This is a genomic window from Lacrimispora sphenoides JCM 1415 (genome assembly GCF_900105615.1).
Classification (GTDB): Bacteria; Bacillota; Clostridia; order Lachnospirales; family Lachnospiraceae; genus Lacrimispora; species Lacrimispora sphenoides.
Map to the genome: position 1 here is coordinate 3,826,201 of NZ_LT630003.1, position 230,686 is coordinate 4,056,886.

The 230,686-nt window shown below is 43.1% G+C and carries 216 protein-coding genes, 1 pseudogene and 2 riboswitches (2 of these 219 running past the window's edge); of the genes and pseudogenes, 44 read left to right on the top strand and 173 right to left on the bottom strand.

The annotated features are described in order from the left end of the window. The 5 genes in view from BMX69_RS17325 to BMX69_RS17345 are tightly spaced (at most 54 nt apart) and all read right to left on the bottom strand, a layout consistent with a single transcriptional unit that may run on beyond the window. Positions 1-73, bottom strand: the start of a protein-coding gene (locus BMX69_RS17325) for a GH1 family beta-glucosidase (protein ID WP_100043041.1). Its footprint begins 1,277 nt before the window's first position; the window shows 73 of its 1,350 coding nt (coding positions 1-73); it begins with the start codon at positions 71-73; the stop codon falls past the left edge of the window. 4 nt (positions 74-77) lie between these two features. Next, positions 78-917: a carbohydrate ABC transporter permease gene (locus BMX69_RS17330; RefSeq protein ID WP_100043042.1), complete on the bottom strand. Its 840-nt coding sequence runs from the start codon at positions 915-917 to the stop codon at positions 78-80. Beyond that, positions 917-1,849, bottom strand: a complete 933-nt coding sequence (locus BMX69_RS17335) for a carbohydrate ABC transporter permease (RefSeq protein WP_100043043.1) — start codon at positions 1,847-1,849, stop codon at positions 917-919. The genes BMX69_RS17330 and BMX69_RS17335 overlap by 1 nt, the downstream gene beginning before the upstream one ends. 54 nt (positions 1,850-1,903) lie before the next feature. Continuing rightward, the gene (locus BMX69_RS17340; RefSeq protein ID WP_100043044.1) at positions 1,904-3,307 is read right to left on the bottom strand and encodes a type 2 periplasmic-binding domain-containing protein; all 1,404 of its coding nucleotides are present in this window, start codon (positions 3,305-3,307) and stop codon (positions 1,904-1,906) included. Between the two features lie 32 nt (positions 3,308-3,339). Beyond that, positions 3,340-4,356, bottom strand: coding sequence for a LacI family DNA-binding transcriptional regulator (locus tag BMX69_RS17345; protein WP_025230090.1), 1,017 nt, complete (start codon positions 4,354-4,356; stop codon positions 3,340-3,342). Positions 4,357-4,647: 291 nt separating this feature from the next. Between BMX69_RS17345 and BMX69_RS17350 the strand changes: the two genes are divergently transcribed. Both BMX69_RS17350 and BMX69_RS17355 read left to right on the top strand, forming a co-directional pair. After that, entirely contained in the window at positions 4,648-7,083 is a 2,436-nt protein-coding gene (locus BMX69_RS17350) for a glycoside hydrolase family 94 protein (RefSeq protein ID WP_100043045.1), read from the top strand. Between the two features lie 88 nt (positions 7,084-7,171). Beyond that, complete coding sequence (locus tag BMX69_RS17355; RefSeq protein ID WP_330387736.1) at positions 7,172-7,324, top strand: redoxin domain-containing protein; 153 nt, start codon at positions 7,172-7,174, stop codon at positions 7,322-7,324. Between the two features lie 22 nt (positions 7,325-7,346). On the opposite strand, the gene speD is transcribed toward BMX69_RS17355, so the two are convergent. From speD to BMX69_RS17390, 7 genes are all read right to left on the bottom strand, one after another. Next, the gene (gene speD, locus BMX69_RS17360; RefSeq protein ID WP_100043047.1) at positions 7,347-7,760 is read right to left on the bottom strand and encodes an adenosylmethionine decarboxylase; all 414 of its coding nucleotides are present in this window, start codon (positions 7,758-7,760) and stop codon (positions 7,347-7,349) included. Between the two features lie 33 nt (positions 7,761-7,793). Next, positions 7,794-8,963: a bis-aminopropyl spermidine synthase family protein gene (locus BMX69_RS17365; protein ID WP_100043048.1), complete on the bottom strand. Its 1,170-nt coding sequence runs from the start codon at positions 8,961-8,963 to the stop codon at positions 7,794-7,796. Positions 8,964-9,322: 359 nt separating this feature from the next. Then, positions 9,323-10,873, bottom strand: a complete 1,551-nt coding sequence (locus BMX69_RS17370; protein WP_054790190.1) for an endonuclease MutS2 — start codon at positions 10,871-10,873, stop codon at positions 9,323-9,325. A 60-nt stretch (positions 10,874-10,933) separates the two neighbouring features. After that, entirely contained in the window at positions 10,934-11,383 is a 450-nt protein-coding gene (locus BMX69_RS17375) for a MarR family winged helix-turn-helix transcriptional regulator (RefSeq protein ID WP_100043049.1), read from the bottom strand. A gap of 332 nt (positions 11,384-11,715) precedes the next feature. Then, positions 11,716-12,291 carry an NAD(P)H-dependent oxidoreductase gene (locus BMX69_RS17380; RefSeq protein ID WP_054790188.1) on the bottom strand — a complete coding sequence of 192 codons (576 nt, stop codon included), beginning with the start codon at positions 12,289-12,291 and terminating at the stop codon, positions 11,716-11,718. A 17-nt stretch (positions 12,292-12,308) separates the two neighbouring features. Continuing rightward, positions 12,309-12,863: a flavodoxin family protein gene (locus BMX69_RS17385; protein ID WP_100043050.1), complete on the bottom strand. Its 555-nt coding sequence runs from the start codon at positions 12,861-12,863 to the stop codon at positions 12,309-12,311. A 103-nt stretch (positions 12,864-12,966) separates the two neighbouring features. Continuing rightward, positions 12,967-13,293: an ArsR/SmtB family transcription factor gene (locus tag BMX69_RS17390; RefSeq protein ID WP_100043051.1), complete on the bottom strand. Its 327-nt coding sequence runs from the start codon at positions 13,291-13,293 to the stop codon at positions 12,967-12,969. 182 nt (positions 13,294-13,475) lie between these two features. Between BMX69_RS17390 and BMX69_RS17395 the strand changes: the two genes are divergently transcribed. Together BMX69_RS17395 and BMX69_RS17400 are read left to right on the top strand one after the other, a co-directional pair. After that, positions 13,476-14,186 (top strand): response regulator transcription factor, encoded by a 711-nt coding sequence (locus BMX69_RS17395; RefSeq protein ID WP_242941286.1) that lies wholly within the window; start codon positions 13,476-13,478, stop codon positions 14,184-14,186. 3 nt (positions 14,187-14,189) lie between these two features. Beyond that, entirely contained in the window at positions 14,190-15,251 is a 1,062-nt protein-coding gene (locus tag BMX69_RS17400; protein ID WP_100043053.1) for a sensor histidine kinase, read from the top strand. A gap of 59 nt (positions 15,252-15,310) precedes the next feature. Here the strand turns inward: BMX69_RS17400 and BMX69_RS17405 are convergent, their stop codons facing one another. The 17 genes and pseudogenes from BMX69_RS17405 to BMX69_RS17480 form a co-directional block, all read right to left on the bottom strand. Then, positions 15,311-17,362 (bottom strand): serine hydrolase domain-containing protein, encoded by a 2,052-nt coding sequence (locus BMX69_RS17405; RefSeq protein WP_100043054.1) that lies wholly within the window; start codon positions 17,360-17,362, stop codon positions 15,311-15,313. Positions 17,363-17,440: 78 nt separating this feature from the next. Then, positions 17,441-17,860, bottom strand: coding sequence for a 2-thiouracil desulfurase family protein (locus BMX69_RS17410; RefSeq protein WP_054790184.1), 420 nt, complete (start codon positions 17,858-17,860; stop codon positions 17,441-17,443). 116 nt (positions 17,861-17,976) lie between these two features. Further along, positions 17,977-19,185 (bottom strand): alpha/beta hydrolase family protein, encoded by a 1,209-nt coding sequence (locus BMX69_RS17415; protein ID WP_157724431.1) that lies wholly within the window; start codon positions 19,183-19,185, stop codon positions 17,977-17,979. Between the two features lie 35 nt (positions 19,186-19,220). Beyond that, positions 19,221-20,901, bottom strand: a pseudogene (locus BMX69_RS17420) (M28 family peptidase). Positions 20,902-21,042: 141 nt separating this feature from the next. Further along, a complete protein-coding gene (locus BMX69_RS24190) occupies positions 21,043-21,258 on the bottom strand; it encodes a hypothetical protein (RefSeq protein WP_147297070.1) in 216 nt (71 codons plus the stop codon). A gap of 124 nt (positions 21,259-21,382) precedes the next feature. Further along, complete coding sequence (locus BMX69_RS17430) at positions 21,383-21,964, bottom strand: flavodoxin family protein (protein ID WP_054790178.1); 582 nt, start codon at positions 21,962-21,964, stop codon at positions 21,383-21,385. A gap of 79 nt (positions 21,965-22,043) precedes the next feature. Further along, complete coding sequence (locus BMX69_RS17435) at positions 22,044-22,562, bottom strand: nitroreductase family protein (RefSeq protein ID WP_054790177.1); 519 nt, start codon at positions 22,560-22,562, stop codon at positions 22,044-22,046. Between the two features lie 43 nt (positions 22,563-22,605). Continuing rightward, complete coding sequence (locus tag BMX69_RS17440) at positions 22,606-23,547, bottom strand: DMT family transporter (RefSeq protein WP_100043058.1); 942 nt, start codon at positions 23,545-23,547, stop codon at positions 22,606-22,608. 135 nt (positions 23,548-23,682) lie between these two features. Then, positions 23,683-24,087, bottom strand: a complete 405-nt coding sequence (locus BMX69_RS17445; protein WP_100043059.1) for an Rrf2 family transcriptional regulator — start codon at positions 24,085-24,087, stop codon at positions 23,683-23,685. Between the two features lie 289 nt (positions 24,088-24,376). Continuing rightward, positions 24,377-25,855, bottom strand: coding sequence for a recombinase family protein (locus BMX69_RS17450; protein ID WP_100043060.1), 1,479 nt, complete (start codon positions 25,853-25,855; stop codon positions 24,377-24,379). 10 nt (positions 25,856-25,865) lie between these two features. Beyond that, positions 25,866-26,042 (bottom strand): hypothetical protein, encoded by a 177-nt coding sequence (locus tag BMX69_RS17455; protein ID WP_157724432.1) that lies wholly within the window; start codon positions 26,040-26,042, stop codon positions 25,866-25,868. A gap of 212 nt (positions 26,043-26,254) precedes the next feature. Beyond that, entirely contained in the window at positions 26,255-28,201 is a 1,947-nt protein-coding gene (locus BMX69_RS17460) for a vWA domain-containing protein (RefSeq protein ID WP_100043062.1), read from the bottom strand. A gap of 13 nt (positions 28,202-28,214) precedes the next feature. Continuing rightward, entirely contained in the window at positions 28,215-28,733 is a 519-nt protein-coding gene (locus BMX69_RS24780; RefSeq protein ID WP_242941287.1) for a hypothetical protein, read from the bottom strand. A 96-nt stretch (positions 28,734-28,829) separates the two neighbouring features. Then, positions 28,830-29,450 carry a hypothetical protein gene (locus BMX69_RS24785; RefSeq protein ID WP_242941288.1) on the bottom strand — a complete coding sequence of 207 codons (621 nt, stop codon included), beginning with the start codon at positions 29,448-29,450 and terminating at the stop codon, positions 28,830-28,832. A gap of 1 nt (position 29,451) precedes the next feature. Continuing rightward, entirely contained in the window at positions 29,452-31,554 is a 2,103-nt protein-coding gene (locus tag BMX69_RS17470; RefSeq protein WP_100043063.1) for a P-loop NTPase family protein, read from the bottom strand. Positions 31,555-31,843: 289 nt separating this feature from the next. Continuing rightward, positions 31,844-33,637, bottom strand: coding sequence for an oleate hydratase (locus BMX69_RS17475; RefSeq protein ID WP_054790173.1), 1,794 nt, complete (start codon positions 33,635-33,637; stop codon positions 31,844-31,846). 485 nt (positions 33,638-34,122) lie between these two features. Next, positions 34,123-34,695 carry a TetR-like C-terminal domain-containing protein gene (locus BMX69_RS17480; protein WP_100043064.1) on the bottom strand — a complete coding sequence of 191 codons (573 nt, stop codon included), beginning with the start codon at positions 34,693-34,695 and terminating at the stop codon, positions 34,123-34,125. 476 nt (positions 34,696-35,171) lie between these two features. Between BMX69_RS17480 and BMX69_RS17485 the strand changes: the two genes are divergently transcribed. Next, positions 35,172-36,110, top strand: a complete 939-nt coding sequence (locus BMX69_RS17485; RefSeq protein WP_054790171.1) for a hypothetical protein — start codon at positions 35,172-35,174, stop codon at positions 36,108-36,110. A gap of 159 nt (positions 36,111-36,269) precedes the next feature. On the opposite strand, the gene BMX69_RS24935 is transcribed toward BMX69_RS17485, so the two are convergent. Further along, a complete protein-coding gene (locus BMX69_RS24935) occupies positions 36,270-38,531 on the bottom strand; it encodes a hypothetical protein (protein ID WP_100043065.1) in 2,262 nt (753 codons plus the stop codon). A 676-nt stretch (positions 38,532-39,207) separates the two neighbouring features. Between BMX69_RS24935 and BMX69_RS17495 the strand changes: the two genes are divergently transcribed. Continuing rightward, on the top strand, positions 39,208-39,783 hold the full coding sequence (locus BMX69_RS17495) for a peroxiredoxin (RefSeq protein WP_100043066.1): 576 nt from the start codon (positions 39,208-39,210) through the stop codon (positions 39,781-39,783). Between the two features lie 110 nt (positions 39,784-39,893). Here the strand turns inward: BMX69_RS17495 and BMX69_RS17500 are convergent, their stop codons facing one another. The 5 genes from BMX69_RS17500 to BMX69_RS17520 form a co-directional block, all read right to left on the bottom strand. Beyond that, positions 39,894-40,928, bottom strand: coding sequence for a LacI family DNA-binding transcriptional regulator (locus BMX69_RS17500; protein ID WP_054791395.1), 1,035 nt, complete (start codon positions 40,926-40,928; stop codon positions 39,894-39,896). A gap of 22 nt (positions 40,929-40,950) precedes the next feature. Further along, positions 40,951-42,429, bottom strand: coding sequence for a 4-alpha-glucanotransferase (gene malQ, locus BMX69_RS17505; RefSeq protein WP_100043067.1), 1,479 nt, complete (start codon positions 42,427-42,429; stop codon positions 40,951-40,953). 126 nt (positions 42,430-42,555) lie between these two features. Beyond that, positions 42,556-43,425, bottom strand: a complete 870-nt coding sequence (locus BMX69_RS17510; protein ID WP_054791394.1) for a carbohydrate ABC transporter permease — start codon at positions 43,423-43,425, stop codon at positions 42,556-42,558. Further along, a complete protein-coding gene (locus BMX69_RS17515; RefSeq protein WP_025230144.1) occupies positions 43,425-44,267 on the bottom strand; it encodes a carbohydrate ABC transporter permease in 843 nt (280 codons plus the stop codon). The genes BMX69_RS17510 and BMX69_RS17515 overlap by 1 nt, the downstream gene beginning before the upstream one ends. Before the next feature lie 193 nt (positions 44,268-44,460). Next, positions 44,461-45,858 (bottom strand): ABC transporter substrate-binding protein, encoded by a 1,398-nt coding sequence (locus BMX69_RS17520; RefSeq protein WP_100043886.1) that lies wholly within the window; start codon positions 45,856-45,858, stop codon positions 44,461-44,463. A 469-nt stretch (positions 45,859-46,327) separates the two neighbouring features. On the opposite strand from BMX69_RS17520, the gene BMX69_RS17525 reads away from it, so the two are divergent. After that, positions 46,328-47,080 (top strand): SIMPL domain-containing protein, encoded by a 753-nt coding sequence (locus BMX69_RS17525; protein WP_100043068.1) that lies wholly within the window; start codon positions 46,328-46,330, stop codon positions 47,078-47,080. 126 nt (positions 47,081-47,206) lie between these two features. Here BMX69_RS17525 and BMX69_RS17530 read toward each other — a convergent pair whose 3' ends face one another. From BMX69_RS17530 to BMX69_RS17540, 3 genes are all read right to left on the bottom strand, one after another. Beyond that, the gene (locus BMX69_RS17530) at positions 47,207-48,118 is read right to left on the bottom strand and encodes a mechanosensitive ion channel family protein (RefSeq protein WP_100043069.1); all 912 of its coding nucleotides are present in this window, start codon (positions 48,116-48,118) and stop codon (positions 47,207-47,209) included. 42 nt (positions 48,119-48,160) lie between these two features. Further along, a complete protein-coding gene (glgB, locus tag BMX69_RS17535) occupies positions 48,161-50,473 on the bottom strand; it encodes a 1,4-alpha-glucan branching protein GlgB (protein WP_100043070.1) in 2,313 nt (770 codons plus the stop codon). A gap of 83 nt (positions 50,474-50,556) precedes the next feature. After that, the gene (locus BMX69_RS17540; protein WP_100043071.1) at positions 50,557-51,603 is read right to left on the bottom strand and encodes a DUF3810 domain-containing protein; all 1,047 of its coding nucleotides are present in this window, start codon (positions 51,601-51,603) and stop codon (positions 50,557-50,559) included. A 179-nt stretch (positions 51,604-51,782) separates the two neighbouring features. On the opposite strand from BMX69_RS17540, the gene lepB reads away from it, so the two are divergent. Next, positions 51,783-52,349 carry a signal peptidase I gene (gene lepB, locus BMX69_RS17545; protein WP_025230150.1) on the top strand — a complete coding sequence of 189 codons (567 nt, stop codon included), beginning with the start codon at positions 51,783-51,785 and terminating at the stop codon, positions 52,347-52,349. Positions 52,350-52,397: 48 nt separating this feature from the next. On the opposite strand, the gene BMX69_RS17550 is transcribed toward lepB, so the two are convergent. The 4 genes from BMX69_RS17550 to BMX69_RS17565 all read right to left on the bottom strand — a co-directional run bounded on the left by BMX69_RS17550 (position 52,398) and on the right by BMX69_RS17565 (position 56,194). Further along, on the bottom strand, positions 52,398-53,261 hold the full coding sequence (locus BMX69_RS17550; RefSeq protein ID WP_100043072.1) for an NAD(P)-dependent oxidoreductase: 864 nt from the start codon (positions 53,259-53,261) through the stop codon (positions 52,398-52,400). Positions 53,262-53,287: 26 nt separating this feature from the next. Continuing rightward, positions 53,288-53,734, bottom strand: a complete 447-nt coding sequence (gene rpiB, locus BMX69_RS17555; RefSeq protein ID WP_025230152.1) for a ribose 5-phosphate isomerase B — start codon at positions 53,732-53,734, stop codon at positions 53,288-53,290. Positions 53,735-53,848: 114 nt separating this feature from the next. Beyond that, a complete protein-coding gene (gene aroC, locus BMX69_RS17560) occupies positions 53,849-54,982 on the bottom strand; it encodes a chorismate synthase (protein WP_100043887.1) in 1,134 nt (377 codons plus the stop codon). A 156-nt stretch (positions 54,983-55,138) separates the two neighbouring features. Continuing rightward, a complete protein-coding gene (locus BMX69_RS17565; RefSeq protein ID WP_054791393.1) occupies positions 55,139-56,194 on the bottom strand; it encodes a lactonase family protein in 1,056 nt (351 codons plus the stop codon). A 315-nt stretch (positions 56,195-56,509) separates the two neighbouring features. Here BMX69_RS17565 and BMX69_RS17570 point away from each other — a divergent pair, with 315 nt between their 5' ends. From BMX69_RS17570 to BMX69_RS17590, 5 genes are read left to right on the top strand one after another with little or no spacing between them, the layout of a single operon-like run. Further along, entirely contained in the window at positions 56,510-57,043 is a 534-nt protein-coding gene (locus BMX69_RS17570) for a helix-turn-helix domain-containing protein (RefSeq protein WP_092242480.1), read from the top strand. Between the two features lie 17 nt (positions 57,044-57,060). Beyond that, the gene (locus tag BMX69_RS17575) at positions 57,061-58,137 is read left to right on the top strand and encodes an ABC transporter ATP-binding protein (protein WP_054791392.1); all 1,077 of its coding nucleotides are present in this window, start codon (positions 57,061-57,063) and stop codon (positions 58,135-58,137) included. After that, positions 58,130-58,942 carry an ABC transporter permease gene (locus BMX69_RS17580; protein WP_100043073.1) on the top strand — a complete coding sequence of 271 codons (813 nt, stop codon included), beginning with the start codon at positions 58,130-58,132 and terminating at the stop codon, positions 58,940-58,942. Before BMX69_RS17575 ends, BMX69_RS17580 begins: the two co-directional genes overlap by 8 nt. Then, the gene (locus BMX69_RS17585) at positions 58,942-59,727 is read left to right on the top strand and encodes an ABC transporter permease (protein WP_100043074.1); all 786 of its coding nucleotides are present in this window, start codon (positions 58,942-58,944) and stop codon (positions 59,725-59,727) included. Before BMX69_RS17580 ends, BMX69_RS17585 begins: the two co-directional genes overlap by 1 nt. Before the next feature lie 15 nt (positions 59,728-59,742). Then, on the top strand, positions 59,743-60,840 hold the full coding sequence (locus BMX69_RS17590; RefSeq protein WP_100043075.1) for an ABC transporter substrate-binding protein: 1,098 nt from the start codon (positions 59,743-59,745) through the stop codon (positions 60,838-60,840). Positions 60,841-60,998: 158 nt separating this feature from the next. Here the strand turns inward: BMX69_RS17590 and BMX69_RS17595 are convergent, their stop codons facing one another. Further along, positions 60,999-62,159, bottom strand: a complete 1,161-nt coding sequence (locus BMX69_RS17595; protein ID WP_054791391.1) for a tyrosine-protein phosphatase — start codon at positions 62,157-62,159, stop codon at positions 60,999-61,001. Between the two features lie 182 nt (positions 62,160-62,341). On the opposite strand from BMX69_RS17595, the gene BMX69_RS17600 reads away from it, so the two are divergent. The 4 genes from BMX69_RS17600 to BMX69_RS17615 all read left to right on the top strand — a co-directional run bounded on the left by BMX69_RS17600 (position 62,342) and on the right by BMX69_RS17615 (position 68,969). Next, on the top strand, positions 62,342-62,872 hold the full coding sequence (locus BMX69_RS17600; RefSeq protein WP_174715228.1) for a GNAT family N-acetyltransferase: 531 nt from the start codon (positions 62,342-62,344) through the stop codon (positions 62,870-62,872). A 194-nt stretch (positions 62,873-63,066) separates the two neighbouring features. Beyond that, positions 63,067-65,490, top strand: coding sequence for an HAD-IC family P-type ATPase (locus BMX69_RS17605; RefSeq protein ID WP_157724433.1), 2,424 nt, complete (start codon positions 63,067-63,069; stop codon positions 65,488-65,490). Between the two features lie 145 nt (positions 65,491-65,635). Continuing rightward, a complete protein-coding gene (locus BMX69_RS17610) occupies positions 65,636-66,247 on the top strand; it encodes a YkvA family protein (protein WP_278280740.1) in 612 nt (203 codons plus the stop codon). A gap of 205 nt (positions 66,248-66,452) precedes the next feature. Next, the gene (locus BMX69_RS17615) at positions 66,453-68,969 is read left to right on the top strand and encodes a cation-translocating P-type ATPase (RefSeq protein ID WP_100043077.1); all 2,517 of its coding nucleotides are present in this window, start codon (positions 66,453-66,455) and stop codon (positions 68,967-68,969) included. Between the two features lie 80 nt (positions 68,970-69,049). Here BMX69_RS17615 and BMX69_RS17620 read toward each other — a convergent pair whose 3' ends face one another. From BMX69_RS17620 to BMX69_RS17635, 4 genes are all read right to left on the bottom strand, one after another. Further along, positions 69,050-69,898, bottom strand: a complete 849-nt coding sequence (locus BMX69_RS17620; protein WP_054791383.1) for a DNA adenine methylase — start codon at positions 69,896-69,898, stop codon at positions 69,050-69,052. After that, the gene (locus BMX69_RS17625) at positions 69,889-70,938 is read right to left on the bottom strand and encodes a DNA adenine methylase (RefSeq protein WP_100043078.1); all 1,050 of its coding nucleotides are present in this window, start codon (positions 70,936-70,938) and stop codon (positions 69,889-69,891) included. Before BMX69_RS17625 ends, BMX69_RS17620 begins: the two co-directional genes overlap by 10 nt. 81 nt (positions 70,939-71,019) lie before the next feature. After that, entirely contained in the window at positions 71,020-72,252 is a 1,233-nt protein-coding gene (locus BMX69_RS17630; RefSeq protein WP_100043079.1) for a sensor domain-containing diguanylate cyclase, read from the bottom strand. 3 nt (positions 72,253-72,255) lie between these two features. Next, entirely contained in the window at positions 72,256-72,801 is a 546-nt protein-coding gene (locus BMX69_RS17635) for a V4R domain-containing protein (RefSeq protein WP_054791380.1), read from the bottom strand. 253 nt (positions 72,802-73,054) lie between these two features. On the opposite strand from BMX69_RS17635, the gene BMX69_RS17640 reads away from it, so the two are divergent. Beyond that, the gene (locus tag BMX69_RS17640; RefSeq protein ID WP_025230170.1) at positions 73,055-73,429 is read left to right on the top strand and encodes a metal-dependent transcriptional regulator; all 375 of its coding nucleotides are present in this window, start codon (positions 73,055-73,057) and stop codon (positions 73,427-73,429) included. 66 nt (positions 73,430-73,495) lie between these two features. Here the strand turns inward: BMX69_RS17640 and mgtA are convergent, their stop codons facing one another. Beyond that, entirely contained in the window at positions 73,496-76,141 is a 2,646-nt protein-coding gene (gene mgtA, locus BMX69_RS17645; protein ID WP_242941290.1) for a magnesium-translocating P-type ATPase, read from the bottom strand. A gap of 413 nt (positions 76,142-76,554) precedes the next feature. Between mgtA and BMX69_RS17650 the strand changes: the two genes are divergently transcribed. Continuing rightward, on the top strand, positions 76,555-77,721 hold the full coding sequence (locus BMX69_RS17650) for a tyrosine-type recombinase/integrase (protein WP_054791379.1): 1,167 nt from the start codon (positions 76,555-76,557) through the stop codon (positions 77,719-77,721). Between the two features lie 9 nt (positions 77,722-77,730). On the opposite strand, the gene BMX69_RS17655 is transcribed toward BMX69_RS17650, so the two are convergent. The 3 genes from BMX69_RS17655 to BMX69_RS17665 are packed head-to-tail and all read right to left on the bottom strand — an operon-like array spanning position 77,731 to position 80,079. Then, on the bottom strand, positions 77,731-78,312 hold the full coding sequence (locus BMX69_RS17655; RefSeq protein WP_054791378.1) for a DUF1697 domain-containing protein: 582 nt from the start codon (positions 78,310-78,312) through the stop codon (positions 77,731-77,733). 31 nt (positions 78,313-78,343) lie between these two features. Further along, entirely contained in the window at positions 78,344-79,906 is a 1,563-nt protein-coding gene (locus BMX69_RS17660; protein ID WP_100043081.1) for a sensor domain-containing diguanylate cyclase, read from the bottom strand. Between the two features lie 20 nt (positions 79,907-79,926). After that, positions 79,927-80,079 (bottom strand): nucleoside triphosphate pyrophosphohydrolase family protein, encoded by a 153-nt coding sequence (locus BMX69_RS17665; RefSeq protein ID WP_174715229.1) that lies wholly within the window; start codon positions 80,077-80,079, stop codon positions 79,927-79,929. A 226-nt stretch (positions 80,080-80,305) separates the two neighbouring features. Here BMX69_RS17665 and BMX69_RS17670 point away from each other — a divergent pair, with 226 nt between their 5' ends. After that, positions 80,306-80,902 (top strand): hypothetical protein, encoded by a 597-nt coding sequence (locus BMX69_RS17670; protein WP_100043082.1) that lies wholly within the window; start codon positions 80,306-80,308, stop codon positions 80,900-80,902. A gap of 278 nt (positions 80,903-81,180) precedes the next feature. Here the strand turns inward: BMX69_RS17670 and hydE are convergent, their stop codons facing one another. Both hydE and BMX69_RS17680 read right to left on the bottom strand, forming a co-directional pair. Continuing rightward, positions 81,181-82,218, bottom strand: a complete 1,038-nt coding sequence (hydE, locus tag BMX69_RS17675; RefSeq protein ID WP_100043083.1) for a [FeFe] hydrogenase H-cluster radical SAM maturase HydE — start codon at positions 82,216-82,218, stop codon at positions 81,181-81,183. A 51-nt stretch (positions 82,219-82,269) separates the two neighbouring features. Then, positions 82,270-82,632: a VOC family protein gene (locus tag BMX69_RS17680; protein WP_054791377.1), complete on the bottom strand. Its 363-nt coding sequence runs from the start codon at positions 82,630-82,632 to the stop codon at positions 82,270-82,272. A gap of 301 nt (positions 82,633-82,933) precedes the next feature. Between BMX69_RS17680 and BMX69_RS17685 the strand changes: the two genes are divergently transcribed. Together BMX69_RS17685 and BMX69_RS17690 are read left to right on the top strand one after the other, a co-directional pair. After that, positions 82,934-84,091 carry a hypothetical protein gene (locus BMX69_RS17685; protein ID WP_100043084.1) on the top strand — a complete coding sequence of 386 codons (1,158 nt, stop codon included), beginning with the start codon at positions 82,934-82,936 and terminating at the stop codon, positions 84,089-84,091. After that, a complete protein-coding gene (locus tag BMX69_RS17690) occupies positions 84,036-84,926 on the top strand; it encodes a glycoside hydrolase family 88 protein (protein WP_166433205.1) in 891 nt (296 codons plus the stop codon). Before BMX69_RS17685 ends, BMX69_RS17690 begins: the two co-directional genes overlap by 56 nt. Before the next feature lie 202 nt (positions 84,927-85,128). Here the strand turns inward: BMX69_RS17690 and BMX69_RS17695 are convergent, their stop codons facing one another. The 7 genes from BMX69_RS17695 to BMX69_RS17725 form a co-directional block, all read right to left on the bottom strand. Then, complete coding sequence (locus BMX69_RS17695) at positions 85,129-86,793, bottom strand: GGDEF domain-containing protein (protein ID WP_242941291.1); 1,665 nt, start codon at positions 86,791-86,793, stop codon at positions 85,129-85,131. A gap of 360 nt (positions 86,794-87,153) precedes the next feature. Next, the gene (locus BMX69_RS17700) at positions 87,154-89,700 is read right to left on the bottom strand and encodes a bifunctional diguanylate cyclase/phosphodiesterase (RefSeq protein ID WP_160117923.1); all 2,547 of its coding nucleotides are present in this window, start codon (positions 89,698-89,700) and stop codon (positions 87,154-87,156) included. Between the two features lie 588 nt (positions 89,701-90,288). Further along, positions 90,289-90,996, bottom strand: a complete 708-nt coding sequence (locus tag BMX69_RS17705) for an MBL fold metallo-hydrolase (RefSeq protein WP_100043087.1) — start codon at positions 90,994-90,996, stop codon at positions 90,289-90,291. A 115-nt stretch (positions 90,997-91,111) separates the two neighbouring features. Further along, positions 91,112-91,654 carry a DUF4256 domain-containing protein gene (locus BMX69_RS17710; protein WP_100043088.1) on the bottom strand — a complete coding sequence of 181 codons (543 nt, stop codon included), beginning with the start codon at positions 91,652-91,654 and terminating at the stop codon, positions 91,112-91,114. A gap of 15 nt (positions 91,655-91,669) precedes the next feature. Continuing rightward, positions 91,670-93,910: a HelD family protein gene (locus BMX69_RS17715; protein ID WP_330387466.1), complete on the bottom strand. Its 2,241-nt coding sequence runs from the start codon at positions 93,908-93,910 to the stop codon at positions 91,670-91,672. Between the two features lie 285 nt (positions 93,911-94,195). Continuing rightward, positions 94,196-94,552: a class I SAM-dependent methyltransferase gene (locus BMX69_RS17720; protein WP_330387737.1), complete on the bottom strand. Its 357-nt coding sequence runs from the start codon at positions 94,550-94,552 to the stop codon at positions 94,196-94,198. Continuing rightward, complete coding sequence (locus tag BMX69_RS17725) at positions 94,549-95,175, bottom strand: flavodoxin family protein (RefSeq protein WP_100043090.1); 627 nt, start codon at positions 95,173-95,175, stop codon at positions 94,549-94,551. Before BMX69_RS17725 ends, BMX69_RS17720 begins: the two co-directional genes overlap by 4 nt. A gap of 208 nt (positions 95,176-95,383) precedes the next feature. Between BMX69_RS17725 and BMX69_RS17730 the strand changes: the two genes are divergently transcribed. The 3 genes from BMX69_RS17730 to BMX69_RS17740 all read left to right on the top strand — a co-directional run bounded on the left by BMX69_RS17730 (position 95,384) and on the right by BMX69_RS17740 (position 98,756). Further along, on the top strand, positions 95,384-95,806 hold the full coding sequence (locus tag BMX69_RS17730; RefSeq protein WP_100043091.1) for a MerR family transcriptional regulator: 423 nt from the start codon (positions 95,384-95,386) through the stop codon (positions 95,804-95,806). An 89-nt stretch (positions 95,807-95,895) separates the two neighbouring features. Then, complete coding sequence (locus BMX69_RS17735) at positions 95,896-97,197, top strand: aminotransferase class V-fold PLP-dependent enzyme (protein WP_100043092.1); 1,302 nt, start codon at positions 95,896-95,898, stop codon at positions 97,195-97,197. 143 nt (positions 97,198-97,340) lie between these two features. Next, entirely contained in the window at positions 97,341-98,756 is a 1,416-nt protein-coding gene (locus BMX69_RS17740; RefSeq protein ID WP_100043093.1) for a PQQ-dependent sugar dehydrogenase, read from the top strand. Positions 98,757-98,962: 206 nt separating this feature from the next. Here the strand turns inward: BMX69_RS17740 and BMX69_RS17745 are convergent, their stop codons facing one another. The 8 genes from BMX69_RS17745 to BMX69_RS17780 all read right to left on the bottom strand — a co-directional run bounded on the left by BMX69_RS17745 (position 98,963) and on the right by BMX69_RS17780 (position 109,346). Further along, positions 98,963-102,691, bottom strand: a complete 3,729-nt coding sequence (locus BMX69_RS17745; RefSeq protein ID WP_100043094.1) for a DUF11 domain-containing protein — start codon at positions 102,689-102,691, stop codon at positions 98,963-98,965. Positions 102,692-102,908: 217 nt separating this feature from the next. Then, entirely contained in the window at positions 102,909-103,892 is a 984-nt protein-coding gene (locus BMX69_RS17750) for a hypothetical protein (RefSeq protein ID WP_100043095.1), read from the bottom strand. A gap of 175 nt (positions 103,893-104,067) precedes the next feature. After that, the gene (locus BMX69_RS17755) at positions 104,068-104,568 is read right to left on the bottom strand and encodes a C39 family peptidase (RefSeq protein ID WP_100043096.1); all 501 of its coding nucleotides are present in this window, start codon (positions 104,566-104,568) and stop codon (positions 104,068-104,070) included. A gap of 46 nt (positions 104,569-104,614) precedes the next feature. Further along, on the bottom strand, positions 104,615-105,967 hold the full coding sequence (locus tag BMX69_RS17760) for a serine hydrolase (protein ID WP_054791358.1): 1,353 nt from the start codon (positions 105,965-105,967) through the stop codon (positions 104,615-104,617). A 22-nt stretch (positions 105,968-105,989) separates the two neighbouring features. Further along, positions 105,990-106,460 (bottom strand): MarR family winged helix-turn-helix transcriptional regulator, encoded by a 471-nt coding sequence (locus tag BMX69_RS17765; RefSeq protein ID WP_054791357.1) that lies wholly within the window; start codon positions 106,458-106,460, stop codon positions 105,990-105,992. Between the two features lie 178 nt (positions 106,461-106,638). Beyond that, positions 106,639-107,172, bottom strand: a complete 534-nt coding sequence (locus BMX69_RS17770) for a GNAT family N-acetyltransferase (RefSeq protein ID WP_100043097.1) — start codon at positions 107,170-107,172, stop codon at positions 106,639-106,641. A 13-nt stretch (positions 107,173-107,185) separates the two neighbouring features. After that, positions 107,186-107,782 (bottom strand): TetR/AcrR family transcriptional regulator, encoded by a 597-nt coding sequence (locus BMX69_RS17775; protein ID WP_100043098.1) that lies wholly within the window; start codon positions 107,780-107,782, stop codon positions 107,186-107,188. A 250-nt stretch (positions 107,783-108,032) separates the two neighbouring features. After that, entirely contained in the window at positions 108,033-109,346 is a 1,314-nt protein-coding gene (locus BMX69_RS17780; protein WP_100043099.1) for an FAD-binding oxidoreductase, read from the bottom strand. Positions 109,347-110,112: 766 nt separating this feature from the next. Here BMX69_RS17780 and BMX69_RS17785 point away from each other — a divergent pair. Then, positions 110,113-111,102, top strand: a complete 990-nt coding sequence (locus tag BMX69_RS17785) for a sugar phosphate isomerase/epimerase family protein (protein ID WP_100043100.1) — start codon at positions 110,113-110,115, stop codon at positions 111,100-111,102. 13 nt (positions 111,103-111,115) lie between these two features. Continuing rightward, complete coding sequence (locus tag BMX69_RS17790) at positions 111,116-112,267, top strand: Gfo/Idh/MocA family protein (RefSeq protein WP_100043101.1); 1,152 nt, start codon at positions 111,116-111,118, stop codon at positions 112,265-112,267. A gap of 122 nt (positions 112,268-112,389) precedes the next feature. Here the strand turns inward: BMX69_RS17790 and BMX69_RS17795 are convergent, their stop codons facing one another. Both BMX69_RS17795 and BMX69_RS17800 read right to left on the bottom strand, forming a co-directional pair. After that, positions 112,390-112,770, bottom strand: coding sequence for a VOC family protein (locus BMX69_RS17795; RefSeq protein ID WP_054791355.1), 381 nt, complete (start codon positions 112,768-112,770; stop codon positions 112,390-112,392). Positions 112,771-112,816: 46 nt separating this feature from the next. Beyond that, on the bottom strand, positions 112,817-113,143 hold the full coding sequence (locus BMX69_RS17800; protein ID WP_054791354.1) for a cupin domain-containing protein: 327 nt from the start codon (positions 113,141-113,143) through the stop codon (positions 112,817-112,819). A 187-nt stretch (positions 113,144-113,330) separates the two neighbouring features. On the opposite strand from BMX69_RS17800, the gene BMX69_RS17805 reads away from it, so the two are divergent. Beyond that, positions 113,331-113,672, top strand: coding sequence for a winged helix-turn-helix transcriptional regulator (locus BMX69_RS17805; protein ID WP_054791353.1), 342 nt, complete (start codon positions 113,331-113,333; stop codon positions 113,670-113,672). A 127-nt stretch (positions 113,673-113,799) separates the two neighbouring features. Here the strand turns inward: BMX69_RS17805 and BMX69_RS17810 are convergent, their stop codons facing one another. Further along, a complete protein-coding gene (locus BMX69_RS17810) occupies positions 113,800-115,146 on the bottom strand; it encodes a DEAD/DEAH box helicase (protein WP_100043102.1) in 1,347 nt (448 codons plus the stop codon). Between the two features lie 92 nt (positions 115,147-115,238). Next, positions 115,239-115,580 (bottom strand): winged helix-turn-helix transcriptional regulator, encoded by a 342-nt coding sequence (locus BMX69_RS17815; RefSeq protein WP_054791352.1) that lies wholly within the window; start codon positions 115,578-115,580, stop codon positions 115,239-115,241. 109 nt (positions 115,581-115,689) lie between these two features. Here BMX69_RS17815 and BMX69_RS17820 point away from each other — a divergent pair, with 109 nt between their 5' ends. Next, positions 115,690-116,082: a RidA family protein gene (locus tag BMX69_RS17820; protein ID WP_054791351.1), complete on the top strand. Its 393-nt coding sequence runs from the start codon at positions 115,690-115,692 to the stop codon at positions 116,080-116,082. Positions 116,083-116,238: 156 nt separating this feature from the next. Here BMX69_RS17820 and BMX69_RS17825 read toward each other — a convergent pair whose 3' ends face one another. The 33 genes from BMX69_RS17825 to BMX69_RS17980 all read right to left on the bottom strand — a co-directional run bounded on the left by BMX69_RS17825 (position 116,239) and on the right by BMX69_RS17980 (position 148,880). Further along, the gene (locus tag BMX69_RS17825) at positions 116,239-117,552 is read right to left on the bottom strand and encodes an MFS transporter (protein ID WP_100043103.1); all 1,314 of its coding nucleotides are present in this window, start codon (positions 117,550-117,552) and stop codon (positions 116,239-116,241) included. Beyond that, a complete protein-coding gene (locus BMX69_RS17830; RefSeq protein WP_054791350.1) occupies positions 117,537-118,061 on the bottom strand; it encodes a YaiI/YqxD family protein in 525 nt (174 codons plus the stop codon). The genes BMX69_RS17825 and BMX69_RS17830 overlap by 16 nt, the downstream gene beginning before the upstream one ends. A 112-nt stretch (positions 118,062-118,173) precedes the next feature. Further along, positions 118,174-118,704 (bottom strand): GNAT family N-acetyltransferase, encoded by a 531-nt coding sequence (locus BMX69_RS17835; protein WP_054791349.1) that lies wholly within the window; start codon positions 118,702-118,704, stop codon positions 118,174-118,176. 96 nt (positions 118,705-118,800) lie between these two features. Then, a complete protein-coding gene (locus BMX69_RS17840; RefSeq protein ID WP_100043104.1) occupies positions 118,801-119,607 on the bottom strand; it encodes an RnfABCDGE type electron transport complex subunit B in 807 nt (268 codons plus the stop codon). Positions 119,608-119,696: 89 nt separating this feature from the next. Continuing rightward, complete coding sequence (gene rsxA / locus BMX69_RS17845; RefSeq protein ID WP_100043105.1) at positions 119,697-120,269, bottom strand: electron transport complex subunit RsxA; 573 nt, start codon at positions 120,267-120,269, stop codon at positions 119,697-119,699. Positions 120,270-120,271: 2 nt separating this feature from the next. Next, complete coding sequence (gene rsxE, locus BMX69_RS17850; RefSeq protein WP_100043106.1) at positions 120,272-120,880, bottom strand: electron transport complex subunit RsxE; 609 nt, start codon at positions 120,878-120,880, stop codon at positions 120,272-120,274. Continuing rightward, positions 120,867-121,445 (bottom strand): FMN-binding protein, encoded by a 579-nt coding sequence (locus tag BMX69_RS17855; RefSeq protein WP_054791347.1) that lies wholly within the window; start codon positions 121,443-121,445, stop codon positions 120,867-120,869. The genes rsxE and BMX69_RS17855 overlap by 14 nt, the downstream gene beginning before the upstream one ends. After that, positions 121,445-122,380 (bottom strand): RnfABCDGE type electron transport complex subunit D, encoded by a 936-nt coding sequence (locus tag BMX69_RS17860; RefSeq protein WP_054791346.1) that lies wholly within the window; start codon positions 122,378-122,380, stop codon positions 121,445-121,447. Before BMX69_RS17860 ends, BMX69_RS17855 begins: the two co-directional genes overlap by 1 nt. A gap of 9 nt (positions 122,381-122,389) precedes the next feature. Beyond that, complete coding sequence (gene rsxC, locus BMX69_RS17865; RefSeq protein WP_100043107.1) at positions 122,390-123,721, bottom strand: electron transport complex subunit RsxC; 1,332 nt, start codon at positions 123,719-123,721, stop codon at positions 122,390-122,392. Positions 123,722-123,935: 214 nt separating this feature from the next. Next, positions 123,936-124,391: a SoxR reducing system RseC family protein gene (locus tag BMX69_RS17870; protein ID WP_157724435.1), complete on the bottom strand. Its 456-nt coding sequence runs from the start codon at positions 124,389-124,391 to the stop codon at positions 123,936-123,938. A 109-nt stretch (positions 124,392-124,500) separates the two neighbouring features. Next, entirely contained in the window at positions 124,501-125,370 is an 870-nt protein-coding gene (locus BMX69_RS17875; protein WP_100043109.1) for a PhzF family phenazine biosynthesis protein, read from the bottom strand. An 18-nt stretch (positions 125,371-125,388) separates the two neighbouring features. After that, positions 125,389-126,780, bottom strand: coding sequence for a 23S rRNA (uracil(1939)-C(5))-methyltransferase RlmD (gene rlmD, locus BMX69_RS17880; protein WP_242941294.1), 1,392 nt, complete (start codon positions 126,778-126,780; stop codon positions 125,389-125,391). 212 nt (positions 126,781-126,992) lie between these two features. Beyond that, positions 126,993-128,666, bottom strand: a complete 1,674-nt coding sequence (locus BMX69_RS17885) for a DEAD/DEAH box helicase (protein WP_054791343.1) — start codon at positions 128,664-128,666, stop codon at positions 126,993-126,995. A gap of 224 nt (positions 128,667-128,890) precedes the next feature. Next, positions 128,891-129,820 (bottom strand): magnesium transporter CorA family protein, encoded by a 930-nt coding sequence (locus tag BMX69_RS17890; RefSeq protein ID WP_147297071.1) that lies wholly within the window; start codon positions 129,818-129,820, stop codon positions 128,891-128,893. Then, positions 129,774-129,902 carry a hypothetical protein gene (locus tag BMX69_RS24940; RefSeq protein ID WP_278280689.1) on the bottom strand — a complete coding sequence of 43 codons (129 nt, stop codon included), beginning with the start codon at positions 129,900-129,902 and terminating at the stop codon, positions 129,774-129,776. The genes BMX69_RS17890 and BMX69_RS24940 overlap by 47 nt, the downstream gene beginning before the upstream one ends. A gap of 109 nt (positions 129,903-130,011) precedes the next feature. Then, entirely contained in the window at positions 130,012-130,608 is a 597-nt protein-coding gene (locus tag BMX69_RS17895) for a cytidylate kinase-like family protein (RefSeq protein WP_054791340.1), read from the bottom strand. 16 nt (positions 130,609-130,624) lie between these two features. Continuing rightward, positions 130,625-131,287: an amino acid ABC transporter permease gene (locus BMX69_RS17900; RefSeq protein ID WP_054791339.1), complete on the bottom strand. Its 663-nt coding sequence runs from the start codon at positions 131,285-131,287 to the stop codon at positions 130,625-130,627. Beyond that, on the bottom strand, positions 131,281-132,015 hold the full coding sequence (locus BMX69_RS17905) for an amino acid ABC transporter permease (RefSeq protein ID WP_100043112.1): 735 nt from the start codon (positions 132,013-132,015) through the stop codon (positions 131,281-131,283). The genes BMX69_RS17900 and BMX69_RS17905 overlap by 7 nt, the downstream gene beginning before the upstream one ends. Before the next feature lie 24 nt (positions 132,016-132,039). Next, positions 132,040-132,930, bottom strand: a complete 891-nt coding sequence (locus tag BMX69_RS17910; RefSeq protein WP_054791338.1) for a transporter substrate-binding domain-containing protein — start codon at positions 132,928-132,930, stop codon at positions 132,040-132,042. A gap of 39 nt (positions 132,931-132,969) precedes the next feature. Continuing rightward, complete coding sequence (locus BMX69_RS17915) at positions 132,970-133,701, bottom strand: amino acid ABC transporter ATP-binding protein (protein WP_038284088.1); 732 nt, start codon at positions 133,699-133,701, stop codon at positions 132,970-132,972. A gap of 186 nt (positions 133,702-133,887) precedes the next feature. Continuing rightward, positions 133,888-134,880 carry an ABC transporter ATP-binding protein gene (locus BMX69_RS17920; RefSeq protein WP_100043113.1) on the bottom strand — a complete coding sequence of 331 codons (993 nt, stop codon included), beginning with the start codon at positions 134,878-134,880 and terminating at the stop codon, positions 133,888-133,890. A 1-nt stretch (position 134,881) separates the two neighbouring features. Next, complete coding sequence (locus tag BMX69_RS17925) at positions 134,882-135,901, bottom strand: ABC transporter ATP-binding protein (RefSeq protein ID WP_100043114.1); 1,020 nt, start codon at positions 135,899-135,901, stop codon at positions 134,882-134,884. Positions 135,902-135,917: 16 nt separating this feature from the next. Beyond that, a complete protein-coding gene (locus tag BMX69_RS17930; protein ID WP_054791337.1) occupies positions 135,918-136,802 on the bottom strand; it encodes an ABC transporter permease in 885 nt (294 codons plus the stop codon). A 6-nt stretch (positions 136,803-136,808) separates the two neighbouring features. Next, positions 136,809-137,762, bottom strand: coding sequence for an ABC transporter permease (locus BMX69_RS17935; RefSeq protein ID WP_025230216.1), 954 nt, complete (start codon positions 137,760-137,762; stop codon positions 136,809-136,811). A gap of 123 nt (positions 137,763-137,885) precedes the next feature. Further along, positions 137,886-139,511: an ABC transporter substrate-binding protein gene (locus BMX69_RS17940; protein WP_054791336.1), complete on the bottom strand. Its 1,626-nt coding sequence runs from the start codon at positions 139,509-139,511 to the stop codon at positions 137,886-137,888. Positions 139,512-139,670: 159 nt separating this feature from the next. Then, positions 139,671-140,363 carry an MgtC/SapB family protein gene (locus BMX69_RS17945; protein ID WP_100043115.1) on the bottom strand — a complete coding sequence of 231 codons (693 nt, stop codon included), beginning with the start codon at positions 140,361-140,363 and terminating at the stop codon, positions 139,671-139,673. Between the two features lie 166 nt (positions 140,364-140,529). Beyond that, positions 140,530-141,306 carry a 5-deoxy-glucuronate isomerase gene (locus BMX69_RS17950; protein WP_054791334.1) on the bottom strand — a complete coding sequence of 259 codons (777 nt, stop codon included), beginning with the start codon at positions 141,304-141,306 and terminating at the stop codon, positions 140,530-140,532. A gap of 22 nt (positions 141,307-141,328) precedes the next feature. Next, positions 141,329-142,342, bottom strand: a complete 1,014-nt coding sequence (iolG, locus tag BMX69_RS17955; protein WP_054791398.1) for an inositol 2-dehydrogenase — start codon at positions 142,340-142,342, stop codon at positions 141,329-141,331. Positions 142,343-142,371: 29 nt separating this feature from the next. After that, positions 142,372-143,271, bottom strand: a complete 900-nt coding sequence (gene iolE / locus BMX69_RS17960) for a myo-inosose-2 dehydratase (RefSeq protein ID WP_100043116.1) — start codon at positions 143,269-143,271, stop codon at positions 142,372-142,374. A gap of 54 nt (positions 143,272-143,325) precedes the next feature. Continuing rightward, complete coding sequence (iolD, locus tag BMX69_RS17965) at positions 143,326-145,257, bottom strand: 3D-(3,5/4)-trihydroxycyclohexane-1,2-dione acylhydrolase (decyclizing) (protein ID WP_054791333.1); 1,932 nt, start codon at positions 145,255-145,257, stop codon at positions 143,326-143,328. A 21-nt stretch (positions 145,258-145,278) separates the two neighbouring features. Next, positions 145,279-146,313, bottom strand: coding sequence for a 5-dehydro-2-deoxygluconokinase (gene iolC / locus BMX69_RS17970; RefSeq protein ID WP_100043117.1), 1,035 nt, complete (start codon positions 146,311-146,313; stop codon positions 145,279-145,281). 117 nt (positions 146,314-146,430) lie between these two features. After that, the gene (locus BMX69_RS17975; protein WP_330387468.1) at positions 146,431-147,975 is read right to left on the bottom strand and encodes a CoA-acylating methylmalonate-semialdehyde dehydrogenase; all 1,545 of its coding nucleotides are present in this window, start codon (positions 147,973-147,975) and stop codon (positions 146,431-146,433) included. Between the two features lie 56 nt (positions 147,976-148,031). Beyond that, the gene (locus tag BMX69_RS17980; RefSeq protein ID WP_054791332.1) at positions 148,032-148,880 is read right to left on the bottom strand and encodes a class II fructose-bisphosphate aldolase; all 849 of its coding nucleotides are present in this window, start codon (positions 148,878-148,880) and stop codon (positions 148,032-148,034) included. A gap of 357 nt (positions 148,881-149,237) precedes the next feature. Between BMX69_RS17980 and BMX69_RS17985 the strand changes: the two genes are divergently transcribed. After that, a complete protein-coding gene (locus tag BMX69_RS17985) occupies positions 149,238-150,014 on the top strand; it encodes a DeoR/GlpR family DNA-binding transcription regulator (RefSeq protein WP_100043118.1) in 777 nt (258 codons plus the stop codon). A gap of 124 nt (positions 150,015-150,138) precedes the next feature. On the opposite strand, the gene BMX69_RS17990 is transcribed toward BMX69_RS17985, so the two are convergent. From BMX69_RS17990 to BMX69_RS18015, 7 genes are all read right to left on the bottom strand, one after another. Then, positions 150,139-151,221, bottom strand: coding sequence for an iron-containing alcohol dehydrogenase family protein (locus BMX69_RS17990; RefSeq protein WP_100043119.1), 1,083 nt, complete (start codon positions 151,219-151,221; stop codon positions 150,139-150,141). Positions 151,222-151,223: 2 nt separating this feature from the next. Then, the gene (locus tag BMX69_RS24195) at positions 151,224-151,379 is read right to left on the bottom strand and encodes a hypothetical protein (protein ID WP_157724436.1); all 156 of its coding nucleotides are present in this window, start codon (positions 151,377-151,379) and stop codon (positions 151,224-151,226) included. A gap of 12 nt (positions 151,380-151,391) precedes the next feature. Continuing rightward, complete coding sequence (locus BMX69_RS17995) at positions 151,392-152,165, bottom strand: SDR family oxidoreductase (RefSeq protein ID WP_054791329.1); 774 nt, start codon at positions 152,163-152,165, stop codon at positions 151,392-151,394. A 115-nt stretch (positions 152,166-152,280) separates the two neighbouring features. Beyond that, positions 152,281-152,970: a FadR/GntR family transcriptional regulator gene (locus BMX69_RS18000; RefSeq protein WP_054791328.1), complete on the bottom strand. Its 690-nt coding sequence runs from the start codon at positions 152,968-152,970 to the stop codon at positions 152,281-152,283. 113 nt (positions 152,971-153,083) lie between these two features. Further along, entirely contained in the window at positions 153,084-153,932 is an 849-nt protein-coding gene (locus BMX69_RS18005) for a sugar phosphate isomerase/epimerase family protein (RefSeq protein ID WP_100043121.1), read from the bottom strand. Between the two features lie 232 nt (positions 153,933-154,164). After that, on the bottom strand, positions 154,165-155,319 hold the full coding sequence (locus BMX69_RS18010; RefSeq protein WP_100043122.1) for a Gfo/Idh/MocA family protein: 1,155 nt from the start codon (positions 155,317-155,319) through the stop codon (positions 154,165-154,167). Positions 155,320-155,322: 3 nt separating this feature from the next. After that, entirely contained in the window at positions 155,323-156,342 is a 1,020-nt protein-coding gene (locus BMX69_RS18015) for a Gfo/Idh/MocA family protein (protein WP_100043123.1), read from the bottom strand. A gap of 122 nt (positions 156,343-156,464) precedes the next feature. On the opposite strand from BMX69_RS18015, the gene BMX69_RS18020 reads away from it, so the two are divergent. Further along, positions 156,465-157,310 (top strand): AraC family transcriptional regulator, encoded by an 846-nt coding sequence (locus tag BMX69_RS18020; RefSeq protein WP_100043124.1) that lies wholly within the window; start codon positions 156,465-156,467, stop codon positions 157,308-157,310. Between the two features lie 2 nt (positions 157,311-157,312). On the opposite strand, the gene BMX69_RS18025 is transcribed toward BMX69_RS18020, so the two are convergent. The 10 genes from BMX69_RS18025 to metK form a co-directional block, all read right to left on the bottom strand. Further along, positions 157,313-158,071, bottom strand: coding sequence for a DUF6062 family protein (locus BMX69_RS18025; RefSeq protein ID WP_100043125.1), 759 nt, complete (start codon positions 158,069-158,071; stop codon positions 157,313-157,315). Positions 158,072-158,073: 2 nt separating this feature from the next. Continuing rightward, positions 158,074-158,763: a response regulator transcription factor gene (locus tag BMX69_RS18030; protein ID WP_025230235.1), complete on the bottom strand. Its 690-nt coding sequence runs from the start codon at positions 158,761-158,763 to the stop codon at positions 158,074-158,076. Then, the gene (locus BMX69_RS18035; RefSeq protein ID WP_054792071.1) at positions 158,760-160,274 is read right to left on the bottom strand and encodes a sensor histidine kinase; all 1,515 of its coding nucleotides are present in this window, start codon (positions 160,272-160,274) and stop codon (positions 158,760-158,762) included. The genes BMX69_RS18030 and BMX69_RS18035 overlap by 4 nt, the downstream gene beginning before the upstream one ends. A 261-nt stretch (positions 160,275-160,535) precedes the next feature. Beyond that, positions 160,536-161,810, bottom strand: coding sequence for a zinc-binding dehydrogenase (locus tag BMX69_RS18040; protein ID WP_054792070.1), 1,275 nt, complete (start codon positions 161,808-161,810; stop codon positions 160,536-160,538). A gap of 28 nt (positions 161,811-161,838) precedes the next feature. Continuing rightward, complete coding sequence (gene pfkB, locus BMX69_RS18045) at positions 161,839-162,774, bottom strand: 1-phosphofructokinase (RefSeq protein ID WP_100043127.1); 936 nt, start codon at positions 162,772-162,774, stop codon at positions 161,839-161,841. Beyond that, positions 162,771-163,241, bottom strand: a complete 471-nt coding sequence (locus BMX69_RS18050) for a PTS mannitol transporter subunit IIA (RefSeq protein ID WP_025230239.1) — start codon at positions 163,239-163,241, stop codon at positions 162,771-162,773. Before BMX69_RS18050 ends, pfkB begins: the two co-directional genes overlap by 4 nt. A 163-nt stretch (positions 163,242-163,404) precedes the next feature. After that, the gene (locus BMX69_RS18055; protein ID WP_100043128.1) at positions 163,405-165,510 is read right to left on the bottom strand and encodes a BglG family transcription antiterminator; all 2,106 of its coding nucleotides are present in this window, start codon (positions 165,508-165,510) and stop codon (positions 163,405-163,407) included. Further along, complete coding sequence (locus BMX69_RS18060; protein WP_100043129.1) at positions 165,497-166,843, bottom strand: PTS sugar transporter subunit IIBC family protein; 1,347 nt, start codon at positions 166,841-166,843, stop codon at positions 165,497-165,499. Before BMX69_RS18060 ends, BMX69_RS18055 begins: the two co-directional genes overlap by 14 nt. 240 nt (positions 166,844-167,083) lie before the next feature. Then, complete coding sequence (locus BMX69_RS18065; protein ID WP_100043130.1) at positions 167,084-168,475, bottom strand: PTS mannitol transporter subunit IIBC; 1,392 nt, start codon at positions 168,473-168,475, stop codon at positions 167,084-167,086. 321 nt (positions 168,476-168,796) lie between these two features. Continuing rightward, complete coding sequence (metK, locus tag BMX69_RS18070) at positions 168,797-169,984, bottom strand: methionine adenosyltransferase (RefSeq protein ID WP_100043131.1); 1,188 nt, start codon at positions 169,982-169,984, stop codon at positions 168,797-168,799. Positions 169,985-170,073: 89 nt separating this feature from the next. After that, positions 170,074-170,202, bottom strand: a riboswitch (SAM riboswitch). A 212-nt stretch (positions 170,203-170,414) separates the two neighbouring features. Next, a riboswitch (glycine riboswitch) is annotated at positions 170,415-170,507 on the top strand. A gap of 108 nt (positions 170,508-170,615) precedes the next feature. Here metK and BMX69_RS18075 point away from each other — a divergent pair. Further along, a complete protein-coding gene (locus tag BMX69_RS18075) occupies positions 170,616-172,001 on the top strand; it encodes an alanine/glycine:cation symporter family protein (protein WP_054792069.1) in 1,386 nt (461 codons plus the stop codon). Between the two features lie 118 nt (positions 172,002-172,119). Here BMX69_RS18075 and BMX69_RS18080 read toward each other — a convergent pair whose 3' ends face one another. From BMX69_RS18080 to BMX69_RS18090, 3 genes are all read right to left on the bottom strand, one after another. Further along, the gene (locus BMX69_RS18080; RefSeq protein WP_092242263.1) at positions 172,120-172,995 is read right to left on the bottom strand and encodes a carbohydrate ABC transporter permease; all 876 of its coding nucleotides are present in this window, start codon (positions 172,993-172,995) and stop codon (positions 172,120-172,122) included. A gap of 12 nt (positions 172,996-173,007) precedes the next feature. Then, on the bottom strand, positions 173,008-173,913 hold the full coding sequence (locus BMX69_RS18085; RefSeq protein ID WP_054792068.1) for a carbohydrate ABC transporter permease: 906 nt from the start codon (positions 173,911-173,913) through the stop codon (positions 173,008-173,010). 81 nt (positions 173,914-173,994) lie between these two features. Continuing rightward, positions 173,995-175,305 carry an ABC transporter substrate-binding protein gene (locus BMX69_RS18090; RefSeq protein ID WP_054792067.1) on the bottom strand — a complete coding sequence of 437 codons (1,311 nt, stop codon included), beginning with the start codon at positions 175,303-175,305 and terminating at the stop codon, positions 173,995-173,997. 236 nt (positions 175,306-175,541) lie between these two features. Between BMX69_RS18090 and BMX69_RS18095 the strand changes: the two genes are divergently transcribed. After that, complete coding sequence (locus BMX69_RS18095; protein ID WP_100043132.1) at positions 175,542-176,450, top strand: AraC family transcriptional regulator; 909 nt, start codon at positions 175,542-175,544, stop codon at positions 176,448-176,450. Positions 176,451-176,679: 229 nt separating this feature from the next. Then, positions 176,680-177,543 carry a methylenetetrahydrofolate reductase [NAD(P)H] gene (gene metF, locus BMX69_RS18100; RefSeq protein ID WP_100043133.1) on the top strand — a complete coding sequence of 288 codons (864 nt, stop codon included), beginning with the start codon at positions 176,680-176,682 and terminating at the stop codon, positions 177,541-177,543. 65 nt (positions 177,544-177,608) lie between these two features. Here the strand turns inward: metF and BMX69_RS18105 are convergent, their stop codons facing one another. Further along, complete coding sequence (locus tag BMX69_RS18105; RefSeq protein ID WP_166433206.1) at positions 177,609-178,433, bottom strand: hypothetical protein; 825 nt, start codon at positions 178,431-178,433, stop codon at positions 177,609-177,611. A 135-nt stretch (positions 178,434-178,568) separates the two neighbouring features. On the opposite strand from BMX69_RS18105, the gene BMX69_RS18110 reads away from it, so the two are divergent. Then, positions 178,569-179,765, top strand: a complete 1,197-nt coding sequence (locus BMX69_RS18110) for an IS256 family transposase (RefSeq protein ID WP_100043135.1) — start codon at positions 178,569-178,571, stop codon at positions 179,763-179,765. A gap of 226 nt (positions 179,766-179,991) precedes the next feature. Here the strand turns inward: BMX69_RS18110 and BMX69_RS18115 are convergent, their stop codons facing one another. The 4 genes from BMX69_RS18115 to BMX69_RS18130 all read right to left on the bottom strand — a co-directional run bounded on the left by BMX69_RS18115 (position 179,992) and on the right by BMX69_RS18130 (position 183,617). Continuing rightward, a complete protein-coding gene (locus tag BMX69_RS18115) occupies positions 179,992-180,351 on the bottom strand; it encodes an acylphosphatase (RefSeq protein WP_100043136.1) in 360 nt (119 codons plus the stop codon). Between the two features lie 157 nt (positions 180,352-180,508). Next, complete coding sequence (gene galE / locus BMX69_RS18120; RefSeq protein WP_100043137.1) at positions 180,509-181,525, bottom strand: UDP-glucose 4-epimerase GalE; 1,017 nt, start codon at positions 181,523-181,525, stop codon at positions 180,509-180,511. 50 nt (positions 181,526-181,575) lie between these two features. Then, positions 181,576-182,688 (bottom strand): phosphotransferase enzyme family protein, encoded by a 1,113-nt coding sequence (locus BMX69_RS18125; protein ID WP_100043138.1) that lies wholly within the window; start codon positions 182,686-182,688, stop codon positions 181,576-181,578. Further along, positions 182,688-183,617 carry a nucleotidyltransferase family protein gene (locus tag BMX69_RS18130; protein WP_100043139.1) on the bottom strand — a complete coding sequence of 310 codons (930 nt, stop codon included), beginning with the start codon at positions 183,615-183,617 and terminating at the stop codon, positions 182,688-182,690. The genes BMX69_RS18125 and BMX69_RS18130 overlap by 1 nt, the downstream gene beginning before the upstream one ends. Before the next feature lie 167 nt (positions 183,618-183,784). Here BMX69_RS18130 and BMX69_RS18135 point away from each other — a divergent pair, with 167 nt between their 5' ends. Beyond that, positions 183,785-184,693: an AraC family transcriptional regulator gene (locus tag BMX69_RS18135; RefSeq protein WP_100043140.1), complete on the top strand. Its 909-nt coding sequence runs from the start codon at positions 183,785-183,787 to the stop codon at positions 184,691-184,693. A gap of 43 nt (positions 184,694-184,736) precedes the next feature. Here BMX69_RS18135 and BMX69_RS18140 read toward each other — a convergent pair whose 3' ends face one another. Together BMX69_RS18140 and BMX69_RS18145 are read right to left on the bottom strand one after the other, a co-directional pair. Further along, positions 184,737-186,029 (bottom strand): UDP-N-acetylglucosamine 1-carboxyvinyltransferase, encoded by a 1,293-nt coding sequence (locus BMX69_RS18140; protein WP_100043141.1) that lies wholly within the window; start codon positions 186,027-186,029, stop codon positions 184,737-184,739. 108 nt (positions 186,030-186,137) lie between these two features. After that, complete coding sequence (locus tag BMX69_RS18145; protein WP_100043142.1) at positions 186,138-188,615, bottom strand: hypothetical protein; 2,478 nt, start codon at positions 188,613-188,615, stop codon at positions 186,138-186,140. A 240-nt stretch (positions 188,616-188,855) separates the two neighbouring features. On the opposite strand from BMX69_RS18145, the gene BMX69_RS24500 reads away from it, so the two are divergent. After that, positions 188,856-189,026 carry a hypothetical protein gene (locus BMX69_RS24500; protein WP_166433207.1) on the top strand — a complete coding sequence of 57 codons (171 nt, stop codon included), beginning with the start codon at positions 188,856-188,858 and terminating at the stop codon, positions 189,024-189,026. A gap of 192 nt (positions 189,027-189,218) precedes the next feature. On the opposite strand, the gene BMX69_RS24585 is transcribed toward BMX69_RS24500, so the two are convergent. The 39 genes from BMX69_RS24585 to BMX69_RS18340 all read right to left on the bottom strand — a co-directional run bounded on the left by BMX69_RS24585 (position 189,219) and on the right by BMX69_RS18340 (position 222,117). Next, entirely contained in the window at positions 189,219-189,923 is a 705-nt protein-coding gene (locus BMX69_RS24585) for a hypothetical protein (protein ID WP_147297072.1), read from the bottom strand. Between the two features lie 120 nt (positions 189,924-190,043). Further along, positions 190,044-190,973 carry a nucleotidyltransferase family protein gene (locus tag BMX69_RS18155; protein ID WP_100043143.1) on the bottom strand — a complete coding sequence of 310 codons (930 nt, stop codon included), beginning with the start codon at positions 190,971-190,973 and terminating at the stop codon, positions 190,044-190,046. Positions 190,974-191,146: 173 nt separating this feature from the next. Continuing rightward, complete coding sequence (atpC, locus tag BMX69_RS18160; RefSeq protein ID WP_100043144.1) at positions 191,147-191,545, bottom strand: ATP synthase F1 subunit epsilon; 399 nt, start codon at positions 191,543-191,545, stop codon at positions 191,147-191,149. A gap of 11 nt (positions 191,546-191,556) precedes the next feature. Continuing rightward, a complete protein-coding gene (gene atpD, locus BMX69_RS18165; RefSeq protein ID WP_025230262.1) occupies positions 191,557-192,951 on the bottom strand; it encodes a F0F1 ATP synthase subunit beta in 1,395 nt (464 codons plus the stop codon). Positions 192,952-193,009: 58 nt separating this feature from the next. Then, positions 193,010-193,864 (bottom strand): ATP synthase F1 subunit gamma, encoded by an 855-nt coding sequence (gene atpG, locus BMX69_RS18170; protein WP_100043145.1) that lies wholly within the window; start codon positions 193,862-193,864, stop codon positions 193,010-193,012. A gap of 16 nt (positions 193,865-193,880) precedes the next feature. Further along, the gene (atpA, locus tag BMX69_RS18175) at positions 193,881-195,383 is read right to left on the bottom strand and encodes a F0F1 ATP synthase subunit alpha (protein ID WP_054790488.1); all 1,503 of its coding nucleotides are present in this window, start codon (positions 195,381-195,383) and stop codon (positions 193,881-193,883) included. 122 nt (positions 195,384-195,505) lie between these two features. After that, the gene (atpH, locus tag BMX69_RS18180) at positions 195,506-196,054 is read right to left on the bottom strand and encodes an ATP synthase F1 subunit delta (protein ID WP_100043146.1); all 549 of its coding nucleotides are present in this window, start codon (positions 196,052-196,054) and stop codon (positions 195,506-195,508) included. Further along, on the bottom strand, positions 196,042-196,557 hold the full coding sequence (atpF, locus tag BMX69_RS18185) for a F0F1 ATP synthase subunit B (protein ID WP_054790487.1): 516 nt from the start codon (positions 196,555-196,557) through the stop codon (positions 196,042-196,044). Before atpF ends, atpH begins: the two co-directional genes overlap by 13 nt. Positions 196,558-196,630: 73 nt before the next feature. Then, positions 196,631-196,888 carry an ATP synthase F0 subunit C gene (gene atpE / locus BMX69_RS18190; RefSeq protein WP_013274565.1) on the bottom strand — a complete coding sequence of 86 codons (258 nt, stop codon included), beginning with the start codon at positions 196,886-196,888 and terminating at the stop codon, positions 196,631-196,633. 35 nt (positions 196,889-196,923) lie between these two features. Next, positions 196,924-197,625 (bottom strand): F0F1 ATP synthase subunit A, encoded by a 702-nt coding sequence (gene atpB, locus BMX69_RS18195; RefSeq protein WP_038284029.1) that lies wholly within the window; start codon positions 197,623-197,625, stop codon positions 196,924-196,926. Between the two features lie 48 nt (positions 197,626-197,673). Then, positions 197,674-198,075 carry an ATP synthase subunit I gene (locus BMX69_RS18200; RefSeq protein WP_025230269.1) on the bottom strand — a complete coding sequence of 134 codons (402 nt, stop codon included), beginning with the start codon at positions 198,073-198,075 and terminating at the stop codon, positions 197,674-197,676. Between the two features lie 15 nt (positions 198,076-198,090). Next, positions 198,091-198,405 carry an AtpZ/AtpI family protein gene (locus BMX69_RS18205; RefSeq protein ID WP_242941295.1) on the bottom strand — a complete coding sequence of 105 codons (315 nt, stop codon included), beginning with the start codon at positions 198,403-198,405 and terminating at the stop codon, positions 198,091-198,093. Between the two features lie 219 nt (positions 198,406-198,624). Beyond that, positions 198,625-198,909: an ethanolamine utilization microcompartment protein EutM gene (eutM, locus tag BMX69_RS18210; RefSeq protein ID WP_025230271.1), complete on the bottom strand. Its 285-nt coding sequence runs from the start codon at positions 198,907-198,909 to the stop codon at positions 198,625-198,627. A 42-nt stretch (positions 198,910-198,951) separates the two neighbouring features. Beyond that, the gene (locus BMX69_RS18215; RefSeq protein ID WP_100043148.1) at positions 198,952-199,587 is read right to left on the bottom strand and encodes a phosphate propanoyltransferase; all 636 of its coding nucleotides are present in this window, start codon (positions 199,585-199,587) and stop codon (positions 198,952-198,954) included. Between the two features lie 24 nt (positions 199,588-199,611). Further along, the gene (locus BMX69_RS18220) at positions 199,612-201,159 is read right to left on the bottom strand and encodes an acetaldehyde dehydrogenase (acetylating) (protein WP_100043149.1); all 1,548 of its coding nucleotides are present in this window, start codon (positions 201,157-201,159) and stop codon (positions 199,612-199,614) included. 26 nt (positions 201,160-201,185) lie between these two features. Beyond that, on the bottom strand, positions 201,186-201,791 hold the full coding sequence (locus BMX69_RS18225) for a BMC domain-containing protein (RefSeq protein ID WP_100043150.1): 606 nt from the start codon (positions 201,789-201,791) through the stop codon (positions 201,186-201,188). An 11-nt stretch (positions 201,792-201,802) separates the two neighbouring features. Beyond that, positions 201,803-202,432 (bottom strand): cupin domain-containing protein, encoded by a 630-nt coding sequence (locus BMX69_RS18230; protein WP_100043151.1) that lies wholly within the window; start codon positions 202,430-202,432, stop codon positions 201,803-201,805. A gap of 15 nt (positions 202,433-202,447) precedes the next feature. After that, positions 202,448-202,711 (bottom strand): EutN/CcmL family microcompartment protein, encoded by a 264-nt coding sequence (locus BMX69_RS18235; RefSeq protein WP_025230276.1) that lies wholly within the window; start codon positions 202,709-202,711, stop codon positions 202,448-202,450. After that, complete coding sequence (locus tag BMX69_RS18240; RefSeq protein ID WP_054790486.1) at positions 202,705-203,010, bottom strand: BMC domain-containing protein; 306 nt, start codon at positions 203,008-203,010, stop codon at positions 202,705-202,707. The genes BMX69_RS18235 and BMX69_RS18240 overlap by 7 nt, the downstream gene beginning before the upstream one ends. 14 nt (positions 203,011-203,024) lie before the next feature. Continuing rightward, positions 203,025-203,870: an ethanolamine utilization protein EutJ gene (gene eutJ / locus BMX69_RS18245; protein ID WP_038284022.1), complete on the bottom strand. Its 846-nt coding sequence runs from the start codon at positions 203,868-203,870 to the stop codon at positions 203,025-203,027. Beyond that, a complete protein-coding gene (locus BMX69_RS18250; protein ID WP_100043152.1) occupies positions 203,855-204,469 on the bottom strand; it encodes a hypothetical protein in 615 nt (204 codons plus the stop codon). Before BMX69_RS18250 ends, eutJ begins: the two co-directional genes overlap by 16 nt. Continuing rightward, positions 204,469-205,605, bottom strand: coding sequence for a 1-propanol dehydrogenase PduQ (locus BMX69_RS18255; RefSeq protein WP_166433208.1), 1,137 nt, complete (start codon positions 205,603-205,605; stop codon positions 204,469-204,471). The genes BMX69_RS18250 and BMX69_RS18255 overlap by 1 nt, the downstream gene beginning before the upstream one ends. Before the next feature lie 22 nt (positions 205,606-205,627). Further along, on the bottom strand, positions 205,628-206,059 hold the full coding sequence (locus tag BMX69_RS18260; protein ID WP_100043153.1) for a EutP/PduV family microcompartment system protein: 432 nt from the start codon (positions 206,057-206,059) through the stop codon (positions 205,628-205,630). Continuing rightward, positions 206,056-206,394, bottom strand: a complete 339-nt coding sequence (locus BMX69_RS18265; protein ID WP_025230282.1) for a BMC domain-containing protein — start codon at positions 206,392-206,394, stop codon at positions 206,056-206,058. Before BMX69_RS18265 ends, BMX69_RS18260 begins: the two co-directional genes overlap by 4 nt. A gap of 16 nt (positions 206,395-206,410) precedes the next feature. After that, positions 206,411-207,364: a choline TMA-lyase-activating enzyme gene (cutD, locus tag BMX69_RS18270; protein ID WP_054790485.1), complete on the bottom strand. Its 954-nt coding sequence runs from the start codon at positions 207,362-207,364 to the stop codon at positions 206,411-206,413. 22 nt (positions 207,365-207,386) lie between these two features. Beyond that, a complete protein-coding gene (cutC, locus tag BMX69_RS18275; RefSeq protein ID WP_100043892.1) occupies positions 207,387-209,930 on the bottom strand; it encodes a choline trimethylamine-lyase in 2,544 nt (847 codons plus the stop codon). A gap of 103 nt (positions 209,931-210,033) precedes the next feature. Beyond that, a complete protein-coding gene (locus BMX69_RS18280) occupies positions 210,034-211,530 on the bottom strand; it encodes an aldehyde dehydrogenase family protein (protein ID WP_100043893.1) in 1,497 nt (498 codons plus the stop codon). 30 nt (positions 211,531-211,560) lie between these two features. Further along, complete coding sequence (locus BMX69_RS18285; RefSeq protein WP_100043154.1) at positions 211,561-211,869, bottom strand: BMC domain-containing protein; 309 nt, start codon at positions 211,867-211,869, stop codon at positions 211,561-211,563. 17 nt (positions 211,870-211,886) lie between these two features. Then, positions 211,887-212,183 (bottom strand): BMC domain-containing protein, encoded by a 297-nt coding sequence (locus BMX69_RS18290; protein WP_025230287.1) that lies wholly within the window; start codon positions 212,181-212,183, stop codon positions 211,887-211,889. A 20-nt stretch (positions 212,184-212,203) separates the two neighbouring features. After that, a complete protein-coding gene (locus tag BMX69_RS18295; protein WP_054790482.1) occupies positions 212,204-212,485 on the bottom strand; it encodes a hypothetical protein in 282 nt (93 codons plus the stop codon). Between the two features lie 4 nt (positions 212,486-212,489). Further along, a complete protein-coding gene (locus BMX69_RS18300; RefSeq protein ID WP_100043155.1) occupies positions 212,490-213,488 on the bottom strand; it encodes a DMT family transporter in 999 nt (332 codons plus the stop codon). Then, complete coding sequence (gene eutM, locus BMX69_RS18305; protein WP_025230290.1) at positions 213,488-213,778, bottom strand: ethanolamine utilization microcompartment protein EutM; 291 nt, start codon at positions 213,776-213,778, stop codon at positions 213,488-213,490. The genes BMX69_RS18300 and eutM (BMX69_RS18305) overlap by 1 nt, the downstream gene beginning before the upstream one ends. Beyond that, a complete protein-coding gene (locus tag BMX69_RS18310; protein ID WP_100043156.1) occupies positions 213,768-214,742 on the bottom strand; it encodes a DMT family transporter in 975 nt (324 codons plus the stop codon). The genes eutM (BMX69_RS18305) and BMX69_RS18310 overlap by 11 nt, the downstream gene beginning before the upstream one ends. A gap of 321 nt (positions 214,743-215,063) precedes the next feature. Next, positions 215,064-215,897 (bottom strand): MerR family transcriptional regulator, encoded by an 834-nt coding sequence (locus BMX69_RS18315; RefSeq protein ID WP_054790498.1) that lies wholly within the window; start codon positions 215,895-215,897, stop codon positions 215,064-215,066. Positions 215,898-216,133: 236 nt separating this feature from the next. Continuing rightward, on the bottom strand, positions 216,134-216,454 hold the full coding sequence (trxA, locus tag BMX69_RS18320) for a thioredoxin (protein WP_054790479.1): 321 nt from the start codon (positions 216,452-216,454) through the stop codon (positions 216,134-216,136). Between the two features lie 289 nt (positions 216,455-216,743). Continuing rightward, entirely contained in the window at positions 216,744-217,889 is a 1,146-nt protein-coding gene (locus BMX69_RS18325; protein ID WP_147297073.1) for a hypothetical protein, read from the bottom strand. A gap of 1 nt (position 217,890) precedes the next feature. Continuing rightward, complete coding sequence (locus BMX69_RS18330) at positions 217,891-220,086, bottom strand: YhgE/Pip domain-containing protein (protein WP_100043158.1); 2,196 nt, start codon at positions 220,084-220,086, stop codon at positions 217,891-217,893. Between the two features lie 216 nt (positions 220,087-220,302). Then, on the bottom strand, positions 220,303-220,989 hold the full coding sequence (gene deoC / locus BMX69_RS18335) for a deoxyribose-phosphate aldolase (RefSeq protein ID WP_100043159.1): 687 nt from the start codon (positions 220,987-220,989) through the stop codon (positions 220,303-220,305). Between the two features lie 18 nt (positions 220,990-221,007). Beyond that, entirely contained in the window at positions 221,008-222,117 is a 1,110-nt protein-coding gene (locus BMX69_RS18340; RefSeq protein WP_100043160.1) for an SIS domain-containing protein, read from the bottom strand. 258 nt (positions 222,118-222,375) lie between these two features. Between BMX69_RS18340 and agaB the strand changes: the two genes are divergently transcribed. The 6 genes from agaB to BMX69_RS18370 all read left to right on the top strand — a co-directional run bounded on the left by agaB (position 222,376) and on the right by BMX69_RS18370 (position 226,703). Next, complete coding sequence (gene agaB / locus BMX69_RS18345; RefSeq protein ID WP_054790473.1) at positions 222,376-222,852, top strand: PTS galactosamine transporter subunit IIB; 477 nt, start codon at positions 222,376-222,378, stop codon at positions 222,850-222,852. Between the two features lie 130 nt (positions 222,853-222,982). After that, positions 222,983-223,768 carry a PTS mannose/fructose/sorbose/N-acetylgalactosamine transporter subunit IIC gene (locus BMX69_RS18350; protein ID WP_054790472.1) on the top strand — a complete coding sequence of 262 codons (786 nt, stop codon included), beginning with the start codon at positions 222,983-222,985 and terminating at the stop codon, positions 223,766-223,768. Next, positions 223,755-224,546 carry a PTS system mannose/fructose/sorbose family transporter subunit IID gene (locus BMX69_RS18355; RefSeq protein ID WP_025230299.1) on the top strand — a complete coding sequence of 264 codons (792 nt, stop codon included), beginning with the start codon at positions 223,755-223,757 and terminating at the stop codon, positions 224,544-224,546. Before BMX69_RS18350 ends, BMX69_RS18355 begins: the two co-directional genes overlap by 14 nt. A gap of 243 nt (positions 224,547-224,789) precedes the next feature. Beyond that, on the top strand, positions 224,790-225,539 hold the full coding sequence (locus BMX69_RS18360) for a GntR family transcriptional regulator (RefSeq protein ID WP_025230300.1): 750 nt from the start codon (positions 224,790-224,792) through the stop codon (positions 225,537-225,539). A 69-nt stretch (positions 225,540-225,608) separates the two neighbouring features. Next, complete coding sequence (locus BMX69_RS18365) at positions 225,609-226,046, top strand: PTS sugar transporter subunit IIA (protein ID WP_054790467.1); 438 nt, start codon at positions 225,609-225,611, stop codon at positions 226,044-226,046. Between the two features lie 3 nt (positions 226,047-226,049). Beyond that, positions 226,050-226,703, top strand: a complete 654-nt coding sequence (locus BMX69_RS18370; RefSeq protein WP_100043162.1) for an HAD family hydrolase — start codon at positions 226,050-226,052, stop codon at positions 226,701-226,703. 46 nt (positions 226,704-226,749) lie between these two features. Here BMX69_RS18370 and BMX69_RS18375 read toward each other — a convergent pair whose 3' ends face one another. After that, positions 226,750-228,504 (bottom strand): ABC transporter ATP-binding protein, encoded by a 1,755-nt coding sequence (locus tag BMX69_RS18375; protein ID WP_100043163.1) that lies wholly within the window; start codon positions 228,502-228,504, stop codon positions 226,750-226,752. Continuing rightward, positions 228,501-230,228, bottom strand: a complete 1,728-nt coding sequence (locus tag BMX69_RS18380) for an ABC transporter ATP-binding protein (protein ID WP_100043164.1) — start codon at positions 230,226-230,228, stop codon at positions 228,501-228,503. Before BMX69_RS18380 ends, BMX69_RS18375 begins: the two co-directional genes overlap by 4 nt. A gap of 277 nt (positions 230,229-230,505) precedes the next feature. Between BMX69_RS18380 and BMX69_RS18385 the strand changes: the two genes are divergently transcribed. Continuing rightward, positions 230,506-230,686, top strand: partial view of a MerR family transcriptional regulator gene (locus BMX69_RS18385; RefSeq protein ID WP_100043165.1) — the start only. 659 nt of this gene lie beyond the right edge of the window; only the first 181 of its 840 coding nucleotides appear in the window; it begins with the start codon at positions 230,506-230,508; the stop codon falls past the right edge of the window.

Below are 230,686 nucleotides of genomic sequence, written 5' to 3' on the forward strand. Positions count from 1 at the left end.
CTTCCTGTGCGCCTCCCTCGATCTGATACGAGGAAGTCGCAGTCCCCCATATAAAGTCTTTTTTGAAATTCATCTCTTTATCCTTTCACACTGCCGGCAGTCACACCACCGATAATAAATTTAGATAAGCATAAATAAATAATCGCTACCGGTACAATTGCTATGGTAATCAGCATATAAACCTGCCCCATATCAAACTTCAGGAAATCCGCACTCCGAAGCTGTGCAATCAGAATCGGCAATGTCTTTTTGGCATTGGATTTCAGCACCAAAGAGGGTACAAAGTAATTATTCCAGGAAGCCACGAATGCAAAGATCCCCTGTACCGCAAGTGCCGGCTTGACAATGGGAATTACAATCGCATTAAAGGTGTAGAATTCATGGGAACCATCGATTCTTGCCGATTCAATGATCTCAAGGGGAAGATTGCTCTCAAAATAGGAAACCATGAAATAAAACACCACCGGAGCAGCCATGGAAGGAAGGATAAGGGGGACAAAACTGTCCATAAGCCCCATTTTGCTGATCAGTCTTAAAAAACCAAGGGTCGTTACCTGATTGGGAATCATCATAATTAAAACGATAAACAGATAAGCCACATTTCGCAGCCGGAATTCATAAGCATGAATGGCATAAGCAGTCAGAGCTGAAACATATACCGCAAGCGCCGCAGAGCTTCCGGCTATCAGAAGACTGTTGACGATCCCGTATACGACCGGAAGATTCTTATTATGAAGTACGTTATACAAATTGGAACCAAAGGACTTACCCGGAATAAAGGAAAATCCCTTTGAAATCTCTGGATGAGACCTGGTTGCATTTATGATCAGGCAATAAAAGAAGAAGAGGCATAAAAACGCCAAAAGTGACAAAAATACATACGCAACGGCCTTCTTTATATTCATCGACTTGCCCATTACTTTCCTCCTCTCTTTTTCCCTGCACCGGTCAGTACAAAGAATACCACCAGACTGAGTGCTGCCGTAATGACAAAGAGTATTACCGATAAGGCACCTGCCATGCCATAATTCTTACTGTAGAGATGGTTATTCAAAAACATAATCAGTGTAGTACTGGTTCTGTCCGGACTCCCCTTTGCATTTGTCAGTACCTGAGGTACATCAAACATCTGCAAACCGCCGATCAGAGAAGTGATCAGGACATAAATAAAAATAGGCTTAATGGTGGGCATGGTTATCTTTGTGAATATCTGCAGAGATTTTGCTCCGTCAATGGAAGCCGCTTCAAATAAAGATGCATCCACACCAAGAATCGCAGCCATTAAAAGAATCGTTGTGTTTCCAAACCACATCATAAAGTTCATGAGCCCTACCAGACCCCTGGTTCCCCAAACGGTTGCCAGAAAGCGGAAAGGGCTGTTTAAAATCCCCAGGTTTATAAGCAGGTTATTCATAGGGCCGTCATCGGAGAACAGAGCAAAAAACAGCATGGCAAAAGAAGCCGCCATTATGACATTTGGCATATAGATAATGGTCTTAAAGAAAGTGCTTCCTTTTAACCTTAACTTAAAATCCGAAAACCAGACTGCCAAAATCAAAGAAATGATAATCTGGGGAATAAAGCCGATGATCCAAAGAATCATGGTATTTCCCAGATACTTAAATAAGTCACTTTGAAAAATAGATACGTAATTTTGCAGTCCTACAAAGTTAGGACCGATCTGCGTCAATCCGGAACGATAATTTTCAAACAGGCTGTTATAAAAAGTATTTACCAGGGGGATAAAGGAGAATATCAAATAAGTGGCAAAAAACGGTATCAGAAAAATATATCCCCATTTCGCATAGCTGATTTTTTTTCTGGTCTTTGCCTTCTTTTCTTTTACCATTGCAAAACCTCCTGTTTTATACAGGACGGGAAATCCCCGCCCTGCAGCTCACAACTATTCTGTCTTTAATTCCGGGTACTTTTCAGTAATTGCGGTGTAAAAATTCTTCAGTGCCGTATCTTTGTCAACAGCCCCATTAAAGTAATCATGCATTGCAGTCTGGAATTCTTCATTAAGGCCCTGGTCATAAGGAGAGATTTTACTCATATCAATTTTTTCAGCTGCATCGCAGTACATCTGAAGCGGATTCTGCCCTCCGAGGAATTGGGACTTATAATCACTCTTTGCCAATTCTTCCATAACTGTCTTGTTATTGACAAAGTCATTCTTTTCTTCTACGATCTTTTTCATCGTTGCATCATCACAGCAAATGGTTCTCATAATGTCCGCTACAATATCGGCATTATCGGTTCCGTTGGCAGCACAAATCCAGGTTCCGCCCCAGTTATAGGACTCCGGGCCAATAGTTGCCGCCCAGTCACCATAGCAGCCATTTCCCACTTCCTGTTTTCCACCATCCGCTTCTGCTTTCTCAAGGGAGTTTCCTGCCATAACGAAGTCCACACCCCATGCAGGCATGAAATAGCCGAATACTTTTCCTTCCGGTCCTTGGCCGGCAGCCCATTCTGCTGCCCAAAGGATGGTCTTCTGGTTATATCCCTTATCCGTATAATCTTTTGTCTGCTCCACCCACTTTTTCATGTTAGGATCAATGACAACCTTAGTTCCATCAACCCAGGGAGCGGAAACATTATTGGAAAAGGTACGATAGGTATCATCAAAACCGGATACCATATAATACCCTTTTTCTTTCATCTTTTCCGCAGTCTTATCAAAGGAATCCCAATCATTGATTGCCTTCTGGACTTCTGCCGGATCGTCGGTTCCAAGCACAGCCTTTGCAATGGAACGGCGGTAAATATAGAGTCCAGGGCAGCCCTGCCAGGAAATTCCCTTCTGCGCACCGTTTGCATCCTGGGCGATCTCCTTGGTATAGTTATATTGTTTGGACATATCCTGATCCGTGATGCCGATATCCTTTAAATCAGTGGTACTGTCGGAATTCACATATTTCAAAATATAATCCGCCTCTACCAGAAACATATCAACTTTGTCATCCGCTTTTGCATCCGCCTGATTTAACAGAGCCTCATCAAGAGCATTCTGATACGCATTGTTTTCACTGGGGGTTGTTATAAAGTTAACCGTATACCCTTCTGGCAGCTTAGAAGCATAATAATCCTCATATCTTGCCTTGAATTCATCATTCCAGACATAGATATTGACAACTTTCCCCTCTGTACTGTCAGCCCCCTTTTCTTCTGCTGCCTCCTTACTGGTGGCCTCAGTAGTTCCACTTCCGCTCTGAGTACTTTGAGCGCTCTTGGAACTGCAGCCTCCAATCAGTGATGCTGCCATTGCAGCACACAACAATCCGCTTACTACTTTCTTCCTCATATTACCCTCTCCTTTTCTGATATGAACTATCATTATATAGTTGCTTTTCCAACCGATTCCCCTTTTAACAGCTCTCCTTCCACAATGATCTGTTCTGTAAAAGTTGTCTTGGGCTTTTCGATGGAGCTAATTAATTTTTTAGCGGCCTGCATACCAATGGCGGCCGTATCCTGGTGTATGGTGGTCAGTTTGGGATTCAACAGCTGCGAGATCCGGTTGCCATCATATCCCGCTATGGAGATATCCTCCGGAACCTTTAAATTTCTCGACCGTATTTCATTTAACCCGCCGATTAATGCCGTATCATCCGGGTATAAAATACAGGTGGGGGGATCCTTTCTGTCCAGCAGTTCCCTGGTGTATGCCATCGCCTGGCTGACATCCAGATAATCTGCTTCCAATACATAATTGTCCGGAATATAAAGATCGTGACTCTCCATAAACCGGTAAAAGCTTGTAAGTCTTGCCTTTGTAACGGCCGTATTAATCTGTCCGTGGATGTATGCAATCTTTCTGTGACCATTCTCATAAATATATTGCATCAGGGACTGGATTCCCTTAATGTTATCGGACAAAACCGAGGAACAGTTTTCGTGGATATGGTCAATGGTGACTACGGGAATGTCGCCTCCCAAAAGGTCGATCACCTCCGGGTTATCAAAATTAACGCAGGCGATTACAACGCCGTCCACATTTCTGTATTTACAATGATCATAATAGGAGACTTTCTTTGTTCCTATCTGACTATTGATAAACGTGATATCATACCCCTGTTTCTCCGCCTCCACCTTAAAGGCTTCCAGCACCGCTGCAAAATACTCATGAGTCAGGCCGCTGTTGGCCTCATCAACAAATAAAACGCCAATGTTGTAGCTTCTGTTTGTCTTTAAAGACCTTGCAGCTGCGTTGGGATAATATCCCAGCTCTACCGCAGCTTCTTTGATCCTGGTTTTTGTACTCTCCCCGATGTCACTCTGGTCATTAAGTGCTTTGCTTACTGTGGCAACAGAGACTCCACAGTGCTGTGCCAGTTCCTTCATTGAAATCATATGTCTCTTCCTTTTACTTAATCGTTTTCGTAACCTCAATATACTCCTTTCTGAAAGAAATAGCAATATATTTTTGTTTTTTCATCTAATTTATATAGTTTTATTCCATCTTATTTATGCAATATTGCCAATGTACAAATATAAGATAATTAATTTTTATAAATACCTATTGTAATTTAAAAATCAATGAGTTATTATGGCCCTATATCTCCCTAATTTTGTTCTTAATCGTTTTCGTAAAATGTCGAATTAAGTAAATTTATTACCTAATCAGAAAGGGGTTATTCGATTATGAAATATGGATATTTCGACGATCAGGAAAAAGAGTATGTTATTACAACCCCAGATACTCCTCTTCCTTGGATCAATTATCTGGGCAGCCAGGATTTCTTCTCCCTAATTTCCAATACCGGAGGCGGCTACAGCTTCTATAAAGATGCAAAGCTGTTAAGGCTGACCCGGTACCGCTATAACAACGTCCCTCTGGACAGCAACGGACACTACTATTATATTAATGATAATGGTACCATCTGGAATCCTGGTTGGCAGCCCACCCAGACACCCCTGGATTTTTATGAATGCCGGCACGGACTGGGAGTTACCCGCTACCAGGGAATAAAAAGTGGCTTATCTGCCACTGTTACAGCCTTTGTACCGCTACATGACACCTGTGAGATCCATAAAGTTATCCTGAAAAACGAAAGCAAAGAATCAAAAGATTTTACCCTGTTCTCCTATGTGGAATTCTGTTTATGGAACGCTGTGGATGACATGACCAATTTTCAGCGGAATTTAAGCACCGGAGAAGTAGAGGTGGAAGGCTCGGTCATTTATCACAAGACAGAGTACAGAGAGCGGCGCAACCATTATGCTTATTACTCTGTCAATTCAGATATTCAGGGCTTTGATACGGACAGAAACACATTTGTCGGTGTATATGGCTCCAACCAGCTGCCGCTTATGGTGAAAAATAACACCTCAGGGAATTCCATGGCAAGCGGCTGGTCTCCCATCGGCTCCCACCGCTTAACGCTCCATTTAGAGCCTGGGGAAGAAACCAGTTTCATCTTTGTGCTGGGCTATGCCGAGAATCCTAAGGAACAAAAATGGACTGCTCCTAATGTCATCAACAAGGAACCTGCCATGGCTGTTCTGTCAAAATATCAGACGGACCAACAGGTTGATGAGGCTATCGCCGCATTAAAGCATTACTGGGAAGAGCTGCTTTCCAACTACTCCGTTACCATGGCCGATGAGAAAACAGCCCGCATGGTAAATATATGGAACCAGTATCAGTGCATGGTGACCTTTAATATGTCCCGCTCCGCCTCCTATTACGAATCAGGTACCGGCCGCGGCATGGGTTTTCGGGATTCCTGCCAGGATCTTCTTGGGTTCGTACATATGATCCCGGAAAGGGCCAGGGAGCGAATCATCGACATTGCTTCCACCCAGTTTGAGGATGGAAGCGCCTATCACCAGTATCAGCCTCTTACAAAAAAGGGGAATATGGACATCGGAAGCGGATTCAACGATGATCCTTTGTGGCTCATTGCCGGTGTATCGGCTTATATCAGGGAAACCGGGGACTTAAGTATTTTAGAGGAATCCGTACCCTTTGATAATGACCTGGAGAAAAGCCAGCCGCTTATGGAGCATTTGAGGCGGTCCTTCCAATTTACCAGGACCCACCTGGGCCCCCATGGTCTGCCTCTTATTGGGCGGGCTGACTGGAATGACTGTCTGAATTTAAACTGCTTTTCCACGGAGCCCGGAGAGTCCTTTCAAACCACCGGCCCCTCGGAAGGACCAGTAGCAGAATCCTTAATGATCGCAGGGTTGTTTGTAAAATACGGAAAAGAGTACGCTGAAGTTTGCCGCTTGATGGGATTAAAAAATGAAGCTGAGGAAGCAGAGATTTCTGTACAGGAAATATACGATGCCGTGATTCAACATGGCTGGGATGGCAGCTGGTTTTTACGCGCCTATGATGCATTCGGCCAGAAGGTGGGATCCAGAGAATGCAGGGAAGGACAGATCTTTATTGAACCACAAGGTTTTTGCGTCATGGGTGGTATCGGTGTTAAAGAAGGCCATGCAAAAAAAGCTTTGGACAGTGTAAAAGAGAAACTGGATACGGCCTGTGGAATCGTTCTGCTGCAGCCGGCATACACCGGTTACCAGGAAAGCCTTGGAGAGATCTCCTCTTATCCTCCTGGCTACAAGGAAAACGCAGGCATTTTCTGTCACAACAATCCCTGGATCTCCATTGCAGAAACCATGATCGGAAGGGGTAACCGGGCATTTGAAGTCTATCGGCGCACTTCTCCGGCTTATATGGAAGATAACAGTGAAACCTATAAAGCAGAACCTTATGTTTATGCACAGATGATTGCCGGTAAGGATGCGGCTCATTTCGGAGAAGCCAAGAACAGCTGGCTGACCGGAACGGCTGCATGGTCATTTGCATGTATTTCCCAGTATATCTTAGGGATCCGTCCTGGTTTCAACGGGTTAATCGTAGACCCATGCCTGCCGGATTCCATCGGGGAATTTTCCGCCGTCCGGAAATTCCGGGGAGCGGATTATTATATCCATGTGGATCATACCAAAGAGAGTGATCATGGAACCCGTTCCATGCTGGTGGATGGGAAACCTGTGGAAGGAACGGAAATCCCTTATGTGGAGGGGAAAAAGGAATACCACATTTCCCTTACTTGGGAATAAGCGATAATAATCTCGAAACACCTCATTGATATTGTCATATAATAACATGAGCTAATTTCAAGGATCAGTTATGAACGTTAACATTGGCATGCAAGCCCCTGATTTTACTGCTATGACAACATTCGGACCGCTTAAGCTGTCCGATTTCAAAGGACAATGGGTTATTTTATTTTCTCACCCAGGCGATTTCACATTGCATATAGTTGGAAAATATATCTCGAAAGATAAGACAATCGAGTAAGAGGTAGCTGATTATATATCAGCTACCTCCTCTTAGTTGAATCATAAGACAAATGTTTCTTGTTGTCTTTTAAAATCCGGCCTACTATTCCCCTAGATATCTCTGCTAAATCAGCTCTTTCTGCTTTCAACTTTTCTTCTAAAAACTTAACAGCTGCCCAAGGCTTTATTGTATTCCCACAAGTAAATAAATCTACAGCTGCATATTTATATTCTGGCCAAGTATGAATAGTTAAATGTGATTCTTCAATAACGACAACCCCACTAACTCCCCAAGGGCTAAATGTATGAAATACGCTTTCTACTATTGTAGCTTGAGCCACTTTAGCAGCCTCTATCATATATTTCTCTATTAGTTTTGTATTTTTTAATACTTCACTATCACAATCATAGTATTCAATTAAAATATGTTCTCCTAATTGTTCTAATTTAATCATAACTTTCCTTTTTAATGTTTATTCTATATTTAACTAATTCCTATTTTCTCTCTGAATTAACTCAAATACTTGACTATTACATTTATAACATCCCTTTGATTTTAGCATCTCTATATTATCAAGCTTTTCTGAGCGCCCTACCTTTATAATTTCACCACATTGCTTACATCTATAAGAGCGTACTGTTTCCTTAAGTTCCCCAGTATACAAAACTCCTTTATAAGGGGCTTTTATTAACGCATTAGTTAAACTAGTAGTCTTAAGAACGATCATTTGCCCTGTGTTCCCAATTATACTAGCCCCTTCATAAGTATTAAACCTAGCTATTATCTCTGAAACTAAAAGTCCCATGCTTAAAAAATACCTCTGCATAGTTAATTGAAAATCTGGGAACTTATGTGCATAAGAAAAATAAATTGTGAGCCCACTACAGCGTCTTAAGGCTTCTATCCCTCTTGAAAGAAACAGATTCATTCCTTCAAAAGTGTAAGGTGGATCTGTAAAAAAACAATCAAATTGGTTTTTAAAATTATCCGCTAATGGCGTTCTTAAATCTATATACTCACACTTAATTGAAAGAGATTCTTTTATAGCTATATTGCTTATATAGTCTATAATTCTTTTATCAATATCCATTACAGTAATTTTAGTAGTATGTTGAGTAGTATTATTAAAAAGTTTTTTTAACAAAAAACCTAAAGCTATGCTTACTAAATCATCATCTCCTAAACACAAAATTCTTTTTCCTACCAAGTCATGATTTTTAAGAGACAATATTGCTCTTTTTAAAGATGTATCTATGCTTGACTTTGACTGATCTATGGTGACATCTACCTTAGGACGATTGTCAAAGACTTCCTGCAGTTCCTCTTTTATTTCAATAATTTCTCTATGTTCCTTCCAAGGTTCCATTAATAGTCTCATATATAAATCACTATTTATTTTTTTGAACCCTAATCCTTCTTCTATAAAATGTCTCCCCTTTATTGTAAGCCTTGTTCCCCGGTCTTGAATAACCAGTCCTTTTTTAATAAATTCTTTTTTTATAGCTGCAACCAAGGGAATAGGTAGGAGACTATTTCTTGCTAATTCTTTGGTGGAAATTCCGCCTTTAAGGTATATTGTTATTAATATGTTCTCTAAGGTCTTTTTACCTTCTTCTATATTTACATTCTTGTTTACTTCTTCTATATAATTAATCATTGTTTATTATCCTCCATATTTATGAATTTAAATTTCATTGAATAGAATGTAAAAACTAAAATACTGATTATATCTATACTAATATTTGAATTAAATAAAGACATGAACAAAAATAAAAAGGTCATAGCAACACGAAGTCACTATAACCTTTTACCTTTTACATTATATACCAAAATAGTGCTCAACATTGAACTCCAATAAGTTATATTTAATATAAAACAACCCTAATCAGCACTGATTATTTTAATATATTGTAAGGTTTAATGATATCCATATTGTCTTACTTCTGTAAAATACTCATCATCATATCATGTCATATTTGTTGAAACCGGATGCACTCTGCACCCGGTTTTCTGTTTTTAAAGTCCCAATTCTTCACGAATTTCAGGCAATAACTGCCCGTAAGCTTCTTTAGCTGCCATCGCTAACATACGAGCTGGTACTCCCAAACGTTTCGCGATATAAAGTGCACAGCTTTCACCAGCTTTACCTTGTTCCAGTTTATAGCGTGGCTGTAGGTTTTCTCTATCAAAAGCCATACGGGCATTCATAATTTCCTTATGGCGAGAGGCATAGACTTTCACCTCTGAGTAATGGGTTGTTACAAGGAACAGACAGCCCCTAATTCGAAGTTCTTCTAAAATAGCGATGGCGATACCCACGCCTTCTGTTGGATCGGTACCAGAGCCAAGTTCGTCCAAGACCACCAAGGTGTTTTCGTTGAGCGTATTAATGATTTCCATTACATTCGTAATATGGGCGGAGAAGGTTGAGAGATTGTTCTCAATACTTTGTCCATCTCCAATGTCACAGAGCACATCAATATGAAATCCAACATCTGCCATTTGGGCAGGCACATGTAGTCCTAGGTTAGCCATTACGCTGATGATTGCTACTGTTTTAATAGACACTGTTTTTCCACCAGTATTTGGACCAGTCACCACAACACCTTGAATCTCTCCACCAATGGAGAAGTCTAGTGGAACAGCAATCTTAGGGTTAAGTGATGGGTGCCTTCCATGCTGTATATGAATGCTTCGGTTATGATTTATAGAAGGCTCTGTTCCACCCATCTGCTGACTCAGTTTTCCTTTGGCAAATATAAAATCTAGAGTAATGATTATCTCTATATTTTTCAATATTGGAGTGTGATATGCTAAAACTGCTTCCATTAAGGCAGTTATAATTACAGCTTCTTCTTGATACTGTGCCATTTTAATTTCGTAGTACTCTTCTTGTAGTTTCGTAACACTGGCTGGCTCAATAAACACCGTTGAGCCTGTAGAGGACTTGGTCATTGCTGTTCCGGGGATTCTATGTTGATGCTCTTTTTTCACTGGTACACACCATCTGCCATCTCGAGATACCACAAAATCTTCTGACATATACTTCCTGTTGCTGTTCAGTGTTGCCTGAGCCTTGTTCTTAAGTTCCGGTTTGATTTTCTTTAGCTTTTTACGAAGTTTTGCCAACTTGCTTGAAGCTTCGTCGACGATTTTACCACTTCTGATACAACGGTCTATTTCTTCATAAACTTCTTCTGGGTATACGAAAGACTCTCGATAATCAGACAGTCCGTTTTCTGTGTCTTTAGTTAGATATTCTATTAGTTGCCGTACCCCTCTTAAGAAATCTCCCATTAGTTGTAACTCTTCTGGTTCAACCAATGCTCCTGAGTTGAATCTATCTAATAGTTTTTCTACTATATCTATTGAAGGAATTGGTGGATTTCCGACTATATCTAGCATATGCCGAGCTTTGGTTGTATCTTCTAAATGCTGGTTCAATTCTTCTTCTGTGGCATAATAAGTCATATTTACTATTTTCTCTTTTGCCTGTGGGGTTCGAGCCAATTCTATAAGCGTTCTTCTTACTTCTTCGAACCCTATGGTTTCTAACGTGCGTTTCATGATGCTTTCCTTTCAAAGTTTCACCCGCCCATTAGAATTCCACACTCTACTTGGGCGACGTTATAGATTAAATGCCTGATTAATTTCTTTTTGTAACAAGTTCAGATGTTTTTGTGTCAATCTAAACAAGGTAGTCATTTCTTCCTCAGTTAGTTGCGCAGCCGCTGATTGCTCTGCTGCAAGAAGAAGACGTACCGTTTTGTTTGCCAGTTCTTCCCCCTCCGGTGTTAAAAAAATTTCCTTGATTCGCTGATTCTTTTCAGAGGGTTTACTGATAACTAGCCCTGATTTTATAAATGCATTGATTGAGGAATGCACTGTTTGCTTAGGTAAAAATAATGCTTCACCCAGTTCTTTTTGTGTGTATGGCTGCTTAGACCCCAGAGCATATAAAATTAACATCCCACTGTAGGAAATACTAAAATATCCAGCAATTTCCTGATACAGTGCATTGTAACTCTGATATAATTGATCAATTTGTCCTAGATTTTCTATTAATCTATCTGGCATATGTCACCTCTTTCTCATTGAGTCCGAACTCGTACTCGATTATATTATAACATTTTTTTATTTATTGTCAAGCAGAGGAAAGTAATAATTTTTTTCCAGTTTTAAAAAAGAGGGTGTACTTTATCGAAGAAACCTTTAAGCTGTTATTTCATGTTTCCGTGCAGAATATTTAGATCTCCACAGGTTATCTCCTATTCTGTTTTCAGTTTTACCGACTGTGCTTCTTGCTCATGATGAACTATGCTTATCATAAAAAACAAGGCACATATCTCTACATGCCTTGTTTCTTTTACATATATCTTAACACCATGAATTTTCTTCTATATATAATTTTATTTCAATACTGAATTCGCCAACTTTTGTAGAAATTTCTCCCGCTTCTCCTGAGCTCCTTTAGAAACATCCCCGCAGTAGATCCACTTAGCATTTGTAATTCCTATGCCTTTTAATGTAGTATTGATAAATGTTTTCTGAATTAGATTACCGGCAATAAATTTTAAATACCAACGAGGAGATTGGCCTGTTGTTATCACTTTGGCAGATTTAATATTGGTTAATTGCCCCTTTAAACCTGTGCTTGTTTCTATATATGCGAAATTTTTCAACATAACTTTATCGAAGAAACCTTTAAGGATTGCAGGTGTATCGAACCACCAAAGGGGAAATATAAAAATAATTTCATCTGTTTTTCTTAACATGCTTTGATATTTTGTTACTAAAGGGTCCTTATGTTGTCCTTTTGAATACAAAGCCAATTCCTCTTCGGTCATAACAGGGTTAAAATTCTCTTTATTTAAGTCAATTACCTTATATTCCTTTTTCTCTTTCACTAAGACACTTATTACCGTATCCAGTATAGCCTTATTAAAACTTCCGTACCATGGATGAGCGAATACAATTGTTACCATCTTAAAACACCTCTCAATTAATATTTTATAATTTCTGTCCCTAATATATAGGCAGCTTTTTTAGATTGCTCATTTTTAGAAACCTCTACCTCATATGTGCTCACATTAAGGTTTTGTATAAACTTCATCCCAAGATATTGGGAAAGCATAGCGATGGATTGAACGATATTGGGGACCCCCGCATTGAATTCATTGCTATCTCCATAGGTAGTTAACAATACAATTTTTTTATTTAATAAAGTATTATAATCCACTGCATGCAGCCGGTCTAAAAAAGTTTTTAACTGTCCAGTCATATTAAAAACATAAACGGGGGTAGCAAAAACTAAAACATCAGCTTTTTCAACACTTTCATAAATATTCTGCATATCATCCTTTAATACGCACGGACTTTTACTGCTTTTCTGGCAGGTGTTGCAACCTGTACAATACTGTATGTTTTTTGATTGGAGAAAAATTGTTTCTACTTGTGGTGAAGGGTTTAAATCCTCTGCACCTTTTAAATATTCTTTCAATAAAATAGCTGTATTGCCTTTATCTCGTGGGCTTGCTAAAACGGAAAGTATGTTCATATTTATTCCTTCCTTTCATTTAACTTGGTGACAATATGATACTTTAGTGCACACATATGCACATTATAGCTTTTTTAAAAAGGCAATCTTGCCTTTTTAAATTTCATTGCTGTATTAATTTTTTTAAATTGCTTGCTGTTAATTCGAATTTTTCAAGAATATATTTATCGTTCAATTCATAAAAAACATTCCTATTTTCTTTTATCTTATTAACTATCTCATATCTGTACATTAAATCCAAGTGCCTTGAAATAACGGAACGATGCTGTGTGAAATTATCAGAGATATCTTTGATATTTTTAGTGCCATTTATAGCCAAGTATTTCATAATATCACATCGTACCGGATCAAACAAAGTCTTAAAAAATTCAAAATCAATGCTTTCTTCTATTTCTCTGGTACATTCTAAAATTAAATCATTATTATTCATATTTATCACCTAGATAACATTATATATGCACACTTATGCATTTGTCAACAATTTTTATTGATATAAAATAAAAAAAGTCAAAGCTGGATATGGCTGTTCAGCTGGACGAGCTCCGGAATAGTCTGTTGTAAATGACTGCTTTGCTATGCTATAATCTATAAAAAAAAAGAGGTTAAATGTCCATGTATCACAATAAAAAAATTTTACTGGTTGATGACGAAGCAGGTCTCTTAGATATGCTGAAAATCACACTGAAAAAAGAGCGTTTTACCGATATAACTTGTGCTTACACTGCAAAAGAGGCCTTAAATTTAGTTAAAAATACAAATTTTGATTTATTGGTTTTAGATGTAATGCTGCCTGACCTTTCAGGGTTTGAGCTTTGTTCACAAATTCGCCAGTTTTCTTTTGCCCCTATTATTTTCCTCACTGCCTGTGCAGGAGATTTAGACAAAGTAACAGGCCTTGCTTTGGGCGGAGATGATTATATAACAAAGCCCTTTAATCCATTGGAGGTGACCGCAAGGATTAAGGCAATTTTGCGTCGACAAACACAATATGCTGAAAGCGCTGCTAAGATCAACCACTTTGACTATGGTTTATTTCAGGTTAATTTGGACAACGCAACATTAATGTTAGAAGGGAACTTGGTAGAATGTACAGCAAAAGAATTTGAATTGCTTTGCTTTTTCTGCAAACACCCAAATTATGTTTTCACATCGGCGCAGATTTATGAAGCAGTATGGGAAGCCCTTGGGTATGGAGAGGAAAAGACAGTGACAATGCATATTTCTAAGCTACGAAAAAAACTGGGCGATGATGCAAAAAACCCTTCCATTATTTTGAATTTAAGAGGACTTGGATATAAATTTGTTCCTCCTAAAAAGGTATAATAAATGAAAATAAAAATCCGCTTTCTTTCTTTTTTCACCATAGGTTTACTTGGTTTTATCATCTATATGGGTGCTGTCATGGTCATAATATTTGAGACTATACTACCAATGAATGGCGTTAATGCTGAAAACAATCTTATAGTTTTCCTTCTTGTATTGTTATTATCAATTGTAAGCGGCGGAACATTATTTAGCTTTTACTTTATAAATCCTTTATTATCCATGCTTCACATGATTGCTCAGTTATCCAATGACATGTACGATATAACGGTATTAAGCGACAAGCTTTATACAAAACATGGGCGGCTTAAGGCGCGGTATTTTCTGTATACGGAGCTAATCAGTGATATTACAAATTTATCTGCCCTTCTTGAGAAAGCCAAAAAGGATCAAGTATATTTAGAACAGGCAAAAAAAGAATGGATTCGGGGAATATCTCATGATTTAAAAACTCCTTTATCCTACATTCTTGGATACTCTACTTTACTAGCAAAGGAAGATTATGATTGGAAAGAGGAGGAAAAGAAAAAGTTTCTGGAAGAAATATACTCAAAAGGCAAGTATATGGAGCAATTAATGAGCAACTTACAGGTATTTACTGATATTAAGCATAGTGAAGACCCCATTATGCCAATATCACCAGAAACATTTCCTCTTGTCCCATTCCTGCAAAAAATGATGATTGATATCGCAAACCAACCAAATACAAAAAACTATGATTTCTGCTTTGATTTTGAAGATGATAAAACAGAAATTTTTGCAGATAAACAACTTTTATACCGGGCTTGCCAAAACTTGCTTACGAATGCAGTGAAGCACAATCCTCCATGCACAATCTGTGTGTCTTTAAAATCGGATGATCAATTTATAATGATTACAATTTCTGATAGCGGGGAAGGGATTGGCCAGAAGAATGCTGACGCTCTTACAAAAACAGATATTGCAATAAATAACGGACATGGGCTAGCTGTTGTGAGAAATATTATATTATCACATAAGGGGTTCATCACTGTTGATACAGCAAAAAACAACGTAACGAGAATTACCATATCATTCCCAAAATAATACATACCATACTCCTTAAGGATTTACTATATCCTTAGCAAGTATGGTATGTATTTTTATTACTTTAATGTTATATTAAAAATATCATTTGGTTTTCCGGAAAAAACAACCATTCCATTTTCGGGAAGTTTCCAAGTGTTAACACCACTTATTGTTGATAGGTTCACGCATTCATCCTTTTCGTTGTATATTGCAAAAACAGTGTCTTTCGGACCTGTTACTTCCATATTTTTATGTTTGCTCTTCTCATCTATTTTAAACCACTTTGAGTGACCATTTGCTTCAATAGATACTGTTTGTGATTTTGTACCTTCAAGTGGTTTTACAAAGTCTTCATTGATATAAGTCATATCTATTGTTTTAAGATATTCAATACCATTTTCTTGATAAAAACATAAATCTGTTAAGTCCCTTCCATTCATTACCGGTATTTCGACAACGCTAATTGCATTGTTTTTATCAATAACTTTGCAACCTTGTACATATCCATTTTTTGCATCGAAAACAATTTTGTTAATCATGGATATAGGCGTTAAATACATATCAGAATTAGGTTTTTCTAATAGCGCAAAATATTTTTTACCATCTCTTAGCTCCCATGCCTTTAATACATCCTGCTCAAGGGTATTCTGAGGCAATTTCACACTTTGGAAATCTGTACTAATTACTTGTCCCAGGCCGGGAAAATCCATGCATTCTTTCACTTGCAAATAAGTCTCTTTGTTTTTCGCCTCTCTAAAAGTTGCTGTTGCTGTCCCACTTTCATTTTTAAATTCCATGTTACCTACATAAATGAACTTCTGAGCAGGTACCATTCCATCGAAACCTTCTGGTATCGTGAAACCATTATTTTCAAATTCTATTTCATATGTTCTTCCAGCAATCGTACCGACACCGTAAATCCCTGAGTATTTCAATAATTCCTTAGGTATTTCAACAGGAACTGGCGTTGTAAATGTTAGATTTGGCTTAATTTCTTCAATTACACCTTTATCCTTTAACACTTTCAATAGAATGTTGGAGGCTAAAATCTGATTGTAAAGGGAAGAGCCTCCTGAAGAAACAACAGCCATTGCAATGTTATGTTCTGGTAAAGCGACTAAGCTGGAATGATAAGAACCGTCACCGCCTTTTGCTACAGCTTTTATGTTATAATCGCTAAAAGGCCATAAATTAGTTGAATCCCATCCAAGTCCATATCCAGTAATGTTTTGATCATCAGATACCCAAATGCCTTTTTTATATTCTTCGCTTTGCATAATTGCAGCTGATTCCTTTGATAATATCGATTCTTTCTTACCCATTAAGACTTCTGAAAATCTGCATATTTCTTCCGCTGTTGAATATAATCCGCCGGTCCCCAGTAAATTTATGTTCATGGTTGGGAGTTCCTTTTCGAACATTGGATTATATAACTTTACAAGCTTTTCTCTATCGAATTCATCGAGAGGTGTTTTCGTGTTTTCCAAATTCAATGGCTGACTAATATATTGATCTAAAAACTCGGAGTAACTTATTTTGCTAACACGTTCTACCAAGATTTCAAGCAACTGAAAACCATCATTACAATATACTGAAAATTCCCCGGGGGTAGAGTGTAGCTTTTCATCTTGGAGAGTTAATAACAAATTATCTTGAACTGATGTATCTTTTACATTAAATGATGTTGCATTGTGATAATGAGATCCATAAAGTCCCGATGAATGATTTAGTAACATTCTTGGTGTTATTTTTTTATATCTTTCGTCTGACATTTTAAATTCTGGTATATATTCCGTAAGTGGATTATCAAGGTCAATTTTACCCCAATCCACAAGCATCATTGTTGCTGCTGAAACATACATCTTACTTAAAGAAGCAATGCCGTACATCGTTTGATTTGTAATAGGAGTATTATTATCCTTTGAATACACCCCGTTATTTCCTGACAAAAAAATCTTACCGTTGTCAATTAGCGCATACTGAATACTTGTAGCCCCATAATCAGAAACCATAACAGAAGCTATCTTATCTGCCTCTTCTTTGAAACTATTTGGAGACGTCTCTGCACAACCAATAACAAATACTGCTACCATTGCAACTGCCAATATCATTGAAACTATTCTTTTCATTTCTTCACTCCTCTTCTTATTTTGATTATGTTTATCATAAAGAGTGAAAATAAAAATAACGTAACGCGAAAGTAAAATTCAAGAAAAATCATCTGAGTCAAGCACTTTAATTCCTCTATCAATTAAAGCCTTTGCAAAGAGTCCATTTCCTTGAACCAAAATTCCATTAAAACACCCATTATATATTTTGTTAACTCCACATGTAGGGCTTCTTGATTGCAGAATCGCTAAATCAATATTTTCACTTTTAATCATCTCAAGTGCTAATTCGACGGCTCTTGTATATTCATTATGGACATTTTTACCATTAATCTCAGTAACACATCCATTTACTATCTCAGCAGTAGCTCTTGGGATATTCATTCCTGCCAAGATCTCAGGACAAATTTCAATTATTTCTTTATTCTTTAAAAACTCCATAACTTTTGGGTTTAAATTGTTCCCACCATTATATTTGTAGTTGCGTCCTAAAATGCAAGCACTAACCAATACTTTCATCTAATCCCTTCTCTCTTGTGACAAATTTGAAACTTTAGACATACAAGCTATTATTTGGCTCTACTGTATATAAAAAAGGCATTCCTAGACAGAAATGCCTGTACAAAAAACACTATTTACCTCAGTTCCATTGTTACCTCTGGATATTTGTCTCTCATATTATCAATTAAAGGCTCTTCTATTCCTTTAAGATACTTATTAAAAAATGATAGTATATATTCGTTCATGATATCTTCTTGTTTATCACCATCGATTTTACCTAAAATATCAGATCCTATTCGTTTTACTCCAGGAAGTAAGAAAGTCATATCAGTGAAATCATTATGCTCAGCATTATTCACTGACACAATTAACATCTTCTGCTTTGGATGATACCCCTCTATTAAAGATTTTTTACTTTCTGAAGATGTCATAAGCATGAAAGGCTGTGATAGATTATGATAGATAAGAAATGGTGAGCCATCCATATTTATTCCTGCCTTGAAACGGTTATCCGCTGCACAGACTTGACCAGCTGTTGCTCCTCCAAAAGAATGTCCAAAAACGCCCATATTGCTTACATCCAATTTATCTTTAAAACGGCTCATGATTTCACCTGTATTAAGTTTCTCTATTTGATTTGCAACAAAAATGGTATCATCACGCCAAACATTTAGACTTTCAAAAACTGCTCCCTTTTCGTCAAGCGTTTGTTTGTAATACTCATAATTAGAAGCTCCTTCAAGATAAGAGTATTTATCCCAATCAGCATCTAACTTATTCGTTTGTTCTTCACTGAATGGAATGCTTACCCCATCAGGAAATCTACTATCTGCCGCTTCATAGGTATGAGCAATACTGAAGACTATGTAGCCATTGCTTGCTAATGCTTCCATTTGCACAGTATTTTGCTCTATAAGCCCCGTATATCCATGAGAAAAAATGATTACCGGATATTTGGGTTCCTGGTTAGAAATGGGAACCTCCTTATAGCTGTTAGTCTTTACGGAGGCAAGGTGTCTAAGCAAATATGGGATACCTAAAACTCTTTCAAAATTTTTACAACTCTCTTTTTCCATATAATGTTCTGGTTGTTTATCTCTACAAAACTTTTCCTCTGTAGGGTACCATACTTGTACGGAAAGCATTCTCTGTATATTCGAGCTCGCATAAATTTCTTTTCGAGAATAATCAGTGAAGCTAAATAATTGAGTACCTACTTGATATTTTCCCTTTGGACTAGGTAAATCTACCACTGGCAAAAACAAATGAATAGCTATTACTAACAGCAGTATAACCCCAATTATACTAATCACAATTTTTTTAATTGTTTTAATAAAATTCATCTCCTCTCTTCTTTTGCATGGGATAGTTTTGATATTTAATTCACAGGTGGAGAAGTAACATATTTCGTTGAAAAAAATGCTGCAACAATGGAAATCGGCAGTATGCTCAAGGCCGTAACCACAGGAGTTATGGGCAACAAAAATGACACATATATTAACCAGCATACTGGTACATACAAAAGTAATATTCCAACACCGAGCACAGTAGCCGCTATTAAACGGCCAATATTGTACCGCTCTAAAATTGCTACAAGCAGGAGTCCCAACGTTGGTAATGTGAATAGATAACTAATCGAAATAAAGAAAACAGTGGTTCCGATAATCAGCAGCATTAGAAGCGGCAGTAAACCTGCAAGTGCTTCGGTTAGTGATTGTTTACGCATCCGGAAGAAAGATATGCCCAGAGTACCAAAGGTAAGCACCAGGGTTTGGCAAAGGAAAAGCGTTTCAGTATTGCTTGATTCTCCTAAATGCATTATCTGCGTTGCCAATGATGCAATACACCAACTCAGTAATGTCATAACAGCTATTGTTCCGATCAGCTGGCCAGTGCTAATGACTATTCCCCTGAATCGGACCCTGCCACGCCTGCTCTGTAAAATGAGCCATAGCATAGCAGCCAAAACAACAAATCCTGATAGGATATATGCCACAGCATTACTCATTAACACTAAATGGCCAGGCATAAATGGAAAATAAACACCATCTTGTTTTGAACTGTTGTCCTGAAATTGCTCTTTAGCACTATAATCAGCTATTTCCCGAACAGTTCTCAGATAATTATAGGCTGTTCCAGGGTTGAAGTTCTCATAATTGTCTGACATTGCACCATAATTCTCAACGCCTTCTGCCACTGTGAAATTAAGTCCAGAATACCCAGCATTTAAAAAATTTGTCATATCAGTAATATTCGGCATTTTACGATACAGAGAAGTTGTAAACGAAAAAGCCAAAGGACGGGAATTTGCCAGTTTAAAATATCGCATGAGCTCATAATTATAAGCAGAAGACTCAAACATAAGCACTCCTCCACGATTACCCCGACCATCTACGTTAATAACAAGATCAATAGACTCTTTCATTTCTGGATGAGATTCAACAAAGGCTTTAGAACCAAATGCCCCTAATTCTTCGCCATCAATAGATATCATTTTTCAGATTATTATTTTTTGATTGTTCACGCATAGCCTCAAGCAAAGCGCATACAGAAATCATATCATCTCCTGCACCAGGTGTACCCTTTTCAGTATCGTAGTGAGCCATCATCAATATGCCTCTGTCAGTATTTGGCGCATCCAATTTAACTAAAATATTTTTTAATATCAATTCATCGTTTTCATTAAAATGAGCTTCATTCCGAATATAGTCTTTTATTTCATTTTCTTCGCCCGGCTCATCACTCAACCCTGATGCGATATCATCAATTGTGTAAACCTCAGTTTCAACAATTGGCTCCAATCCCATTTCACAGATTTGCGCCAAAATATGTATGCGCACTGATTCAAGTTCTTTTGAACCGGCTGGATGCGGCACTACTGTCATTTCTTTTAAATTGTCAAGCATCTGTTTATAAGCTGTATAATCAGTATCTGATTCAGATGGTAGAACTGGTGGCTTCATTTGCTGGAGTCCTACCAGAATACCAACCGTAAAAACAATAATCATCAGAAAAACTGGGATCTTTTTATTTTTTAATGATTTCCAAACTGTGTACATTTCAACTTCCTCTAATCTTCTGCATACAATGTAATGTTACTTAAAATGATTCATTACATGGCATTGCACTTAAACAAACAAGCGCGTTTTAAGACGCTCTGCAAAATCATAAAACTCTTAATAATCCAGATGATAATATTTTTATTTCTGGTTTACTATACATATTTCAAAATTCAATGAATTATCATTTGATATAACTAGCTCTTTACTTAACCTAATAAACTCTATGATAATTTGCCCAAAATTAATTCCTACACTTGAATAGTCCTTTCCTTCAGAAAATGGCCATGCATATGGAAGTTCAAAAGCTTCTGAAAACTCTTTAGCCCATTTCTCAGGATCGTCAGTTTCAATCATTATATGATCTAAATTAAAGGTGTTAATGTCAAGGTGCAATTCTAATGGAGATGTCAGTAATATATTCCGCTATATCTTCTCTTAATTAATTATTTAAATTATGTTCTACGAACACAAGCGTACATTAAAATTTCTCTGCCAGAGCTTTAGCCTGTTCGATGCCGTCTGTTTTATGAATATCATTTACATCCCATACGTTCGGAATTAGCACTTCGCCAACAGACTTTCCTTTCAGCATTGCAACAGTGCGTTTATAAGAAAAACAAATGCCGTCCATCACGGATACATCATTTTCTTCACAACAGGATATCAAGCCGTACACCTTACCTCCAATATCCTTACCTGCGAACCCATGCTTCTCTCCTATAATCTCTTTGTCTACTTTCATAAACGCATAGAATTTATCCATGATAGCCTTGATCTGGGCACTGAACGTGTACCAATATAACGGAGAAGTGAATACAATGGCATCCGCCGCCTCAATTTCCGGAGCTATTGTGTTAAAATCATCATCGAAACTACATGCCTTGCCTGTTTTAAAGCATGTATCACATGCACGGCACCCACCTACATTCATAAACGCCGCGTCAAATCGTTTTACTATATGACCCTTAGCTTCTGCGGCCTTGACAAAAGCGTCAGTCATGGCAAAGCTGTTTCCCTTTTTTCGCGGGCTACCGGTGATAACAAGAATTTTTTTCCCCATCACTTATTCTCCTTTAAAGTTAATTTTTGTTTAATGGATTTTTTCCATCTGACAGTCCGGTTCAAATCTAAAACTATCACTAATCTACACAAGAAAACACTGTTACACCTATATCGAAACGTTTATTATGGTTTGGATGAGGAACGCTCGTTTCGTCAGGATAGCCAATTGGTAAAAGTGCAACTGGAATAATGTTTTCAGGCAACTCAAAGACTTCCTCTATCTTCTGAGGATCAAAATGTCCTACCCAGGTGCTACCTAATCCTAAATTGGTGACTTCAAGCATCATATGAGTAGCTACAATGCTTACGTCAACTTCTCCCATATCTTTACCGTCATATGATCTCTTCCAACTGACGGTTTTATCATAGCAAATCAACAGAGCTAAGGGTGCATGGAAGTGGTATGTAGTACAGGCTTTTAGTTTACTCAAAGCCTCCTCAGTATCCAGCACAAAAATACGCTGCGGCTGATAATTTACAGCCGTCGGAGCAACTCTACCTACTTCCAAAATCAAATCCAATTTTTCCTTTTCTACTTTTTTGTCACAAAACTTACGAACAGAATATCTGTCCTTTGCCAATTTTAAAAACTCCATAGTTCTACCTCCCCATTCATTTCATTTTCTATCGTAAAGATTACTAGAACTTAACAAACATTATTCCAATAATAGTCAATACCAGAGCGGCAATTCTTCTACTATCAATTTTCCTTTTTTGTAAATTAAACATTCCAAACTGATCGATTGTCAATGCCATAATCATTTGTCCTAGTATAAAAATCATAGTAGTTAAAACCGATCCAAGGACTGGTAATATGATTATGTTACCTGTTAGAATAAATATTCCAAATATACCTCCTATATAGACCCAAATAGGAATACGATTTTTTTGAGTGTCATACAATGGAAACTCTATTCGCCGTTGAGTGATCAATAACAAAATAAGTAAGATAATGGCGCCAACGAAAAAAGAAATAAAAGTAGCTCCTAAAATTGAACCTGTTGCAACACGAAGCTTTCCATTAATTGCGGTTTGTAATGGTGGTAAAAAACCAGCTAAAACTCCTAAGACTAACCAGGTGATTTTACTGTTCTTTTTCTCCTCTTCTGTGATCGTAATTAAATTTCCTTTCTTTTTAGGCTGAACCAATGAAATAGCTAAAATCATAATAATAGTACCGATTGTTCTAGTAATACTAATAGGATTCGCCGGTACACCAAACCAGCCAAAGTGATCAATTAGTATTCCTACAACCATTTGCCCAGTTACAGTTATTATAGTTGTAACTGAAGCCCCAAGTTTTGAAAATAGAATGATATTAGCCACATTAAATCCAACGCCAGTTATTGCTCCACCAATAAAAACATACAATGGATATGAAAAATCAATACCAACACTGATTCCTGCAGGATCTACTATTAAATTTATAATGAATAGTATAATCGTGCCTAAAGAAAATGCGATAAACGAGGCTGTTAAAGGTGTTTTTGAATAAGAGCTTAAACGAGAACTTATAGACGCCTGAATAGGGAAAAACATTCCGATAATTATCCCGATAATTAAGTAAAGCATGATTTGCATAAGTTTTCCTCCCTTTTTTAGTTATATAGGGGTAGTTGAATATACTTTCCCACTAATACTGTAAGTAGATTAAATCTTTAATTAGAGTTATAAAAGACTTCTAATATCCGTAATTAGCAAAAAAATAAGAGTGGATTATAAATCCACAGGTATTTTCTTCTTAACTAGATCTGATATTTTCTGATTCTTTAACTCTTCCTCCATTTTATCCTCTGCTGAAAGCATTATTTTTTTTATAACACATTCAGACGGAGAATCTAAGCAGCAATCAAATAAAGTTGATTTACCTTCAATAGCATGTATAATGTCCAAGAATGAAATATCTTCCCAATTTTGACTAAGCGAATAACCCCCGTTGGCACCTGAAGAAGAATTAATCATACCTTCCTTAGCCAACTTAGTTAATATTTTAGACAGATACGTCGGAGAAACATGTTGTTTCTCTGCTAAATCCTGTACGCCAACAAACTTTTTAGATGAGTCCATTGCAAGAAAAAGCATCGTGTGAAGAGCATAATTTGTAGCTTTCGAAAATTTCATAACTTGAATCGCCTCCATTAAAGACTTAATATATCTATAATAGCTTTAAAGTATTGTTTTGTCAAATAGTTTTTTAATTTAGACTTAGCATCAAGTTAAATTAGATTTATTTAAGGGTTGAATTCTTTATTGTACAGGGCTCAGTCCTTTTAGCATTTAAGTGATCGGAACGAAAAGCACTTGACGGCGGAGTAAACCTCAATAAGCACCTATCCAGTTATATAGGTATTGGATAGGTGTTTACTGATCCTTCTAACTTTTCCTTAGTTCGCCATAGTTACATCTTCACCTACTTCTTCCATACCAGTTTAATATAATCATTATATGTAACAACTGTCTCAATGTAGGAGAATGCTACTGCTCTCTTATCATCTTTGTTAAGTTCCGAAAATATGATCTTTTGCGGAGTTACTAACTCCTGGATCACCTTAGCCTTTTGATTCATTAGCTTATTCTTTTTTTCAGTAAGCTCTTCCAGTTCTTTATTGACGTATTCCATCGTCAATGCACTAACCGTTTTTGTTTTAAGCACTTGCAGAAGATTGGATATGGCTTCATCAATCCTGATGAGTTCAAGTTCGATTTCATTTGTTCCATGAACTGCTTCGATTGGTGTCGGCTTACACCTATCAAAAAGAGCCTCCAGCTCTTTTTGTACAGATTGTTCAATATCTTCAATCCTCATTTCAAGAGCTATATTGCAATCCAAATAATCTTTTCCCCTACACCGTAAGTGGCGGACTGTCTCACCATCTGACTTACGGTTATATCTTCTAACCATGACCGCACGCCCGCAATCTCCGCATCTTAATAATCCAGTCAACCAGCTGGTACGTGGTCCATCATTAGGGACCACTTGCTGGTTAGTATCAAGCTTCTGCTGGCATTTTAACCATAATTCTGAATCTATAAAACCAGGCCAGTTACCAATAGCGAATGTAGTCTCCTGTGGCTTTAAAGTATCCCTATTGGCAGCTCCTTGTTTACCAACCAACATTCCACCTTGTTTACCGTCAAATTCTTCTAATGGATTCAAAATGCTTACACCCAGCTTTTTAAAGTAGGTATAAACGGCATGGTCACATTTTACACTAACCGGATTCCGTAGTATACGGGCAATGGCGGTGGAGGACCAGTTTTGACTGTTTGGTCCTGGACAATTCTTCTTGGTTAGCTTACGACGTATATCACCAAGGCTTGTTGTCGGATAGGCATACATTTTCATGATTTCTTCCAGTATATTTATAGTATCGTCCAGCTTCAAAGAGGATACATTTTTATTTTCCTTTACAATTATGGCGTTGCTATACCCATATGGGGCCGGACCGCCAGGCCAACGGCCTAATTCAATTCTTTCATAGTAATTATCGCACACTCTTTTTGATATCTGTTCTCTCTCCAACTGTGCAAAGATTGCCATAATAAAAATCATTGCTTTTCCAATAGGGGTTGAAGTGTCAAAATTCTCCGTAACAGAAACGAATTCTACTCCATACTTGCACATATAGTCCCAGATATTTGCAAAATCCAGGAGCGACCTGGTAAAGCGATCCAGCTTATAAACCAATACTCTGCTTACAAGGCCCTTTTTTATGTCACTTAAAAGTCTCTTAAATTCAGGTCTGTGAATGACATCCTTTCCTGATATTCCTCTATCAATATATATTCCTGGTTCACCCACTGCAATGCTCCTGGCAAAATTCAATTGCGTTTCGATGGATAAACTATCTTTCTTGTCAATTGACTGTCTGGCATAAATAGCATCCATATATTTTCAATTAATTCCCTTCCTTCTTAGAATTAATGACCTGCCCATTGTCAGAAATAGAGCTGTCTTTTTTATCCCCCCTCTCTTTATTATAGAAAATTAATTGAAGCTCTGTATATGTATCTTGTACGCTTTTCTCTCTTTCAAGGGCATCTTTATAGTCTGGATACACATTTACTACTCTCATAAAATACACTTTCATACCATTAGGCACTTTATTTTGTTTAAATATATGATTTGAATTAATATTTAATCTGCCAGGACAAGCCGTATCTCAGCATTTCTGCAATTTTATATAAAAAACCTACAATGCGGTTTTATTTTTAATTTCATGCTGATACGAAGAAAGCGCGGTCCCATGTCCTGGAAACGCACTTTCTTCGTATTCTTCATATTCACTTATCCAAAGCCCTTGAAAATAGTCTGCATATTCTTTTTTACAGCTTTTAGCAGTTCTTTAGGAAGCTTCTCCACTTGTTCTCCTAAAATTATGCCGTGAGGCTCCTTGTAGCCGTCATTCCATACAAAATTAAATGTTCTTTCGCTGGCTGTACTGTTCTTTCCGATTTGAAAAGCGTAAAGGGCAACATCTTTCGATAAAAGCTCTTGGACAGCATCCTTAGTCAGGCCGGGAAAACTGGAGGCTCCGTCAGTAATTTCAAAAACTATTTTTATATGCTTTCCCATTTTAAGCTGCCTTTCTTCTTCTGGAGTGATGCTTCCGGATATTTCTTTCAAGCAGCTTGCATCGTCTGTAGCGCCATCGGTGGAATTAAGCCTTACGATGGAACGGATAATATCCGCTGATTCTTTCTCTCCGGAGGTTGTTTCGTTAAATTCTTTCATATGATAATATTGACTTCCGAAAAACCATGTTTCACTTAAGACTTCTATTTTCTGGTTTAATTGTTCAGCATTTCGTTTAAGATATCTGTTCAAATCATCAATTGACAGTAACGTTACAGCCAGCGCTTCTCTTGCAGATTCAATCTTTGCAGCATTCATGGAGCCTGAATTATCTATAATAAAAGAAATTTCGATTCGTTCCGGCAATTTATCTGCTTGGGTTTCCAACAAATATCTACTGAATACGGGAAGATTTTTATAATTTCCTTTTCTCTCCGCCTCTACAAAATCCGGATAGGCGGCAATAAAGCTGTTAACGTCCAGCTTGCCTTTTATTTGCCCGTCTTTTTTTACGCTGATTTCTTTTTTGGCATCTCCAATAAGTTTACTCCAGAATTGACGCATCTGCTCTCTTTCTGACTTCATTTTATTTGAATAATACTGAAAAAGCTGCTGATCATTCTGGCTAATGCCGTAAGATGTTAAGTCGACCTTTCCAGTCATTATATTTTGAACTATTTCATTGTTTTTCTCCTGCTGGTCCAGCATCTCTTCAAGGATCTTTTTTACTTCTCCCTCAGTGGATTCCAATGTATCCCTTTTTTCTTCTTTTGATTGTTCAAAAGGGCTTTTTCTTTCACTTAACTGTTCCTGAGATGCACCATGGGATTTAAAAAAGTCCATTGCATCTATTTCTTCTTTCCATAATTGCTCAAATACAGGATAAATAAAAGAGCGAATCAGGGAATCTCTTTCTAAAACACCTTCTTCGCTGTTTATCTGCCTTACTAATTGAGAATGAATGAAATCCAAAAAAGGCTGATTCAATATCCTTTTGCTGAATGGATCCTCACCCCATTCTTTCATCTCAGGCGTCGTTTTATAAATTTCCTTAAGGATAAAACTATTGATAAATGCCCTGTGCTTTGGCATTTCATCAATAGCCTTCCTTTTATTGCCTGTCTGCTCCATATATGCAGCTATCTTTTTAAAATTAGCTTCATCTCTGTAAACTGGGCACATTTGCAGTACCCTTAAAAAGGAAGTCAGCTTATCCAGCCTGTACAAAGCATCAAGTATTTCCATTTTAACATATCCGGTTATAATATCCGGCTGATATGCGCGATCTCCTCCAAGGCCTTCTTTCTCAATGCGATGAAGGATATATCCGGTCATTCTGTCTTTTTCTTTTTTCCACGCTTTACCTCTGTAGAGATAGGCTTTCGTTTGTTTTTTCCAATCGGGATACATGGCAAGCTCATAATAAATATGCCATAGAATCTGATTTTCGTCTAAGTCCCTGTCCAAAAAAGCCGTAAGCGGAAGATATAATATGCCCTTGGACGGATTTAATAAAAATCTTTCAAGCTTTGGATCAGGCATATACATCAGGCTGGAATCCCCTGTAAATGTAGCTAATGTACGCTGCTCTCTCTGCAAAAAGGATTCCACATGTTTTGTTGACTCTTCGATCAGCTTCTGTTCATCATAATTAGGCAAGCCCCTTCCCCTCCTACTGATATAACGGCAAATCCCACAAAGCTTCTGGGGTATCGATTCTGTTAATATTTAGTGTGCATAATTCGCCTTCTACCCCCATCAGCAAATACTTTGATGGATAAAGCTTCAGCACATCGGTAAAAAAGGCCCCTTCCATAATTGAATCCTTATTGATATGCCATTTTCCGAAATTTTCTTCCAGCAAATATATAATTCCGTCTTCGCTTAATATTACGGCTGTTCCTTTTGAAGACTCTGCATCAAAAAGATTCCCTTTAAGAAAATCTCCTTCATCAAGAATGTTTATATCCATCCCGTCAAGAGAAATGATATGAAGCTTACCATTATTCCCTATGGACAAAAGAGTATCCTTCTGCCCCTTTTCATTTTCGAGATTATGGATTTTGCGTATTTCGCAATCTGGAATTTTAATTTTATTTACTATAGAAAGATTATTATAGTTCCGATTTATTAAATATATTTCTCCTGTTTTGGTGCCGACGGCAAAATCATCCGCTCCTGTTTTCTCCATTCCGATTATGTTTGAAATAGGAAGAGAAGCGTCTTTATGGAGTATCAGGCGGTATTCTTCTTTTTCTTTAACTACTTCCAGCAAAACCAGCTCTTCCTACTCTCTTTCCGCGGCTATCAAATTATCGCTTACGGACAGGCATTGGCCAAACCAGCTCATTCCTGTTTCTGTCTCTATCTTATTTATATGCATCTCCCCGACTCCATTGGGGATTTGTTTAAAATTGCTGCATGATAATAAATACCCGCCGCCTTTGCTTCCAAGAAGCAGAATTTCATTCTTATTAAGCCTGTGAAAGGCCGAGATTTTTTCTTTCATATCTTTAAAAGGCGGACTCCATTCCTCCTGAATCCTTTCCTTGCCGGAAGGTTCCGTTCTTTTGCTTATCTGAAAAAACCGCAATGCACAATCTGTGCTTCCGGTAATAAACATATCCTCGGAAAACCTTAAAACACTTTGTAAAAATCCTTCAAAGCCACAGGCTCCCAGCCTTGTTATAAATTCTGTTTTTATGGCGTCTTTTGAATTTCCTGTATATGCTCTGTAATGGGGAATCATCTCCGTAAGAAGCTTTTCCTCCTTAGCTGAAAGCGCTTCAAGACATTTTTCAAAATCATCTTCTAAAATGCCTGTTTCCCGAGTTTTATTTAGTTTTTGCCTTAGGTCTTTTACCTGCTTTTTAAATTCTTCCTCATCAACCGATAAATTCAGCTTCATTTTAGCCTCCCTTATTCTCCAAATGCTCAAGGAGAGCTTTTGAATGTTCTAAATGGGATAATTTCTGATCCAGCAGCTGATATTTTTTTGCATCAATCTTAAGCGTATCTTCCAGGTCTGATTGAAAAATATTCTTTAATTCTTCCGGTATATTTTTTCTTTGGGTACCCTTTCCAAAAAGCATATGAACTACATCCAAATGGCTCAAGGTCTGGGTTTTGGGGCGAACATAGCGATAAGGGCGGGTTCTGATTTCGTCGTAAGTGGTGGTTGATTCTCCTATGCCTTTGGTTTCAATCTTCCAGCCTTCCTCTGCCGGAAAAAAGCCAAAGCGCACCGCCTGAGAAAGAATATAATTCTGATCGTCGGAATAAGTGATAGAGCTTATAAATCCGTCCCACAGGGCCTTGCTTAAATCCTTTTCTTCTCCTTGATTCCAATTGTCCAAAACGTGCAGAATATTTCTTATGGACAATACGGATTCTCTAAGCTCCAGCTCCCCGCCGGAAAAATCCTTCTGCTCTTCATCCTTCCATTTGCCCATAAATACATTTTGGGTAACACGGCAAAGCTGAGAAAACCGAAACAGCTCTTCAAGGGTCCTTTTGGGATTGGGAATTTGAATAGTTCCGTTGGCATTCGAAAGTCTTGCAATAATAACCCTGAAAAGTTCATTTTTTTCCGGGTCTGCCTGTTCTTCCATAGAGCCTTTGGTATTCTGGGAAACGTAATTATATTCTATAGTTACAAACCGGGATTTAAACGCAGGGTTAAGCTCGTTTGTACCTTCGTAATTAACCATCTGGGTAGACAGATTTCCTGTTCCTATAAATGCAAACCCCGGCTTAATCAATACAGGGCCTACCCCTGTAATATAAGCCGTATGCCCTGCATGGTGCTGCAGTATATCGTTTAATCCAATGAGATTCTGCATTGCGATGGTGTTAATCTCATCAATAATTACAGGCCGGCCTTCTTTTACCGCGATTAATATTTCCTTCTCAATTTTCTTGATTTCCGTACCGAAGGCACTGTTACTTGCAACCAATAAATCGGAGAAGCTGTTCCATATCTGTATTTTAAGCTGAAGCTTTTCTTCTACCGTCATCTGCTGAAGCTTATCTTCGTTTTCATGCAGCCACTGATAAAAATCTCCGATGATCATATCCAGATAATCATGATAGGATTTTTGAGAAAAGCTATGTTTAAGCGTCAGTGTCTTCTCCACAAACATATCTTCATAGGTCAGATTGTGAGAACCGGATATAAAGAGCGGCTGTAAAGATTCTATCTCTTCTTGCGTTCCATTTGTCAATATTTCCTTATAATACTGCTTTCGCTGTGTATATATCTCCTTGAATTTTTCAATAGCCTCTTTTTCCCCGGCCTTTGGATTGGCACTATACCATTTCTCCAATTGATCTTCTAGTTCTGCCTGAATTTTATTCTGTATTGAAAAGTCCATGGCGGCTTCCGCGGCAAGCTGGGTCTTTCCGCTTCCTAAATGCCCTACAATATAAACCGGCATTCCAAGGTTTAAAGAATCTATTACCTTTTCCTTTGCTTCCATTACATAAGGAACCGTTACTAAGCGCTGCTGATGCTGGGTTTTTATATCACTCAGCAATTGACGGGTATGATAAAATTCCCATGCTTCGGCTGAGCTGTCCAAAAGCTTTTCTATCTCTTTTTTTAAACGCTCTATACGGTCAACCCTGTATCTCGTAGCGGAATTACTTCTGTGATGGGAATAATTATTGCTCTCATAGCTGATCCGCCTTTCCCATTTAAGAAAAAAAGTCTCGTACTCAATAAGAGTTTCAATTTCCTCTATTGTCAGACCCTGATTTGCTGTTTCCTTTTCAACATAGGCCCTGTATTTTTCAAAATATTCAATGTCTGTATTTTCATCTGTCACAGAGCTTTCGCTTTTTTCTTCAAATCTTCTAAAGGCCTTGAAAAAGCTTTCTTGCCCGTCTGTAACTTTATTGTGCTCATCCTCTAATAACTGTGAAGCTTCCTTTCGCAGCTGGTTTTCATACTGCTCCTGCATGGCTTCAATTGTGGGAATACAGCGCGGTTCAAAGTCGTGTTTGTCCTTCATGGAAAATTCCCCTTTGCACGATATTAATAGTCAAATAAATTCAAATAAGTAACAAAAGCCTGTTTTCCACAGTTTATCATCCCGGTTCCTTGGGAAAGGTCCGTTTTGATAAAGGCTTCTGTTACTTTTATTTGTACAGTAAACGAAATTAAAAACCGTTATAGGACTTTAGAACCTTTCTTACACGGAATCTGTACATTTTTTAACTTGACTGGCTATAAATTAAAATCCCGGCTTTAAAAAAACCGGGATTTTAACCTTTTTATCTAATTTCACAGCTTTGGTTATTTTATAAAACCCCACAATCTTTCAGCATTACCTCAATGTCCGTTCCTGCTAATTGCTTCATAATCTTGCTTTTTTTAAGAGGAGGCAAGTCTATTTCCAGTTTTTCTCCGTCAAGCAGACATACGCCTGCGCTGAGAAGATAACGAATATCGTAACGGGAAGCAAATACTTCGGGAACACCCTTTTCCACTCCGGTTAAAACATATACGGCTTCCATAGCTGTACGTCCGGAATATTCAATGGTAAATACTGTATCGCGGCCGGGATCATCCAATGTTTCAGCAAACTGTCCAAGGAAAGCAAAGTTTACTGCATTCTTAGGAACTACATAAGGACGGTCACCAGATTCACGGGGCATAAATTGAGAGGTTATGAACGGCATCATTACTGGGATCGCTGTACATGTATTGGCTAACTCCTCTATTTCATCAACAGGCACTCCTATATGATACAACCATTCTTTTGTGATTTCCTTGCCGGTACAATCTCTCATGGGCTTTTTAATATAGTCTCCCGGAACATCGGAGAATAAACCGTATACCCAAACTACAACGTCTTTTTCAGGCTGTCCGTAGTACTGTTCCTGACGGTTTATTGTCCAGCTCATAAGCCATGAAGAATCCAATGCGGTAACTATACCGCCTGTTACTGTACGGCCTGTATAAGGTGAGCGTTTTGTAATCTTTTCAATATATTTGGGCACGCTTTCGTCATGGCATGTTACAGTACAGGATTCCCAATTAGATTTTTCAGGCTCTCCGCAGAATTTATCCGGTCTTCCGAATTCATCGCATTGATCAGCGATATTTTTCCAAAGTGTCCAGCATCCGCCAAGCTCTTTATTGAAAGGAGCAGGCGTATTGTCATCACCGTATCCGGAGCCTTCTGTCATGGAACCGTTTGTAATAAATACTAAATCATTTTCCGACAAGTCCATGGAAATGTCTGTTCCTTCTTTATCTACTGCAACAATCTTTGTAGCAACCTTCTTTTCTTGAGAAATTGCAAACTCTACATTGTTTACGGTAACTCCATATCTGAATGTTGCTCCATTTTCCTTCAAATATTTAACCATAGGCATTACGAAGGAAGTATACTGGTCATGGCGTGAGAACTGCAAAGCTGAAAGGTTAGGCAAGCCGCCCACATGATGTATGAAACGGTTCATGTATAGCTTCATTTCAAGTGCACTGTGCCAGTTTTCAAAGGCAAACATAGTTCTCCAATATGCCCAGAAATCACTGTCAAGAAGCTCATCGGAGAATACGTCTTCAATGGTTTTGTTTTCAAGCTCTACATCGGATGTTGCTACAAACATAGCAAGTTCTTTTGCAAGTTCCTGGCCTAAATTGAATTTACCGTTGTCATAGCGAACGCCGCGTTCTTTCGTAATACGGCAATTGCTGTAGTTGGGGTCTTCCAGGTTTGTATAATACAGATGATCCAATACAGTCATATTCGGATCCTCTGTGGATGGTAAAGAGCTGAACAAGTTCCAAAGGACCTCGAAGCACTGGCCCATTTCACGGCCGCCGCGTGCTACATAACCAGTGTTTTGCATAACTGCACCGTCTAAAGAACCACCGGGAATGTCAAGCTGCTCTAAAAAAACAATTTTGCTGCCGTCCATATGGGCGTCCCGAATCAAAAAGCAGCCTGCAGCCAAGGCACCGATGCCTGTACCGATTAAATAGGCTTTCTTATCTTCGATTCCTTTCGGCTTTCTTGCATGAACCAAAGCATGATATGTGCCGTTTGTAAGAGTAAGTCTTTCATCATGAGTTTTAATTTTCATTCTTAGCCCTTCTTTCAAGATTTTTATTTTAAATGTTAACTGAAGTAATGTTTAGCAAAATAGAATAATAACAGCAACAAAATCCGTATATTTTAATGACTAAAATATAGAGGTTTTATATATTTAAGCCGTTTATGAAAAACAGGCTTTTGTTACTCCCTTCATGTTATTTTGCTGTAATTAGAGTTTGAGCGTTCACCTGGTGTTAACAATAGGAAATACCCCTTCAATTTTATGAACGCCGGCAACCTTATTTCCTACATCATATAGCTTTTTTCACAACTTATCATTAGACAAATAAGCCCCAGTGTTCAAAAATCGAACACTGGGGCTTATTTGTCTAGCATTTAGACCTTAATATAATCAAATTCCGTGAGCGGCAAATGCTTCAGAAAAATCAGCTTGAAATATTACCCTATCTTTCCAGCCTAATTGCTTATTCTTAAGTTCTTTTACTTTAATTATCCATTTGATTTGGCCATATTTTAAAAATTAAGTTTTCCGCTCCTTTTAAGGGACTGTGTAATATGGCCGTCAAAAAGCTCGCCGATGCGTCTGATGATTACATTGGGATCTTCTTTCATTCCCGAGCCTATCCAGCGCAGTACCATTTCAGTAAGAGCGCATTGATAGAAAGAGGCTATGAGTTTTTTATCTTTGGTGGAGGCTTGAATCCCTTCGCTTTCGCTTTCTCTTTCAACATATCGGTACATAACATTTCCGGCAACGCTGAAAATATAATTTTCCAATTCCTCTCTCTGCATGGAATTATATACATGATAAACAGCTCTTCTGTTTTCCATTGCAAATTTAGCCGCAACAAGAAAGCCTTCCTCCCATGAAAGGGTATCGTTATACTCATCAATGGCATTTTGAAGCTCCGACTGGAAAATTTCCGATAGAATTGCATATATATCCGGATAATGGTAATAAAAAGTATTTCTGTTAATATCACAGGCTTTAACAATATCTTTTACTGTGATTTTATTCAAGGGGCGCTCATTCAGCATTTTAATGCACATATCCCGAATCATCTTTTTTGTATATTGCTTTGCCAAATCATACCTCCAAAACCCAATATTTTCACTTAATATTATAACATGAAAGCCAATATTTGCAAATATATTAAGCCTCCCCCTTCTATCCGATATCCCCCCCAAAAATATTGCTCACGTAAGTTACAGCCACTAATTATTTAAACTTTGTATTTATAAAATTAGATTGTAACACAATAAAATCCAGCTAGAATAAGGATTTCCCTTATAATGACCAATCTTTGTAACACTCAGGTATGTAGAAAACTTCGTTTATTACAAACGAAAATCCTTGATAGTTGCAGGCTTTGCCTGCAATCTGCAGTACGGCGTGTAACGACCTATTCCTGCCATAAATTCTGCAAGGGCTTATGGCAGGGTCAAGGGAAGGCGTCCCTTGTCGGGTGAGCGAAGCGAAAGTAATGTTGTATAATTCCAAGCCACTGCCAATATACATATAATTAAATACTATTACCAGAATGAACACGAGGTGCTGTTCTATGAAGCTTTTCAACTTTCCAGGCTTGAATTGCTATTACAGCAGTGTTGTAAGTGCGGCAAATGCCTTTGGTATTCCTATTATTGACGCATTTGCAACGTTGTTTTCGGAAACCGATTTTGATTATAATCCCTGTAGTAAGTCGTTTTCTTCCAAACGCCTACTTACAAACCTGAACCATATGGGCGCACATTCGGAAGTTTTTGCCTGCGGTATGCCAAAAGAAAACAAAAGCAGTTTCCTGCTATGCGACAAAGAAATGTATTTCATCATCGGAATGGACCCGTTTCACATTCATTGGACCCCGTCTTTTGGCAGGTTCAACGGCTATCACTATTTTCTTGCCAAGCCTGCGGGCGGCAATGACTTTTTGTGCTATGATCCGACTTATGGTAACCAGAAAGAACCAATGACACAGGAGGTAATTGTTACACACGCATTTGACATTACTAGCTTTTGTCGTTCCCAGAAGAATTCTTTGGAAACAGATGATTTGGCCGAGCTTTTAAATGTTGCAGAGGGAGATACTCTCTCATTTTGGCAGTTGCTTTCCCAAATGGAAGCGGGTAAAATACCACCCGATGGAGTGAAAAACTATAGTACATATTCCATTGCATCTCCTAGCGGAAACAAACAAAACACTGACCGCGGGGTTGCCGAAAAAGCGGCCAGATATGTGGATTGTCTGATTCACAGCCGGCTGCTTTATGAATATTACCTCCAAAAACGCAAGCTTTTCCTTTTAAATGAGCTTACAATTTTTAACGCCGACTATTTCAACCGTTGGCAGGCGGTGAAAAACGGCCTGCTCAAGGCTTCCGTCCTCAGGGACAATGCCGCGGTGCTGGAGAAAACAGAGGAGCTGTTTTCCAACCTGATACATTGTGAGAGGGAAGCGGCAAAAGCAATTTGCCAAAAGAGCGGGAAAAACACGTCTTGAATGGACTTTCAAAGCCCGTTTCAAGACGTGTTTTATTTATTATTTGTTTAACCTCATGATTAGCAGAGCTTTAACAAAGTCTTTGATGAAGTCATTGATGAAGCCTTTAATAAATCCTTTGGCAAAGCGTTTGTGAGATGCCTCCCGCTTTGTTTACCGCTAAAGATTTGTCATGTCCATAGCTCCGACGCAGGGAGCTGGAATGACCTGTATCGATGTTCCATTTGGATTTAAGATTAGTACTCCATTGCTATAGGTTGATTCATATACATTGCCTGTCTCAGGGTTGACCGTTGCCCCACCCGGAAGCCCTCCGTTATATTGGAACGGACCAAAAAGATTGAGCAGGTTTCCGTTCTCATCAAATAGCATCGAAGATCCGCTGTAATTGCTTCCGTTTACAGTAACTTGATGATTAACAGGGTCTACGGTTAAATCAGCATTATACAGGCTCGTTGCCGGAAAAGCCTGTTGAGTTAAAATTGTGTTGGTGTTTCCGTCCAAAGTGGTCAACAGTCCCAGGTTGCTTGGCTCAGTAGAATTAGGATTATGGCTCAGGATATAGACTCTGTTTGTGACTGGGTCTACCGCTACTTTTTGCAGTTCCGTAAATCCAGTAAGTGTTTGAACTATCTGGTTTGTGGAAGCGTTAATCACCTGTACATCGCCTGAGGCTGCTTCGGCAACATAGACCCGATTAGTAGTCGGATTCACTGCTATGCTGGTCGCCGGCGACGCCAATGGGATTTGTGTGATTAACTGATTGGTGGCGCCATTGATGACATTTAGAACGTCACCGCTATCTCCGACATAAATGAGGTTTGTATCGGTATTTATCGCAGGAGAGCCTTCGAAGGTTCCCGGTATGGTAGCAATAATTTGGTTAGTGAAAAGATCAATCACCTGAATTGAGCCATTTTGTTCTGTGACATATGCAGTTTTAGTAACTTGATTGATCGTAATCTTCTGTGGTGTTGAGCTCAGTTGAATGGAACCCAGTTCTTTTCCGGAGGCTCCACTCCAAATATCAATTGTGCCATTGCATTGGTTGACCGTATAGAGGTTGGCGTTTGCTGGTTCATTATTTACGGCACTGCCTCCAGCCGGTCCTGTTGGTCCTGTTGGTCCTTCTATTCCCTGTGGTCCGGTTGGGCCAGTTGCTCCGGTAAGTCCGGTGGGACCAGTCGGGCCAGTTGCTCCGGTTAGTCCTATGGGGCCGGTCGGGCCAGTTACTCCGGTAAGTCCTATGGGGCCGGTCGGGCCGGTCGGGCCGGTTGCTCCGGTAAATCCGGTGGGACCAGTCGGGCCGGTTGCTCCGGTTAGTCCTATGGGGCCGGTCGGGCCGGTTGCTCCGGTTAGTCCTATGGGGCCGGTCGGGCCGGTTGCTCCGGTTAGTCCTATGGGGCCGGTTGGACCGGTTGCTCCTGCAGCTCCGGTTGGGCCAGTCGGACCGGTTGCTCCGGTTAGTCCTATGGGGCCGGTCGGGCCGGTTGCTCCGGTCGGGCCAGTCGGGCCAGTTGCTCCGGTTAGTCCTATGGGGCCGGTCGGGCCGGTTGCTCCGGTTAGTCCTATGGGGCCAGTCGGACCGGTTGCTCCTGCAGCTCCGGTTGGGCCAGTCGGACCGGTTGCTCCGGTTAGTCCTATGGGGCCGGTCGGGCCGGTTGCTCCGGTCGGGCCAGTCGGGCCGGTTGCTCCGGCAAGTCCTATGGGGCCGGTCGGGCCGGTTGCTCCGGTCGGGCCAGTCGGGCCGGTTGCTCCGGTAGCTCCGGTCGGGCCAGTCGGGCCAGTTGCTCCGGCAAGCCCTATGGGGCCGGTTGGGCCGGTTGCTCCGGCAAGTCCTATGGGGCCGGTCGGGCCGGTTGCTCCGGTTAGTCCTATGGGGCCGGTCGGGCCGGTTGCTCCGGCAAGTCCTATGGGGCCGGTCGGGCCGGTTGCTCCGGTCGGGCCAGTCGGGCCGGTTGCTCCGGCTGCTCCGGTCGGGCCAGTCGGGCCGGTTGCTCCGGTTAGTCCTATGGGGCCGGTCGGGCCGGTTGCTCCAGCAAGACCTCTAGGTCCGGTCGGGCCGGTCGGGCCGGTTGCTCCAGTAAGTCCTCTTGGTCCGGTCGGGCCGGTCGGGCCCTGAGATCCTTGGGCGCCAGTTGCACCAGTTGGTCCAGTAGGTCCTTGTAGTCCCATCGGTCCCCGGGCACCAGTAGGTCCAGTCGGACCAATAAATCCCCGTGGTCCCATTGGACCCATCGGTCCAACAGGTCCTTGAGCGCCAGTTGGTCCAGTAGGTCCGGTAGGCCCTCGTACGCCTTGTGGTCCTGTTGGTCCTGTTGGTCCTGTTGGCCCTGTTGGCCCCACGCAGCATCTGCAGCCTTGCGATTTCTCAAAACAGCAATTTTCATTATGATTCCTACAATTACAAAAATTACTCATTAAAATATCCTCCTATAATGGTGCAAATTATACTTTTATACTTATAAACCATCTGTATAAATAAAAAGTATAAATATAAAGTATAAATATAAAGAGCTCTTCCACTCTTTATATATTAATATATGCATTCCCTCTCTCTTCGATAAGACAGATCCCAGAACGGAACTCAGTTCCACTCATACGCTTCCCACTCTCTTCGATAAAGCCGATCTCATTCATGAACGGAACTCAGTTCTGCTCATATGCTTCCCTCTCTTCGATAAGGCTGATCCTATTCATGAACGGAACTCAGTTCTGTTCAAACACTTCCCTCTCTTCGATAAGACCGATCCTATTCATGAACGGAACTCAGTTCCGCCCATGCGCTTCCCTCTCTTCGATAAGGCCGATCCATTCATGAACGTTACCTAGATAAAAGATAATTCTCTATAACTTCATGTTTTTTTACACTTGTCCTATGAAATTTTAATCTTTATAATTTCTATATACACATCATCAGTGGATGTAAAAGGGGTGCTTGTAGTTAACAACAATTTTGAAACTCTAAAATTGTATGTGCTGCATGTATTGAATTACGCGAATTTGCCAGATTCGCTCCCCAAGTGTTGCCAGCACTTGTTAGATGGTCTGTACTTTTATCTATCCGGAATGTTAGGTCTAAAAAAAGAGACCTAACATTTTTTTAGGTCTCTTTCTCTCTTTTCCATATTTTCCATCCGTAAGCAATGTATTTACGCCAGTATGCACAACCGAATTTATCGCTTTTGCACAGGCGAACGATCAGTTTGAAGCATTAAATACAAAACTGATCGGTTTGAGCATAGACAGTAACCCTTCCCATCTGGCATGGGTAAATCAAATCCGTTTATTAACGGGCGTTCAAATTCCTTTTCCAGTCATCGCTGACCGCATGGCTGAAGTTGCAAACCTTTATGGCATGATTGCCCCGGATGTCAATAAGCAGGAAACCGTTCGAAATGTCTTTTTCATTGATCCGAATCAGATCATTCGTGCGATCCTTGTTTATCCTCTAACGAACGGCAGAAACATTTCTGAAATACTGCGCTTGTTAACTGCTCTTCAAACAACAGACAAATACGGCGTAGTTACTCCTGCAAACTGGATGCCTGGCAGCTCTGTCATGGTCCCTCCGCCTGGTACTTATAATCAATCGTTGGAGCGGCTCAATGAACCTGAAACAGCGGACTTAAGCTGTATTGATTGGTTCTGGTGCTATAAAAACGAGCTTTAAAGGATCTAAAGGGGCGTTGACTGACACCCTTGAAAAAAAAAAGGCCGGTTCATGTTTTGTATGAACCGGCTTTTTCCATATGGTTTATTCCTTTAAATTCTGTATAAACTTTATTTTATTCTTCTTGTAGATTCTCCTTCGATCAGCTCCGCTTTAAATACTGTTTTCTGATGCTCTGCCTTGTCCTTGATCACATCGAATAAGATCTTTATAGTAGCCTTTGCCATCTCTTCCACCGGCTGGCGGATGGTGGTGATGGACGGGTTATAATAGCGGGCAATATCAAGACCGTCATAGCCGGCTATACAATAATCTTCCGGTATCCGCATGCCATGCTCAAAGATGGCTTTGCAGGCGCCGATGGCAATGCTGTCTGAGATCGCATAAACAGCGGTAAATTCCGGATTTTCATTTAAAACACGGTTCATCATCCGGTACCCGTTTTCCATGCTATAGCATTCCTCGCATTCCTCCGAAAATATGATCAGAGACGGGGAAGGGGTGATGCCGTTATCTAAAAGAGCCTTTTTGTATCCTTCCAAACGGAGGCGGCCGATGCTCTCATCATCAGATGGAGCAGTCAGGATAAGAATTTTTTCATGACCTAGTTTACATAAATAATCCGTCATTTTGTAGCTTTCCGCGTAGTCATCTACGGATACGCAGGAAAAATCAGGAGATTCGCCCAAGTACTCTGTCATTCCAATGGTACTTAGCACATAAGGAACGGTTAGCTGTTCCAGTTCTTCCCTGCTGTGGGAAAAGTATCCTCCAAGGAACACGATTCCCCTTGGCTTCTTTTCCTTGATCAGTTCCAAAGCCACATCAACCTCATCCTCCTGCTCATCGACCCTCTGCAGGATGAATGAGTATTTCTTTTTCTGGATCTCCTCCTCGAAGATACGGATCATCTTGCTGAAAAAGGGATTGCCGATCCCTTTGATCAACACCGCGATGGCCCTGGAATCGGTACGTTTTAAATTCCGCGCGCTGTTATTAGGAATATAGTTGTTTTCCTTAATCACCTGCATGATCATGTTCTTTGTCTCTGGATTGATATCCGGATGGTTATTGATGGCCCGGGATACGGTACTCACACCCACCCCGCACAATCTGGCTATATCCTTTATATTAATGGAGTCCATCAGAAATACTCATCTCCTTTCCTCACGCCCTGCCGTATAGCCTGGCAATTTTTCTGCATTTTTCCACAATCTCTTCTGTTATTTCCCCGGAAACCATACGCCATCTCCAGTTTTTCCCCAGGGTGGAAGGCACATTGATCCTGGCCTCCGCACCAAGACCCAGATAATCCTGCACCGGAACCACCGCCAGCTTAGCCACACTTGCCAGAGCCAGACGGACAAAATCCCAATGGATCTCTTCTCCCGGCGTTCTTCCGTTATTCATATAGTCAATGGAAAGCTGGCGGTCCTCCTGGGACAATTCTTCATACCAGCCCCTGATTGTATTATTATCATGGGTTCCCGTATATACCACGCAGTTCTGTGTGTAGTTATGAGGCAGATAATCGCTTTCTTCTCTGGAATCAAACGCAAACTCCAGCACCTTCATACCTGGGAAGCCCGTATCCTTAACCAGCTTTAAAACCGATGGAGTCAAAAAGCCAAGGTCTTCCGCTATGATATCCAGTGTCCCAAATCGTTCCCGCATCTTATTGAAAATATCAATTCCAGGTCCTTTTTCCCAGGTACCGTGAACGGCATTCTCGCTTCCCGCCGGAATGGAATAATACTCATCAAAGCCCCGGAAATGATCTACCCTCACCACATCGTAAAGGCGGAAGCTGTATTCCATTCGCTTCATCCACCATTCGTAACCTGTTTTTCCATGGTAATCCCAGCGGTAAAGGGGATTTCCCCATAACTGTCCAGTGGCGGAAAATCCGTCTGGCGGACAGCCTGCTACCGCAACAGGTTCGCAGGTTTCATCAAACTGGAACAGTTCCGTATGAAACCAGGAATCCGCACTGTCAAATGCCACATATATGGGGATGTCACCGATGATCCTGATCCCCTGTTCTCCTGCATAGGACTTTAACCGGCTCCACTGTTCTTCAAATTTCATCTGAAGGAAGCCATAAAATCCAATCTCATCTGACAGTTCCTTTTCATACCGGGAAACTGCCTCTTCCTTTCTAAGACGGATATCTTCATCCCAAGAGATCCAGCTCTTTCCTTTAAAATGATCTTTAACCGCCATGTAAAAGCAGTAACCGGCCGTTTCCTCTCCAAGATGTCTCTCAGGCTCATCTGGCGTATGTCCCTGCTCCTTCCACCGTCCATAAGCCTTTCTCAACAAGGGAAAACGGTTATAATACATTTTCTCATAGTCAATATCTCTCGGATCATCCCCAAAGTCCACGGCTTCGCATTCCGCTATGGTAAGCAGTCCCTCTGCAGCCAGTTCATCTAAATCAATAAAGTACGGATTTCCCGCAAATGCGGAGAATGACTGGTAAGGAGAGTCCCCATAACCGGTGGGCCCCAGCGGGAGTATCTGCCAGTAATGCTGACCTGCTTTTTTTAATAAATCTATAAATTCATATGCCTCTTTTGAAAATGCCCCGATCCCGTATTTTGACGGAAGGCTTGCAACTGGGAGCAACATACCACATTCCCGCATAATCAGTCTCCTTTTTCTGTTAATACTGCAAGCAATGAGCCAATCGCAGGAGTGCGTTCATTCCTGCATCTGACGAATGCTGCAAGGGTCAAATACTCCGTAGTTTGCATCAGGATATTTGACTTTCTAGCCTTTTACCGCACCTGCAGCTACGCCCTTTATGATATATTTCTGACAACTTAAATAAAATACAATGATAGGAAAAATCGCCAGAACCAGCATTGCCATCATAGCTCCCATATCAATGGAACCATATCCGCCTTTTAAGTTCTGAATAACCATTGGTATTGTACCTTTTTCCTGGGGAAGAATCAAGCTTGGAAGTAAATAATCGTTCCAAATCCACATGGCATTTAAGATGGCGACGGTTACTGCCGTAGGCCTTAACATGGGGAATACCACATGAAAATAAGTCTGAATGGGGGAACAGCCGTCGATCATAGCCGCTTCTTCGATTTCAAGAGGAATGGCCTTAACAAAACCGCAGAATAAAAATACTGCCTGCCCGGCGCCAAAGCCCAGGTAAAGAAGCACAAGGCCGTACATGGAGTTTAAATATAAGTCATTTGCTGTCTTTGACATGGTGAACATGACCATCTGGAACGGCACGATCATAGCAAATACAAAAACGTAATATAAGATGTTCGTAAATACGGATTTCACTCTGGTTAAAAACCAGGCTGTCATGGAGGTGAACAGGATAATCGCTGCCACAGAAGCTACCGTAATAAACAAGGATCTGCCAAAAGCCGGGAACAGCCCTGTTTTCCGTATGCCTTCCACATAATTGGTAAGCCCTACATAGGTTCCCGTCTTAGGAAGCTGAAACGGCGCATCGCTGATAAACAGCTTGCTCTTAAAGGAGTTCATGAAAACTAAGACAATCGGAAATAAAAATGTCAGGGAAAGGACTGATAATACAGCCGTTAAAAACGCTCCCGTGGTTTTTCCCACTTCCATTTGCTGAGCTTCTATATTTCTTCTCTTTCTGCTCATCAGTTCTCCACCTCCTTACGACGCGTTAATGAAAGCTGGGTCAGGGATATGACCGCAACCATAAGAAAGAACACCGTAGCCTTTGCCTGGCCCACCCCTTCCCAACCCACTCTGCCGTAGAAGGTATTGTAAATATCAAGGGCCAGCATGCTGGTCTGCCTTCCCGGTCCGCCTGCGGTCAGTGCGAGGTTCTGGTCAAACAGCTTAAAGGAATTTGTCAGGGTCAGAAACAAACAGATGGTAAAGGACGGCATAACCATAGGGATCATGATGCGCTTTAAGATCTGGAATCCGGTCGCTCCGTCGATCCTTGCCGCCTCAATCAGTTCTCCAGGAACATTTTGAAGCCCGGCAATGTAAATAATCATCATATATCCGATCAGCTGCCAGTTCATCAGGATCACCAGACCCCAAAAGCCGTACTTGGCGTTAAAAGAGAGGGTAACCCCAAATCTTGCAAGAATACCATTTAACAGAAGCTGCCAGACATAACCTAACACAATGCCGCCGATTAAGTTTGGCATGAAAAATACGGTCCGGAACAGGTTGGTCCCTTTAATTCCTCTTGTGAGGACATAGGCCAGTAAAAACCCCAGGGTATTGATGCTCACTACCGACACAATGGTAAACTTCACGGTAAATACCAGTGCATTGATAAAATTCCGGTCCATAAATATCTTTTTATAATTTGAAATCCCCACCCATGAGGCATCCTTTACTGTGGTGAATTCCGTAAAGGATAAATAAATACCTATGATAAACGGGTACAGGAATGCAACGGTAAATGCAGCCAGTGTGGGCAGAACAAATATTGGAAAGTACCGTTTCATTGACTTTTGCATAGCAGTTCTCCTTTCTTTTTTACTGTCCATACTTTTGGGACAGGGCCCGCCACTCTTTATCGGGCTCATAGGTATACCCGTAGGGTATTCTATAAAACTCCTCGATGAGCTGAGGCTGATCGATTTCTTGTATGAAAATGGGTGAGGCATCTCCCCCGCGCTCACCCATTTCCCTTAAAACTACTTTATATTCTTATTTTGTCATAGCTTTTTCGTTAGCCCAATCGGCCTTCATGTCATCGACTACTGCCTTCCAGTCTTTGCCGCCCTGAGCGTACTCAAGAAGGGATGCTCCGAAGTTATCCTTAAAGGTCTGGCTTGGGAAGGAGGTAAAGTTCCAGGACACAGAATATAAGTCCTTGTTGTTCATATAGCGGTCGATCTCTTTTGCCAGAGGATCGGTTGGTTTTTCATCTGCTGTAAAGGAATCAAAAGGAGCGATAAAGCCCAGCTTGTTGGTTACATAATCTTTACCTGTATCAGAAGTGAAGAGCCACTCCAGGAAGTCAAGAGATGCCTGCTGATCCTCTTCCTTTGCCTGGCTGTTGATGGAGAAGAAGTTTTCTGTTCCAATGCAAAGTCCCTGCTTTTCCTCACCGTTTACTCCGGTGTAAATAGGAAGGAATTTCACATCTTCTTCCTTAACTGTGTTTCCGTCAACGCCGGACACCTGTCCCCAGCCCCAGTTTCCGTTCTGGACCATGGCAACCTTGCCAAGAGCAAATTCTGCCATGGAATCCTCAACAGTCTTTGCGCCTACCATCTTTGGATCCGTACAGGAGTTGTGAATGTATAAGTCAAAAATGTTTTTGTAGTTGTCTGCATACTTAAAGTCAAGGGCATCTTTGTCGGATACGCTGTCATCCTTATATTCATAATAAACCGGAAGGTTTGCCAGGTGGGTCTGCCATCTCCAGTCTTCGCCAGGAGCAAAGGAAGTGGAAGCAAACACGCCTTCGATTCCAAGGTCTGCCTTTCTTGCCTGCATATCTTCTACAACTGCTTTGAGAGAATCAAAGGTATTGATCTCTTCTATGGATTTTGCCTTTGCGCCGTCAAGAGCAAAATACTTCTTCATGATGGCATCATTATAAATAATTCCATAGCCTTCCACTACGTAAGGAATGCCGTAAACTCCATCTCCGTCCTTTACAGCCATATCCTTATCAACCAGATGTCCGTAGATTGTGGAATCCTTTAAATCCTTGCAATATTTTGCCCAGGACTTATACCCGATAGGACCGTTGATCTGAAACAGTGTAGGCGGTTCCTTCTTAGCTACCTCAGATTTTAAGGTCTGCTCATAGGTACCTGCTGCCGCGGTCTGCACCTTCATAGGCACACCGGTTTCCTCTGTATACTTGCCGGCAAGCTCCACCCATGTGTCTGCAACTTCTGGCTTAAAATTCAGATAATAGATCTGCCCTTTGGCCTCTGCCGTATCATCAGCCTTTGCTGCAGTGGTTTCCGCTGCCTGAGTGTTCTGCTCTGCCCCTGATGTCTCCGTTTTCTTGTTGGAAGCACAGCCTACCAGTGTTCCAGCTGCCATTGCCGCAGCCAGAGTAAGTACTGCCAGTTTTTTTAGTTTCATAATATCCTCCTTCCGTGCATTTGCACCTTCCGGTTGATGGATCCGTCCACTCAACCCCCAATATTTTCCTGCATGCCTTCCATACAGAAACTTGTTTCACCTGCTTGTTCCCAGGCTTTATCTTTCCTGATCATTGGATACCAACCTTTTGGTAACGATATCGGTAACGTTTCCAATAACCTTATGGCTATAAGATAACACATTGCACAAAAAAATGCAATAGATTTAGCCAAAATTTCTTTTTTCGTTAAACCATTGCATTTTCATTTCTTTTTTTAGGCACTTTCCACAATTTACTTTACTCAATTTGCTTTCTTCCATCGTTTTTTATCCCTTATGCCCACTTTTTTCCATAGTCAGATTTTCGTAAATAAAACCTTTGAAATTTGACTTAAATGTTAAGGGAAAAGAAATACTAATTCCTAAATTTTTCCTGTAGAATATAAAATATGAAAAGGAGGAATTATTTATGAGAAAAATGAATAAGCCGCTGGCTGCCGCTCTTGTTGCCGCAGCCGTGCTGAGTATGACTGCATGTGCCCAGACAGGGACCGCTTCCGTACCGGGAGCCAACGTAACTACCATTAGCAACAAGGATACCAATACCATACAGGTAAGCAGCACAGAGGGAGTAAAAGTTGTTCCCGATATGGCACAGGTCAATTTTGCAGTGCTCTCTCAGGCCGCGGATCCCAAGACCTGCCAGGAGAAAAACAGCGGGGATACAAGCAATGTCATTGAATTTTTGAAAAAATCCGGCATTGATGAAAAATCCATTCAGACCTCCAGCTACGGACTTGAGCCGATGTATGACTGGAATAATTCCGGCCAGCAGATCACCGGATATCAGATGCGCACTAGCATCACCGTTTCTGACCTTCCCATTGACCAGGTGGGTACCATGCTTTCTTCCAGCGTAGAAGCAGGCATTAACTGCATTGACAGCGTAAACTATCTTTCCAGCAAATACGATGAAAACTATAGGGATGCCCTTAAAAAGGCTGTTGAAGCCGCTAAAGTCAAAGCAGAGGCAATTGCTGCCGCCAGCGGAGTCACCCTGGATGGAATCGCTCACATCGAAGAGATGAATTCCTACCCGAATATCCGCTACTCCACATCTGTGGCAAAAGAAGATGCCGCAGCCGGAGCCAAATCCGTGGTTGTGGAACCAGGACAGATCGGAGTGGAAGCCCAGGTAACTGTGACCTACCGGGTAAAATAAAAAAAATAGAGGCGTCCCAGTCTTTCGGAACCGTCTAAAAAAAGTGCACCGTATGTCAGATAAAAAATATCTGACATACGGTGCACTTCACGTTTTCCAAGGATTATTTTGAGGTTATCCTTTTTATCAGGAATGGCGGTTTTCTACCTGCACCTCCATCCGGCTATAGGGAATCTCAATCCCTGCCGCTTCAAATTCAAGCTTTACCTTTTCAAGGATTTCCCATCTGGCCGGCCAGTAATCATCTAAGGAGGTCCAGCCCCGCCCTCCGATGGTAACGGCATTTTCTGTTAAGTCGCTGACGAAAATATCTATGGGTTCCTCTTTTAGTATCCCATTCTGATTACGAAAAATGCAATCCAAAACTTCCTTGGCCTTCTTTAAATCCGAATGATATCCGATCCCCACCAGGACATCCAGCCGCCTCTTATCCATGGCTGTCACATTGGTAAGGGGAGAATTGGACAGGGTCCCGTTGGGAATGACCACCTGCTTATTATCTCCTGTGTTTAAAACCGTGTACACAAGTCCAATGGTACGGACTGTGCCTTCCCCATCCCTGGATACGATATAATCCCCTACACGGAACGGCTTCATAAGAAGGATCAGCACCCCGCCTGCAAAATTAGCCAGGCTTCCCTGGACTGCCAGACCTACAGCAATACTTGCAGACCCCAGCAAAGCCACGATGGAAGCCGAATTCACTCCTATCTGCCCTGCTACGATAAAAGCAAGCAGACAGTACATGGTGGCGTTTAAAACAGACAGCAGGAACTTTCTTAAGCTTACCTCCATATCCACTCTCTTAAAAGAGCGGTTCAGCATATGATTGAGGAACTTAATGATCCTGGAGCCAACGAAAAAAATCAACAGAGCAATGAGAAGCTTTATCCCGAATGCAATCAGCCCCGGAGCCCAGCTCTTTAAGGTTTCCAGTACGACATTGGGCCTTAACTGGTTTAAGTTTTCCTGTACCTCCTGTTGTAAATCCGCCAGGGACTCTCCCGGAAGTACACTGGAAACCATATAGAATATCATTTCATAACCTCCTGATCCTTTTTTATGTACGAATAAATTAAGTTATTTTCTTTTAGCCTTTGCTTTTTCAGTATATGCAGGCTTCTTGGTCTTCTTCCCTGACAAAGCAGGCTTCTTTTTTTCAGGGGTACAGGTAAAGACCATGATGCTTAATGGAGCAACGGTTATTTCCATAGAATCCGGCCTTTCATCCGCCTCCTTTTTCTTAGAGGTCTTTGCCCTTGGATTTACCCGGCCCTGTCCTCCGAAAGCCTTGTCATCACTGTTTAATATTTCCTTATATTTTCCCTCAAAGGGAACCCCTACCGGGTATTTCTCGTGGTGCATTGTATCAAAATTACATAGGAAGAGAAGAGTCTCCTCCTTTTTCTTTGTCTTTCTTAAAAAGCATACAATGCTGTCTTTCGAATCCGTGCATTCCACCCACTCAAAGCCGTCCGGATCATAATCCATCTGGTACAGGGCCGGCTGGCTCTTATAAAGATGGTTCAAAGCCTTTACGTAATCCTGCGTCTGCTTATGAAGGGGATATTTTAGGATCTCCCAGTCTAGACTTTTATTTTCATTCCATTCACTCACCTGTGCAAAATCCTGACCCATGAACAAAAGCTTTTTACCGGGATGTCCTATCATAAAACCGTAGGCAGCTTTTAAATTCGCCGCCTTTTCCTCCAGGGTTTCTCCCGGCATCTTGCCCAACATGGAACCTTTTCCATGAACCACCTCATCGTGGGAAAAAACAAGGATAAAATCTTCGCTGTATGCATAAAGCATGCTGGAGGTCATCTCTCCATAATGGTGTTTTCTGAAGTAAGGATCATATTGCATATATCCGGTGAAATCATTCATCCAGCCCATGTTCCATTTATAGTCAAAGCCCAGGCCTTCGCTCTTTACATCAGCCGTGATCCGGGGCCATGCCGTGGATTCCTCCGCAATCATTACCGCCCCATCTTTTCGGCCCTTGAATATGGAATTTAGATGTTTCAGAAACTCGACAGCTTCCAGGTTTTCATGACCGCCGTAAATATTGGGAATCCATTCCCCCGGGTTTTTTCCATAATCTAAGTACAGCATGGAAGCCACCGCATCCATACGGATTCCATCCGCATGGTACTTGTCCGCCCAGAAAAGAGCATTGGCGATAAGAAAGTTGCTGACGCCTGGCCTGCCGTAATTATAAATCAAAGTTCCCCAATGGGGATGTGCCCCTTGTCTTGGGTCCTTATGCTCATAAACACAGGTTCCGTCAAAGCTGGCAAGCCCAAAGCTGTCTCTGGGGAAATGAGCCGGAACCCAGTCTAAAATCACACCGATCCCCTGCTTATGCATGTAATCCATGAAATACATAAAATCATCCGGCGTTCCGTAACGGCTGGTGGGCGCATAATACCCGGTCACCTGATATCCCCAGGAGGCATCCAGGGGATGTTCCATGATGGGAAGAAGTTCCACATGGGTGTAACCCATATCCTTTACATATTCCGCCAGCTTTTCTGCTATTTCACGATAATGATAGAATTCGGAGCCAACAATGGCAGCTCCGCCTTCATCAAGCTCCACTTCCTTCCGGAACCAGGAGCCTAAGTGCACCTCATAAATGGACATGGGACTTTGTTTGGAATCAGACCCTGCCCGCTTTTTCATCCATTCCTGATCACTCCAGGAATACTGGTTAATATCCCAGACCACGGAAGCATTGTCAGGGCGCAGCTCACAGTAATTGGCGTAGGGATCGCTTTTGAGCTGTGTTGTCCCGTTTTTATGCTTTATCTCATACTTATATAACGTTCCTGTCTTTAAGCCGGGTATAAACAATTCAAAAATGCCGGAATCACCCAGCCTCCTCATCTGATGACGCCTGCCATCCCACAGGTTAAAGTCTCCAACCACGCTGACACGCATGGCACAGGGAGCCCACACAGAAAAGTATACCCCTTCTGCTCCGCCTGCAGACATGGGGTGCGCCCCCATTTTTTCATAGATGCTGTAGTGAATTCCGGATTCAAACTTTTTGATGTCTTCCGACTTATAAAAGGCTGAAAAGGAATAGGGATCCAGACATTCTTCTGATGTCCCATTATCGTAAGTAACCAACAGGGTATAAGCTTCTGTGGTTTTGCGTGGTATGAGAGCCGCAAAAAAACCGGCTTCATCCGCTAGCTCCATAGGGTATTCCTTACCGCTTCCCCTAAACCGGACGATCACCGATTCAGCCGTAGGAATAAATGCCTGGATAAGCAGCCCCTGCTCTGTTACGTGCGGGCCCAGAATCTCGTGGGGATTCGCTGCTTCTGAATATACAATCTCTTCAATGCCGGCCCAATCCATCAAATCATACAAATTACCATCCATACATGACTCCTCCTGGTCCCTCGTTATGGAAATATTTTATCACCAGGTCTTGTAATTTTCAAGAGTCTGCCAGGAATTGGGGCTTATTTGAGCCTTGCGTAAGCCAGCATTAGATCAACCATTCTGCCATAGCTGTTAACGCCATCAGACTGGCTGTTGAGCTTTAAATAAGTATCATTCATCCGGTTGGAAACCTCGGCAGTCTTCCCCTCGTATTTCCCCCAGAATTCATTGTTGATTCTTAAATCATCCCATGCCTTTTCACTAAGCTGTCCGCAGATTTCTGCGTATGCTTCCCGGTCTGCTTTTGCCAGGGCATTGGTAGCGTAAACCCAGCCGGTTAAGTACCCGCTGTAGCGAAATGCATCAACCTCAGATCCAATGCAGGCCAGATAGCCGATGAAGTTGGCCTCATCCTCTCTCATGAACCCTCTTAGGTGGGACAGCTCATGGCAGACCGTATGGGGAATGTTGTAATCCGGCATGGACCGGTTATAAGTGGCCTCCACAGTAAAAGGGGAATACTGGCCGCAAAGCTGCTGGACGGAAAAGAAGTAAGACCATAGGAGGGGCTTGGGAGGCGGGTAATAGCCTGCCAGCTCAGGATAAGCCTCTCCCAGTCTTTTCATGGCTTTTACACTTTCCTTTTCCAGGCTTTTTAAGTCTATCTCTTTTACTATATCTCCGCACATACGGTTAACTTCATCTGTAAGCTCCCGGCAGAGACGCTCCAGTTCCTCAACGGAAGACTTTCTCATGTCCAGCCCTGAATAGCTGGAAAACGGCTTCCGGTAATAATTGATACCACAGTTAAAGGTAAACAGTAAAAACAGGCCGGTAACGAGAAACACGGCTCTTATGAGAATCTTCTTCCTCTCCTTTCGGTGGACGAAGACGTAGAAAACAGCGTACAAAATAAGCAGGTAGGTACAAATCTCCACAAGGGCAAAGGGAAATACCCCGGACAGCCTTCCAATGCTTCCTACCATAAACCGGTAAACACGCCTGGCATACCAGTCCCCAAATCCCGGAACCTTTCTTGCCAGTATCTGAAACAGCGTTGAAACTGCAAACATTAACGCAGAAGCTGCAATAAGCGTTCTATCCTGATTCCGGCATTTCCCTCCCATGAACCGGCTCCCCCTGGTGTAATTTTTTTATCTTAGAATCATGTTATCATGATTTTATGGACAATCCATAGAGTATTTGTGAATATTTTCTTACCATTTTGTAAAACCCCTTGCGTTATAAATCAATCTCATTTAAACTCTGTAATGGAACCATCATGAAGGAAAAGAAGAGAGATCATATGAAAAAGAACGATAACATGCCAAAAGAACGGGAACCGTTCAGCTGGAGGGAAGAAATCATCAGTTGGATCAAGATCATCATAACCGCCGCTGTCATTGCATTTTTGCTCAATAATTTCATCATCGCAAACAGCAGGGTACCCAGCGGATCCATGGAAAAGACCATTATGACAGGAGACCGGGTCATTGGCTCCAGGCTGTCCTATTATTTTGGCGATCCGAAGAGGGGAGATATCGCCATCTTCCATTTCCCTGATGACCCTACCGGAAAAACCTATTACGTAAAACGTGTCATCGGCCTTCCAGGCGACATCATTGATATCCGGGACGGAAAAGTTTATATCAATAATTCCGAGACGCCTCTTGAAGAGCCTTATCTTCCGGAGCCAATGGAACCGGAACCTGACGCCCATTATGAAGTGCCGGAAGATTGCTACTTCATGCTTGGAGACAACCGGAATTTCTCCGCAGATGCAAGAAGGTGGAAACATAAATTCGTGGAAAAGGACAAGATCATCGCAAAGGTCCTGTTCCGGTATTTCCCTTCCATAAAAAATATTGAATAAGTAAAAACGCAGGCTGGAGCTGCTACCTCGCCTGCGTTTTTATATTTTTTACCACTGGTAATATTTGACTAGAGCCTGTGTTCCTTCATCTTCATGACCAGAAGCAGCCATGGATTCATACATGGAAAGCACGTGGTCAAGCACTCCAAGCCGGATACCTGCACCCTCCGCCTCTTCGGCCGCAAGTTTCATGTCTTTAATAAAATGTTTGATAAAGAATCCTGGTGCAAAGTCTCCGGAAAGGATCCTGGGGGCCATTGCATTTAACTGGGCGCTTCCTGCCGCACCGGTAGCGATGGAATCCACCATGGTATCTACGTCAAGACCATTGGCTTTTGCATAAACCATTGCCTCACAGACGCCTGAGAGGGCTCCTGCAATGGCGATCTGGTTGCACATTTTGGTGTGCTGTCCGTTTCCGGCCTTTCCTTCATACCGGATGGCCTTTCCCATTGCCTCAAAAACAGGGAGGCAGCGGTCATAAGCGTCTCTGTCTCCTCCTGCCAGTATGGTAAGGGTTCCTTCCCTTGCGCCAGTATCTCCTCCTGTCACCGGGGCATCCAGGGCTTTTAGCCCTGCCTGTTTTGCTTCTTCATAAATCCGTACCGCAAGCTTGGGACTGGTGGTTGTCATGTCAATCAAGCAGGTTCCCTTGTCTGCGTTAGCGATAATCCCATTTTCCCCGAAATAGACCTCTTCCACATCCTGCGGATACCCAACGATGGTGATGACCCCATCTCTTCCTTTGGAGCAGGCCTTCACATCTTCGCACCATATGGCACCTTCAGAAAGGATATCTTCTGCCTTGCTTTTGGTTCTTGAATATACCGCCACCTCATATCCAGCCTTCATCAGATTGCGTACCATGGACTTTCCCATAATTCCAATTCCGATAAATCCAATCTTTTTCATAGGTTTCCCCCCTTCGCAATACAAATTTATTCGTTTCTTTTTTCGATATCCATTACCATATCCACACGGCGCTGGTGCCTTCCGCCCTCATACTTTGCATCCAGCCATTCTTCTGTGATCATCTTTGCCATCTCCTGGCCGATGACACGGGCTCCAAAGCAGAGCACATTGGAATCATTGTGCATTCTGGAAAGCTTTGCAGTATAAGGTTCGCTGCAGACGCAGGCCCGGATTCCCCTGACCTTGTTGCAGGCAAGGGAGATTCCCACTCCTGTTCCGCAGATGGCGATTCCCAGATCAGCCTCTCCGTCTGCAACCGCGCGTCCAACCTTTTCTCCATATTCCGGATAATCGCAGCTTTCTGTGGAATTGGTTCCAAAGTCGATCACTTCATATCCCTTGCTCTCTACAAATTCCTTGATGTAATTCTTCATTTCTATGGCCGTATGGTCATTTCCCATTGCAATCTTCATCATCATTCTCCTGTCATTCTGTCATTGCCGGCTGAACATACAGACATGTTCGTCCGGCTCATTGCCCGTGTAAAATATATCCGGCATTTAACATATCATAAATGCCGGATTTTATCAAGTTTCTAAGCTTCCTTCTCCTTCAGTCTGCCGGCCATAAAAGGTAAGGATCCTGTCCATTCTGGATGCCATGTTGGCAAGCAGTAAGTCTGCCGTGGTAAGTGCTGCCATGGCTTCCACTACTACCACTGCGCGAGGAACAACGATAGGGTCATGGCGCCCCTTGATTTGGATCTCTGTTTCCTCACCCAGTCGCGTCACGGTTTTCTGGGACTGTGCTACAGACGGTGTAGGCTTAAATGCAGCACGGAAAACCACCTGGGAACCATCGCTGATCCCTCCAAGAATTCCCCCTGCATGGTTGGTGATCTTCTCCACTCCCTTATTAAGTCCCTTACAAAATCCATCGTTATTCTGGGATCCCAGGGCACGTGCAGCCCCAAAGCCGTCTCCGATCTCAAAGCCCTTGACCGCTCCGATGGACATGACCGCCTTTGCAAGAGCCGCATCATACTTATCAAATACCGGATCGCCGATTCCGGCCGGAACACCGTCAATGACGCATTCCACCACGCCTCCCACAGAGTCCAGCTTTCCCATCATCTCTTCTAAGTATTCGCAGGCAAGAGCCGCTGTTTCCTTATCAGGCATGAAAAGTTGGTTATTATCCCGCTCCTTTATACTGAACTGCTCTGCCTTTACCTCATAAGGCCCGACGGATCTGGTGTAAGCGGTCACAGTAATTCCAAGACTCTTTAAAAAGCAGGCAGCAACAGCGCCGGCCGCCACCCTTCCAATGGTCTCCCTTCCGGAGGAACGGCCGCCTCCCCGGTAATCCCTGATCCCGTATTTTTCATCAAAGGAAAAATCTGCATGGCCCGGACGGTAAACCTCCATTAAGTTTCCGTAATCCCTGGAGCGCTGGTCTGTATTCCAGATCACCATGGAAATGGGAGTTCCCGTTGTCTTTCCCTCAAAAACTCCGGACAAAATCTCTACCTGATCGGCCTCCTGGCGCTTTGTGGTGAATTTGCTCTGCCCCGGTTTTCTCCGGTCCAAGTATTCCTGGATATCCGCCTCCTCCAGTTTTAGACCTGCCGGACAGCCGTCTAGCACAACGCCGATGGCCTTTCCATGAGATTCCCCCCAGGTTGTTACCTTCCATATTGTCCCCAGTGTTGATCCTGCCATGTATGTCTCTCCTTTCCTCTTCCCTGCCCATGTTTTCCGGGCATAGAGGTATGCCTGTAAGGTGTTTCCTCTCAATTGCCATTCCTCTTTCCTGCCCGTGCTTTCCGTGCAGGTCCCACCCGCTTTATGGGTGCAGAGGTATGCCTTCAAGGTGTTTTAATTGTCTACTTTTACGATCACGCAGCTGTTTGGTTCATTAACCTTAAGCTCCTTGCCGTTCATGACAAGAAGCCCTTTCTTATAATCAACCGTGAAAAATGTGATACTGCCAGTCTCATGGTTGATGGAAGCGATATGCTTATCATCCGGAAAAACGCAGATATCCTTGGGAAAGCTGCCGCTTATAGGAAGACAGCATAAGGCTTCTAATAGCCCTGTTTCCTTGTCCCGCTCATAAACCGTAACAGAATTGTCCCCCGCGTTGCCGCAGAATAAATGCCTTTCATCATTGGATAAGCGCATGGAGCATGCCGCAGTAAGCTGGCTCTGCTTTGGTCCGGCAGTGAAAACCGTCTGGATCTTCTCAATCTTTGGCTGCCGCTCTCCTGTTTCATAGGTGAACACATCGATCACATTCTTTAACTCTGAAATAAGATAGAAAAATCTTCCGTCAGAACTAAAACGAAAGCATTTGGGAGCGGATTCCAGATCGCAGTGCAGGACATCCACCAGTAGCATTTCTTCATCGTTCTCATTAAAACGGTAAATCTTAACCTGATCTATTCCCAGATCAGCCACCATGATAAATTTTCCGTCAGGAGTTCTTCTGGAACAGCTCACGTGGGGACGGAAATTTCTTTCTGCCACACTGCCAAGGCCCTTATGGTACACTCCGGTCACGATCTCACCTACGGAGCCATCCTCATTCAGCCGAAGCACCGTGGACTTACCATCATGGTATCCAGATACAAAGATATACCTGTCCTCTGCATCGGTAGACAGATGGCAGCCCCTCATTCCCTTAATATTCGCTGAATTAAGTCTTGTTATCGCCCCATTCTCATGAATGCGGAAGGATACGATTCCTTCATCCGCGATGGAGTACAGCGTCTTCCCATCATTAGAAGCAATTACATAGGAAGAATTATCAACTTCCACCTCGCATCTTGGAATAAAACGGCCCTCTTCCACATCAACATCGTATACAGTAATCCCCTTTGCCTGTCCGTTGTAGGAATAAGAACCTACATAAGCCATATACTTGCCCTTCATCACACATATCCTCCTGAAATCTTCCTTGGCATGATCCTCTGAATAAAGACAAATTTATGCGCTGCCTGAATCCAGAAAATCGGCCGTTCGACGCGCGGTTCGGCGAATCGAACTTTGTTGTACAAACTAAAACTATCATATCATAAATTTCCTTGTTTGTTAAGGAAAAAGTTCCTTAAAAACTATTGACATACAATGAAAAAACAGTATAATGTATTTTGCTGCCTGTTTATCATTACTAAACTTTTTAGTTATATTTATCGTCAGTTAGTATAGGTAAACTTTCAGCTTAACATAAACATAAAGGAGGAGCATATGGATATCGGTACAAAACTAAAAGAGCTTCGGGTCTTAAAGGGGCTTACGCAGGAAGAACTGGCTGACCGCGCAGAGCTGTCAAAGGGGTTCATATCCCAGCTGGAAAGGGATTTGACGTCCCCCTCCATTGCTACCCTTTTGGATATTTTACAATGCCTTGGAACCTCTGTCGGCGAGTTCTTCAATGAGAGCCCGGAAGAACAGATCGTATTCGGAAAATCTGATTACTTTGAGAAACACGATGCAGAGCTTAAGAATGAAATCAAATGGATCATTCCCAATGCACAGAAAAACATGATGGAGCCGATCCTTCTCACCCTGGAAGCCGGCGGAGAAACTTATCCTGATAATCCTCATGAGGGAGAGGAATTCGGCTATGTACTGCAGGGTAATATTTCCATCCATATAGGAAACAAAACATATAAAGCCAAAAAAGGGGAATCCTTTTACTTTGTATCAGACAAAAAACATTACTTAAGCAGCAAGGCCGGCGCTACTCTCATATGGGTAAGCTCCCCGCCAAGCTTTTAACAGGAGGATAAAGGGAGATGGGTCAGCCATTAATTGATTTAAGGAATATTACAAAAAGCTTTGACGGTACCATGGTACTGGATGATTTAAACCTCTCGGTAAAGGAGAACGCATTTGTTACCCTGCTAGGACCCAGCGGATGCGGCAAGACTACAACCCTTCGGATCATCGGCGGCTTTGAAAGCCCTGACAAAGGGCAGGTGATCTTTGACGGACAGGACATTACCAGCCTGCCTCCCAACAAGCGGCAGCTGAATACTGTATTCCAGAAATACGCTTTGTTTAACCACATGTCCATTTCAGAAAACATCGCCTTTGGCCTGAAAATTAAAAATAAACCGAAAGCCTATATACAGGATAAGATTAAATATGCCTTAAAGCTGGTCAACTTAGACGGCTTTGAAAACCGCACAGTAAGCTCCTTAAGCGGCGGTCAGCAGCAGCGGATCGCCATCGCCAGGGCAATCGTAAACGAACCAAGGGTCCTTCTCCTTGACGAGCCTTTGGGAGCTTTGGACTTAAAGCTTCGCCAGGATATGCAGTATGAGCTGATCCGTCTGAAAAATGAGCTGGGTATCACCTTTATCTACGTTACCCATGACCAGGAGGAAGCCCTGACCATGTCTGATACCATCGTTGTCATGAACCAGGGTTATATCCAGCAAATGGGCTCCCCGGAAAACATCTACAATGAGCCTGAAAATGCCTTTGTGGCCGACTTTATCGGAGAAAGCAACATCGTGCCCGGAATTATGGTCCGGGATGAACTGGTGGAGATTTTTAATGCCAAATTTGTCTGTGTGGATAAGGGCTTTGGATCCCATAAGCCTGTTGACGTGGTCATCCGTCCGGAGGATATCGACCTGGTAGCTCCTGAGGAAGGGACCCTCACAGGCATTGTCACCCATTTAATTTTCAAGGGCGTCCACTATGAGATGGAAGTGACCACTCCTGACGGCTTTGAATGGCTGGTACACAGCACGGATATGTTCCCGGTCGGACAGGAGGTGGGCATTCACGTAAACCCATTCGACATTCAGATCATGAACAAGCCGGCTTCTGAGGATGAGGAGGCCGTGGGAATCAATGAATAAAAAATTATTATCCGGCCCATACATCATGTGGATGATCGGCTTCATCCTGATTCCGCTGGCGCTGATTGTGTATTACGGGCTCACGGACCGTTCCGGGGCCTTTACCATGGCAAATGTCCTCTCCGTAACATCGGCAGAACATGCAAAGGCCCTTTGGCTTTCTCTGGGACTTTCCTTTATCAGCACAGTCCTCTGCCTGATCCTTGCTTATCCTCTGGCCATGGTTCTGCGTTCCAGAGGGATGGGCCAGGGAAGCTTTATCGTTTTTATCTTCATCCTTCCCATGTGGATGAATTTTCTTCTCCGGACCCTGGCATGGCAGACATTACTGGAAAAGAACGGTGTTATAAACGGCGTTCTGACCGCACTCCACCTGCCTAACCAGAACCTGATCAATACATCGGGAGCCATTATCCTCGGCATGGTTTACAACTTTCTGCCGTTTATGGTTCTTCCGATTTACAACGTACTGATGAAAATTGATGACAATGTGATAAACGCTGCCAGAGACTTGGGGGCCAACACGGTTCAGATTTTGTTCCGGATCCTTTTTCCCTTAAGCATCCCCGGCATTGTAAGCGGGATCACTATGGTATTCGTACCGGCTCTTACCACATTTGTTATCTCAAACCTTTTGGGAGGAAGCAAGATCCTTCTGATTGGTAATGTGATCGAGCAGGAGTTTACCAGGGGAAGCAACTGGAATCTAGGCTCCGGCCTTTCCCTGGTTTTGATGATTTTCATTCTGATCAGCATGGCGCTTATTGCCAAATATGATAAGAACGGGGAGGGAACGGCATTCTGATGAACAGAAAGACTTTTATCAAACGGATGATCCAGGATTTTTACCTGGTGATCATTCTGGTATTTTTATATGCCCCTATTGCCACCATGGCAGTGCTGTCCTTTAACAGCTCCAAATCCCGTACCCAGTGGGGCGGCTTTACCACCAGATGGTATACAGAGCTGTTCTCAAGCAGTACCATTATGACAGCCCTTTACAATACGCTGCTGATCGCATTCCTGTCTTCTCTGATCGCAGTCATTATCGGCACCGCTGCGGCAATCGCCATTAACGGCATGAAGCGGGTCCCCCGCTCCCTTCTCATGGGTGTTACCAACATCCCCATGCTGAACGCGGATATTGTTACAGGAATCTCCCTTATGCTGGCATTTATCGCCTTTGGGATTTCCCTGGGCTTTAAAACCATTTTAATTTCACATATTACCTTTAACATCCCGTATGTCATTTTAAGCGTCATGCCAAAGTTAAAGCAAACAGATAAAAGCACTTTTGAAGCTGCCTTGGATCTGGGAGCCACATCGGTCTCCGCATTTTTCAAAGTGGTGTTCCCGGATATCCTTCCGGGTGTGCTTTCCGGTTTTCTCCTTGCATTCACAATGTCCTTAGATGATTTTATCATCACACACTTTACAAGGGGAGCCGGCATCAATACTCTTTCTACCCTGATTTACAGCGAGGTACGCCGGGGAATCAAGCCCTCCATGTACGCGCTGTCAAGTATCATCTTTATCACGGTGCTGGTGCTGTTGCTCATCACCAACTTTGCACCAAAGCGTAAAAAATAATAGGAGAAAATTCACATGAAAAAAACTTTATCTAAGATCATGGCAGTCGGCTCCCTGTGTGCTCTTACCCTCTCCGTTTTAAGCGGCTGCGGAAAATCCGCCCCCAAGTCAGGAAGCGCCGGAGAGGTTTACGTATACAACTGGGGGGAGTACATTGACGAATCCGTTATCCAGGAATTTGAAAAAGAAACCGGTATTAAGGTCGTTTATGACATGTTTGAAACCAATGAAGAGATGTATCCTGTCATCGAGGCAGGAGGCGTAAAATATGACGCGGTATGCCCATCCGATTATATGATCCAGAAAATGATCGAAAACAATCTTCTGGCTGAAATCAATTTTGACAATGTTCCAAATGTAAAGGAGATTGACCCCAGATACCAGGAGATGTCAAAGAGCTTTGACCCGGAAAATAAATATTCCGTTCCGTACTGCTGGGGAACCGTAGGAATTCTTTACAACACCAGCATGGTGGATCCGAAAGACGTTCCAACCAAATGGTCTGACCTTTGGGATGTAAAGTTTAAAGACAACATCCTCATGCAGGACAGCGTCCGGGATGCCTTTATGGTGGCATTAAAATCCCTCGGTTACTCTTCAAACACCACCAATAAAGAAGAAATCAAGGAAGCAAAGGAACTGCTGATCAAGCAAAAGCCTCTGGTTCAGGCTTATGTCATCGACCAGGTCAGGGATAAGATGATCGGCGGCGAGGCTGCAGTAGGCGTCATCTATTCCGGAGAGATGCTTTACATCCAGAATGAAGTAAAGGACCTTGGCCTTGATTACTCCTTAGAATACGTGATCCCTGAGGAAGGAACCAACCTTTGGCTGGATTCCTGGGTCATCCCTGCCAATGCGCCTAACAAGGAAAATGCAGAGAAATGGATCGACTTCCTCTGCCGTCCTGAAATTGCTAAAAAGAACTTTGAATACATCACCTATCCTACTCCAAATAAAGGTGCCTTTGATTTACTTGATCCGGAATTGCAGAACAACAAAGCCGTTTTCCCGGACGTGGACTCTTTAAAGAACAGCGAAGTGTATAAGTATCTGGGGGATGAAGTGGATTCCCTTTACAATGAAGCCTGGAAAGAAGTAAAATCCAATTAAATGGTCTAGGCATTAAAGGGCACGAGACATCATTTTACCGCATGATTACAAATCAACAAAAAGGCAGATGCTTAAAGGGTGTCTCACAGAGACATGTACGATACCCTTTATTCATCTGCCTTTTGTGCTTCTTATAAAAGCCTGTCTGCTCGTCTGCCTCAGTTAGAAAGATTAACTCTAAGTTTTACTATTTCATCGTCTGTTAAACCTATTGACTTGATATAACTCTCTGCAGCTTTGGACAAATCTACCCCTTTTAGACTGCTTCCCTTTGGAATACCAGCCATCTGCCTCATGCTCTCCAAGATGTTATTGTTCCCAATCCGGTCATATTGACCGGGTGCGACAGGCACATTGAAGAAATTAACGAAACTATCCATATAGTCATCTTTAATCTCCCAATATTTCGCATCCATCAGGGCTTCAAGCAATGCGGCAACAAAACCGGTCCTGTCTTTTCCCTCTACGCAATGGATAAGGTAAGGACCTTTCTTTTCGCCCATTTCCCGCAAAACAACTGCAAGTTTCTGTTTGAAATCTTCCGATTGTGAATCAAGTCCCATACCCAGCGCGTACACATTACCGATATCATTCAGTCCCTTGTAATATGCAAGACTGCCGTTGGTATCGGCTCCCAAATGAGCCGTGACCTCCTCGGCTGTTTCTGAAAGATTAAATATAACCTTAACTCCCGCCGCCTCCGTAAGCCGCATAGCATATTGATTTCTTCCAATTTCCGGATTGATCGGGTTGGATGACCTGTATAGCCTACCTGGAGCTATTCTTCCATAAGTTACTTCACGGAAATTGGCAAATACCTCATCACTGCTATAGTCATCTCTGTTGTTCGTACGTTTCAGCTGACGAATTTCGTATTCATCTAAGTATCCTCCCTTTTTTGAAAGGGTGATCGTTACATTATCATTAGCAGCCGTCCCGTATGTATCTGCAAAGCTGCCGAGATTTATTGCCAATATGATATCCTCATTCGCTTTATCCTCCGCTGACGATGCAACGATTACGACTTTCTTACTGTCCACATCACTATAGGAAGAACATACCGGAACCTCTAAGAACTGTCCTCCAATTGTCACATCCACAATGTCCCCATACTGGAATAATTTCAGAAAATCGGGGTTTTTAATGCCAATATAAACATTGCCGTACTTTTCATGCACTTTTGAAACCTTAACGGACAACTGGTTTTGCGACTCTTGTATTGCACTTGCATTTTCAAAAGCCATGGTGTAAACAGGCTTAGCACCACTTAAGAATACAGCAATAAATAAGCCAATCGAAACACATCTTCTCCTTTTCATTAAAATGCCTCCATGTATTATATTTTGTAAACCTCATGCATCAAGAATACCACAGAACAAGCATGATGTTAAGTATAATATGCCTTCCATTCATGTAGAAAATCTTCATATATATTTGCGGATATGCTATAATAATTTAATCTATATAATAGCTGATTTTAGAAAAAGAAAGGGGAGGAAAATTGGAAAACATCGTTACAGACCGACTGATTATCAGGATGTTTCAGCCATGCGATTGGCAGGATATGTATGAGTACTTGTCTGACAAGGAAACCGTGGCCTTCGAACCATATGATATTTACTCAGAAGCCCAGGCAAAAAAAGAAGCAATCAGAAGATCAAATGATGAATCTTTCTATGCGGTCTGCCTGAAAAGAACCGAAAAATTAATAGGGAACCTGTATCTGGGCAAAGAGGACTTTAATACATGGGAATTGGGATATGTGTTTAACAGAAAGTACCAGGGCCAGGGCTATGCCACAGAGAGTGCCAAGGCTCTCCTTGACCATGCCTTTATCCAGTTAGGGGCAAGACGTATTATAGCCATGTGTAACCCAAAGAATGACCATTCCTGGAGGCTGCTTGAACGTTTACATATGAGACGGGAAGGACATCTTTTACAAAACATATATTTTAAAACCAACAGAAACGGGGAACCGGTATGGCTGGATACATTCGAATACGCTATATTGCGGACAGAATGGTGCCAGTGATATTCGTTTCAGAGCTGTCTTTGCCGGCTGAATGATAGAATTCAGCCGGCTTTTTGATTGACCAGACAATAACTGTAATATACATCTATATAGGAACGTTTGTTTAACACACAGAAAAAACGGGAAACCTATTTGGAAGACTTATGGACCAGTTAACGGCAGAATTATATAGGAATTTTAATGGTGATCATCTTATGAAAGACAGAAAAGGCAAAGGGTTAGTAATAAATAAATCTTTTAAGCGATGCAATCCTGATATCAGTACAGGACTAACTGCAGAACAAGTCCGCAACCGTATCGATGCAGGGGCAGTAAATATACAAAGAACGGGTCTTACTCCGACAATCTCCAGTATTATATCAAAGAACATTTTTACACTGTTTAACTTCATCAATGTTTTCCTTGCGGTGATTCTTGTAATTGTCGGACATCCGGAAAACATACTTTTTCTTGGAATCGCCATAAGCAATACGTGTATGGGGATTTTTCAAGAATTGAGGGCAAAACGCGGATTAGATAAACTATCTGTATTAGCCAAGGCACATGTAACCGTAATCCGGGATGGGGCTGAATATACAGTAGCACAGGATGAGATTGTACTCGATGATATTGTGATACTGGCTATCGGTAACCAGGTATGTGCAGATGCCGTGGTTGTTTCTTCGGAGCGGCTTGAAGTAGATGAATCCCTTCTTACCGGAGAGACGGATCGAATTCAAAAATCAAAGGGCGATACTCTTCTATCCGGCAGTTATGTGACAAGCGGACATGGCTATGCCCAAATAACTGCCATAGGGGAAGATAGTTATGCCCACTCTCTGACCGTAGAGGCCAAAAAAAGCAAAAAACAGGTCCCTCCACTTCTGCGTACATTAAACCGCATCATCTTGATTTTGACCATTGTGATACTGCCGCTTGGCACCACCTTATTCTATATGAAATACTTTCTGCTTGGAGATTCGCTGGAGACTGCCGTTCTTGGCTCATCAGCATCTGTATTGGGCATGATACCGGCAGGACTGATCTTACTAACCGGTGTCACTATGACTGTTGGTGCGCTTAAACTGGCAAAAAGAAAGGCGCTTGTCCAGGAATTATACAGTATAGAAACTTTAGCCCGTACGGATGTGCTGTGTTTGGATAAAACAGGAACCATAACAGACGGATCACTGCAGTTTGAGAGGCTGGAACCATATTCCGATGTTTCTGAAAAAGAGGCAGGATTAGCCATTTCTGAACTAATGGGGACTTTGGAAGACAAAAATGCAACAGCCGCAGCATTGACCAAAGCATTTGGGAAAACTGAAAATTGGGTTTCCGACATCATTTTACCTTTCTCCTCAGAGCGCAAGTGGAGCGGTGCTACTTTTAAAGAAAAGGGCAGTTATATCATTGGAGCACCAAATATCGTATTTAAGGGCAGTAATAAAGATTTTTTAGAACAGGCCAATGCAGAGGCCTCCTTGGGGTTCAGAGTACTGTGCCTTGCACACTCTCCTCTGTCTATCACGGAAGAGAAACTTCCAGAGGAACTAAGCTGCCATGCTCTTTTGATTCTTTCTGATCATCTGCGGGAGAATGCCAATGAGACCTTCCGGTATTTCTCACAGGAAGGCGTGATTTTAAAAGTAATTTCCGGAGATAATCCCCGTACTGTCCAAGCAGTTGCAGAGAAGGCTGGAATCTCAGGATCAGAAAAAAGCATTGATATGAGCCAAGTGGAGCGTGAAGCAGACTACGCAGCTATCGTAGAAGAATATACCATATTCGGCCATGTGACACCGCAGCAAAAGCGGGAGCTGATCCGTGGCCTTAAAAAAAATGACCATACCGCATGTATGACCGGAGACGGCGTAAACGATATTCTGGCAATGCGCGAAGCCGACTGCAGCGTTGCAATGGTCGGCGGCAGCGATGCTGCCCGCTCCGCCTCTGATTTCGTATTAATAACTGACGATTTCAGTGTCATGATTGACGTTTTAAAGGAAGGTCGAAGGGTGATCAACAACATAGAAAAAGTGGCAGCGATTTTTCTTTTAAAAACCGTCTACTCTGTGCTGCTTACCCTGATTTATATTTTTATTCCATATCCCTATCCGATCGCACCGCTGCAAATGATGCCGATTAATGAACTTACGATTGGAATACCGTCATTCTTCTTGGCGCTGCAGGCAAATTACTCCAGACCAGAAGGAAAGCTGCTTACTAATATTTTAGAGCACACAATTCCTGCTGCAATTACAGTTGTTTTTAATTCACTTTATATACAATTAGCGAGCATTCTCTTTCATATCCCCACAACGGAATCTTCAACCATGGTCGTCTTCCTAATAGGGATAATGGGCTTTTACCAGCTGGCAAAGTTGGCAAAACCATATACGCAGCGCATTCGATGGCTGTTGATTGGACTGGTTTGCAGCTTTGTCCTATGTTTCGCGCTTTTGGGCAATTTGTTTATGTTATCCAGTTTATTCAGCCGGAACGTATTTTTTTATATGCCCCTTGTGTATTTCAGCTATCATGTTCATAGCTTCCTGGGTAATATCTGCCGTAAGGCGGTTGAGGCATTTCATATCTTAAAAACTGCCGGCTGGCTGAAGCGGAGTGTCCGTGAATAAGATATCGGTTAAATCTTATTAATAGCCATTAATGGATCTCTCCGTGAATATAGATATAATATGAAATAAAAGAGGAGGGGTATGTATCAAAGAATATCTGGATTTAAATGGAGTACCAGACGAAGGCACATCACAATTAGGAGCCATAGTAAATGCAGCTGCTGCAAAACAGTCCCTCTCTTTACGAAAATTAAGTGCACTAAGCGGAATTTCTGCGTCGAGTATATCAAGAATAATAAGCGGAAAACAAGCTGCAAACATGCATCACCTGCAGCAATTTTCCAAGTATTTAGATGTACCTATGGAACAATTATTACGGGCTGTGGGCGTTGAAGTAGGCAGTAATATATCTCCTAATTCAGAATTTATCATTAAAATCATTCAGGATATCCTTCAATCATATGGCATTGAATTGGATGATGTTATTGTTGATATGCAAAAAGAATTAAAGAAATATGAGCAGTACGCAAAGACAGAAGCCGGAAAAGAATTGATACATTCTGGCTTTCATTCTAAGATTAAGGAGTTAAATGGAGAGGGTATTATTATTGAACAATTAAAAAGGCTTTATGAATTGTTTTGCTCCGCTGATATTGATCCCTGTATTCACCCAATTATTGGCAGTGCATTATTATACTTAATCCTTACTCCTGATGTGATCCCTGATTATGTTTTTCCGATTGGTTATTTAGATGACGCAATCGCGGTTTCCCTGACTGTAAGCCGCCTTTTAAATGAGTTCCATATAACCTTATAATAGTTCCGTTTGGCCGGTATTTTATACCGGCCTTTTTTATTGATACCTAACAAACTTTGACGAAGCTTATGTTCCGGATTTGCAACATCACGTGCTGTAATAGCAACAGCTGTTGCTATTTCATAAATTATTTTAGGCTGCCAGTAACAATGTTGCGGAATATAGAATATAGTGTTGGTATAAATGCAATAAGGAGTGTAGTAAAATGGAGCAAATCAATGCCCCTGTATCTGGAATGCCACTTGAAAACTTTTCTGAAGGTGGCCTGAATTCCATGCAGGTCAAGGCAAAATTAGATCAATTCGGTGAAAATACTTTTAAAAAAGAAAAAATAAATGGCTTTATTATTTTTTGCAGGCAGTTTATCAATCCATTAAGCTTTATACTAATGTTTGCGGCCGGACTTTCGGTTATTATGGGGGAATATTCGGATGCTGCCGTTATTATGGTTATTGTTACTTTGAACTCGTTTTTAAGCTTTATTCAGGAATATCGTTCAAGTAAGGCGATTGAAAGACTTTCACAGTTAATTAAACGCAACGTTTTAGTCATCAGGAATCATGAGCAGACCGTAATAGATGCCAGCCAGCTTGTACCGGGAGACATTGTCATATTGCGGGGAGGCGATGTGGTTCCGGCAGATTTAAAAATCATTGATTCTTACAACCTTTCAGTGGATGAATCTCAGCTGACTGGTGAATCGATCCCTGTAAGTAAGGGGTATAATTCCATTGATGCAAATGACAGTCTGCTGTTCACCGGCAGTGTCATTGAAAGAGGCCACTGTAAATGCGTAGTTTTTGCCACAGGCAATCAAAGCGAACTGGGTAAAATCGCACAGTTATCCAATGATACAAAGAAAGTAACACCGTATCAGAAATCCCTTGCGGAATTCAGTGTTACTTTACTGCGTATGATTGGTGCTACAATTGTTCTTATGCTGGCTATCAAAGCTGTAACGATTCACAATGCCAATGATTTTGGGGAAGTATTAATATTCGCTGTTGCTTTGGCAATGACCGTTGTGCCGGAAGCTCTGCCGATGATCACCACAATCAACCTTTCCTATGGGGCATTGCAATTGGCGAAACAAAAAGTAATCGTCAAAAGGCTGGCAGTAATTGAAGGGTTAGGCAGGATAAATCTTCTTTGTTCAGATAAAACCGGAACACTGACCAATGACTGCCTTACTGTTTCCAATGTCATATCAGAAGATGAAACGCTTTTTCAAACATTAGCCTATATCTCGATTGAAGATTTACAAGTAGAAAACAAAAAATATATGAGTTCCTTTGACCGGGCGTTCTTACAATATGTACCGGAAGAAATCATGACACAGGCAGGGTGCTGGATTCAGCTTAATAGCATTCCCTTTAACCCTGCAGAGAGGAGAAGAAGAGTCGTTGTCCAGAATCCAGAGGATAACAAATCATATTTAGTGGTTATCGGCGCACCTGAAACTCTTATTGATCTTTCAAATCATAATAAAAATTTACGTTACAAACAGCTAGCGGCAGAATCCGGAAAAAAAGGTATGCGCCAATTGGCTATTGCTTACAAAGAGATCGATTATAATCCGGATTATAACATTCTTACGGACGAAAAGGATTTAATCTTTTTAGGCTTCGCGGAATTGCTTGATCCTCTTCGTTTAACAGCTAAATCCACAATAGACAAAGCAAGGCAACTAGGAGTAGATGTTAAAATCTTAACAGGCGACAGTATTGAAATAGCAGAATATGTAAGCAGAGAACTGGGGCTTTCAAAAGATGGCGATAAAATCTACACAGGAGATGATCTTGAACGAATGTCGGATGTACAATATGAAACAGCATTAAGGGAATGCTCTGTTTTTGCAAGAGTTACGCCGGAACAAAAATACAATATTATCAATCACCTTAAGAATCACCATGTCGTAGGATATCAGGGAGATGGTATTAACGACGCACCCTCCCTTAAACTGGCAGATGTAGCTATTGCTGTCCATAACGCGACCGACGTAGCAAAGGACAGCGCGGACATTGTTCTGCTTGAAGATGATTTAGGGGTCATTTTAGATGGGATTCAATACGGCCGGAGCATATTTGTAAATATCAATAAATATATTAAGCATGCTATGATCGGAAATTTAGGCAACTTCTTTTCCATGATATTCTTTTATATATTTTTTGCTGCGGATATACCGATGCTGGCAATACAGCTTTTAATTGGAAATATTATTCAGGATATGCCTTTAATGACCGTGTTTTCTGATCTTGTTGATCCGGAAGAAGTACGCAGCCCCCAGGCTGCAAGTCAGATTAGATCATTAATAAATACTTCTTTGGGTCTGGGTGCTTTTACAGCTGTTTATTATTTATTTTTCTTCCTGTTTACCGGTACAGAATCAACACCTTTGACACAAACTACACTATTTTTATTTTATAACTTTACGCAGCTTCTGGTTATTATTTCCGTGAGAAGCAAAGATCACTTTTTTTGGCAGGGAGCAAAGCCATCCCGCTTGCTGCTTGGCACTATTGCGCTGTTCATCGCTGTTTCCATAGCGCTCGTATATAATCCTTTTACTGCCGGATTAATGGGGTTTGTATCTTTGCCGTTAACAGACTTTGCAGTCCTTACAGGGATCACCATCGCCTTTATCTGCCTGCTTGATTTTGTAAAGGTGATGCTGAATAAATTGAAAAGCAATGCTCTTGCCCATAAGGCAATTGCTTCATAAAATATGCCAAATAAAGGGAAGTCTTATAACGACTTCCCTTAAACATATATAATTAACCTTGCCTTAACAAATTGTCTTAATTAATAATTAGTGATCAGCACCTCTACCGTAACCGCCTCCCGCTCTTTAAACTGATAGCTGCAGTTAGAATAGGTATGATCGATATAATGAACCTGATACCCCTTGCTCCACTCAATGAGAAGGTCATTGGACAGTCCCTTATGGTAAAGGACATTGGACAGGGCAAACCGGGTACCTTGTTTATGAAGACGGTCCAAAAGCTCCAAAAGGGCCTGCTCCTCCCGTTCCTTCCAGTCCTTGAATCCCCGGTTCCCATCGTTATAATTCCCCGTTGAGATCAGATAAGGCGGATCACAGTAAACCAGGTCTTCCGGCCCCAGACCAGTATAATCCAGCTCCATAAAGTCCAGGTTTGAAAACTCAATGTTTTTCTCGTGAAGAGCCTGGCAGAACTCTATTAAATTCTTTTCAATGTTACCATTAAAGGAGCTTCTGTTCCTTCCAAAAGGTGAATTGAATTCATGACTGTTATTAAAGCGTATCTGATGGTTAAACGCATAGCAGGCCAGGACAAACAGCTCCGTTAAATCCTTCGTTTTGTTATAGTCTGACCGAAGAGCATAATATCCTTCCCTGTTCTGCTGTGTCAGTTCATATTTTGAGATCAGGCTCTGAATCCTCTCCAGAATTTCCTTAATGTCGGTGGAACGGAACATCTGGTACAGTTCGATGAGATACATGATCTGGTCATTGCAGACGATCTGCCTGGCATCCACGTTGATCCCTACGTTGAAGCCCCCGGCAAAAACATCCACAAATGTGCGGATATTCTTTGGAAACGCCTCAAAAATGGGTTCCAGGATCTTAAATTTTCCCCCAGTATAGTTTAGAGGACTTTTTATGTACATGGCGGCACCTGCTTTTCCATATAGAACAAAAGCTCCCGTAACCGTTCTGTTTCCTTCACCTTCCGGCTCTTATATCTCCGGTATGGGATCTCATAGATCTGGAAGGTTTCCGGCTTCCCGTACTTTTTCATGGCCTTCTCAATTTCATCTACCGTCATAAGCCCGTCCGTGCTGTAGCTTAAGATAATATGCTTAAACTGCGCATTCTTAAGCAGTTCCTCAAACGCCGGAACCACCTTATTCTTCATACAGAACTCCGATTTCTGCCCTTCGTCAGGCCGCTGCCCGGTGACTCCCCGAACCATAGGATAATCATATCTGGCAGCGGTCTCAAGGACATGGTAATTGGAAAGATACTGGCGCGCATTATAGGGAGGATCAATATAGAGGATGTCCCCCTTAAGGCGTGTTAAAAGATCCACTCCGTTTTCATTAAAAGAGCGGTTCTGCTTTCCATTGTGTGTCACACCCAGCTGATACAGCTCATACCGCTTGTAGCTTCGCCTCTCCCAGGCTTTATGGAATGCACCATAGGTTCCTGAGGTATTGGAAACAAAAGGGATCCCCTCCACAATGCAGGCGACCAGATAATAATACTCGTCCTCACTAAGCAGTCCGGCAGCCTTCCAGTCTTCCACGGTGCATCTGGCAAAGTCAATGCGCAGAGCATTCTCGTCATTTAAATACATGCGGCCGCCTGTGGGAGCATAGGTATTTTGAAAAAACCGGCGCTCCTTTGGCAGCTCTTCTAAATCCTTTTTTTCCCTGCCGTTAAAATAATCTACCGGATCCATGATCCCGGTTTCTTCCTGCAAACGGGCAAATTCCGGCACACTGTCATTCTCAACGGTAGCCCTTTGCAGCACATAAGAAAAGTACAGCAGGTCATTGGAACAGACCTGGTACCACTGTTTAAAATATCTGGCAACCGCTGCGGTTCCAGAAAATATATCACAAAAGCTCTCCGCTCCCGGTGCCTTTTCATCAATCACATGCTTAATCTGGTCCAGCAGCAATGTCTTGCTTCCAATAAATCTCATTCTTTTCTTGCTCCTATTTCGTTTTAACCTGCCTATCATTATAATGTAAAATTACAAAAAATACAAGAAAAGTTGAGCTTTCTAAATTCCATTGCTGCCTAACCCGTTATTTTTCTTCTTTCGCTGCCTTTTAAAGCGGTACATTCTTTCATCTGCTATATTTAAAGCGGCTTCCGGAGACAGTTCCGTCCCCTCTTCAACATAAACCACTCCATAGCTGATGGACATCGGATAAACCTTCGCAAGTTCAGACAGCTTCTTATCGATCAGGTCCATCCTTTCCTCTGCCGTCTGTTCGTCGCACCCCCTGAACAGCATGATAAACTCATCGCCTCCGAACCGGCATGTAATGTCTGTATCCCGGGCAGAGTCCTTCAGCACTTGCGAAACAGACTTTATATATTCATCTCCGTATAAATGCCCGTACCGGTCATTGATATTTTTCAGCCCGTCCATATCAATCATGCAAAGGGAAAAAGGAATGCCCTTTTGAATACAAGAGTCAATGGTACGCAGGCCGCTGCGCCGGTTATCCAGCCCGGTCAGTTCATCCTTATAGGCCATGACCTCTAAGAAGGCTTCATTTTCCCTCTGATATGTAACATCCGTCATGAGATGGACCACCGCTTTTTTCTCCTCCCATAACAAAGAATAGGACCTTACCTGGAAGGTCTTATTGCGGGAGCATTTGAATTCATACCGCAATTCCTGTTCCAGGCCGGTATGGGACTTTAAGCGGGCCATTAAGGGACAATCTTCGCCCCCGCAGGCAAATTGCCTTGTCCCGGGGTCATAAAACCTCTTTCTGGCTGAATCATTGGTATATAATACCGTCCCGTTCTCTTCGTCTATAACAACAACCCATTCCTTCAGACTGTCCATAATGAATATCAGCAGCCTATTAAACCTTTTGATCTTATCTGCCTGCTCTTTCAACTCATTTTCCCTTATTTCCAGCTGGACTACCATTTCATTAAATGCCTGGGAAAAATCCCCCATGAAATTCACCCGCTGCTTATAATCTCCTTTGATCACCTGTTCGGTCTGCCACTCCAGATGCTTTAAAGCAGCATGAAGCTGTTTTAATTCACCTGCCTGAAAATTGTGGCGATCAGGCAGAGGAACATTTAAGTTCCCATCCGCCAGGTTCTTAAGAAGCTCATTGGATTCCATAAGACAGTGAGAAAGATAGAAAACTGCCTGCTCCAGATCTGAATATACCTGTGCCTTCTCCTCCAGCTCCCCGAAAACCGGCTTATTTAAAATGATATTGCGAATCTGCTCCAAAAGTACAGACGCATCTTTTTCTGTCATCCACTACACCTTCGCCTGTTGATCGACATTAGCCTCAAATCTGCATACACGTGCTCCGCTGGCCCAGCAATCAACCTCTTTTACATGATAATCCTTTCCCGTGTATTCCTTTAAAACGCCGGAAAGAAATCCTTCGTCATAATTACACACTTGATCTCCCGTCACAGGGAGTCCGGAACAATCCAGGTCTTCCCCAACAGTCAGGACCACATCTCCAGTGTGGGGATCAAACTTTTCAATTCGTAGAATGCCTATCTTATATACCTCCAGGCTGTTTTGCAGGGACGCCAGAAAGTCGTTGAGAGGAAGAGTTAAATCAAGCATATGCAAAGCAAATTCTCTTCCGGAAAGCTCTCCTGCCTTTCGGAAAAGCTCTTTTGCCATATCTTCACTAAATCTCCGTGATAATTCGCTTCTTAAGGAATACTGGAACAGCCGGTACATCATGACTGGCATCCCTTCCCCCAGATTCCTTCTCCCTTCTGCTATATTCCCTATCATACTCCAGGAAAAATCCTTCTCTTCTCCTATATGAAAAACATTGAACATATGCCTCCCCCCATATCTTTGTCTGCACAGCCCGATTGCTTCGCCTTAAGGCATCTGCAAAATGATAAAGTCAACCATAATACATTATAATAAAAATTTTGACATATTTCAACAAAAAAATGGTAACATGGTTTTTTTGTAACCAAAATAATCAGGTAACAAAATAATATAAGGAGAAGTCATCTTGAAAAGTTGTGCCGGTCCATGTTAAAATAAAGGAATATCCAATGAAAGCAGGAAAGAGGGTGATGATATGAGGATACAGGAATCTGCAGAAAATTATCTGGAAACGATCCTGATGCTTAAGAAGCGCAACGGCTATGTGCGCTCCATAGACATTGCCGAAGAACTGGACTTTTCCAAACCAAGCGTCAGCGTGGCAATGAAAAACCTCCGGGAAAACGGGTACATCGGGATAGACGAAAACGGTCACATCACATTGCAGGAAAAAGGGCTTGAAATTGCAGAAAAGATATACGAACGCCACACCTTGCTTTCGGAGTGGCTGATTGCCCTTGGGGTGACTCCTAAGACCGCATTGGAGGATGCCTGCCGGGTCGAGCACGTAATAAGCGCGGAAAGCTTTGCAGCCATTAAAGCTCACGTAAATGGTGAAGGAGAAGTATAAAAAAGAAAGCAAAAAGAGCAGTCAGGCCAAAATATGCCGGCTGCTCTTTCTATGATTGGAGGATCGTTACATCCATTCCTTATATCGTTGTATATATACCTTTTTCATCATCTGCACAGCTGCAAGATAGCCGATCAGAATCAATGCAAGCCATGGAATGAACTGTACCGGCAGGCGGTGCATATCAAAGCCTACGGAAAGATCCGTAAATCCAATGACCAGTGCAAGAACTGCAACTATAAATGTCGAAAGGAACAGTGGCATGGAAGGCCTGCTTTGCACAAAGGGGAGTTTCTCAGTACGAATCAGGTGGATGACCAGTACCTGTGATATGGTTCCGAATACAAACCAGCCGCAATGAAAGAGCGGGGAAAGCTCCACTTTATTGGCGCCAATGGCCCACCACATGACGGCATAGCACAAGATATCAAAAATTGAGCTAAGAGGACCAAAAAAAGTCATAAAGGATTTGATGGACTTAGTTTCCCATCTATGGGGCTTCTTTAGATATTCCTTATCCACATCATCAAAGGGTATGCCCATCTGGGAAAAATCACACAGCAGGTTCTGAGTCAATATCTGCACCGGCAGCATAGGCAGAAACGGCAGGAGCAGACTGGCAGCGATGACGGAAATCATGTTTCCGAAATTGCCGCTTGCCGCCATCTTAATGTATTTGATGATATTTCCAAACGTGCGGCGTCCTTCTATGACGCCTTCCTCCAAGACCATCAGATCCTTTTCCAGAAGAATGATATCGGCGGTTTCCTTGGCAATATCCACGGCGCTGTCAATGGAAATCCCCACATCGGCCTGGTGCAGGGGCGGCGCATCATTAATGCCGTCTCCCATATACCCCACCGTATGGCCTGCACTCTGGAATGCTTTTACTACCCGCTCCTTCTGGGAGGGAGATAACTTTGCAAATAAATTACATATGCCTACTGCATGTAAAAGCTCTTTATCATCCATCCGCTCCACATCCCGGCCTGTCATCATGTTGGAGGCATCTACGCCCACTTTGCTGCATACCTTTGCTGCCACACCCTCGCTGTCTCCGGTGAGGACGACCGTTCTCACCCCATGGTCGTAAAGGGCGGCAATTGCGGTACCTGCACTCTCCTTTGGCGGATCAAGAAAGCCGATAAAGCCTATTAAAACCATATCCCGCTCATCGTCCACGCTGAATACCCCTATGCCAGGAACCTCGTTCTTCTGGGCAACAGCAATGATCCGAAGACCATCGTTATTATACTTTTCATAGGTCGCCAAAGCGATACGCCGGGTTTCCTCATCCATTGGCAAAACGCTCCCGTTCATCTCCACAAAGGATGAGATCTCCAGGATTTCTTCCACCGCTCCCTTTGTGATCAGCTGGAGTTTTCCCTTTTGGTCGGTCAAAACCACGCTCATCCGGCGTCGTGTAAAATCAAAAGGAATTTCATCAATACGGCTGTAAGAACTTAAAACAGACTCCAGTCCGTTCTGTTCGGCACGGTTTATGATCGCCAGATCAATAAGGTTCTTAAGGCCGGTTTGATAATAGCTGTTTAAGTAAGCATGACGCAGGATCCTGGTATCCTCATCCCCTTTAAGATTCATGTATCTTTCCAGAACCACCTTATCTTCGGTAAGGGTACCTGTCTTATCGGTGCAGAGCACATCCATCTCCCCAAAGGTCTGTATCGCTCCAAGAGTGCGGACGATCACTTTGTGCCTGGACATGGAAACCGCTCCCTTTGCCAGGGTGGAGGTCATAATCATGGGCAGCATTTCCGGCGTTAGTCCTACTGCGATACTGATGGCAAAAAGAAGGGCCCCGGCCCAGTCTCCTTTTGCAATGCCGTTAATTAAAAATACCACCGGGATCATGACCAGCATCCTTCTGACCAGAAGCCCGCTGACAGATTCCACCCCCCGTTCAAAGCTGGTCTTGGCTCTGTCACCTGACAGAGATTGAGCCATGGAGCCGAAATACGTGTTATTACCGGTCTCCAGAACCACTGCTGTGGCGCTTCCGCTTACCACATTAGAACCCATAAAGCCGATATTTTTTAAATCCGTCAAAGCATCACCGGGATCATTGTCCCCATCCGCGAATTTCTCCACTGGAGCAGACTCACCAGTGAGGGCCGCCTGAGCCAAAAAGGTGTCTTTGGTGGTCAGGAAACGCACATCTGCCGGAAGCATATGACCTGCCGAAAGCTTTACGATGTCTCCCGGGACCACTTCATCCATGGGGATCTCAGTAAGTTTTCCGTCTCTCCACACATCTGCTTTGTTGGAAATCATCTCCGAAAGCTTTTCCGCAGCGGCACTGGATCGCTGACTCTGGACAAAGGCAATCAGACTTGAGACAATCACCAGAAAAATGATGATGGAGACAGTAAGATAATCAGGCCTTGAGGAAGCAATGACATCTGTAAAATAATTAACAGCCGCAATGACAAGTAAAATCACGTTAAAGGGATTAATAACTGCCTCTCTAAGCCTGTGGAGCGTTGTATCTTTATTTCCTGCCGTGATTACATTTGCTCCGAATTCATTCTGCCTTTCTAAGGCCTCCTCATTGGTAAGGCCGGTTATTGAGGCAGAAAGGGATGACAGGAGATTTTTTTTCTCAAGAAACGCATAGGCTCTGATCTTTTTTTCCGTGTCGTTTCTGTTTTTCTGGATCTGAGTGCTGATTATTTTCTTTCTCATGAATTTCATTGGAATCATCCTTTCTTTATTATGATTCCCCAATGAAAATAAAATAGCAATAAAAAAAGCCGTCCCAATAGACGGCGTTAAAAGCACAAGCTAAGGAAGCCCATTTGTTTCAACAACAATGGACGGGCGCATGCTTAAAGCGCCGGTATATTGGTTTTTATTTTCATACCGGGGGTTGAAGCCGCATATCGGACTTCGAGGATTGCCATCCATTGTTTCACTTCCTTTTCATAATCTTATTTCTTAATTTCAGTTTATCTGATGTTTGAGGAAAAGTCAACCATACTTGCCAAATCTTCCGATGCAGATGCATCTAAAGATTTTATAACTAATTATCTGGTAATATTTGGATTATATGCCATTATTAGAAACGTCATATAATAATTATATGATAAGCAAAGGAGTATTGTACTATGCCGCGAAGAGGAGAAAATATTTACAAACGCAAGGACGGCCGATGGGAAGGCAGGAGTTTAAAATCGGATGGAACGTATCGGTATTTCTACTCCCGAACCTACAAAGGCGTAAAAGAAAAGATGAAAAATCACCAGGAAATCCAGGAATCCGTTGGAGAGAAACCTTCCTGGAATGGAAGCGATGACTGCTGCTTATTTGAGGCATGGCTGGAGGATGCCGCCCTTCGGGTAAAGCCCTCCACTTATGAAAGCTATTACCGATGCATGAATAAATATGTCATTCCTTTTTTTAAAGAGGAAAAGAATCGGAAAATTACAGAAGATTCTGTCCTTTGTTTTGTAAAAACCATAAGAGAAAATACCTGTCTGGCAGATTCATCGAAAAAGAAAAATCTTACCATCTTTAAAATAGCTTTAAAAGAAATCTTAAAGGGGGCGCCAGATGGTTTTTCCATAATTGAACAGGTTAAAGTCCCGAAACCGGAGGACAAGGAGGTTAAAGTCTTTTCCTTAAAAGAGCAGAGGCTCATAGAAAATGCGGCACTGAATTCTAAAGACAAACGTGCGGCAGGGATCATCCTGTCATTTTATACAGGCATCCGCCTTGGAGAATTGTGTTCCCTTAGATGGGGAGATATTGATACTGAGGCAGGCACCCTGTCCATTGCAAGGACTGTATCCAGAATCAAACGTTTTGAAGAGGGTGAAAACAAAACATCTCTGCAGGTAGGTGCTCCGAAAAGCCGTAAATCTTTAAGAAAAATTCCCCTGCCGGATTTTCTGTTAAAAATGTCAGAGGAGCAGGGATTTTCTCATGCAAGCCCGGACCATTATATTTTTTCTGAAGGGGATAATCCCTTAGATCCCCGCTGCTTTCAAAAGCTTTATAAGAAACTATTAAAAGAAGCTCACGTGCAGGACCGAAAATTTCATGCCATCCGCCATACCTTTGCCACCCGGGCCCTTGAGCTGGGGGTGGATGTGAAAACCATCAGCGAACTATTGGGCCATTCCAGCGTGTCCATCACCCTTAATGTGTATTCCCATTCCCTTATGGAACAAAAAAAGGCGGCCATAGAAAAGTTTAACCATATGTATCTTTTAAATATGGAAGCTTCCGCCGCCCTGCCTGATCCTGCCCCAACTATAAAAAACAATACATAAGCCATTACTTTAGCAGCCAGGCTGCTCCCCAGAGATCCTGGCCATCACCAGAGAATAAAGCTTTTCCATGGTTTTCCAGCTCCGTACCGTAGCCGATCCGCCAATGAGGGATAGATTGGCGGCTAGTTTAGAATTGCGGATGCTGTGACGAAGCAGAAGATAAATATTCCTATCCTGCATCCGGAAATCATCAAGCTCCCCTGCAAAGGGCTTTAATCGTTCCGCTTCTGCCTCCTTCGGCGCCTGATGAAAAAGACAGATATAAAAGCTCTCTCCTTCTGAATTTAGAGCCTCCGCTTCCTTCCTTTCACTCTCCGTATAAGGACAGTTTCTTATCAGTTGTTCCAGCTGGCCGGAGGTTCTTAAAATCACGCTCACGGAAAAACCGAACCTTTCCCTGATTTTATTCTCAAGCTTCTCCTTTAGTTCCTCTTCCCCATCCTCTGTCTCAAATATAACATTGCCGCTTTGAATATAAGTCTCTACCCGGGTCAGGCCCGACTCTTCCAGCAGCTGCCTTAACTCAGCCATTTTTATCTTGTTCTTCCCGCCCACATTAATTCCCCTGAGCAGTGCGGTATAAATGGTCATTATCAGTCTTCCCCTTTCCCGGTCTTATTTTCTATAAAATAATATTGGCCTGATTCCGCCCTTCTGACTTTGACTTATAAAGGGCCTCATCCGCCCGATTTAATGCATCATGAAAGTCTTCATCTCCTTCCTTAAAGAAGGAAAAGCCGATGGATACAGTGATCCCGATCTCCTCATGGTGATCCAGGATTTTTAAAGAAGATACGGAAGTCAAAAACTTGTTTCCAAAATCCAATACATGTTTCTCTTCCATGCCATAAAGAATGATGATAAATTCATCTCCGCCCCAGCGGATGATCTTGTCCGTGCTTCTTAAGATCCCTTTCATTACATTAACAAATTCCGCCAAAGCCATATCCCCTGTGGAATGGCCGTATCTATCATTGATCCCTTTAAAATGATCTACATCGCACATCATAATTCCGGGGCTTAAGCCTGTCCGTTTAAATTCCTTAAAAGCATTGGTCAAATCATTGGTCCCGCTTCTCCTGCTCCCCGCCTTTGTAAGAGGATCCTGGTTAAGCTCAGATTCCATTGCCTTTTTCGCATGGCGGTAGTATATCTTTTCCAATAAGGAAACAGAAAACAGGCTGACAATTAATATAACAATGAGCAGTAAAACCAAAAGAAGGGTAATCCTGGATACCAGCACTTTGCTTTCCTTATTCGTCTGGTCAACATAGGGCTGAAGATCATCAAGATACACTCCCATGGCAACCACCCAGTTATAATCCTTATATAGCTTGGCATAAGCCAGCTTCCTGGATATCTTATCACTGCCTTGTTCCTTGAAATAGTAAGAGAAAAACAGCTCTCCATCCGTATTAATTCCCTGAAGCTCGGTCAAATATGGATGATTTCCTGCGATATCAGTCATATCCGTCGAAAGATAGATACCTTCTGTTTCCGGCATGTTGGGATGGATCCTTCGGATGGCATAATTTTTACCTCCCTGATAATTCTGTATCTCATTAACCCAGATGTAGGAATTTCCGTCAAATTTAGAATTCCGGATCACATTGGCAATGTCCGCCTGAACAAGCTCATCCACGTAGTTCTTGGTGATCCCAAAGAGGAAGGAATAATCTCCGTGAATGAAAACCCGGTAAGAGGATAAACCGGAGGTATTGGCCTTAAGAGTATCCTTCCAGGTGGTTCCTGCCAGATTTCCCGGGTCATAAGTTACTTTATTTGCCGCATTATCCCATACAAACACGGTCAGAAATTTATAATCCGGATTATCCCGGAAAAAACCGATAAAGAAATCATTGAATTCAGAGTCCGAAAGATCCTTTTTCATATTAATGATATCAGATGTTCTGGATATAAAGGATTCCATGTGTGACGATTTAGCCGCCCGCCTTAATTCAATTTCAGAAATCAGGTTATTGACCGTATCCTTTAGAAAATCTTTCTTAATGTTATAGATTGCTTCTTCTGACTTTTCAATATAAATATCGCCGACCTTGGCAATAGAAAATAAATAAAAGCAAACCATGACAGCGCAGATAAAGCTGATTATTGTGGATAGAAATATTGCGTATTTACGCCTGATAACGCATTCCTCCTTTTTTTGGAATGTATACTTTTGCATATCATGTAAGCACTTTTCATTTACTCATCCACATATTCCAGAAAAATCCTGTTATTAAACCCGCCCCTGTCTTTCGCCTTTTTTTCCCGCTCTGCCTCCAGTTCCGCCTTTGTATATCCTCTTGCACTGCAAAGAGAATATAGCACTTCCAGCACATCTGCCATCTCTTCCATCAAATTAACGGTCCAATGCTTTTCGAAAGATACACTTTAAAAACAGTATAACACATTCATAAAAAAATGTCGCTTGTTCCCGGCAATAATCACTGGTAAAATTCATGAACTTTTCTTTACGGTCACGCTGTGAGCAAAGAATATTGATTCTTAGTACATATAGAGTAATATTTTACAGCATAAGCATATAATATTAATTAATTCACATGCTATTTAGGGGATTTATATGAATGATACCACTGCAGGCAGGAGAGGAACCATCAGCGAGGTCGGGAGCATCCTGCGCATTGAAAATGCACTAGTCGAGGATGTTTTTACTTCCAACAGCAGAACTGGTTATGTCCTGGTTTCCTACGCAGCTCCCGGCCGAAATGAAATGATCAATATTGAACTCCTGCAATTGAACGTTGATTGGGACACAATCTTAGTCAATCAATTTGGCGACTCTATCAGCCTGTGCACTGTCAGGAAGGGGATGTGGATAAATGCCGAATTCTCCGCTGCCATGACAAGGAGCATTCCCCCTCAAACAAAGGCTTTCCGGATCGTAGCTTTCGTGCAGATGCCTGCGTACCGCACAACGACAGACTGGATCGTTTCCGTAGATGTTGCAAATGGCTTCCTCGTTACTGGCAATCCCGATGATGAGACGGACCAGATGAAATTTGTTGTCTCACGCGCTACAGAAATCCTGGATCAGAATAACAATCCTATTCGATTCAGCTCCCTTCAGCCTGGACAGCTGGTGAGGGTCGAGCATGCCAACTTCCAGACTGCCAGCATACCTCCACAGTCCACAGCTTATAGCATTCAACTGGTTTAAACTTGCTGAGATAGAAAAAACCGCTTATTATCTTCACAGGTATAATAAGCGGTTTTATAAGTTCAATCAGGAATTTATAATCAAATATCTCCTTCGTGCCTAGAAACGGGTCCTTCATACAGAAAGGTGCAGTTGCGTCCGCCATTCTTGGCCTCATACAATGCAGATTCCATTGTCATTGCTGCTTTGTTTATTATAATTGCAATCAATTCCTAATGGTTCCCCACAGACCGGACCGTACCTTTTTGCCAAAGTACTTTACCATGCCTATCTCCGGCTCATTCTTTATAATCGCCTCTTTTTTCTACCACGTTATAACCAATGGAGGCAACACGGTTTCTCAGACAGACATTACATTCTGCAGCTTCCTCTCCGGTACAGATCTTGTTATCATATAATTCATATTTCTTCCGAACGCCAATGGGTGATAAATTGGGCATCAGAACATTGGCTCCTGACAGGATCCCTTTTTCCCTTCCCTTGGGGTCAAGGGTCCCTAGTGCTGTGGTGGAAGGCAGCAGTGCATTTGGCAGCATCAACCTTAAGATCCCTATGAGAAACAGGGTGAGATCAACACTTCCTGCAGGAAAATCGGCAAAGGGGGTGTCCTTATGAGGAATAAAAGGCCCAATACCCACCATCTGTGGAGACAGTTCTTTTATAAACTCCAAATCTTCAGCCAGACACTTGGCGGTCTGGTAGGGGGAACCTACCATGAATCCAGTTCCCACCTGATAGCCGATCTTTTTTAAATCCCTTAAGCATTCCTTCCGGTTTTCTAAGGACAGGGAGTCCGGATGAAGGCGGGAATAGTGTTCCTCATCCGCTGTTTCATGGCGGAGGAGATAGCGGTTTGCTCCCGCTTCATAATATTTCAAATACTGGTCATAGGTTTTTTCCCCTATGGAAAGGGTGATGGCACAATCCGGATATTCCTCCCGGATGGTTTTAACAATATCCACCATGACCTCATCTGTAAATGCAGGGTCTTCTCCACCCTGAAGCACAAAGGTCCGAAAGCCGAGTCCATACCCGGACTCGCAGCAGGAAAGGATCTCTTCCTTGCTTAACCGGTACCGGCTGGCATTTTTATTGCCTCTTCTTATACCGCAGTAATAGCAGTCATTTTTGCAGTAATTCGTAAATTCAATCAGTCCCCTGATATAAACTTCCTTTTCATAATGATCCTGACTGTAGGTCCTTGCCAGGGAAAATAAATATTCACTGTCTTCTTTAACATAATTTTCCAGCAGGTAGATGAACTCGTCCTTATCCAGGTTATGAGTTTCATACAGCTTATCAATTAAATGCTTCATTTTCTTTCTCCTTGCTCTGTAGTGTCCGCTGCTGCCTGGTTTTTCCGTTCATTACCCCAGAGTTTCTACAAGCTGTACTCTCATACCATTAGGATCTTTTATAAAGGCAAACCTCACATGGGGATTTGGCTGCACCGGCTCTCCTAAAAGGATCACGCCTTTTTCCTTTGCCAGAGAAAGGGTCTGATCAAGGGATTTCACTTCAAACCCCCAGCTGATATCATCTCCCACTTGAATTTCCCTGTCCCCGCCGCATATCAATTCAATTTGTGTTTCCCCATCGCCTAAAAATGCAATTTCAGTACCAGGACCGGCGGGGAATCTTCTGTTCACCCTCAGACCGATGATCTCCTCATAAAATTTGATTGATTCTTCTAAATTCCTGACGTTTAAAGTGCTCCAGCAAAACTTCATAATAATTCCTCCTGTTTTAATCATTTTATCGTATTTTATATTAGCCTGTGCAAAAAGGTTATCTGTGCTTAATCATACCAGAATGACATGTTTATTCTATCATTTTCTATATAATAGTTAAAGACAAATTTAAAACATTTTTTCCGTTCGTTTCCAATCTTCATGTAAGTAGCCAAAAGTATGATTTTATTAAAAAAAGACCCGATTACATAAGATTTGTAATACTTTAATCTATTATAATATGAATATAGAATCCAGGAAACTTTTTATGGAACGAAATTCTTAACAGGAGGAACCCCTTATGAAATACGAAAGCAACAAAGTCTGCGATAGTAATTACTTCCATTGGGAAGATAGCGCCTTCCACGTATATGGAGAACGGGATCGTGAAGTAATTGCACTGTTGGCCAACCGTTTTATCGGGCACAACCCCCAGGCGCCTTATCAGTACCGGCTGGATTTCACATCCGGCATTACCTGCAATACAAAAGGCTGGTATCAATTCGATTTCGGCAGCCGCTTTCCCCAGGCCGCCGTTGGAGAGGTCTGCTATGGAGCAGGAGATTTATACAGCCACAGCCAAACTGTCTCCCAGTTTCAGATCCAATGCTGCGGACCGACTGTTTTATGGGTAAATGGAGAAAAAGTGTTTCACTCTCTCCCCCCTCAGGAAGGCTTGAAATCCTGCTGCACATGTTCCATTCCCCTTGAAGCAGGCCCTAACCATTTTCTTTTGGAAACCGAAAAAACGGAGATCGGTTTCGGCCTCTCTCTCCGCCATGCACAGCCTCAATGGCAGCCTTCCCATTTTACGGTGCCTTTGGCCGAAAGAAAGGGACAGGCAGGCTTTATCTATTGTCCTCCCATTAGCCGGGAGACAGCGGATACCTCTGCTCTGATTGACGGTTCTTTTGAGGGGCTTTTCTGGTTTCCAAGGCAGGAGTATGAATCGCCTGTCTCCTCCTGCCCATTATCCCGTATTTTCGGTCTGGACAGTCAGGGAACCGTAGCTGCTAAAAGCAGTTTCTTCCATGGGTATTCCGGTAAGGTCATGATCAAAGGCAGCTCCAGTCAGCCGCTTAGAGTCTATATCAACGGGGGGCTATACTTAGAATGGCTGGAAGGGGCTTTTGAAAAGGAAATCTCACTGCCCATAGGAAGATATGAGATAATACTAATTTGCAAAAAGAAAGCAAGTCACGATACAGGTCTGTCAGTTGAATTTCAGGATGCCGGCGGTACCCTTCCTCTTAGCACCGGGGTAAAAGGATATGAGGGTGAATGGATCTATACCGGTCTTTTTGAAGAGGAAATTCCACCCATCAGCCATTTGACAGGCATGGATAGAGTGTATTCCGGAGCAAATGGCACCTGCTACTGGCAGGCAGACCTGCCGGATTCCTTTGTGCGGATATCCGGGGGTGAACACCCAGCTTTGCTGGCTGACCGAGTTGGATGACTGCGGCTCCTTTGGCTCCTTTTTGCTGGAAGCCAACCGGCGGTGTCCTTCAAAAGAAGCCCATGCCCTGGCGGATGTGATTGCTGATTTTATGATAAACCGCCAGCGAAGGGAAAAGGATCAGGTATTCTCAAGAAACGACAACACCATGTGGATCGATGATATGTACATGAGCATCCCATTTTTATGCCGTTACTACCAGTTAAGCGGTAAAAAGGAATACTTAACAGAAGCTTGCCGCCAGGCGAAGCTATTCAAGCAGTACTTCTTTATGCCGGGTCAGAATCTGATGTCCCATATTGTGGATCTGGAATATAAGAAAATGAATAAAATCCCCTGGAGCCGGGGAAACGGCTGGGTAGTGCTGGCCTTATCAGAGCTGCTTCTGGTTCTTCCTGAAGATCACCCGGACTATAAGGCTGTGGCCGGATTCTTCCATGAGATGGCGGAAGGCATTTTGCGGGTGCAGGATGTAAACGGCCTGTGGCATCAGATCCTGGACGACCCTTCTACCTATGAAGAGGCTTCCTCCACTTCCATGTTCATCTGTGCTCTTTCCAGGGGAATCCGCCTGGGGATTTTAAGCCCGGAGCTGTGCCGGGAAAGCGTTTTATCCATACAGCGGGCATGGAGAGGAATGAAGCAAAGGGTAATCAACCGGAAGGGCGATCTTTACGGTGTCTGCCAGGGTTCCGGCTGTTCCTTCAGCCGCTCTTATTACCAGCAGCTTGGATGGCGTTTCAACGACCCTCATGGAATTGGAATCGCTATTTTGGCGGGAGTCGAAAAGCTAATGCTTGACGATTTTCTCCAACATAACCATATCTCTGAATAAATAATATATGCTCCCCTTATGGCAGACAGTTTTTTAATTAAAGCAGTCTGCCATAAGGGGAGCATGTTACGTCACAAACTTTGCCCTCTGTTGTTCTTTATCCGTTAAACCCTACAGTTATCAGTAATTCCTGACCGTTTTAATCTTAAATACCCAGACGTTCGGTTACGATCCTTTCACTGTAAAATGCTCGCCCACCAGCCTAATCACACCCTTTGCTGCTGTACTGCTGAGTCAGAGAATCCCTTACTGCCACCTGTCTGATAAAGTCGACCATTGTTAAAATCTTAACGTCTCTGTCAGCATCCTTTTCCTCGATAAGCATGCTGTTTGAAATGTCTTTCAGCAGTTCCACCACCAAGGAAATACCTTTTACTTTTACAGGAACAGCCGTAATCATAAAAACATTGTTATTTTTATATTCCACTTTAAAGAAAGTGTCATCCTCATTAAAGGCTCTCATGGAAATACAGTTATCACATAAATGACCTCTTTCCCAGTAATCATGACATATGGTATCTGACGTTAAACATTCATTACCTCTGACTTCAATCACCCTCTTTTTCAAGGGGTCTACAATCCGCATGATATCATATGTCTTTTCAAAAACTTTTATTTTATCCATGAGAGCTTCGTATTCCTGCATTTCTGAAACCTCCTGGCTCTTTCTGTTGTACTTAAATATAGTCTCTGCTCCAGCTGCAGAAAGTGAACAGACACGGATCGCATTGCGAACCCTTTTTGCCTCATACAGGGCGTGGTCGGCATGAATAAAAAGCCTTACCGTATCAACCTGGTCCGATATTGCCGCAAGCCCAAAGCTGGCCGTCAGCATCAGCTTGGGATAATCCGCAAAAATCAGACGATTCACCCTGGTCTTGATCTCCCTGCATATGGATTCCGCTTCTTCCATGCTTTTATCATGGAACAATAAGCAGAACTCATCGCCGCCGTAACGAAAGGCAGTCATATCTTCATGAAATTCTTTTAAGATTTTAGCAAATTCTATCAGGCATCGGTCTCCCACGTGATGTCCCCATGTATCATTTATATTTTTAAATTTGTCAACATCTACTATAGCAAGAATATAGCTCTGATCAGATGCCTTATCTTCCACATATTTCATTCTATCCCGGAATGCCTTGCGGTTGTATATTCCGGTCATTTCATCCATATGGACGCTCTGCTGTAAAAGCTGCCGTTCTATCTCCTTTTGTATAGCAGCGCTGTTTTTTCTGCGCTCAAACCGGATCACAGCCATACAGGCAATGGAAAAAGCAATCAATACGAAAAGTGATATCAAAAAATCCCCCAAACGGTGAGTATTTTCAAAAATACTGATCTTATCTGTATCCCATTTCAAGAAAAGCTCGGAAATCATAATGGAAATAATGCTCATCAGAGCCGAAGCCCAGGTTACGCGATAGTCCGCATAGATTGCAGTCAGCATGATGGCGATTGCAAAAATATAGTAAGTTGCTGTGAATGTGTTGTGCACTGTAAAAAGAACAAAACCGATCCCCACAAAGATAAGAGAAACCGAATAAATTTTATGTCTCCGGGAAAAACGTTTTGATTTCATGATCAGTGTTTCGATAGCAATACAAATGAAGTTTATTCCACTGGGAATGATTAAAAATTTCATGAAATATCTGTATGCCGTTGTTGACAGCATATCCGAATTGACCAGAATCACTCCCATTGCAATCTCAACCAATAAAGAAAAAATAACCAGGACAACGGAGGTCTTATAATGAAGCTTAAGCCAGCTTTCATCGATCTTTGAATACTCTTCCTGTACTGCCCTGATGTACATGTCATTTAAGTTTTCTTTATCTGTATGAAGCTCAAAACTTTCAAATCCCATATCCCACCTCCAGGTATCATGTATGTTATCATAAAAACAATTAAAAAAATTCTTTAGACATCAATCTATGAACTTTTCCCATTTTAATATTTTATAGGATAAATCCATTTTTTCCTATCATGTTCTGTCATATTTTTACACTTTTTTGCAAATCCGACAATTAACTTTAGCAGCTCCCGGCCACATTCTGCCTCCCCTGTATGATCTGAATATCTGCCGTTGCCGACTCGTCATAAGAAAGGAAAAGGGGCCTTCCGGCCCCATAAAACCTGTCTTAATCAGGCTTTCGTTTTCAGTTTGTATCTGACCACACCGGCCGTTTCATTGGTAATCTTTGTTCTGCCTTCCACCTTCCTGTTCCTAAGTGGCTGATGGTCCTTTTTGAAACCACTTTTCAATACTTTTTGCATCACCAGGCTTTGCAAAATAATACCCCTGGATATAATCGCATCCCATCTCCTTAAGAATCTCTCTTTGTTCCGCTGATTCCACTCCTTCACACACCACCCTTAAGTTCAGGCCATGGGCCAGCTCAGTGATGCTTTTTATCACCCGATGCTCTGTCTCGCTTTCAAGAGCTCTTCTTAAAAATGACTTGTCAATTTTCAATATATCAATAGGGAGAACCGTTAAATAATTAAGGGAGGAATACCCTGTACCAAAGTCATCCAGCGCAATGCTGACCCCAAGGGACCGCAATTTTTTAAGGATTTCGATATTGTCCTGGGAAAGCTCCAGGAGGACACTTTCCGTGATCTCCAGCTCCAGCTGGTTTACCGGAAATTGTGTCTCTTTCAGAATCCCCTCAACCAGATCATAGAAATTCTCATGGCGCAGCTGATGTACAGAAATATTTACGGACAGTCTTCCGATTTTACAGCCGCTGTCAATCCATGCTTTTCCCTGTTTACAGGCATTTTTTAATATCCAGCTGCCAAGAGGAATAATTAGACCTGTGTATTCGGCAACCCCTATGAACTCAAAAGGCAGGATCATACCCAGTTCTTCCGAATTAAGCCTTGCCAGAGCCTCCACGCCTCTTATTTCATCCTTTGATAGATCCTGCTGCAGCTGATAATAAATGAGAAGATTATCTTTTGCCAGGGCTTCCCTGATACATGCCTCCACATCGGATTTTCTGATAATTTCATCATGCATCTGTGCATCGTAGATGCAGTACTGGTTTTTTCCGCTTTCCTTGGCCTTGTTAAGAGCCGTATCTGCGTTCCTAAGCACATTATTTGCTGTCTGGCCGGCTTCAAGACCATGGACGACACCTATGCTGACAGATAAATAAACGGACTTTTCCATCAGCACAAAGGGAGAGTCAAAGATGCTAAGAATGTTGTGGCAAATCATTTCCACCTCTTTGACGTCCTGATGATTCCTGATAAGAATTAAAAACTCATCCCCGCCGAACCTTGCTACCATATTTTCCTGCCCCAGGATCTGAGTCAGCCGGTTACCTACCTGCTTAAGCAGCTGGTCGCAGAAATCAAGTCCAAGTAAATCATTATGGATCTTGAAATTATCCAGATCAATCATAAGGATGGAATATCTGCATATCCCCTCTCCAATGCATCTTAATGTGTCCTCAAGGGTACCCATAAACTGCACCTTATTAGGCAATCCTGTCAGCATATCATAAAATGCCATGTATTCCATCTTCGATTCTCTATGCTTCCGTTCTTCAATATTGGACACTGCACCTGCAAGCTTACCAGGAAGGCCTTCACCGTCAAAATAAACCTTTCCCTTATTTAAGACCCAGGTATAGCTGCCATCCTTATTTTTAATACGGTATTCCCGGTGAAACTCCCGGGCTTCCCCCTTTAGGCAAGAGTCAAATTCAGCCAGCACTGCCTGGTAATCCTCCTGATGAATGGTTTCTTCCTGTAATATCCCCCGGAGTCCATGTCCTTTCGGGGCATTTCCGGTAATATCGATCCATTTATCGGAAGTAATGATCTCATCGGTTATGAGATTCCATTCCCAGAGCGCATCATTCGCACTGTCAAGAGCCAGGGTGTAGCTTTCCTTCAGCCTTTCCAGTTCCTTGTGAAGATTGGCAAGATGCTGGATGTTTTCATCTTTTTTAAAGAGACCCATCTGCACATAGATGAGTACTCCCATAAGGAACAGCACCAGCACCGAGATAAACCCTATGACTGCTCCGTTGGTATTGATACTGTTTCCTTCCTTTGACAGTTTCAATGTCCAGTAAGTATCCATGACAGGTATCTGGACTATGTAGGAATTTCTGTCCATCCAGGGGGAATCCCCCCAGATGAGCCCCCCTTTATTATTATAGATACTGATGTGGTAGGTATTCGGTACCGCCTCTCTGATCACCCTGTCCATATAGGTATTGAAGTTAAAAACCACAACAAAAAATCCGTTAAACTGATCATTCTTATAAAGAGGATACCGTATGACCAGCCCCAGCAAATTCTGAGTCCCCTTCAGGATAAAGGGATCATTGACCGTTATAATCCTGTTTTTAATCGATTTTTCAAGGGATTCCTCCACCTCCGGTCGTCCAAGCAAGGAGGCGCCTATGGTATAATCATAGGCATCAGGATATACCATATCTGTGATCGTATCCTTATCTTTATGCTGGATATAAAGGATGTCAGGGTTTTTCTCCATATATTTGGATGACAAAATATTAAATTTATGCTTATCGATTTCATCATCAATGTCATAATTATAAGCAAGGGAGGTTAATACGCCCTCTGTTATGGCAATATGCTGCTGAACAGAATAGGATACAGATTGTCCAATGCTTGAAAGAACATAATTGTCTTCTGACTTCTGGGAACGCAAAAGAACGAAAACAATCGTCATGAAAATGATAAGCATAATGACCGTCTGTACGGCTATATATCTGGAATACTTATTACTCATTACTGCCACCTCGGTACTGGTTTGTTTCTCCATAACCAGTTATTTCATTGATTGTCTTTAATTAGTTGTGTGCTTTGAATTATTGAAATACAATTTATCATTGGAGTATATAAAAATAATCTGCCATGAATAAAAAATACAGCAGATTATCTTTTTTCACATAATCAATTATGTAATATATTTAAGCTTAGACTTTCCGAAAAACAGTACTGTTGATTGACCTTTTTTGCATCCATTTTCCTTTCCAAATGCCCCATTTTTTCCAGCTCATTTTCACTTAAAGTATTCCATCATAATATCTTAATTCCCTATAATTTACCATAAAAACCGACATATTTCAACAAATAGTAACATGTCAAGCATTAAAATACATATTTGCGTTATATCAGTAACACATCTTTTATCTCCACTTGTTATACAAAAAGGGGCTTAGTTTACTGGTTATAGATACCTCCAATAAACTAAGCCCTTGATCTCTGAATTCTATTTATTAACCATATATATGGCGTCGCTATCCGGCAAATTACATACAACTGCTCTTTACTGACGTACTTGGAGTTTTTTCACTCCATCACCTCCGGCTGGTATTCATGCTTGTTCCTTCAAATTTTCAAATAACCCTCCATGATAGCAATAATAGCGGTCTGCATCCAGAGATATCAGCTTATGAAGTGAAGCTTTGGCCGCCTCAATATCCAGGGTATACTGCGGATTTGCGATGACCAGTTGATTGCCCTCAATAACTGCGGCATCTCCTGTAATAACGGAACTGCTTTCCTTTAAATATAAGGAAATATGTCCAGGCATATGCCCCGGAGTCTCTATGATCTCACAGCCGCCGGCCCAGTCGAAATGTTCCCCGTCCTTAACCTCTATGTCAACGGAAACAGGTTTGATTCTTCTTAGGGATTCACAGAATTGAATTCCAAAAGGCTTTTGCTCTTCCGGCATTACATTCAACATTTCTTCCGCCTGTAACAAGCGCAGCGATTTTTTCTCACCGGAGATATACCCGCTTTCCGTGCGGCCTGCCACAACCTTAATCTCAGGATATTTTTCCTTAATTTCAAATAGAGCTCCCATGTGGTCGTCGTCATGGTGAGTGATCAATACCTTTGTTAAGGAACCTGGATTAATCCCCTTTGATTTCATCTCATCCTCTAATAAAGGCAGGAAACCGGGATATCCGCAGTCCACTAGAACAACATCATTAGCGCTTAATAATAAAACCGGTTGAAATGTCCGGATTTCATTCTGATATTGAAAATTTATATCTAACATAATTATTTGATTCATTTTACTTTTCCTCACAAAATCTTCTAGCGGATTGCAGGCTGGTACTGATTATATAACTTATTGCCTCCGTAATTCTTCCGTACGTTATTTTAAATTAACTACAATAGCCACAAATTCACACCTTCAAGCAGCCCCGAAATCCCCTGCTGCTATAAAAGCTGTGCGCACTGTTGTGATATAGGAAAACATGACCGTAGCGGAAATCAGCAAAGACAGCGCCTCCAAGTTTTCTGATATCAGATGGAGTCTTTACCCAGCTTGATGTCTTCCTATCGAAATTCCCCCATTTCTGAAGTTCCCGGTATTGTTCCTCCGTTAAAAGTTCAATGCCCATGGCAGCCGCCATACCAACGGCATTGCCTTCCGGATATACGCCTTTCTTTTCTCTCTCCTCCTGGCCTTCACGATCATAACAAATATTTCTGCGGCCACTTGGACTTTCTGCAGAACAGTCATAAAAAACATATTTATCCCTTGTTTCATCCAATGCAACAACGTCAGGTTCTCCTCCGGTTCTTTCCATTTCATGAAGTGACCGGAGTTTATCAGCGTTCTCTTCCAGCCTTTCCTGCACCTGATCCCACTCAAGACCTTTATGGCGGTTCATATTTTCTAAAAATCGGTTCTTCAGTATACTTAGCAGTTCTTCATTTGACATGGTTGTTTTCCTCCCTTACGATTTCCTTTCCTCCAATAACGGACTTGCTTCACCCTTACAGAATAAGTTTAGTCTATGCAGTGCCCTTGTACAGGCGATGTATAATAGCTTCTTATCATCCTGGCTGCAGTAAGTCTCAGCATCAGCATCACATATTAAAACAGCATCAAACTCAAGCCCTTTGGACATATAGACCGGTATAATGAAAACGCCTTGTAAATCTGTTGTGCTTTCACTTTTTATTAACTGGACATCAGCTTTGTCCTTTAAGCACTCAAAGAGAAAACGGGCGTTTTTTTCAGTTTTACAGATTAATCCGATTGACTTGTACCCCATTTCCAGGCAGGAATTCACTTCTGATACAATTAAATCATAATACGATGATTGATCCTTCGCCGCATATAACTGGGGCTCATCTCCTTTTCGGTTGAAACTCTTTATCTCTGTACTTTGTTCAAGGAATTTTAATCCGTAATTTAAAATCTCATTTGTACACCGGAAGCTTTTATCCATAGTGACAAGAGAAGATTTTTTCTTATTGAAGATTTTTCTGATCAATTGGTACAGGGATAAGTCTTCCCTCTTTTCCAGGGTCTGGTTGATATCTCCCAGGATTGTAAATTTCGCTTTTGAAAACAGCAGGTGAAAAATTTCAAAATGGAGAGGATAGTAATCCTGAGCTTCATCAATTACTACTTGCTTAATGGTCTTATATTTTTTGATCCCGTATATTTTTAAATTCATATAAGTGAGAACCGTTGCATCATCATAGTATAGCATATTGGTATCTAAATTTTCCTGGGTGAAAGTTAAAATGTGGTCCATGCAGCCGGGAAGCTCTATCCCTTTTGCCAGACTGTAAAAATATTCTTTGTCATGGAACAGCTTTCTATAGACATCCTTAATATCAAGTTCCATGAATTTTAACATTTCTTCATTCATCAGGATTTTCTCTGATTGTTTTAAGCGGTATTTCTTAGACTCGCTGATCAGTTCCAAAATATATTCCCCTATCAGCTTTAATCTCATACCCAGAGGAGTTTCGTTAATTCCGGATAATACTTTCTCTTTTATCATCTCTCCGCTTATGATACACTCACCGCCATAGCAGATATCCTCAAAGTTCATCCATTTGTGGGGCAGGTCATCAATGAACCGATCCAATATCTCCATAAACTGGGGGGATGTTTTAAATTCAATGCTGCTTTTTATAATATCCCTGTATTGAGTATTTGAGATCAGGTTTTCCAAAAATTGATTTCTCGACTGTACTTGCTCATTCTTCAGTACAGAAGCAATGATATCTTCAAATACCACTGATACAACATGTTCTTCTCCAAGCTCAGGCAATACATTGGAAATATACTGCTCAAACAATGAGTTTGGTGAAATAATCAAAATATTATCAGCGGTCAGCTTTGAGGAAAGGCCCTGGTACATCAGGTAGGCTGCCCTGTGAAGAGCAATGGACGTCTTGCCGCTTCCTGCCACGCCCTGTACCATCATTAAGTCATTTTCCATATCCCGGATAACAATGTCCTGTTCCCTTTGAATTGTTTCTACAATCGTTTTCATCTTAGGAGAAGTATTCTGAGACAGCAGCTTCCTTAAAAATTCGTCCACAATCTGCACATCTGCATCGAAAAAATACTCCAGCTCCCCTTTGCTGATTTCAAACTGGCGCTTTAAATTAACCTCTCCTGTGATCCTTCCGCCAGGGGCATCATAAAATACCTGCCCCAATACAAACCGGTAAAAGACGCTTGCTATGGGTGATCTCCAGTCATAAATAAAAAATTCATTCGTCTCATCTTTCTTTAATGAGGTGCGTCCGATGTAGATATTTTCGAATTCGTCTTCATCATCGAACTTGAAATCAATCCGGGCAAAATAAGGGGATTGGATCATTTTCTCCAGCAAAAGGATTTTGTTTTCTACCGCTTCATAATCGGCGATTTTATCTGTGATCGGATTTGCATACTGATTTATGGCAGCAAGGGCTTCAAAACCTTCGCTGCTCCATAGATTTGCTATGGAGTGAGATGTATTCTCACGCAGCTCTTTCTTGGCAGAAATTATGGCCGACTTATTCTCTACATTGCGCTCTCTCGCTTGACCCAGCTGTTTTTTCGCTAAAGCAATGGTTTGTTCTAACCTGCTCTTTTCAAATTCTAATTCCTTCCGGTTATCTTCCATAATAAATACCACCTCTCTTATAGAATCGGCAGAAAACTCATTTCCTAAACCGTTATTCAAAATAGTCTAGCACAACCCGTATCAGAAAAACAGTCTTGTTGTGGCCGGCAGTATGTGTTATAATAAAGGTGAAGAGAGAAAGGTGATTGCGCAGACGCACAATCACCTTTCTTTTATATATGCTATATTTTATAAAAAGCAGGCCTCAGCCTGTACTATTACATAACGCCGCTGTTACAAAGCGGCTTTCTTTCCTGTTATGCATAAGCCGAAAAACTCCATGCTGACAGCAGTATTTTTAAGCATTGACTGACCAAGCAAGTTTGTTATTTCATCGGCCGTATACTAGGCATTGAAAGAAGTTAAAAATCCCGGACGGATTTCCTTTGGCCTGGTTGAGAAATAAATAAACCACTTGATCAGAGAGTTCACATCACGGCGCATGTCGGTGATGCATAAAAGTCCTTGGGGTTTTAAGACTCTGTTTATTTCATTAAAAACCTTTACGGGGTCTTCCCATTCATGAAGCGATCCATTGGAAATAACAGCATCAAAGGAGCTGTCTGGAAATGGCATAAGCATACAGTTGCCTTCCACATAAGAAGTTCTTTTTTCGAAGCCGTAATCCCTCGCATTCTTTTCTGCAAGCCTGATCATTTCCTGGCTTATTTCACATCCGGTAAGAGCTGCAATTCCCCTTATCGTATAAAGTTAGTCATAACATAATCTTCTTCTTCTGGAACAGGTATGTTCTCTTTTCCTGCATCAATGATCTTAAGCAGCCAGGCCATTGACCTGGCGTTTTTGCGGATAGTCTGGATTCCTTCCTCGTCCTGTATCACTTCTCCTTTATCCGTGCCATACGCTACTGTCCAGTATTGGGACGGCGGTATAACAGTCTCGGCTAAATTAAGATAGTTATTAAGCTGATGAACTACATCCACACCGCCAGCACGTCTAACAACGGAAATGGAAGTTGCAACTTTATATTTGAAGTAACCTGGACTTGTAAAAAACACCCTATCCAGAAAGGCTTTCATTGTTCCTGCTATTCCTGCATAATAAGTCGGTGATCCAAGGATGAAACCGTCTGCCTCCCGCAGCTTTTTTGCAGTTTCATTAACAATATCATCTTTAAAAACACAATGATTGTCTTCGGAAGTCCAACAGTATCCACAGTGAATGCACCCGTGGATATCCAGATGACCAATTTGAATGATTTCAACTTCTATCCCCTGCTGCTCCAACTCATCTGCCATGATCTTAAGTGCCTGATTTGTATTACCGTTTTTACGTGGACTGCCATTAATTGCTATTACCTTCATAAATCCACACTCCTTTCTTTGATATACGGAGAGTATAGACCCAACACTTAGATGTAGGTCAATAGTCTAAATTAAAATTATATTTACATTTTATGACAATATAACTTATCATATGACAACTTCGATACGATATTTTCATAATTATCCTTGACCTGGAGCTAAGTGTAAGCTGTATAATAGCTGTATAAAACTATTTGAGGTGATAAATGTGAACTATACCATAGCGCAAGCCGCAAAAAAAATGAATCTGACAATCTATACCATACGATACTATGACCGTGAAGGACTGCTCACTAACGTGAAAAGAGATAAATCAGGCAACCGTGTTTTTACAAAGGATGATATGGAAATGCTTTCTCTTATATGCTGCCTTAAAAATACCGGAATGCCTATTAAGAAAATAAAGCAATTTACGGACTGGCATAACGAAGGCAGCCAAACCCTTCATATCCGTAACGATATGTTAGAAAATCATAAAGAAGATATTTTAAAGCAAATCGATGATCTAAAAAAACATCTTCGTTCGATTGATCGAAAGCTGGATTATTACCATGATGCCTGCCAGGCCTACGATACGAACTCACCAATTCCAACCTGCTGCGAATATATCGATGATGAGTTAGAATTTTAGACTGCGTTTTAGCAGGCTCCCCATCAGGTGTCATTTCATCCATAAAAAACATATGATAATACAGTATATATCTAAGGAGATCAATCTTTATGATATCTAATCTGCGAAGTTGTTTTTATGGAACCGATACCCCAATAAACACTGACTTTGGTGTTACAAGCAGAGTGTATTTAAATAATGCTGCAACACCTCTTGTTGCCAAACCAGCCATTCAGGAGCTGAACAAAATCCTTCCTATTTATTCGTATGGTAATGAACCCAACGCTTTATCAGCTTTACTCACAGAAAAATATAATGAGGTCAGAGATATCGTGACGGATTTTATCGGTGCCGACGCTTCGCTGGATACTGTTATATACACCTCGAATACTACCTCAGCCATCAACATTCTCAGCCAGGTTTATTATGAGCACGACCCGGATCAGATTATCCTTACGACAAGAATGGAACATATGGCCAACTATCTGCCCTTCCGGGAAAGGATGAAGACAGTGGCTGTCAGAGTTACGCCTGAGGGTGACGTAGATATGAACGACTATGCCGCCAAGCTTGAACAATACAGAGGTCAAATTAAATTAGTAGCCGTAACAGGGGCTTCCAATGTAACAGGCATTATACCCCCCTTTTATGACATGGCTGCAATGGCTCATCAGTATGGAGCCAGAATATTCGTTGATGCAGTTCAGCTTGTACAGCACAAAAGCTTTACCATGAAACCTCACGGCGACGCCTCCCATATTGACTTTGTGTCCTTTGACGGCCATAAATTTTATACTGGGCAATCTGGCGGTGTTCTGGTAGGAGACCGGGCTTTTTTAGATCAATATAAACCACTGATATACGGAGCCGGTATTACTGAATTCGTAAGCAGTTCAAAAATCATATATAAGGGTTCCCCGGAACGATATGAGGCAGGGTACCCAGACTTCCTTGGCATCATCTCAATGGGTGCGACAATCCGTTTTCTAAACGAGATCGGAATGAAAAATGTTGAGGTATGGGAACAAGGGCTGTACCGGTACCTGATTAGCCGTTTAAGTCAAATCCCGGGGCTGACTCTGTATGGTGACGTATACAGGAATACACGAACCCCGTTTGCGGCATTTAATCTTAATTATATGCCATACCGGACACTTGCCAGCCATCTGGGATTTGGATTCGGCATTGATATCGCGCCAGGTACAAATGGGGCTAATCTATATGTTCAAGAACTGCTTGGGCTTACAGATGATCAGGCATTTTCTCTCTATCAAAGCGGGGAAGGATACGGCATAGTCAGGGCGTCCATTGGTTTGTTTAATAATTACGAAGATATCGACCGCCTGGCTGATGCATTGCTCTCCATTAGTAATCCATCGATCTCGTTTGCGTCGTATCAGTCATTTCTATGATCCTGTCAAACCAGTGCCGGTAAATTTTATTTATTTGTTTTTCATCGAAAATAAAACGGGTATTTTCCAGATGTTAAATCTTGTACTAATATAATAGCTCTATTCATATTTTATTAAAAAATGATTAGAATGGGGTTTGGACATTGGTAAAGATTAAGGTTCATTTACAGCCATTAGTAGGTAATATAAATTTACCCACTGTTTTAAAAACAGCCATACTTCCGGGTGATAATGCAGAACGATTATTTATTGCAACCCAGATCGGAGAAATATTTTACATCGGAGACGGAGCTATAGAAACTTTTTTAGATATTCGCCCGAGAGTTTTAGAACTGGGGGGTTCTTCCGGCGGATATGATGAACGTGGACTACTGGGATTAGCGTTTCATCCCGACTTTTATAAGAATGGCCTGTTTTACCTTCATTATTCAGTTGCCGGATCGCAGGGCCCAGGTGCTCTTCCAACATCTTTTAAGCCTGACCCATGTGACCCAGCAACCTTAAACTTAAAGTGGACAAATAGGGAAATGCAATATAATCACATTGATACCGTTGAAGAGTGGATCTATCAATCCAATTCCCAACCTCAAAAACGCCGTACATTGCTTAGTATAAGACGACCGTTTCTAAATCATAATGGTGTCAACAGCTTAAATTTTTCACCAGAAACTGGAAGGCTTGTTTTAACAACCGGAGATGGCGGCGCAGGCTTCGATCCATTTAATTTAAGCCAGGATGATATGGAAATTGCCGGTAAAATCATTGAAATTGATGTGGCGGTGAATACATTGAATGATAACCCACCCGTAATTACACGCTTTCAGGAACTTCCTGTCTCCTTTCAGGAGACGCTTACGGTTATTGCCAAAGGTGTCCGCAATATAACAGGAATTTCATTTCAAAGGTTTAACAGCCAATTTGTCAAATACGTTGGGAATGTGGGACAGGATGTGGCAGAGTCAATTTTTTCTTTCGTTGATTATAAATCCATACCGGTCACTAAGCTTATCCAATCTTCTATGATGAATACCGAGCCTGAGCAAGAAGGGTTTATTAACTTTGGCTGGCGTGGTTGGGAGGGCGCTCTGCCTACTTCAGTAGTAAGTAACTGCACTGTAAATCCAGCTTTGAATGAAAAAATAATTGCTTATTACGATGAAACAATAACAACATCGGTAAAACGCTTACCGCCTCTTATCAGTTATTTTCACCAAGATCCCCGGCCCGATAAATTTGGGGCAACTGCGCTTACCGGAGTCCAGCCATATATGGGAAATGAAATCCCAGATTTAACAGGGAGTGTTGTGTTCACTGATCTTGCCAGGAATGAAGGAGCTCCGCCGCCTGTCAGAGGGGCTTTCGCCTATACCACAGTAAGGGCAGATTGTAAACTTCGGGATTTTAGTGTGATTGATATTGATTATGATTTTGGCTCTAAATCAGCTTATTTTGTTAGCTTGGGAACTAATCTGGATCAAACCAGGCTATATTTAGGAGTCTATGGATCTATGAAAGTAGCGGATCATTTCCAAGGTACTGTTTTTGAAATTATTCCATGAATATATTTAGTTAAATACTAATAAGAAGCGTCCGGTTTCTTTAAAGAAGTCTCTGCCGGAATTATATGATTTGTTAACCTCCCTCCGTGAATCTGAACAGGTTTCATATGTCTCAAATGTTGAGCATAAAAATACCGCCAACCAATGAACGGCTGGCGGTATGAACTTATTTCATCCACTGCATCTTAACAGGAAGAGCAGCAAGATCAATCGTCACAACATTTTAATATTAGTATACAAGCTGTCGAGGTATTATTGTTAAGATCTGGATCTGGTGTTGTTGAACTGACTTGTGCTGTATTAATTATTTTACAAGAACATGTCTGCCGTATGCATCCTTTTATAAGAACGACTCTTGAGGTGCCTGCTGGTATTGTGCCTAAGTTAACACTTCCCGGCCATGGCTGGAAAGCAAAACCATCATCCAGTGAAAACATCGGTTTTTTAAGAATGTCTGCCAGGCTATCGGTTAAAACAACATTATGAGCATCTGCCGGGCCTGCATTAGAAACCACGATAGTAAACTCCACCAGTGCTCCGCGGCAAGCCTTTTTCTTATTTGCAAATTTCTTTACAGAAACGTCTGCTTCTGTTTCTTCACCTGCTGCAACCGCTACACATATTGATGCTACGTTGTTAAACAGATTAGGATCCGGTGTTGCTGAGATTGCAATTGCCGTATTATTAATACAGCCTGAAGCTGATTCTGCTACTGTACCTCTAATGATAATGGTTCTTGATTCTCCAGCCGGCAATGCCCCTATATTAAGGGAGCCCAGCCATGGATTAAAGGTTGCCCCTCCATCGACTGAGAATACCGGTCCTGTAATGCTTGCTGAAATATTATCATTTACAATCACATTTTCTGCAGTATTTGGTCCTGCATTGGATACTACCAGAGTGAAGGTTATCATTTCTCCTGGAGCCACTGGATTGGGGCTTGCAGTTTTTTTAATTGAAACATCTGCCAGTGCTGGAGCTAATATTGGCGTCTCTGTCGTTGAAGTATTATTCTCCGGATTTGGGTCTGGTGTAGGGGAGCTTACTGTTGCTGTATTTATAATAATGCCTGCTGCCGTTGGGCTTACAGTTCCTCTAATTATGATAATTCTCTCCGCTCCTGCCGGTAATGTTCCTAAATTAAGAAATCCCGGCCATGGATTAAATGTTACTCCTCCATCGATTGAGTACTCTGGATTAAGAATAGAACTTGGTATACTATCCATTAAAAGAACATTCTCTGAAGCATTTGGACCAAAGTTATTCACTACAATTGTATAGCTAAGCGGTTCTCCTGGTATCGCAATCGCCTGATTACTTTGTTTTTCTACAGCAATATCTGCTTCGACAGCTGATACTGGAGTTTCTAACGTTGAAGTGTTATTCTCCGGATTTGGATCTGGGGTCGTTGAGCTAACGATTGCTGTATTGGAAATCACGCCTGTTGCGTCGGGGCTTACAATTCCTCTTATTATGATAACTCTTTCTGCTCCTGCCGGTAATGTTCCCAAATTAAGAAATCCCGGCCATGGATTAAATGTTACTCCTCCATCGATTGAGTACATTGGATTAAGAATAGAACTTGGTATACTGTCCATTAGAAGAACATTCTCTGCTGTATTTGGACCAAAGTTATTCACTACAATTGTATAGCTAAATGGCTCACCCGGTATAGCAATTGCCTGATTACTTTGTTTTTCTACAGCAACGTCTGCCTCGACAGCTGATACTGGGATTTCTAACGTTGAAGTATTATTCTCTGGATTTGGATCTGGTGTCGTGGAGCTAACGACTGCTGTATTGGAAATCACGCCTGTTGCGTCAGGGCTTACAGTTCCTTTAATTATGATAATCCTTTCTGCTCCTGCCGGTAAAGTTCCTAAGCTGAGAAATCCTGGCCATGGATTAAAGGTTACCCCTCCATTGATTGAGTACATTGGATTAAGAATAGAACTAGGGATACTATCCATTAAAAGTACATTTTCTGCTGCACTTGGGCCAAAATTATTAACTGTTATCGTATAGCTAAACGACTCTCCTGGGACTGCAATTACCTGATTACTTTGCTTTACTACAGCAACGTCTGCCTCGACGACCGCTACCGGAGTCTCTAAGGTTGAAGTATTATTATCTGGATTTGGATCTGGTGTAGGTGAGCTAACCGTTGCTGTGTTCGTAATGACGCCTGTTGCTGTTGGGCTCACAGTTCCCCTGATAAGAACAATTCTTACCCCTCCTGCCTCTATTGTACCTAAATTAAGGCTTCCGATCCATGGATGGAAAGTTACTCCGTCATCTATTGAAAACTGTGGATTGAGTATATTAGTTGGAATACTATCCGTTAGAAGGACACTTTCTGCATCGGCTGGGCCAAAGTTTGAAACTATAATCGTATAGGTGAACAACTGCCCTGGGACTGCAGTCTGATTATCACTTTGCTTTACTACAGCAATGTCTGCTTCGCCTGGTAATTCTTCAACCATAAGAGGAACTGGGTTGGATTCTTCTGAAAAGTTGCCTGGTATGCCACCCTCAACAGGTGTATATGAGTAATCGATAGTTGCTGTATTTATAGCAGGATTCGGATTCGGAATGCCTTCAACTCTTACCTGAAACGTCACTTCCGTGACGGATCCACCTGGAATATCCGGCAGCGGAAAACCTATATTAGGATCAACTCCCAGCTCAGGAACTCCATTAACCGATACACTTCCAGGTATGAATAATAAACCATCTGGTACATTATCCCTAAAAAATACATTAGTCAGAGGACTGGTACACGTATTTGTTAATTTAACCGTATACGTTACGATATCGCCCACATTTGCAGTAAACGTGCTGCTTGATTTAACTGGGGTAAATATTGGTACTAAGATTTCCTGTAAAGCCACATCATCAATCGCATAATCGTTCCCTACAACAGCTTCTCCTTCACTGAAGAATTCTACTGTAATATGAGTGTTATTCATAGAATTAATGACAGTTCCTATTTGTTTCCACTCTGGTGCGTTTATATTAACTGGAATCTCAACTCCTAATGCTTGCTGAAACAGTACATTACCGTTTTGATCCAGGATTCTGACACCTAACTGTGCTGGCGGAAAGCCTGTTACTTTAAAAAGATTAAGAATCCATGTGCTGAATAAAAAATTAGTATTTGGCGTAACCGGTACTGTAGACCTAAAAAATACGGCTCCAGGGTTAAACCCATTTACTACCATCATTCTTCCGGTTTCATTTCCTGTCGTATGGTCAGCGATACGCCACCAAGCTCCTATAACATTGCTCATTGCATCTGTCATAAGATTTTGTACCGTATATTCTCCATCAATTGGTGTAAACTTAGTTGGATCCGGTACTACATACGTAAAATCTGGTGTAACATTGGGGTATGGTGCGACCGCAGGTCCTGTATTCGCTGGTGTCCCTGGCGGAAAGAATCCAAACGTTCCGTTATCTGCATCTGTAATAAGATTAGTATTGGATACAGTTGTACATGGGTCTAATATCGTTGTAATCGGTGTATAAATCACTGGGCCATTTAGTATATTTTGGTTGGTTATATCTGCTCCTGTTACAGTTATTAATATTGTGTTAGGGGTTAAACAATCCAAGTTTGTCGACCCTGCGGGGGGATTCGCGACGAAACTAATGGGAGGTGTTGCAGCTGTAGGAACTGGTCCTGCTGCTGCCAGGGTAAAATTACCTGGTGTTGGTACTCCCCCCGCAGTACCAAACGCCTCTACGATTCTATAGCTGCCATTTGGAACATTAATAAATGCATAATTTCCTGCAGCATCCGTAAGAACTACAAGCCTGACACCTGTTGTTATATTCTGTAATACAACGGGTACATTTGCTATTCCAGAATCACCAGCATCTATAGTAGCACTTCTATTTCTGTCAAATATAATTTGACCTGATACTGTTGCCATATTATCACTCCTTTATATGAATTCTGTAATACTATAATATTCTGCCAAGCTTTTATTGGTGACAGCCCCGTCCTTTTGCACTTACTCTCGTAACTCAAACTTTACCTTTTATCCTCTTTAAATTTTGGCATAAAAAAAGAGAACCTTTTTACAGTTCTCTTAGTTTTTATTTTGATTATATTATTTGATATCACGGAACCCCTTAACGCTGCTATCTTTAGAATTTACTTAAAAGATAACTGGCTATTGTACTTATATCTTTATTGTTTCCGGAATCATTTATTTCCTGGTTCAGCTCATTGTCATTTGTAAACGAACCATCTGCCTCTTGCAAGTAAACGGCGGCCAATGGTTCTCCAGACGCCCCGTCATAGTTATCTTCAACAATTATGATTATATCCTTTAATCCATCCTTATTTACATCCTGAAATGAAACTGCTTTTACATCTACGCTATAAGGGAGAACTGCATTGAAATTATAAAGAATATCTCCTTCTTCATTGGTTAAATAAAACTCTACAGGTATATGGTTACCACCGGCTAATTTTCCTGATACGAATTTAACATTGCCCCATGAATTTAAATCCACCATAAAAGTTTGATCTTTGGTAAGTTCAAAACCATTTATATCTTTAAGATTATATGGAGTAAATTCAAACGTACCTTCCGGAAGGCGCATGACTGTATCTTCGGATTTCTCGGTTATTGTGATCGTGGCTTCAATGGTATTATCAGGTTTCAATAAAAGTTCAACAGTTCCCTTATTTTTCCTCGAATCATTTACAAGCTGACACTTTGCTGTATCATTTATAACAGTTCCCTCAAGTTCTGCGATATCCATATTGTATGCCGGGGCATTACCCACTACACTGATCTCCCCTTGGATTTTCCCATCACCAATTTTCGAAATCAAAATAGATACGCCGCCATTATCAGGGAAACCGGAATCAGTATTTCTAACCCATGTCTTTTTAAGATATTGTTTATAGTCAATATTATTGATTGCTGCAGCCGTTGTATCCGCTGTAGTTGTCGCTATGGGTATACTCTCTTCTTGGGATTCTGTGGATACACTATTTTCTGCAGAAGTTTCCAAGGACGTGTTATCATTTTGTTTCTGATTATTGGTAGAAGCATTTTTCCCACAACCTGTAAGAAGGAGACAGGTTGCTATAATTGTAAACAGCCTCTTTTTATTCATAATTACCTCCGATGGCAGTACTGTTAGACTTTGTTGATAAACATGATCCAGCGTATATAAAATAATTCATATTATATCATTATCTCTTCCAGCTTTCTATCTTTATTTAAATCTTCTGTCCGGATCTTCCCGTCTACAACTTCCAGCAGTCCATTCACACTCCATGGCTCCAACTTTATTTGATTACCTGACATGCAATTCCAGTATAATATTTTCTAAAATCACCTGACCAGATATGTTTCACATAATTATTAGATATCATCGTTTCATATGGATCAAGATACGTAAAAAAATCTTTATCTCTTTTCACTAATAGGATCCAGTGACTATTCCTAAGACCAAACTCTTCTTCATTACCGGTCATCATTACCATAATCGGGGATTTTTTCAGAGATTCCTTCCATTCGTCATCATAGAAAGACATTCTGAAGTTGATATTATTTTTAGTAAAATATTTAAATATGTCTTCAGGGTAAGTCCCACATTTCATATCATCATTATCATATCCTTTTTCTTCTGGTGAAACATTAAAGTTTAATTCTATAGCAAGCTTCTCAAAATTATCGTAACCTGTGATCTGATGATATTTTAATAACATAGAAAGGCAGGCAATTCCACATGCAGATTCCGGATAAAAACTTTGATCATTTTGGCTGATAAAATAATTTTTATACAAGTTATTTTTTCTCCTCTCTATTACAACCTGTTCTTAACCTCATTTTTTAAATACGCCTGGCAGTCTGAGTGGTACTGCCATCATGAATAGTCAAATGACGATAAATGCCATCATTTGCAAACTTAACTGTCACAGATAAGCTGCGAAGGAAAAATTCAGTATCTGAAACCGCATACATTTCAAGTTTCATTGATCCTGGAAGTTCAAGGAATAACCGCTGATTTTTCATCAGAACCTTTGCAGACATTTCCGGATTCTCATCCAGCCGGTACTCGCCTACATATTTGTTTAAAATCTCAGGGTCTAATGTTTTTGCCATTTGAAATTCCAGCACATTGGGGATCTCATATGGTTCATCAAATAGTATATTCTCAATTGCACGTAAAATAGATTGTTCAAAGTCAAAATCCTGTTCCTTGTTTCTTAAAAATATAATCGTAGAATCATGATCAATGTATCTTTTAAAGTATGTGGTATAACCTGGCCAACCACCACTATGCCACACAGATCTTCCCCTTTTCTTATCATTCTCTAAAATCCATCCTAGTCCATATTTAAATTGACTATCAAGTCTTGGGGAAGACGGAGAATAGGCTTCCTTCAATAAAGTGTCATCAATCAGTGTCCCATCTCTCAATGCCCGGTCCAGCAGATAAAGATCGTCAACGGTGGAATGAAGCGCACCATCTCCCACGATCCCATCAAGATAAACAACAAAATCTGTTTCAGGAAATTCATCCGGCAAAACATGTTTACCTTTGTACACATCAAACACATAACCATAGGCATAGTTATCCATAACCTGCCCAGTTAATCTTTGACAGAATACTTCTGTGTCCTGCATTCCTACAGGTAAAAATATATTTGTTTTCATATAATCTGCAAACGAATGCCCCGAAACTTTTTCAATAATGAGAGCAAGCATCACATAACCTGTATTGCTGTATTCCATATGATCATTCAGCTCGAATAGCCGTTCCGGCTGATACTTAATGAGTAGCTCTAACAAATCCTGGTTCACCGCTATTTGGGTTTTATCCCAATGATGTTCGAATAACTCTAAATAATCGGGCAGTCCGGAAGTGTGATTCAATAATTGTCTTACTGTAGCCCCTTTATAAGGTATATGAGGTAACCACTTTTCTATAGGGTCATCAAGAGAAAGTTTATGATCCTGTACCAATAACAATATACCCAAAGCCGTCATGGGTTTTGATACTGATGCTAAGTTAAATATTGAATTTATTTTTAATTTTCGTTTTGAATCGAGTTCAGCCTCGCCAAAAGCTCCCTTATATAATAGTTCGCCGTCTTGAGCCACTAAGACAGTACCATTCATCAATTGTTTTGTTTGAATTTCTGTAAATAATTTATTTAGTATTTCTCTTTTTTCATTCATGATATAATTTTCCTTTTAACAATTATTTTGATAATTCTTCTTCAACTATTGAATTGAGTTTTACTAAAATGTCTCGTAATTGTATCATATCCTCCATTTTCATGCGAGAATAAAAGCGATTCACGATTTCCCTGTTAATCTCTTCTTCTTTTGAATAGTATTGGTGCCCTCTCTCATCTAACTGCACAATTATCTCTCTCCTATTATCAGGATTAATTGTCCTTAATAGATATTTCTCTTTTTCTAATTTAGAAACAATCTGGCTAACCGCACTTGAAGTAACATTCATTGCTTCAGCCAGTTGGCTTATAGATAATTGAGATTCTTTCTTCACCAAATCCAATATTATCATTTGCTTGGATGACAGATCCTCATTAAATAAGGATTGACGCTCTTTCATCAAACGAGCATTCATGGAATAAGTTATCTCATTAATTTCTGTAACCAAATGGAACAATTCATTTTCATTCTGATGATCTGTTTTCGGAACCAAAGCTTTACCTCCTATTTTACTTAAGTTGCCTTAACTATAAAGCCACCTAATGTATTTGTCAAGTAAAATTGTAAGATTATCAATAAAAAGTGGATATCATGCTTAATAGTACTTCCCAAGCAAAAAGCCTCCGCTTAAAAAGTCAATTTTGCTTGTGACTTCCTGCGGGGGCCTATTTTTAACTAATAGAAAAATATTCGTTTTTTAAGATGCTCATAATAACAATGTCATGCCAATCTCCGGCACGATAGAACGCCTGACGTAATACTCCTTCATTCATAAATCCCATTTTCTCATAGAGTTTAATTGCTCTTTCATTAAACGAGAACACGTTTAAGAATACCCGATGTAAGTTAAGTTCGCTAAAAGCATACTCAAGTATCAGAGAAAGAGCCGCTTTACCAATGCCTTTTCCCCACATATCTTTTGCTCCAATATCAATAATACATTCAGCAGAGCGGTTTTTATAATCAATATTACTTAGAGAGACAATGCCGACCGCTTGATTCGTCTCCTTATGCTCAATGATATAGCTTTTTGCATTAGGCTGAGAAATTATTGAAGTGATGAATTCTTCTGTATCCTTTAATGTGTAAATGTCTAACAGGGGGCTGGTGGTATACATGACTTCTACGTCATTTCGCCAACTATGATAAATATTGTAATCATCAAGTGATAATTTTCTTAGCTTTATGATTTCGTTTTCAAACATTGAATGATCCTCCTTAAGATAGAATGCGCTCAATCATCGTATTCAGTAAATCAATCCTTTTAGAAAGATTAATACCGGAGCAAAATTGATTATATTGCTGTAACATGATTCCATCAATCGTTGCAATAAGTAATTCGGAAAAAGTGTTTACATCAATTGTATCTTTAAATTCTCCCGCTTCGATTCCCATATGAATGAATAATTGAATCACATTTGCTAGCTTTTCATGCCTTTCTTGTAAATATGGAAATTCAGAAGCATTATGGGAAAGGAAAAATTCTGACTTTGCACGTACTAAATTCCTATCTGAATCTTGCACTGACAATACTGTTTTTTGAATCCAATCTTTTAATTGCGGAAATAAGGGTTCCTTGGGATCAGGACTTAAAGCTGATTCGATGTTTAAAAAATCATCATATTTTAACGCGGCCAGAAAAACAGTGTCAATGTTTTCAAAATGAGCATATAAACCACCCCGCGATATCTGGGCTTCATCCATAATATCTTTCATCGTAGCATTGGAATAACCTTTCTTAGCAAAAACATTCACCGCTGCTGTCGCTATTTTATTTTTTCGTGCTTCCAGATATTTTTCGCTTACCTGCGGCATTAAGACCTCCTTTCCTCACAAAGTAGACATACATGTCTATTTTATTATAGGGCTGGAAAATGAATTTGTCAATACTGTTACGAAATTATCCATTTGTTGGTATATACGAGATTGCCGATTACCTCTAATTATCCAGGTAAAAAATGAGATACCGTTTTTACGGTATCTCATAACTTTTAATTTTATTCCATTGTATCTCTTTGCTCCATATCAGTAATCAAAGTAACATTATTATATTTTTAAGTCACTGTTAGTCTGGACATATACTCTGCTTAAAGTGGAATATATTTTCCGGGTCGTATTTGCATTTAATTTGCATAAGTTCCTGATAATTGGTACCATAATATGCCATGGGCCAGTCTTTGATAAAAACATCAGGCCAATTGACGTAGGTTCCATTTACATATTTTAACATGGCTCTTCTTAGACTTTCTACCCAATGTATGTTTGTCTCTTTTTCTTTATCAGCTTTCCAGCGGGTTATATACTGCATGATATAGTTTGCATCACGATGGAAATAGGCCGTTCCATCTGGAGGAATCTCCCCGACTGCCCCTGCCAGACTCTGAAATTGAACGGAGTTATCTTTATTTGGGGAAGTTTCCATAAAGCAAAGCAGGGTATCTATTGCCTCATCAGGTAAACTATGATACACGAAAGCTCCAGTGTTTTTAAATTTATGAGGGCCCAGCCCCCCATCAAATTTCATTACTGCTTCAATATATGGAATTGTCTGAATATCTATCTGAATTAGATTGCCTGCGGCAATTAATGGTTTTAGTAAGCATCTCAGTTGATCCTCATTGCCTAAAAATTCACCGGCAGAAGTAATACGGCCGTCTTCCTTGGTAAATAGGTCTATAATCGATGTCAGCCGTTCATCAACAAACGGCGCCCAAGACTGCCATACTTTGATGACCTCTCTGGCTTCCGACCAATCCCAGGTGATATTATAAACAGCAACATCTGAAATTGGATGAACCTTAAAAATAAATGACGTTACTATCCCAAAGTTTCCGCCCCCGCCACCCCGGGATGCCCAAAAAAGATCGGAATGCGTGCATCGGTCAGCGCATATTACTTCTCCCTCTGCATTGACCATCTGGACTGTGATTAAGTTGTCACAAAGCAGGCCCATCTCTCTTGTCAGCATGCCGAATCCCCCTCCCAGTGTAATGCCGGCAATGCCAACGCTTGGACATGTTCCTCCCGGAATAGTAACACCTCTATCCCATAAAAACTCGTAAATTGGCAGCAGGGTGGCTCCGGCTCCAATCGTTGCTTCCATATTGGTTTCATCAAAAATGATTTTATCCATTTCGCTTACATCTATGACGATTCCATCATTCAATATTGAAAAAGCTTCATAACTGTGCCCACCACTGCGGGCACGTAATGAAATACAATTCTCTCTTGTCCATTTTACCGCATTAATTACATCCTGGGTGTCCTGGCAGAATACAATAGCCAGGGGATATTTTGAGAATCTCGTATTATAATCCCTACGGGCAATCTCATAACATGGATCATCTGGAAGAACAATTCGGCCAGTGAGCTTCGTCATTTTGGTCCTTTGCCTCCAAACAGCTTTTTTATTCATTACATATAACATATGCCTTTTGTTTTGACTTTAACAATTATTTTAAGGTCGACACGGATATGATTGCGATATTATTTCTGGCTAAACTGCAAACTGCGAATCTACATGTCAAAATATTTTTACATTTTTCCTAATAATCCTCTGTTTTTCACTTACTATTTTGTTTGATTTCAATAAATACCATAGTATTCTTATGTAGCTTATGATATAATGTGAGGAATTAATATATCAATCTCAAAAAACTTACAGATATCCCTTATAACTGATACTTCTATAAATCTTTCACCTAAAAACTTAATAATTTGGACTTGGATCACCATTTGGTAATGCATCGCAGCATTCCACAGCGTTGATCACGATACGATTTGGAGCTACCCTGTTACCAATCTTCAAGGACTTAAAAAGTGGACTTGACTCTCTCATTTCATAACACTCCTTTTGATTTTTTTGTTCGATGGCTTGAACCCATCTGACAATTATAGTTTAAACCTAAAAAGAAAAAGGACAACGCCTATAAAACGCCTGTAAAATACTAATGGAAACCTGGTATTTTTATAAATTATCTGGTCCTATCCGTTTTGCATTAGAACTTTTGAAATGGAAAAGCCATTCAATACCAGGTTTATCTTAGTATTATTCAAGTATTTTTCAGGAATTACGAATCACGATTTTGTATTATAACATTATGCTATATAACTTTTTAACATTTAAACCTAAAGGAGGCTATATCATGAGCAGAATGGTAACATTATTTACTGGCCAATGGGCGGATTTAGAATTTGACATTATGTGTCAAAAGGCTAAGCAAATGGGATATGATGGCTTGGAAATAGCGTGCTGGGGCAATCATTTAAATCCATCAAAAGCTGCAACGGATGAAAGTTACGTTCAGTCCATCCTGAATACTCTGAAAAAGCATGATTTAAAATGTGAAGCCCTCGGAGCACATATCATCGGCCAATGTGTAGGAGATGGGCCGGATGTAAGACTGAATAATTTCGCTCCTAAAGAATATTGGAATAAACCAGAGGAAATACGTAGCTGGGCCGTTCAGGAGATGAAGTATTGTGCAATTGCAGCGAAGCGCATAGGTGCAAAGGTTGTTACAGGCTTTACAGGATCTCCTATATGGAAATACCTGTATTCCTTCCCTCAGACAACAGATGAAATGGTTGAAGAAGGCTTTGACGATATTGTTCGCTTGTGGACCCCAATACTCGATGTATTCAGAGAAAATGGTATTAAGTTTGCTTTGGAAGTTCATCCCAGCGAAATCGCATTCGATTACTATTCCACTAAAAAAATTCTTCAAAAGTTTGCTGACCGCGAAGAATTCGGCCTTAATTTTGACCCCAGTCACTTAATATGGCAGGGAATCACGCCGCATATCTTCCTGAATGATTTCATTCATAGAGTTTATCATGTGCATATGAAGGATGCCGCCGTGACTTTAGATGGAAAATCTGGTTTGCTTGGCTCACATATTGGTTTTGGTGATTTAAGAAGAGGGTGGAATTTCCGCTCTTTAGGACATGGAGATGTAAATTTTGAAGAAATAATCCGCGTTTTAAACCGGCATAACTATCAGGGTCCTTTATCGGTAGAATGGGAAGATAGCGGTATGGAAAGGGAATATGGCGGAGCAGAAGCAGCAGCCTTTGTAAAAAAGGTTGACTTTGCTCCTTCAAATGTTAAATTTGACGATGCACTTAAAAGCTGAGGAGGGTAATATTATGAAACGCGATATAGTCCGTTATGGTATGGTAGGAGGGAGCCTAAACTCTTTCATTGGCAAAGTACATAAAAATGCTATCAATTTCGAAGTCAATGCAATGCTGACTGCCGGGTGCTTTAGTTCGAACAAATCAAACAATCTGGAAACCGGAGATTATTATCATTTACCAGCAGACAGGGTATACGCAGATTATAAAGAAATGGCAGAAAAGGAAAGTCAAAGAAAAGATAAAATCGATTTTGTATGTGTTGTCACACCAAATTCAACTCATTATGATATAGCAAAAGAATTTCTGTTACATGATATTAACGTAGTCTGTGAAAAACCGCTATGCTCTGAAATAAGCCAGGCAGAGGAATTGAAAAAAATCGCCTTTGAAAGAGGGTTGTTATTTGCCGTAACATACACTTATTCCGGTTATGGAATGGTAAAGCAGGCGAAACAGCTGATCCAGGAGGGTACCATCGGCAAGGTTATCAATGTAAATGCAGAATATTTGCAGGAATGGCTTATCGATTCCATTGGCAGCGATGCTTCTCAAACAGCAAAATTATCTGGTTGGAGGACGAATCCTGAAATTGCGGGTATATCCAATTGCGTTGGGGACATCGGAACTCATATTGAAAACACCGTAGCGTATATGACTGGTTTGAGAATCAAACGTGTCGCTGCCAAGCTGGATTATTTCAATCAGCCTTTGGAGTTAAACGCAAACATGCTGGTTGAGTTTGATAACGGTGCTAGCGGTGTCTATTCCTGTTCTCAAGTTGCTGTAGGCTATGCAAATGGCTTAACCATAAGGATTTTCGGCACCAAGGGGTCCATTGAATGGAGGCAGGAACAGCCGAATCAGCTAAAGGTCACGTTAAAAGGACAGCCATCAGCTATTTATGAAAGAGGTACCGGATATATTACCGGAAGAGCTGCCAGGCTGAACCGTATTCCTAGCGGACACCCTGAAGGCTATTACGAAGCTTTCGCCAATGTCTACAAAACGTATCTTGGTGCCATTTTAAAAACCATTAACGTTGAAAAACTAACAGCAGAAGATTTGGATTTCCCTAAAATTGAAGATGGGGTTGAAGGTGTAAAGTTTATCCATGCTGTTGTAGAAAGTGCTGGAAATGATTCAGGGTGGTCTATCATTTGATCCTACCATTAGATTCAAAGAATCGTCATTTTCATTGATTTATAGACAGTAAGAATTTCGGGAACAGAATGATTCTTACTGTCTATAATTATATAGCTAGTAATTGTTAACAAATCACATGTTTACCCTCGAAACTCAATGAATTCGCCATCAGGGCCTTGAAAAACAACTCTTTTCCAACCTTTTTCCTGTGGCGTTCTGGGCTCGGGAATATGTGGCTCAGTCACAACCGGGACCCCTGCGTTCTTAAGCCTTTGATAATCAAAATCAAAATCATCGCTAATGAGACAGAAATGATACCCCTTATTCTCCTTTTCATTTGTCCAGTGTTCAAACTCTAACACGGTATCGCCTAACTGAAGGTAAACAACCTTCTCAAGGTCCGGCACTCCGGGAACATCGTGTTCAAAATATCTTTTAAAACCAAAGTTTTTTTCATAGAAGTCGATCGACTTTTGTCTGTCTTTTACTGAAAATGCAACATGGTCTATTCGTGTAAACATAAAACAATACCTCCTGCACTGAATCTTAATTTTTTATATATATCGTTTAATCCTTTTTGGATGTTTCAATTTTAATCTGCAGCACCACCCAATTATCAGAGCTGGTATTATTGAATCCGTGTGTCTCACCATTTGGGGAGAAAATGATATCCTTTTCCTTCACAGGCATTTCTTCATTGTTTATGGTAATGGTACCTTCACCAGAAATCACATAGAAGACTTCATCGATATCCGAATGCTTATGATCTGGTGTTGTTTGTCCCGGGGCATATAGTAAAAGTCCTGTATCCAACTGGCCTTCTTTAAAAATTGCCTTACGCGCACTTTTATCAGCTGCAAAATCCAGAATATCGTTAATATTAATTTTTTTCATACTTAACTCCTATCTATTTGAAATAATATTCAGCAATTTTTCTCCATTTAAATCGAAACCAACTGATTTGAATGGTACTGCTGTATATTCACTATAATATCGTTACAAACTTTTTGCAAGAAGGCACTATTTTGTGCTATACTAACCAAACAGTAAGTAAATACAATAGTTGATAGGAGTGATCATAATGCCGTGTGATAAATTATGCCCTATTGAACATACCGTCAATCTGATCGGGCATAAATGGAAGGTGCTTATTCTGAGAAATCTATTCAATAACGGTACACAAAGATTTATTGAACTCAGTAAAGGAATCAACGGAATAAGTCAGAAGATGCTGACTCAACAGCTTCGCCAGCTGGAGGCCGATGGGATAATTGATAGAAAGGTTTATCCAGAGGTACCGCCAAAGGTCGAATATTCTCTAACGGAACTTGGAAAATCATTAAGTCCGATTATGGAGGAAATGAATCGATGGGGATTAGAGCATCTAAAGCAAAGCAATCTGAATAAGCAAAATAATGGATAATTTTAATTTCATCATTCAAATCTCATCTTTATCGAAAAAAGGAATGCCGGCGTAAGTTAAACACCGGCATTCTTCTTTCTATATTTCTTTACTTCATCAAAATCTATAATACAACGGAAGAGCAAATCTACCGCTTTTTGTCATTCTTTGAAAATTTATTAAAACTCCTTTTTTCTTTTAATGTTCCATCTGCTGTCATTCGATACTTTTTCTTTGAAGATGAAACACGATCTATGGAAGCTGTATGCAATGACTCTCTCTTTGGCGATGCATCTGATTTTGCTGTTTTTGCTGTATCTCTTCTTGGCTGCACAACCTTTATCGCCGGAAAGTTGTTCTTTAATGGGTAGGGATGATCTTTAATTTCTGTTATTTTCTTCCCAATCAATTTTTCAATATCGTTAAGTTGTCCTTTTTCATCAAAATCGCAAAAAGATATTGCTGTTCCACCAAGTCCTGCCCTGCCTGTTCGCCCAATACGATGCACATACGTCTCTGGTATATCTGGCAGGTCATAATTAATAACATGGGTTAGTTCATCTATGTCTATTCCTCTTGCCGCGATATCTGTTGCAAGCAATATTCGCAATGTTTTGTTTTTAAAGTTGTTTAATGCACTCTGACGCGCTCCCTGTGATTTATCACCATGAATCGCCCGCGCAATCACACCATTTCTTGCTAATTGCTTCATAAGGCGATCCGCCCCGTGCTTGGTACGTGTAAATACCAGCGCTGAATCTATGTTTTTATCTTTTAGAATGTGCAAAAGCAAATCCTTCTTATTGCATTTATCAACGAAATACAGATACTGCTCGATGGTATCCACTGTTGATGATACCGGAGTGATTTCTATTTTCGCAGGAGTCTTTAATATCGTACTCGCCAGCTTGGCGATGTCTGGCGGCATCGTAGCCGAGAAAAGTAATGTTTGCTTTTTTAAAGGTGTTTTGGCAATGATCCTTTTAACATCATGAATAAATCCCATATCCAGCATACGGTCAGCTTCGTCCAAGATAAATATTTTAATATGTTCTATATTTATAATTTTTTGATCAATTAAGGCCAGCAGTCTTCCTGGCGTTGCTACCAGTATATCTACTCCTTGCTTTAAACTTTCCTCCTGAGGCTTTTGAGATACTCCCCCGAAGACTACACAACATTTTAAATCGGTGAATTTCCCATAAGTATTAAAACTTTCATAAATTTGCAGAGCGAGCTCTCTCGTCGGTGTTACGATCAGAGCCCTTATATTTTGTTTTGCCCGATGAGGCATTTTTTCTTCACTGAGCAGCTGAATCGTCGGTATAGCAAAAGCAGCTGTTTTTCCGGTACCAGTCTGGGCACAACCAAGTAAATCCCTGCCGCTTAATATAACTGGTATTGCCTCTTCCTGTATCGGTGTAGGAACATCGTAATTTTCCTTTTCCAAAGCCTTAATAATATCAGGCATAATATTTAATTCTTTAAATTGCATAAATTCTCCTTTTAATCTGTATTGTTTTAATTTATCTCTTATATGACGCTTGACCAAGCCAGTCCATTTAGAACGGCATGATCGGCTGACTATTAATTATTTCGATTTTTACCTCCCCACTCACACAACTCTTCCAAAACGGGTAATAGAGTTTCTGCTTTATCAGTCAGACTGTACTCTACTTTAGGAGGGATCTGAGGAAACTCTTTTCGGTTCACCAGTCCATCCGCCTCCAATTCTTTTAATTGAGAACTCAATACTTTAAAAGTAATAGTTCCTAATTGTCTTTTCAGTTCATTAAAGCGAACTGGTTGATTTTCGGCTAAAAGGTATATTATAACCATTTTCCATTTACCGCCAATCACTGACATTGTATAGCCAAAAGGTGTATCCTGAATATTTTTAACTTCACCATTAAAATCAGCCATGCCCATGTTTACATACACTATCCTTTCGAATAGTACCTATTAACATAGTGCGTACTATTCTTTTATTTTAGCTTAGTATATACTAAGCTCACTTTAAAGTAAAGGAGAGATAATAATGGCTGATATTAATACCTACAACCACGGTCTTCCATGGGAAGACGAACACGGCATCGCCCAAGGCTACTGCGTTAACGGCACTCTATATATTTCGGGTCAATTCTCCCATGATATACAGGGCACGTTTGTCGGAGAGGGCGATATCGAGGTACAGACAAGACAAACGCTGGAGAATCTTGACCGCGTACTGGCAGGATTTGGCGCTGCCAGATCGAACATCGCAGAGATGGAGATTTTTCTGGCTGACCCGCAAGAACATTTTGAAAAGTGCATTCGTATTTTTAAGGAGTATGTGGGTGATCATCGGCCAGCCGGCACCCTGGTCGGTGTGTCAGGTATGGCGTTCCCTGACCAGTTGATTGAAATTCGTGCTATAGCACATATTAGTTAAATCGTTCGCAGGGTTACAAGACGCCAGGAGATCAGGCATCGAGTTCACCAGAAAAAATGAACCGCTCCCTTACTTTTTGACAGGGAGCAGTTCATTTTACACCTCTGTTATTTATCAACCCTGGATTAAGAAATCCTAAAGTTACCGATGAAACGGTTAACCATGAGCCACAGAATTATCAGCTTCCTCATGATCTTTACCGAATTCAGGATCACGGATACGGCCAACGATAATAATTGCTACGATGAATATAGAAAATGTAAACACAAATGGCAGGCGGCGGTCAATACTTGATAACCAGCCAGCAAAATAGCCAAATGGTGAAGCAAAAGCAATGGTAAAGGACATAATCAAAGCATTAATACGAGCACGCTCCTTCGGATTAATATTTAGCTGGAGCAAGGCATCTTTACGAGGCATTACAAGGGCACTGGCTACTGCTGCAACAAAGACATAAATGATGATAAACGGCATACCACCGACCGGAGTCAGTATCAGAAGAATCGAGCATGCAGCATACAATACAAGACCAATCCACATCGGTATCCGGAATTTTACAGATTCCAAGCGGTGCTGGACTCCAATCATGAAAATTAACATCACAGCCGCATTCAAAATAGGAAAAAAAGCCAGATAGCGATCCGCTATACCTAACCTCTGTGTTACATACAAGCTAAAGAAGTTGGTACTGACAAGATTTGTTATATGTAATATTACAGAGACAATAAGCACTTTCATAATCTCTTTGTCCATTAGCACTTTTGATATCAGATCCTTGTATTCATATAACATCTGTAAAACAGTGGTATCTTTCGTCTCGGCCATACGAATCTTACCTTGCCGGGTTTCATCACAATACCGAAAAGTAACAATCACCTTAATCAGCATATTCACAGCAAAAACAAAATATAAAACACGGACAACCGGAACCACGGTAAAGGAATTTATCAGCAATCCTGATATTGGTGCAAAAAAGATTGCAACCAGACCGCCTATGTTCACCCAGGTATAGATTCCTAATAAATCCTTGGGATCTGCATCTTCAATCAATAAGCAATACCATGCAGTCTGGTTAATCTGTTCAAAACTGTTAAATAAAACTGCAATTAAAAAGAACCAAAAGTTACCCGAAACAGACCAGATCAGACAAGCAACACACCAACCAAAGAAATCACCCATCATGGTTGTAAACTTGCGGCCAAACTTATCGGTGATGATACCGCCGAAGAAGGAAAAAAACACCTGGACAAACATGGCAACCGATAGGATCAGTCCGATTTGAACATCCGTTATTCCCTGCGTATACATATATAATGTAGCAAAAGGTGCGATCAAGTTATAAGGAATACCCCAGAGCGGTTCCATCAAAATCAGAGTTCTTGGATTCCCTTTGTTATTTTTTAATAATTCAATTAATGGGTGCTTCCGCAGAGTTTTTATTTTTTGTACTGTATTCACTGGTTTCTCCATTTTCCTCGTCTCGTTTTCGAGATAGAATCCTGATAATCTGGGTTTCCATAAACCCTATCTTCCTTAACAACAGCATGGGCGATTAATTTCCGAAAAGATTCTTCAAACTGTTTGTCATCTTCCAGAGTTCTTTTTCTTGGTCCGCTCAGATGATGTTTAGATTTTGCTCTCCTCGCAGCTTTTGCCATATGCCTCTCCATAAGAAGTTGATCTATGTTGTCATTGGTATACCATCTTCCAGATTGATGAATCGCATAAGCGTCTTTTCCCAATACCATTGCTGCCACACCATAATCCTGCGTTACCACAATATCACCGGATTTACACAGGTTAACCAATGCAAAATCGACTGCATCTGCTCCTGCTCCGATAACCTTTACCACGCTATAATTGGACTGTAACACATGATTGGTATCGCATAGGAGACATACTTCTATCTTATTCTCTTCTGCTATCTTTTCCACTATTTTAACTACCGGACAGGCGTCTGCATCCACATAAATCTTCATTTACATCTTCTCCCTCATTCAGCATACTTTAACAAACTGCCACCTCCACTGATACTCTACTATTAAATCCTAAATATTTCAAGTTCCATTTTCACAATTACATCATAGCATATTACAAAACAATCCAATATCTCTGTATGATACCAGATTCACTTATGCCCACCGTATCATTTACTTCATTTTCCAGTATTCCGCCATTGTCTATAATTACTTTTGAAGAAGCAATGTTTCCTTTATCGCAAGTCAACAAAACTCTCTCTTCATTTAATTCTTTGCATCTGCATAATATTAATTTTAAAATTTCCTTTGCATATCCGTTTCGTCTTTCCAGGGGTCTTACACTATATCCGATATTACCACCATACTTTAGCAAAAACTCTGATAAAGGATGCCGATAATCTATGATTCCAATCAGCCTATTGTCGGAACGTCTAACTGCTAAATAAACTTCTGAAGGAACATATGCATCTCCATATTTCTTTGATAACCGTTCTTCAAAATTTAGCCATTCATCATATTTATCAACATCTTCCAAGCCAGCACAACCGTCAAAACTATCATTATTTTTCAGCATTTCTGCTTTATATGCCATTACCTGGTTTTCATACTCTTTAGACGGCGCTACCAATTTCACTCTATCCATAATGCTGCCACCTTTCAATTATTTCTTTCAACATACTTTAAAGTATCTATCCGGCAGAATCCGAACCTTTTTCCAAAACTGATTTACGGGGTTTTCTTATTCTTCATGAATGATAGTAATAACCTTTGAAGGGCACTTTTTAACACAAGCCAGACATTGTGTACACTTTTGGTAATCAATCTTTGCCAAATTATTCTTAACCGTTATGGCATCGAAATTGCACACCTTTTCACACAGCTTGCAGCCAATACAACTCACTGAACAGTGGAGCTTTACTTCCTTGCCTTTTTCCTTTGTGAAACATGAAACTCTTACATTGGAGGATACTGGGACCAGTTCAATAAGGTTCTTGGGGCAAGCCGGTAAGCATTTACCGCAAGCAGTGCATTTTGCCGGATCAATCACCGAAATATTATTTTCAATCCGTATGGCACCGAATTGGCATAGCTTCACGCAGCTTGCAAGACCGATGCAGCCATATGTACATTGCTTTGTGCCTCCGCCTGCCAGCTGTACGGCAGCGTTGCAATCCAAAATCCCTTGGTAGCTGTATCTGTAGTGCGCAACCGCAACCGAGCCCATGCATTTGACAAAGGCAACATGCTTTTCAAAGGATTCGGCCTTAACCCCAAGAATAGCGGCAATGTTTTCGGCCGTGCTGGCTCCTCCGACAGGGCATCCATTCAATGGGGCGCGACCTTCTACCAATGCCTCGGCAAATGAGTAACAGCCTGCGAAGCCGCATCCGGCGCAGTTTGCTCCGGGCAATGCATCGAGAACTCTCTGCAAGCGTTCATCAACCTGTACTTCAAGTTTTTTGCCTGCATAACTGAGCACAAGTCCAAAGATCATGCTAATTGTGCCCATCGCAATAATCGGATTTATAAAAGCGGGGAAATTCATATAATTTTCTCCTCATATCATTTTTTTGTATGATTATAGTCATAAAGCATCCAGTTCTGTTGAGCCATTAGGTTACTTCTAATACAGTTCTAAAACAGACCATTAAATCCCATAAATGCAATGCTCATTAATCCAGCGATAATAAAGGTAATCGGATATCCTTTAAATATCTTGGGGATATCTGCTTTTTCAAGCTTTGTACGCAGCCCTGCCAGTAAAAGAATCGCAATAGAAAATCCAACCCCAGCACCAAAGCCGAAGACAACTGATTGAAGCAGCGTATGATTATTCTCCTGATTAATGATTGCAACACCAAATATCGCGCAGTTAACTGCAATGAGAGGCAGGTACACGCCAAGAGCACGGTGAAGAGCGGGACTGCTTTTTTTTATGAACATTTCCACAAGCTGAACAAGCGATGCTATAATCAGGATATAAGCCATTGTGGATAGATATTCCACCTCCAATGGCACCAGTATATATCGATAGGTGATATGCGTAAAGAAGGCGGACAGTGTAATAACAAAGGTAACAGCCAGGCTCATCCCTATGGAGTTTTCAATTTTATTGGAAACTCCAAAGAAGGAGCAAACCCCTAAAAACTGAGCGAGGATAAAGTTATTGACCAAAACCACACCTAAAAACAGAAAAAATAAATCCATACTTATTGATCCTCCTTTTTAGGTTTTTCTTTGTAATAGTTAATGATTGCAATGATAAATGCAATTGTAAAAAAGGCTCCGGGGGCAAAAATCATAATAAGTGTTTTTGGGAATTGCGACGGAAGAACTGTAATCCCAAAGAAAGTCCCGGCTCCTATAATTTCACGAATACTGCCAATAAGTATAAGAGCAGCCGTAAAGCCTAAGCCCATGAAGAAGCCATCCGCCGTAGAGTGGAAGACACTATTTTTTGATGCAAAAACCTCTGCTCTTGCAAACGGAATACAGTTTACAACAATCAATGGGATAAATATACCTAAGGATTTATCAAGATCAGGAAAATACGCACTTATGATAAGCTGAAGTATGGTAACGAAACCAGCTGTAATAGAAACTAAAAGAGGTAGTCTGACTTTTTCGGGCAGAACGTTCCGCAAAGAAGAAATCACCATGCTTGAAAACGTCATGACCAATGTTGTAGAAACACCCATACCCAAGCCATTTGATGCACTCGTGGTGACCGCAAGAGTCGGACACAGACCAATAAGTTGGACAAATACAGGATTTTCACGAATAATCCCGTTGAAAGCTATTTTTTTAAGATTGCTCATTATTTTCCTCCTCTATGAATGTGACAATTTCAGCGGCATTATTTATTCCTTGTACCATTGCTTTAGAAGTTATGGTTGCACCTGTGATCGCTTGTACTTCCGTTTCTTTTGCGGGATTCTTTACAATGTCGATCGGAAAACCGGACCAGCCTTCAAAGCGGCTTGTAAATTCCGGTTTTGCAGCCATATCGCCAAGGCCAGGTGTTTCATTTGATTTTAAAATACGATAGCTTGTCAAGGATATGCTAGCATCAAATCCTACCATTATCAAAATTTCTCCCCCATACCCTTTCGGTGTAACGGTTACAACATATCCAACCTTGCTTCCGGATATATCCAGGCCTCTTTCCACCATTTTTACAGATGGCACGTTATCTTTTGTGATGTCAACTGTTTCAAAGGTTGTTGCAGAGGGCAATAATATTTGCTTTGCTAAAAGCAATTCCTTCTCTAATTGTGCCTGAATAGGCTCTTCGGTAACATAGTGTACAACGCCTAACAGGGCGGCAATGATTACTGTCGTCGTGAATAAAAACAATGCCTGCTTTATAACAGATTTGAACATTATTTTCCACCTCCATATACATGAGGCACCGTAATTTTATCTATATATGGGACAACAAGATTCATAATCAGAATAGAATAGCAGACACCTTCCGGATATCCGCCGTAGAACCGGATGAGAATGGCGAGTACTCCGCAACCAATTCCCATAATGAATTGCCCTTTCGGATGAATGGGGGCCGAAGCATAATCGGTGGCCATAAAAAACGCACCCAGCATCAAACCGCCAGTGAGAAGTTCATACAGCGGATAGGAAGCATCAAATCCAGGGCGTTTTATTATTGACGCAAGGAGGAAGAATGCTGCAATAAAAGAAACCGGGGTTCTCCATGAAATGACACCGCGTACAATGAGGTAAATGCCACCTAAAATAATTGCAATCGTACATACCTCCCCAAGGCTGCCGCCATTAAAGCCGAAAAGGGCATTGAAATAATCAATTGAGGCCGGTATGAAACCGCCTTCCTCCATGCGCCCAAGAGGTGTTGCTCCTGAGGTGGCATCGATCGACCAGGTTGTCATTTGTACAGGGTAAGAAGTCAATAAAAATGCTCTGGCAGCCAGTGCCGGGTTCATAAAATTATGCCCCAGCCCACCAAACAACATCTTGACAATAATAATTGCGAAGAAGCCGCCGACAACTGGCAGCCAGAAGGGAACCGTATATGGTAAATTCATTGCCAGCAATAAGCCTGTAACGACGGCGCTGCCATCCCGAATGGTTATTGGCTTTTTTGCTATTTTTTCGAATAACCATTCAGCAGATACACACGCTGTCACAGATAAAACAATTGTAATAAGTGCTCTTATACCAAAGAAATAAACTCCTGCAATGCATGCGGGCAAAAGTGCGATGACTACATCATACATGATTTTTTCAATGGTAGCTTCGGAGCGTATATGAGGATTAGCTGAAACTAATATTTTTTTTGACATTGATTTTAATCATCCTTTATTCTTTTTTTGTGAAAGCAATTGTCTTCTCTTCTTTTTAATGGTCTGCGTCAAGTGCCTTTTAGAGGGGCATACATAGGAACAACTGCCGCATTCAATGCATTCCATCCCATTATTATGAACAAAGTTATCTACTTCGCGGTGGATCACAAATTGATTGAGCGCATACGGCATAAGCCCAATGGGGCAACAAGCCACACAGCGGCCGCATCGGATGCAATTTCTTTCAGGAGGTATTTCTGCCTCTTCTGCTGCAAAAAGAAGAATACCGGATGTTGTTTTCATGACAGGTATTTTCAGCTTATATGTAGATATTCCCATCATTGGGCCACCCACTATAATTTTTGATGGTTCGACATTCAATCCGCCGATATCCTCAACGATTTCGTCAATGGGCGTTCCAAGTCTGATTTTATAGTTGCCCGGTTTTTTTATCGCACTGCCTGCAAAGGTAACAACCTTGCGCATCAAAGGGCGTCCTCTTACAATTGCACGATGGATTGCAACCGCAGTATCCACATTGATCACCAAAACACCGGAACTTGCAGGGAGCTTTCCTTTTTCCACCTCACGGCCGGTACAGGCTTGAATCAATTGTTTTTCGCTGCCTTGAGGATATTTTGTTTTTATTGTAAGAACTTTTATTTTGTTATGGCCCTCACATGCCTTTTTTATAGCATCTATTGCTTTCGGCTTATTGTCTTCAATTGCAATAATGGCTACAGCCGTCGGCAATAGCTTTAGTATGATCTCTATACCAATGACAATTTTTTCTGACTCCTCCAGCATAACCCGATAATCAGTTGTCAGGTACGGCTCGCATTCCGCTCCGTTTATAAGGACTTTATCAATGATCATATCCTTAGGCGGCGATAGCTTCACATGGGTTGGGAAGCCTGCTCCTCCCAAGCCGACTATTCCAGCCTCTCGAATTATTTTCAAAATCTCATCATTGGTATAGCTGTTATAATCTTTGGGTTTAGAAATTGTAGGGTGCTCTTCATAGAGACCATCATTTTCTACAATAACAGCGTTTGAAACAATTCCGGCAGGGGTAAGCACCTTTTTAATCGCGTCTACAGTACCCGAAACGCTTGTGTGAATTGGAGAAGAAATAAAACCTTCCGCATCTCCAACTTTTTGTCCCAGAAGCACATGCTCACCAACAGATACAACAGGCTGGCATGGAACACCTATGCTTTGCACCATAGGATATACCATTTTAGAACCGACTCTGGGGAGTATTACTTGTATTGCTTTGTCATCCGTGTGGTGTTTCTCACCTTTTGGATGAATTCCTCTTTTAAAAGTAGGCAATCTCATAATTTCACTCCAAGTCTTTCTGTTTTTTTTAACTCTCGCTAAATATTATAACATATCATCAAAAAGATAACAATTTCGTTAATAAGTTCACAAAATGTTGCAAAATACTACAAAGTGTTGCAAATTATCATAAGATGCTGCAAATTACCACAAAATGCAATAAATTACCACAAAAAAAACCACTGTAAAGCTATAAACTCTACAGTGGTAATTTTTAATATTCTTTTTCTTCTTCCGGGTCGTCTTCCAAGTCATTTGAAATAATTGCTGTTGCTACCGGAAATGTCGTATGACTCTTAATCAGCGGATCTGCCAGGCGGATACACAAATAGCTTAATAATAAAAAGCTTACCCCTATAGCGGCTGTAACCGGCTCCCGCAGGCTTTCTGAAACCAAGCCCGGTGTAATCAGCCAGCCAAGCAAAATACCAATTATAAAAGCCATAAGCGGTATACCGTAAAAAATAACAGCACCTGCCAAAATAGTTTCCTTCATATCAACAGATACATAGTCTCCAACAGAAGCGTTACAGGTATTTTCAATTTCTATTGTCATGTCAGACCGTTTGTGCGCATCACATGCTTTACACTCACCGCAGCTTGTAAGTGGGAACATTTTCACGCACATGCTCTTTCCTGATAATTTTGTTACCAAACCTTTCTCAGTCATTACAAAAACCTCCTCAGCTTTTGTATAGAATATCATTTATTTTTTTAAACGGCAAATTTTTGTTGTTATCATCCAGATGCTTACTCTTAGCTGCTTAGGTTCTCTTATTCTATATTTCGACTTCCGTTAAGGTTAAATTCATCGCTCTCCCTCCGACCTTGACTTCAAAAATTTCATTTTCCTTTACAGCTAAAGACACTCGGATTTCAGATGGCCTTTTCATAGAATAACCTTGTTCAAAAACAATGTGTGAAGCCTGCTCCTCGTTGATTTTTCCATAGTGGTACAAATAACAACCAAGTGCACCGCTCGATGTTCCTGTGGCTGATTCCTCCGGGATACCATATAAGGGAGCAAAGTTTCTACAATAAGCGTTAGCGCCATATAAGGATTTCAAAGAAAAAACATGGTATCCGACAGTATTGTACTTCTGGCTGATTTCTTTTACTTTTTTCATATCAGGTCTGATCGCATCTAAAATCTCAATGCTTCTTACAGGAACCATAATATCCCGAAGCCCTGTTGATACAACTTGAACCAACAAGTCTGCTGAAATTTGGGAAGTACTGATGTTTAAGGAATCTGCTACTTCATCTTTATCTATAATTTCTGAAAATACAGGAATCGATTGATCCATCATAACAAAATTATCGTTGTGAATTTCAATGCCAAGTATTCCTGCTCTGGTTTCTTGCTCATACTTCCCTTGTTTTAACAAATTTAGACTTGACATTGCATAGAAGGTGGCAATCGTAGCATGACCACATAAGTCCACCTCTTCATTCGGTGTAAAGAATCTCACTTTAAAATCTGCCGCGTTTGATTGTAATACAAAAGCAGTTTCACTGAATCCAAGAACAGCGGCAATTTTTCTCATTTCTTCCTCAGATAATGAATCTGCATTCATAACAACACCTGCTGGGTTTCCGCCTTCTTTTGTTTTAGCAAAAGAATTTAATGTGTATACGTTTATTTTCATATATTTCCAAGCTCCAATTTATGGTATATTACGACTTAATCCGACAACTACTTCTGTATGCAACGCCTGAGGAAACATGTCACACCCTCTGACCTTCTCCACCTCATACCCTCTCTCAGCCAGGTATTTCATATCTCTTGCCAATGTAGCGGAATCACAGCTCACATACACCACTCTCTTCGGCGCCATCTTCACAATGGTATTTAAACACGCTTCATCACAGCCCTTTCTGGGAGGATCCACCACAATAACATCCGCATGCACATGATTCTTCTCATACTGCTTGGGCAGAACTTCTTCCGCCTTCCCCACAAAGAACTCCACGTTATCCAATCCATTTAATCTGGCATTCTCCCTGGCATCCTCAATGGCCTGAGGCACGATCTCTACTCCATACACCTTTTTTGCCTTTTGTGCCAGGAAAAGCGAGATGGTTCCAATCCCGCAGTAAAGATCCCAAACCGTTTCCCCTCCGGTAAGTCCTGCATACTCAAGAGCAGTGCCATAGAGCTTTTCCGTCTGCACCGGATTCACCTGATAAAAAGAAAGAGGAGAAATGCGGTATTTCACATCGCCGATATAATCCGTAATATAACCTGGTCCATAAAGGTTTTCCACCCGGTCCCCTAAGATCACATTGGTTCTATCCTTATTGATATTAAAAGAAATACTGGTCATACCCGGAATTTCCAGTAGACGATTCACCAGTTCCCCGCTGTGAGGCAGGCTTTTTCCATTAATAACCTGACAGACCATAAGTTCACCGGTACGAAACCCTTTACGGATCAGGGTATGACGGATCAGCCCCTTGTGAGTGGCTTCGTCATAAGGCATAAGGTGATACCGCTCCATATGCGCTTTGATCCGGCTTAGGACCTCCCGGTTTTCCTCTGTTCCCAGAAGACAATCCTCACAGTCTATGATCGAATGGGTGCGTCCCGCATAAAATCCCACAATGATGTTCCCATCCTTATCCAGTCCCCATGGAAACTGTGCCTTATTCCTATATCTCCATGGCTCGTCCATCCCCATGATAGGCAGCATGGGAACTTCAGTAAAACCGCCGATCCTGGTAATATTGTTATAAATCTTCCGTTCTTTATACCGAAGCTGTTCTTCATAATCCATTGCCTGAAGTTGACAGCCGCCGCAGGGCCCTGCAACCGGACATTTGGGTGTCACACGGTTTACAGACGGCTCTGTGATCCGCTCCAGCTTTGCAAACCCATAGGACTTCTTGGTTTTCATCACCTTTGCCTGGGCCTTATCTCCTATAACTGTATCCTTAATAAACCAGGTAAATCCATCGGTTTTACCGATGCCTTCCCCGGTTTCGCTCATATCCTCAATCACTACCTCTATCCGATCATTCTTCTTCCACTCTGCCATCATAACCTCCAGTTTCTGCATACCCGCGCCCAGGCTGATTATCACGCCTTGTCCGAAGCATTTCCAGGCTCAAAACCCCATGAAGCCGGTATCATATACACATCTTGAACTTATTGTAACTTCTTTTTCCACAAGAAGCAAGAAAACCTTTTACGGCCTGTGGACAAAAAAACGGGAGCAGGGTGGATCCGGCAAGACGCTCCGTCTTCCTTTCTCTCCCAGCTCCCGGAAATTTATCTGCCTTTTCCGTTGGCTTTTTCCATATGGATATTTTTTCCTTTGATTTTAACATCCTTCATAGCCTGTAATACTGTGTCGGCACTTTCTCTCGGCACCTCTACGAATGTATACTTATCATACATATCAATGCTTCCGACCATTTTACCCGGCATACCGGACTCTCCGGCAATGGCGCCCAGAATATCACCTGGCTTCACATTCTGGTTCTTTCCGATGTTAATGAACAGGCGGGCCATATCATCTCTGGAAGAAGAATCATATCGTCCTCCACGGCCATTTCCGTTTCTGCTGCCGCGGCCACGGTTTCCGCCGCCATATAGGCTTTCCAGTTCATCAAGGGAACGAGGCTCTCTTGTATCGATGATATCTTCATTTTCCTCGCCCATCATCATTTTCAGCAGAGCTGCTGCCAGATCAAGGGAGGTATAATCCTCTTCCAAAAGCTTCTTTTCAATGATGTTTACCATCTTGCTTAAATCAGTATCTCCAATGGTATCAGCCACATTTTCCAGAACCTTATCCACCTTAATAGCTGTTACGTCATTTAAGGAAGGGATTGCCTGAGGAATGATCTTGGTCTTGCAGTAACGCTGGATATCGCGAAGCTTATAAACTTCCTTACCCACTACAAAACTGAAGGCAATACCCTCACGGCCTGCACGACCGGTACGGCCGATTCTGTGAACATAATATTCGTCATCCTGGGGAAGGTCGTAGTTAAATACGGCCTCTACGTCGTCTACGTCGATTCCACGGGCTGCAACATCAGTTGCCACAAGAATCTCTGTCTTACCGTTACGGAAGCTGTTCATGACCCTGTCACGCTGGATCTGTTTTAAGTCTCCATGAAGTCCTTCCGCAAAGTAACCGCGTCCCTGAAGAGCCTGTACCAGCTCGTCTACCTGCTTTTTGGTATTGCAGAAAGCAACGGACAGCTTTGGTGCGTACATATCAAGCAGACGGCACATAACTTCTACCTTGCTCTTAGGCTTTACTTCATAATAATACTGGGTTACCTTGGGAACGGTCAGTTCTTTCTTTACTACCTTAACGGTCACCGGCTCCTGCTGGAACTTTCTGGCAATTTCCATGATAGCAGGCGGCATGGTAGCGGAGAACATAACCGTCTGGCGCTCTTCCGGAAGCTGGCTTAAAATAGTTTCCATATCCTCAAGGAATCCCATATTTAACATCTCATCGGCTTCATCCATGACTACCGTATGAACGTTCTCGAATTTCACGGTCTTCCTGCGCATATGGTCCATAACACGTCCAGGAGTTCCGATAATGATCTGAGTACCGTCTTTTAAAGAACGGATCTGTTTTACAATGTCCTGTCCTCCATAAATCGGAAGGACTTTCACACCGTGCATGTATTTTGCAAGCCTGCGGATTTCATCTGCCACCTGAATGGCAAGCTCTCTGGTAGGACAGAGGGCAACCGCCTGTAGCTTTTTCACCTTAGGATCAATCTTCTGCAACAGTGGGATGCCAAAGGCTGCTGTTTTTCCGGTTCCTGTCTGAGCCTGCCCAACGATATCCCTTCCCTCAGCCTGGACCGGAATGGCCTGGGCCTGGATCGGAGATGCCTCTTCAAATCCCATGTCTGCAACTGCCCGCAGAATTCTTTCATCTAACTGTAATTCATCAAATCTAATTGTTTCCATAAATGCTTGGTTCCTTTCTTACGGCCAACCGGCTTCCCATGTTGCCGACGGCCTCGCACACACTTTTCGCAAACAAAACGAGAGGTATCAGGCACGTTTCAGACCTTCATCCTCTCGCTTCACACAAAGATATACTATAGCAGATTTTTTTTTGAGTGTCAAGGGCAATGACTTGAATTTCCCGCAACTTTTCAACAGGAAATAATTACCAAATCCCTTAATTCCTATCTTTTTAACCAGCCGTTCTTATTAAAATACCATATCTCTATCAGAATAATTATTACGCTGGCTGTCACACAGACCTGATAGCCGTAATCCCAGTTAAGTTCCGGCATATTTTTAAAATTCATGCCATACCAGCCGGCAATCAGCGTAAGGGGCATGAAGATCACAGTGACCATTGTGAGAAAGGACAGCACATGGTTCTGCTTCATATCTATATGCACCTGATACATTTCCCGGATCTGCAGGGCATATTCCCTTAATTCCTTTCCATGCTCGGTAAGCCTTGCCATACGGCCGGAAAACAGATGGAACAGTGCACAGTCTTCATCCTTTAATAGCCCATTATAATTTTCCGTCAAGGTTTGGCTGACATTTAATAGTTGTCCATAGTAGGAAGAAATCTTTGCCAGCTCCTTCCTCGCCCTTAGTATGGCTCCCGGAACATCACTCCGCTCTCTTTTTCCGCTCATGATCCGGTCTTCCATTGCTGCCAGCTTTTCCTCATACTTCTGTAAAAATTCAATCTCATCCTTAACCTGATACTCCAGAAATTCAAAAAACATATGGGAAACACCGGTCTTGTCAAAGTACTGGATCCGCTCCATTTCATGAAGTATTTTTTTCGCTTCCCCGCTGTCATCAATGAGTATAAGCCGGCTTTTGTCCATGTAATAGCCAAACACTACGGGACTGCCCAGAAGTTCCTTTTTAACAGGAATAACAAGGGTTCCGATGATACAGTCCTTTAATAAGTCTGCCCTGCAATACTGCGCCCTTTCCAAACTTTTCATCAGCAAATGGTCCTGATACTTCGTATGATATTCTTTCCAGTATTCTTCCTTGCTCATGATCTCCACAAGGGCCTCCCCTTCCGGAACTACCTCATCCGTTCCCACGGGAACCAGCCTTTTCTTTATTCGATAACGCACGTTCTTTTCCTCCTGCCGATGTATATTTATCAAGCGGCCAGACCTCCTCACCCAATCCCTGCCAGCCTGTTCCTTTATCCAATTTTATCCCTGGTTCTCTTCCATGTCAACAAAACAGGCCCTTTCAGCGAAAAACCGGGCATTCACCCGAGTTTCGCCAAAATGGCCTGTATTTACAAAAGCTTCCTATTCTATTCGCCATACAGCTGGTGCACAATCTCAGCGATCAGCTTTGCAGTTCCTGTAACTCCAAGAAGGGAGGAGTCGATCATCAGATTCTTATGCTTCGGATCACCTGGCAGATAACCGGCGTATTTCTTATGATAGGCATTTCTGGCCTTGTCTACGGAGGCGATCATTCGTTTCCCCTCACTCTCAGTCATGCCAAGAGTGTTCACACAGTTTTCCAGCCTTTTTTCATAAGGTGCATAAATGAAAATATTGATGTTGTTCTTTTCCTTTTCCAGTAAGTAATCCGAGCATCTTCCTACCAGGATGCAGCTGGACTTTTTGGCCAGATCCAGAATAATGCCTTTTTGAACATCAAAAATAATATCCTGGATATAAGTCTCGTCAGTTCCCAAAGGAAACATGCGTGGCAAAAAGCTTTGCTTTGACTTTTCTTCTTCATCGCTGACCGTGGAAACAGGAAGGTTCAACTGCTTAGCGACCTCCTCCACAATATCACGGTCATAGAATTCCACTCCCAGCTCTCTGGACAGCTCCTTGGCGATGGAACGCCCCAGGCTTCCGAATTCACGGGTAATGGTGATAGTAAACTTTTTCATGTCAAGATGATCCTCCCTAACCAGTCACAATGGTTTTCTGATATCCCCTCACCGCGCAGCTAAGGGCAAAGCAGATGGTAAAATAGCAGAGAGCTTCAAAACCGAATAAAAGCAGCATGCCTCTGACATCGTATATGCTTCCAAGAACAACGGAGCAGTTTCTCATAAACTCCGCCACATCCACCATCTTTAAGAAGGAAGTGTCTTTGATAATGGTGATCACCTGGCTGAGCAGGGCCGGAATCACCTTCTTATACATCTGGGGAAGCACGATAAATATAAGAGTCTCTATAAAGCTGAATCCCTGGGACTGGGCTCCCTCGAACTGCCCTTTTGGAATGGAGTTTAAGCCCCCCCGGAATATTTCAGCCATGACCGCTGAGGTAAAAAGGGAAATCGCAAATACTGATACTCCTACCTTATTCCCCTTTACTGTGAAATAGATCCAGAGTATCCACAAAAGATTGGGTGTACAGCGGAAAAATTCCGTATAGGCAGCCACGAGCCTTCCTGCCCACTTCCATTTCCCTGATGAATAGGTCCTGATAAGAGCCAGGATCGTTCCGAAAAATGTACTGATAACGGTGGCCAGAACAGCGATCATGACCGTCATTCTTAGGCCCTTCAGCATGAAGGTCACATTAGCCGGTGTAAATATTTGATGAAATAATTCTAACATGCTGCCTCCTCATCTGCCTTGATATCAAGCGTTTTTGCTACGGGAAGCCGCATGGATCTGATTTCCAGATAACGGGCCAGCCTTGCCAATGGGAAACAGATGATAAAGTACATCACGGCGCTTGTAAAATACGCCTGGGCAAAGTATCCCCGGTCAGCTCCCCAGGAATCCGTAAAATACATAAGGTCCATACCAGCCACCATAGCCAGAATGGAGGTATTCTTCACCAGATTCAGCGCCTGATTCGCAAGAGGCGGCATAATAATCTTTATAGTCTGAGGCAGAATGATATGATACATGGTATCCAGATAGGAAAAGCCCTGAGACGAAGCTGCCTCGGACTGGCCTTTTGGTATGGCTTCTATTCCGGTCCTTATGACCTCTGATATATAGGCGCCATGATAGACACCTACTCCGATCACGCCCAGCACGAACTTGGGAATCCGGAACCCTGAGCTGGAAAATACCATAGGCAGCACAGAATAATAGCACAATACCTGCAAAGCCAAAGGCGTATTCTGTATGAATTCCACATAAATTCGTGAAATTATCTTTAATGGCTTAAATTTAGCCGTGGAAAACATACCAAATATCACTCCCAGGACCAGCGCAACGGCCAGCCCCACCAGTGATATTTTAAGCGTCATAAGAAAGCCCGGTATATAATATTCAGGAAATGCCTGAAACAGGGCATTCCAGCGTTTTGCATCAAAAAGACCTTTTATCATGTCATCTATCCTTTACATATGGGTTTACTGCAAGCCCCATTTGTCCTGAAGATTCATAAGAGAACCGTCAGAAATCATGGAAGTCACTTTATCATCAACAAGAGCTGCAAGCCCTGCATTCTCTTTTGCTGCTGCAACACCATAATCCTGTTCCGCGAACCGGTCCTGTAAGATCTGGTTGCCGTCGTTTAAATAGCCTGCCAGAATCGCACGGTCTACGGAAAAGCAGTCGATCTGATTGGTTGCCAGTGCCTGAGCCAACGCCGGATAACCGTCAAACTCCTGGAACTGAGGATTTACTTTGTATCCCTTTTCATCAACATATTTCTTAAAGCCGTCCTTTGTCGTAGAGGACTGGGCAACTCCGATGATCTTGCCATCCAGATTTTCAATGGACTCAATCCCGGAACTCTTATTAACCAGAAGTCCTACCGCATCAGTGAAATATGGGGTAGAGAAGTTATAAGTTTCTTTTCTTTCCGGTGTAATGGTAAAGGTAGCGATAACAAGATCGATCTCTCCGTTCTCTAAGAGAGGTCCTCTTGTCTTAGCGGTTACGCCCTGGAATTCTACCAGCTTCTTTTCTTTTGCTTCATCTGCGGTGCATCCGAAGATGGAGCCGGCAATCTCATAAGCCAGGTCATCCTCAAAGCCTTCATATTCTCCGGTAGCCGTATTCTGTAAGCTGAACTTTGGAATATCTGCCTTACAGCCAACCTTTAAAACTCCGCGGTCAATAATTTTCTGTACGTCTGCTGCTGCTTTTCCGCCTGCTGCATCTGAGCCAGCTGCTCCTTCCTTTGCAGTAGACTCAGCTGGAGCAGCCGTAGTAGCCTCCGGAGCCTTTGCGCCGCATGCGGTTAAAGATGCCACAGTCGCAAAAGCAAGGGCAAGTGATAACATTTTCTTCATCATAATTGGTTCCCTCCTCATTAATATAATTTAATCAACATCCTAATGAAGGATCTTGCTTAAAAACGCTTTGGTCCGCTCATGTTCCGGACATTCAAAAAAGTGTTCCGGTGTTCCCTCTTCCAGGATGTAACCTCCATCCATGAAGATCACCCGGTCTGCCACCTGGCGTGCAAAGCCCATTTCATGAGTCACACAGATCATGGTGATGTTCTCATGAGCCAGCTCCACCATAACATTTAAAACCTCCTGAACCATCTCAGGATCCAGTGCAGAGGTAGGCTCATCAAATAGTATTAAGGGCTGTTTGGTGCATAGAGCCCTGGCTATGGCCACTCGCTGCTGCTGACCGCCGGAGAGCTGGACCGGATAATTTCCCGCTTTTTCCTTTAAACCGACTCGTTCCAGGCATTTGATGGCATTCTTCTTTGCCTCTTCCTTGGGAACATGCTGCAGCTTAATGGGTGCTAAAGTCAGATTTTCTAAGACAGTGAGATGGGGATATAAATTGAATTGCTGAAAGACCATGGAGGAATACTTTTTAGCCATTTCCAAATGGTTCTTTTTTGTCACTTCCGTGCCTGCCACGGTTATCTTTCCGCTGGTTGGTTCCTCCAAGTAGTTGATGCAGCGGATAAAGGTGGACTTTCCTGAGCCGGAGGGTCCGATTATGACCAGCTTTTCGCCCTCCTTTACTGTCAGGCTTATATCCTTTAAAACCTCTAAATCTCCGAAGTTCTTCTTTAAGTTTTCAACTTTCACCATATCTGGCATAATTCCATCCCCTTTCCTCTTATTTCTTGTTTATGTCTTTTGGACACAAGGCGTTCTGTATTTCTTCCTAAAAATATGCAAAAAGACGCCTTAGAGTTTGAATGTCTTAAGCGTCTTTGCTTAGTCTTTTTTTAATTGTTGTTATTATAAAAAGTTTTATTTGAAAAGTCAAGGATTATTTTCGTTTTATCCTTTAATTGGCAGACAAGAGCATGCCACAAAATGTCCGGGTGAAACCTCTTTCATCTCCGGCACAGCCCTGCTGCATTCTTCTACGGCATACATGCATCTGGTATGAAAATGGCAGCCGGAAGGCACATGCATAGGGCTTGGAAGTTCTCCATGAAGCATCAGCCGCTTTGACTTTGCAGAAAGTTGCGGATCAGCTACCGGGATAGCAGAAAGAAGCGCCTTTGTATAAGGATGAAGAGGATTTTCATACAGTTCGTCACTGTCTGCGATCTCCACCAGTCTGCCTAAATACATGACGCCGATCCGTGTGGAAATATGGCGTACCATGGACAGATCATGGGCTACAAACAGATAAGTAAGCCCCATCTCCTCCTGTAAATCCTCCAGCATGTTCACTACCTGTGCCTGAATGGAAACATCCAGGGCCGAGATCGGTTCGTCACAGAGTAAAAATTCCGGTTCTACTGCCAATGCCCTGGCAATTCCGATCCTCTGACGCTGGCCTCCCGAAAACTCATAGGCATACTTGTACATGTCATCCGGCTTCATTCCAACCTTTTTAAGCATCTCTTCGATTCTGCCGTCCACCTCGCTTGCCGCTATGCCAGATACCGCCGCCATGGACTCTCCAATGATCTCCCGCACATTGTGGTGAGGATCCAGGGCTGAATAGGGATCCTGGAAAATGATCTGCATCTGCCGGTGGATCGGAAGTAACTTACTGCCCTTTACCCTGGTGATATCCTGCCCCTTAAACAGGATAGACCCGCTGGTTGGATCGTACATACGGATTAGGGTCCGTCCTAAGGTGGATTTCCCGCAGCCGGATTCTCCTACCAGTCCAAAGGTTTCCCCTTTTCGGATGGTAAGATTCACCCCGTCCACTGCCTTTACCTCTGCCTTCTTGCGGCCGAAAAAGTCCTTGGCAGGAAAATATTTACATACCTCCCTGGCTTCCAGCAGGATTTCCTGGTTCCTGTTATCCATATCAGTCTACCTTCCTTTCCCTTGCATCCAGTTCCTCTGCCGAATAGATACACATGGCTCTCTGGGTGTCCGAATATGCCCGGTACTTGGGAATTCCCTTCTCACACTGTTCACAGGCAAATTTACACCGCTCAGCAAAGGGACAGCCATCCGGAGGATCGATTAAGGACGGAGCCATTCCCGGGATTGGTTCCAGCCGCTTCCGGTCCCCTGTCTGAGGTTTGGGAATTGCCTGAAGAAGGGCCCTGGTATAGGGATGCTTAGGCGAATAAAAGATTTCTTCGGTAAGCCCCTCTTCCATCATAAGTCCGCCATACATGACCATGATCCGGCGGCTTAAGCTTGCCACCACTCCAAGATCATGAGTGATGAGTATGATACTCATTCCCGTTTCATCCTGCAGTTTTTTCAAAAGCTCCAGGATCTGGGCCTGAATGGTAACATCAAGAGCCGTAGTCGGCTCATCTGCAATGAGTAACTTCGGCCGGCAGCAAAGGGCCATGGCAATTAACACCCTCTGTCTCATACCTCCGGAAAATTCATGAGGATACTGATTAAGCCTCTTTTCCGGAGATGGGATTCCCACCTGTTCCAAAACTGCAACCGCTTCCTTCTGAGCAGCACGCTTATCCATTCCCCTGTGGCGTTTCAGCACCTCTGTCAGATGAAAGCCAATGGTTCTTAAAGGGTTCAAAGCCGTCATGGGGTCCTGGAAAACCATGGCGATCTCTTTTCCCCTCATCTTTCTTTGCTGCTCCGGTGTCATTTCAAGTATGTTCTTATCCATAAATAAAATCTGGTCCGCGGTGACCTCTGCATTCTCCGGCATCAGGCCCATGATGGATTTCATCAGAACACTTTTGCCGCTGCCAGATTCCCCCACAACGGCCAGGATTTCCTGATGGCCTGCATAAAAGCTTACGCCGCGAACCGCCTTTACCGATTTCCCGTGGGTGCGGAAGGTGGTATGCACATTTTGGACGGACAGGATTTTATCATCGTTTTTCTTTATCTCTTCCAATTCCTGTTTCCTCGCTTTACTCTTTTTCGTCGTTCATAATTTTAGGTTCCACGAAAACCCGGAGCAGATTTCCCAGCTTATTAAAAGCAAATATCGTAATGATGATCAAAAGTCCCGGGATCAGCGCCATGTAAAAGGTGTTCTGCATGGTTCCCTGAGCATTTTGCAAAAGACTTCCCCAGGAAGACATCGGCTGTTGGACACCAACTCCCAGGAAACTTAAGGAAGACTCTGTCATAATTGCGTTGGCCATGCTTGTGGTCGCCGATACAATGATCGTAGGAAATACGGAAGGTATGATATGACTAATAATGATCTTCCAGATGCCCACGCCGGAAAACTCCGCATAAAGGATGAATTCTCTTTCCTTAAGGGAGAGAGTCTCGGCCCGCACCAGCCTGGCAATCTCCATCCAGGTAAAGAAGCCGATAACCAGAATGATGGACTTTAATCCTGGCCTTAAAAAGATGCTGACAACGGTTACCAGGATCATCCAAGGAATGGAATACAGGACATCTACGATACGCATAAGAACCATATCCACTATCCCGCCGCAAAAGCCGGAAATGGTTCCCACTGCCACGCCGATGGTAAGGCTTGTCAGCATGGCCAAAAATCCTACCAGCAGGGAAACACGGCCGCCGTAGATAACTCTGGCAAAATAATCTCTTCCGACTTCATCGGTCCCGAACCAGTGTCCGGCAGACGGAGGCTGAAGGCGGTTTGCAATATTGGTGGCATTAGGCTCTACAGGAAGAAGGGGCGCAATGAGTGCAAATAATATGATTAATCCCAAAAGAATCAGGGAAATGACTGCCGCCTTATCATGCTTTAATGCCAGGAATACGCTGTCCACTCTTACGGATCTGTTCTTCTTTTTGTTCACTTCGTTTCTTTTCATCCTTTGTCACCCCATTTCCCTGATTCGCGGATCCGTGATACAGTATAGGATATCCGACAGAAGGTTACCAAGAATAACGAGGGAAGAGGACAGAACCAGAACGATCATGACGATGGGATAATCCATGCCCTGGATCGCCTTGATAAAATAAGGTCCGACGCCCGGCCACCCAAATACGGTCTCCGTAATGATGGCCCCTGTTACCAGAAGCTGAAGAGCCATGCCAAGCCTGGTAATAATGGGAAGCAGGACGTTCTTACAGACATGCTTAAACATAATTTCCCCTCTGGAAGCGCCAAAGGCCCGCTGAACCAGCACATAGTCCTCAGAAAACTGGGTGACCGTGGAAGAACGGACAAACTTAACATTGGCCGGTAAAAATGCAAAGGTAAGGGTGATAAAAGGCATAATAAAATGTCTTAGAAAATCCGCCATAGAAGCTTCCTTTCCTACGGAATGCATTCCTACGATGGGAAGAAGCTTAAGCTTATAACCCAGGACAAAAATCAAAAGCATGGAAAACCAGAAGGAAGGAACGGCGATCGCTACGGAAGAGAATCCGTCTATCACTTTGTCTGCTGCCTTATTCTTGTGGGAGCCTGCCAAAAGTCCCAGTATGATTGCCAGGATATAAGCGGTTCCATAGGCCGGAAGTACCAGTTTTATGGTGTTTGGAATCCTCACAGCAAGATCCCCGGCAATGCTTTGCTTGGTTACGATGGAATATCCGAAATTCCCGTTTAATATCCCGTTCAGCCAGCGTAAATACTGGATGAACAGAGGCTTGTCGTACCCATATTTGGCCTTAATCAATTCAATTGTTTCCGGAGACATCTTTGGTGTTGTCATTGCATCAATGGCATTATACGGTGCAAAATGCATCAAAGCAAAACATAGAATTGTGATTAAAAGGACCATGGGTATGGCTGTCAATATCCGTCTTAATATATATTTCGCCATATGGTTTCTCCTTATATATAGAAAGAGGTGTCTGCCGCAGGATTCCAGCAGCAGAACACCCTTTCCTCTTCACAGCTGATCCACAACCCGCCATTTCTGTTGCTTATGAATCTGCTGTCATCATTACTTCATCTGTAGTTTGGAAGTATCTTCAAAGGTATAAACAGGAACCAGCTTTGACTCTTCAATTCCTGATACGTTTTTGGATACTACAAGAAGGCGTTTATTGGAATACAGAGGATAGAAGCATGCGGTATCCTGCAGTTTCTGCTGGATCGTTGTATAGATTTCTTTACGCTTTGCATCATCTGTTTCCTTCCGGCCCTGGGCAAAAAGGTCATTCATCTCAGGATAGTCGTAATGCATATAATTGTATGGTGCACCTGATTCAAATAAACTTGAAAACGTATCCGGGTCAATGCCCATGATATATCCGCCAAAATACATATCATAAGGATTATCATCCTGCTTCATCTGCTGGCTGAGAGCCGTCGAATCCACGCCGGTTAAGTTCACCTTAATTCCTGCCTTCTGAAGCTGTTCCTGTATCATAATGGCTGAGGTGGACTGGAGGCTGTCGGAAGCGTTATAGGCAAGTGTCAGTTCCTGATTTGTTACACCGGAAGCTGCAAGAAGCTCTTTGGATTTATCCAGATTCTGTTCGTATTTCTCCACATCCTCCGTAAAATACTGGCTGTTGGGAGGCATGAAGCTCCATGGAAGATCATAATACTGGGGATCCAGGAGTGCTGCGTCTGCAATGGCCTTTTTATCCAGGGCATAGAAGATCGCTTTCCTGAAGTTTTCATCCTTTATGCGGTTTGCATTTATCATCATATATCCCACACGGCCTTCCTGGTATGGGTAAACCGTCAGATTGGCTGCATCCAGGTTCATCTGTGCCACCTGCGCAGGAGTTCCGATCCAGGCGTTTACTTCCCCGCTCTGAATGGCTGTCATGGCTGTATTTTCATTTTCAATGATCCGGTATACAAAATTATCAATAGAAGGAGCACCTAAGAAGTAATTCTCATTCTTTGTGAATTTTACATAGGAGCCTGGGGAGTATTCTGCCATTACATAAGGTCCTGTACCGACCGGCTTGGTGTTTACGTCATTGTTTTCAAAGTTCTCCACGTTTTCATAGATATGCTTTGGCATAATGAATATCTGGGAAAACATTTCCACTGCAGCGGAGTTAACAAAAGGCATGGTGAGGGAAACCGTATAGTCATCGAGCTTTTCGATCTTAACTGCTCCTTCAGGGAATACCAGCTGAGAATATGCCCAGCCTGCGTTTTTCTCATCTGCCATGGCTTCAAAGGTAAAGACAACGTCATCGGCAGTGAATTTCTCTCCATCAGACCATTTTACATCATCCCGAAGGTGCATGGTATAGGTCAGTTTGTCATCGGAGGTGTCTATGCTCTTTGCCAGGAAATAATTGATTCCATCTGCATTGTACATATATAACGGGGAATAGATCATTTTAATTGTCATAAGGCCGAAACGGTCGCTGGTTGTAATTACATTTACATTAGCGCCCGGATCTCCTGCAATTGCGTAAGTAAATGTGCTTTCCCCTCCTGCAGCCGTTTGTCCGGCTCCGTCATTAGATCCGCCTGCTGAACTGGCATTCGCTGCTGTGGTACTTTCTGCAACCGGGTCCTTTCCTCCGCAGGCAGTAAGGCCTCCCAGCACCATGACAGATGCTAACAGGAATGCTGCACTCTTCATAAATCTTTTCATACATTTCTCCTTTCAGTTCTCCTATAATTATGCCTGATACCGCAACCGGTCATCAGTCGGAAAAGTCAGATTCATTATAAACATATTTCCGGAACTTTTGCAACTGTTTTTAAATTATTTCCTACTTTTTCTATATGCATTAAGGTGATTAAAATTAAATTACCCACTGATGGAATTGATCCTCTTATCATTTGACCATTTGATGATCAGGTCATTTTTCCCGTATCCCGCAGGATAAAGGAGATCAAGCTCCACCTTGGTATAATCCTTAGATTTACCCACTTTAATGTTTAATACCTTGATTTTTTCCTCATTTAGATAATGAAGCAGCTCTATCATAACGATGTCATATTGGTTCGTAGTTATTTTTAAGACTCCTTGGAATGGCTCCCTGGACAAAAAAGGTACATCATGAAGGAGGATCTGGGTGAAAATAAGAAAAAGACCTGCTCCGCACCCCATAAAGTAGTCACCTGCACCGATTGCCATCCCCACACCTGCAGTTGCCCAGATGCCTGCTGCAGTGGTTAGACCACTGACGGAATGATTCTTAACAAAGATAACCCCTGCTCCAAGAAAACCGATTCCTGATACGATCTGGGAGGCGATTCTGGAAGCATCAAAATTAGGGACATCCCGGAACCCGTACTTGGAAATCACCATCATCAAAGCGGCTCCCATAGCCACAATGGCATGGGTTCTCATCCCTGCTCCTTTGTAACGATTCGTTCTCTCATATCCGATTAAATATCCTAAAAATCCTGCAACAACAATTCTAAAAAACAAACCCGTCTGGTAGATAAGGTCATACCTTTCCACAAGGCTTCCCAGCACTTTCCAAACCTGGCTCATGATCACTCCTCTTTTCTGATATCAATTATCCATCAATATCTTATAAAGTATGCTGCCAGAGTATATCATGTTTGCAGAAGCGAATCCGTTTGTCCGGATCTGCTGGAAACGACAGAAGCGCGGTGTTTTATCCGGAATAAAACACCACGCTTTCTAGCCGATCAATTTATTTTAATTCTTTGATCCAGTTGTATCTGGGATCATCTACCCGTGTTGTCCATGGGTTATCCGGAAGGTGCCGGATCATCCAACAATAGTACATGGGAAACCCAGGGGCGGTTACCTGGGGATGGGTTCTGCCGCCGGGAATGGCAGCACAGCTTCCATCCTTGATTTTAAAGACATCCTCTCCGATAAAGCAGGCGCCAAAACCTTCCGGCCGTTCAAACCGGTAATAATAAACCTCAGGCTGAGGATGCTCATGAGGGGTGTAGCTGGACCAGCCTCCCTGATGATTGATCACTTCCCCGTTTACCATATTGGAATAGGGAGCATTGTTGTAGTCGAAGACGGTGCGGACCGTCCGCTTCATCTTACCATCCAAAAGACCTTCCCCGAAAATATCATTGGTACAGTCTTCCGGCTTATAGAATACGCTGTCAAACTCCCTGTCATTTCTGGTGCACTGGACCAAAACCTGACTGTCTTCTTTTGCCGCCACGTTTACCATAACGCCCTTTGAAACGTGAAGACAATAGGGACCTTCTTCCGTCAGGTTGCTTCTATTTCCCCGCTCCTTCCTGTCTTCCCAGGAAAACAGGATATCCCCGGTAAGGAGAAGGACCGCCATCTCTTCCGACTGACTGGAGAAGGACCGCTCCTCTCCTGCCTTCATCTCATAAACGGCAATGTCCATTAACATATCATTTTCCTTATCCCCTGCATTTGTGAGGAGTTTTACTCCCTTGGGATCAAATTCCGGGTAACTGAATAATTCGCTCATGGCAGCTCCTTTCGACCGTTCATTACATCATGATTTCAGAAATTCTCACAGGTCTGTGCTCCTGTACAGACTTTTTGGCAGCAATGCCCATTAATACAGGTTTTAATCCATCCACTACACCAAGAGGAGTATCGGTATCATTCTCAATGGCTTCTATAAAGCAGTTCACTTCCTTTGCAAAGGACTGCATATAGCGCTCTAAAAAGAAGTAAAGAGGCTTTTCACCGGTGACGCCATCGGCAGTGCTTAATACTGCGCTGGATTCGGTATCATTGGAGGTTGCCACCATTCCCTTGGAGCCGAATACCTCTGCTCTCTGGTCATAGCCATAAGCGGCCTTTCTGGAATTATCAATAACTGCCAGGCTTCCGTTCTCCATCTTTAAGGTAATGACTGCGGTATCCACATCCCCTGCTTCCCCGATGGCCGGGTCCACAAGCACTGCGGACTGAACATAGATTTCCTCTGCATCACAGCCTGCCAAATAACGGACCATATCAAAATCATGAATGGTCATGTCTAAGAACATGCCGCCGGATACTGCCGCATACTCTGCGCTGGGCGGCTCAGGATCTCTGGATGTCACTTTGATGATGTGAGGCTCTCCGATCTTTCCGGCTGCAACCGCATTTCTAACTGCCTCAAAGTTGTGGTCAAAGCGGCGGTTAAAGCCTACCTGATATTTTATCTTACTGCCCTCTAAGGCTTCAATCACTTCTTTGATCTTATCAATGTCGTGGTCAATTGGTTTTTCACAGAATACATGCTTTCCTGCTTTAATGGCCTCAACTGAAATGGGGGAATGGGTGTTGGTAGAAGAGCAGATCAACACGGCGTCGATCTCCGGATCTGCTAAAATCTCCTTATAATCCTTGGTAGTATTAGGAACTCCCATGCTCTTTGCCCATTTGTCTGTTTCCTCATTCATGAATGGATCGGCAATGGTCTTGATCCTTCCGTTCTTTACAAGGTTGCAGATGCTGGTTGTATGTACCTTTCCGATTCTTCCTGCTCCGATAATTCCTACAGTTACCATAATTTTCTTCTCCTTCTCTTTTCTTATTCTTAAAGACCGGTTTTTTCAGCAATAAATTTTCTTGCGCGGATGGCATATTCCAGAGGATTTGCCTTTGCAGGATCCTGCTCTGCTTCCACTACCATGTATCCCTCATAGGAAGCATCCTCCAGCACCTTGAAAATAGGATCAAAGTTCACACAGCCGTCTCCTGGAATGGTGAATGCACCTGCCCGTACCCCTGCCAGGAAGCTCATCTTTTCTTCTCTTACTTTTTTTACAATCTCTGAACGGATATCTTTTAAATGAACATGCTTGATGCGCCCCACATATTTTTCCACCATAGCAACCGGGTCCTCACCGCAGTATGCAAAATGGCCGCTGTCAAACAAAAGGCTTACATATTCCGGGTCCGTGTTCGCCATCATGCGTTCCACCTCTGCAGCACTCTGAACAACGGTTCCCATATGATGATGGAAGGTTAAAGCAACCCCGTATTTTTCTTTGGAAAGCTTTCCAAGGCGGTTTAAGCCTTCACAAAGCAGCTCCCATTCTCTGTCATCCATCTCATGCTTTCCTTCAAACACAGGCTGGTCCTGATCCCCCTGTGTGCTGTAGCTCTGCTCGGAAACGCCTACAACCTTAGCTCCCATGGCAGCAAGAAACGCCACATGCTTTTCAAATCCTTCTTCCGTCTCCTCATAGGGCCTGCTGATTAAAAAGGTGGAAAACCATGCGTTGCAGATCTCTACTCCCCGAAGGTCCAAAGCCTTTTTTAAATCTTCCACATCTCTTGGATATTTGTTGCCCACCTCGGAACCGGTAAAGCCTGCCAGAGCCATTTCGCTGACACACTGTTCAAAGGTGTTTTCTTTCCCTAAATCCGGCAAATCATCATTGGTCCATGCAATCGGTGCAATTCCTAATTTCACTTTCTCCTTGTTTAACATATTTGTATCCCTTCCCTGTCATATAATTTTTTATTCCGCCGGCATTGCAGCAGATTAATACTTTCTGGCTTCATTTCTTCCTTCTAAGACTCTTTCCCACGCCTCTCTCACGCTGCTCTTTTCCGAGGTTGTGGCAATTCCTACGTTCCACCAGGATTCATAACCATCCGTCATGGTTTTGGGGATCACCTTTAAATCAAACAGGCAGGCCCTTTCCTGTTGTTTGGCATCTTCCAGAGACTCTTCCAGCTCTTTGGTGGTTCTGCAGGTATAAGCTTTCAGACCATACCCCTCCCCGATTTTGGCATAATCAACTGGAATTAAATCCCCGGAAGGCTTCTTCCCGTCCGTATAGCGGAATTCCGTGGCAAGGCTTCCGATCCCATGGTTCATCTCCAGATTATTGATGCAGCCAAAGCCGCAGTTATCAAATATCAGAATATTGACCTTCTGCCGTTCCTGCATAATGGTCATAATTTCGCTATGTAACATCTGGAAGCTGGAATCGCCGACTACACAGTAAACTTCCGTATCCGGCTCCGCAAATTTAACACCCAGGGTGGCTGCCACTTCATACCCCATACAGGAGTATCCGTACTCTGCATGGTATCCGCCCCGTTTGTCAGTCGTCCACATACGCTGCATACAGCTCGGAAGGGAGCCCCCTGCCGTGATGATGGTAGCATCTTCATCGATGACCCTTCTGATTGCTGCAAGTGCAGCTGTTTGGGTGAGCCTTCCATTGGTTAACCGGACAAACTCCGGGATCGTCCTGGGATCCCTTGCTTTTATGTTGGGTTCAAAATCATCTCCGGTGTATTCAATGCTTCCCAAACGCACCATCTCTTCATCCCATTTTCTTTTTGCATCGGCGATCTCGTCTTTGTACTGGGACACATACTGTTTTTCCCTGAGCTTTTCCGCCAGCGCCTGAACGGTAACCTTCGCATCTCCCACTGCCTTGACTGCATCCATCTTGTATGCATGGAACCTGCTGTTATTGATGGTAATAAATCTGACGTCATCTCTTTTAAACAGCCACTTTGAGCTTGTTGTAAAATCACTCAGCCTGCTTCCGATAGCGATCACCACATCAGCATCCCTAGCGATTACATTGGAGGCATAGGTACCTGTGACTCCGATACCGCCCAGACAATAGGGATGGCTTGATTTACAGGCACTCTTTCCTCCCTGGGTTTCTCCAAAGGGTATGTTAAATTCTTCACAGAATTTTTCTACAGTTTCTCCCGCATCGGAGTAGCGGACTCCTCCGCCTACGATAACAAACGGCTTCTTTGCCTCTGAAAGGATATCTGCGATCTCATCCAGTTCTTCTTCTACCGCAAGAGGCCTGGTAATCCTGTGGACCCGCTTCTTAAAGAAATAATCCGGATAATCATAGGATTCTCCCTCTACATCCTGGCAAATGGCAATGCAGCATGCTCCGGTTTCTGCCGGATCTGTGAGCACACGCATGGCACTAATCAAAGCGCTCATGATCATCTCCGGTCTGGTGATCCGGTCCCAGTATTTGCACACTGGTTTGAACGCATCATTGGTTGAGATCGAAAGACTGCTGCTTTGTTCCAGCTGCTGCAATACCGGATCAGGCTGCCTGGAGGCAAAGGTATCGGCCGGAAATACCAGCAGCGGAATGTTGTTTACCGTTGCGGTTGCACAGGCTGTTACCATATTGGCCGCACCCGGTCCCACGGATGAGGCACACGGAATGATTTTCTTCCGGTTATTCTGTTTTGAAAAGGCAATGGCCGTATGGCACATCCCCTGCTCATTTCTTCCCTGAAGCACCTTAAGCTGACCGGGGTCCGAATCCAGAGCCTCACCTAAACCAACCGCGATTCCATGACCGAAAATAGTAAAAATACCTTCAACGAACTTTGTTTCCACTCCATCGACAGAAACATACTGGTTATCCAGGAACTTCACCAGTGCCTGTGCTGTTGTCATTCTTATTGTTTTTGACATGATCCGCTCTCCTTTATATTTTTATACACGGGCAATCATTTCACCAAACTTTTTCTTTTCTTCTTTTATAAATGCATGTACCTCCTCCGGAGCCGGCAGGGAATCCGAACAGTTATTGCTCTTTACCATCATGGAGGCCTCTGCCGAACCAAACTCCAGACAGTCTATGATATCCCAACCCTGGTACAGGCCGTAGAGGAACCCGGAACCATATCCGTCGCCGCCGCCAAATCCCTTTCTGGCTTCCACCGGGAACGGTTTGATGGAAAATGACTGTCCGTCATAAGTATAAGCCGTAGACCCTTTCATTCCATGCTTAATGACCACGATCCTGGCACGATATCCCTGCCAAAGAGCCGCACTTTCCTCGTCTGTCATGCCTGGTCTGATCAGTTTCTCCGTTAAGTCGAATTCTTCTCTTGAGCCCATGATTATGTCAGCTTCTTTGGCAACTGCAGAGTAATATATGGAGATTTCATCCGCATTCTTCCAGTTATAGGCTCTGTAATCGATATCAAAGATAATTCTGACATCGTTTCTCTTCGCCAGCATGACCGCCTTAAGGGCTGCTTCTCTTGACGGGCTTTGTGCAAGTGCCGTACCTGATATGAGAATTGCTTTTGCCTTTTTGATATATGCTTCGTCTATGTCTTCTACATCCAGCTGCAAGTCAGCAATGCAGTTCCGGTACATCAGGATATTACTGTCACTGGAAGAGAGCATCTCTGTAAAAGTCAGTCCCAGCTTTTCTCCATTTTTACACTTTGTAATATGAGAGGTATCGATCCCCTGTTCATTAAAATAATCCACGACAAATTCACCGAACTGGTCATCTGACACTTTCCCGATAAATCCCGCCTTCATGCCATGTCTGGTCACACCCACGGCGATGTTAGCCGGAGAACCGCCTACAAACTTTTCAAACATGTGCACTTTTTTTAACGGCTTAAATTCTTCTTTCACATACTCATTGTAAGCCGGATTAAAATCAATTGCCACCCTTCCAAGAAGAATTATGTCCATTTCTCTGGTTTCGTCAAATTTTACATATTCCATCGTTACATCTCTCCCATCCCGTTTTGCATGCGGAAACCATTTTTTGTAACGAAAAAACACACTGCAAGGTCTTAATCCGCCTTGCAGGGCGTTTTTTCTATCATTGGCCGGCTTCTTTTAGATTGTACCATCCCAGGTATTCACGTTTGTGGATTCTCCGGTTTCTTCGTCGAACCACCTGGTGGTGACAACTTTATTTTCTGTGAAGAATCTGAATCCATCCTTGCCTAAGCAGTGCAGATCTCCGATAAATGACAGCTTCTTGCCGTTGAAAGGAAACATTCCAACCGGAACCGGAATCCCCACATTGATACCGATCATACCACCGTCGGTGTGTCTTGCGAACTCTCTGGCATAGTGACCGTTCTGCGTAAAGATAACAGAACCATTTGCATATGGATTGGCATTCATGATCTCTAATCCCTCTTCAAAAGTCTTTACTCTCTTGATGCACAGCACCGGTCCGAAGATTTCTTTTTCCCCTACACTCATGCCGGGAGCCACATGATCAAATATTGTGGGCCCTAAGTAAAAGCCGCTTTCATAACCTTCAACAACAATGTCCCGTCCATCAAGTACAAGCTCTGCGCCTTCTTCTATTCCTGTCTCGATCCACTTGACGATAGAATCTTTATGAGCCTGATTAACCACCGGACCGAGTTTCGAACTCTTATCATACGCCGGACCCACTTTAAGAGTCTTGGCCTGTGCGATAATTTCCGCCACAAGAGCATCGGCAATTCCCTCCTGCACGACAACAACAGGAAGAGCCATACATCTTTCTCCTGCACATCCAAAGGTGGAATTAATAATACCAGCCGCTACCCTTTTGACTGGCGCATCATTTAAAACCAGAGCATGGTTCTTTGCTTCGCAGAGAGCCTGAACTCTCTTACCTGTTGCAGCAGCAGTCGAGTAGATATGCATACCCACAGATGTGGAACCTACGAAGCTGATCCCTTTGATGTCGGGATGAGTGAGAAGAATCTCTGCTTCATTTCTGGAGCAGGTGACAATATTAATAACGCCGTCCGGCAGTCCTGCTTCTTTATACAATTCTGCTATACGCATACAAGACTGAGGGGTAAAGGATGCGGCTTTCAGCACAATGGTATTTCCGCAGGCGATGCACATAGGGGTCATCCAGCCCATAGGTATCATTGCCGGGAAATTAAATGGCACAATGCCGGCAAATACTCCAAGAGGCATACGGTACAGAACCGTATCAAATCCGCTGGAAGCGTCCATCAGGCTGTCTCCCATCATCAGTGACGGAGCACTTATGGCCTGTTCGGTTCCTTCTTTGGCTTTCAGTACATCGCCCTGAGCCTCTTCCCAGTTTTTGCCGTTTTCTTTTGCTACCAGCATGGTCAGTTCATCCATATGCTCGATGAGCAGATCCCTGAGCTTATAAAGTACCTGAACTCTTTTAATCACAGGGGTAGATGACCAGGACGGATATGCCGCTTTGGCTGCCTCCACGGCTTCTTCCACTTCTGCCGGAGTACAGCAAGGCACCTTGGCAATTACTTCACCGGTACTGGGATCGTACGCATCAGAATACTTTTCTGTCTTCGATTCCTTCCATTGACCATTTACAAGAAACTTTAATTTTTTTACTTCTCCCATTTTTATATCCATTCCTTTCTCTTCGCTTAACATACAAAGCGTTATAAAAAACGGCTTGTTTAAGCGGTTTTTAATGATATCATACTGATTTATGTAAGCGGCTCCTCACAGTTAAAGATCCGGATATGCTGCTTTACATTCTCATACACTCCCCGGACCATCGCTTTATTCAGTCCGAAATAATCATGCTTTCCTTCAGATTCCAGATATTTTGCAGCTTCATATGTAAGACTGTCAAAGCTGGCTGTTGCAATGTTGATCTTTCGGATTCCTAGGCCTATGGCTTTCCGGAAGTCCTCTGGAGTAATTCCGGTCCCGCCGTGAAGAACCAGAGGAACATCAGTCTTCTGATCAATGGCTTCCAACACATCAAAAGCCAGTCTGGGAGCCACCGGATAATTGCCGTGAGCATTACCGATTGCTACTGCCAGTGCATCCACACCGGTCCTCTCGCAAAAGGTTCTGGCATCGTCAGGATTGGTACATCGGATTCCCTCATCCGTACTCCCATCCTCGCTTCCGCCCACCAGGCCAAGCTCTGCTTCTACAGTCGCTCTATATACCCCTGCGAGATTGACTGCCTCTAAGGTCTTTGCCATATTCTCTTCAAAGGGAAGGTTGGAGCCATCCATCATCACGGAGGTGAACCCATAATCCAAAGCCTGTTTTAACACTTGAATGGTCTTGCCGTGATCCAGATGAACTGCGATATCGACCTTTGCATTCTTCGCTGCCTCCACCATCATGGGCCCCATCAGAGTCAGCGGGGAATGAGGAAGACGCACTTCCGCGATCTGTAAGATAATGGAGGTATTCATATCTTCAGCTGCCTTTACAGCTCCCTTCACCATCTCAAGGTTTCCCACACTGAAGGCTCCAACCGCCCTGTTTTTTTCTGAGGCCTGATCCAGCAATTCCTTCATTTTTACTAATCCCATACATCTTCTCCTTTATCCGGGCTTCCATCCCACTGACTGTGGAAAATTTCCGCCGCATGATCCCTAATCATCTCTTTTCTGGTATGGAAGGAGAAAATCACATTTCCTGTTCCACTACCATTTCATCAATGACAATAAGAGTTTTCCTCTCCCTTCCTCTTTATGGTTATGTTTTGATTTTATTTATGTAATGTTATGGTCATATTTTAGCACTTATTTCGATGTCAGTCAAGACATTCCTCTATTATTTTATAAATAATGGTTAAGTGTTGGTTACTTCTTGATATTTTTTTGTACATCTGCTATAATCTTTCTATAACAGTATGCCAGAGAGGCAGCTGAGCAAGGAGTACACTTATGAGAATTTCCCGAATCGACCAATTGGAGCAATATATACTGGAGCACAGAACGGCTTCCATTGATACTCTGTGTGAAGAATTTAAAATTTCAAAAAACACCCTTCGCCGGGACTTAGAGATCCTTGTCGCCCGCGGCACCGTGGAAAAAGTCTACGGCGGCGTCATTGCATGTGAAAATGCGACCCCTATCCCGAATCTGGTCACCTTCCATGAGCGTACCGGAAGAAATGCCCAAAGTAAACAAAAGATCGCCGCACTGGCCGCTTCCTTTGTACGGGAGAGGGATATCATATTTATTGACAGCGGGACCACCACCATGAGCATTGTGGATCACCTGGCCCATTTAAGTACGGTCACTGTCATTACCAACAGCCTCCAGGTCATCAATAAATCCATGAATTATCCCAACATTAATTTAATCGTCCTCCCAGGATCCCTAAAAAGGGATACTGCTTCATTAGTGGGCAGCTCCTGCGTGGAATACTTAGAGGATTATAACATTGTCCGGGCATTTATGGCCTGCACCGCAATTTCCCTTCAGGCTGGGGTTTGCAACGCCTCCACAGAGGAATACATCATTAAGAAAACAGCGTTAAAAAAGAGCCAGAAACACTATCTTCTGGCTGATTCCTCAAAGTTTGGGCGTACCTCACTTATGACCTTCGGAGAGATCGGTCAGTTTGATTGTATATTGACAGAACAGATGCCTGATGATGAATTCAGTTCTTACTGCAAAGATCAGGACTGTGCCATCCAAATCGCTCCCGAATCGTAGATGAAAGCTTTATCTATTCGGTGTGGAGAGAATCTTCTGTTAAAAAGATAATCAGCGGAAAATAAAAGAAAGACACAGGTGCTGCTGTTGCTATTTGGCACTTCCTGTGTCTATTATAAGTGGTTTAACTTTTATAATCTTCCAACTCCTGAATTGCGCGGTATATCATTTCTTTTGTAACCGGATAAGGTGTATGGGTCAGTTCCTGATTTGCCAGCGCTGCCTCCAATACATCCTCAAGCGAATCGCTGCGGTCCAGCTCCAGGTCTGCCAGACAGACCGGAAGACCGATGGAACGATTCAGTTCATAAGCCTTCTTAAACTTATCCCAGTTCTGATCGAGAATCAGATTTACCAGAGTGCCATAGGACACAACCTCACCATGCAGATGATTCTTTTCGATACTTTTACGCTTTGTCAGTCCATAAAATAACGCATGTGCGACCCCGCCGTTATAATCTGGTTGAACCGATACCGAAGTGACGCCAGGAGCTACGACGATATTTAAAATCGTATTTACCAATGCCTCGCTTATCTTTCCTGCTTTCGCATCCTCCAGTGCCTGCTTTCCTTCCCGAACCATTGGAAAAAAGCACATATTACCGGCTGTGATGCCAAACTCACTGCCAAAGTCCAGATGTTCACCTGATTTGGCTGACCACTCGGATTCCACATTTTTCGCCATTGCATCACCAATCCCTGCCCAGAGAAATTTTGTCGGAGCCGCCAATATGATACGTGGATCGATAAAGCAATGAGACGGCACGGATCTCAGTTTTACGATCTCACGGAAGGAACCATCCTTATGATACATAATGCTGATTTTTGTTACCGGAGAACAGTTTGATGCGATGGATGGAACCGTAAACACAGCCTTTCCCATTCTGTCCCCAATTACCTTACCCGTATCAATGCATTTTCCCCCTCCAACGGCAAGAATCATATGGATTTCCTGACTGCCGAGTATTGCAAGGATTCGTTTCACATTTTCAAAGGTTGTGTCCCTGCCGTAAAGCACTTCTGCTGTTACGGTAAGTCCTGCTGCCTGCAATGCAGGCAAAACATAAGATTTCGATGCATTCCATGCCTTTTCGCCATAAACCACTGCCACTCTGGTTCCGTATTTTCTCATCTCATCACCAAATGCTGAAAACGCATCCTCACCAACCGTAAACTGGGGCAAATAAATCGATGTTCGTCTATTCATGATCACTGTCCATTCCTTTCCAACCTTTTAATCCAGTTACATTCTGCCATGGCCGGAACTGTATCCCCCAGTGAAATCACCTCATGCAGTACTCTGGCTTTTGCAGAAACATATCTCCGGCCTTCCATTCGTTCTTTTGTAATCTTTCCAGCTATCATAGGAAATTCTCCTTACCGGACCAGATATCCCCCGTCTACTGGAATAACCGCACCATTCAAATAATCGGAGGCTGCTGATGCCAGAAAAACGCATGGTCCCTTCATATCTTCCGGAGTCCCCCATACATGTGCCGGGATACGGTCCGTTATCTCGTTGTATCTTGGGTTATCCGGCTCTGTCAGTGAAGCGTTCATTTCCGTATCCATGTAACCAGGTGCCAGTGCATTGACATTGATACCCGCAGCTGCCCACTCATTGCACAGAGCTTTTGTAAGCTGTGACACGCCTCCCTTGGATGCCGCATATGCAGGCACGGTATAGCCGCCAAAAAAGGACAACATAGAAGCAATGTTGATAATTTTTCCTTTGCTCTGCTGTTTTAAGAACTGCTGCCCGGCAAGCTTGCAGAGCTTGAACACGGCATTCAAATTTATATTGATTACAAAATTCCAATCCTCAATGGGAAATTCTTCTGACTTATGACGCTTCTGCACACCTGCACCATTGACCAGAATATCCAGATGCCCACCCATGCCGGTGATTGCAGCATAGAAGCCGTTCTCCAGGTCTTCATCATCTCCCAGATCTGCAATCACGCCGTGGCAAATGTAACCACTGTCACAAAACTCTCTCGCTGCCTCCAGAGTCTTAGGGCTGATATCAATGATGCAGACTTCTGCTCCTGCTTCCAAAAGGCCTTCCGCCATTCCATGACACAATCCCTGTGCCGCACCTGTTACGATTGCCTTTTTCCCGGTTAAATCTGTGTAATTTTTAATTTCCATCCCTTTTTCTCCTTTTCCTCCAATACCTTAACTTGTTTTTCACCTTGTTAGTCGTCTGACAAGTATCTTCTATCTTATACCCCGGCTCATCATGCCGGGGCTAAAATATAATGAACTATGTTTCAGTTTCTGAGTCCAGCGCATCTTTCATGGAAGTCTGCAGATGCTCTTCCATCAGCAGTCCTGCCTTTTTCCCATCCCGATTCTTAAGCGCTTCCAGAATCATCGTATGATAATAGATGCCATTTTTATATCCAACCAGCTCATTCAGCTGATGATGGTACTCTCTCGTGTTTGAAAGCACTTCACACAAACCGTGCTTAAGCAGCAGATTACCGGAGGCTTCTGAAATCTCCTGATGAAACATCATATCGCTGTGCACAAACTCATCCGAATCTCCCACACTTCGTTTCATCTCATCAAGATAAGCTTCCAGCCGCTTTAACCCCTCCGGAGTGATATGCTCCGCTGCCAACTGGGCCGTCCCCTTCTCCACGACAATTCGATATTGAAGAGACTGGACAATGTCTTCCATGCTGTAGTAATGATCTTTTCTGCCGGTTTTCCGAAAGACGGACATATCATTTGAAATAAGATAAGTTCCCTTTCCATGATGGCTCTCCATCAGTCCCAATGCAATGAACTGCTGAATCGCCGTACGGATACTTGCCCGAGATACGGAAAGTTCCTCAGTAAGAACATGCTCCGACGGAATCATCTCACCGGCTTTCCAGATGCCGTTTTCAATGTTGGATTTCATATATTCAATAATCTGAGCTGTTACATTCGATTTTTGAATCTTCATAAGCATTAATCTCCTTGAGATGCATTATAACAGCTTGTCAGACAAATTACAAGTGACATTTTCTTATCTCACTCTTGCATTCATAAGCCAGTCGGCAGGAATATGGGATATTGTTAAATTGATTCCAGTATTTTCTTAAGTGACTCATAGGCCATGGTGAAGGCCTCTTCTCCGCTCAATTTTTTCTTATTTGCTGCATTCTGCTCCAAAGCGCTGAATCCTGCAAAATCGCTTAAATGAGGTTCCAGAGATAAAAATCCCTTATATCCACAGTTTTTCAGCATTTTTAAGATTTCTTCCACATGTCCGTCTCCCATGCCTGCCGGAACCACGCTGGCATCAGACCACAGGGCATCCTTAACATGGATATAGGCAATGTAGGTCTTTAACATCTCATAAGCTTTCAGAGTATCCTGCTTGCACTGAACAAAATTTGCAAAGTCAAAGACTGCCTTAAAATGATCCCCATAGAATTCCTTCATGATTTCCAGGCAGCGGTCTGCCACATCTCCGTAAATATCCTTTTCATTCTCATGAAGAAGCACTGCCTGGCTGGTCTTTGCGTAATCAACAAACTGTCCCAGCTGATCCATGACCTTTCCCCGGTAAGGAGCATAACTTTCATTCTCAGGCATGAAGAAGCTGAACATACGGATGTATGGAACATCCATCAAATGGGCGATTTCCACCGTATGCTTGTAAAGCTCCATGTGAGGGGCAAAATCATCGGTGATTTTTATTTTTCCAATGGGAGAACCAACGGAGGATAAACGGAGGCCTGCCTCATCAAGCTGCTTTTTGATTTCTTTTGCTTCATTGATCGAATACTCGACCAGGCCCTTGCCGTTAACGCCCCGCATCTCCACATGATGAATATCAAGCTTCTTTAATACTTTAATCTGCTTTCCTAAGTCCATATCGATTTCATCTGCAAAACCAGATAATAAAATTCCATCCCACATAATCGTTTCTCCTTTTTTCATTTCCTATTTGCTGCCCATGTCCTTTGGGCATAAAGGGATACCCGAAGGGTGTTTCCTATTTGCTGCTCATTCACTTTGGGCATAAAGGGATACCCGAAGGGTGTTTCCTATTTGCTGCTCATTCACTTTGGGCATAAAGGGATACCCGAAGGGTGTTTCCTATTTGCTGCCCATGTTTTTTTGGCATTAAGGGATACCCGAAGGGTGTTTCTTAATAGCTTCCTTCTGTGTTAAATACCACGCCGGTTCCTTCTTTTTTCCTGGATTCACTGCGGCGTTTATTAAGCTCTTCTAAGAATAAATCTTCATCAAAGGGGATCTCCACTTCTTTCTTTAACCAGCTGGATAAATGCATGGCATTTGATAAGGTCAGACCGTTAATACCTTCCACGCCTTCCGCAATAAGGGGCGTACCGTGAAGGATTCTGCCTGCAAATGCCTTTAAAACCCCAACATGCTGTTCATTCTCCCCGTCCGTTTCAACCTCTGTCACCGTGCATTCCGGAGTATCAAATCCGCCCTTTGCCGTTTTGCAGAAGGTACGCTCGTTTTCAGCCAGCTTATGAAGCATGAGCTTGCCATTTTCGCAGACCAGTTTCCCCATCTCCAAAGTGATCTCAAACCGGTTTGTTCCCGGTGCATCTGCGGTTGTGGTGACAAAAACACCCGTGGCCCCGTTTGGATATTCCAAATAAGCTGTTACATCATCTTCCACTTCAATATCATGCCATTTTCCGTTGTGGCAGAATGCCTGTACCTTGCTTGGCATTCCACAGATCCACTGGATTAAATCCATGTTGTGAGGACACTGGTTTAACAGTACGCCGCCGCCTTCTCCATCCCAGGTGGCTCTCCAGCTTCCTGAGTCATAATAGGACTGGGTGCGGTACCAGTCCGTTACGATCCAGTTGACCCGCTTGATGGCTCCCAGTTCCCCGCCGGTTACAAGTTCATGCATTTTCCGGTAAATACAGTTGGTCCTCTGGTTGAACATCATGCCAAAGACCCGGTCACATTTTTTAGCTGCCTCGTTCATTTCCCGTACCTGCTTGGTGTAAACCCCCGCAGGTTTTTCACACATTACATGCAGTCCGTGGTTCATGGCATCAATGGTCAGTTCGGGATGCTGGTAATGAGGCACTGCAATCAAGACTCCGTCGCATACGCCTGCTGCGATTAAATCCTCTCCTTCTTCAAAAACAGCAACCGACTCCGGTAAATGCTCCTTTGCCCAAGCCCTTCTGCCTTCCTGGCGGTCCGCTACCGCAGTCACTTCCATCTCCGGGACCTTTCCTTCCAGAATATTCTTTAAGTGGCCGCTTCCCATATTTCCAATTCCGATAATACCAAGTCTTACCTTATCCATGTCCTATCTCCCCTCATTTCTTGCAGAATCATAAATATCCATCATGGTGTAAAATGTATTCTGAACCGAGTCAAGGTCATTGAAATAGGCCTTCCCGGTTTCTAGACAATCATAAAAATCTCTGATGCAGGCTTCGTGCCCGCTGCCCCAATAGGTCTTTCCCAGCAGAGAAGATTTTTTCGCCTGCCATACCACCGGCTCCTCCTGCTCTTTCATCTGATACCAGACAGAGTTTCCTTCCAGGCGGACAAACCCATTTTCACAGGCAATCTCTAAGAAAACCGGTGCATCCATGGCGTAAGCCGTAGTGGCATAAAAGCTGGCGCTTACCGGATCCGTTCCTTCCGTAAAAGTCATATAGGCTTCCAGTGTATCCTCCACCTCCACAATTCCTTTCAGATGGTGATTGCTCATGGAAGCTTCTGTTCTCACTGGTTTTCCGAGCCAGGAAAGTAGCAGATCCAGGGCGTGAATGGATTGGTTGATCAACGCACCACCGCCCTCTGTCTCAAGCTTTCCCCTCCAGCCGCTCTCTGTGTAATAGGGAGCATCCCTGTGCCAGGTAACAAAGGCCCTTCCGCCTTTTATCCTCCCGAGTATTCTCTGGGCCAAAAGTTCATTAACCTTTTTTGTTGTTTCATTATACCGGTTCTGAAAACAGATACCTAACCTGCCCCCGCTCTGGCCGGAAGCCTCCAAAAGCTCATCGAATTGCTCCCTGCTTATGGCGGGCGGCTTTTCCATAAATACATGAAGCCCTTTCTTTAGGGCCTTTACTGCCATTGGCACATGGCAGTAGTGGGGCGTGCAGATATGGACCACGTCAAGTGCTTCCTTCTCAAGCATCTCCTCCATGGAATCATAAGCCTTCGCCTTTCCATCCGTAAAACGGGCCGAGTATTCCTCTGCCCGTTCCAGGCGGATATCTGCCAGAGCGCAGAGCTTAACCTGTTTTATTTCATTCAGTACCATGGTGTGAACTCCCCCGATGTTTCCGCAGCCGATTATCCCAACCCGAACCATGACTACCTCCTCTTTTCTTTTTCCTCTTTCTATGATAGATTTATTATATACTGTTCTTGACGCAATTTGTTTGCGTAGATTGACTAGAAGTATGCATAAATTGTCTATTTCAGGAGGAAGCCATGAAAAAGGAGAGCCTTTACCATTACAGCGAATTTACCGAGCCTTTCAGCTGTGATTTTACCACCAGCCAGATTGCAGGAAATGTGGATTTTCACATGCACAACAGCCATGAAATCTATCTGCTCATGGACGGCCATATCCAGTATTTTGTGGAAAATGCATGCTATGATATGAACCCGGGAAATTTAATCCTGTTTTCCAACCGGGAGATCCACAAGGCCATCAACACCACTAGCGAAGCCTTCACCCGCCTGGTCATTCATGTAAACCCCGCCTTTATCCGCCCTTACTGTACCCCTGACACCAACCTGTTAGAATGTTTCCACCGGGAACCTGCCATAGGCAACCTGGTCCTGCTTTCAAAAGAGGAATACGAGAGCCTGATTTCCATGGCCCAGTGTCTTCACGAGGCAAAAAAAAATCGCTGCTCCTACGGCAGCGACTTAACAGCAATGACCACATTGCTCCAGATTCTTATTCTTATTAACAGGGCCTGGCAAAAGACAAGCCCCGGGGGAACAGCCCCTAAGCCCCATAGGGCCCAGGCAATCATGAGTTATATTGACAAAAACTTAACAACGCCCATGACCCTGGATTCTATCTCCCAGGCTCTTTCCCTTGATAAATATTATATCAGCCACTTATTTAAATCTGAAACAGAAAGCAGCATATTCCAGTATATCGTGGTAAAGCGGGTGGCTCTGGCAAAGGAGCTGCTTTCCCAGGGACATACGGTTTTAGAAGCCTGCCATTTATCAGGCTTTCATGATTATTCCAACTTCATCCGCACCTTCCGCCAGACTACAGGTTATACGCCCGGACAGTTTAAGCGCCTTAGCCGGTAAGCTTACCGCTGCTTATAGGCAGGATCTGCCGGGTATCCGCCACGCAGTTTTTGCATCCCACGCTGAACGGCGTCCTTTGACTGCTTCCAATCCGCATCCTTGTTTAAATAATCAAATTTCTCAATGAACCAGTCGACATCACCGGATATCCGCTCCATATTTTGTTCCATGATCTGAAAAATGACAGGGTAAAATTCCTTCCGCTCCTTGTCATTTAAATATTTATCCGCTCCGCTGCACAGATCTGCAAAGTGGTGAAGGCAGAATCCCTTGCTTTTTTCAAGCTTTTCCCGAAAAACAGAATCCTTTTTATAAAGGTGGAAAAAGGTTGCCACATACCGCTCATAGCTTTCAGAAAACCGGTCGCAGATATAGCAGGTCTTTTCCTTCCCCTCGATCCAGGCAGCCATGGAATTTCCATTTCCTGTCTTTCCCGTAAGGCGGTCCTTTAAGGAGGTTTTTCCGGGAGCATACTCCTTAAATTCTTCCTTCATTTCCTTTATCAGTTTCTTATAATAGGTTTTTAAGATCCAGCCATTTCCCAAAGCATTGCCGTAATCAAACATTTTCTTTTGATGGATCCGGCAAAAGCCTGACCGGTCTGTGGCTTCTCTCGTATCGCTTTCCATATAGGAAGCGCAGGAACCTAATACAAAATCCATAAGCTCCTGCTCCGCTTTTCTCTCAAGAAAGCAGAACAGGCACTCTTCGTCTGCATCTATGGCATCATTTAACGGTATCTCGTATAATTTTTCCTTCATTTTTATACCTTAAACCGGTAACCGACTCCCCAGATCGTCTCGATATACTGGGGCTTAGCCGTATTGAATTCGATTTTTTCCCTGATCTTTTTGATGTGGACGGTAACGGTAGCGATATCACCGATGGATTCCATATCCCATATTTTATTAAACAGCTCTTCCTTCGTAAATACATGGTTTGGATTCTGGGCAAGGAAGGTTAATAAGTCAAATTCCTTTGTGGTAAAATTCTTTTCCTCTCCATTGATCCATACCCGTCTGGCTGTCTTATCGACTTTAAGGCCCCTGATTTCAACGATCTCGTTGTCCGGTACTCCGCTTCCGATCAGCCTTTCATAACGGGCCAGATGGGCTTTTACACGGGCAACCATCTCACTAGGGCTAAAGGGTTTTGTGATGTAATCATCGGCTCCCAGCCCCAGGCCCCGGATTTTATCAATGTCCTCTTTTTTAGCGGAAACCATGATGATCGGGGTGTTTTTTACTTCCCTGACCTTTCTGCATATTTCAAAGCCATCCACTCCCGGCAGCATCAGATCCAGGATCAGCAGATCAAAGTCCTCATGAAGGGCCTTATGAAGTCCTGCTTCCCCATTATTCTCAATCTCAACCTCAAATCCGCTCAGCTCCAGATAATCTTTCTCCAGCTCTGCAATGCTTTCTTCATCTTCTACTATCAGAATTCTGCTCATTCCTGTATGACCTCCTGGTATTTTCTCAAAACAAAATGTATCTCCGTTCCAATGCCTTCCTTGCTGGTAGCCCAGATCCGGCCTCCATGATCCTCAATGATCTTTTTAACAATGGACAGACCGATTCCGCTTCCGCCCTGAGAGGAATTCCTGGATGAATCCGTGCGGTAAAACCGGTCAAAAATACTGGGCAGATCCTTTGCTGGAATCCCTCTACCGTTGTCCTCAATTTCCACCTGGATAAAGTCTCCCACATCCTTAATTCGGATGTTGATGATTCCGCTCCTCTTATCCATATATTTTACAGAATTGCTGACAATATTATTAATGACCCGGCGCAGCTGCTCTGCGTCTGCGATGACCATCACATCCTCATCCACATAGTTAAAATATCCCAGCTCAATGCTGCGGTCTTCCATCTCAAGTCCCACTTCATCGACGCAGTCTCTGAAATAGCCGGCTACGTTGATCTTGGAAAAGGTATAAGGGATTTTATTGGTGTCAATTTTTGAATAGAAGGTCAATTCATCAATCAGCTTATCCATGTCATTGGCCTTGTTGTAGATAGTGCGGATATAACGGTCCAGCTTTTCCGGGGAGGAAGCAACCCCATCCATGATTCCCTCCACATACCCCTTAATGGCAGTAATGGGAGTCTTTAGATCATGGGAAATATTGCTGATCAGCTCTTTGTTTTCCTTATCATACTCCACCTTTTCTGCTGCAGATTCCTTAAGGCGGATCCTCATCTCCTCAAAATCCTGGCAAAGCTGTCCGATCTCATCGTCATTCTCCACCTCAAGAGAGAAATCCAGATTTCCATCCCGTATATTCTTGGTGGCTGTTTGGAGCCGCCCCAGGGGACTTACCACAGACCGGTATACCCACATCATAAGGATCGCATCAGTAAATACGATGATCATAATGATGGCCGTCAGCATTTCCGCCATCATGACCTTGATCTCCGGAAGAAGACCATTCACATTGGAAACAATGAATACGCTCCCCTTGTTCCCATCAGGATACATAAAATCCATCTGCTTTACCAGATGCTGTGTCTCTCCATCCAGATAAATGGCACCATCAACGTTACTGTCTATTTCCTCATATTTAGGAAGCTGGTCATAAAGGCCCTGGGTGATATGGCTGTTCCCGTCAAAAATCAGAGAATCTCCCTTTCGGACGATCATATAGGCATACTTTGTTGCCAGATTCTCATTAATCTTTACCAAAAAATCCGTATCCTGAAACTGCCCTGGGTCACTTTGTAAGATCTGGCCGATTTCCCTTTGTTCCGACCGGGTCAGGCGGTTAAATAACTGCAGGGAATTGCTTGACAGAAGATCGATCTGCTCCGTTAAATCATAGGCTTTGCGGAACGCCTTCATCTGGTAATTGCCAAGCCCTGCCACCACTGCAAAGATCAGGATCAGGGGGATCACCGTTATAATCAAAAATGCTACAACAAGACGGGTTCTCAATCTTAATTTCACTATTCTCGTCTCTCCCATGCTCTGAAACTTTATTTATAACGAAAAATTAATATTTCTTAGGGTATTATAACACACATGGACAAGAGAATTTATAAAACAATTCTAAAATTTACGGCATTATTGCATAATTTCCGAAATTTACCAGGGAACAAAGACATCCGGGTGATAAAAAAAGGATAACTCTAATTCTGCCATTTCCTTACAGCTGATTAAAAATGCTGTATCCCTCTTATAAATGGAAGGATACAGCATACAAGATCTTTATTCTTTATTTAAATTTTACAATTCCTTTGGATCTATTCCAAAATGATCAAATAGAATCTTTTCCGCTTCCCAATTCCATAATCCCTTATGCGCCTTACAGGAATCGCTTAGTTTCTTAAACAGCGGATCAGTGCTGCCCAGCTCTTCAAAGTCTTCAATGGCTGTCAAAGGCATATCAAATTGTGTATAGGCAAGCTTCTTTCCACCAGGAATGGAAGGCAGATTCTTCGTTGCTTCTGCAATGCTGTCAATCCCTCCTACATGGGTGACCATAACTGCCGCTTCTATGGCTCCTTCTGCCGAGAGCTTATTGGCCTCGATCAGATCATCTGTATTACCGCCGGTGGTTCCCATGATATGAGTACTTGTATAGTGGCAGTTATAAAGATTGATTTCTGCCTTAAACTGGCTGTCTGATGGACCGGCAAAGAAGTTCATACAACCGTCAAAGGCCAGAAGCTTATCTCCCATCTCTGCAACCTCTTTCACAGGAACATATACAAACACGTCATCATAGCCCTGGCCGCCTGTAATAGCCAATAAATCAGAAATGGGATCCTCCATCTTATCAGTATTTACATAAAGTAGTTCGATCCCTCTCTCCTTTGCGGATTCTTCTGAAATCACTTCCCTGGCCCGGGCGATCCGCTCATCGCTGATATCCGTAACGACTATCCTCTTCGGCTTATTTTCAAACTGAAGGCCATAGCTGACTGCTCCCAGACCCATCGGTCCGCAGCCTCCCATGATCAGGATACTTCCATCCGCTTTGGTCCCCATGGCATGATCATAATTCCGTTTGTTGGTATGATAGTTGGCATGAAATCCGCCTATGATACAGCTCATTGGTTCCCCTAAAGATGCCTCAAAAAAACTATCTCCCGTGTAGTCCAGCAGGCAGCCCAGTTCCATAACCTCGTTTGGCATGATGCAGTATGTACAGGCACCTCCGCAGAATTCATATGAATATCCCGGCGAATCCAGTTTTCCCATGTAATTTAAAGCAGGCTGCAGTGAAAATTTTTGTCCCGGCTGAAACTGTTCCTGCCACTTCTTTCCCACTTCTACAATCAGTCCTGAACATTCATGACCAACGATAACCGGATTGGTATCTATATTCTGGGGAGCCCTTTTATGCTTTTTCCCCTGTTTTACCAGTTTATAAGTCGACATGCAGATGCTGTCACTCATGATTTTTACAAGAATCTCATTTTCAGCTATCTTCGGAAGTTCAAACTCTTCTAACCTTAAATCATCTGTGCCATACATTCTTACCGCTTTTGTTTTCATATTTCTATCCTCCAACCATATTTATCATTTACTTCTGGATCTCCAGCAATTCTGCCTGCTGCATCAGTTCATCTACCAGACGGCGCTTAGGCGGCTTAGTCCCTATACTTGTAACCGCACCTGCCGAGGCTCCCATGCATAATCTGATGCAAATTTCAAGAGGAAGCTTCTCATTCCAGGCGTAAGCCATGGCACCTACCAGGGCATCTCCGGCTCCCACGGTTGAATGGGCTTTCACGCGAAGCCCGGGGCACCGGTACCGTTTATCCCCTGTTAAAAATAAAGCGCCCATCTGACCTAGGGAAATCGCTACCATACCGGTTCCATGATCCAGCAGCTTTTCTCCCATGGAAACCAACTCCTGTTCCGATGCCCGGTAATCCATCTGGTAATAACGCTCCAACTCGGAACGGTTAGGCTTTAGCATATCCGGTGCTGCTTTTAAGGATTCGGCAAACAGCAGGCCATCTGCATCCAGCAGCACCTTTGCTCCTTTCCGGTGAACCTCTTCCGTGATCCTCCGGTATATATCCGTTGGTATGCCTGCCGGTATGCTTCCTGCCAGTACAAACAACGTATCAGGGGCTGCATAACCATTCAGCCTTTCCAGAAGATCCTCTAACTGCTCCTTTGACACCTCAGGTCCGGGTTCATTAAGCTCTGTTACTTCTCCATTTTCCTCCACCACCTTCAGATTCGTTCTCGTCTCCCCTTTTACTTCCACGAAATCTGTCTGAATGCCCTGGTCAGCCAGCACATGTCTGATGATGGTGCCGCTGGTTCCTCCTAAAAACCCCATAGCAATGCTTTCTCCGCCTAATTCCTTAATGGTCTTGGAAACATTGATGCCTTTGCCTCCGGCATCTAACTCCACACGTTTTATTCTGTTTAAATCTCCCCGCTCAAACCGGTCAATATCTACGGTTTTATCAATAGCCGGATTCATCGTGACTGTAACGATCATTGCGGACACCTCTTTCCTGTAAACATGGTATGGATTTCTTCTGCACTGCACCCGGTGATCCGTTCCACATCGGCCGGATCGGCCAGGCAGTCTGCGATGATCGAGAGTATTTCCAAATGCTCCTCTCCTGCCCCTGCAATCCCTATGACCAGTTTTACCATTTCTCCCCCCCAGTCTGTTCCCTCAGGGAATACCATAACTGCAATGCCGGAGCGCTTAACCGATTTTTTAGCTGCCTCTACGCCATGGGGAAGTGCAATTCCATTGCCGATATTTGTGGAAAACGTCAGTTCACGCTGAAGCATTGCTTCTATGTAGGATTCTTCTACACAGCCGCACTGATAAAGCAGCTGCCCTACCTCCCTTATTACCGCCTCCTTTTCCCCGGGTTTACAATTTAAACGGATATTCCCAAGTTCCAGAAGCTCTGCACTCTTCTCTACATTCTTTTTCCCGTAGCCAAACACGTTTCTTGCCCTCCTGTGTTAACTTTCTAACTAAATTATAGGGGTGTTATCTCCTCCTTTTCAATGAAAACAAAATGGCATTTGGCGCCATCTGATAACGCCAAATCTGAAATCAACAGAAAAGCCGGACCCTTTCGGGCCCGGCTTTCACCTTGCTTTTATATTATATCTTATCCAGATAATGTTTGAAATATTGGTTTAAATACTGGGAAACCAAAGCTCTTATCTCCTCTTTTCCCCCATGTCTCACCGCTTCTAAAAACTCTTCCTCCTCGATCAGCCGCTCACTTAACACACCCAGGATATCACTGTTTTCTACCTCATGATCACCCTTTGGTACCAGCATGATTAATACAACGCATACCCCCCTAAAATAAGGGTCGCTGAATGGCTCTCCATCCTTTGTCTGGCACACCGAAAACACCGGCTTTACCACTCCTTCCGTCCTGGCATGGAGCAGGGCAAAGCTTAAGTCCGGAAATATCTGGCTGCACAGCCGTTCTCTCCTCATTAGATCCTCTTGAATGATGCTCTGCCGTTCCGGATAGGCAGCCAGCTTCTCGCTGACAGCAATCAGCAGTTCCTCAAAGGTAATCCCATTATTTACCCTCTGGTATTCCATAAGTCGGATGACATTTTTTATCTGAACGGCAATAAAATTCACCTGGTCTAATTGAATGGTAAACTCCTTGTTATCCTGTTTTTTAGGCATAAATTCACACCGGCGTACCTTTCCTGCAATCTGCTCCATATCCTCAGCAGGAAGCAGGGGGCTTACATACAGGATATCAGCCTCCTCCTTAATGGGTATGGTGGATACAAAGAAATCCGTCTTGCTCAGCACGTAGGGAGATAGATCCGTCATTCCATAGACCGATAACTCCACCCTGTCTGCAAAATCCCTGGCAACCTTGGAAGACATAAGCCGTGAGATTCCGATCCCGCTGGCGCAGACGATCCCTATATTCACCTTTCTCCGGCTTTCCTTCCTGCTTTCCATCCGAACCTCTGCCGCACCGAAATGAATGGCAAGAAACCCAATCTCTGATTCCGGCACTTCATATCCATACCGCCCTTCGATTACCTTCGCAACGGTTCTGCACCGTTCAAATATGACCGGATAATCCTGCTTAATCTGTTCCAGCAAGGGATTCTGGATCTTCATGCCATTGGTTAAGCGGACCAGAGTCGGTTTAAGATGGGCAATCAAGCCCTGGATTACAAATTCCTCATCCTGCTTTAGCAGATAGGCAATGCTGTCGTCATAGCAGTCGATCATCTCATTGACCACATCCCACAGTTCTCTGGATTCCTCTATTTCACTTCTTGACTTCTCATCAATATTCAGCTGCTGGATTTTGGAACCTTTAATATGCAGACAAATATAGGCACACTCAATTTCCGGGATCTGAATCTGAAATTCAGCTTCCAGGGATTGGGTGATTCTCTTTGCCAGATCATAATCCTGATCATTTTGCAAACTGTCCGTCATGAGGGGGTTTTCCTCAATGATCTCCTGCCTTCGGATCCGGTTCACAGCAATTGCCACATGGATCACCAGTCCAAGATAAGAATCCTGGGTTAAATTGAGAATGCGTTTATCCCGGATTCTTAAGATGCAGGCTGTCACCCTTTTTACAATATCGTCATCTAAGATCCGGTAGATGTTACGCTCACTTTTATTCTGAATCACATTTAATACGGACTGGTTCCTGTCTTCATACATCTCCTGTATGATCTCCGTATGGATGTTTTCATCAATAAACACGCGCAGGGCACGGCGGAAATCCCGTTCGCTGCCCTCAATAAATACACCATATCCAGGTTTTCTCTTAATCTCCAGATGATACTTGTGAAACCACTCTTTTACCACCTCTAAATCCGAACTGACGGTGGCCTCGCTGACTCCAAATAAATCGCTGTAGTAATACAGCTTTTTTAAGGTCTTATCCTTGAGAATCTCAAGAGTCAGACGCTTCTGGCGTTCGATCCGGTCAGAAACATCAAGAGCATCATCCTCTTCCAGTTCAGCCTTTAGGGCTTCCATCTGATCTTTATCTCCCTCCAGCCAGATTCCGGTTCCCGTTTTTGAGCAAAAGGTGAGTCCGTATTTTTTTAACACTCTGGGAATATACTCCAGCTCCCTTTGTACCGTTCTTTTGCTGATGTGGATCTGATCCGCGAGCTGCTTAACGGGAACGGGTCCGTCCTCATTAAGAAGGGCCAGGACGATCTGCTGCATCCTGGGTGTAAAATCATGAACTGCCATCTTCTCCACCTCCCATTAACCAGTTCAGGAGTTCCTTATAGCCAGACATATCCGTGAGATTATTGACTGTAAAGCATGGTTTATCAAGTCCTGACAGGGAACGGGCAAAATCCTTTTGACATACAATCGCATCCGCATCAGGCGGAATGCGGTCAGCCGATACATGAAATACTTCAATACCTGTTAAGCCTTCTAACTTCAGCCTTTTCTTAAACAGCGCGCTGGCCATGGCACTGGAGCCCATGCCAACATCGCAAACAAAATAGATTTTGGCATGTTCCATTTTCTTCATTGGCATCCCTTCATCTTTCTGTAGTATTTCTTCTTCGGCAATAGTTTTTAGTTTCTTTCCAGACATAATCAGGCAGGACAGGAGGCAAGTTACCCCGGCAGATACAAATATCCCCATAAGGATTCCAAGCCAATGCTTTTTGTCTGCCATAATCATGATCGTGATGATACTTCCGGGAGAAGCCGGTCCCAGAAGCCCGCTTCCAGTAACCATGAAACAGTAATTTCCCGCAATGCTGCCGGCTATGGCAGCAGCTAATAACCGGATATCTGACAGCACATAAGGAAAGTAAACCTCATGGATGCCGCCCAGGGACTGAATAATAAGGCTGGAAAGCATTTGCTTTCTCATATTCCGGTAAACCAGGGCATAGGCAAGGAGAATTCCAAATCCCGGACCCGGATTGGTCTCTAAGAGAAATAGGATGGAGCTTCCCTGCGTTTTCATCTGCTCCAATCCCAGGGGAAGGAAAAAGCCGTGATTGATCCAGTTATTAAAGAAAATGATTTTTAATGGTTCTACCACAAAGCTGATGAAAGGGATGACTCCCTTTGCGATCATTAGTGATAAGCCGTTTCCCAGAAAGGTGAGCAGCCATGCGGCCACTGGTACCAGCGTGTAATGGGTAAGTGCTCCGGCTAATAATCCAAGCCCTGATATATATAGGTTGCTAAAGAGCATCTCAAACCCGGACGGTATCCGGTGCTTGATCCGGTCCAGACCCCTCCGGGATAAAAAACCGGCGGTGCTGCCTGCTATGGCTGATAAAATCATGGCTGAAGCAGGTTCTGCCATGACAACAGCAGAAGCGGCAAGGGTGCCCGCTAAACCGCCGACATCCCCGCCGCACATCGTGCCTGCTTTGTATCCCATAAATATTGGAATTACCAGAAAAGATAATATATTAGACATTTCAGGCAGGTATTTATTCTGGAATATCACTGCCGATAAGACTGACAGCAGCCCGGCTGTCACAAACAAAGGTATGCACTCGGCAATTACTCTGCTGTAATATTTCAGTATTCTCCCCGCAAACTTCATTGATATAATTCCCCTTTTGAATCCGTATACAGTAGTTTATTGTACCGTAAGTCCACAGTGCAGCTGGTAAAACCGTAGGTTTTACCAGCTCACGGGCATTCGCCCTATGAAATAAGGCAGATATAAGATTTCTTATGTGCAGGCACAACGAAATTTTATACCTGTCTTATTTCGCACTGCTCATTGCTTTCGTGTACATTATACCATGATTCACAATCGGATACCAGGAAGGGTGTCTATTTAATCTGTTTGTTTATTTTTTAACGTTTCTACCAGTTCATCATATTCCGGTGCCGCCATAAAATTAGTGATTAAAATCAGTTCCGCCTCAGGATTGCTGCGGGACGCGCGCTCTTTCAGTTCTTTATGAGTTACCACAATCTGAGCATCCTTAGGAATGGAAGATACGGGTGAATGCACCACCTCAATATCCCCGAATCCTGCTGCCGCCAGCTTTTTCTTTAATATGGTAGCGCCCATAGCGCTGGAGCCCATGCCTGCATCACAGGCAAACACAATTTTTTTAATGGGTCCGGCTGGCATAACTTTTTTCTCTTGAGTCTGATTTCCTTTAGACTCCTGCTTCATTTGTTTCACTTTTTCCGTTGACTCTTCCAAATCCCCGCCTTTTCCTGAAAACCGCAGCAAGGGAAGTGCGACCAGGAAGGAAACCACAGCTGCCACCGTAACACCGGCTAATACTCCAAAGTATCCGCCTCTTGGTGTCATTGCAAGAACAGCAAGGATGCTTCCAGGAGATGCGGGTGAAGTCAGTCCAACACCAAGGAGCTGGAATACGAAGATTCCGCTGGCTCCGCCTGATACCACCGCCAGAAGTAAAAGGGGATTCATCAGTATGTATGGGAAATAGATCTCGTGGATTCCGCCTAAAAAGTGAATGATAATTGCGCCGGGAGCTGAGCTTTTTGCTGATCCTTTTCCTGCAAGGCAGTAAGCCAGTAAAACACCAAGTCCTGGACCCGGATTCGCCTCAAGAAGAAAGAATATGGATTTTCCGATTTCCTCCACCTGCTGGATTCCCATAGGAGACAGGATTCCATGGTTAATGGCATTGTTAAGGAACAGGATCTTGGCAGGTTCAATAAAAACGCTTGCCAGCGGAAGCAGCCTGTGATCCACAAAGAAACCAACTCCGGACTCCATCACCCGGTTCATCACCTCAACAAAAGGAGCAACTCCCTTTAAGGCGATCGCCGCCAGGATGGCACCGATGATGCCGAGGGAAAAGTTATTTACCAGCATCTCAAATCCGGCAGGGATCTTGCTCTCGATCTTTCGGTCAAACTGCTTGATCACCCAGGCACTGACAGGTCCTACGATCATTGCCCCCATAAACATAGGAATACTGGAGCCAACAATCACGCCCATGGCTGTGATTGCACCGATGACGCCGCCACGTTGTCCGTAGACTACTGAACCGCCTGTATAAGCAATAAGCAGCGGCAGCAGCATGGAAACCATAGGGGAGACCAGGGCACCAATTGCTTCATTTGGATACCAGCCGGTCGGAATAAACAATGCCGTAATCAGTCCCCATGCAATAAATGCACCGATGTTCGGCATTACCATACCGCTTAAAAAGCGGCCAAATACTTGTACCTTCTCTTTCATATTACATACCCTCACTTATTTATATAGTATTTGCTGCATGATCCGTGTCAGGTATGATTGGCCAATCAATTCCTTTCGATAGCCTTATTATAATCAATGTCAACTTCAGATTTCAACCGGAAGAAACAAGGATTTGGCGCTAGTTTTAGTGCCAAACCTTAAAAAGCCTGAATCCCCTGTCCCATTGTTTCCTCAGATTCTCTGCAATCAGCAAAAACATTGCCCTGAGAATCAGTCTGACTGTAGATACCAATAGAAAAAAAGATGCCGCAAGGCAGCTGTAACCAGCTGATCTTGCGGCATCTATCTTATACATGAAGATTATAAATATTTTTTTAAAAGTGAAACTTTATCAAGCTTCTCCCATGGAAGGTCTAAGTCATTTCTACCAAAATGTCCGTAAGCTGCCGTCTGTTTGTAGATCGGGCGGCGTAAATCCAGCATCTTGATGATTCCTGCGGGACGCAGGTCAAAGTTTTCCCTGATGATCTCCACAAGCTTTTCATTGCTTAATTTTCCGCTTCCGAAAGTATCCACCATAACGGAAGTAGGATGTGCCACACCGATGGCATAGGAAAGCTGGATCTCACACTTGTCAGCCAGCCCTGCTGCTACGATGTTCTTTGCTACATAACGTGCCGCATAAGCAGCGGAACGGTCTACCTTGGTGCAGTCCTTACCGGAGAATGCTCCGCCGCCGTGGCGTGCATAGCCGCCGTAGGTATCTACGATGATCTTACGTCCGGTTAGGCCGCTGTCTCCGTGAGGTCCGCCGATTACAAAGCGTCCGGTAGGATTAATGAAGAAATTGGTCTTCTCATCCACCAGCTCTGCAGGCAGAACTTCATCAAATACATATTTTTTAATATCCGTGTGAATCTGCTCCTGGCTCACGTTCTCATCATGCTGAGTGGATAAAACCACCGCATCCAAGCGGAGAGGATTGCCGTTCTCATCATATTCCACGGTTACCTGGGTCTTTCCGTCGGGACGGAGGTAAGTAAGGGTTCCATCCTTGCGTACCTTGGTAAGCCGAAGGGCCAGCTTGTGAGCAAGGGCGATGGGGTATGGCATATACTCCTCGGTTTCATTGCTGGCAAAGCCAAACATCATCCCCTGGTCTCCTGCTCCGATGGCATCGATCTCTTCATCAGACATCTTATGTTCCTTTGCTTCCAGGGCCCGGTCAACGCCTAAGGCAATGTCAGCGGACTGCTCGTCCAAAGCTACGATCACTCCGCAGGTATCGCAGTCAAACCCGTATTTTGCACGGTCATAGCCGATTTCCCTTACGGTCTCTCGTACTACTTTCTGTATGTCTACGTAGGCATGGGTCGTTATTTCTCCCATAACCATAACAAGACCTGTAGTACAGCAGGTTTCACAAGCCACACGGCTCATGGGATCCTGCTTTAACATCTCGTCTAAAATCGCATCAGAGATCTGGTCACACATTTTATCCGGATGTCCTTCTGTAACGGACTCGGATGTAAATAATAATTTTTCCATGTTGTCATTTCCTCCTTGATATCACATGGGGGAATAACAAAAAGAAAAGTCCGCAGCAACGCGGACTTGATTCAACAATGTATCAAATCCTCTTATTGCTCGATTTCTCGCTCAGGTTGGCACCTTCCAACCGCTCATTTCTGGCCTAGGCCATCATTTTCGGTCGGGGTTGCCGTGACTTCACAGATCCTTTGTATCTCCATCACTCTGAATAAGGGATATTACGTACTTTTCATTTGTTATTCAATTGTAAGCTGTTTCTAGTGCATGTATATTTTAACGTATTTAAAAACGGCTGTCAAGGGAATTCTATTCATTGCATCCATGGATAAAGTTCTTGCAAAAATTTTATCCATAATGTATAATGACGCTATTCTTTAAATGTTCGCCAAATGAAATCTGTGGAATGCGCTCAGCGCAGACCGTGGACGGATGGCACTCTGGAGACATCTGCAGCTATGCAGGGGCCGAAGGGGCAAGCGCTTAGGCGCGAAACTCTCAGGCAAAAGGACAGAGGCGATTTTTTCCCTTTCTTTTTGGAATATCGCATGATCTCTGTTTTTTTGTGAGCGGGAGTATATCCTGCTCTTTTTTTTATCAAAAAACATGAAGGAAGGGAAGTAAAAAACCAATGCAAGCAATTAATGAATTTTTCAACAAGCTGGACTCAGCCATTTGGGGGTTACCCATGATTGTGTTGCTGTTTGGCACTCACTTATTTTTGACCGTACGCACAGGCTTTATCCAGCGCAAAACCTTTACAGCCATTAAGTTGTCTGTAACAAAAGACCCTGATTCACCAGGTGAGGTCAGCCAGTTTCAGGCGCTGACTACTGCCCTTGCTTCTACCATCGGTACCGGCAATATTGTGGGAGTTGGCACGGCGGTGTTCTTAGGCGGCCCGGGTGCTGTTCTCTGGTGCTGGCTCACAGGTGTATTCGGCATTGCTACCAAATATTCAGAATCCCTGATCGCAGTTAAATATCGTGTGCAGACAAAGGATGGACGAATGCAGGGAGGTGCCATGTATGCACTGGAGCGCGCACTGGGCTTAAAGTGTCTGGGCGTACTCTTTGCACTGTTCGCCCTGTTTGCTTCCTTTGGTATTGGAAGCGGGACTCAGATCAATGCCATCGCTGAGATTATTGAAAACAACGTGCCGCTGCCGATCCCGCGCATTGCAATCGGTCTTGTCTTCGGTGTGATTACTGCTGTGGTTATTATCGGCGGCATCAAGTCCATCGCAACGGTGTGTGAGAAGCTTGTACCATTTATGGCGGCTTTCTATGTGGCAGGCTGTCTGATCATTCTTAGTATCAATGCTGATTTCATCCTTCCTGCACTGAAGGCAATTGTGACCCTGGCCTTTAAACCCGGTGCGGTTGCAGGCGGTCTGGTTGGCCGGGGTATTATGCTTGCCATGCAGTACGGCATTGCCCGCGGCTTATTTTCCAATGAGTCCGGTATGGGTTCCGCGCCGTTAGTCGCTTCGGCTGCGCAGACACGTAATCCGGTGCGTCAGGCGCTGGTTTCCTCAACCGGAACCTTCTGGGATACGGTTGTTGTCTGCCTTATGACTGGTCTGGTCCTTGTTACGACCATAATGAAAAACCCGGACATCAACATGGATATGATACAAAACGGCGGACAGATGACAACCGCTGCATTCAGTCAGATTCCTGTGCTTGGGCCGGTGATCCTGGTAGTTGGAATCATTACTTTTGCTTATTCCACCATTCTAGGCTGGTCTTATTACGGGGAACGATGCTGCGAGTACTTATTCGGCGCCAAGGGAATGCTACCTTATAAAATTATCTTCGTGTCAATCGTAGTTGTCGGTCCTGTACTGTCTTTGGATCTGGTATGGACGATTTCAGACATCCTAAACGCACTGATGGCGATTCCCAATCTTGTGGCTGTTCTGCTTTTATCGGGCGTTGTGGCAAAGGATACAAAGTACTATCTGAGCCACTTAGATGAAAGGGACGAAACACCGATTCCGGTCATAGATAAATAACAACTAAAAACCTCCTGCCTTTTCGGGGCTGCTAAAAAATAATTCTTCTATAATAAATGAATTATCTTGCAGTCCGCGTAAAGCAGGAGGTTTTTTATTATCTTTTCCAGCAAAGCCATTAACCTTTGACTCCGCCCCCGGTAATACCAGCAATGATCTTCTCCGACAAAAAGATATAAAGAATAAAGGTAGGAAGAAATACGATGATAACGGATGCGAACATTCCTGACCAGTCTCCCGTATATTTCATGGAATTGATCATGGAATATAGCCCTACCGCAACCGGACGTACCCTGTCGGAGTTGGCAAAAATCAGGGAAATGAAATACTCATTCCATATATTAATAAAATTGAAAATAGTAACCGTTATGATCCCGGACTGAGCCATGGGAAACATGATCAGCCAGAAAGCCCTCATAGGCGGACAGCCGTCAATAGCCGCCGCTTCCTCGTAGGCTCTGGAGATATTGGCAAAAAATGTGAGAAGAAATATTGTTGTATAAGGAACATTGATCCCCACATAAAGAAATATCAGCACCGCTTTGTTTGCAATGTAGTTGTTTAACACGTTCATACCGGCGATCAGGCTGAACAGGGGAAGAACGATCATGACCACAGGCACTCCCATGGCAGACACAAGGCTCGTCTGGATCATCTTATTCCCTGCAAAGCGAAAGCGGGACAATACGTACGCGGCAGGCGCACAGATCAAAACAAGAAGCGTACATGAAATAACGGAATACATCAGGGAATTAAAGAAAATAGCGGACACATTGGAATTGGTCCAGGCCTTTGCATAGTTTTCAAAATGAATTCCCTGGGACAAAACATGGCCTGAAAAGATGGCCTTTGTCGTAGAAAAGCTGGCGGCTACCACCCAGCCCAGCAATACAATGGTAAATAATATCCAAACACTAAGGAGCAGATATCCCGGAAAAAGCTTAAGCTCTCTTTTCCAGTTAAATGGCTCCATAAACCCTTTCTTTTTAGCCATAGATCCCCCTCCTTAGAATTCCAGATCATCCTCTTTTATCAGTTTATTGCACAGCAGGAATACCGCAACCACACAGATGCTCAAAAGGACACCGATTGCCGCACCCAGGCCTGCATTCCGCTCGGTCATGCTGTTGCCTGCACCAAAAATCATCATATACATATAAACCATGGGGGTAATGGTCTGGGTATCCGCTGTAACCGTTGAAAACAGCTGGGACCAGACGAAAAAGCCCACCGATGTAACGCTCCACATGGTGATATTGGTTTTAAATACCCCCTTTAAAAGAGGAAGGGTGATATAGCGGAACTGGTTTACCTTATTTGCTCCATCCAGAGTGGCTGCCTCATAGTAGTCCTCTCCGATCCGCTCGATCCCGCTTGCAAATATCAGCATGTGATATCCAACCATGCCAAAACAGTAGGCAACCAGCAGGGCCATGAATTTATGGTCATTATCAAGCCACTGGACTTTGGATAAGTATTTAAGCCCCATGGCGGAAAATACATTTTTAAGGAGACCGAACTTAGGGCTGTATACATACTGAAGCCACATGGTCGCAAGGGCGACCGCACTGACTACGTTGGGAAGATAGATCATTGCCCTGAAAAAGCTTTTAAAGCGTATCCCGCTGGTAAGGATCACCGCAAACAAAAGAGCGAGAGACATAACAACCAGTCCGCCTATTAACCAGATGCGGAACAGATTCCACATGGAAATGCGGAATAAGCTGGTCGACGCAAGCTTGCTGTAATTGGCAAATCCGGTAAACTGCCACTTGGTCATAGAGTCCGTGATTCCTTCAATTTTAAAGAAGCTCATTAAAATTGTCCTAAAAATAGGATAAAGGAATACAAGGACAAACATTAATACTGCCGGTGTTAGAAATACGGCAATCATTGTCTTATTCTTCTTCACGTTAAATACCTCCCCCGGCTTTCCTTAATTACAGGGTGACACCGCCGAAGCGGTGCCACCATAAAATTCTATTGATCCGGATTATTTGCCTGCTGCTTTAAGAGCATCCACGAACCCGGTCGCTGTAATGGAACCTCCGCAAAGCTTCATAAAGTTCTCTTTGATAATCGGTGTTAAGTCAGCATTGGCTTCCGCTCCGGCTGCCCAGGGATAACGCACGCTTAAGCTCTCCATAACCGGCATCACACTGGCAAGCTGTGCCGGCCATTCTGCATTTCTGGAATCTGCCGGAATACCCATTGACAGTTCGGACATCTTCTTGTCAAATTCTCCCTGAGTGATGTATTCAATCAGCTTAAATGCATTTTCTCCATTTTGGGAATTCTTGTTGATCGCCAAAACCTGAGCACCGTAGTTGGAGGCATTGGTACCATCTTTTCCGCCTTCCACTGCCGGATAGCTGAAGCAGCCCCATTTAAAGTCTTCTCCTGCCATATCCTTTACTTCATTTGGAAGCCAGGAGCCGTTCAAATACATGGCTGCTGTACCAAGTGCAAGTTCCTGGTTCTGTCCGGCAGGCCATACGTTGGAAGCAATTGTTTCTGAAAAATACCCTTTCTGTGCAAAGTCTTCATAAGCCTGAGCTGTTTTAAGAACTGCCGGGTCATCCCACTTGCCTTCCTTTACAACAGCCTCTGTTCCCGGTTCGCCTAAAAGTCTGGACATATGATAGCCAAACATGGCTGTTATGTAAGCGTCATCACAGGTAATGGGAGTGTAGCCTGCATCCTTGATCTTCTGGCACGCTGCGTCAAGCGCTTCCCAGGTCTTTGGCACTTCCTTGATTCCTGCCTCATCGAAAATAGTCTGATTATAGAAAAATGCAAATACATTGGGCTGGTAAGGAATGGATTTTAATGTTCCATCTCCCACTTCCCGGCAAGCACTCATTAAGCCTGCATTGGCGTTGGCTTCATAGCCGGAAGTCTTTACTAAATCCTCCAGATCCATTAAATACTGTCCCCATGTGGTATTTACACGGTCAATGTCCTCGTCAAATACGTCAATGTTGGTTCCCGCATCCAAAGCCGGCTGCAGACCTTCACGGATTCCCGTACGTCCCTTAAACTGAACATCAACCTTCACTCCTGTATCTGCAGTGAATTTGTCAATTGCCATCTGGATCGCCTGGCCCTGAGGCTCTGTTGCTTCCCACATGGACCAGTAAATAAGCCCTTCCCCGCCGCCTGCAGCCGTTTCCTTCGGTGCATCCGTGGCCGCTCCGCCAGCCGCAGCAGCTGTGGTAGCAGTGGTGGTCTCACCTGCACATCCTGCCAGAAGACCGGCAGCCATGACCGCACTTAGCATAATACCCATAAAACGTCTTTTCATAATTTTACCTCCCTATGTTATCTGACTTATCTGTCAGATGTTCTTGGTGAATCTATATTATTATACTTTTGGGCAAAATGCTTTGTACAAAAGGTCATCATTTTTAACAATTTAGGTTTTTATCATTTGCTTTTTTCATAATTAGAAGTTAAAATACAGGTAAATTATATACTATTTGCACAATATTTCATTTGTAAAGGCAGAAGCATTTAGTCTATGAATCCAGGGGGAAAAGTATGAAATATAAGTATACGGAATTAACAGAAGAGGTGACCATACACCGGATCATCAGCATCCATTATTTTGAATATATGAGCGACTTCACGTTTGCGGGGGAATCTCATAACTTTTGGGAGCTGCTTTGTGTTGATAAGGGAGAAGTGGATGTGGTGGCTGATCATGAACGGCTGACGCTTCAAAAAGGAGAGGTCATTTTCCATCAGCCTAATGAATTCCACAGGGTTCTAGCCAATGGGGTCATTGCTCCCAACCTTGTGGTCATTGGATTTGACTGCCAATCGCCTCATATGGCCTTTTTTAAGGAGCAGATACTAAAGGTTGGGCAAGAGGAGCAGGAGCTTCTGGCACGGATCATTGCAGAAGCACGATTGTGCTTTGAAGGAAGGCTTGACGATCCTTATCAGGAAGTACTGGTACGAAAGGACCACGGGCCCTTTGCGGCAGAGCAGATGATAAAGATTTATCTGGAGCAGTTCCTGATCCAAATGTACCGCCATTCCTTTTCAGCCAGACAGGCTCCCGCCCTCCTTAAGGAAACCCCTTCTGCAGAAGACATCTATGAAACCATCCTATGTTATTTCGAAAAGAACATCTGCAGCCAGCTGACCATTGATCAGATCAGCCGGGATAATTTAATCAGCACTTCCCAGTTAAAAAAACTTTTCTCAGAAAAGGGGAACACCGGCGTCATTGAATATTTTAACAGTATGAAAATCGATGCGGCCAAGCAGCTCATCCGGAACCGGCAGCTTAATTTTACCCAGATCGCCAATCAGCTAGGATATACCTCGGTACACTATTTTTCCAGGCAATTCAAGCATTTGACCGGAATGAACCCTTCGGAGTATGCCACCTCCATAAAAAAGCTGTCTGAGAAAAATATACTGCGTGAAACAAGCCATTAGGCCCATACCTGTATTCTTTGGGAACATTACTGGCCAGTTTGTCTTATTGCGGCAGTATGTGTCATAGTTTTTTTCTATAGGTATCTATAAATATTTTGTATTACGCAATAACCACATTCCTGTGTTATTATTTGTTGTAAAATAAATGGAAGGTACTTTGCTGCAAGGACAGAGGCCGGGCCTAAACCCAGTCTAGAAAACATGGTTCAGGCAGCAAGGCGGTTAAGAAATGAAACTATCTAATATCTTAAAAAATAAGGCGACGTTATCTTTTGAAATTTTTCCACCCAAAAGAACCGATTCTATCCAGACAATTTACAATACACTTAATGCTTTGCATGAACTGAATCCCGACTTTATCAGCGTAACCTATGGAGCAGGCGGCAATGGCAACGATCAAACAACCTGTGAAATTGCATCCACGATTAAGAATCAATACAATATTGAAAGTTTGGCCCATTTAACCTGTGCCGGTCTTTCGAAAGAAGATTTGCTTTCTCAACTGGAGAATTTTAAGCAAAATGGAATTGAAAATATCCTTGCGCTCCGTGGAGATATTTTAGATTCCAATCAGCCCAAAGGTGACTTTTCCTATGCCAGCGATATGATTTCATTTATTAAGGAACATGGAGATTTTGACATAACAGCGGCTTGCTATCCTGAAGGGCATACGGAATCAAAGGATCTCATTGAAGACATCCACAATTTGAAGAGAAAGGTGGATTCTGGAGCGGATCAGTTAATTACACAGCTTTTCTTTCATAATGACTATCTTTATCGATTTCAGGAACGCTGTTCCCTTGCGGGGATCCATGTTCCGATAGAAGCAGGCATTATGCCGGTAATCAATAAGAAGCAGATCGAACGTATGGTATCACTCTGCCATGTAGAACTGCCCTCGAAATTCATTGCGATGATGAACCGGTACGAAAATAATCCGGATGCAATGCGTGATGCAGGCATTGCTTATGCAATTGATCAAATTGTTGATCTTGTTGTGCACGGCGTCAATGGCATTCATCTTTATACAATGAACAATCCTTACATAGCAAAAAAAATACATGAAGCGGTTCACCAGCTGATTCGGGTGTAATAAAACAAAGACTTCACCGGTATGTGGTGAAGTCTTTGTTTTGCTTACTTGTCCGCCTTATATCTTTATATCACAAATTTTATATAAGTCCTGTCATCAATAGCGGTTTTTCCGTTTGTGAAACCTGACCCAGCTTTATAATTTTCAATGCACAACGGATCATGCTCCTTAAGTTCCTTTAAATACAACTCGCTTTCATACAATGATGATTCTAATCTGGGGTACCCGTCAGATGCTAATATGACCGTATCCCCCTCTTCCACATCACGGATAATTATCTTTGAGAAATCATCACAAAAACCATCCAATACATTAAATCCATACTTGCCGCCTTTATCACAGTTGGAAAAGTACAGCTGATTTTTTATGACAGGATAGATAATTTCTTGTGATGGGTCCGAAATACATAGTTCTTCTACTGATTTTCCGCTGATAAGCTCTGATTGAAGATATACTGATCTTACTTCCGCAAGCAATAGATCGATTTCCATTTCTTCTTGAAACACTTGCCCGTTAATGCTGAATTGGCAATCTCCAAAGCACCAAATCTGCTGATACCTGCGGCTGTAAATCACAATGGTAGACCGTATTCTCTCCGCTGTATTTTTAAGAAAAAAATCATCGTTGCCATTGTATTGCTTATGAAGCTGGGAATTTAAATATTCCAATACCTGAACCGCACTTTCACTTCCGTTTAATTGTTCCATAGCGTTCAACAAAGTTTCCTTCGCGTGAAATCCGCTGGTCTTATTGTTCCATAAAATATCCCCTTTGGCAGTGACTCCATCCATTACAGCAATAAATTTATCATTGATAAATAACCCATCCTCACACAAAGCATCATCACCATACTTTGACGCTATGAATTGTTCAATAATTTGCATTCTCATTATGTATGCAGTATACAGACATAGATAAGGTATAATTAATTTCGCAAATTCAATTTCATAATAAATAGACATGGTCTATAGCCGTTTGGTAGAATTAAGTTACCACACAAAACCCATCAAAGGAGGCTATAGAACATGTCTGATAACATTATACAATTAAATCAGGAACTTATCCATAATGAATTGAAAGATTTAGTACGCAACAGCGTTGAGGAAACCCTCAATGCTTTGCTCGATCATGAAGCAGATGAACTCGTCAATGCTGAAAAATATGAGCGCTCGGGTGATCGCAAAGGGTATCGTTCCGGCCATTACAACCGAAACTTTCAGACCACATCTGGCGAGGTCAACCTAAAGATGCCCAAGCTAAAGGGGGTTCAGTTTGAAACCGCCATCATCGAACGCTATCGTCGCAGAGAATGCTCTGTAGAAGAAGCACTCATTGAAATGTATCTTGCGGGTGTTTCTGTTCGCCGTGTTGAGGACATCACCGAGGCATTATGGGGAACCAAAGTTTCTCCTGGAACAATAAGTAACCTAAATAAGAAAGCTTATGAGCACATTGAAACATGGCGAAGCCGCAAACTTACCAGTTCTTATCCATATGTCTATGTTGATGGTGTCTACCTAAAGCGAAGTTGGGGAGGTGAGATCCAGAACGTCTCAATCCTGGTCGCCATCGGCGTCAATGAAGATGGTTGTCGCGAAATCATAGGTGCTGCTGAAGGAATGAAAGAAGATCGAGAAAGCTGGAAGACATTCTTTATATGGCTAAAAGAACGTGGGCTTTCAGGAGTTCGCCTCATTGTCGGCGACAAGTGCCTTGGAATGCTGGAATCCATTCCAGAAGTATTTCCAGAAGCTATGTATCAACGGTGTACCGTTCACTTCTACCGTAATATTTTTTCCGTAACACCCCGGAACAAAATGAAGGAAGTATCTATGATGCTAAAAGCCATTCATTCCCAGGAATGTAAATCATCTGCTCGCGAAAAAGCTGCACAGGTAGCAGAAAAACTACGTAAAATGAAGCTAACATCAGCTGCCAAAAAAGTTGAAGATGGTATTGAAGAAACCCTGTCTTATATGGATTTCCCATTTCAGCACTGGACAAGAATCAGAACTAATAACACGATCGAACGTCTCAATCGTGAGATCAAACGAAGGACAAGAGCGATCGGGGCTTTTCCCGATGGTCAGAGTGCCTTAATGCTAGTATGTGCCAGGCTCCGTCACGTAGCGGGAACCCAGTGGGGAATCAAACGCTATATGAATATGAACCATCTCCGAGAAATGGATATCCAGAAAAAGTCTGATATCATAGCCGGTTAACTACCGGCTACCTAACGGCAAAAAAAGAATTTGCGAAAAATATTTGACACTACCCAGACATACGTTCCTTTCTAAATTCTTACTACTAAAATTGATGTAATCCTTTTGTAATTGACAGCCAAACAAAAGAAAAAAGTATCCGTCCATGGAATGAAAATCCTAAGGATAGATACTTTGACAACGGAAACTATCAGTTTTAATTATCACGATAGTAAATAACTTGTAATTAAATTATTTTAAACTCTTCTTCCTGGTTTAAAACAGTTCTTATATCTTTTTGCATTTGGCTTATTTTAATACGTTTCAGCGAATTCATAAACTCCAATAAGTAGTCTATTTTATTTTTCATTCCCTGAATTTCCATTTCTACATTTCCGCTCTCAAGGTTCTTTATCCATCCAGTTAATTTTAATCTTAATGCAAGCTGCTCTATTTCCAGGCGAAAACCAACGCGCTGTACTCTTCCAGAAAAAATAATATGATACCGCATGATCTTATCCGGTTCAAATTCTGGAATATTAATTTTTCTCACCTGTTCAATGACATAATTATTCCTGATCTGTTTCAACATCTTTTTTATCTTCATCTTTACCTCAAAATAAATTCATATTTTATCAGTATTAAAGTTCAACGGTAATCTGAAATAACAGCTGTTTTCGAAAAGATTCATAGAGCAATCTGCTCCCGGCTGGCCACCATTAAGACCAGCCGGTGCATCATGCAGGGCAAAGGCCCCTTAGCCTTTACCTGTATCCGTCAGGATTCCCGGACTGCCATCTCCAGGAGTCCTCACACATCTCGTCAATTCCGCGTTTTGCTTCCCAGCCAAGCTCCTTTTTAGCCAGAGCTGCATCTGCGTAGCACTCTGCAATATCGCCTGGGCGGCGGGGCTTAATGGAATATGGGATATTTTTTCCGCATGCCTTAGAAAATGCTTCGATCATCTGAAGCACGCTAAAGCCCTGCCCGGTTCCCAGATTATAGATACGTACCAATGGCTCTGAGGAGGCCATCTTTTCAAGGGCTTTTACATGCCCAAGGGCCAGATCTACCACATGGATATAATCCCTGACTCCGGTTCCATCAGGTGTGTCATAGTCATTTCCAAATACTCCGACTTCCTTCAGCTTGCCGACTGCAACCTGGGTAATGTAGGGTGTTAAGTTATTGGGAATTCCCGCAGGATCTTCTCCGATTAAACCGCTCTTATGAGCGCCAACAGGATTGAAATAGCGGAGAATGATCACACTCCATTCCGGATCAGCGGTATGAAGGTCTGTGAGGATCTGCTCCAGCATGCCTTTTGTCTGCCCGTAAGGATTGGTAATGGCACCTTTGGGGCATTCTTCTGTGATCGGCACAAAAGCCGGATCTCCGTATACGGTTGCTGAGGAGCTGAATATGATGTTCTTTACCTTATGCTCCCTCATAACATCACACAGAATCAGAGTCCCGGTGATGTTATTGTGGTAATATTCCAAAGGTTTGGCAACGGACTCTCCCACAGCCTTTAATCCGGCAAAATGGATCACAGCATCGATTTTCTCATTATCAAATATCTCATCTAATGCAGCCCGGTCCAAAAGGTCTGCTTCATAGAAGGTCACCGTTTTCCCGGTAATGCCTTCTACACGCTCCAGGGACACCCTGGAGGAGTTACAAAGGTTATCCACTACAACAACTTCATGACCTTGTTCCAAAAGCTCAATGCATGTATGGCTGCCGATATATCCGGCGCCTCCGGTTACCAATATTCTCATATTTTCTCCTCTTTCTTTTTCATATTTTGTTTACGAATGACTCAAGTGAATTATGTTTCACTCTTGCGGACAATTTCTTCCATTTCTTTCCACTTCTTTTCCATGTCGGCTACAAGAGCAAACTGGGTTCTGGTACGGTCCAGATTGTGATTTTCTCTGCTTGTATGGAAATAAGTATCTCCCTGAAGGAAATCTGTAAGGAAGCGGACGCCGCACTCAAAGGTCATCAGCTTTGCTCCCATAGGAAGCATCTCCTTTTCCTCTGTCGTCAGACTTCCCTTGCACCCCTCTAAATATCCTCTGGTATAGGTCTCAAACAGAGGAAGGGACAAGGATACCTTGCTCACATCAGGCTCATCCTCTTCTGCCGTATTGGCCCCAAAACGGATGGAATCGCCAAAATCAAAGATGGACAGGCCTGGCATAATCGTATCCAGGTCAATCACGCACAGGGCTTCCCCGGTTTCATCATCGATCATGATGTTATTAAGCTTAGTATCATTGTGGGTAACACAGAGAGGGAGTCTGCCTTCCTTTAACATATCCATGGCAATGGCTGCCTCTTTCTCCCGGTCAAGGGCGAATTTTATTTCAGCCTCTACCAGATGGGCACGGCCGCAGATATCGGCTTTTACAGCCGCCTTAAAGGTTTCCATGCGAACCGGGGTGTTGTGGAAATTGGGAATGGTTTCCGCCAGTTCATCTGCCGGATATTCTGCCAGCAGGCGTTTAAACCGCCCGAACGCCTTGCCGCTCCGGTAGAAATCCTCCGGCTGTCTTACCTTATCATAGGTGGTGGCCCCTCCAATAAAAAGATAGCCTCTCCAATAATTTCCGTCACTGTCCTGACAGTAATCCTTACCATCTTTTGCTTTTACAATATTAAGCGTCTCCCTGGCCGGATCTCCGCCCTGGGCCTGGATCCGTTCCCGCAAAAAGGAAGTGACGCCTGCAATGTTTCTCATGAGAGAAACCGGATCCTTAAAGACTTCATGGTTGATTCTCTGGATGATGTAGTGTTTTTCCCCTTCTTCTGTCTTGCAGATCAGACGAAATGTATCATTAATATGACCGCTTCCATAGCGGTTCCATGAAACCGGCTCTCCCTCAAAGGTCAGAAGCCCGATGGCCTCTCTGATTTTTCCGCACTGTGCGTCTCCCATTACTTTTCCTCCCATAGCTTTTCCGGATACAGGCCGGCTTCTTTCAGTTCTTTGATGGCACTTACCACCGTCTCTTTGTCTTCTTTGTAAGTGACTCCGTACCAGCGGTCCACGCTCTTAAGTACTGAAACCTCTGCCTTGTCTTCCTTTAACAGCTCATCAACCACAAAGGGAAGGAAGTATTCACACTTCAACGGATTTACAGGAAGCTCTCTGTCTAAAAATGCGGCAAACCGTTCCTCAAGCTCCTTTAATATGCTGCTTGTGAATCCCCACATGTTCATGGACACGATGGTGTCCTCTCCAAGTTCTGTCCAGGTTTTCCCGTCATCTTCTGTAAATTCCGCCATGTCGCCATGCTTTTCGATCCTGGTCCGCTCATGAATGTCAACGAGCATTCCTGCTTCATCGGTGCTGCACACGCCTCTTGCCACATGACCGTTTTCCGTCAGGGTGTTGTAAAGCTGGTAGCCGACCATGGTGTACTGGTATTTCTCCCCGTCAGAAACCATGTTAAGCTGGTTATAAATGGAAACAAAGGCACTTCTTCCATAGTAATCATCTGCATTAATAACCGCAAAAGGTCCGTCTACCACGTCCTTGCAGCATAAAATTGCATGTCCTGTTCCCCAGGGCTTTACTCTTCCCTCCGGTATCTCATAACCTTTTGGAAGCTTATCAAGCTCCTGATATACGTATTCTACCTGCACATGAGCCGCCATGCGGTTCCCGATGTTTTCTTTAAATTCCTGTTCAATGTCTTTTTTAATGATAAAGACAACCTTTTCAAATCCAGCCCAAACCGCATCATAGATAGAAAAATCAATGATCTTGTTTCCATGGGCATCTACAGGATCAATCTGCTTTAAGCCACCGTAGCGGCTTCCCATACCTGCTGCCATAATTACCAGAACCGGTTTCTTGTTCATCGATGTTACCTCCTAAATTCTATTAACCTCAGTATAATGAATGCAGGCCAAAAGATATTTGCACTATTTATTATTTAATTTGCATTATCGTTCTCTTCTCACCATTTTACCATGGAATGTGGTATACTGTCTATAACACATTCACATCTGTAGGGAAGGAGGTTTCCATGGCATATAAAAGCACCCAGCTGCGTTCCTCAGCGATTGTAAAAAAGGTTATAACCATTCATTATTTTGAATACATGAGCGATTTCTCCTTTCCAGGGGAAAGCCATGACTTCTGGGAGTTCGTGTGCGTTGACAAGGGGGTCATCGATGTAATGGCCGGAGAAAAGCGGATTCCTTTAAAACGGGGAAACATCATCTTCCACAAGCCCGGGGAGTTTCACAATATCCTGACCAACGGAACCGTTGCACCCAATCTGGTGGTGGTAAGCTTTGAATGCAACTCTCCCTTCATGAAATCCTTTGAGGGAGAAGTCCTGTCCGTACAGGAGACGGAGATGGCTCTGCTGGCGCAAATCATCATTGAGGCGAGGAATGCCTTTTCAGGAAGGCTTGACGACCCCTACCAGGAGGAACTGGTACGAAGGCAGCCTTCCCTGTCCTTTGGAGCAGAGCAGCTGATCGGAAATTATTTGGAAGAGCTGATCATCCATCTTTACCGCAGATACTTTTCAAATCCGGAACAGATTTCTACGGGACGGGTCACCGCAAGTCCCATGCACGGAGATGCACACAACCGCATCATCCGATATATGGAGGAGCATATCGGGGAACACCTTACCATTGAAACCATCTGCCGGGATAATCTAACCGGACGGTCGCAGCTGCAGAAGATTTTCCATAAAGCATATGGCTGCGGGGTCATCGATTTCTTTACCGGCATGAAAATCGACGCAGCCAAGCAGTTAATCCGCAGCAACCAATTGAACTTTACTGAAATTGCAGACCGTTTGGGTTATACCTCTGTCCACTATTTTTCCAGGCAGTTCAAAAAGCTGACCGGGATGACGCCGTCGGAATATGCCACCTCCATACGGTCTCTTTCGGAAAAGGGTATGGAAAAACAATAGCCCTGGAAATCAAACGATAGGAAAAGGCGGGAAATATCCCCGCCTAGCCTACTTTTAATTTAAATTTCTTTACTTCATGTTCAGAATCTACCTTTTCAATCATGGCACCAAGGCCCTGAAGCTTTTCTTCAAAGCATTCATAGCCCCTCTGGATATATCCGATCTCATCCACAACCGTATATCCATCCGCAGCTAATCCGGCAATCACCAGCGCTGCGCCTGCACGGAGATCAGGAGCGTTGACAAACGCCCCGGTAAAGCCTTCGACACCGTCAATAACGGCTACATTTCCTTCTACTTTGACATTTGCTCCCATACGGGAAAGCTCATCTACATAGCGGAAACGGTTTTCAAAAATACTCTCTGTAACTACGCTGGTGCCTTTTGCAAGGGCCAGGGTCACTGTCATCTGAGGCTGCATATCCGTTGGAAATCCCGGATATGGAAGTGTCTTGATATCGGTATGTTTCTGATAGGACTTCCCTACTACACGGACCGCATCATCGAATTCTACAACCTCACATCCCATCTCCAAAAGCTTTGCAGAAATGGCCTCTAAATGCTTAGGGATGACATTTTTTACCATAACATCTCCACGGGTGATGGCAGCAGCACACATAAAGGTACCTGCTTCAATCTGGTCGGGAATGATGGAGTATTCGGTTCCATGGAGCTTTCTCACCCCACGGATACGGATGGTATCCGTGCCGGCGCCTTTGATGTTGGCACCCATACTGTTTAAAAAGTTTGCCACATCAACTACGTGGGGCTCTTTTGCCACGTTTTCCAGTATCGTTTGTCCCTCTGCAAGGGTGGCAGCCATCATGACGTTGATGGTAGCCCCAACGCTTACCACATCCAGATAGATATGGCTTGCCACCAGATCAATGGCATGGGCGATCACGGCCCCCCGTTCAATCCTCACATCAGCTCCAAGAGCGCGAAATCCTTTTAAGTGCTGGTCAATGGGCCTGCTTCCGATGTTGCAGCCCCCCGGAAGGGGAACCTGGGCGCTTTTGTATTTGCCAAGCATGGCTCCTATAAAATAATAGGAAGCCCTGATCTTACGGATATAATCATCATCTACCGAAACTTCCCGGATGGTCTTTCCATTGATACGGACCGTATGTCTGTCAATCCGCTCTACCTTGGCACCGATCTCCTCTATAGCCTCCAGCAACACATTTATATCTCTGACATCAGGTAAATTATCGATCAGAACATCCTCATCTGTCATGATCGCTGCTGCCAGAATTCCTAAAGCGGCATTCTTTGCTCCGCCAATGGTCACTTCACCGACCAGGGGATTTCCGCCCTTCATAATATACTGCTCCATTTCACACCTCTGATTATCATGTTATCTATTACAAATTTCTTAAAATTTTTTCCATTAGTCTTTAATGATTATAACATATCTTATGAATTTGTAAAGAGAACGCATTTTCTATTCCGTAAATACTCCGCAGACAAAGTCATTCCCCTGGCCGGCAAAGTATGCAGAGGCATCATTTAAGCCCATCTTCTGGCTCTCTCCGGTTCCTGGATTGTATACCGTTACATTATAGGAATCATATCCGGAAATGAGCACATAGCTGCCCTGAATAGTATAGGCTGCCACCGGACAGCCATGGCCGATGAAATACAATACCTGGCTTAACGTGCAGCCCCTGGCATCTAACATAAGGACTCCATCCCCATAGAAGCTGTTATCAGTAAACCCTTCTAAGTTCCGCAGAAAGGCTGCTCCTGTTTTTAGAGGCTCCTTCATATTGCGGACCGGCGGACGGTTCACCCGGCTCCATATGATTTCCTGATTCTTATCGGTCACAACTCCCATCTTGTCATAGGCAAGGGCGAGGGCATCCGTAAAGCTTCGGCTGCCTCCGAGATAATGGCCTCCCCCATAGGCATAAAACCGGTTTTCCTGGTTTCTGGCATTCCCCTTTAGCTCCACCACTTCCGTGGTTTCATAGGCTACCTTTTTGGGAACTGTAATTTTTACTTCCCGGCTTACCGCTTCTTTTTCCAGCTGGACAAAATAAAGCTTTCTCCTGTCCTCTGAGGCATACCAGCCAATGCCTTCCATCTCTCCGTCTGCAAGTTCCTGGTTACAGACAATGGTATCCTGTTTAAAAGCTACATAAGACTGATCACCGGATTTTGATACCTGAGTCAGATGGATCCGGCTGTTATCCACGGACACATCTGCGATATAAACATTCTCATGTTCATATTCCTTAACGATCTTTCCGCTTTGGTCCATGATCTCGATCCGGTACATGGGAGCATCCTTTGTCCTTCCGTTTTGCACCCACACATCACCTTTTCGGGCAATTCCGTAAATGAAATCATCCCCTACAAATCCAAGGGGCCTGTAAATATTATCCTCGCCGCCGGTTATCTCCCTCTTCACTCCGGTATCCAGATCCATGAGATGAACCACTCCGGCTCCATAAAGGTCACTGCTTTCCTGCCAGGCAAAACGGCTCGACCTGCTGTTGACCGCATATCCGCCCTCAACCAGGGAGTCCGCCAGGACCATATATTCATTGCTGTTTAAATCAATACCGTAAACCGCCCGGTCCGACATCAGATAAAGCATCCCATTGGTTCCCACATGAGCCAGCTGGTCGATGTCTTCCTTAAGTACCTCAAAGGACAGGGTCACAGGAGTAAAGAAACGCTCCGTGGTGGCGTTGTCCTGACTGCTGTACTGATACATGGCGACACCTAAGCTTCCCTCGTGAATCCCACGGTTCATATATCCATAAACCAGAAAATCCACATCCCCGTTATCTTTGACCGACAATATCTTAATATCATGCTGGTTGTAGCCGCTGCGCAGCCCATCGTCTTCGCCGCTTCGGAAGGAGAACACCTTTACCGCATGCTCACGGTTCTGGTCAAAGGCCCAGAGATCCCGGTTTACCACATAGGCCAGGCAATCTCCTGACGGGCTTTTAGCCGTTCGTATTTCATCCGGGTTTGTAATCCCAAGCATAATCCGTTTACCGGAGAACAATCCTTTCTGGCCGGAAAACACCTGATTGGTATCCCGTTCAAAATCCATAAGGTAGATACGCCTGCTGTCCCATTTCATAGTAAAACTGTCTTCCACCTCATAAAGCTCCTGAATGTCATCTTCTCCGGTCCTGGTCACCTCATAGTCCAGTTTCACGCTGCACATGATTCCATCTAAGTCTTTCAGAGTCACCCTTATGTCTCCTGCCGGTTTCACGGAAAGCCCTCCCCATGTGAGCTGGGAAAAGCTGGAGCGAATGGTCACATGGCCAAGGGAGCTGTTATCCTCTCCCTCGCTGGTTTCCAGATATGTGGTAAGCTGCCGGGCCTGATCATAATCAAAGGTCCGGGTCGTAAAATCAACTGCAAAATCGATCATATCCTTTGCATTGGTGCTGTCCGTCCACATGATACGGGTATAATAAAGCAGCTTCCCATTCCCGGAGGTATCCAGTGTCAGGATGAGAAGGTATTCCTTATCCTTTGTTAAAAGGTTCTGGATCGGAAGCGTGGCCGTGACACCCCCCTCTCCCTCGTTCCATGTATCTACCTCTGTCCGTTCCACCAGACGTCCCAGATCCATACTACGGACTTCATACTCAATCCCCTGGATGCTGCCTTTATAATCCGAGATCTGTATGTTCATAGACCTGTCTGCAGGAAGGACGGTAAGGGCTTCCCTGGAAACAGCCTGCTTCATATCCTGGGTGTATCCGTGGAGAAGGTTCATCTTTCTTCCGTACATATCGGAATATACCACAGGCAAAGCCGCCTCCTCCATGGAGGTATATACCATAACATCACTTTTTTCTGTATCTTTCTGATTCCATATAAAATAAACTGCGATTGCCGCTATAAAAACCGCAGATAAGATTCCTATCTTTTTAACTAATCGATTCATCCTGAATTTCCTCTGTTTTTTCTTCAACCTTGTCTTCTTTATTGTATACAATAATATCCAAAACTACAATGAAAAATTTCTTAAACATTCGTTAAACGCGCCGGGCATCCAGTGCTGCAAGTCATAGATAGGAGGTAATGCATACTCTCGGGAATTGTGGCTAATGAAAAAAATTACGTTTAGGAATAAAAAAAGCGCGATAATTACGACTATATTTCGTTAAAATGTTGTCGTGGTATAATGTTAGTGCGAATTATTGGTAGTGCAATTATTCTAGCAATAATTATTGCAGAAAAAGTCAAAACCAATGTTTCTTGGTTAAATATTATAAAATCTGAATTTGGAACTATTTTTCTAGTTATTTTGATTGGAATTATTGTTGAGGTATTGATAACTATTTTTAAGGATTAGTTTGATAACAAAAAGAAAGATTTAAGCCAGGGGGATCCGGTATGAATAAAGCAGATTTTTGATCTGTCTTATTCAGATGCAAAAAACAGTTGAAAGAACTAGATAAATTCTTTCAACTGTTTTGTAAATTATTACGATGTTGATTTTTAGCTTAACTTACTGACATTAATTTAGCTGCTGCCTTTCTTCTCCCTATGTGCAAAGCCCGCTGCGGCATCTCCTGCGGTGCATTTCATTAAGCAGAAGTACATTAACAACGCCATCTAACCAACCATCATCGAGACTCTGGGCCCAAGGTCCTCTCGGTCCCCATGGCCCCCACGGTCCCCACGGTCCTCTCGGTCCACATGGCCCCCATGGTCCGCACGGTCCCCATGGCCCCCACGGCCCTCTTGGACCTCTTGGACCTCTTGGGCCTCTCGGACCTCTTGGCCCCCACGGTCGATCCCATGACGAATCACGGTCCTGGGACAACAGATCCGATTCATCCATCTCGTCTGCTCCCCACTCCATTTGTTCTGCACGTTCCTGCTCTGCAGCCGACTGTTCTGTGTCTACTGGTTCTGCTGCCATTTCATCAATCAGGATACCATCCCTGCGTATTTGGTCACAGATGGAATCGCAGACCTGGTTGATCATCAAACGATCCGGATATTCGTCATACATGGGACTGTTTTTATAATCCAGATGATCGCACGCTGAAACTACGTATTCCTGCAAACGTTTCATATGTCCTGGGTACATTCCTTGTAAATATTCCAAATCCTGTACAATGGAATCTTTTCTTTCAAAGGAACGCTCTGCGGCACTCCTATCGCCATAAAGCATATATGGCTCCAGTTCCTGAAATCTGTTTCCATAAGTATAATCCGGGTTAATCGGCACGGCTGTTATCACTCCCTGCTTTCTGCTTATACAACACTATAATATGCAAAGCAAAAAGGGAAAGTGCAAAATCCCCTTAAATGAAAATACGGTTTTCTGATAGACAACCGATCAGAAAACCGTTTATTATTATTACCTCACATCGAACAGGCGCTCCGGATATACACCTTCCGAAACCAGGTTTCGGATAGCCGCCGCCACAGCGGGCTTGTCCTCTTTATAGGTCACGCCAAACCACCGGTCTCTTGTTTCAAGCACCGTTACCTGCGCTTTCTGGGCCTGAACAAGCTTATCGATGATCTTAGGAAGCAGATATTCCGTTTTCACATCCCCTTCTTTTAAACCGTCCAAAAATCCCGGAAATCCTCTCTCCAGCTCCTCAAGAAACGCAGGGGAAAGCCCCCACATATTCATGGAAACATTCTGGTTCAAGGGGATCCTCACCGGGGTTCCTTCCTCACTGCGGCCTTCCGCCCAGTCATCGCATTGTCTGATCTCGTACGTCTCTGTAACCCCTTTTAAGATTCCTCTTTCATCCACCTGGCATACTCCACGGGTCACTCCTCCATTTTCGCTTAAGGTATTGCCAAGAACAAATCCTCCCATGCAGATATCAAAAGGCTTTGACATTGGATCCATCTCATTCACCAGGTATTCATGAATCTTTATAAAACCTTCTTTTCCATAATAATCATCCGCATTGATGACGACAAAAGGTTCATGAATCACCGTTTTGGCACATAAAAGTGCCTGGCCGGTTCCCCATGGTTTTGTTCTGTCGTCCGGCTTTGTATAACCTTTTGGAAGGTCATCCAGTTCCTGATAAGCGTACTCCACATGAGCAATCTTTTCGATCCTCTTTCCTATGATCTCCTTAAAATCCTGTTCCAGATCCTTTCTTATGATGAACACAACTTTGTCAAATCCGGCATTCAGTGCATCGTATATGGAATAGTCCATGATAATCTCACCGCTTGGTCCTACCGGTTCCAGCTGTTTGATTCCTCCGCCAAACCGGCTTCCAATGCCCGCCGCCATAATCACTAATGATGTTTTCTTCATAATTTATCCCCCTGTTTGTATAATCTGCCTAATAGTATACCACAAAAAAAAGGTTTAATCCATAAATGCCGGATTATCCCAAATTCCTGAGGTTTTAACTGTACCATAACACTTCCCTGCAGGTCAATAAAAAAGGATTTGAACCTGTTTTAATAGATTCAAATCCCTTTTCGTTACTTTGTAAGTGAAAGCCTTATAAGAGCTCTTCTCAGAGCAGCTTCCGCTCTTGCATTATCAGTTTTTCCGCTCTGTTCTTTTAAGCGGCGCTCTGCACGGATCTTAGCCTCCTCTGCACGGCTTGTATCGATTTCTTCCGGCCATTCCACAACTTCCGCCATAATGACGATCTTCTCCGGTAAAATCTCAATAAAACCAGACATCAGGGCCGCATTCTTCACTCCGCCCTCCTCGTGAATCTTTAAGACTCCCGGGGCAGCAATGGCAGTCATGGGGATATGATTCCGGTATACGCCGATATCCCCTTCCGTAGTCGTAAGCTCCACCATGGAAGCCTCTCCCTCGTAAAACTTCCGTTCCGGAGTAATGATCTGCAGTTTGAATAAATCAGCCATATTCCCACCCCCTATTTTTTCACACGGGCAAGAACGTCCTCAATGCTGCCTGCATTTAAGAAATAGCTCTCCGGAATGTCATCATGCTTACCTTCCAAAATCTCCTTAAAGCCCTGAATGGTATCAGAAAGCGGCACATAACGGCCTTCCAGTCCGGTGAACTGTCCTGCAACGAAGAAAGGCTGAGACAAGAATCTCTGGATCTTTCTTGCACGGGCCACCGTGATCTTATCTTCCTCAGAAAGCTCATCCATACCCAGCATGGCAATGATATCCTGAAGCTCTTTATACTTCTGAAGCACTTCCTGAACCCCGCGGGCAACACGGTAGTGTTCCTCACCTACGATACGGGGATCAAGAATTCTGGATGTAGAACCAAGGGGGTCAACCGCCGGATAAATACCCAGCTCCACGATGGAACGGTCAAGAACCGTGGTTGCATCCAGATGAGCAAATGTGTTGGCCGGAGCCGGGTCCGTTAAGTCATCGGCGGGAACGTAAACTGCCTGAACCGATGTAATGGAACCATTCTTCGTGGAAGTGATCCTCTCCTGAAGAGCGCCCATCTCGGTCTGCAGCGTCGGCTGATAGCCTACTGCGGAAGGCATACGTCCAAGCAGAGCGGAAACCTCGGAACCTGCCTGGGTGAAACGGAAAATGTTGTCAATGAATAACAGTACATCTTTTCCGCCCTGGTCACGGAAATACTCAGCCATGGTAAGGCCGGTAAGACCTACCCTCATACGTGCGCCCGGCGGCTCATTCATCTGTCCGAACACCATGGTTGTTTTATTAATAACGCCTGATTCCTGCATCTCGTGATAAAGGTCATTTCCTTCACGGGTGCGCTCGCCAACGCCGGTGAATACGGAATATCCTCCGTGCTCTGTGGCTATGTTACGGATCAGCTCCTGAATTAATACGGTTTTACCTACTCCGGCACCACCGAAAAGACCGATCTTACCCCCCCTTTGGTAAGGGCAGAGAAGGTCAACGACCTTGATACCGGTTTCAAGAACCTCCGTTTCCGTGGACTGCTCCTCAAAGGTGGGAGCCGGTCTGTGAATCGGAAAATGCTCTTTTACTTCCGGTGCCGGTTTATTATCGATCGGATCACCCAGAACGTTAAATATACGTCCCAATGTCTCCTCTCCAACCGGTACGGTAATCGGAGCGCCGGTAGCCGCCGCGTCCATACCACGTACCAGTCCATCGGTGGATCCCATGGCGATACATCTTACCGTATCATCGCCAAGATGCTGGGATACTTCTACAACCAGTCTGCTGCCATCCTTTGCAGTGATATCAATGGCTTCATTGATATCGGGCAGCTTGCCCTGGCTGAACTTGATATCCAGTACGGCACCGATGATCTGAGTGATCTTACCAATATTTTGTCCTGCCATCTTGTTTCTCCTTCTTATATATTTCTCTCGTTCCTGCTAAAATGAAGTTCGATTCGCCTTATGAAATCGCATTGGCTCCGGCTATGATCTCGGTAAGCTCCTGGGTAATGGACCCCTGTCTTGCCCGGTTATATGCCAGTCCAAGTTCTTCTATCATCTCTTCCGCATTATTGGTCGCAGAGTCCATGGCCGCCATTCTGGCTCCGTTTTCACTTGCAACGGCTTCCAGCAAAGCACCATAGATCATGCTGCTCATATACTTAGGAATAATGGAATCCAATACCTGATCCTCATCCGGCTCATAGTTCATTAAAGTCAGATCCGTTTTTTCGCTTCCCTTTTCCATTTCAACCGGGAGAAGCTTTTTAAGAGTCGGTATTTGGGTCATAGTATTCTTAAAAGATGTATAAGCCAGATAAATTTCACCTATCCGGTTCTGTCCAAATGCATCCAGAAGCTCCATGGTAATATCGGCCGCATCGCGGTAGATCGGTTCATTGATCACCTCAGAATAATCCTTGGCGATCGTATATCCCTTTCTTGCCAGTGCTTCCTTCCCTTTCCTCCCAATGGCATAAACATCCGTAAGTTCCGGCGTAAGCCTCTCATCTCCATGAACCATCTTGGCAATGTTGCTGTTATAGCCTCCTGCCAGTCCACGGTTTGATGTGATGACAATGACTGCCTTTCTCTTAGAATCTCCTGCCTTTAAATACTTATGGTCTATGCTGCCGGACTTGCGCAGCATGGAGCCTATGGTATCATACATCATTTCGTAATAGGGTTTGGATTCCTCTGCCTTAGCTTTGGACTTCTGCAGCTTAACGGTAGATATGAGCTTCATGGCTTTCGTAATCTGTTCGGTACTGGAAATACTGTCTCTTCTTCGTTTGATATCCCTAATGGATGCCATGATTGTTCACCTGCCTTTAAAAAACACCTGCTTTGCATTCGATAATTGCCTTTACAAGCAATTCCTCTGTCTCAGGCGTGATCTGCTTTGTCTCGCGGATGCTTGCGGGAATTTCAGAATATTTGGTGTCAATAAAACTGGTCAAAGCCTTTTCAAAATCAAGGATTTTCCCGGTAGGGATATCCAAAAGCAGCTTCTTTGTCGCTGCAAAAATTATGATGATCTGGTATTCAACCGGAATCGGCTGATACTGGCCCTGCTTTAATACCTCTTTGATCCTCTCGCCCTGGGCAAGCTGTTCTGCTGTCTCCTTATCAAGCTCGGAACCAAACTGAGCGAAGCTTGCAAGCTCGCGGTACTGCGCCAGTTCCACGCGGATAGGAGCTGCGATCTTCTTCATAGCCTTGATCTGGGCAGAGCCGCCTACACGGGATACGGAAAGGCCTGCGTTGATGGCTGGACGGAAACCTGCGTTAAACATCTCTGTCTCCAGGTAAATCTGCCCGTCTGTAATGGAAATAACATTCGTCGGAATATACGCGGATACGTCTCCTGCCTGTGTTTCAATGATCGGAAGGGCTGTTAAAGAACCTCCTCCCAGCTCTTCTGAAAGCCTTGAGGCTCTCTCCAGCAGTCTGGAATGCAGATAGAAAACATCACCCGGGTAAGCTTCACGGCCCGGCGGTCTCTTAAGCAGCAGGGATAAGGTACGGTAAGCGGCTGCATGTTTACTTAAATCATCGTAAACAACTAATACATCCCCCCCGTTTTCCATCCATTCTTCTCCTATAGCGCATCCGGAATATGGAGCAATATACTGAAGAGGCGCTAAATCAGATGCCGTTGACACGACGATGGTGGTATAATCCATAGCACCGTACTCTTCCAGTGTCTTAACAATGTTGGCAACCGTAGATGCCTTCTGGCCAATGGCAACATAGATACAGTGAACTCCCTGGCCCTTCTGGTTAATAATCGTATCAAGGACAATCGCCGTCTTTCCGGTCTGGCGGTCACCAATGATCAGCTCACGCTGTCCTCTTCCAATAGGAATCATGGCATCAATCGCCTTAATACCGGTCTGAAGGGGAGTATCTACTGATTTTCTGTCAATAACTCCATGAGCCACACGCTCAATCTTGCGGAATTTGTCTGTCAGGATCGGTCCTTTTCCATCGATGGGCTGTCCTAAAGCATTAACAACACGTCCAGTCAATGCATCACCAACAGGTACTTCCACCACTCGTCCGGTAGTCTTAACTGTATCACCCTCGCTGATAGCACCGGTACCAAGTAAAACCGCACCAACGTTATCCTCTTCCAGGTTAAGCACCATGCCGTAGATTTCTCCCGGGAACTCAAGAAGCTCTCCCTGCATGGCATTCTCAAGGCCATGGATACGGGCAATACCATCCGCTACCTGAATGACTGTACCGACATCAGAGACATCCAGTTTCGTAGAATATCTTTGAATCTGTTCCTTGATGACAGAACTGATCTCTTCTGGTCTTAAATTCATTAAGGTTTGCACCTTCTTTCTAAGTTTATAATGTGTCCGTTTCACCTAACGGCTCTCCGGACAACTGATTTCCTAAACTCAGGCTTACCTTCATGTAAAAAACATGAACAGTAAAGTGGAAATCAGGTCAATTGCAGCTTTAACAGGCTGCGGCGCAGTTCGTAAATCTGCGTTTTAATGCTGGAATCCACCACCCGGTCTCCGATCCTGATTACCATACCGCCAATGATTGACGGGTCCACCTGATAATCCATCTCAAAATCTACGTACTGAGTTGTATTTAACAGCTTTTCTACCAGCCGGGCCTTCTGCCCTTCATTTAATTCAACAGCGCTGGCCACATGTGCCACGCCGATCTTCTTATATTCCTTGACAGCGTTAATGAAGTATTCACAGATTGCCGGAATCTCCTTCTGCCTGCCTTTGTCGACAATGACTGCCAGAAAACCCATCAGGTCATCCGATACGCGTCCGCCGAAAATATTCTTAATAATGCCGATTTTATCTTCCTTTACAATCTTCGGATTATTAAGAAGCTCCGCCAATGACTGATTCTCGTGCCAGATCACCTGCAGGCTCTTCACTTCCTCAAACAAAGCGTCCACTTCCTGCTTATTAAGAGCTTCCTCAAACAATGCATCGCCGTATACCTTTGATACTAGCTTTGCCATGTGCTTTCACCCATCTCTTTCAAAGTCTCGTCAATCAGGGCATCCTGCACCGTAGTGTCAATGGAAGCAGCTACGACCTTGCCGGCCATAACAGAAGCGATGGATATGATCTGTTCCTTCATATCATCAAGCGCTTTCTTTCTCTCCAGTTCCACCTCGCGGCTGCCCCGCGTAACAATGCGGTCCGCTTCTTCCCTGGCTTCTGTAATAATCTCTGCCTCACGCTGTTTCGCTCTTTTTCTGGCATCCTCTAAGATTCCTTCTGCCTCTTTCTTAACTTCAAGAAGTCTGGCTTCATATTCTTCCTTCATTGCCCTCGCAGCTTCCTTATCGTCGGCAGCGTTCTTTAATTCTCCCGCAATCCTCTGTTTTCTCTTTTCCAGCACTTCCCGTACCGGATTGAACAGCATATAGGATAACGCAAAAAACAGGATGAATACGTTGATGCCTGTTATAAATGAATCGAAAAGCAGCTGCGGGTCAAATCCCAATAATCGATCCAAGGTTTCGCCTCCTTTCGCTCTTTATTCTTTCCCCATTCTGAGGGCAGGCTTATGCCTCCCGCCACTCTGCTCTTTAGCTGAATGGCTTTAAGAACATGAGGATAGCAGCAACAGCGAAACCATAAAGACCTGTTGTCTCAGCAACGGCCTGTCCTAAAAGCATGGTAGATGTTATATCAGATTTTGCGCCCGGATTGCGTCCAACGGCAGCTGCTGCATGGCCTGCTGCGATACCCTGTCCAATACCAGGTCCAATACCTGCGATCATCGCAAGACCTGCACCGATTGCTGAGCAGCCTAAGATAAAATCCTGTCCTGAAAATCCGTTCATAGAAAAATTCCTCCTGAATTTAATATTATTGAAATTTAATCCATCTTATCATTGACATATACCATAGTCAGCATACAGAACACATACGTCTGGATACAGCCTGAGAATACATCACAATATACATGTAAAAACGATGGGATACCGATCTTTACAAAGATAGGCATCATCCCATACCACAATCCCATAATAACTACGCCTGACATCATATTGCCGAACAAACGAAGCGCCTGGGATAATGGGTTTGTAATCTCACCGATTACGTTAATCGGGAACAAAATCGGAAACGGCTGAAATAAACTTGTAAAATGACCGATCCCGTGATTCTTAATACCCTGGTATTGCACTATGCCGAAGGTAAACAAACCAAGCATAAATGTCACACCGAAATCTCCGGTTGGCGTCCTAAGACCAAATAAGCCGCCAATATTGCAGAACAATATGAAAATAAATATTGTTCCAATATAATTAACAAATTTTTTTGCGTTATGACCCATAGTACCATTTACCAGGTTATCAAGCGCCTCTACGACAAACTCCACAATATTCTGGAAAGTGCCGGGTACTTCTGTCGCCCGCTTCATTTTTCGGTTGGCAATCACTGCGATAATCAGGATTACGATTGTCACAATGCTAAGGCCTATTTCCGTGGTTGTAACCCAAAGTTCCTGACCAAACGCCTGAAACTTTGTAACACCTTTGATCATAAAGTCTACATTATTGGCACTCGCAACGACCATACGCTTAAGCCTCCTTTCTTAAGAGATCCCACTTGACCGCAAAGGAGATTACTCTCCCTTTGTCCTGTTGGCCACGATCTTGTGGATAATAGGCTGAGAAAATGCTCCAACCTTGAGTCCGAGGACTCCGATTACTACTGCGACCGGATTGAACCAGTTCGAAAACCGGACAATAACTGCCACCAGTATGACAATAAGCAGCAGATAGCGAAGGACTGAACTAATAATACTCTGCTTCTGAACAGCCTTTGGATCTTCGGTCTTCATAGAACGTTCAAGTACCATAGCCATGGATAAAAACATGGCCAGAGCTAACACCATTCCCAAAATCAGTCCTGCAAAAACAGCACGACTTGGATACATAAATAATGCCCCTAGCATAGCCACTGCCGTGAAAATAACAATTCCGGCAGAAACCTCAAGCATCAGATTCTTTGTTTCCTTCCCCATTACAAATCCTCCTGTCTACGAAAGTTTCTCATCATCATGTCCTTTCACGCGGCTTGGCTGCTTCGGTTTATGTACCTTGGGTCCAGCCTCCACTTGCCGCTCCACGCGCTCCTTCTGATCCTCAACCCACTCCTCCCTTTCATTCATGGCCAGTGTAGCCTTTGCCAGCTTATAAGCATTGGATCCCCCAGCCAGAAACCCCAGAACCATAAATAATAATATCAGCTTTGTCCCAGCATACCGGTCAATATAGTAACCGGCAAGAATACAGACAAATACAGGTACCATGACACTGATCCCCAGTTGGATCACCATCATGAAACTTCTCATTACGCTCTTTTTATGCCGCATAATTACACCTGCTTTCTGCATCCTGCACATATAACTGGTATTATACCTAAAAAAACATATTTTGTCTATTATTTACGGAAATTTAACTTGACACACCAATAAACTTTTTATTTTTGTACATTTTTGAAAAAAATGTTAAAAAAAGGTCTGTTTTTTGCAGGAAGAACCCGTAAAAAACAGACCTTATCAAATTATTAATTATGCTTCTTTTGTACCTGGAAGAATTGTTTCAACTTCTGCATGTGGACGTGGGATTACATGTACAGATACAAGCTCACCAACACGCTGAGCTGCTGCTGCACCTGCATCGGTAGCTGCCTTAACAGCACCTACATCGCCTCTTACCATAACAGTAACAAGACCTCCGCCTACAAATTCTTTACCGATCAGGGTAACGTTTGCTGCCTTTACCATAGCATCTGCTGCTTCAACGGATCCAATTAAACCTTTTGTTTCAATCATTCCTAATGCATCATATTTCATTTTTAAATCCTCCTGATTTATAATAAATTTTTAATGGTTCACTTATTTTACAATGGTTACGCCAGAAGAACTGCCAAGTCCCATGGCATTTGCTTCTTCCGTATCAAGATGGCATTCCAGGCTTGATGTTTCGGTTACGCGGATTGCCGTATGATGAAAAATACCGCCGCGGATCCCCTCTGTCTGAATGCTAACTGTCTGACCGTCATGAACGCCAAACTTCAAAGCATCCTGAGGAGTCATATGAATGTGTCTCTGGGCGATGATTAAGCCCTCTTTTGTTTGAACGGAACCTTTTGGTCCCACCAGGGTGATCCCTGGCGTTCCGGTTAATTCACCGGACATTTTAGGCTCAGATTTCTTTCCAAGCTTAAAACAGTCTGCTGCCAGAACCTCAACCTGAGTCTGTTTTCTGACCGGACCTAATATACGGACCTTCTCAATGGCTCCCTTTGGGCCGCATACGGTAACCGTTTCCTTGCATGCATACTGACCCGGCTGGGATAACTCCTTCATCTTGGTCAGTTCGTATCCCTTACCGAAAAGAGCATCCAAGTCTTCCTGGGACAAATGTACATGGCGATTGGAAACGCCAACTGGTATTCGAAACTCATCTGTTCCGGATTCCGTTTTCACGGCTTCCATTAAGAGTTTGATTACCGCTTCATACTTATCCATTCCTGTTCTCCTTCCTTGCTGTTTTTACTGGCCTTTCATGGCCAGTACGATCTCTTTTACAAGAGCTGCCAGCTTCTCATTGTCATCGTTTCCTCCCTGGCAGGCAGAAGAGGTCACACCTTCTTTTTTATCAAAAGAAGCTACGAAATCAGCAGGGCTAAAGGAAGCAGCCTGGGTTTTGTCTTTCCAGGTAAAGGTTGGATCATCTGCTGCGATAGTAGAGCAATCTTTCATACCAAAAGCAACCTTTTTCACATTAAGGAGATGTTTCGGGCTCACGTTTTCGGAAACAGAGCTTCCTCCGCAGGTTCCGCATCCTAATGTAAAGGAAATCGGAAGGCCTGTACTGATTCCGGTTCCACCCTGGCTTCCGCCTGTATTTACAAGGATTCTGGAAGCAGGCTTTGCAGCGAACTTAAGAACCATATCCCTGTCCTGGGTATGAATGCTCATGGTATGTCCGATTCCGTTCTGTAAAAGGCGGATGCTTAAGCCGCAGGCCTCTTCCCAGTTCTTTACTGTGTAGAAACCAAGTACGGTTGTCAGCTTTTCGTAGGATAATGGATATCCCTCTCCGACACCTTCCTGTTTTCCGATGAGGATCTTGGCCCCTTCCGGAATCTGGATTCCGGCTGCCTGGGCAATCACCTGAGGAGAACGGCCGACAAATTTGGCATTCATGTTATGGCCGTTTTTAAATAACAGGGCACAGACTTTATCGGTTTCTTCCTTTGTCATAAAGTATCCGCCCTGGCTTTTTAACTCTGCTACAACTTCTGCATGATTGCTCTCCTCACAGATAATGGACTGCTCGGAAGCACAGATGGTACCATAGTCAAACGTCTTGCTGGCAAGGATTGTCTTTACTGCCTGCTTCACATCTGCCGTCTTTTCTATGTAAGCCGGTGAGTTTCCTGCACCTACGCCGATGGCTGGCTTTCCTGCGCTGTATGCAGCTTTTACCATACCCGGGCCGCCGGTTGCAATGATAACGGAGACTTCCTTACACTTCATCAGTTCATTGGTAGACCCCATGGAAGGCATGGATACACAGCCGATGATTCCCTCCGGCGCTCCTGCTGCAATTGCAGCGTCCCTCATAACCTCCGCAGCCTTCAGAGTGCATTTTGCAGCAGAAGGATGGGGAGAAAATACGATTGCGTTTCCGGATTTAATGGCGATCATGGATTTAAAAAATACGGTTGAGGTTGGATTTGTAGATGGAACGATACCCATTACAAGTCCTACCGGTTCTGCCACATCAATGGTCTTATTCACGGTATCCTCTGCTAGGATTCCTCTTGTCTTCATATCTTTTATTTCTTCATATAAAAGAGTGGAAGCAGCATGGTTCTTATATGCCTTGTCCATGACCTTTCCAAAGCCTGTCTCTTCTACAGCCATCTCTGCAAGACAAAGAGCGTGTTCCTCTCCTGCCTTTGCCATACTCTTAAGAATGGTGTCAATTTGTTCTGCCGTAAATCCGGCAATTTTTTTTGCGGCTGCTTCACCGCATCTGGCTAAATCCCTTGCTTCCTGGATGGAACGTAAATCAAAATCAAAATTTTCCATGTTCCCGTTCTCCCTTTCTAAAAATATTAATCATTCTGTCCATAATACTTCCCGAATTCTTCCAGCAGCAGGGTTTTATTTGCCTTTGAAATCTCTCGTCCAGCTATACTGAATTCCGGATATTCTCTGGCAAGTGTCCTAAGCTCTGTTACCTTCATATCTTCAAGTATCTTCATGGTCTCTTCCAGACCGTCCTGCTTCATCCACAAGTCCACGGTTTCCCGCTTTATGGTATCCACCGTTTCCGGTTCATTGGAAGATTCTTCGACTGGTTCTTCTGCCGGTATCTCTTCAAGTACCTCAGCTGCTGGTTCTTCTGCGGTTTCCGGAACTGGTTCTTTTTCCGGTTCGTCAGGAGTACCTCCGCCGATTACAGCCGTCAGCTCATCATGAGGCCTGGCGATAACATGGCGTGTTACTAAAGCAGCATCGTTTATGCGTTCTACCGCTGCTGCTCCGGCGTCCACCGCTGCCTTCACTGCCGCCACATCGCCGGTCACCGTAACAGCGACGAGACCTCCGCCGACTTTGGTCTTTTCCAGAAGAGACACGTCTGCCGCCTTTAACATGGCATCTGCCGCCTCAATAGCCACCAGCACGCCTTTTGTTTCTATAAAGCCAAGTGCCTGCATTGTTTACCTCCTTAAACCAAATCAGCCCAGTTTGCCGGATACGTTGCGTAAAATACTCTTGCTTTATCTGGGGAACCCCAGATTACCTTGGAGCCTGACGGTACAAAGAGCACATCTCCGGCTTTTGCCGTATAGGTCTTTCCGTCAATGGTAACGGTTAAGGTTCCTTCGATTACATAGTCGATCTCTTCATAGGTCAATTCCCATTCAAAACTGGAATGGTCGATCACAAGGAAACCTGCACTGATATGGGATTCCTCTTTGCTTACCAGCTCCTGGTAGTAAGCTTTAACAGATGGATCGCCTGTATCAAATACATCCATTTTCACAGAACTTCCACGAACCACTTTGAGACCGTTTCCATGGCTTTCAGACTCGTAGGGTTTTAAAATATCATTTAATAAACCCTTTTCCATTAAAGTCTTCAGTACCATATAAATTTTCTCGCTGTCCATATCCATGGCTGCGAAAGCAGCCGGAGCCTGTGTCTGCTCTTCTGCCTTATCACAGAATTTGATGCCGAATGAATCTGCTGCATCCTTTGCAGACGGAGTGATGATACTTCCGGTTTCCACGTAAAATACCTTTTTTCCCTCAGCATTTAACTTTTCTACATCTTTTGCACAAATCAACTGCTTCATATGATCACTTCCCTTCTATATAAATTGGCAATCTTCATCAATGATCCCAATTACTACGGCATCGACTGGAATCTCATCGCTTCCCAGCATCCGCCTGGCAGAAGAGCCTGTGGAAATGATCACACGGTCACCGATTCCCGCGCTGATGATATCTGCTACGATCAGCCGCTCGCCTTCCCGCGTGCCTCCAATGATCTCGGCAAGCATAAATTTATACCCATTTAAGGACTCCGCTTTTCTGGTGGCCCATATGTTATCAATCAATCTGGCCGCTACCATTCTTCCACCCCTCTCTTCTCTCTTTGCTTAATTTCATCCATAGCTGCCTCTACCGATGCCGTATCTCCAAAAATCGCAAGCATGATCATGTTCTGCGGGCAGCTTCCTCTGATGTCTTCTACCGTAACACCTACTGCTTTTTCTGCCACATCTGCGGCGCAAACCATTTCGATGATTCTGCCTTGTACTAGCCCCACTGCATCCACTGGTCCTATGGGTGAGGAAGTACCGGAGCCCTTCCTGCGGTTTAAGATATCGATGGTTCCCTGTGACGGTGATTTAATTATACGGTATTCCATATTGTCCACATCCTTTATGCCAGCTCTTCCTGCGTACAGGAAAATGCGATTCCAAGAGGAGTTACAAACATTGGGTTCTCAGGCTTTCTCGTCCTGATCCCCGTCTGTTTTTCAATGATTGCCTCAATTCCAGTCAGGCAGCAGGTTCCGCCTACCAAGTAGATTTCCTGAACATCGTGCCCTTCAATATGGCGTTTTATGATGGAAGCCACCTTCTCCACAACCGGTTTTAAAACCGGCAGCAGTTCTTTATGGTGTTCTTCTTTCCTCTTATAAACCTCTGCCTCCTGAAAGGACATTTGATAAGCACCGGAAACCACCAGGGAAAAATGAGTTCCTCCTGTTGGTTCATCCGCTACATACACCACCTTTCCATCTTTTAATATGGAGATTCCGGTGGTGCCGCCTCCGATATCCACGACTGCACCATTCTTAATTTTTAATACTGCGTTTGCCGCCGTAGGCTCATCGAGTAGGGCCGTTATTTCAAATCCAGCTCCCTGAACCACGTTTTTAATCGCTCCGCCATCCAGGGAATCAGTACCCGGAGGAATAGCTGCAGCCGAATAAATCAATTCTGTGCCCAGCTTTTCCTCCAGTTCTTCCTTAAGCTCCCGAACAATCCGGATCGCACCGATGTAATCCACGACCATTCCATCCCGGACCACATCCGCATACCGGTAAGCGCCTGCCACAGGTTTGTAGTTCTCATCTAAAACAGCCAGTACCACACACGCCGTTCCCAGATCGACTCCGGTATAGTAAACAGAGGAGCTTCCCTTAACGGGCTGCTTAACAACTGCTTCAAACTGGCTCACCAGCTCATTGCAGCCATCAAATGTTATTACTTCCTTTGACATGTTTTTCCTCCATATTCCAGACATATCATCTGTGATAAGCGGTTGATGAACGGGTTAAGACCTGCATTCTCTGTTTCCGCTGCCAGCTCTCTTACGCTGCAGCGCAGGCGGTGCAGAAGAACGATTTCTTTTCCCTTTTCAGACTGTGCATGAAAACCTGTGATCTCAAAGCAATCGTCGGAAGGCTTGTTAAAGTTTTCCTTATGAAATCCGGTGCAGGGTTCAAATCCGAATTCCACTTCACGGCCTTCTTTCCCCAGATCAGAAAGTTTACGTTCCAGGGCAAATATCTGCTCTGCTAACAATACATCCCGATTTAACAGTTCAAGACCTGTTTCCAGAAACTGAGCCTGAAGCGTTTTCTTTTTTAACAAGAAACGATCCCGGCAGAACTCTTTTTCCGGTGCTTCTTCTTTTTTCTCAGCAGGTTTCTCATTTTTTCGTTTTACCATCATGGGATCGTCACTTATGGGGATCTTCTTATCCACCAGGAATTGGCGCGCTCCGGGTGTCAGTCTGGTTCCGGCAGGGAGATCATAAGCAGTAAAGGGTTCTCTTCTGAATAAAATCCTCAAATCGTCTTCCGTGATGAATTTCATTAATAGCCCCCCTTACACAGTTTCCGATAGATGGTTTCAATCTCTTCTACCGTAGGCACCCTTGGGTTGGTCAATGTGCAGTTATCAGCCAGGGCTTTTTCCGCCATTTCCCGTACGGCCTGCTCAAATTCGTCTTTATCAATCTTTAAGTCTGTAATCTGCTGCGGTATTTTAATCTTATTCATCAGATTTTTGATGTGACGCACCAGGCCGTGTACCGTGGCCTTATCTGTTCCTGCTGCGATTCCAAGCATATTGGCAATTGCCACATACCTGCCGCAGGCTATCTGTTCGCCGGCGTCTTCCAGACCGGCATTGTAGCTGATGACATGAGGAAGCAGGATCGCATTGCTTCTTCCGTGCGGAATGTGAAAGCGCGCTCCCAGAGCATGAGCCATGCTGTGGCAAAGCCCTAAGGAAGCTCCGTTAAACGCAACTCCAGCCAGACAGGAAGCATTGTGCATGTGAGTTCTGGCTTCCATGTCGCTTCCTTCTTCCACGGTACGTGTCAGGTAGTTCCACACCAGTCTCACCGCTTTTTCCGCGCAGGCATCGGTAAAATCACCTGCATTGGTTGAAACATAGGCTTCCAGGGCATGGGTTAACACATCCATTCCCGTATCTGCCGTAATGTGAGGCGGAACCGACACCGTAAAGCGGGGATCAAGAAATGCTGCATCCGGCACCATACTATCGGAACGCAGCGGATATTTCGCCTGGGCCTGTGGGTCGGATATAACAGAAAAATTAGTTACTTCACTACCGGTACCGCTGGTTGTTGGAACCGCGATTAAGAACAGTCTCTTATTTCCCATCTGACTGTAGATGTGGCTGGCCGCCTTTGCCGTATCAATGGCAGAGCCGCCGCCAAGGGCGATTACTGCATCCGGACCAAAGCACTTCATTCCGCCTATGGCTTTTGAAACGACTTCAATGGTCGGATCGGGCACTACCTCAGAAAATACTTCATAGCTGCTTCCCTTCTCCTGCAAAAGCTCTGTAATCCAGTTCACCTTTCCGGACTGGGCCATAAAGGGGTCACAGATAATATAAGCCTTTGTTACAGGAAGATCCTTTAACTTATCCAGACAGGAAGATCCCATATATACTTTTGTGTTCATTACAAATTGCTCCACGTTACATTTCCCTCCTTTCCTTTTATTTTAATGCCTCCATTAATTCCTGAAGGCCTGTCCGTTCAGACAGATTAATATGATAATAAGGCTCCCGAACCCCTGCCTTTTTTAACTGACGGATACACCAGCCGTCATGTTCCGGTTTTTCTCCGCTTCCCGTAATCACACCGATGACAGGAATCCGGAACACTTTTGCAAATCCAGGCGGGTAACTTTCCCGGCATGAGGACTGGTCTACCAGCATCAGTACATGGGAGGCATCCTGTGCCGCCGCAATGATATGCTTATGCATCCAGGGACTTTCTAAGTAAACCCCCGGCACATCTAAGGTTTTTTCCCCATACACCATGTTCTGGGTTCTTCTGGCCGGACCGTTAAAACCGTTTATGACATGAGCCAGGGAAGTCTTTCCACTGCCGCCGGGGCCGATGATCATGATTCTTTTCTTTCTCATGTTTTGGTTACCGCAGGCACCATATAACCCAGCCCGCGTTTTAAGGTATCGCATACCGCAGTCAATGCGGTTTCCACACTATCCACATCGCCGGCAATGATCACAGAGCCTGTGAAGCGGTCTAAAAAGCCCACCTGCACATCTGCTGCCTTTGCTGCAATATCCGCCGCAATGATAGAGGTTTCAAAAGGGGACAGGGTGAGGATTCCGATGGCTCCCATTTCATCGATGCCGAGGCATTCATACACCTCCGGAATGGGAGATGCGATCACATGGGCGATGGTCACCTGTTTACCAGGAACGGATTCTTCTATGACACGCTGCATCTCAATCATGGCCTTTTCCCCTTTCTTAGTGCTTCACCACTGTAACCGGAAATTGATATTCCTTCATCCAGCCTTCTATGCGGTCTAAATCCTCCGGGCTTAAGCTAGGATCACCTTCAATGGGATATTTCATATCAAGCTGATTGTATTTGTTAACACCCAGCTTATGATACGGAAGTAGATCAATTCCTTTAAAATTTTTGTAGTCACGGAAGGGCATTAAGAACTTAATGACCTCATCGATCTCTTCCCGGCTGTCATTGATGCCCTTTAACATAGGCATGCGGACTTTCACATTAAAACGGTGGTGAAGCAGTTCCTTTAAATTGGTAAGGATCTGTTCGTTGTTCACACCCACCAGTTCATTGTGGCGGACAGGATCCATATGTTTGATATCAAACAGGAATAAGTCCACATACTCTGCAATTTTTAAAATCGTTTCCGTATTTGTATAACCGCAGGTCTCAATAGCCGTATTGATCCCTTCCTGCTTGCAGGCCATTAACAGATTTAATGCTGCTTCCGGCTGGGCAGTCACTTCACCGCCGCCAAGAGTTACGCCGCCGCCTGAAATATCATAAAAGGCAGAATCCTCTTCCACGATTTTAAGCAGTTCTGAAATGGTTTTAACTTCTCCGGCAATGGTCAGCGCTGCATTGGGGCAGACATTCTTGCATTTCATGCATCCGATGCAATCCTTTTCCCGCTGGATTTCATGTTTTCCCGTCTCTTTGGATATCACATGGATTCTTACGGGGCACACATCAGCGCACGCCCCGCAGTTCACACAGGAATTTTGCTTATACATCACCTGGAATTTCCGCACCATTCCTTCTGGATTGGAGCACCACTTACACCGGAGCGGACAGCCTTTAAAGAATACCAGGGTTCTGATTCCCGGCCCGTCATACATGTTGTACTTCTGCACGTTAAAGATAAACGCTTTACGCTCAATCTCTCCTGTCGTTCCATGGTCCATTGTGATCGATCTCAACTTTCTTTTAGAAATGTGTCAGCATGGTTCTGCTTATGATTTCATCCTGTACATCCTTGCATAACTCTACGAAGAATGCGCTATAGCCGGCTACACGGACGATTAAGTCACGGTACAGCTCCGGATGCTTCTGAGCCTCAACTAAGGTATTGTTATCCAGATAGTTGAACTGCATCTCGCCGTTTCCTAACATGCAGGCCGTACGGAGAAGGGTGATAAGGCTTTCTTCCCCTTCCTGAGTATCCAAAAGGCCGGCCATGATCTTAAAGTTATGAACCATACCGATGTTCATGCTGTCATTGGACATCTTGGATACGGACTTGATGATTGCAGTCGGGCCCTTGAAGTCTGCGCCCTGGGTTGGGCTAATTCCGTCGGAAAGAGGCAGCCATGCATTACGGCCGTTGGCAGAAGCGCCTGTCATCTGTCCGAATGGAGTGTTATTGGAAATGGATAAGGTACCATGGCTTAATACAGAGTATAAGGTCTTATATTTTCTGTGTTCATGCTCTGTAAAGTCAACCAGGTCAGCAGCAATTAAATCTGCATAATCATCATCATTTCCGTATTTTGGAGCATTAAGGCAGTCGGTGCGGATCTGGTCATATCCCACAAAGTCAGCTTTTAACGCTTCATTTATCTGCTCTAATGTATATTTTTTCTCTTCGAATACAAGCTTCTTGATCGCTGCCATGGAGTCTGCATAGGTAGCGAGTCCGGACCATACCACACCAGGTCCGAAGTTGTACATCGCACCGCCTGCGGATACATCCTTGGCTTTTTCCATACAGCCTTCGTACATGATGGACATGAGCGGCTTTGGAGCTAAGTCCCTGTGAACGCGCTGGGAAATTACGGTAGCAACATCGGTCCACTTTGTAATGTATTTGATTTCTTCTTTTACAGCTGCTTCAAACTCTTCATAAGTTTTGAAGTTGCTTAAGTCACCCATATCCGGGCAAACCTGCTTGCCATACCATAAAGGAGTTCCGTGGTTTAAAACAAGCTCGATACAGATCGGCCACTGGGTATAAGCAGTGGATGTCCACTGATAGAGACGTCCTGACTTCTGAGGCTCCACACAGCCCATCAGACAGTAATCACGTGCATCTTCGATGGATACGCCTTTTGCAAGCATCATCTTGATGTGGGCATCGTCAAAATGGCAGGCTGGGAATCCCATACCGGAACGAACCACATCTACGATCTTTTTCATGTACTTTTTCGGGGACTTGTTGTGGATACGGCATGCAAGTGATGGCTGGTAAATCTTTACATGACGAACTGCATCCATAAGTAAGTAAGTTAAATCATTGGTGGCATCGTGTCCGCTGCGGGTCACACCGCCTACGCACATGTTTACGAATGGCTGGTAGCCTGCAAAGAATTTGGAACCGCCTTCGCTGGTGATCCACATCATCTCAGACATCTTGATCAGCATACAGCCGGCAAGCTCAAATGCCTGGTAATCATTCATACGTCCGGATTCGATATCATCTTTGTAGAATGGATACATATACTGATCCACACGTCCGATGGACATACCGGTCTGGTTCTCTTCCACTACGAGCAGGGATTCGATGGTCCATACTGCCTGGATTGCCTCCCAGAAGGTTCTTGGCTTGTGAGCAGGAACGTAAGCATTTACTTCAGAGATCTTTAACAGTTCTTCCTTACGCTTTGGATTGGTTTCCTTGGCCGCAAGCTCTGCTGCATACTCGGAAAGTCTCTTTGCGTAGATCATAACGCCTTCTGTGGTATCGATAATGGATTTGTAAAAATAAATCTTCTCAATATCATCAGGATTCTCATAATCCAGTTCTTTTAAATGATCCTTGGCTTCCTGCTGAATATCCAGCATGCCCTTCTTCATAAGGATTACATCATAGCCGGGGTTTGAGTCTCCGCCACCGTTGATGGCATGGTAGGAGCAGTCAGATACAAAGGATTCTCCGGATAATTCCCAAACGCCTGCTTCACGGTACTGATCTTCACAATACTCATCAACCGATTTGCCGGACCAGTATGGGAACAGCTCTTCTTTCATGATTTTCTTGTCTTCTTCGGAAATATAGAATGGATCCTGAGGACGTGTTCCGATGGTATCGATTTCATCTACCATCCATCTCCATGCGATATCCGGAGAGAATGCACCTGCACGGGGAGCGCCGCAGGGAGCACCTACGATGAGCTCGTTGTCCTGAATAACAAGGGGAGCTGTTTCGCAGCAGTAACGGAAACATTTTGCACGAAGCATGATCTTTGGCATACCAGGATTCTCTTTTGCGATCTTGGTAATGGCCCGTGCACGGTATGTTGTAATTGATGGTTTATGCTTTAAATAATTTTCCTTTAAATTCTGGAGTCTGGGAGTAATGCCATCCGGTATCTCTGTTCCTCCCTCAAAGCTTACTGCCGCCTGGGAAGCAGGCTCTTTTTTGTTGATTTCATCGGAAACAGTTTCAAACATTTTCATCAGAGAAGCTCTTTCTTCTGGTGTCATGTTCTTCGTTGCTTCTACAAATTTATTTGAAAATTCACGAATATCCAATCTGGTTTCCCTCTCTTTCAATTAATTGCCACCTAATGAATCAAGCGGATATGCTTGCATATCCAGTTGATTCACAAATTCAAGGTTGAAAGACGCTTTTCTTTCAACACTTATCATCAAGCTCCCTGGACAAGGTTTCTAAAATCTGTTTCAGGAGCGCTTTTGCATCTTCGCTTCCTCCTTTTGTCTCAGGAGCTATTCCATGTCCGCCCGAAACGTTTCCTGTAACCCCAAGGAATTCTTTCGCATCCCGGACTCCATATCCCACGTTCCGGATATAGATGAAATTCATGGGTGAAACATTGTCAGCCGTAATTCCGGCGCCTGTCGTAATGCTTCCAAGGGTCATGGCCGGAAACAGGTTCGTGGTCGCTCCCATGCTGCCCAGGGTGGCAGGTGTATTGACAAGGATCCTGCCCACCGGCTTCTTTAAGGCGAACTGGCGTATTACTTCTTCATCCCTGGAGTGGATTACCAGGGTGTGTCCATGGCTTTCGTTAACCAGAAGACTCATGCATTTCTCGCAGGCGTGCATCCAGTCATTTTCGATGTAATAAGCCAGTACGGGACACAGAAGCTCTTTTGCAAACGGATTCCTGTCAGAAATATATTTCTGTTCGGATACCAGTACTGTTGTGGAATCAGGCACCGTAAATCCTGCTCTGACTGCAAGTTCTATTGCAGGTCTTCCCATGATTTCCGTATCTGCCTTCCCGCTTTCCAGGCAAAGGAGGTCAATTAACTTTTTCTCCTCTTCCCCATTCATAAAGTAGGCGCCGTTCTTAAGCATTTCGGCTTTTACTTCTGCTGCAATGAGGCTGTCTACCACCATATACTGCTCGGCTGCAGACACGATCCCGTAATCAAAGGTACGGCTTGCAATGATATCCTCTACCGCCTGTCTTACATCGGCAGTCCGTTCCACAAAGACCGGTCCGTTTCCGGTACCGCCGTAAATATAAGGTTTTCCGCTTTCTGCTGCCTCACGGCACAGCTCCGGCACTCCGGTGTTGACTACCATGGCTGCTGCCGGGTGGCGGATCAGCTCCAGGGTTCCTGCCCTTGTCACCGTCTTTAGATACCCAATGGCTCCTTCCGGAAGCCCGCAGCATTTTCCTGCTTCCATCAGCCGGTCAATCAGCCTGCCGGTTACCTTCCTTGCCCTTTCATGAGGCGCGATCACGATGGGATTGCCGGACTTAACAGCGATTAAAATGTTATAAATCGCGGTAGAAACCGGGCTCACTGCCGGCGTCAGGGCGGCAATTACACCCACCGGAACGCCTACTGCCATGGTTTTAAGCCTTGGGTCTTCTTCTAAGATGCCGACACACCTCATATCTTTTAGGCGTTCCGGCAGGAAATTGCAGACAAAGGTGTTCTTCACGTACTTGTCCTGGAAACGTCCATATCCGGTTTCTTCCGCGGACATGACCGCCAGTTCCTCCGCCAGTTCCTTTGCTGCCGCAGCCAGGGTGCCCGTAATGAGATCAAGCTTTTCCTGGGGGAAGGTAAGCATGGTCTCTCTGGCTTCCCGTGCACTTTCCATTAAAATCCTTGCCTCCTGTATGGAGAGCAGGTCTTTATCTACAAAATTCATTTTCGATTCTCCCTTCATCCGGGATGCCTGCTATTCCTGTTCAGGAGCAACACTTAAGGCATATCGTCTGATGATTTTTTCAAGATGGGGATGAGGTCTTGGAATGATTACGGAACTGTAAACATCCGCTCCCATATCCTTCACTGCCTTAATTCCAGCTTCTACAGCCGTCTTGCAGGCCCCCACATCTCCCCGTACCAAAACAGAAATATAACCGGAAGCTACATTTTCATAGCCGATGAGTTCCACATCTGCCGCCTTGCACATTGCATCCGCCGCTTCGAGAACAAATACCAGACCAAATGTTTCTATTGAGCCTATGGCTTCATATCTTTCCATATACTGTTTTCCTTTCTCTATGCGTCTATATCGTGTACGGATACAATGTCTCCGACCTCTTTAATCGGCCTTGGCATTACGTTCTTTGCTGTCAGCTTGCCGATTGCTGCTGCCGCTTCTGCACCTGCCTCTACGGAGGAGCGTACCGCTGCCACATCACCCTTTACCATAATGGTCACCAGGGTGGAACCTACGTTTTCATAAGAAATCAATTCTACATCTGCTGCCTTAAGCATCTTGTCTGCTGCTTCCAGTGCAGGAACCAGTCCAACGGTCTCTACCAGGCCTAAAGCTTCTTCGCCGTAATATCTCACCTTTGTAAACCTCCTCTATGCTATTTGCGGTATTTCTTATCCACATATTTGTCAACTGCGCTTCTTCCGTCATCATTGATTTCGTAGCGCATGCGCAGCTCCCCGTTCTGATCCAGGTCATAGCTGCATAAATTGACCATACCGTTTGCTTCCAAAGACATGACATGATCCATGTAACGATCTTTGGTAAACTGGCGTTCTCCGCCGTAAAGCGGCTTTAAAGCCTCCATGATCTGGGCAATATCCGCATTTTCTACTCCATATAAATAATTTAAAACCGCTGTTCTTGCAGGTAATAACATTTTCTTATTCCCCTTTCCTGAATAAATCCAGTGGATTCATGGTTACCAGAATCGCACCAAATACGATTACAAAAGAACCGATTACAATCGTAGGTGTCACTGCCTGTCCCAAAAACAGGATACAGAAGAAAACTCCCCAGAACGCATAGGTTACATTTAAGGACATTCCCACAGCACATCCAACGGTGGAATTACTCTTATACCAGCAAAGGAAAGACACTGCGGCACTTAAGCCGGATACTACAAGCCAGATGGCTGGTATTCCTGCCATAAGTGTTCCGCCAAGAAGCCCCAGGCCTCCAACGATAGGAAGGATCACGAATAAGTCTACAACACCGGAAATCAGCTGGCGTAAGTTTACTGCAACATCGGTATCGATCATGGCTCCGCCGTAAGTGGCAAATACACCTTCCAGGGCCCAGCAGATTGCTGCAACAAAGGAGAAGATAATTCCCAGTGTAAAGTTATCGCTGCCTTCCGGCTTCGTCCAGTTGATGATGATGGCACCGGCCACACATACCAACATACCCATCATGACTCTCTTAGTGATTTTCTGTTTTAAGAAGATCCATGCAAAAATTGCTCCGAATAAACTGCATAATGCGGAAATCGGAATCGCATAGGCACCGGCCATGGCAAGACCTACCAGATAAGCGCCATTGGCAATGGGGCCTCCGAGAATGGATCCGATGACAATCATTTTACCAGGGAATGTATTAAGGCTTCTTCCCATCTCGCGGATACGGCCGCTTTTTGCATTATAAGCAGTCAGCCAGATTCCTGCGAAAAGATCGTTTAAGCCGGAGCACACATATGGTCCTGCTAAAAGTCCTGCCGCACTGACAAGAGGTTCATAATATCCGGCCACCAGTACAAGTACGGTATAGATCCCGTATGTCAGTCCGGATAATGCACCGGTTGTCATACCGGTTGTCCTGAATTTTTTATTGACTGCCGCCATTTTTGCATCCGCGGATACAGATGTCATTCCTTGGTTACTCATTATTTACACTCCTTTTTCTCTTTCGGAAGAATGGTTTCAACCTCAGCGTGAGGACGAGGAATTACGTGAACGGAAACCAGTTCTCCAACTCTCTGGGCTGCAGCCGCACCTGCATCGGTGGCTGCCTTTACCGCACCGACATCACCTCTTACCATAATGGTAACTAGACCGCCGCCGACAAATTCTTTTCCAACCAGAGTAACATTTGCTGCCTTTACCATTGCATCTGCAGCTTCGATAGAACCGATCAGGCCCTTTGTCTCAATCATTCCTAATGCATCAAATTTCATTGCTTACTTCCTCCTTTTTCATGAGCAATTCAAATGGGTCTACGGATACTAAAACCGCCCCCAAAATGATAATAATGGAACCAATGATAATAGTCGGGGTCAATGGCTGTTTTAAAAACAGGATACAAAACAGCACACCCCAGAACGCGTAGGTAATATTCAGTGACATTCCCATGGCGCAGCCTATTGTGCTGTTGGATTTATACCAGCACAAATAGGATATTGCAGCGCAAAGTCCGGAAACCAGCAGCCACATAACCGGCGGTAATGAGAACAGGGTGCCTTTTAAAAGTCCCATGCCTCCCACCATCGGCAAAATAACAATCAGATCCACAATACCGGATAATAGCTGGCGTATGTTGATTACCACATCGGTATCCAGCATGGCACTTCCGTAAGCTGCGAATACACCTTCCAAAGCCCAGCCGATGGCCGCAACAAACGCGCAGATGATCCCAAGGGTAAAATTAGTGCTGCCTTCCGGCTTTACCCAGTTGATGACAATCGCTCCAACCACACAGATCACCATTCCAATGCCTACTCTGGGCACGATTTTCTGCTTTAGGAAAATCCTTGCAAACAATGCTCCAAAGAGTATGTACATGGCGGAAATCGGTATTGCGTAAGCTCCTGCCATGGCAAGTCCCATGAGGTATGCTCCACTTGCTATGGGTCCGCCAACCAGAGAGCCTATTAGAATAATTTTTCCTGGGAACAGGCGTAAGCTTCTTCCGATTTCCCGGATTCTTCCGGTCTTTACGTTATAAGCGGTCAGCCAGATGCCTGCAAACAAATCATTCAGGCCCGAGGTTACATAGGGAGCAGCAAACAACCCAACCGCTCCGGCAAGAGGCTTGTAATAACCGGCGATCAAAACGAATGTGGTATATAACCCATACATAAGACCGGATATCAAGCCTGTTGTAACGCCAATTGCTTTAAATTTTTTTCGTGCTTCCGTCATTTAAGTTTTCCTTCCCCAATTGGTGCTGCACAAAATTCAAGTTAGCATGTTTCTCTGCTTTTTTCTTCACGTTCAGCTGAAAACGTTTAGAAAACACATCACGCCTGTTAATGTTACTAATTTTACGGAGTCGCTTTGTGTTTTTCTATGCATTTAGTATAAATCTTCCCCCTAGGGGAAATGTCAACAGGTTTTTAAACTTTTTTATGCTCCAAATATTGGGAGAATCGGTACCAGCCCGGAAAACAAAAAAGGGCCCCCCTGGTACAGCATCTTTCTGAATACTGTATCCAGGGAAGCCAACTGCTAAAACATGCTCCCTTATTCCCTGTATATCGGAACAATGATCTCTGAAACAAACTCATCCCGGCTTCTGGTGGTCCAGTAATCCACAACATACCGTTCGAAGCTTTCTTTTCCGCACTTATAGCCCCTTTTAGCCGCCCATTTAAGTATTTTCTCATATTCTTCATCAATCGTTTCATGCTTTCCGATATGATAAACCGACGCAGCCATAAATCCTCCAAAGACCTGCCGGTTCAAACAGTTCCTGCATGGATGAATGGCCTGCTGCATGATTCTGGTGCGGCTGCATTTGCCTGCCATCTTTTCCTCAAATGAATCAAATTTTAAAATTACCGGTCCTGTGATCTCATTCTCTTCATGCTCTAAGTGATTGGTCCATTCTATATTGATAATGGATTCCATGTAATTGTAGTCAAAGTCCTGCTCCATGCCGCAATAGGTCGCCGGCTGTATATATTTTACGGCAACATCATGAACATCATTTTGAAGCACCAGTTTGGCTTCCTGTATCAGCTCATACCAGTCCTTAACCGCAATATAGCTGTTATGGATCTGCTGCTCCTGAAGGCATAACTGGTCAATCTTGTTCCTGAAATTCTGTTCCAGGTAATAATAAGTATTTCCTTCGACCAACCCCTGCATCTCTTCCAGTTTAAATCCCATTTGCTTGTAGTATTTCACCACCGGAACAGTCAGAAGGGACTCTTTGTTATAATACCGATAGCTGTTTTCCTTGCAGATCATATCCGGAGATATGATACCGATCTTATCATAAAACCTCAAAGCTTTTGTAGAAATGTTGCAGATCTTACTCACTTCCCCAATTGAGTACAATTTTTTTTCTTTCATTGAAACCCCCATAAGCATAAGCCTTGTCTATGTGTTCATTAATAGTTTCCCTCTTCAATTACGAGTTTATTTGTACTGATTAACTTAGTATAATCCTTCCTGTATAGGGGAATGTCAATAACTACTTATGTTATCTATTTTATACGAAAAAGCTGTCAACCGGAAGCAGTAAAAAACTGTAAAAAAAGACCACCAGATGTTCCGGTTAACCGGAAGACCCGTGGCCTTTGCTGTATTTATCTTAATTTCTCGATCATTTCAAGGACTTCTTTCTTGGATTTCACTCCCACGGAAGTGACTGCCGCCTTACCATCCTTAAAGATTACAAGGGTAGGAATACTCATAACCCTAAACTGTCCGGCTAAGTCCGGCTGCTGATCAACATCCACCTTGCCTACCTTAACGCCGGGAAGATTCCCTTCAGCAATTTCGTCTATCACCGGTGCAAACATCTTACAGGGTCCGCACCAGGTCGCCCAAAAGTCCACCAGCACAATGCCGCTGTTATCTGCCACTTCTGTTTGAAAATTCTCCTGTGTTAATGTTAAAACTGCCATATCATGTTCCTCCTTCTTGACTTGCTTTTTGTGTATTCACGAAAAGCGCCTTTTATTCATAATTATCTACATTACTCCGAAACCGGGAATGCGCCGATCATATAATGAACAGTACATCCTTTGCAATGTTTTCCAGCCAACGGTGCTCTTTTTTATAGTTTTATCATAATTATCTTAAATATCCCCGCTTTTTGGATTATTGCCCGGGATAACTGTAACTTTGTGAGTTTCAGTATCTTTACTGTTATTATAAAAGTTACAGTTGTATTTGTCAATAGATTTTTTTCATTTACTTATAAAAGTCAAGGCCTAATTGCCCGCTTCTCTTTAAAAACTCGTCCTTGACCTTCTGCAATCCGTCACCGGAGGATTCCTCACCTGTCTCAGACAATTTCCCATATTCCAGAGCATCAGAAGAGATCTTACCACCTTCATATCCTCCGCTCAGCTTCAGTCCAAGCTCAAATCTTTCATTATGATATGTAATATTAAACTCAGGGATCTGGAATGCCCTTTTCCCTTCCTGCCCATTGCCAAAATAGACCTTTGCGCTCATATCAAGCTTCCGTTCGCGGAGCATGATATTTCCTGCCACTGACAGCCCTCCATTAGACTCCAGTAAAAGGCTCATATCAGTCAGACCCTCCACTTTTATATCCGTAATATGCAGCCCCTTGTCAATGGTAAAGAATATGTCCTGAGTCTCTCCCTGGGTCTTCCGTTCCTCTAACATCTGTCCCCATTCTTTCATATCCTTTCCGGGCCCCTCCTTAAGCAGTTCTCCTACCTTACTCAAATAGGTATCAAAGAGACCGGAAGGGACTGATGCCTTAATGGTTACGCCACTCTTATCCCTACTGACAAATTCCATATGGCTCTGGTTCATCATGTGGATGGTATCCTTTTTTAAGGTTTCAAGCTGATCCCTTAAATGGTCTCTCTCTTCCGGGACAATGGAAAAACCAATAACCTCTTTTAATGTATCCTGGCTGGTTCTTATGGTCGGTCCTATAATCCCAGGTATGGATATTAAGGCATTATCTCTGTCAGCCCAATAATGGACTCCGTCCCTTATGGCCCCAAGAAAATACACGTCAAGGCTTCCCTGGGAAAAGGTATGTTTTTCATCCCTTTGCTCCTTCCAGTTGATGCCAAACCCTCCCGGAAGTATCAGCACAGAGCGGCCATTCCAATCCACTTCATCCGCTATGAGCTTCAGGGAATCTTCTTCTGCCCCTTCTCCTTCTTTGTCTTTGCCCCATAGATCCATTAACCGCCCCCTGGTTTGCAATGCCGATCGGGTCAGGTAAAATCTTGCATAATGGATCGGAAGATAGTTCCATACCCAGACACCAAGAACTATTAAAAGCAGTACCACCCCGCCGGTCCAGGCCAGCCGCCGTCTGATTCCCGGCGGCTTTTTTTCCTTTCCCATCTTACATGATCCCTGTTTGGCTGAGTTTTTCTTCAAAAAATTCATTCAGTTTTAACACCTTCTTCCGCAATACGATTCCAACCAACAGTGATATAGGAATATAGACCAGCACATTTCGTATATCTTTCCAATAATCATTCCCATAAGTACCTCCCACACACTCTCTCATTGCATTGATGAGATGAGTAAATGGAAGCAATGGGTTCACCATCTGGAAAAACCGGGGAGTTACCTGTATGGGAAACGTACCGCCGGAGCCTGCCACCTGAATGACCATAAAGACTACTACAATCGCTTTGCCCACGTCCCCAAAGGAAACCGTCATGGAATAAATGATATTGGTGAATATAATACTGGCTGCCACAGCTGCCAGCACAAATTTCCCCGGATAAAGGCACTGGATCTTTAACATATACAAATCTCCCAAAGCCACCACAAGTGCCTGGGCGATTCCAAACAGCATGAAGGTGAGATACCTTCCAAAATAGGTTTCATACAGCTTAAGCCCTACCGATCTGTTCTCTTCCACCTTAGTCTTTACCAAAGCCGCCAAAATGAGTCCTCCCACCCAGATGGCCAGAATGGTATAAAACGGAGCCATGGCGGAACCATAAGTTTCTACCGGGTAGATTTTGTTGGTAACCATATCCGTAGGCATTTTCATAAAATCACTGAGCTGATCCGGGTCATTCTTCATGATGTCCATGATCTTATTTAACTTCTCATTATCCGCCAGCTTGTTCACGCTGTCGATCATATCATCCACACGCTCCTGGCTCCTGTTCATCAGGCCGACGGCGCTGTCTAACGCTTCGATCAGGCTCTGGGATGAGTCTGTTACACTGTCAAGGGTGGTATCGATCTGCCCTATCATGTTTCCAATGCTGTCTAAAGCTCCCGCAGTAGTGCCCAGGGCATCATAGGTCTTATCCAGGCTGTCTTTTAAAGGAATCTCCACCTTGCCGGTATAAAAATTCAGAACGTCTGATATGGAGTTGGTGACCCCGTCAAGAGAGTCTCCGATATCCTTCTCCATGGTATCCGGCAGCCGTTTTGTCTGTTTTACGGTCTGCTGTGCAGCCTGCAGCTTCCTAACCAGTTCCTGCTGCTGCTTAACGGTATCTGTAAGCTTTTGCTGAAGAGTTGTTATATCTTTTAAGGGAATGGGCAGCTTCTGGTTAATTGTCCCTAAAACCTTGTTTACGCTATTGCACTGGTTGATGCTTCCTGTGACCAGATTTTCCGTGGCTTTTAATGCATCAATAGCTCCGTCAGCGGATGTGTCCGTCAGCTTGCCGATTACCTGAAAGGATTCATACACGGATTCCTCTACCTTGCTGATATTATCCAGGGTATCTCTAATACCTTCTGTCATTGTGTCAGAGAATCCTCTGGAGGAATCGATCAGGGTTTTTGCGCTTTCAGCCGTTTGTCCGCCGGAATCGATCATTTTGCTCACATCCGGGAGAGTTCCCTTCATACCGCCATTTAAGCTGTTGACGGAGCGGAGAGTGGACTGAAGCATGGTAATAGTATCCACCAGCTGATTCAAATCTGTTTTTACATCCGTAAGAGTACTGACGGCATCGTCTCTGTCCGTTTCCTTATCAGTTTCCCAGTTGTCTGAATATTTGTTTAAGGCCTTCCCAGCCACCTTTGAGGTAGAATTAATAAAGGTTTCATTAATTTGCTGCTGTACGCTCTCCACCCCTTTGCCGGTGATCTTTGTGGCAATGGCGTTTTTCTTTTCATTTACATAGTATTCAAGCACCGGGCGCTCAATGTTAGAGGTAAGGACGCTTGATATTTTCTGGCTGAAATCTTCAGGAACGATAACTGCCGCATAATATTTCCCGGACTCCACTCCATCGATTGCTTCTTCCTCGTTGACGAACTGCCATCCTATCTGTTCATTCTTTCTAAGTTCATCAAGAATCATTTCACCAATATTAATGGAAGAATCATCAATATCCGTGTCAAATATATCGTCAATAGAAGCCCCCTTATCCAGGTTGACAACCGCAACCTTAAGTCCCTTTGTATTCGCATAAGGGTCCCAGCTTGCAGCGATGTTAAACCATGCGTATAAGGCTGGAATAAGTGTAAGTCCCAGCGCAATAATGACTGCTACCGGATTAAGCGCAATGCGTTTTATATCACCGGCGAAAATTTTAAATATGTTTTTAACATGAACCATGTGTGCCTCCTTGGTATATCAGTTAAGAAATTTAGCATTTCCGTATTATAATATTTTCCTGCAACAAAAGCAATGCCTGTTTCCCATTATCTTAATAAAAGGTGTTAAGAAAAGTGTTAAAAAGCTGTTAAATAACCTGATGAGCAGAACTCAATCGGTCATTTAACAGCTTTTCACTTCAGGAAATAAAAAATACTTCGAAAGGGGTATTCCAGCCTAAATTCGTTTCTTAAGCTCTTCCACGATAAAAACACTTGCCGTAGAACCGATTCTGCTGACTCCAAGCTCTATCATCTGAAGAGCAGTATCCAGGGTCCTTACACCTCCTGCCGCCTTGATCTTAATTTCATCTCCTACCATGCGCTTCATCAGTGCCACATCTTCAAAGGTCGCCCCTCCAGTTCCAAAACCGGTGGAGGTCTTAATATAATCCGGATGTACGTTCAGTGCGATCCGGCACAATTCCTCTTTCTCCTGGTCTGTAAGATAGCAGTTTTCAAAAATCACCTTTGAAATCACCTTGTTTTTTCTGCAGATTTCCGTTATCTCTGCCATTTCCTTTTCTATAAAGCTGTAATTTTTCTCTTTTAGCTCAGTAATATTGATCACGTAATCGATCTCATCAGATCCGTTTAAAATGGCGGTCTTTGTTTCATTCAGCTTATCTTCTATAGTTGTCTGCCCTAACGGAAATCCCACCGCAGCACCCACATGGACAGGGCTGCCTTCTAAAAGCTTCCGGCAGCGGACTACCTGCGCCGGGTTGATGGCTACCATCTTAAAGCCATATTCCATGCTCTCCTTACAAAGCGTTACAAAATCCTCATGGGATGCCCAGGCTCTTAACTGAGTGTGGTCAAAATAAGCGGCCAGTTCTTTCTGGCTGATCTTAATATTCCCCATAATTAGTCTCCTTTAGAATCAATCATCATCATCCTGATTCTCATAATTTTCCGTCTTGCATGCAGCAGTATCTTTCATCTTCTTTAACAGAGGGTGCTGCTTCCAGCGGTTTAGTGCTGTCGTTGCCTGATATGCAAGGATCTGGAAAAACGGCAGGAAGCATAAGGGGGTTAAAAGCTCCGGCAGCTCCACCGGAAGGTTTAAAATTCCTTCTCCGGTGAATCCCGGCTGATTGGTTATTAAAAACGCCCTGTCAGTTACCTCCCTGCAGGCTTTAAAAATGGTCTGGCTCCGGCTGCTGCTGTTTCCTCCGTCAATGAGGAATACCGTATAGCCGGGAGTCATCTGAAGATTGGGTCCATGAAGGAATTCCTCAGACTCATAAGCTACAGAAGGGATCTTTACCGTCTCACCCAGCTTTAAAGCACCTTCCAGTGCCGTGCCGTAATTAGCGCCTAATCCGCACACATAAGCATTTGCCATGGAGGTAAATTCCTTATAATGATCTTCATAGAATTTCATGGTTTCCTTTTGCACCGTCTCATGAATCCGGGCCGCCTTCTCCATATCCCGGCATACCGATTCTGCATCTTCCTCCGTCATCAGTCCTTTTCTTACGGCAGCTTCAAGGGTAAACAGCATCAGAAACAAGGCAAACGAGGTCACACCCTTTGTCACATAACCTACGGTTTCCACTCCAACCCCATAATCGATCAGCACATCCGCATAATCTTTCATATCACTGGAGATACTTCCTGTAATTCCGATTGAGGTGCGCCCATGCTCACGGATCATCTTCAGCGCATCAATGGAATTGGTGCTGTAACCGCTCTGGGAAACAACAAAAACAAAATCACCGTCCGTAAAATCATGTTCACTGCTAAGAAAAGTGAAGGGAGATACGATCTTTACTTCAGACTTTAAATAATACCTCATAAACTGGCGGGCGCAGTACGAACCGTTATAGGAGGATCCGGAAGCCACGATCCAGACGGTTTTGTAATCTCCCTTTTCATATTCAGCGATCAGCGGAGCTGTCAGCTCCTTCCGGTTTTTAATATTATTAAGCATTACCTCAGGAGACTCTTCCACATACGTCATCATTGTTTCTTTTATTTTTTCATTCATTTTGTTACCGCTCCTTTTTTCATTTTGGTAAAATGAGTCAGAAAGTATTTTGTGCAATAATTATATCATATCCCTAATCATAGTCAATAATGTATCGAAAACATACAAATAATTGTAATTACATATTGACAAACTTTCCCCATGATACTATTATTTATTTATACATTATTTATACTTTTTTAATAAAAAAGAGTGAAAATATGAAAAATAGTACAAAATATCATAGGGATACAAAATTTCAAAAGGAGTGACAAACATATGCCCAACATTCTATTAACAAGGATCGATAACCGGCTGGTACATGGTCAGGTTGGATGCTCCTGGGTGGGAGCCATTGGATGTAATCTGATCGTGGTCGCAGACGATGAGGCTGCAGGTGATCCGGTCCAGCAATCACTGATGAAGATGACCGCTGATTCCACCGGCGTGGGTATCCGGTTCTTTACACTTCAAAAAACAATTGAAGTCATCCATAAAGCAGCGCCAAGCCAGAAGATATTTATAGTAGTAAGAAATCCGCAGTCTGCAAGAGCCCTGATTGAGGGAGGAGTTCCCATCGATAAGCTCTGCATCGGCAACATGCATGTAGCTCCGGGAAAGAAAGTATCCAATGAGCCTCATGTATATCTGGATGAACAGGATTTAGAAGACTTGAGAATGATTCGGGGAAAAGGCATTGATGTGTATATCCAGATCGCTCCCGGAGATAAGAAGCATGATTTTGAGGTGAAGTAAAAATCTAGACAGGTTTAGGAAGAATGAGATGAAATACCCTGCGGGCATACCTTTATGCCTGGAACCGAATAAGCAATAATGATGAAAACCGCAGGAAGAAACCTGCGGTTCAATAAAAGGAGGGTTTTTTATGCAAATTACTTTAATCCAGGGGATTTTGCTGGCTTTACTGGCCTTTATTTGTGCCTGTGACGCCTGCTGGGAAGCCTTTTTCTGGTTCCGTCCCATCGTTGTCGCCTTCTTCGCCGGAATAATCCTGGGTGATGTTCAGGTAGGCCTGGCTGCGGGCGCCGTTGCAGAGCTTTCGTATCTGGGACTGCTGACCGTAGGCGGTACCGTTCCGCCTGATCCTCTGATGGCAGGCATGATGACAACAGTCATCGCATTCACGACTGGCCAGAGCGCAGAAACAGCTCTGGGACTCTCATTGCCCTTCGCTTTGCTGGCACAGTGGGTCGGAATTGTCTGCAATACCACTTTTGCAGGTTTCTTACGTCCCCTGGATCACGCATGCGAGAACGCAGACACAAAGAAATTTACACAGATCGTTCTTCTTGGACTTGTAATTAAAGCGGGAATCTACGCTTTGATCACGTTCCTGTCTGCCTATGCATTACAGAACCAGATCGCCGGATTTGTAAACATGTTCCCGGAATGGTTGATCCATGGATTCGAAATATCCGGCGGCCTGCTTCCTGCAGTCGGTCTTACCCTGCTCTTGGTTGTCATGCTTAAGAAACAGAACGTGGCATATCTTTTTATTGGCTTCTTGATTATGACATTCTTAAAGCTGGACAATATCCTTCCGGTTGCTATCGCAGGAATCGCTGTTGCATTCATTGGTTATCTCAATGATGAAACGATCAAAAAGAATGCCATAACTGTAGAAGGAGGTGCTGACGATGACGGTATCTAGAAATAAATTGGACAAAAAAGATATCAATAAGATGAGCATGCTTTCTATATTAGAACAGTCCTGCTTCAGCTTTGAACGTATGCAGGCTCCCGGTTTCTGTCTCGGATTGCTTCCCGGATTAAAGAAGATTTACGGTGACCAGAAGGAAGAAATCTCAGATGCCATGAAAAATAACATGGACTTTATCAATACCGAACCCCACATGGCAACCTTTCTTCAGGGTCTTGTCCTTTCCCTGGAAGAAAATGGTCAGGACAGGGCTCTGATCAAGAGCATAAAAACCGGTCTGTTCGGCCCTCTGGCCGGACTGGGAGACGCAATATTCTGGTTCACCCTGCTTCCAATATCAGCAGCCATCTGCTGTTCCCTTGCAAGCGGCGGGTCTGTACTGGGTCCTATCCTTTATATCGCTATCTGGTTTTTAGGCGCCATATCAAGATTGTGGTTTGGCCGTATGGGATATAACATGGGTGTGGGAGCCGTTGATTTAATCAGTTCCAATGCCAGCGCCATTACAAAGGCCGCAGGCATCCTGGGCATGATGGTGGTTGGCGGGCTGATTCCAAGCTACGTATCCCTTCATTTTGCCGAAACGCTGGTAGCTCCCGGCGGCGTATCCATACAGGCAATCTTCGATTCCATTATGCCGAACATACTGCCTTTAGGGTTTGTATTTACCCTTTACTGGCTGTTTAAGAAAAAACATGTTAATACGCTGATGCTGATTATACTTATCATCCTTGTATCAATCGTATTGTCTTTCTTTAAAATCATGTAACCAACGGAAGGAATCAGATAGAATTCTGCCGGGGGCCGTACAGGAAGAGCTGGAAGAATTTACCGTCTCCTGTATGGCCCCTTCCGTTATGCGGTTAAAAACTACATGGTTAGAGTCGGCTTCTGATACCGTTTAAAGCACCAAGTGGACATCAATATGGATATCCGTTAAAATAACATTGCAGGTAAAATTCCTCAATGATATACTGTACTAATGGGATTTCTCTGCTATGGAGGTGTATGCATGAAGTTTGAATTTATACAAATTGATAAATATAGTCCGGTTCCATTGTATGAGCAGTTAAAGGGCTGCCTGATTACGGCAATCCGGAGTGGAAACCTGATTCCGGGACAAAAACTGCCCACTGAGGATGAACTATGCCGCAAATTCGGCATCTCCCGTCCTGTTGTCCGGCAAGCCTACGGAGATTTAAACAAGCTTGGAATGCTGGTGAGGAAGCGTGGCTCCGGTAGCTTTGTAAGATCAAATACAGACCGGGGAATCTATTTGATGCAGCTTGTCAGCTACCGCGAAGAACTGGCCATGATCGGCATGGTACCTGGAACCGATTTAAAAAAGAAGGAAATCATCTCTTACCATGTCCCGGTTTACGAAAAACTGCGTTTGGATCCCAAACAGCACTGCCTTCATCTGGAGCGCATGCGCTATGCGGACAAACGTCCTTTTACTTTTATTGAAAACTTTGTTCCCATGGATCTATTCCCGGGAATTGAAGCCTATGATTACGGAACAGACTCTCTTTACCGCATCATGAGAGATGTGTATGGCATCTATCCGGCCAAGGCGGTCAGATCCATACGGGCGGAAATCATCAACCCGGCACAGGCTCACCTGTTTCATATAGAGAAAGGCTCTCCGGTGCACATGCTGGAAAGCATCGCCTACGACCAATATGAACGTCCTATCGACTACAGCATTGAAACTTATCCGGGCAACACACACCGATTTGACTTTGTCGTATACAGGGATTAGAAATAAATCATGAAATGCCCGGAGCTCATACCTATATGCCCGTAAAACCAGGGCAGGAAAGAGGAAAATATGATTGGAATCATTATTTCAGGCCATGGAACATTTGCAACCGGAATCTCAAGCGCAGTGGAACTTCTCACTGGTCATCAGGATTTTATCGTACCGGTGGATTTTAGGGAGGAGCATAGCGAGGAACAGCTAAAGGAGAATCTAAAGGCAGCCTTCGACCGCTTTCAGGACTGCGAACAAGTTCTTGTTCTATGTGATATTCTGGGAGGCTCCCCTTTTAAAAATGCAGTGATGTTAAGCATTGGAGATGAACGGATAAAGGTCCTTTACGGAACGAACCTGGGCATGACCGTAGAACTGGCAATGCGCTGCATGATGGGCCAGATACCGGAAGCAGATACTCTGGCAGATGAAATTATTGAAATAGGAAAAACGCAGATCGGAAAATACAAATATGAGCCGGTAGAAGCGTCTGAAGACTTTGAGGAAGGAATTTGACCAATGATAAAAGCAGTTATATTTGACATGGATGGGGTTCTGATCGACAGTGAAATCATATATTTGGACCATATGTATGAAAAGCTGAAGCTTAAGTACCCCCAGATCAGCAGAGAGGCGCTGTTTGCCGTGGTGGGATCCACCACAAAAAGGACGATGGAGATTATAAGCGACGCGATCGGAGAGGATGTGAATTCCCACACGTTCCAAGAGCTATATGCAGGACTTTGGGCTGATTGCCGCCCGGATTATCCTTCTATTTTAAGAAAGGAAGTCCCGGAGATTTTAAAGGAGCTTCACCGCAGAGGTTATCAGGTGGCACTGGCATCTTCTACCAGCAGGGCAGGGATTGAAGATGTGCTCACATCCTGCGGACTGAAAGGTGACTTTGACTACATTGTAAGCGGCGAGGAATTTAAGGAAAGTAAGCCTAATCCGGAAATATATCTCCATACGGCAGATACCTTAAAGCGCGAGCCAAAGGAATGCCTGGTGGTGGAAGATTCAACCTATGGGATCATGGCAGGACATGGTGCAGGAATGACCGTTGCCTCCATCATTGATGACAGGTTTGGTTTTGACCGCAGTCTTGCGGATTATTCCATAAACGGGCTTTTTGAGGTATTGGACTTATTGGATGAGTTGAATAACAGATAAACCAAAAGCAGGCCCCCAGTTACGGGAGCCTGCTTTTAAAATATATTTAAGCTTGATTTTGGAACTGACTCATATACAGTTTTTCATAAAAACCTTTCCTTGCTATTAATTCATCATGGGTTCCCTGTTCAATAATTGATCCGTTATTCATAACAAGGATTAAATCCGCATTTCTAATCGTAGAAAGGCGGTGTGCAATAACAAAGCTTGTTCTGCCCTTCATGATATTTTTCATAGCTGTCTGAAGCATTAATTCAAGTCTTGTATCAACGGAACTTGTCGCCTCATCAAGGATTAAAATAGCCGGATCTGCCAGGAACGCTCTCGCTATTGTTAAAAGCTGTTTCTCACCGACTGATACGTTTGAGGATTCTTCATTTAATATCATATGGTAGCCATCTGGCTGTGTTTTGATAAAATGATTTACATTTGCTGTTTTTGCAGCATTTTCAATCTCCTGCTGCGTTGCATCCTCTTTTCCGTATTTTATATTATCGGCGATCGTTCCGTTAAATAGCCAGGTGTCCTGTAACACCATACCAAAGATAGAACGAAGATCATCCCGTTTCATATCCTTAATTTTCACACCGTCAACCTTAATTGCACCTTTATTTACGTCATAAAAACGCATTAAGAGGTTAATAAGCGTGGTTTTTCCGGCGCCAGTCGGGCCTACGATTGCTACCATCTGACCGCTCTTTACGTTAATATCCAGATGTTCAATGAGCATTCTATCTTTGTTATAACCAAAAGACACATCTTCAAAGGTAACATTTCCCTTTAAGTTCTCAATTTTTACCGGAGCAGAAGCCTCCGGGACCTCTTCTGTCTCAGTAAGGAACTCAAATACTCTTTCCGAAGCAGCAATCGCAGACTGAATGGAAGCAGACAATTGTGACACCTGCTCCAGCGGCTCATTTAACTGCCACATATATCGGATAAATGCCTGAAGCTGTCCAACCGTAATGGCGCCTGTTATTGCAAATGTCGCACCTAAGATACAAACAGCTACAATTGCAAGATACGTAATGAAGGAGATTAACGGCGACATCAATCCGGATATAAATTGTGCCATAAATCCATTTTCACAAAGATTGTTGTTAATCTTCTTAAACTGTTCTATGGAATCTTCCTGCTTTCCATAAAGTTTGATTTCGGTTAGCCCGGTATATCGTTCCTGAATGTAACCATTTAAGTCACCAAGTGCAGCCTGCTGTCTGCTAAACATAACGGAAGAACGCTTCATAATAAATTTCATGATCAGGGCACTTCCCGGTATCAGCAAGACAGCAACAGTACCCATCGTGGGATTAATATAAAACATTAGTACTATAGCTAAAATAATGGATAAGACAGCACTCAATATCCTTGATAAACTCTGCTGCAGCGCATTTGACATGGTATCGATATCATTTGAGATGATACTGAGAATATCACCGACGGAACGTTTATCAAAATAACTGATTGGCAGCTTTGCAATCTTTCTTTGGACATCGTTTCTTAAATCACGCATTGTATTTTGTATACCATTGGTCAAAAAATACTGTGAACCAAAGCTGCTAAGTACGTTTCCGATATAAATAGCAAGCAACAGCTTTAAGATTTTAATCACGTAGGGAAAACTGATGGCTGCCCCAGGAACTTTGTTCACGATATCTACAACATCATCTTTTAGTCTGGTTGTAATTAAACCTTCCACCATTGGTGCTGCTGATAAGAAACCGGAGTATGCGATCGTAAGAAGAATCGCCACGATAAAAAATTTCAAGTATGGTTTTATATATGGATATAATTTTCTCATCGCTCCAATTCCTCCTTTGTTAATTGTGAATCTGCAATTTCATAATATATATTGCACGACTTTAATAATTCTTTATGGGTCCCCATACCTACCACTTCACCCTCATTCAGAACGATTATTTTATCCGAATTCATGATGGTACTAATTCTTTGTGCCACAATGAATACAATGGATTCTTTTGTTTCTTCCTTAAGGGCAGCCCGCAAGGTAGCATCTGTTTTATAGTCAAGCGCAGAAAAGCTGTCATCAAAAATGTAGATTTCAGGCTTTCTAACCAATGCTCTCGCAATCGAGATCCTTTGTTTTTGGCCTCCTGATACATTTTTTGCACCTTCACTTATAAATTCCTGTAATTTGTCCGGCTTATTCTGAATAAACTCTTTCGCCTGCGCTATTTCAATTGCATGATCTATTTCTTCCGGCGTCGCATTGGGATTGCCGAATTTAAGATTGTCTTCTATGGTTCCTTTAAATAAAAAAGCTTTTTGAGGGATAAAACCAATTTTTTGACGGAGTGCCTTTAAGTCATAGTCACGTGTATCCACACCATCAATTTTGATAGAACCGCCTGTCACATCATAAAATCTTGGAATTAAATTAATCAATGTGCTCTTTCCGCTGCCCGTACTGCCGATAAATGCTACGGTCTCCCCTTTGTTCGCAGTAAAAGATACATCCTTTATGACCGGAAGCTCACCATCCGGATACTGGAACGTAACATGGTCAAATTCAACCACACCTTTATTATCCGCTGTAATGCCCTCAGAAGGATTATTTACTAATGGTTCCTCATCTAATAATTCCTGAATGCGGTTTGCAGATACCTGCGCCCTTGGATACATGACAAATACCATGGAAAATAGCATGATAGAGAACATTGCATGAAACTGATACTCTAAGAAAGCAACTAACTGTCCAACCTGTAAAGTTCCTTTATCAATCATTAAACTGGATATCCAAAATACGGCCATCATTGCAAGGTGTAATAAGAAGAAAAAGGCCGGCTGCGTAAATGACATGATTTTAAATAATTTCTTCGAAGTAGTGGCATAATCGTTATTGGTCTCTGCGAAACGTTCTGATTCATATTCACTTTTTCGAAAAGCTCTGATTACACGTACCCCAGTTAAGTTTTCTCTTGAAATCCGATTCAGCCGGTCCATCCCTTTTTGCTGTTTCTCAGAAAGCGGATTGGTTAATTTCGCAATGATAATGACTCCCGCCACTATAAATGGAAAGCTTCCTCCGATAACCATAGAGAGATTAATACTGGTCTTGATCGTCATAAAAACACTGATAATAATCATGACTGGTGCCAAAAGTGCAGTTCGAAACAACAAATTGGAAAACAACATTAACTGAAATGCATCATTCGTTGTTCGTGTAATCATGGATGACACACCAAATTTATTATATTCTGTGTGGGAAAATTTCTGCGATTGTGCAAAAACATCATTTCTGATATCCCGAATCATATAGGTTGAAATTCTTGATGAAGCGAAAGTTAATAAAATGGTTCCTGCACCTCCAAGAATGCAGACAATCAGCATGATTCCTCCCATTTTCTTAATATAAGCTATATCACCATTGCCTATTCCGTTATCAATCATCCACGCCATAACCGTGGGAATTCCCAGCTGTACTGCAACGAAACTAAAGATTCCTATGATGTTTAACAGAATTAGCTTCGGATATCTTTTCAGATATTTTAACATTAATTTCATAACATGACTCCTTTCGCTTTACTGTATAAATACATATATAAATTCAGCCGCAATCCTTGACAGAAAAAGGCTGTTTGACTATTATAAACTATAAGGTTGTCTTATAGTCAAGAAAAAAAAACTCTAAAATATTTCTTATCATTATTGTTTGATATTTCCTGTTTTTTTAATACCTGCTTTGTTAATATAAAACATATATGTTATGAAAAAGTTTGTGTCAATGCTGCGGCTGCAAACATGAAATTCGTAATATGCAGCATAGAACTGAGGTAATTTTATGTCTAAAGATAAAAATGAATACTTAACAACAGGAGAGTTTGCAAAAATCTGCGGAATTCCAAAGCATATTTTATTTCATTACGATCAGATAAAGCTTTTTCAGCCTGAGATCATAAAAGAAAATGGTTACCGTTATTACTCTTTCCGCCAATTCGATACGTTTTCTATTATCTCCGCAT

Excerpts from the sequence above, each read along its gene's own strand:
- BMX69_RS17975 (WP_330387468.1), bottom strand. The coding sequence starts at position 147,975 with ATGTTAAGCGAAGAGAAAGGAATGGATATAAAAATGGGAGAAGTAAAA.
- BMX69_RS17590 (WP_100043075.1), top strand. The coding sequence starts at position 59,743 with ATGAAAAAAACTTTATCTAAGATCATGGCAGTCGGCTCCCTGTGTGCT.
- BMX69_RS17760 (WP_054791358.1), bottom strand. The coding sequence starts at position 105,967 with ATGAATGAAAAAAGAGAAATACTAAATAAATTATTTACAGAAATTCAA.
- BMX69_RS17725 (WP_100043090.1), bottom strand. The coding sequence starts at position 95,175 with ATGAAGGTAATAGCAATTAATGGCAGTCCACGTAAAAACGGTAATACA.
- atpD (WP_025230262.1), bottom strand. The coding sequence starts at position 192,951 with ATGGCAGGACAAAATATTGGTAAGATCACTCAGATCATCGGTGCCGTA.
- BMX69_RS24935 (WP_100043065.1), bottom strand. The coding sequence starts at position 38,531 with ATGAGTAATTTTTGTAATTGTAGGAATCATAATGAAAATTGCTGTTTT.
- BMX69_RS18220 (WP_100043149.1), bottom strand. The coding sequence starts at position 201,159 with ATGGAAAATTTTGATTTTGATTTACGTTCCATCCAGGAAGCAAGGGAT.
- BMX69_RS17455 (WP_157724432.1), bottom strand. The coding sequence starts at position 26,042 with ATGAGAGTAGTAAATGTGTATCCAGACTATAAAGATGCCCTTGAAAGA.
- BMX69_RS18230 (WP_100043151.1), bottom strand. The coding sequence starts at position 202,432 with ATGAAGCAGTTGATTTGTGCAAAAGATGTAGAAAAGTTAAATGCTGAG.
- BMX69_RS17565 (WP_054791393.1), bottom strand. The coding sequence starts at position 56,194 with ATGAAGGGCAAGTATATGGCTTATGTAGGTTCTTATTCCTACAACGGA.
- BMX69_RS17400 (WP_100043053.1), top strand. The coding sequence starts at position 14,190 with ATGAAAATAAAAATCCGCTTTCTTTCTTTTTTCACCATAGGTTTACTT.
- mgtA (WP_242941290.1), bottom strand. The coding sequence starts at position 76,141 with ATGAAATTCATGAGAAAGAAAATAATCAGCACTCAGATCCAGAAAAAC.
- BMX69_RS17370 (WP_054790190.1), bottom strand. The coding sequence starts at position 10,873 with ATGAAACGCACGTTAGAAACCATAGGGTTCGAAGAAGTAAGAAGAACG.
- BMX69_RS17870 (WP_157724435.1), bottom strand. The coding sequence starts at position 124,391 with ATGACTGAGAAAGGTTTGGTAACAAAATTATCAGGAAAGAGCATGTGC.
- cutD (WP_054790485.1), bottom strand. The coding sequence starts at position 207,364 with ATGGACCATGGAACGACAGGAGAGATTGAGCGTAAAGCGTTTATCTTT.
- BMX69_RS18360 (WP_025230300.1), top strand. The coding sequence starts at position 224,790 with ATGAAGTTTGAATTTATACAAATTGATAAATATAGTCCGGTTCCATTG.
- BMX69_RS18205 (WP_242941295.1), bottom strand. The coding sequence starts at position 198,405 with ATGAGAAGTTTCATGATGGTGATCCAACTGGGGATCAGTGTCATGGTA.
- BMX69_RS18340 (WP_100043160.1), bottom strand. The coding sequence starts at position 222,117 with ATGAATGAAAAAATAAAAGAAACAATGATGACGTATGTGGAAGAGTCT.
- BMX69_RS17550 (WP_100043072.1), bottom strand. The coding sequence starts at position 53,261 with ATGAAAAAGATTGGATTTATCGGAATTGGAATTATGGGAAAGTCCATG.
- BMX69_RS17660 (WP_100043081.1), bottom strand. The coding sequence starts at position 79,906 with ATGCAAAAGTATACATTCCAAAAAAAGGAGGAATGCGTTATCAGGCGT.
- BMX69_RS17855 (WP_054791347.1), bottom strand. The coding sequence starts at position 121,445 with ATGTTCAAATCTGTTATAAAGCAGGCATTGTTTTTATTCACGACGACA.
- BMX69_RS17375 (WP_100043049.1), bottom strand. The coding sequence starts at position 11,383 with ATGCCAGATAGATTAATAGAAAATCTAGGACAAATTGATCAATTATAT.
- atpE (WP_013274565.1), bottom strand. The coding sequence starts at position 196,888 with ATGAACGGATTTTCAGGACAGGATTTTATCTTAGGCTGCTCAGCAATC.
- BMX69_RS18285 (WP_100043154.1), bottom strand. The coding sequence starts at position 211,869 with ATGGAAAGATATGAAGCCATAGGCTCAATAGAAACATTTGGTCTGGTA.
- BMX69_RS18370 (WP_100043162.1), top strand. The coding sequence starts at position 226,050 with ATGATAAAAGCAGTTATATTTGACATGGATGGGGTTCTGATCGACAGT.
- BMX69_RS17685 (WP_100043084.1), top strand. The coding sequence starts at position 82,934 with ATGAAATACGAAAGCAACAAAGTCTGCGATAGTAATTACTTCCATTGG.
- BMX69_RS18035 (WP_054792071.1), bottom strand. The coding sequence starts at position 160,274 with ATGGGAGAGACGAGAATAGTGAAATTAAGATTGAGAACCCGTCTTGTT.
- BMX69_RS17785 (WP_100043100.1), top strand. The coding sequence starts at position 110,113 with ATGAGCAGAATGGTAACATTATTTACTGGCCAATGGGCGGATTTAGAA.
- BMX69_RS17830 (WP_054791350.1), bottom strand. The coding sequence starts at position 118,061 with ATGAAGATTTATGTGGATGCAGACGCCTGTCCGGTAGTTAAAATAGTG.
- BMX69_RS18030 (WP_025230235.1), bottom strand. The coding sequence starts at position 158,763 with ATGAGCAGAATTCTGATAGTAGAAGATGAAGAAAGCATTGCAGAGCTG.
- atpA (WP_054790488.1), bottom strand. The coding sequence starts at position 195,383 with ATGAATTTAAGACCAGAAGAGATCAGTTCTGTCATCAAGGAACAGATT.
- iolG (WP_054791398.1), bottom strand. The coding sequence starts at position 142,342 with ATGGTAACTGTAGGAATTATCGGAGCAGGAAGAATCGGAAAGGTACAT.
- rlmD (WP_242941294.1), bottom strand. The coding sequence starts at position 126,780 with ATGCAGAAACTGGAGGTTATGATGGCAGAGTGGAAGAAGAATGATCGG.
- pfkB (WP_100043127.1), bottom strand. The coding sequence starts at position 162,774 with ATGATCGTTACAGTCACGATGAATCCGGCTATTGATAAAACCGTAGAT.
- BMX69_RS17345 (WP_025230090.1), bottom strand. The coding sequence starts at position 4,356 with ATGATTTCAATGAAGGAACTGGCACAGCACTGTGGAGTCTCTGTTGCC.
- BMX69_RS18250 (WP_100043152.1), bottom strand. The coding sequence starts at position 204,469 with ATGAAATTCATCACGGAAGACGATTTGAGGATTTTATTCAGAAGAGAA.
- BMX69_RS17775 (WP_100043098.1), bottom strand. The coding sequence starts at position 107,782 with ATGCCGCAGGTAAGCGAAAAATATCTGGAAGCACGAAAAAATAAAATA.
- BMX69_RS18060 (WP_100043129.1), bottom strand. The coding sequence starts at position 166,843 with ATGAAGTTTGCGGGGAGAATACTGAAATATTACAGCAGAGTAATTGCC.
- BMX69_RS17430 (WP_054790178.1), bottom strand. The coding sequence starts at position 21,964 with ATGGGGAAAAAAATTCTTGTTATCACCGGTAGCCCGCGAAAAAAGGGA.
- BMX69_RS18330 (WP_100043158.1), bottom strand. The coding sequence starts at position 220,086 with ATGGTTCATGTTAAAAACATATTTAAAATTTTCGCCGGTGATATAAAA.
- BMX69_RS17605 (WP_157724433.1), top strand. The coding sequence starts at position 63,067 with ATGAAAGACAGAAAAGGCAAAGGGTTAGTAATAAATAAATCTTTTAAG.
- BMX69_RS17350 (WP_100043045.1), top strand. The coding sequence starts at position 4,648 with ATGAAATATGGATATTTCGACGATCAGGAAAAAGAGTATGTTATTACA.
- BMX69_RS18015 (WP_100043123.1), bottom strand. The coding sequence starts at position 156,342 with ATGGTTCGGGTTGGGATAATCGGCTGCGGAAACATCGGGGGAGTTCAC.
- rsxE (WP_100043106.1), bottom strand. The coding sequence starts at position 120,880 with ATGAGCAATCTTAAAAAAATAGCTTTCAACGGGATTATTCGTGAAAAT.
- BMX69_RS17435 (WP_054790177.1), bottom strand. The coding sequence starts at position 22,562 with ATGGAGTTTTTAAAATTGGCAAAGGACAGATATTCTGTTCGTAAGTTT.
- BMX69_RS17670 (WP_100043082.1), top strand. The coding sequence starts at position 80,306 with ATGAATGATACCACTGCAGGCAGGAGAGGAACCATCAGCGAGGTCGGG.
- glgB (WP_100043070.1), bottom strand. The coding sequence starts at position 50,473 with ATGGATGGTAATTTGTATGATTTGATGGATTGGGCCGGCATTGAAGAG.
- BMX69_RS18010 (WP_100043122.1), bottom strand. The coding sequence starts at position 155,319 with ATGGATAAGGTAAGACTTGGTATTATCGGAATTGGAAATATGGGAAGC.
- BMX69_RS17680 (WP_054791377.1), bottom strand. The coding sequence starts at position 82,632 with ATGAAGTTTTGCTGGAGCACTTTAAACGTCAGGAATTTAGAAGAATCA.
- BMX69_RS17810 (WP_100043102.1), bottom strand. The coding sequence starts at position 115,146 with ATGCAATTTAAAGAATTAAATATTATGCCTGATATTATTAAGGCTTTG.
- BMX69_RS17510 (WP_054791394.1), bottom strand. The coding sequence starts at position 43,425 with ATGAGCAGAAAGAGAAGAAATATAGAAGCTCAGCAAATGGAAGTGGGA.
- BMX69_RS18110 (WP_100043135.1), top strand. The coding sequence starts at position 178,569 with ATGTCTGATAACATTATACAATTAAATCAGGAACTTATCCATAATGAA.
- BMX69_RS17650 (WP_054791379.1), top strand. The coding sequence starts at position 76,555 with ATGCCGCGAAGAGGAGAAAATATTTACAAACGCAAGGACGGCCGATGG.
- BMX69_RS17620 (WP_054791383.1), bottom strand. The coding sequence starts at position 69,898 with ATGTACATAAAAAGTCCTCTAAACTATACTGGGGGAAAATTTAAGATC.
- galE (WP_100043137.1), bottom strand. The coding sequence starts at position 181,525 with ATGAGAATATTGGTAACCGGAGGCGCCGGATATATCGGCAGCCATACA.
- BMX69_RS17805 (WP_054791353.1), top strand. The coding sequence starts at position 113,331 with ATGCCGTGTGATAAATTATGCCCTATTGAACATACCGTCAATCTGATC.
- BMX69_RS17335 (WP_100043043.1), bottom strand. The coding sequence starts at position 1,849 with ATGGTAAAAGAAAAGAAGGCAAAGACCAGAAAAAAAATCAGCTATGCG.
- BMX69_RS17445 (WP_100043059.1), bottom strand. The coding sequence starts at position 24,087 with ATGAAATTTTCGAAAGCTACAAATTATGCTCTTCACACGATGCTTTTT.
- BMX69_RS18380 (WP_100043164.1), bottom strand. The coding sequence starts at position 230,228 with ATGAAATTAATGTTAAAATATCTGAAAAGATATCCGAAGCTAATTCTG.
- BMX69_RS17415 (WP_157724431.1), bottom strand. The coding sequence starts at position 19,185 with ATGAATTTTATTAAAACAATTAAAAAAATTGTGATTAGTATAATTGGG.
- eutM (WP_025230290.1), bottom strand. The coding sequence starts at position 213,778 with ATGAAATTTGATGCATTAGGAATGATTGAGACAAAGGGCCTGATCGGT.
- BMX69_RS24500 (WP_166433207.1), top strand. The coding sequence starts at position 188,856 with ATGTTAGTGCGAATTATTGGTAGTGCAATTATTCTAGCAATAATTATT.
- BMX69_RS18365 (WP_054790467.1), top strand. The coding sequence starts at position 225,609 with ATGATTGGAATCATTATTTCAGGCCATGGAACATTTGCAACCGGAATC.
- BMX69_RS17330 (WP_100043042.1), bottom strand. The coding sequence starts at position 917 with ATGGGCAAGTCGATGAATATAAAGAAGGCCGTTGCGTATGTATTTTTG.
- BMX69_RS24780 (WP_242941287.1), bottom strand. The coding sequence starts at position 28,733 with ATGGAGAAAACAGGAGCGGATGATTTTGCCGTCGGCACCAAAACAGGA.
- BMX69_RS17405 (WP_100043054.1), bottom strand. The coding sequence starts at position 17,362 with ATGAAAAGAATAGTTTCAATGATATTGGCAGTTGCAATGGTAGCAGTA.
- aroC (WP_100043887.1), bottom strand. The coding sequence starts at position 54,982 with ATGGCAGGATCAACACTGGGGACAATATGGAAGGTAACAACCTGGGGG.
- BMX69_RS17950 (WP_054791334.1), bottom strand. The coding sequence starts at position 141,306 with ATGAGCGAATTATTCAGTTACCCGGAATTTGATCCCAAGGGAGTAAAA.
- BMX69_RS17440 (WP_100043058.1), bottom strand. The coding sequence starts at position 23,547 with ATGCAAATCATGCTTTACTTAATTATCGGGATAATTATCGGAATGTTT.
- BMX69_RS17990 (WP_100043119.1), bottom strand. The coding sequence starts at position 151,221 with ATGAATAGACGAACATCGATTTATTTGCCCCAGTTTACGGTTGGTGAG.
- BMX69_RS18105 (WP_166433206.1), bottom strand. The coding sequence starts at position 178,433 with ATGAGAATGCAAATTATTGAACAATTCATAGCGTCAAAGTATGGTGAT.
- BMX69_RS17580 (WP_100043073.1), top strand. The coding sequence starts at position 58,130 with ATGAATAAAAAATTATTATCCGGCCCATACATCATGTGGATGATCGGC.
- BMX69_RS17935 (WP_025230216.1), bottom strand. The coding sequence starts at position 137,762 with ATGGCGAAATATATATTAAGACGGATATTGACAGCCATACCCATGGTC.
- BMX69_RS17525 (WP_100043068.1), top strand. The coding sequence starts at position 46,328 with ATGAGAAAAATGAATAAGCCGCTGGCTGCCGCTCTTGTTGCCGCAGCC.
- atpB (WP_038284029.1), bottom strand. The coding sequence starts at position 197,625 with ATGGTCGTTGCGAGTGCCAATAATGTAGACTTTATGATCAAAGGTGTT.
- BMX69_RS17500 (WP_054791395.1), bottom strand. The coding sequence starts at position 40,928 with ATGGACTCCATTAATATAAAGGATATAGCCAGATTGTGCGGGGTGGGT.
- BMX69_RS17475 (WP_054790173.1), bottom strand. The coding sequence starts at position 33,637 with ATGAAAATTAAAACTCATGATGAAAGACTTACTCTTACAAACGGCACA.
- BMX69_RS17615 (WP_100043077.1), top strand. The coding sequence starts at position 66,453 with ATGGAGCAAATCAATGCCCCTGTATCTGGAATGCCACTTGAAAACTTT.
- BMX69_RS18355 (WP_025230299.1), top strand. The coding sequence starts at position 223,755 with ATGACGGTATCTAGAAATAAATTGGACAAAAAAGATATCAATAAGATG.
- BMX69_RS17340 (WP_100043044.1), bottom strand. The coding sequence starts at position 3,307 with ATGAGGAAGAAAGTAGTAAGCGGATTGTTGTGTGCTGCAATGGCAGCA.
- BMX69_RS17920 (WP_100043113.1), bottom strand. The coding sequence starts at position 134,880 with ATGGATAACAGGAACCAGGAAATCCTGCTGGAAGCCAGGGAGGTATGT.
- BMX69_RS18005 (WP_100043121.1), bottom strand. The coding sequence starts at position 153,932 with ATGTGGGATGGAATTTTATTATCTGGTTTTGCAGATGAAATCGATATG.
- BMX69_RS24195 (WP_157724436.1), bottom strand. The coding sequence starts at position 151,379 with ATGATAGCTGGAAAGATTACAAAAGAACGAATGGAAGGCCGGAGATAT.
- trxA (WP_054790479.1), bottom strand. The coding sequence starts at position 216,454 with ATGGCAGTTTTAACATTAACACAGGAGAATTTTCAAACAGAAGTGGCA.
- rsxA (WP_100043105.1), bottom strand. The coding sequence starts at position 120,269 with ATGGATTTATTTTTTCTGTTTTTAGGTGTGGTTTTGGTCAATAACTTT.
- BMX69_RS18025 (WP_100043125.1), bottom strand. The coding sequence starts at position 158,071 with ATGAAGGAAAAATTATACGAGATACCGTTAAATGATGCCATAGATGCA.
- BMX69_RS17895 (WP_054791340.1), bottom strand. The coding sequence starts at position 130,608 with ATGAAAAAGTTTACTATCACCATTACCCGTGAATTCGGAAGCCTGGGG.
- BMX69_RS18135 (WP_100043140.1), top strand. The coding sequence starts at position 183,785 with ATGGCATATAAAAGCACCCAGCTGCGTTCCTCAGCGATTGTAAAAAAG.
- BMX69_RS18040 (WP_054792070.1), bottom strand. The coding sequence starts at position 161,810 with ATGAAAACAAAAGCGGTAAGAATGTATGGCACAGATGATTTAAGGTTA.
- BMX69_RS18225 (WP_100043150.1), bottom strand. The coding sequence starts at position 201,791 with ATGCAGGCACTTGGCTTTATAGAAACAAAAGGCGTGCTGGTGGCTATT.
- agaB (WP_054790473.1), top strand. The coding sequence starts at position 222,376 with ATGCCCAACATTCTATTAACAAGGATCGATAACCGGCTGGTACATGGT.
- BMX69_RS18140 (WP_100043141.1), bottom strand. The coding sequence starts at position 186,029 with ATGGAGCAGTATATTATGAAGGGCGGAAATCCCCTGGTCGGTGAAGTG.
- BMX69_RS18235 (WP_025230276.1), bottom strand. The coding sequence starts at position 202,711 with ATGGTAGCGGCCAGATTGATTGATAACATATGGGCCACCAGAAAAGCG.
- BMX69_RS18080 (WP_092242263.1), bottom strand. The coding sequence starts at position 172,995 with ATGGCTAAAAAGAAAGGGTTTATGGAGCCATTTAACTGGAAAAGAGAG.
- BMX69_RS17900 (WP_054791339.1), bottom strand. The coding sequence starts at position 131,287 with ATGTTAGAATTATTTCATCAAATATTTACACCGGCTAATGTGACCTTC.
- metK (WP_100043131.1), bottom strand. The coding sequence starts at position 169,984 with ATGGAAAAATTATTATTTACATCCGAGTCCGTTACAGAAGGACATCCG.
- BMX69_RS17520 (WP_100043886.1), bottom strand. The coding sequence starts at position 45,858 with ATGAAACTAAAAAAACTGGCAGTACTTACTCTGGCTGCGGCAATGGCA.
- BMX69_RS17825 (WP_100043103.1), bottom strand. The coding sequence starts at position 117,552 with ATGGAGAAACCAGTGAATACAGTACAAAAAATAAAAACTCTGCGGAAG.
- BMX69_RS18215 (WP_100043148.1), bottom strand. The coding sequence starts at position 199,587 with ATGGATAAGTATGAAGCGGTAATCAAACTCTTAATGGAAGCCGTGAAA.
- BMX69_RS17735 (WP_100043092.1), top strand. The coding sequence starts at position 95,896 with ATGATATCTAATCTGCGAAGTTGTTTTTATGGAACCGATACCCCAATA.
- BMX69_RS18310 (WP_100043156.1), bottom strand. The coding sequence starts at position 214,742 with ATGACGGAAGCACGAAAAAAATTTAAAGCAATTGGCGTTACAACAGGC.
- BMX69_RS17385 (WP_100043050.1), bottom strand. The coding sequence starts at position 12,863 with ATGAACATACTTTCCGTTTTAGCAAGCCCACGAGATAAAGGCAATACA.
- BMX69_RS18280 (WP_100043893.1), bottom strand. The coding sequence starts at position 211,530 with ATGAATTTTGTAGATAAAGACCTGCTCTCCATACAGGAGGCAAGGATT.
- malQ (WP_100043067.1), bottom strand. The coding sequence starts at position 42,429 with ATGCGGGAATGTGGTATGTTGCTCCCAGTTGCAAGCCTTCCGTCAAAA.
- BMX69_RS17905 (WP_100043112.1), bottom strand. The coding sequence starts at position 132,015 with ATGATAAAAGGTCTTTTTGATGCAAAACGCTGGAATGCCCTGTTTCAG.
- BMX69_RS17540 (WP_100043071.1), bottom strand. The coding sequence starts at position 51,603 with ATGGGAGGGAAATGCCGGAATCAGGATAGAACGCTTATTGCAGCTTCT.
- BMX69_RS18090 (WP_054792067.1), bottom strand. The coding sequence starts at position 175,305 with ATGAAAAGACGTTTTATGGGTATTATGCTAAGTGCGGTCATGGCTGCC.
- BMX69_RS18375 (WP_100043163.1), bottom strand. The coding sequence starts at position 228,504 with ATGAGAAAATTATATCCATATATAAAACCATACTTGAAATTTTTTATC.
- hydE (WP_100043083.1), bottom strand. The coding sequence starts at position 82,218 with ATGAAGCATTTAATTGATAAGCTGTATGAAACTCATAACCTGGATAAG.
- BMX69_RS18260 (WP_100043153.1), bottom strand. The coding sequence starts at position 206,059 with ATGAGAAAGAAAAGAATCATGATCATCGGCCCCGGCGGCAGTGGAAAG.
- BMX69_RS18350 (WP_054790472.1), top strand. The coding sequence starts at position 222,983 with ATGCAAATTACTTTAATCCAGGGGATTTTGCTGGCTTTACTGGCCTTT.
- BMX69_RS18065 (WP_100043130.1), bottom strand. The coding sequence starts at position 168,475 with ATGAAAGAGAAGGTACAAGTATTTGGCCGCTTTTTAAGCGGTATGGTA.
- BMX69_RS17930 (WP_054791337.1), bottom strand. The coding sequence starts at position 136,802 with ATGAAAAGAAACGAAGTGAACAAAAAGAAGAACAGATCCGTAAGAGTG.
- BMX69_RS18095 (WP_100043132.1), top strand. The coding sequence starts at position 175,542 with ATGAAATATAAGTATACGGAATTAACAGAAGAGGTGACCATACACCGG.
- BMX69_RS18145 (WP_100043142.1), bottom strand. The coding sequence starts at position 188,615 with ATGAATCGATTAGTTAAAAAGATAGGAATCTTATCTGCGGTTTTTATA.
- BMX69_RS17380 (WP_054790188.1), bottom strand. The coding sequence starts at position 12,291 with ATGGTAACAATTGTATTCGCTCATCCATGGTACGGAAGTTTTAATAAG.
- BMX69_RS17655 (WP_054791378.1), bottom strand. The coding sequence starts at position 78,312 with ATGACCATTTATACCGCACTGCTCAGGGGAATTAATGTGGGCGGGAAG.
- BMX69_RS17515 (WP_025230144.1), bottom strand. The coding sequence starts at position 44,267 with ATGCAAAAGTCAATGAAACGGTACTTTCCAATATTTGTTCTGCCCACA.
- BMX69_RS17860 (WP_054791346.1), bottom strand. The coding sequence starts at position 122,380 with ATGTCAAAAAAAATATTAGTTTCAGCTAATCCTCATATACGCTCCGAA.
- BMX69_RS17470 (WP_100043063.1), bottom strand. The coding sequence starts at position 31,554 with ATGAAGGACAAACACGACTTTGAACCGCGCTGTATTCCCACAATTGAA.
- BMX69_RS17885 (WP_054791343.1), bottom strand. The coding sequence starts at position 128,666 with ATGGAAACAATTAGATTTGATGAATTACAGTTAGATGAAAGAATTCTG.
- BMX69_RS17705 (WP_100043087.1), bottom strand. The coding sequence starts at position 90,996 with ATGAATCAAATAATTATGTTAGATATAAATTTTCAATATCAGAATGAA.
- BMX69_RS17635 (WP_054791380.1), bottom strand. The coding sequence starts at position 72,801 with ATGTTCAATGTTTTTCATATAGGAGAAGAGAAGGATTTTTCCTGGAGT.
- BMX69_RS17980 (WP_054791332.1), bottom strand. The coding sequence starts at position 148,880 with ATGGGATTAGTAAAAATGAAGGAATTGCTGGATCAGGCCTCAGAAAAA.
- BMX69_RS17940 (WP_054791336.1), bottom strand. The coding sequence starts at position 139,511 with ATGAAAAGATTTATGAAGAGTGCAGCATTCCTGTTAGCATCTGTCATG.
- BMX69_RS17710 (WP_100043088.1), bottom strand. The coding sequence starts at position 91,654 with ATGTCAAATGAAGAACTGCTAAGTATACTGAAGAACCGATTTTTAGAA.
- lepB (WP_025230150.1), top strand. The coding sequence starts at position 51,783 with ATGAAAAAGAACGATAACATGCCAAAAGAACGGGAACCGTTCAGCTGG.
- atpH (WP_100043146.1), bottom strand. The coding sequence starts at position 196,054 with ATGGCAAAGCTAGTATCAAAGGTATACGGCGATGCATTGTTTGAGGAA.
- BMX69_RS17790 (WP_100043101.1), top strand. The coding sequence starts at position 111,116 with ATGAAACGCGATATAGTCCGTTATGGTATGGTAGGAGGGAGCCTAAAC.
- BMX69_RS17390 (WP_100043051.1), bottom strand. The coding sequence starts at position 13,293 with ATGAATAATAATGATTTAATTTTAGAATGTACCAGAGAAATAGAAGAA.
- BMX69_RS17915 (WP_038284088.1), bottom strand. The coding sequence starts at position 133,701 with ATGCCAGATATGGTGAAAGTTGAAAACTTAAAGAAGAACTTCGGAGAT.
- iolC (WP_100043117.1), bottom strand. The coding sequence starts at position 146,313 with ATGGAATATGTAAAATTTGACGAAACCAGAGAAATGGACATAATTCTT.
- BMX69_RS18240 (WP_054790486.1), bottom strand. The coding sequence starts at position 203,010 with ATGGAATACCGTATAATTAAATCACCGTCACAGGGAACCATCGATATC.
- BMX69_RS18295 (WP_054790482.1), bottom strand. The coding sequence starts at position 212,485 with ATGTTATTACCTGCAAGAACAGCGGTTTTAAATTATTTATATGGAGTA.
- BMX69_RS17665 (WP_174715229.1), bottom strand. The coding sequence starts at position 80,079 with ATGGAAGAGATGGCAGATGTGCTGGAAGTGCTATATTCTCTTTGCAGT.
- eutM (WP_025230271.1), bottom strand. The coding sequence starts at position 198,909 with ATGAAATATGATGCATTAGGAATGATTGAAACAAAAGGTTTAATTGGA.
- deoC (WP_100043159.1), bottom strand. The coding sequence starts at position 220,989 with ATGGGGAATATTAAGATCAGCCAGAAAGAACTGGCCGCTTATTTTGAC.
- BMX69_RS17800 (WP_054791354.1), bottom strand. The coding sequence starts at position 113,143 with ATGAAAAAAATTAATATTAACGATATTCTGGATTTTGCAGCTGATAAA.
- BMX69_RS17485 (WP_054790171.1), top strand. The coding sequence starts at position 35,172 with ATGAAGCTTTTCAACTTTCCAGGCTTGAATTGCTATTACAGCAGTGTT.
- BMX69_RS18020 (WP_100043124.1), top strand. The coding sequence starts at position 156,465 with ATGAAAAAGGAGAGCCTTTACCATTACAGCGAATTTACCGAGCCTTTC.
- BMX69_RS17575 (WP_054791392.1), top strand. The coding sequence starts at position 57,061 with ATGGGTCAGCCATTAATTGATTTAAGGAATATTACAAAAAGCTTTGAC.
- BMX69_RS17630 (WP_100043079.1), bottom strand. The coding sequence starts at position 72,252 with ATGACAGAAAAAGATGCGTCTGTACTTTTGGAGCAGATTCGCAATATC.
- BMX69_RS18300 (WP_100043155.1), bottom strand. The coding sequence starts at position 213,488 with ATGAGTAACCAAGGAATGACATCTGTATCCGCGGATGCAAAAATGGCG.
- BMX69_RS24190 (WP_147297070.1), bottom strand. The coding sequence starts at position 21,258 with ATGATTGAAACTGACGATCCTGAGAAATGGGCTAAAGAGTTTTCAGAA.
- BMX69_RS17995 (WP_054791329.1), bottom strand. The coding sequence starts at position 152,165 with ATGGAAATTAAAAATTACACAGATTTAACCGGGAAAAAGGCAATCGTA.
- BMX69_RS17450 (WP_100043060.1), bottom strand. The coding sequence starts at position 25,855 with ATGGATGCTATTTATGCCAGACAGTCAATTGACAAGAAAGATAGTTTA.
- rpiB (WP_025230152.1), bottom strand. The coding sequence starts at position 53,734 with ATGAAGATTGCAATGGGAAATGACCATACGGCCATAGAAATGAAGAAT.
- iolD (WP_054791333.1), bottom strand. The coding sequence starts at position 145,257 with ATGTCAAAAACAATAAGAATGACAACAGCACAGGCACTGGTGAAGTTC.
- BMX69_RS17820 (WP_054791351.1), top strand. The coding sequence starts at position 115,690 with ATGGCTGATATTAATACCTACAACCACGGTCTTCCATGGGAAGACGAA.
- BMX69_RS17745 (WP_100043094.1), bottom strand. The coding sequence starts at position 102,691 with ATGGCAACAGTATCAGGTCAAATTATATTTGACAGAAATAGAAGTGCT.
- BMX69_RS17530 (WP_100043069.1), bottom strand. The coding sequence starts at position 48,118 with ATGATATTCTATATGGTTTCCAGTGTACTTCCGGGAGAGTCCCTGGCG.
- BMX69_RS17395 (WP_242941286.1), top strand. The coding sequence starts at position 13,476 with ATGTATCACAATAAAAAAATTTTACTGGTTGATGACGAAGCAGGTCTC.
- BMX69_RS17625 (WP_100043078.1), bottom strand. The coding sequence starts at position 70,938 with ATGAGATTTATTGGAAGCAAGACATTGCTGCTGGACCAGATTAAGCAT.
- BMX69_RS17815 (WP_054791352.1), bottom strand. The coding sequence starts at position 115,580 with ATGGGCATGGCTGATTTTAATGGTGAAGTTAAAAATATTCAGGATACA.
- BMX69_RS17910 (WP_054791338.1), bottom strand. The coding sequence starts at position 132,930 with ATGATGAAGAAAATGTTATCACTTGCCCTTGCTTTTGCGACTGTGGCA.
- BMX69_RS18155 (WP_100043143.1), bottom strand. The coding sequence starts at position 190,973 with ATGAAGAAAACATCATTAGTGATTATGGCGGCGGGCATTGGAAGCCGG.
- BMX69_RS24785 (WP_242941288.1), bottom strand. The coding sequence starts at position 29,450 with ATGAAGCTGAATTTATCGGTTGATGAGGAAGAATTTAAAAAGCAGGTA.
- BMX69_RS17945 (WP_100043115.1), bottom strand. The coding sequence starts at position 140,363 with ATGAGCCAGGTTTGGAAAGTGCTGGGAAGCCTTGTGGAAAGGTATGAC.
- BMX69_RS18265 (WP_025230282.1), bottom strand. The coding sequence starts at position 206,394 with ATGATTGAGATGCAGCGTGTCATAGAAGAATCCGTTCCTGGTAAACAG.
- BMX69_RS17795 (WP_054791355.1), bottom strand. The coding sequence starts at position 112,770 with ATGTTTACACGAATAGACCATGTTGCATTTTCAGTAAAAGACAGACAA.
- BMX69_RS18115 (WP_100043136.1), bottom strand. The coding sequence starts at position 180,351 with ATGAAGATAAAAAAGATGTTGAAACAGATCAGGAATAATTATGTCATT.
- atpG (WP_100043145.1), bottom strand. The coding sequence starts at position 193,864 with ATGGCATCCATTAGGGATATCAAACGAAGAAGAGACAGTATTTCCAGT.
- BMX69_RS17410 (WP_054790184.1), bottom strand. The coding sequence starts at position 17,860 with ATGAAAGTATTGGTTAGTGCTTGCATTTTAGGACGCAACTACAAATAT.
- BMX69_RS18000 (WP_054791328.1), bottom strand. The coding sequence starts at position 152,970 with ATGAAGATTCAAAAATCGAATGTAACAGCTCAGATTATTGAATATATG.
- BMX69_RS17835 (WP_054791349.1), bottom strand. The coding sequence starts at position 118,704 with ATGGATAGAGTGAAATTGGTAGCGCCGTCTAAAGAGTATGAAAACCAG.
- BMX69_RS18075 (WP_054792069.1), top strand. The coding sequence starts at position 170,616 with ATGCAAGCAATTAATGAATTTTTCAACAAGCTGGACTCAGCCATTTGG.
- BMX69_RS18200 (WP_025230269.1), bottom strand. The coding sequence starts at position 198,075 with ATGGGGAAGGAAACAAAGAATCTGATGCTTGAGGTTTCTGCCGGAATT.
- BMX69_RS17780 (WP_100043099.1), bottom strand. The coding sequence starts at position 109,346 with ATGACGAAGCTCACTGGCCGAATTGTTCTTCCAGATGATCCATGTTAT.
- BMX69_RS17595 (WP_054791391.1), bottom strand. The coding sequence starts at position 62,159 with ATGAAAAGGAGAAGATGTGTTTCGATTGGCTTATTTATTGCTGTATTC.
- BMX69_RS17355 (WP_330387736.1), top strand. The coding sequence starts at position 7,172 with ATGCAAGCCCCTGATTTTACTGCTATGACAACATTCGGACCGCTTAAG.
- BMX69_RS18125 (WP_100043138.1), bottom strand. The coding sequence starts at position 182,688 with ATGGGAGACGCACAGTGCGGAAAAATCAGAGAGGCCATCGGGCTTCTG.
- BMX69_RS17695 (WP_242941291.1), bottom strand. The coding sequence starts at position 86,793 with ATGGGATTTGAAAGTTTTGAGCTTCATACAGATAAAGAAAACTTAAAT.
- BMX69_RS17570 (WP_092242480.1), top strand. The coding sequence starts at position 56,510 with ATGGATATCGGTACAAAACTAAAAGAGCTTCGGGTCTTAAAGGGGCTT.
- rsxC (WP_100043107.1), bottom strand. The coding sequence starts at position 123,721 with ATGAGATTGCCTACTTTTAAAAGAGGAATTCATCCAAAAGGTGAGAAA.
- metF (WP_100043133.1), top strand. The coding sequence starts at position 176,680 with ATGAAACTATCTAATATCTTAAAAAATAAGGCGACGTTATCTTTTGAA.
- BMX69_RS17365 (WP_100043048.1), bottom strand. The coding sequence starts at position 8,963 with ATGATTAATTATATAGAAGAAGTAAACAAGAATGTAAATATAGAAGAA.
- BMX69_RS17875 (WP_100043109.1), bottom strand. The coding sequence starts at position 125,370 with ATGAAAATAAACGTATACACATTAAATTCTTTTGCTAAAACAAAAGAA.
- atpC (WP_100043144.1), bottom strand. The coding sequence starts at position 191,545 with ATGGCTGATTTATTCAAACTGCAGATCATTACTCCGGAACGGAAGTTT.
- BMX69_RS17750 (WP_100043095.1), bottom strand. The coding sequence starts at position 103,892 with ATGAATAAAAAGAGGCTGTTTACAATTATAGCAACCTGTCTCCTTCTT.
- BMX69_RS18130 (WP_100043139.1), bottom strand. The coding sequence starts at position 183,617 with ATGAACAAGAAACCGGTTCTGGTAATTATGGCAGCAGGTATGGGAAGC.
- speD (WP_100043047.1), bottom strand. The coding sequence starts at position 7,760 with ATGATTAAATTAGAACAATTAGGAGAACATATTTTAATTGAATACTAT.
- BMX69_RS17640 (WP_025230170.1), top strand. The coding sequence starts at position 73,055 with ATGAGGATACAGGAATCTGCAGAAAATTATCTGGAAACGATCCTGATG.
- BMX69_RS18325 (WP_147297073.1), bottom strand. The coding sequence starts at position 217,889 with ATGGGAAAGGAAAAAAAGCCGCCGGGAATCAGACGGCGGCTGGCCTGG.
- iolE (WP_100043116.1), bottom strand. The coding sequence starts at position 143,271 with ATGTTAAACAAGGAGAAAGTGAAATTAGGAATTGCACCGATTGCATGG.
- BMX69_RS17840 (WP_100043104.1), bottom strand. The coding sequence starts at position 119,607 with ATGAATTTCCCCGCTTTTATAAATCCGATTATTGCGATGGGCACAATT.
- BMX69_RS17700 (WP_160117923.1), bottom strand. The coding sequence starts at position 89,700 with ATGAGTAATAAGTATTCCAGATATATAGCCGTACAGACGGTCATTATG.
- BMX69_RS18055 (WP_100043128.1), bottom strand. The coding sequence starts at position 165,510 with ATGGCAGTTCATGATTTTACACCCAGGATGCAGCAGATCGTCCTGGCC.
- BMX69_RS17985 (WP_100043118.1), top strand. The coding sequence starts at position 149,238 with ATGAGAATTTCCCGAATCGACCAATTGGAGCAATATATACTGGAGCAC.
- BMX69_RS18315 (WP_054790498.1), bottom strand. The coding sequence starts at position 215,897 with ATGAAAGAAAAAAAATTGTACTCAATTGGGGAAGTGAGTAAGATCTGC.
- BMX69_RS17770 (WP_100043097.1), bottom strand. The coding sequence starts at position 107,172 with ATGTTTGAAAACGAAATCATAAAGCTAAGAAAATTATCACTTGATGAT.
- BMX69_RS17585 (WP_100043074.1), top strand. The coding sequence starts at position 58,942 with ATGAACAGAAAGACTTTTATCAAACGGATGATCCAGGATTTTTACCTG.
- eutJ (WP_038284022.1), bottom strand. The coding sequence starts at position 203,870 with ATGTCAAAGGAAGTAATAACATTTGATGGCTGCAATGAGCTGGTGAGC.